Source organism: Massilia oculi (genome assembly GCF_017582745.1).
Classification (GTDB): Bacteria; Pseudomonadota; Gammaproteobacteria; order Burkholderiales; family Burkholderiaceae_D; genus Telluria; species Telluria oculi_A.
In genome coordinates, this window is the sequence record NZ_JAFVIM010000001.1 from 227,503 (window position 1) to 451,688 (window position 224,186).

Annotated in this window: 221 protein-coding genes, 1 pseudogene and 1 riboswitch (2 of these 223 only partly in view); of the genes and pseudogenes, 83 read left to right on the forward strand and 139 right to left on the reverse strand. The window is 65.7% G+C overall.

Annotation, left to right across the window (positions count from 1 at the left end; translation table 11 throughout):
• Window positions 1–1,461, reverse strand: the 5' portion of a protein-coding gene (locus tag J3U95_RS01020; RefSeq protein ID WP_229519568.1) for a PAS domain-containing hybrid sensor histidine kinase/response regulator family protein. 1,044 nt of this gene lie to the left of the window's left edge; only the first 1,461 of its 2,505 coding nucleotides appear in the window; it begins with the start codon at window positions 1,459–1,461; its stop codon lies beyond the left edge, outside the window.
• Between the two features lie 207 nt (window positions 1,462–1,668).
• Between J3U95_RS01020 and J3U95_RS01025 the strand changes: the two genes are divergently transcribed.
• Window positions 1,669–2,559 (forward strand): bile acid:sodium symporter family protein, encoded by an 891-nt coding sequence (locus J3U95_RS01025; protein WP_208276858.1) that lies wholly within the window; start codon window positions 1,669–1,671, stop codon window positions 2,557–2,559.
• 59 nt (window positions 2,560–2,618) lie between these two features.
• On the opposite strand, the gene J3U95_RS01030 is transcribed toward J3U95_RS01025, so the two are convergent.
• On the reverse strand, window positions 2,619–4,193 hold the full coding sequence (locus J3U95_RS01030; RefSeq protein WP_229519569.1) for a methyl-accepting chemotaxis protein: 1,575 nt from the start codon (window positions 4,191–4,193) through the stop codon (window positions 2,619–2,621).
• Here J3U95_RS01030 and J3U95_RS01035 point away from each other — a divergent pair.
• On the forward strand, window positions 4,131–4,496 hold the full coding sequence (locus J3U95_RS01035) for a hypothetical protein (protein ID WP_208277069.1): 366 nt from the start codon (window positions 4,131–4,133) through the stop codon (window positions 4,494–4,496). The two genes, J3U95_RS01030 and J3U95_RS01035, sit on opposite strands and share 63 nt — an antisense overlap.
• A 119-nt stretch (window positions 4,497–4,615) precedes the next feature.
• Here the strand turns inward: J3U95_RS01035 and J3U95_RS01040 are convergent, their stop codons facing one another.
• From J3U95_RS01040 to J3U95_RS01070, 7 genes are all read right to left on the reverse strand, one after another.
• Complete coding sequence (locus tag J3U95_RS01040; protein WP_208276860.1) at window positions 4,616–6,052, reverse strand: hypothetical protein; 1,437 nt, start codon at window positions 6,050–6,052, stop codon at window positions 4,616–4,618.
• Window positions 6,049–6,798, reverse strand: a complete 750-nt coding sequence (locus J3U95_RS01045; protein ID WP_208276861.1) for an ABC transporter ATP-binding protein — start codon at window positions 6,796–6,798, stop codon at window positions 6,049–6,051. Before J3U95_RS01045 ends, J3U95_RS01040 begins: the two co-directional genes overlap by 4 nt.
• Window positions 6,795–7,193 carry a GntR family transcriptional regulator gene (locus J3U95_RS01050; protein WP_208276862.1) on the reverse strand — a complete coding sequence of 133 codons (399 nt, stop codon included), beginning with the start codon at window positions 7,191–7,193 and terminating at the stop codon, window positions 6,795–6,797. Before J3U95_RS01050 ends, J3U95_RS01045 begins: the two co-directional genes overlap by 4 nt.
• 163 nt (window positions 7,194–7,356) lie before the next feature.
• Entirely contained in the window at window positions 7,357–7,941 is a 585-nt protein-coding gene (locus tag J3U95_RS01055; protein ID WP_208276863.1) for a TerD family protein, read from the reverse strand.
• Between the two features lie 11 nt (window positions 7,942–7,952).
• Window positions 7,953–8,648 carry a TIGR00266 family protein gene (locus tag J3U95_RS01060; protein WP_208276864.1) on the reverse strand — a complete coding sequence of 232 codons (696 nt, stop codon included), beginning with the start codon at window positions 8,646–8,648 and terminating at the stop codon, window positions 7,953–7,955.
• A gap of 48 nt (window positions 8,649–8,696) precedes the next feature.
• On the reverse strand, window positions 8,697–9,272 hold the full coding sequence (locus tag J3U95_RS01065; protein WP_208276865.1) for a TerD family protein: 576 nt from the start codon (window positions 9,270–9,272) through the stop codon (window positions 8,697–8,699).
• Between the two features lie 85 nt (window positions 9,273–9,357).
• Entirely contained in the window at window positions 9,358–10,407 is a 1,050-nt protein-coding gene (locus tag J3U95_RS01070) for a DUF475 domain-containing protein (RefSeq protein WP_208276866.1), read from the reverse strand.
• A 118-nt stretch (window positions 10,408–10,525) separates the two neighbouring features.
• On the opposite strand from J3U95_RS01070, the gene nhaR reads away from it, so the two are divergent.
• The 5 genes from nhaR to J3U95_RS01095 all read left to right on the forward strand — a co-directional run bounded on the left by nhaR (window position 10,526) and on the right by J3U95_RS01095 (window position 15,699).
• Complete coding sequence (gene nhaR / locus J3U95_RS01075; RefSeq protein WP_208276867.1) at window positions 10,526–11,434, forward strand: transcriptional activator NhaR; 909 nt, start codon at window positions 10,526–10,528, stop codon at window positions 11,432–11,434.
• A gap of 58 nt (window positions 11,435–11,492) precedes the next feature.
• The gene (locus tag J3U95_RS01080) at window positions 11,493–12,845 is read left to right on the forward strand and encodes a hemolysin family protein (protein WP_208276868.1); all 1,353 of its coding nucleotides are present in this window, start codon (window positions 11,493–11,495) and stop codon (window positions 12,843–12,845) included.
• Window positions 12,846–12,946: 101 nt separating this feature from the next.
• Complete coding sequence (locus tag J3U95_RS01085) at window positions 12,947–13,750, forward strand: alpha/beta fold hydrolase (protein WP_208276869.1); 804 nt, start codon at window positions 12,947–12,949, stop codon at window positions 13,748–13,750.
• Window positions 13,751–13,756: 6 nt separating this feature from the next.
• A complete protein-coding gene (locus tag J3U95_RS01090; RefSeq protein WP_208276870.1) occupies window positions 13,757–15,313 on the forward strand; it encodes a hybrid sensor histidine kinase/response regulator in 1,557 nt (518 codons plus the stop codon).
• 26 nt (window positions 15,314–15,339) lie between these two features.
• Window positions 15,340–15,699: a hypothetical protein gene (locus J3U95_RS01095; RefSeq protein ID WP_208276871.1), complete on the forward strand. Its 360-nt coding sequence runs from the start codon at window positions 15,340–15,342 to the stop codon at window positions 15,697–15,699.
• Between the two features lie 4 nt (window positions 15,700–15,703).
• On the opposite strand, the gene J3U95_RS01100 is transcribed toward J3U95_RS01095, so the two are convergent.
• The 6 genes from J3U95_RS01100 to J3U95_RS01125 are packed head-to-tail and all read right to left on the reverse strand — an operon-like array spanning window position 15,704 to window position 20,832.
• Complete coding sequence (locus J3U95_RS01100; RefSeq protein ID WP_208276872.1) at window positions 15,704–16,780, reverse strand: AI-2E family transporter; 1,077 nt, start codon at window positions 16,778–16,780, stop codon at window positions 15,704–15,706.
• A gap of 29 nt (window positions 16,781–16,809) precedes the next feature.
• Window positions 16,810–17,400 carry an SCO family protein gene (locus tag J3U95_RS01105; RefSeq protein WP_208276873.1) on the reverse strand — a complete coding sequence of 197 codons (591 nt, stop codon included), beginning with the start codon at window positions 17,398–17,400 and terminating at the stop codon, window positions 16,810–16,812.
• A 16-nt stretch (window positions 17,401–17,416) separates the two neighbouring features.
• Window positions 17,417–18,310, reverse strand: coding sequence for a heme o synthase (cyoE, locus tag J3U95_RS01110; protein WP_208276874.1), 894 nt, complete (start codon window positions 18,308–18,310; stop codon window positions 17,417–17,419).
• Window positions 18,311–19,477, reverse strand: a complete 1,167-nt coding sequence (locus tag J3U95_RS01115; protein WP_208276875.1) for a COX15/CtaA family protein — start codon at window positions 19,475–19,477, stop codon at window positions 18,311–18,313.
• A 28-nt stretch (window positions 19,478–19,505) separates the two neighbouring features.
• Window positions 19,506–20,123 carry an SCO family protein gene (locus tag J3U95_RS01120; protein WP_502572559.1) on the reverse strand — a complete coding sequence of 206 codons (618 nt, stop codon included), beginning with the start codon at window positions 20,121–20,123 and terminating at the stop codon, window positions 19,506–19,508.
• Window positions 20,101–20,832, reverse strand: coding sequence for an SURF1 family protein (locus J3U95_RS01125; protein WP_208276877.1), 732 nt, complete (start codon window positions 20,830–20,832; stop codon window positions 20,101–20,103). The genes J3U95_RS01120 and J3U95_RS01125 overlap by 23 nt, the downstream gene beginning before the upstream one ends.
• A gap of 33 nt (window positions 20,833–20,865) precedes the next feature.
• Between J3U95_RS01125 and J3U95_RS01130 the strand changes: the two genes are divergently transcribed.
• Entirely contained in the window at window positions 20,866–21,066 is a 201-nt protein-coding gene (locus tag J3U95_RS01130; RefSeq protein WP_005668124.1) for a twin transmembrane helix small protein, read from the forward strand.
• Window positions 21,067–21,069: 3 nt separating this feature from the next.
• On the opposite strand, the gene J3U95_RS01135 is transcribed toward J3U95_RS01130, so the two are convergent.
• The 6 genes from J3U95_RS01135 to J3U95_RS01160 all read right to left on the reverse strand — a co-directional run bounded on the left by J3U95_RS01135 (window position 21,070) and on the right by J3U95_RS01160 (window position 27,122).
• Entirely contained in the window at window positions 21,070–21,942 is an 873-nt protein-coding gene (locus tag J3U95_RS01135) for a cytochrome c oxidase subunit 3 (RefSeq protein ID WP_208276878.1), read from the reverse strand.
• 34 nt (window positions 21,943–21,976) lie between these two features.
• Window positions 21,977–22,186, reverse strand: a complete 210-nt coding sequence (locus tag J3U95_RS01140) for a DUF2970 domain-containing protein (protein WP_208276879.1) — start codon at window positions 22,184–22,186, stop codon at window positions 21,977–21,979.
• Window positions 22,179–22,754: a cytochrome c oxidase assembly protein gene (locus tag J3U95_RS01145; protein WP_208276880.1), complete on the reverse strand. Its 576-nt coding sequence runs from the start codon at window positions 22,752–22,754 to the stop codon at window positions 22,179–22,181. The genes J3U95_RS01140 and J3U95_RS01145 overlap by 8 nt, the downstream gene beginning before the upstream one ends.
• A 112-nt stretch (window positions 22,755–22,866) precedes the next feature.
• Window positions 22,867–24,474 (reverse strand): cytochrome c oxidase subunit I, encoded by a 1,608-nt coding sequence (gene ctaD / locus J3U95_RS01150; RefSeq protein WP_208276881.1) that lies wholly within the window; start codon window positions 24,472–24,474, stop codon window positions 22,867–22,869.
• Window positions 24,475–24,489: 15 nt separating this feature from the next.
• Window positions 24,490–25,689, reverse strand: a complete 1,200-nt coding sequence (coxB, locus tag J3U95_RS01155; protein ID WP_208276882.1) for a cytochrome c oxidase subunit II — start codon at window positions 25,687–25,689, stop codon at window positions 24,490–24,492.
• Between the two features lie 515 nt (window positions 25,690–26,204).
• Window positions 26,205–27,122 carry a methyltransferase domain-containing protein gene (locus J3U95_RS01160; protein WP_208276883.1) on the reverse strand — a complete coding sequence of 306 codons (918 nt, stop codon included), beginning with the start codon at window positions 27,120–27,122 and terminating at the stop codon, window positions 26,205–26,207.
• A gap of 60 nt (window positions 27,123–27,182) precedes the next feature.
• On the opposite strand from J3U95_RS01160, the gene J3U95_RS01165 reads away from it, so the two are divergent.
• Window positions 27,183–27,896 (forward strand): ComF family protein, encoded by a 714-nt coding sequence (locus J3U95_RS01165; protein WP_208276884.1) that lies wholly within the window; start codon window positions 27,183–27,185, stop codon window positions 27,894–27,896.
• 31 nt (window positions 27,897–27,927) lie between these two features.
• On the forward strand, window positions 27,928–28,398 hold the full coding sequence (gene trmL, locus J3U95_RS01170) for a tRNA (uridine(34)/cytosine(34)/5-carboxymethylaminomethyluridine(34)-2'-O)-methyltransferase TrmL (protein WP_208276885.1): 471 nt from the start codon (window positions 27,928–27,930) through the stop codon (window positions 28,396–28,398).
• 50 nt (window positions 28,399–28,448) lie between these two features.
• On the opposite strand, the gene J3U95_RS01175 is transcribed toward trmL, so the two are convergent.
• The 3 genes from J3U95_RS01175 to J3U95_RS01185 are packed head-to-tail and all read right to left on the reverse strand — an operon-like array spanning window position 28,449 to window position 30,734.
• Complete coding sequence (locus J3U95_RS01175; RefSeq protein ID WP_208276886.1) at window positions 28,449–28,967, reverse strand: GNAT family N-acetyltransferase; 519 nt, start codon at window positions 28,965–28,967, stop codon at window positions 28,449–28,451.
• Window positions 28,968–29,012: 45 nt separating this feature from the next.
• Complete coding sequence (locus tag J3U95_RS01180; RefSeq protein WP_208276887.1) at window positions 29,013–29,510, reverse strand: cupin domain-containing protein; 498 nt, start codon at window positions 29,508–29,510, stop codon at window positions 29,013–29,015.
• Between the two features lie 51 nt (window positions 29,511–29,561).
• Window positions 29,562–30,734, reverse strand: coding sequence for a GDSL-type esterase/lipase family protein (locus J3U95_RS01185; protein WP_208276888.1), 1,173 nt, complete (start codon window positions 30,732–30,734; stop codon window positions 29,562–29,564).
• A gap of 124 nt (window positions 30,735–30,858) precedes the next feature.
• Here J3U95_RS01185 and J3U95_RS01190 point away from each other — a divergent pair, with 124 nt between their 5' ends.
• Complete coding sequence (locus J3U95_RS01190; protein ID WP_229519570.1) at window positions 30,859–32,268, forward strand: FAD-binding oxidoreductase; 1,410 nt, start codon at window positions 30,859–30,861, stop codon at window positions 32,266–32,268.
• A gap of 28 nt (window positions 32,269–32,296) precedes the next feature.
• Window positions 32,297–32,662: a hypothetical protein gene (locus J3U95_RS01195; protein WP_208276889.1), complete on the forward strand. Its 366-nt coding sequence runs from the start codon at window positions 32,297–32,299 to the stop codon at window positions 32,660–32,662.
• Window positions 32,663–32,670: 8 nt separating this feature from the next.
• Here the strand turns inward: J3U95_RS01195 and J3U95_RS01200 are convergent, their stop codons facing one another.
• Window positions 32,671–33,144 (reverse strand): adenylyltransferase/cytidyltransferase family protein, encoded by a 474-nt coding sequence (locus tag J3U95_RS01200; protein WP_208276890.1) that lies wholly within the window; start codon window positions 33,142–33,144, stop codon window positions 32,671–32,673.
• 21 nt (window positions 33,145–33,165) lie between these two features.
• Entirely contained in the window at window positions 33,166–34,350 is a 1,185-nt protein-coding gene (locus J3U95_RS01205) for a PilT/PilU family type 4a pilus ATPase (RefSeq protein WP_208276891.1), read from the reverse strand.
• Between the two features lie 153 nt (window positions 34,351–34,503).
• Here J3U95_RS01205 and J3U95_RS01210 point away from each other — a divergent pair, with 153 nt between their 5' ends.
• Window positions 34,504–35,451, forward strand: a complete 948-nt coding sequence (locus tag J3U95_RS01210) for a hydrogen peroxide-inducible genes activator (protein WP_208276892.1) — start codon at window positions 34,504–34,506, stop codon at window positions 35,449–35,451.
• On the opposite strand, the gene J3U95_RS01215 is transcribed toward J3U95_RS01210, so the two are convergent.
• The 5 genes from J3U95_RS01215 to J3U95_RS01235 form a co-directional block, all read right to left on the reverse strand.
• Window positions 35,429–37,099, reverse strand: coding sequence for a mechanosensitive ion channel family protein (locus J3U95_RS01215; RefSeq protein ID WP_208276893.1), 1,671 nt, complete (start codon window positions 37,097–37,099; stop codon window positions 35,429–35,431). The genes J3U95_RS01210 and J3U95_RS01215 overlap by 23 nt on opposite strands.
• 143 nt (window positions 37,100–37,242) lie before the next feature.
• A complete protein-coding gene (locus J3U95_RS01220; RefSeq protein WP_208276894.1) occupies window positions 37,243–39,288 on the reverse strand; it encodes a prolyl oligopeptidase family serine peptidase in 2,046 nt (681 codons plus the stop codon).
• A 14-nt stretch (window positions 39,289–39,302) separates the two neighbouring features.
• Window positions 39,303–39,911, reverse strand: coding sequence for a TetR/AcrR family transcriptional regulator (locus tag J3U95_RS28245; protein ID WP_208276895.1), 609 nt, complete (start codon window positions 39,909–39,911; stop codon window positions 39,303–39,305).
• A 77-nt stretch (window positions 39,912–39,988) separates the two neighbouring features.
• Window positions 39,989–40,561, reverse strand: a complete 573-nt coding sequence (locus J3U95_RS01230) for a PEP-CTERM sorting domain-containing protein (protein ID WP_208276896.1) — start codon at window positions 40,559–40,561, stop codon at window positions 39,989–39,991.
• A gap of 30 nt (window positions 40,562–40,591) precedes the next feature.
• A complete protein-coding gene (locus tag J3U95_RS01235; protein ID WP_208276897.1) occupies window positions 40,592–42,094 on the reverse strand; it encodes a PhoX family protein in 1,503 nt (500 codons plus the stop codon).
• 305 nt (window positions 42,095–42,399) lie between these two features.
• Here J3U95_RS01235 and ubiA point away from each other — a divergent pair, with 305 nt between their 5' ends.
• Genes ubiA through J3U95_RS01255 form a run of 4 tightly spaced genes read left to right on the forward strand, consistent with a single transcriptional unit; the run spans window position 42,400 to window position 44,287 of the window.
• Window positions 42,400–43,254, forward strand: coding sequence for a 4-hydroxybenzoate octaprenyltransferase (ubiA, locus tag J3U95_RS01240; RefSeq protein WP_208276898.1), 855 nt, complete (start codon window positions 42,400–42,402; stop codon window positions 43,252–43,254).
• Window positions 43,255–43,298: 44 nt separating this feature from the next.
• The gene (locus J3U95_RS01245; RefSeq protein ID WP_005668083.1) at window positions 43,299–43,619 is read left to right on the forward strand and encodes an ElaB/YgaM/YqjD family protein; all 321 of its coding nucleotides are present in this window, start codon (window positions 43,299–43,301) and stop codon (window positions 43,617–43,619) included.
• 1 nt (window position 43,620) lies between these two features.
• Window positions 43,621–44,001 (forward strand): phage holin family protein, encoded by a 381-nt coding sequence (locus J3U95_RS01250; protein WP_208276899.1) that lies wholly within the window; start codon window positions 43,621–43,623, stop codon window positions 43,999–44,001.
• Window positions 43,988–44,287, forward strand: a complete 300-nt coding sequence (locus tag J3U95_RS01255) for a hypothetical protein (protein ID WP_208276900.1) — start codon at window positions 43,988–43,990, stop codon at window positions 44,285–44,287. Before J3U95_RS01250 ends, J3U95_RS01255 begins: the two co-directional genes overlap by 14 nt.
• A 124-nt stretch (window positions 44,288–44,411) precedes the next feature.
• Here the strand turns inward: J3U95_RS01255 and J3U95_RS01260 are convergent, their stop codons facing one another.
• The 3 genes from J3U95_RS01260 to J3U95_RS01270 all read right to left on the reverse strand — a co-directional run bounded on the left by J3U95_RS01260 (window position 44,412) and on the right by J3U95_RS01270 (window position 46,584).
• Entirely contained in the window at window positions 44,412–44,663 is a 252-nt protein-coding gene (locus tag J3U95_RS01260) for a glutaredoxin domain-containing protein (protein ID WP_208276901.1), read from the reverse strand.
• A 395-nt stretch (window positions 44,664–45,058) separates the two neighbouring features.
• A complete protein-coding gene (gene proC / locus J3U95_RS01265) occupies window positions 45,059–45,871 on the reverse strand; it encodes a pyrroline-5-carboxylate reductase (RefSeq protein ID WP_208276902.1) in 813 nt (270 codons plus the stop codon).
• Window positions 45,872–45,882: 11 nt separating this feature from the next.
• Complete coding sequence (locus J3U95_RS01270) at window positions 45,883–46,584, reverse strand: YggS family pyridoxal phosphate-dependent enzyme (RefSeq protein ID WP_208276903.1); 702 nt, start codon at window positions 46,582–46,584, stop codon at window positions 45,883–45,885.
• 74 nt (window positions 46,585–46,658) lie between these two features.
• Between J3U95_RS01270 and J3U95_RS01275 the strand changes: the two genes are divergently transcribed.
• Both J3U95_RS01275 and J3U95_RS01280 read left to right on the forward strand, forming a co-directional pair.
• Window positions 46,659–47,702: a type IV pilus twitching motility protein PilT gene (locus J3U95_RS01275; protein WP_005668052.1), complete on the forward strand. Its 1,044-nt coding sequence runs from the start codon at window positions 46,659–46,661 to the stop codon at window positions 47,700–47,702.
• 9 nt (window positions 47,703–47,711) lie between these two features.
• On the forward strand, window positions 47,712–48,848 hold the full coding sequence (locus tag J3U95_RS01280; RefSeq protein WP_208276904.1) for a PilT/PilU family type 4a pilus ATPase: 1,137 nt from the start codon (window positions 47,712–47,714) through the stop codon (window positions 48,846–48,848).
• A gap of 192 nt (window positions 48,849–49,040) precedes the next feature.
• Here J3U95_RS01280 and J3U95_RS01285 read toward each other — a convergent pair whose 3' ends face one another.
• Together J3U95_RS01285 and J3U95_RS01290 are read right to left on the reverse strand one after the other, a co-directional pair.
• Window positions 49,041–51,218, reverse strand: coding sequence for a TonB-dependent receptor plug domain-containing protein (locus tag J3U95_RS01285; RefSeq protein ID WP_208276905.1), 2,178 nt, complete (start codon window positions 51,216–51,218; stop codon window positions 49,041–49,043).
• 113 nt (window positions 51,219–51,331) lie between these two features.
• Window positions 51,332–53,617, reverse strand: coding sequence for a TonB-dependent receptor domain-containing protein (locus J3U95_RS01290; RefSeq protein ID WP_208276906.1), 2,286 nt, complete (start codon window positions 53,615–53,617; stop codon window positions 51,332–51,334).
• A 188-nt stretch (window positions 53,618–53,805) separates the two neighbouring features.
• Between J3U95_RS01290 and J3U95_RS01295 the strand changes: the two genes are divergently transcribed.
• Window positions 53,806–54,288, forward strand: coding sequence for a glutathione peroxidase (locus J3U95_RS01295; RefSeq protein WP_208276907.1), 483 nt, complete (start codon window positions 53,806–53,808; stop codon window positions 54,286–54,288).
• A 28-nt stretch (window positions 54,289–54,316) separates the two neighbouring features.
• On the opposite strand, the gene J3U95_RS01300 is transcribed toward J3U95_RS01295, so the two are convergent.
• From J3U95_RS01300 to J3U95_RS01315, 4 genes are all read right to left on the reverse strand, one after another.
• Window positions 54,317–55,243: a DUF2145 domain-containing protein gene (locus J3U95_RS01300; RefSeq protein ID WP_208276908.1), complete on the reverse strand. Its 927-nt coding sequence runs from the start codon at window positions 55,241–55,243 to the stop codon at window positions 54,317–54,319.
• Window positions 55,243–55,716 (reverse strand): hypothetical protein, encoded by a 474-nt coding sequence (locus tag J3U95_RS01305; RefSeq protein WP_208276909.1) that lies wholly within the window; start codon window positions 55,714–55,716, stop codon window positions 55,243–55,245. Before J3U95_RS01305 ends, J3U95_RS01300 begins: the two co-directional genes overlap by 1 nt.
• A gap of 104 nt (window positions 55,717–55,820) precedes the next feature.
• Window positions 55,821–56,135, reverse strand: a complete 315-nt coding sequence (locus J3U95_RS01310; RefSeq protein ID WP_109345019.1) for a hypothetical protein — start codon at window positions 56,133–56,135, stop codon at window positions 55,821–55,823.
• A 116-nt stretch (window positions 56,136–56,251) separates the two neighbouring features.
• A complete protein-coding gene (locus J3U95_RS01315) occupies window positions 56,252–57,178 on the reverse strand; it encodes an AraC family transcriptional regulator (protein WP_208276910.1) in 927 nt (308 codons plus the stop codon).
• A 117-nt stretch (window positions 57,179–57,295) separates the two neighbouring features.
• Here J3U95_RS01315 and J3U95_RS01320 point away from each other — a divergent pair, with 117 nt between their 5' ends.
• Window positions 57,296–58,246 carry a quinone oxidoreductase family protein gene (locus J3U95_RS01320; protein ID WP_208276911.1) on the forward strand — a complete coding sequence of 317 codons (951 nt, stop codon included), beginning with the start codon at window positions 57,296–57,298 and terminating at the stop codon, window positions 58,244–58,246.
• Between the two features lie 15 nt (window positions 58,247–58,261).
• Here J3U95_RS01320 and glcF read toward each other — a convergent pair whose 3' ends face one another.
• Genes glcF through J3U95_RS01335 form a run of 3 tightly spaced genes read right to left on the reverse strand, consistent with a single transcriptional unit; the run spans window position 58,262 to window position 62,065 of the window.
• A complete protein-coding gene (gene glcF, locus J3U95_RS01325) occupies window positions 58,262–59,488 on the reverse strand; it encodes a glycolate oxidase subunit GlcF (protein WP_208276912.1) in 1,227 nt (408 codons plus the stop codon).
• Between the two features lie 3 nt (window positions 59,489–59,491).
• Window positions 59,492–60,565, reverse strand: coding sequence for a glycolate oxidase subunit GlcE (glcE, locus tag J3U95_RS01330; RefSeq protein WP_208276913.1), 1,074 nt, complete (start codon window positions 60,563–60,565; stop codon window positions 59,492–59,494).
• Between the two features lie 12 nt (window positions 60,566–60,577).
• Window positions 60,578–62,065, reverse strand: a complete 1,488-nt coding sequence (locus J3U95_RS01335; RefSeq protein ID WP_208276914.1) for an FAD-linked oxidase C-terminal domain-containing protein — start codon at window positions 62,063–62,065, stop codon at window positions 60,578–60,580.
• Between the two features lie 91 nt (window positions 62,066–62,156).
• Between J3U95_RS01335 and J3U95_RS01340 the strand changes: the two genes are divergently transcribed.
• Both J3U95_RS01340 and J3U95_RS01345 read left to right on the forward strand, forming a co-directional pair.
• A complete protein-coding gene (locus tag J3U95_RS01340) occupies window positions 62,157–62,711 on the forward strand; it encodes a cob(I)yrinic acid a,c-diamide adenosyltransferase (RefSeq protein ID WP_005668037.1) in 555 nt (184 codons plus the stop codon).
• Between the two features lie 3 nt (window positions 62,712–62,714).
• Complete coding sequence (locus J3U95_RS01345) at window positions 62,715–63,416, forward strand: 2OG-Fe(II) oxygenase (protein WP_208276915.1); 702 nt, start codon at window positions 62,715–62,717, stop codon at window positions 63,414–63,416.
• Here the strand turns inward: J3U95_RS01345 and J3U95_RS01350 are convergent.
• Window positions 63,361–64,350: a LysR family transcriptional regulator gene (locus tag J3U95_RS01350; RefSeq protein ID WP_208276916.1), complete on the reverse strand. Its 990-nt coding sequence runs from the start codon at window positions 64,348–64,350 to the stop codon at window positions 63,361–63,363. The genes J3U95_RS01345 and J3U95_RS01350 overlap by 56 nt on opposite strands.
• Window positions 64,351–64,444: 94 nt before the next feature.
• On the opposite strand from J3U95_RS01350, the gene J3U95_RS01355 reads away from it, so the two are divergent.
• A complete protein-coding gene (locus J3U95_RS01355) occupies window positions 64,445–65,335 on the forward strand; it encodes a DMT family transporter (RefSeq protein ID WP_208276917.1) in 891 nt (296 codons plus the stop codon).
• A 55-nt stretch (window positions 65,336–65,390) separates the two neighbouring features.
• Here the strand turns inward: J3U95_RS01355 and dxs are convergent, their stop codons facing one another.
• The 3 genes from dxs to J3U95_RS01370 are packed head-to-tail and all read right to left on the reverse strand — an operon-like array spanning window position 65,391 to window position 68,416.
• Window positions 65,391–67,265: a 1-deoxy-D-xylulose-5-phosphate synthase gene (gene dxs / locus J3U95_RS01360; protein ID WP_208276918.1), complete on the reverse strand. Its 1,875-nt coding sequence runs from the start codon at window positions 67,263–67,265 to the stop codon at window positions 65,391–65,393.
• Complete coding sequence (locus J3U95_RS01365) at window positions 67,266–68,165, reverse strand: polyprenyl synthetase family protein (protein ID WP_208276919.1); 900 nt, start codon at window positions 68,163–68,165, stop codon at window positions 67,266–67,268. It lies immediately after the preceding gene.
• Window positions 68,162–68,416, reverse strand: a complete 255-nt coding sequence (locus tag J3U95_RS01370; RefSeq protein ID WP_229519571.1) for an exodeoxyribonuclease VII small subunit — start codon at window positions 68,414–68,416, stop codon at window positions 68,162–68,164. The genes J3U95_RS01365 and J3U95_RS01370 overlap by 4 nt, the downstream gene beginning before the upstream one ends.
• A 357-nt stretch (window positions 68,417–68,773) precedes the next feature.
• Between J3U95_RS01370 and J3U95_RS01375 the strand changes: the two genes are divergently transcribed.
• The 3 genes from J3U95_RS01375 (at window position 68,774) to J3U95_RS01385 (ending at window position 71,749) form a co-directional block, all read left to right on the forward strand.
• Window positions 68,774–69,874, forward strand: a complete 1,101-nt coding sequence (locus tag J3U95_RS01375) for an aromatic ring-hydroxylating oxygenase subunit alpha (RefSeq protein ID WP_005668024.1) — start codon at window positions 68,774–68,776, stop codon at window positions 69,872–69,874.
• A gap of 83 nt (window positions 69,875–69,957) precedes the next feature.
• Window positions 69,958–70,878 (forward strand): DMT family transporter, encoded by a 921-nt coding sequence (locus J3U95_RS28870; protein ID WP_208276921.1) that lies wholly within the window; start codon window positions 69,958–69,960, stop codon window positions 70,876–70,878.
• A 16-nt stretch (window positions 70,879–70,894) separates the two neighbouring features.
• The gene (locus tag J3U95_RS01385; protein WP_208276922.1) at window positions 70,895–71,749 is read left to right on the forward strand and encodes a sulfurtransferase; all 855 of its coding nucleotides are present in this window, start codon (window positions 70,895–70,897) and stop codon (window positions 71,747–71,749) included.
• Window positions 71,750–71,787: 38 nt separating this feature from the next.
• On the opposite strand, the gene J3U95_RS01390 is transcribed toward J3U95_RS01385, so the two are convergent.
• Window positions 71,788–72,522: a ZIP family metal transporter gene (locus J3U95_RS01390; RefSeq protein WP_137175510.1), complete on the reverse strand. Its 735-nt coding sequence runs from the start codon at window positions 72,520–72,522 to the stop codon at window positions 71,788–71,790.
• A gap of 147 nt (window positions 72,523–72,669) precedes the next feature.
• Window positions 72,670–73,554: a dienelactone hydrolase family protein gene (locus J3U95_RS01395; protein ID WP_208276923.1), complete on the reverse strand. Its 885-nt coding sequence runs from the start codon at window positions 73,552–73,554 to the stop codon at window positions 72,670–72,672.
• 154 nt (window positions 73,555–73,708) lie between these two features.
• On the opposite strand from J3U95_RS01395, the gene J3U95_RS01400 reads away from it, so the two are divergent.
• The 5 genes from J3U95_RS01400 to J3U95_RS01420 all read left to right on the forward strand — a co-directional run bounded on the left by J3U95_RS01400 (window position 73,709) and on the right by J3U95_RS01420 (window position 79,632).
• Window positions 73,709–73,996 (forward strand): limonene-1,2-epoxide hydrolase family protein, encoded by a 288-nt coding sequence (locus tag J3U95_RS01400; protein ID WP_208276924.1) that lies wholly within the window; start codon window positions 73,709–73,711, stop codon window positions 73,994–73,996.
• 166 nt (window positions 73,997–74,162) lie between these two features.
• The gene (locus J3U95_RS01405; RefSeq protein WP_208276925.1) at window positions 74,163–76,667 is read left to right on the forward strand and encodes a TonB-dependent receptor; all 2,505 of its coding nucleotides are present in this window, start codon (window positions 74,163–74,165) and stop codon (window positions 76,665–76,667) included.
• Window positions 76,668–76,683: 16 nt separating this feature from the next.
• On the forward strand, window positions 76,684–78,156 hold the full coding sequence (locus tag J3U95_RS01410; protein WP_208276926.1) for a CehA/McbA family metallohydrolase: 1,473 nt from the start codon (window positions 76,684–76,686) through the stop codon (window positions 78,154–78,156).
• A gap of 42 nt (window positions 78,157–78,198) precedes the next feature.
• Window positions 78,199–79,206 carry a serine hydrolase domain-containing protein gene (locus tag J3U95_RS01415; protein ID WP_208276927.1) on the forward strand — a complete coding sequence of 336 codons (1,008 nt, stop codon included), beginning with the start codon at window positions 78,199–78,201 and terminating at the stop codon, window positions 79,204–79,206.
• A 33-nt stretch (window positions 79,207–79,239) separates the two neighbouring features.
• A complete protein-coding gene (locus J3U95_RS01420) occupies window positions 79,240–79,632 on the forward strand; it encodes a VOC family protein (RefSeq protein WP_208276928.1) in 393 nt (130 codons plus the stop codon).
• 42 nt (window positions 79,633–79,674) lie between these two features.
• On the opposite strand, the gene J3U95_RS01425 is transcribed toward J3U95_RS01420, so the two are convergent.
• The 3 genes from J3U95_RS01425 to polA form a co-directional block, all read right to left on the reverse strand.
• Complete coding sequence (locus tag J3U95_RS01425) at window positions 79,675–80,601, reverse strand: ATP-grasp fold amidoligase family protein (protein WP_307728318.1); 927 nt, start codon at window positions 80,599–80,601, stop codon at window positions 79,675–79,677.
• Between the two features lie 95 nt (window positions 80,602–80,696).
• Window positions 80,697–81,497: an 8-oxoguanine DNA glycosylase OGG fold protein gene (locus tag J3U95_RS01430; protein ID WP_208276930.1), complete on the reverse strand. Its 801-nt coding sequence runs from the start codon at window positions 81,495–81,497 to the stop codon at window positions 80,697–80,699.
• Between the two features lie 353 nt (window positions 81,498–81,850).
• Entirely contained in the window at window positions 81,851–84,622 is a 2,772-nt protein-coding gene (polA, locus tag J3U95_RS01435) for a DNA polymerase I (RefSeq protein ID WP_208276931.1), read from the reverse strand.
• Window positions 84,623–84,821: 199 nt separating this feature from the next.
• Here polA and J3U95_RS01440 point away from each other — a divergent pair, with 199 nt between their 5' ends.
• Genes J3U95_RS01440 through J3U95_RS01455 form a run of 4 tightly spaced genes read left to right on the forward strand, consistent with a single transcriptional unit; the run spans window position 84,822 to window position 87,692 of the window.
• Window positions 84,822–85,325: a hypothetical protein gene (locus tag J3U95_RS01440; protein ID WP_208277061.1), complete on the forward strand. Its 504-nt coding sequence runs from the start codon at window positions 84,822–84,824 to the stop codon at window positions 85,323–85,325.
• A gap of 60 nt (window positions 85,326–85,385) precedes the next feature.
• A complete protein-coding gene (locus J3U95_RS01445) occupies window positions 85,386–86,354 on the forward strand; it encodes a homoserine kinase (protein WP_208276932.1) in 969 nt (322 codons plus the stop codon).
• On the forward strand, window positions 86,355–87,137 hold the full coding sequence (locus tag J3U95_RS01450) for a BPSS1780 family membrane protein (protein ID WP_208276933.1): 783 nt from the start codon (window positions 86,355–86,357) through the stop codon (window positions 87,135–87,137).
• Between the two features lie 6 nt (window positions 87,138–87,143).
• Window positions 87,144–87,692 carry a TetR/AcrR family transcriptional regulator gene (locus tag J3U95_RS01455; RefSeq protein ID WP_208276934.1) on the forward strand — a complete coding sequence of 183 codons (549 nt, stop codon included), beginning with the start codon at window positions 87,144–87,146 and terminating at the stop codon, window positions 87,690–87,692.
• Here the strand turns inward: J3U95_RS01455 and J3U95_RS01460 are convergent.
• The 9 genes from J3U95_RS01460 to J3U95_RS01500 form a co-directional block, all read right to left on the reverse strand.
• Window positions 87,673–88,896, reverse strand: coding sequence for an MFS transporter (locus tag J3U95_RS01460; protein WP_208276935.1), 1,224 nt, complete (start codon window positions 88,894–88,896; stop codon window positions 87,673–87,675). The genes J3U95_RS01455 and J3U95_RS01460 overlap by 20 nt on opposite strands.
• Window positions 88,897–89,062: 166 nt before the next feature.
• On the reverse strand, window positions 89,063–91,378 hold the full coding sequence (locus J3U95_RS01465) for a UvrD-helicase domain-containing protein (RefSeq protein ID WP_208276936.1): 2,316 nt from the start codon (window positions 91,376–91,378) through the stop codon (window positions 89,063–89,065).
• 72 nt (window positions 91,379–91,450) lie between these two features.
• Window positions 91,451–91,738, reverse strand: coding sequence for an MSMEG_0570 family nitrogen starvation response protein (locus J3U95_RS01470; RefSeq protein WP_208276937.1), 288 nt, complete (start codon window positions 91,736–91,738; stop codon window positions 91,451–91,453).
• Window positions 91,731–92,720, reverse strand: a complete 990-nt coding sequence (locus J3U95_RS01475) for a sll0787 family AIR synthase-like protein (RefSeq protein ID WP_208276938.1) — start codon at window positions 92,718–92,720, stop codon at window positions 91,731–91,733. Before J3U95_RS01475 ends, J3U95_RS01470 begins: the two co-directional genes overlap by 8 nt.
• Window positions 92,717–93,820 (reverse strand): MSMEG_0568 family radical SAM protein, encoded by a 1,104-nt coding sequence (locus J3U95_RS01480; RefSeq protein WP_208276939.1) that lies wholly within the window; start codon window positions 93,818–93,820, stop codon window positions 92,717–92,719. Before J3U95_RS01480 ends, J3U95_RS01475 begins: the two co-directional genes overlap by 4 nt.
• Window positions 93,817–94,815, reverse strand: coding sequence for a Nit6803 family nitrilase (locus tag J3U95_RS01485; RefSeq protein ID WP_208276940.1), 999 nt, complete (start codon window positions 94,813–94,815; stop codon window positions 93,817–93,819). The genes J3U95_RS01480 and J3U95_RS01485 overlap by 4 nt, the downstream gene beginning before the upstream one ends.
• Window positions 94,816–94,837: 22 nt before the next feature.
• Window positions 94,838–95,320 carry an MSMEG_0572/Sll0783 family nitrogen starvation response protein gene (locus J3U95_RS01490; RefSeq protein WP_005667995.1) on the reverse strand — a complete coding sequence of 161 codons (483 nt, stop codon included), beginning with the start codon at window positions 95,318–95,320 and terminating at the stop codon, window positions 94,838–94,840.
• A 284-nt stretch (window positions 95,321–95,604) separates the two neighbouring features.
• Entirely contained in the window at window positions 95,605–96,885 is a 1,281-nt protein-coding gene (locus J3U95_RS01495; RefSeq protein ID WP_208276941.1) for an MSMEG_0569 family flavin-dependent oxidoreductase, read from the reverse strand.
• Window positions 96,882–97,448 (reverse strand): MSMEG_0567/Sll0786 family nitrogen starvation N-acetyltransferase, encoded by a 567-nt coding sequence (locus tag J3U95_RS01500; protein ID WP_208276942.1) that lies wholly within the window; start codon window positions 97,446–97,448, stop codon window positions 96,882–96,884. Before J3U95_RS01500 ends, J3U95_RS01495 begins: the two co-directional genes overlap by 4 nt.
• Window positions 97,449–97,764: 316 nt before the next feature.
• Between J3U95_RS01500 and J3U95_RS01505 the strand changes: the two genes are divergently transcribed.
• Window positions 97,765–99,177 (forward strand): aminotransferase-like domain-containing protein, encoded by a 1,413-nt coding sequence (locus J3U95_RS01505; RefSeq protein WP_208276943.1) that lies wholly within the window; start codon window positions 97,765–97,767, stop codon window positions 99,175–99,177.
• A gap of 21 nt (window positions 99,178–99,198) precedes the next feature.
• Here the strand turns inward: J3U95_RS01505 and J3U95_RS01510 are convergent, their stop codons facing one another.
• Both J3U95_RS01510 and J3U95_RS01515 read right to left on the reverse strand, forming a co-directional pair.
• On the reverse strand, window positions 99,199–99,630 hold the full coding sequence (locus J3U95_RS01510; protein WP_208276944.1) for a hypothetical protein: 432 nt from the start codon (window positions 99,628–99,630) through the stop codon (window positions 99,199–99,201).
• A 78-nt stretch (window positions 99,631–99,708) separates the two neighbouring features.
• Window positions 99,709–100,110, reverse strand: coding sequence for a GFA family protein (locus tag J3U95_RS01515; RefSeq protein ID WP_208276945.1), 402 nt, complete (start codon window positions 100,108–100,110; stop codon window positions 99,709–99,711).
• Between the two features lie 238 nt (window positions 100,111–100,348).
• Between J3U95_RS01515 and J3U95_RS01520 the strand changes: the two genes are divergently transcribed.
• Window positions 100,349–100,894 (forward strand): SRPBCC family protein, encoded by a 546-nt coding sequence (locus tag J3U95_RS01520; protein ID WP_208276946.1) that lies wholly within the window; start codon window positions 100,349–100,351, stop codon window positions 100,892–100,894.
• Between the two features lie 194 nt (window positions 100,895–101,088).
• Here J3U95_RS01520 and hpaR read toward each other — a convergent pair whose 3' ends face one another.
• Complete coding sequence (gene hpaR / locus J3U95_RS01525; protein ID WP_208276947.1) at window positions 101,089–101,577, reverse strand: homoprotocatechuate degradation operon regulator HpaR; 489 nt, start codon at window positions 101,575–101,577, stop codon at window positions 101,089–101,091.
• Window positions 101,578–101,736: 159 nt separating this feature from the next.
• Here hpaR and J3U95_RS01530 point away from each other — a divergent pair, with 159 nt between their 5' ends.
• The gene (locus J3U95_RS01530; RefSeq protein ID WP_208276948.1) at window positions 101,737–102,678 is read left to right on the forward strand and encodes a bestrophin family protein; all 942 of its coding nucleotides are present in this window, start codon (window positions 101,737–101,739) and stop codon (window positions 102,676–102,678) included.
• 52 nt (window positions 102,679–102,730) lie between these two features.
• Window positions 102,731–104,254, forward strand: a complete 1,524-nt coding sequence (scpC, locus tag J3U95_RS01535) for a succinyl-CoA:acetate CoA-transferase ScpC (protein ID WP_208276949.1) — start codon at window positions 102,731–102,733, stop codon at window positions 104,252–104,254.
• On the opposite strand, the gene J3U95_RS01540 is transcribed toward scpC, so the two are convergent.
• The 4 genes from J3U95_RS01540 to J3U95_RS01555 all read right to left on the reverse strand — a co-directional run bounded on the left by J3U95_RS01540 (window position 104,255) and on the right by J3U95_RS01555 (window position 107,614).
• On the reverse strand, window positions 104,255–104,701 hold the full coding sequence (locus J3U95_RS01540; RefSeq protein ID WP_208276950.1) for a hypothetical protein: 447 nt from the start codon (window positions 104,699–104,701) through the stop codon (window positions 104,255–104,257).
• 39 nt (window positions 104,702–104,740) lie between these two features.
• Window positions 104,741–105,580, reverse strand: coding sequence for a hypothetical protein (locus J3U95_RS01545; RefSeq protein ID WP_208276951.1), 840 nt, complete (start codon window positions 105,578–105,580; stop codon window positions 104,741–104,743).
• A gap of 200 nt (window positions 105,581–105,780) precedes the next feature.
• Entirely contained in the window at window positions 105,781–106,887 is a 1,107-nt protein-coding gene (locus J3U95_RS01550; RefSeq protein ID WP_123070066.1) for an S-(hydroxymethyl)glutathione dehydrogenase/class III alcohol dehydrogenase, read from the reverse strand.
• Between the two features lie 79 nt (window positions 106,888–106,966).
• The gene (locus J3U95_RS01555; RefSeq protein ID WP_208276952.1) at window positions 106,967–107,614 is read right to left on the reverse strand and encodes an ANTAR domain-containing response regulator; all 648 of its coding nucleotides are present in this window, start codon (window positions 107,612–107,614) and stop codon (window positions 106,967–106,969) included.
• 179 nt (window positions 107,615–107,793) lie between these two features.
• Between J3U95_RS01555 and J3U95_RS01560 the strand changes: the two genes are divergently transcribed.
• Complete coding sequence (locus J3U95_RS01560) at window positions 107,794–108,423, forward strand: hypothetical protein (RefSeq protein ID WP_208276953.1); 630 nt, start codon at window positions 107,794–107,796, stop codon at window positions 108,421–108,423.
• Here J3U95_RS01560 and J3U95_RS01565 read toward each other — a convergent pair.
• Window positions 108,386–108,928 (reverse strand): GNAT family N-acetyltransferase, encoded by a 543-nt coding sequence (locus J3U95_RS01565; RefSeq protein ID WP_208276954.1) that lies wholly within the window; start codon window positions 108,926–108,928, stop codon window positions 108,386–108,388. The genes J3U95_RS01560 and J3U95_RS01565 overlap by 38 nt on opposite strands.
• Window positions 108,929–109,044: 116 nt before the next feature.
• Between J3U95_RS01565 and J3U95_RS01570 the strand changes: the two genes are divergently transcribed.
• Together J3U95_RS01570 and J3U95_RS01575 are read left to right on the forward strand one after the other, a co-directional pair.
• A complete protein-coding gene (locus tag J3U95_RS01570) occupies window positions 109,045–109,392 on the forward strand; it encodes a nuclear transport factor 2 family protein (protein ID WP_208276955.1) in 348 nt (115 codons plus the stop codon).
• Window positions 109,393–109,400: 8 nt separating this feature from the next.
• Window positions 109,401–109,850, forward strand: coding sequence for a cupin domain-containing protein (locus J3U95_RS01575; protein ID WP_208276956.1), 450 nt, complete (start codon window positions 109,401–109,403; stop codon window positions 109,848–109,850).
• Here the strand turns inward: J3U95_RS01575 and J3U95_RS01580 are convergent.
• The 7 genes from J3U95_RS01580 to J3U95_RS01610 form a co-directional block, all read right to left on the reverse strand.
• A complete protein-coding gene (locus J3U95_RS01580; protein WP_208276957.1) occupies window positions 109,847–110,560 on the reverse strand; it encodes an ion channel in 714 nt (237 codons plus the stop codon). The two genes, J3U95_RS01575 and J3U95_RS01580, sit on opposite strands and share 4 nt — an antisense overlap.
• A gap of 38 nt (window positions 110,561–110,598) precedes the next feature.
• Window positions 110,599–111,213 (reverse strand): thiamine phosphate synthase, encoded by a 615-nt coding sequence (thiE, locus tag J3U95_RS01585; RefSeq protein WP_208276958.1) that lies wholly within the window; start codon window positions 111,211–111,213, stop codon window positions 110,599–110,601.
• An 11-nt stretch (window positions 111,214–111,224) separates the two neighbouring features.
• Entirely contained in the window at window positions 111,225–111,971 is a 747-nt protein-coding gene (locus tag J3U95_RS01590; protein WP_208276959.1) for a bifunctional hydroxymethylpyrimidine kinase/phosphomethylpyrimidine kinase, read from the reverse strand.
• The gene (locus J3U95_RS01595; protein WP_208276960.1) at window positions 111,968–112,771 is read right to left on the reverse strand and encodes a thiazole synthase; all 804 of its coding nucleotides are present in this window, start codon (window positions 112,769–112,771) and stop codon (window positions 111,968–111,970) included. Before J3U95_RS01595 ends, J3U95_RS01590 begins: the two co-directional genes overlap by 4 nt.
• A 13-nt stretch (window positions 112,772–112,784) precedes the next feature.
• Window positions 112,785–112,988 (reverse strand): sulfur carrier protein ThiS, encoded by a 204-nt coding sequence (gene thiS / locus J3U95_RS01600; RefSeq protein WP_208276961.1) that lies wholly within the window; start codon window positions 112,986–112,988, stop codon window positions 112,785–112,787.
• Window positions 112,989–114,914 (reverse strand): phosphomethylpyrimidine synthase ThiC, encoded by a 1,926-nt coding sequence (gene thiC / locus J3U95_RS01605; RefSeq protein ID WP_229519572.1) that lies wholly within the window; start codon window positions 114,912–114,914, stop codon window positions 112,989–112,991.
• A 72-nt stretch (window positions 114,915–114,986) separates the two neighbouring features.
• Window positions 114,987–115,093: riboswitch (TPP riboswitch) on the reverse strand.
• Window positions 115,094–115,174: 81 nt separating this feature from the next.
• Window positions 115,175–115,468 carry a hypothetical protein gene (locus J3U95_RS01610; protein WP_208276962.1) on the reverse strand — a complete coding sequence of 98 codons (294 nt, stop codon included), beginning with the start codon at window positions 115,466–115,468 and terminating at the stop codon, window positions 115,175–115,177.
• A gap of 587 nt (window positions 115,469–116,055) precedes the next feature.
• Between J3U95_RS01610 and J3U95_RS01615 the strand changes: the two genes are divergently transcribed.
• Window positions 116,056–118,854 (forward strand): valine--tRNA ligase, encoded by a 2,799-nt coding sequence (locus tag J3U95_RS01615; protein WP_208276963.1) that lies wholly within the window; start codon window positions 116,056–116,058, stop codon window positions 118,852–118,854.
• Between the two features lie 46 nt (window positions 118,855–118,900).
• On the opposite strand, the gene J3U95_RS01620 is transcribed toward J3U95_RS01615, so the two are convergent.
• The gene (locus J3U95_RS01620) at window positions 118,901–119,926 is read right to left on the reverse strand and encodes an MBL fold metallo-hydrolase (RefSeq protein WP_208276964.1); all 1,026 of its coding nucleotides are present in this window, start codon (window positions 119,924–119,926) and stop codon (window positions 118,901–118,903) included.
• 129 nt (window positions 119,927–120,055) lie between these two features.
• Here J3U95_RS01620 and J3U95_RS01625 point away from each other — a divergent pair, with 129 nt between their 5' ends.
• The gene (locus tag J3U95_RS01625; protein WP_208276965.1) at window positions 120,056–120,667 is read left to right on the forward strand and encodes a TetR/AcrR family transcriptional regulator; all 612 of its coding nucleotides are present in this window, start codon (window positions 120,056–120,058) and stop codon (window positions 120,665–120,667) included.
• Here the strand turns inward: J3U95_RS01625 and J3U95_RS01630 are convergent.
• Both J3U95_RS01630 and J3U95_RS01635 read right to left on the reverse strand, forming a co-directional pair.
• The gene (locus J3U95_RS01630; RefSeq protein ID WP_208276966.1) at window positions 120,664–121,863 is read right to left on the reverse strand and encodes a sensor histidine kinase; all 1,200 of its coding nucleotides are present in this window, start codon (window positions 121,861–121,863) and stop codon (window positions 120,664–120,666) included. The two genes, J3U95_RS01625 and J3U95_RS01630, sit on opposite strands and share 4 nt — an antisense overlap.
• The gene (locus J3U95_RS01635; protein ID WP_208276967.1) at window positions 121,853–123,181 is read right to left on the reverse strand and encodes a sigma-54-dependent transcriptional regulator; all 1,329 of its coding nucleotides are present in this window, start codon (window positions 123,179–123,181) and stop codon (window positions 121,853–121,855) included. The genes J3U95_RS01630 and J3U95_RS01635 overlap by 11 nt, the downstream gene beginning before the upstream one ends.
• Window positions 123,182–123,362: 181 nt before the next feature.
• Between J3U95_RS01635 and J3U95_RS01640 the strand changes: the two genes are divergently transcribed.
• Genes J3U95_RS01640 through J3U95_RS01650 form a run of 3 tightly spaced genes read left to right on the forward strand, consistent with a single transcriptional unit; the run spans window position 123,363 to window position 127,774 of the window.
• On the forward strand, window positions 123,363–124,646 hold the full coding sequence (locus J3U95_RS01640; protein ID WP_229519573.1) for an efflux RND transporter periplasmic adaptor subunit: 1,284 nt from the start codon (window positions 123,363–123,365) through the stop codon (window positions 124,644–124,646).
• A 27-nt stretch (window positions 124,647–124,673) separates the two neighbouring features.
• A complete protein-coding gene (locus J3U95_RS01645; RefSeq protein ID WP_208276968.1) occupies window positions 124,674–125,354 on the forward strand; it encodes an ABC transporter ATP-binding protein in 681 nt (226 codons plus the stop codon).
• Window positions 125,355–125,365: 11 nt separating this feature from the next.
• Complete coding sequence (locus tag J3U95_RS01650) at window positions 125,366–127,774, forward strand: ABC transporter permease (RefSeq protein ID WP_208276969.1); 2,409 nt, start codon at window positions 125,366–125,368, stop codon at window positions 127,772–127,774.
• Between the two features lies 1 nt (window position 127,775).
• Here the strand turns inward: J3U95_RS01650 and J3U95_RS01655 are convergent, their stop codons facing one another.
• Window positions 127,776–129,257: an alanine/glycine:cation symporter family protein gene (locus J3U95_RS01655; RefSeq protein WP_208276970.1), complete on the reverse strand. Its 1,482-nt coding sequence runs from the start codon at window positions 129,255–129,257 to the stop codon at window positions 127,776–127,778.
• 147 nt (window positions 129,258–129,404) lie between these two features.
• Between J3U95_RS01655 and J3U95_RS01660 the strand changes: the two genes are divergently transcribed.
• The 4 genes from J3U95_RS01660 to J3U95_RS01675 all read left to right on the forward strand — a co-directional run bounded on the left by J3U95_RS01660 (window position 129,405) and on the right by J3U95_RS01675 (window position 131,162).
• Window positions 129,405–129,602, forward strand: coding sequence for a hypothetical protein (locus J3U95_RS01660; RefSeq protein WP_208276971.1), 198 nt, complete (start codon window positions 129,405–129,407; stop codon window positions 129,600–129,602).
• A 104-nt stretch (window positions 129,603–129,706) separates the two neighbouring features.
• Window positions 129,707–130,156, forward strand: coding sequence for a DUF2147 domain-containing protein (locus tag J3U95_RS01665; RefSeq protein WP_208276972.1), 450 nt, complete (start codon window positions 129,707–129,709; stop codon window positions 130,154–130,156).
• Window positions 130,157–130,195: 39 nt separating this feature from the next.
• Window positions 130,196–130,537 carry an SMR family transporter gene (locus J3U95_RS01670; protein ID WP_208276973.1) on the forward strand — a complete coding sequence of 114 codons (342 nt, stop codon included), beginning with the start codon at window positions 130,196–130,198 and terminating at the stop codon, window positions 130,535–130,537.
• A gap of 157 nt (window positions 130,538–130,694) precedes the next feature.
• The gene (locus tag J3U95_RS01675) at window positions 130,695–131,162 is read left to right on the forward strand and encodes a hypothetical protein (protein WP_208276974.1); all 468 of its coding nucleotides are present in this window, start codon (window positions 130,695–130,697) and stop codon (window positions 131,160–131,162) included.
• A 39-nt stretch (window positions 131,163–131,201) separates the two neighbouring features.
• On the opposite strand, the gene J3U95_RS01680 is transcribed toward J3U95_RS01675, so the two are convergent.
• Window positions 131,202–131,642 carry an SDR family oxidoreductase gene (locus J3U95_RS01680; protein ID WP_370662036.1) on the reverse strand — a complete coding sequence of 147 codons (441 nt, stop codon included), beginning with the start codon at window positions 131,640–131,642 and terminating at the stop codon, window positions 131,202–131,204.
• Between J3U95_RS01680 and J3U95_RS28255 the strand changes: the two genes are divergently transcribed.
• Both J3U95_RS28255 and J3U95_RS01690 read left to right on the forward strand, forming a co-directional pair.
• Window positions 131,589–132,023, forward strand: a complete 435-nt coding sequence (locus J3U95_RS28255; protein ID WP_229519594.1) for a helix-turn-helix domain-containing protein — start codon at window positions 131,589–131,591, stop codon at window positions 132,021–132,023. The two genes, J3U95_RS01680 and J3U95_RS28255, sit on opposite strands and share 54 nt — an antisense overlap.
• A gap of 167 nt (window positions 132,024–132,190) precedes the next feature.
• Entirely contained in the window at window positions 132,191–132,589 is a 399-nt protein-coding gene (locus tag J3U95_RS01690) for a hypothetical protein (RefSeq protein WP_208276977.1), read from the forward strand.
• A 27-nt stretch (window positions 132,590–132,616) separates the two neighbouring features.
• Here J3U95_RS01690 and ruvB read toward each other — a convergent pair whose 3' ends face one another.
• The 11 genes from ruvB to tyrS form a co-directional block, all read right to left on the reverse strand.
• The gene (gene ruvB / locus J3U95_RS01695) at window positions 132,617–133,684 is read right to left on the reverse strand and encodes a Holliday junction branch migration DNA helicase RuvB (RefSeq protein ID WP_208276978.1); all 1,068 of its coding nucleotides are present in this window, start codon (window positions 133,682–133,684) and stop codon (window positions 132,617–132,619) included.
• 15 nt (window positions 133,685–133,699) lie between these two features.
• A complete protein-coding gene (ruvA, locus tag J3U95_RS01700; protein WP_005667935.1) occupies window positions 133,700–134,278 on the reverse strand; it encodes a Holliday junction branch migration protein RuvA in 579 nt (192 codons plus the stop codon).
• Window positions 134,279–134,296: 18 nt separating this feature from the next.
• Window positions 134,297–134,836, reverse strand: a complete 540-nt coding sequence (ruvC, locus tag J3U95_RS01705) for a crossover junction endodeoxyribonuclease RuvC (protein ID WP_208276979.1) — start codon at window positions 134,834–134,836, stop codon at window positions 134,297–134,299.
• Between the two features lie 118 nt (window positions 134,837–134,954).
• The gene (gene purH / locus J3U95_RS01710) at window positions 134,955–136,541 is read right to left on the reverse strand and encodes a bifunctional phosphoribosylaminoimidazolecarboxamide formyltransferase/IMP cyclohydrolase (RefSeq protein WP_208276980.1); all 1,587 of its coding nucleotides are present in this window, start codon (window positions 136,539–136,541) and stop codon (window positions 134,955–134,957) included.
• A 95-nt stretch (window positions 136,542–136,636) separates the two neighbouring features.
• Window positions 136,637–136,870 (reverse strand): helix-turn-helix domain-containing protein, encoded by a 234-nt coding sequence (locus J3U95_RS01715; RefSeq protein ID WP_005667930.1) that lies wholly within the window; start codon window positions 136,868–136,870, stop codon window positions 136,637–136,639.
• A 94-nt stretch (window positions 136,871–136,964) separates the two neighbouring features.
• A complete protein-coding gene (gene dusB / locus J3U95_RS01720; RefSeq protein WP_109345071.1) occupies window positions 136,965–137,990 on the reverse strand; it encodes a tRNA dihydrouridine synthase DusB in 1,026 nt (341 codons plus the stop codon).
• Window positions 137,991–138,160: 170 nt separating this feature from the next.
• Window positions 138,161–138,559, reverse strand: a complete 399-nt coding sequence (locus J3U95_RS01725) for a hypothetical protein (RefSeq protein WP_208276981.1) — start codon at window positions 138,557–138,559, stop codon at window positions 138,161–138,163.
• A gap of 98 nt (window positions 138,560–138,657) precedes the next feature.
• Window positions 138,658–139,338, reverse strand: a complete 681-nt coding sequence (locus J3U95_RS01730; RefSeq protein ID WP_208276982.1) for a histidine phosphatase family protein — start codon at window positions 139,336–139,338, stop codon at window positions 138,658–138,660.
• A gap of 49 nt (window positions 139,339–139,387) precedes the next feature.
• Window positions 139,388–140,053, reverse strand: coding sequence for a YbhB/YbcL family Raf kinase inhibitor-like protein (locus tag J3U95_RS01735; protein WP_208276983.1), 666 nt, complete (start codon window positions 140,051–140,053; stop codon window positions 139,388–139,390).
• A gap of 47 nt (window positions 140,054–140,100) precedes the next feature.
• Entirely contained in the window at window positions 140,101–140,559 is a 459-nt protein-coding gene (dtd, locus tag J3U95_RS01740) for a D-aminoacyl-tRNA deacylase (protein WP_208276984.1), read from the reverse strand.
• Entirely contained in the window at window positions 140,556–141,818 is a 1,263-nt protein-coding gene (gene tyrS, locus J3U95_RS01745; RefSeq protein WP_208276985.1) for a tyrosine--tRNA ligase, read from the reverse strand. The genes dtd and tyrS overlap by 4 nt, the downstream gene beginning before the upstream one ends.
• A gap of 147 nt (window positions 141,819–141,965) precedes the next feature.
• On the opposite strand from tyrS, the gene J3U95_RS01750 reads away from it, so the two are divergent.
• Both J3U95_RS01750 and J3U95_RS01755 read left to right on the forward strand, forming a co-directional pair.
• Window positions 141,966–143,330 (forward strand): M23 family metallopeptidase, encoded by a 1,365-nt coding sequence (locus J3U95_RS01750; RefSeq protein ID WP_208276986.1) that lies wholly within the window; start codon window positions 141,966–141,968, stop codon window positions 143,328–143,330.
• Window positions 143,331–143,410: 80 nt separating this feature from the next.
• Window positions 143,411–144,508, forward strand: coding sequence for an anhydro-N-acetylmuramic acid kinase (locus J3U95_RS01755; protein WP_208276987.1), 1,098 nt, complete (start codon window positions 143,411–143,413; stop codon window positions 144,506–144,508).
• 3 nt (window positions 144,509–144,511) lie between these two features.
• Here J3U95_RS01755 and J3U95_RS01760 read toward each other — a convergent pair whose 3' ends face one another.
• From J3U95_RS01760 to rplM, 7 genes are all read right to left on the reverse strand, one after another.
• Window positions 144,512–144,778: a hypothetical protein gene (locus J3U95_RS01760; RefSeq protein ID WP_208276988.1), complete on the reverse strand. Its 267-nt coding sequence runs from the start codon at window positions 144,776–144,778 to the stop codon at window positions 144,512–144,514.
• Window positions 144,779–144,813: 35 nt separating this feature from the next.
• Entirely contained in the window at window positions 144,814–145,041 is a 228-nt protein-coding gene (locus tag J3U95_RS01765; RefSeq protein WP_208276989.1) for a hypothetical protein, read from the reverse strand.
• A gap of 127 nt (window positions 145,042–145,168) precedes the next feature.
• On the reverse strand, window positions 145,169–145,537 hold the full coding sequence (gene erpA / locus J3U95_RS01770; RefSeq protein WP_208276990.1) for an iron-sulfur cluster insertion protein ErpA: 369 nt from the start codon (window positions 145,535–145,537) through the stop codon (window positions 145,169–145,171).
• Between the two features lie 53 nt (window positions 145,538–145,590).
• Entirely contained in the window at window positions 145,591–145,992 is a 402-nt protein-coding gene (locus J3U95_RS01775; RefSeq protein WP_109345081.1) for a bactofilin family protein, read from the reverse strand.
• Window positions 145,993–146,119: 127 nt separating this feature from the next.
• Window positions 146,120–147,157, reverse strand: a complete 1,038-nt coding sequence (argC, locus tag J3U95_RS01780; RefSeq protein WP_208276991.1) for an N-acetyl-gamma-glutamyl-phosphate reductase — start codon at window positions 147,155–147,157, stop codon at window positions 146,120–146,122.
• A 164-nt stretch (window positions 147,158–147,321) separates the two neighbouring features.
• Window positions 147,322–147,714: a 30S ribosomal protein S9 gene (gene rpsI, locus J3U95_RS01785; RefSeq protein ID WP_005667904.1), complete on the reverse strand. Its 393-nt coding sequence runs from the start codon at window positions 147,712–147,714 to the stop codon at window positions 147,322–147,324.
• Between the two features lie 9 nt (window positions 147,715–147,723).
• A complete protein-coding gene (gene rplM, locus J3U95_RS01790; RefSeq protein WP_123069984.1) occupies window positions 147,724–148,152 on the reverse strand; it encodes a 50S ribosomal protein L13 in 429 nt (142 codons plus the stop codon).
• On the opposite strand from rplM, the gene J3U95_RS01795 reads away from it, so the two are divergent.
• From J3U95_RS01795 to J3U95_RS01815, 5 genes are all read left to right on the forward strand, one after another.
• Window positions 148,151–148,324, forward strand: a complete 174-nt coding sequence (locus tag J3U95_RS01795; RefSeq protein ID WP_208276992.1) for a hypothetical protein — start codon at window positions 148,151–148,153, stop codon at window positions 148,322–148,324. The genes rplM and J3U95_RS01795 overlap by 2 nt on opposite strands.
• A gap of 100 nt (window positions 148,325–148,424) precedes the next feature.
• Window positions 148,425–149,879 carry an alpha/beta fold hydrolase gene (locus tag J3U95_RS01800; RefSeq protein WP_208276993.1) on the forward strand — a complete coding sequence of 485 codons (1,455 nt, stop codon included), beginning with the start codon at window positions 148,425–148,427 and terminating at the stop codon, window positions 149,877–149,879.
• A gap of 13 nt (window positions 149,880–149,892) precedes the next feature.
• Entirely contained in the window at window positions 149,893–150,624 is a 732-nt protein-coding gene (locus tag J3U95_RS01805) for an ABC transporter ATP-binding protein (RefSeq protein ID WP_208276994.1), read from the forward strand.
• Window positions 150,621–151,805, forward strand: a complete 1,185-nt coding sequence (locus J3U95_RS01810; protein WP_208276995.1) for an ABC transporter permease — start codon at window positions 150,621–150,623, stop codon at window positions 151,803–151,805. The genes J3U95_RS01805 and J3U95_RS01810 overlap by 4 nt, the downstream gene beginning before the upstream one ends.
• 127 nt (window positions 151,806–151,932) lie before the next feature.
• Window positions 151,933–152,355: an OsmC family protein gene (locus J3U95_RS01815; RefSeq protein WP_208276996.1), complete on the forward strand. Its 423-nt coding sequence runs from the start codon at window positions 151,933–151,935 to the stop codon at window positions 152,353–152,355.
• A gap of 38 nt (window positions 152,356–152,393) precedes the next feature.
• Here the strand turns inward: J3U95_RS01815 and coq7 are convergent, their stop codons facing one another.
• Window positions 152,394–153,038 carry a 2-polyprenyl-3-methyl-6-methoxy-1,4-benzoquinone monooxygenase gene (gene coq7 / locus J3U95_RS01820; RefSeq protein ID WP_208277064.1) on the reverse strand — a complete coding sequence of 215 codons (645 nt, stop codon included), beginning with the start codon at window positions 153,036–153,038 and terminating at the stop codon, window positions 152,394–152,396.
• Window positions 153,039–153,072: 34 nt separating this feature from the next.
• A complete protein-coding gene (locus J3U95_RS01825; protein WP_208276997.1) occupies window positions 153,073–153,549 on the reverse strand; it encodes a hypothetical protein in 477 nt (158 codons plus the stop codon).
• Window positions 153,550–153,783: 234 nt separating this feature from the next.
• On the opposite strand from J3U95_RS01825, the gene J3U95_RS01830 reads away from it, so the two are divergent.
• The 3 genes from J3U95_RS01830 to J3U95_RS01840 are packed head-to-tail and all read left to right on the forward strand — an operon-like array spanning window position 153,784 to window position 158,516.
• On the forward strand, window positions 153,784–154,677 hold the full coding sequence (locus J3U95_RS01830) for an ABC transporter ATP-binding protein (protein WP_123071357.1): 894 nt from the start codon (window positions 153,784–153,786) through the stop codon (window positions 154,675–154,677).
• Window positions 154,678–154,679: 2 nt separating this feature from the next.
• The gene (locus J3U95_RS01835) at window positions 154,680–158,267 is read left to right on the forward strand and encodes an ABC transporter permease/M1 family aminopeptidase (protein WP_208276998.1); all 3,588 of its coding nucleotides are present in this window, start codon (window positions 154,680–154,682) and stop codon (window positions 158,265–158,267) included.
• A gap of 42 nt (window positions 158,268–158,309) precedes the next feature.
• On the forward strand, window positions 158,310–158,516 hold the full coding sequence (locus J3U95_RS01840; protein ID WP_147936576.1) for an addiction module protein: 207 nt from the start codon (window positions 158,310–158,312) through the stop codon (window positions 158,514–158,516).
• Window positions 158,517–158,952: 436 nt separating this feature from the next.
• On the opposite strand, the gene J3U95_RS01845 is transcribed toward J3U95_RS01840, so the two are convergent.
• From J3U95_RS01845 to J3U95_RS01860, 4 genes are all read right to left on the reverse strand, one after another.
• On the reverse strand, window positions 158,953–161,616 hold the full coding sequence (locus tag J3U95_RS01845) for a DNA topoisomerase III (RefSeq protein ID WP_208276999.1): 2,664 nt from the start codon (window positions 161,614–161,616) through the stop codon (window positions 158,953–158,955).
• 277 nt (window positions 161,617–161,893) lie between these two features.
• Window positions 161,894–162,352 (reverse strand): Smg family protein, encoded by a 459-nt coding sequence (locus J3U95_RS01850; protein ID WP_208277000.1) that lies wholly within the window; start codon window positions 162,350–162,352, stop codon window positions 161,894–161,896.
• A 213-nt stretch (window positions 162,353–162,565) separates the two neighbouring features.
• Window positions 162,566–163,699: a DNA-processing protein DprA gene (dprA, locus tag J3U95_RS01855; RefSeq protein ID WP_208277001.1), complete on the reverse strand. Its 1,134-nt coding sequence runs from the start codon at window positions 163,697–163,699 to the stop codon at window positions 162,566–162,568.
• Between the two features lie 8 nt (window positions 163,700–163,707).
• Window positions 163,708–164,829: a LysM peptidoglycan-binding domain-containing protein gene (locus tag J3U95_RS01860; RefSeq protein WP_208277002.1), complete on the reverse strand. Its 1,122-nt coding sequence runs from the start codon at window positions 164,827–164,829 to the stop codon at window positions 163,708–163,710.
• Window positions 164,830–165,136: 307 nt separating this feature from the next.
• Between J3U95_RS01860 and def the strand changes: the two genes are divergently transcribed.
• Both def and fmt read left to right on the forward strand, forming a co-directional pair.
• Window positions 165,137–165,676 carry a peptide deformylase gene (gene def, locus J3U95_RS01865; protein ID WP_208277003.1) on the forward strand — a complete coding sequence of 180 codons (540 nt, stop codon included), beginning with the start codon at window positions 165,137–165,139 and terminating at the stop codon, window positions 165,674–165,676.
• 5 nt (window positions 165,677–165,681) lie between these two features.
• Window positions 165,682–166,629, forward strand: coding sequence for a methionyl-tRNA formyltransferase (gene fmt, locus J3U95_RS01870; protein ID WP_208277004.1), 948 nt, complete (start codon window positions 165,682–165,684; stop codon window positions 166,627–166,629).
• 128 nt (window positions 166,630–166,757) lie between these two features.
• Here fmt and J3U95_RS01875 read toward each other — a convergent pair whose 3' ends face one another.
• Complete coding sequence (locus tag J3U95_RS01875) at window positions 166,758–166,988, reverse strand: BrnA antitoxin family protein (protein ID WP_229415017.1); 231 nt, start codon at window positions 166,986–166,988, stop codon at window positions 166,758–166,760.
• 239 nt (window positions 166,989–167,227) lie between these two features.
• Between J3U95_RS01875 and metH the strand changes: the two genes are divergently transcribed.
• The gene (metH, locus tag J3U95_RS01880; RefSeq protein ID WP_208277005.1) at window positions 167,228–170,995 is read left to right on the forward strand and encodes a methionine synthase; all 3,768 of its coding nucleotides are present in this window, start codon (window positions 167,228–167,230) and stop codon (window positions 170,993–170,995) included.
• A 53-nt stretch (window positions 170,996–171,048) separates the two neighbouring features.
• Here the strand turns inward: metH and J3U95_RS01885 are convergent, their stop codons facing one another.
• The 8 genes from J3U95_RS01885 to rsmB all read right to left on the reverse strand — a co-directional run bounded on the left by J3U95_RS01885 (window position 171,049) and on the right by rsmB (window position 179,477).
• A complete protein-coding gene (locus J3U95_RS01885; RefSeq protein WP_208277006.1) occupies window positions 171,049–172,326 on the reverse strand; it encodes an EAL and HDOD domain-containing protein in 1,278 nt (425 codons plus the stop codon).
• A gap of 125 nt (window positions 172,327–172,451) precedes the next feature.
• Entirely contained in the window at window positions 172,452–173,216 is a 765-nt protein-coding gene (locus J3U95_RS01890) for a class II glutamine amidotransferase (RefSeq protein WP_208277007.1), read from the reverse strand.
• Window positions 173,217–173,323: 107 nt separating this feature from the next.
• On the reverse strand, window positions 173,324–173,581 hold the full coding sequence (locus tag J3U95_RS01895; protein ID WP_005667861.1) for a BTH_I0359 family protein: 258 nt from the start codon (window positions 173,579–173,581) through the stop codon (window positions 173,324–173,326).
• Window positions 173,582–173,698: 117 nt separating this feature from the next.
• Window positions 173,699–174,115, reverse strand: coding sequence for a P-loop NTPase family protein (locus tag J3U95_RS01900; protein ID WP_208277008.1), 417 nt, complete (start codon window positions 174,113–174,115; stop codon window positions 173,699–173,701).
• Window positions 174,112–174,867, reverse strand: coding sequence for a response regulator (locus J3U95_RS01905; RefSeq protein WP_208277009.1), 756 nt, complete (start codon window positions 174,865–174,867; stop codon window positions 174,112–174,114). The genes J3U95_RS01900 and J3U95_RS01905 overlap by 4 nt, the downstream gene beginning before the upstream one ends.
• A 60-nt stretch (window positions 174,868–174,927) precedes the next feature.
• The gene (locus tag J3U95_RS01910) at window positions 174,928–177,237 is read right to left on the reverse strand and encodes a sensor histidine kinase (protein ID WP_208277010.1); all 2,310 of its coding nucleotides are present in this window, start codon (window positions 177,235–177,237) and stop codon (window positions 174,928–174,930) included.
• A complete protein-coding gene (locus J3U95_RS01915; RefSeq protein WP_208277011.1) occupies window positions 177,227–177,802 on the reverse strand; it encodes a DUF4390 domain-containing protein in 576 nt (191 codons plus the stop codon). The genes J3U95_RS01910 and J3U95_RS01915 overlap by 11 nt, the downstream gene beginning before the upstream one ends.
• A gap of 43 nt (window positions 177,803–177,845) precedes the next feature.
• Entirely contained in the window at window positions 177,846–179,477 is a 1,632-nt protein-coding gene (gene rsmB, locus J3U95_RS01920; RefSeq protein ID WP_229519574.1) for a 16S rRNA (cytosine(967)-C(5))-methyltransferase RsmB, read from the reverse strand.
• Between the two features lie 195 nt (window positions 179,478–179,672).
• Here rsmB and argS point away from each other — a divergent pair, with 195 nt between their 5' ends.
• The 7 genes from argS to J3U95_RS01955 all read left to right on the forward strand — a co-directional run bounded on the left by argS (window position 179,673) and on the right by J3U95_RS01955 (window position 186,116).
• Window positions 179,673–181,385, forward strand: coding sequence for an arginine--tRNA ligase (gene argS, locus J3U95_RS01925; protein ID WP_208277012.1), 1,713 nt, complete (start codon window positions 179,673–179,675; stop codon window positions 181,383–181,385).
• A gap of 52 nt (window positions 181,386–181,437) precedes the next feature.
• Window positions 181,438–182,106, forward strand: a complete 669-nt coding sequence (locus J3U95_RS01930) for an SPOR domain-containing protein (RefSeq protein ID WP_208277013.1) — start codon at window positions 181,438–181,440, stop codon at window positions 182,104–182,106.
• Between the two features lie 7 nt (window positions 182,107–182,113).
• Complete coding sequence (locus tag J3U95_RS01935; protein WP_208277014.1) at window positions 182,114–182,896, forward strand: SDR family oxidoreductase; 783 nt, start codon at window positions 182,114–182,116, stop codon at window positions 182,894–182,896.
• The gene (locus J3U95_RS01940) at window positions 182,893–183,657 is read left to right on the forward strand and encodes a biotin--[acetyl-CoA-carboxylase] ligase (RefSeq protein ID WP_208277015.1); all 765 of its coding nucleotides are present in this window, start codon (window positions 182,893–182,895) and stop codon (window positions 183,655–183,657) included. The genes J3U95_RS01935 and J3U95_RS01940 overlap by 4 nt, the downstream gene beginning before the upstream one ends.
• Window positions 183,654–184,394, forward strand: coding sequence for a type III pantothenate kinase (locus J3U95_RS01945; RefSeq protein WP_208277016.1), 741 nt, complete (start codon window positions 183,654–183,656; stop codon window positions 184,392–184,394). Before J3U95_RS01940 ends, J3U95_RS01945 begins: the two co-directional genes overlap by 4 nt.
• Complete coding sequence (locus J3U95_RS01950) at window positions 184,388–185,122, forward strand: SPOR domain-containing protein (RefSeq protein WP_208277017.1); 735 nt, start codon at window positions 184,388–184,390, stop codon at window positions 185,120–185,122. The genes J3U95_RS01945 and J3U95_RS01950 overlap by 7 nt, the downstream gene beginning before the upstream one ends.
• A 214-nt stretch (window positions 185,123–185,336) precedes the next feature.
• Window positions 185,337–186,116, forward strand: a complete 780-nt coding sequence (locus tag J3U95_RS01955; RefSeq protein WP_208277018.1) for a PEP-CTERM sorting domain-containing protein — start codon at window positions 185,337–185,339, stop codon at window positions 186,114–186,116.
• Window positions 186,117–186,202: 86 nt separating this feature from the next.
• On the opposite strand, the gene J3U95_RS01960 is transcribed toward J3U95_RS01955, so the two are convergent.
• The 6 genes from J3U95_RS01960 to J3U95_RS01985 form a co-directional block, all read right to left on the reverse strand.
• Entirely contained in the window at window positions 186,203–187,237 is a 1,035-nt protein-coding gene (locus J3U95_RS01960) for a septal ring lytic transglycosylase RlpA family protein (RefSeq protein WP_208277019.1), read from the reverse strand.
• 20 nt (window positions 187,238–187,257) lie between these two features.
• Window positions 187,258–188,376 carry a rod shape-determining protein RodA gene (rodA, locus tag J3U95_RS01965; RefSeq protein ID WP_208277020.1) on the reverse strand — a complete coding sequence of 373 codons (1,119 nt, stop codon included), beginning with the start codon at window positions 188,374–188,376 and terminating at the stop codon, window positions 187,258–187,260.
• 3 nt (window positions 188,377–188,379) lie between these two features.
• The gene (gene mrdA / locus J3U95_RS01970) at window positions 188,380–190,377 is read right to left on the reverse strand and encodes a penicillin-binding protein 2 (RefSeq protein ID WP_208277021.1); all 1,998 of its coding nucleotides are present in this window, start codon (window positions 190,375–190,377) and stop codon (window positions 188,380–188,382) included.
• 28 nt (window positions 190,378–190,405) lie between these two features.
• A complete protein-coding gene (gene mreD, locus J3U95_RS01975; protein ID WP_208277022.1) occupies window positions 190,406–190,924 on the reverse strand; it encodes a rod shape-determining protein MreD in 519 nt (172 codons plus the stop codon).
• A 6-nt stretch (window positions 190,925–190,930) separates the two neighbouring features.
• A complete protein-coding gene (mreC, locus tag J3U95_RS01980; RefSeq protein WP_208277023.1) occupies window positions 190,931–192,046 on the reverse strand; it encodes a rod shape-determining protein MreC in 1,116 nt (371 codons plus the stop codon).
• 100 nt (window positions 192,047–192,146) lie between these two features.
• Window positions 192,147–193,190, reverse strand: coding sequence for a rod shape-determining protein (locus tag J3U95_RS01985; protein ID WP_005667820.1), 1,044 nt, complete (start codon window positions 193,188–193,190; stop codon window positions 192,147–192,149).
• 314 nt (window positions 193,191–193,504) lie between these two features.
• Here J3U95_RS01985 and gatC point away from each other — a divergent pair, with 314 nt between their 5' ends.
• Genes gatC through gatB form a run of 3 tightly spaced genes read left to right on the forward strand, consistent with a single transcriptional unit; the run spans window position 193,505 to window position 196,812 of the window.
• On the forward strand, window positions 193,505–193,804 hold the full coding sequence (gene gatC, locus J3U95_RS01990; protein ID WP_005667818.1) for an Asp-tRNA(Asn)/Glu-tRNA(Gln) amidotransferase subunit GatC: 300 nt from the start codon (window positions 193,505–193,507) through the stop codon (window positions 193,802–193,804).
• 39 nt (window positions 193,805–193,843) lie between these two features.
• Window positions 193,844–195,319: an Asp-tRNA(Asn)/Glu-tRNA(Gln) amidotransferase subunit GatA gene (gatA, locus tag J3U95_RS01995; RefSeq protein WP_208277024.1), complete on the forward strand. Its 1,476-nt coding sequence runs from the start codon at window positions 193,844–193,846 to the stop codon at window positions 195,317–195,319.
• 32 nt (window positions 195,320–195,351) lie between these two features.
• On the forward strand, window positions 195,352–196,812 hold the full coding sequence (gene gatB / locus J3U95_RS02000; protein ID WP_208277025.1) for an Asp-tRNA(Asn)/Glu-tRNA(Gln) amidotransferase subunit GatB: 1,461 nt from the start codon (window positions 195,352–195,354) through the stop codon (window positions 196,810–196,812).
• A gap of 483 nt (window positions 196,813–197,295) precedes the next feature.
• Here gatB and pyrE read toward each other — a convergent pair whose 3' ends face one another.
• Window positions 197,296–197,958 (reverse strand): orotate phosphoribosyltransferase, encoded by a 663-nt coding sequence (pyrE, locus tag J3U95_RS02005; RefSeq protein WP_005667813.1) that lies wholly within the window; start codon window positions 197,956–197,958, stop codon window positions 197,296–197,298.
• A gap of 196 nt (window positions 197,959–198,154) precedes the next feature.
• Between pyrE and J3U95_RS02010 the strand changes: the two genes are divergently transcribed.
• A complete protein-coding gene (locus J3U95_RS02010) occupies window positions 198,155–198,925 on the forward strand; it encodes an exodeoxyribonuclease III (RefSeq protein WP_208277026.1) in 771 nt (256 codons plus the stop codon).
• Window position 198,926: 1 nt separating this feature from the next.
• Here J3U95_RS02010 and J3U95_RS02015 read toward each other — a convergent pair whose 3' ends face one another.
• From J3U95_RS02015 to gshB, 8 genes are all read right to left on the reverse strand, one after another.
• Window positions 198,927–199,865: a pseudouridine synthase gene (locus J3U95_RS02015; RefSeq protein WP_208277027.1), complete on the reverse strand. Its 939-nt coding sequence runs from the start codon at window positions 199,863–199,865 to the stop codon at window positions 198,927–198,929.
• Between the two features lie 7 nt (window positions 199,866–199,872).
• Window positions 199,873–200,757 carry a M48 family metallopeptidase gene (locus tag J3U95_RS02020; RefSeq protein WP_208277028.1) on the reverse strand — a complete coding sequence of 295 codons (885 nt, stop codon included), beginning with the start codon at window positions 200,755–200,757 and terminating at the stop codon, window positions 199,873–199,875.
• A gap of 138 nt (window positions 200,758–200,895) precedes the next feature.
• Entirely contained in the window at window positions 200,896–201,513 is a 618-nt protein-coding gene (gene metW / locus J3U95_RS02025) for a methionine biosynthesis protein MetW (RefSeq protein WP_208277029.1), read from the reverse strand.
• Complete coding sequence (gene metX / locus J3U95_RS02030) at window positions 201,510–202,646, reverse strand: homoserine O-succinyltransferase MetX (protein WP_208277030.1); 1,137 nt, start codon at window positions 202,644–202,646, stop codon at window positions 201,510–201,512. Before metX ends, metW begins: the two co-directional genes overlap by 4 nt.
• Window positions 202,647–202,719: 73 nt before the next feature.
• Window positions 202,720–204,489 (reverse strand): phosphoenolpyruvate--protein phosphotransferase, encoded by a 1,770-nt coding sequence (ptsP, locus tag J3U95_RS02035; RefSeq protein WP_208277031.1) that lies wholly within the window; start codon window positions 204,487–204,489, stop codon window positions 202,720–202,722.
• Between the two features lie 38 nt (window positions 204,490–204,527).
• Window positions 204,528–204,797 (reverse strand): HPr family phosphocarrier protein, encoded by a 270-nt coding sequence (locus J3U95_RS02040; protein WP_005667800.1) that lies wholly within the window; start codon window positions 204,795–204,797, stop codon window positions 204,528–204,530.
• A 63-nt stretch (window positions 204,798–204,860) separates the two neighbouring features.
• A complete protein-coding gene (locus J3U95_RS02045; RefSeq protein ID WP_005667799.1) occupies window positions 204,861–205,262 on the reverse strand; it encodes a PTS sugar transporter subunit IIA in 402 nt (133 codons plus the stop codon).
• Between the two features lie 4 nt (window positions 205,263–205,266).
• Window positions 205,267–206,211, reverse strand: a complete 945-nt coding sequence (gene gshB / locus J3U95_RS02050; protein WP_208277032.1) for a glutathione synthase — start codon at window positions 206,209–206,211, stop codon at window positions 205,267–205,269.
• Between the two features lie 170 nt (window positions 206,212–206,381).
• Here gshB and J3U95_RS02055 point away from each other — a divergent pair, with 170 nt between their 5' ends.
• The gene (locus J3U95_RS02055) at window positions 206,382–207,095 is read left to right on the forward strand and encodes a class I SAM-dependent methyltransferase (protein ID WP_208277033.1); all 714 of its coding nucleotides are present in this window, start codon (window positions 206,382–206,384) and stop codon (window positions 207,093–207,095) included.
• A 49-nt stretch (window positions 207,096–207,144) separates the two neighbouring features.
• Here J3U95_RS02055 and gshA read toward each other — a convergent pair whose 3' ends face one another.
• From gshA to J3U95_RS02075, 4 genes are all read right to left on the reverse strand, one after another.
• A complete protein-coding gene (gene gshA / locus J3U95_RS02060; RefSeq protein ID WP_208277034.1) occupies window positions 207,145–208,446 on the reverse strand; it encodes a glutamate--cysteine ligase in 1,302 nt (433 codons plus the stop codon).
• 148 nt (window positions 208,447–208,594) lie between these two features.
• On the reverse strand, window positions 208,595–209,995 hold the full coding sequence (amt, locus tag J3U95_RS02065; protein ID WP_229519575.1) for an ammonium transporter: 1,401 nt from the start codon (window positions 209,993–209,995) through the stop codon (window positions 208,595–208,597).
• Between the two features lie 14 nt (window positions 209,996–210,009).
• Window positions 210,010–210,348, reverse strand: a complete 339-nt coding sequence (gene glnK / locus J3U95_RS02070) for a P-II family nitrogen regulator (protein ID WP_109345130.1) — start codon at window positions 210,346–210,348, stop codon at window positions 210,010–210,012.
• Between the two features lie 19 nt (window positions 210,349–210,367).
• On the reverse strand, window positions 210,368–211,102 hold the full coding sequence (locus J3U95_RS02075) for a TorF family putative porin (RefSeq protein ID WP_208277035.1): 735 nt from the start codon (window positions 211,100–211,102) through the stop codon (window positions 210,368–210,370).
• Between the two features lie 253 nt (window positions 211,103–211,355).
• On the opposite strand from J3U95_RS02075, the pseudogene J3U95_RS28260 reads away from it, so the two are divergent.
• The 3 genes and pseudogenes from J3U95_RS28260 to J3U95_RS02090 form a co-directional block, all read left to right on the forward strand.
• Window positions 211,356–211,583, forward strand: a pseudogene (locus J3U95_RS28260) (accessory factor UbiK family protein); the annotation flags it as partial.
• A gap of 209 nt (window positions 211,584–211,792) precedes the next feature.
• Window positions 211,793–214,261 carry an adenosylcobalamin-dependent ribonucleoside-diphosphate reductase gene (locus J3U95_RS02085; RefSeq protein ID WP_208277037.1) on the forward strand — a complete coding sequence of 823 codons (2,469 nt, stop codon included), beginning with the start codon at window positions 211,793–211,795 and terminating at the stop codon, window positions 214,259–214,261.
• Between the two features lie 82 nt (window positions 214,262–214,343).
• Window positions 214,344–214,724: a SirB2 family protein gene (locus tag J3U95_RS02090; protein ID WP_208277038.1), complete on the forward strand. Its 381-nt coding sequence runs from the start codon at window positions 214,344–214,346 to the stop codon at window positions 214,722–214,724.
• A gap of 21 nt (window positions 214,725–214,745) precedes the next feature.
• Here the strand turns inward: J3U95_RS02090 and J3U95_RS02095 are convergent, their stop codons facing one another.
• The 4 genes from J3U95_RS02095 to J3U95_RS02110 all read right to left on the reverse strand — a co-directional run bounded on the left by J3U95_RS02095 (window position 214,746) and on the right by J3U95_RS02110 (window position 220,919).
• Window positions 214,746–215,744: a tetratricopeptide repeat protein gene (locus J3U95_RS02095; RefSeq protein WP_208277039.1), complete on the reverse strand. Its 999-nt coding sequence runs from the start codon at window positions 215,742–215,744 to the stop codon at window positions 214,746–214,748.
• A 166-nt stretch (window positions 215,745–215,910) separates the two neighbouring features.
• Window positions 215,911–216,300, reverse strand: a complete 390-nt coding sequence (locus J3U95_RS02100) for a YfeK family protein (RefSeq protein WP_208277040.1) — start codon at window positions 216,298–216,300, stop codon at window positions 215,911–215,913.
• A 109-nt stretch (window positions 216,301–216,409) separates the two neighbouring features.
• On the reverse strand, window positions 216,410–219,991 hold the full coding sequence (locus J3U95_RS02105; RefSeq protein ID WP_208277041.1) for an ABC transporter permease/M1 family aminopeptidase: 3,582 nt from the start codon (window positions 219,989–219,991) through the stop codon (window positions 216,410–216,412).
• Window positions 219,992–220,001: 10 nt separating this feature from the next.
• Window positions 220,002–220,919 carry an ABC transporter ATP-binding protein gene (locus tag J3U95_RS02110; RefSeq protein ID WP_208277042.1) on the reverse strand — a complete coding sequence of 306 codons (918 nt, stop codon included), beginning with the start codon at window positions 220,917–220,919 and terminating at the stop codon, window positions 220,002–220,004.
• Window positions 220,920–221,157: 238 nt separating this feature from the next.
• Here J3U95_RS02110 and J3U95_RS02115 point away from each other — a divergent pair, with 238 nt between their 5' ends.
• The gene (locus J3U95_RS02115) at window positions 221,158–222,675 is read left to right on the forward strand and encodes a YifB family Mg chelatase-like AAA ATPase (protein WP_208277043.1); all 1,518 of its coding nucleotides are present in this window, start codon (window positions 221,158–221,160) and stop codon (window positions 222,673–222,675) included.
• Between the two features lie 25 nt (window positions 222,676–222,700).
• On the opposite strand, the gene J3U95_RS02120 is transcribed toward J3U95_RS02115, so the two are convergent.
• Window positions 222,701–223,651, reverse strand: a complete 951-nt coding sequence (locus J3U95_RS02120) for a GlxA family transcriptional regulator (protein ID WP_208277044.1) — start codon at window positions 223,649–223,651, stop codon at window positions 222,701–222,703.
• Between the two features lie 119 nt (window positions 223,652–223,770).
• Window positions 223,771–224,186, reverse strand: partial view of a xanthine dehydrogenase family protein molybdopterin-binding subunit gene (locus J3U95_RS02125; protein WP_208277045.1) — the 3' end only. It continues 1,735 nt past the right edge of the window; the window shows 416 of its 2,151 coding nt (coding positions 1,736–2,151); the start codon falls outside the window, past its right edge; it ends in the stop codon at window positions 223,771–223,773.

The window sequence follows — 224,186 nt, forward strand, 5'->3', positions numbered from 1 at the left end:
CAGGTCCAGGCTGCCCGAGATGCCGGCCAGCAGGTTGTTGAAGTCGTGCGCCAGCCCGCCGGTGAGCTGGCCGACCGCCTCCATCTTTTGCGAATGGCGCAGCTGTTCGTGCGCACGCTCCAGCTCGGCCTGGCGTTCGCGCTCGACGCTGATGTCGCGCGCCGCGCAGTACACCTTGCCGTCGTCCGGCACCGCCGCCCACGACAGCCAGCGCCAGCCCCCGCCCCGGTGCCGGTAGCGGTTCTCGAAGCGCAAGGCGGGGGTGCCGTGCTCCAGCGCATTGCGCCAGATGTCCTCGGTGCCGTCGCGGTCGTCCGGATGGATGAAGTCGAGGAAAGGCGTGCCCGCGACCTCTTCCTCGGTCCAGCCCAGCGTGGCCTGCCAGGCCGGGTTCGAGGTCTCCATGAAGCCGTCGGCATTGAGCACGCCCAGGACGTCGGGGCTGAGCTGCCAGGTTCGTCCGCGCGCCCGCGCCTGGGCCACGACCTTTTGCTCCAGCTCCTCGTTCAATGCCCGCAGCTTGAGGATGGCCAGGTCGCGCTCGGCCTCGACCGCGCGCCTGCCCTCGACGTCGATCAGCACGCCGGGGAAGCGCAGCCCGGTGCCATCCGGCGCCAGGTCGACCCGGCCATTGGCCTCGATCCAGTAATAATTGCCGTCGGCGCGCCGCACCCGGTACTGGTGGGCGTAATGGCCGCCGCGCGCGATCACCGAGTTGATGGCCTGGGCCAGGCCGGCCTGGTCGTCCGGGTGCACCGTGGCCACGATCTGGGACAGGGACAGGCCGGTGCGCCCGATGGCGGGGTCGAGGCCGAAGGCGCGCGCGAAGGCTTCGTCGACGGTGAAGCGGTCGGTCGGCAGGTGCCAGAACCAGGTGCCGATGATAGCGCCGGCCTCCAGCGCCAACTGGACCCGCTCGGCATCGACGCGCGACGCCGATTCGTGCTCCCGCAGCACGGCTTCGTCGGCCGCCCGGCGCCGCTGGCTCAGCACCGCCTCGGTGGTTTCGATGCAGGTGCACAGCAGGCCGGGGATGCGGCCGGCGTCGTCGCGCACGGGACCGTAGGAATAGGTGAACCAGGTATGCTCGGCATAGCCCTTGCGCTGCATGACGAGCGCGATGTCGTTCATCTTGTGCGATTCGCCGCCCACCAGGGTGCGCTCGACCAACGGCCCGAGCACGTCCCAGATTTCGTGCCAGACGGCCTGGAACGGCTGCCCCAACGCGGCCGGGTGCTTGTTGCACAGGATCTCGGCGTAGGCGTCGTTGTAGAGCAGGATCTGCTCCGGCCCCCAGACGATAAAGCTCGGAAAGGCCGAGTCCAGCACGATATTGACGCTGGTGCGCAGCGTGGCCGGCCAGGTGGCGATCGGGCCCAGTGGCGAGGCAGTCCAGTCGTGGCCGCGGATTGCCGCCGCCATCGCGGCGCCGGAAGCGGGAAACACTGCTGGACTACCCATGGAATCGATCGTTTGCCTGATGGAGTTCCAGGACGTGGTTGCGCGCATTCATGCAGCATTATTGCATGTTCCTCAATGTCGCCGCGCCGCGATATCGGCGCCGCCGGACGATTTTTTTGCCGCTCACTCGACTACACTGGGAGGACGGCGCGCACGCGCAGTCCGGTGCGCCGACATCCCATAAGAACACCACGAAGGAGACGCGCGATGACCGATTTCATTACTCTACTTCCCACCCTCCTGATCGGGGCGCTGGCCCTGATCATGTTCGGGCTCGGCCTGTCCCTCACCGTCGGCGACTTCCGGCGCCTGCTCGGGCATCCGAAGGCGGTGCTGCTGGCGCTGGCGCTGCAGGCGCTGGCATTGCCGGCGCTGTGCTACGGCCTGGTGGTGGTGCTGGACGTGCCGCCCGTGTTCGCGATCGGCCTGATGCTGCTGGCCGCCTCGCCCGGCGGCGTCTCCGCGAATCTGTTCAGCCACCTGTTCGGCGGCAATGTGGCGATGAATATCTCGCTCACGGCGATCAACACGCTGCTGTCGATCGTGACGCTCCCCCTGATCGCCAACCTCGCCATCGCCAGCTTTTCGCAGAGCGGCCAGGTGGTGCCGATGCAAACCGCCAAGGTGATGGAAGTGATCGGCATCGTGCTGGTGCCGGTGGCGATCGGAATGGCGGTCAAGCGCGTCGCGCCGGGTTTCGCGGCGCGCACCGACAAGCCGATGAAGATTTTCTCGATGGCGGTACTGGCGGCGCTGGCGCTGATCGCCTTCGCCAAGGAATGGGATGCGCTGACCGGCTCGTTCGCCACAATCGGGCTGGCGGTGGTCCTGTTCAACGCGGCCAGCCTGGGCTTGGGTTACTACGTGCCGCGCATCGCCGGCCTCGACAAGCCGAACGCGGTGGCGATCGGCTACGAGATCGGGATCCACAATTCGACGCTGGCGATTTTCGTGGCGGTGTCGGTGCTGGGCGACTTCCAGCTGATGGTGCCGGCGGCGATCTATTCGATCAGCATGTATGTGCTGGCGACGGCGTTCGGGGTGCTGGTGCTGCGGCGCCAGGGCGCTGGCGTGAAGGTGGTGGCGGCGTCGAGCTGAATTCGAACTCGCACCGCCTGCTGTAGAACGTCGTTCCCGCGCGGGAACGACGTGCTGAGTTACGCGGCCAGGGCCATGCGTTCGTGGCCCGCACGCGAGCGCAACTGCGCCTGCGCCTGGTTCGCCACGCCAGCCTGCGCATCGACCTTGAACACGCTCACCATCTGCTGCAACGCATGCGCCTGGTCCTGCAGCGCGCCGGTGGCGGCGGCCGCTTCCTCGACCAGGGCGGCGTTCTGCTGGGTCGCCTGGTCCATATGGCTCACCGCTTCGTTGATCTGCTGGATGCCGGCGGTCTGCTCTTCGCCGGCGGCCAGGATCTCGGCCATGATGTCGCTGACGCGGGTGACGCTGGTGACGATCTCGTCCATGGTGGTGCCGGCGCTGTCGACCAGGGCGGTGCCCGCCTCGACGTTGCTGACCGAGGTATTGATCAGTTCCTTGATTTCCTTGGCCGCCGCCGCCGAGCGCTGCGCCAGGTTGCGCACTTCGCCGGCCACGACCGCGAAACCGCGGCCCTGCTCGCCTGCGCGGGCCGCTTCGACGGCCGCGTTCAGCGCCAGGATATTGGTCTGGAAGGCGATGCCGTCGATGGTCGAGATGATGTCGACGATGCGCTTGGACGAGGCATCGATGGCGCCCATGGTCTGCACCACTTCCGACACCAGCTGGCCGCCGCGCACCGCGACTTCGGACGCCGAGCGCGCCACGTTATTGGCCTGGCGCACGTTGTCGGCATTGTGCTGGACGGTGGTGGTCAATTCCTCGAGCGAGGAAGCGGTTTCTTCCAGGCCGCTGGCCTGCTGCTCGGTCCGCGCCGACAGATTCATATTGCCGGCCGCGATCTCGCTGCTGGCGCTGGCGATCGACATGCTGCTGTCGCGCACGCTGCGCACGGTGGTGGCCAGTTGCTGCTGCATGGTGGCCAGGCCCTTGAGCAGTGCGCCCATTTCGTCGTCACGGTCGACCTCGACGCGGGTGGACAGGTCGCCGTGCGCCATTGCGTCGAAGTGGCCGAGCGCATGGTCGAGCGGACGCATGATGGCGCGCAGCAGCAGCCACGACGACACCGCCGCCAGCAGCACGCCGAGCACCACGCTGGCGCCCGAAACCCACATCAGCATGTCGAACAGGCGGCCGCTCTCGTCGTAACCCTTTTTGGCGGTGCTCAACTGGTAATCGTCCAGCGCGACCGATGCCTTGTCGAAGGTGCCGTACAAGGCCGTCATTTCCTTCATCGACAGCGCCTCGATGCGCTCGACGTTCATCTGTTCGATGGCGGTAGCCAGCGCCAGCATGCCGTCGTTGATGTAGCGGTTGCGTTCGACTTCCAGGGTCCTGGCCAGGTCCGCTTCCTCGGCGTCGCGCGGCAGGGCCAGGTAGCGCTGCCATTCCTTGTTCGAATCGTCGATGAAGCCCTTGGCGCGGCTCAGGGTCTTGCCGACGTCGGCCGCGTCCGGATGGAACACGGCGCGGTCCAGGCCGAAGCGGGCGCGGTTCAGGAAGTTCTTGGAATTATTGATCGCGATGCTGGACGCCAGCTGGTTCGAATACACCTGCTCGAGCGTGCCGTGGTCTTCACGCATGCCGTAGATGCCGAGCAGGCCGACGGCGGTGATGAGGAAGCCGAGCATGGCCATCGTGGCGATGAGCCGGATTCGCAGTGTCAATTTGAAAAGCATGGTTGCCCTGAAGATGAAGGTTTTTTTCGTGAGAACGCACAACAACGAAACCTTATCTCCAGTGCGGCAATTTTTCAGCAAAAACCGAAGTTCGGTATCAGAATTGCAGGATACCGGTTGTTGCGCAGCAACAAAAAGAACGACCGATCTATCCTCTTCGGCAACTCGGTTAATGAACAGATCACATCATGCGGGTTTACTCTCCCCGTCAATCCAGCCTTCCCGCTGGAAAAGCGAATGGAGCCCGGAACATGAAACGGTATGTACGCGCCGTCAGGACGGTGGCCGGCACCGACGAAAATCCGGCAATCGGAAAACCGGCAATACCAGGATCGCCCTCCCAAGTACGAGCAGTCAGGCCGGACGGGGATCCCTCAGTCCAGCCTTCCTGCCGGATAAGCAAACGGCGCGCCCTCCATCAGGCGCAGGCGCCGATACACCAGCAAGCCGGCCACGACGATCGCGGCGATGGTCGCCGATGCCCAGAACGGCAGGCTGAACGACATGAACAGAATGGCTCCCACCAGCGGGCCGATAAGGCTCAGGCCGACCGCGAACAACCAGTAAAAAATGGCGCTCCAGGACGGCGCGCGCGCATGGTCGCGCAATGCCAGTGCAATGGCCGGCAAGGTCATGCAGCACATGCAGGCAGACGCTGCCAGCGCATTGCCACGCGCGCCGGCGACCAGCGCCATCAGGACAGCGGTGGCGCTGACGCAAGCCCAGATCGTCAGGCCCTGGCGTAACAGCCCATGCGCCAGCATGCGGTTGAAGCGCTGCGCTTCGGCGGGCATCGCCGGCGCCAGTCGCAGCAAGGCTTGCTCGCTCCCGCTGCGCGCAACCAGGGCCGGCACCGATCCGGCCTGGAACAGGAATGACAGCAGGATCAGCGCGGTCATGGCGGAGGCGGATGGTGCGAGCACCTCCGTCACGCCGGCAGTCGTTACCGAGCGGCCGAAATAGGTCAGGGTGGCGAACGTCAGTCCCGCAGCCGTCGCGCTCGCCATCGTGGCGGCCACGATATCGGGGCCAAGCGCGCGCATCAGCAGCGCACGCGGTTCACGGCGCGCAAGGTCGCGTCCCAGCGTCAGCCCATGCCACGCGAATCCGGCCAGGCCGCCAAAATGAAAGCCCTTGCTCCCCTTGCCGAGCATGCGCGCACGGTGCGCCAGCATATCCCAATGGCGATCGCCGGCCTGCGGCAGCAGCGCACGTGCGACCAGCACCGCGCATGGAATCATCGCCGCCACCACCACCGCCGTTGCCGCCGGACTCCGCAGGGCATCGAGCAGCCACGGCGGCGCCAGCTTGCCGGCCAGCGACGCGCCCAGCAATGGCAGGACCATGATCCAGCTGCCTTGTACGCAGCCCATGCCGGCCGCCACGCCCAGCGTCATCGCCATGGCCAGCAGCAGCATCAACGCCGGTCCATCCTGCAGCACGAGCAGGCCCGCCGTCAGCACGGCCATTGTGCCGCCCCAGAGCAGCACCGTCAGTTCGAACAGGCGCGCGCGCATGCCGGGCGCCAGTTGCGCGCTGGCCGGCGTGTTCAGGCCGCTCGCACCCGGCACGAAGCACATGGTCCAGGCAAACAGCATGATGATGGCCGGCATGCACAATGCCCAGCCGATGACGCCGGACATGCCGGCGTCGAGCGCGCCCAGGATCATGGCGAGCACCGTCATCGGTCCAATCGACAACAGCAGAATCGTATGGGCGGCGGGATGGGCTTGTGCGATCGCCGCATGCCATAGCAGCGCATACTGGCCAAGACGGCCAGGGTGGACCGGATAGCCGGTACGCGCCATCATCGGGTCACCTCGATGAACAGGTCTTCCAGGCTGCGAGGCGTACGCGCATCGGGCGCCACATGGCTGGCGGCGCCATCGAGCAGGTCGTCCAGGTCGCCTTCGAGCACGATGCGGCCGTCCTTGAGGAAGGCGACGTCCAGCGCCACCCGCTCCAGGTCGGTGAGAATATGGGTCGAGAACACCACCGTGGTGCCGCGCTCGATGACACCATCGATCAGCTCGGTGAGAAAATCGCGCCGGCCCGCTGGGTCCAGCGCCGACACCGGCTCGTCCAGCACCAGCAACTCCGGATCATGTGCCAGTGCGCGGACGATCGACAGGCGCTGCTGCTCGCCGCCCGACAGGCGCCGGATCGGCTTGTTGCGCAGCGCGATATCGATGCCCCAGCGATCCAGCAGGCCTTCCACCTTGGCATCGTTCCAGCGCGGATACAAGGCCTTGAAATAGGCCAGCATCTGCAGCGGTGTCATCCATTCGAACAAGTCGGATTTTTGCGGCACATAGCCTATGCGGGCGCGGGTCGCGTCCGACAGCGCGTCGAGCGGCTCGCCGAACAGCTGGACACTCCCGCCATCGATCTCGCGCAGGCCCAGCAGGCATTCCATCAGGGTCGACTTGCCGGCGCCATTGCGTCCCAGCAGGCCGATCACCTGGCCCTGCCCCACTTCCCAGTCGACGCCATCGAGGACGGGCTTGCTGTCGAAGCGCTTGGCGACGCCGCGCATCAGGATCGGGGATGCTGTCATGCTGATTCCTTCAGGATTTGGGTAAACAGGGTAAGGATGGCGTCGGGATCGAGCTCGAGCTCGCGCGCCTCGCGCGCGGCACGTTCCAGGGTCGGACGCAGCAGCGCCAGGCGCTCGCCGGCGTTGCCGACGCTGCGCGGGCGATCCGCGACCACCATGCCGACACCACGCCGACGCTCGAGCACGCCTTCCAGCTCGAGCAGTCCGTAGGCTTTCGAGACGGTCATCGGATTGACTGCGAGCTGCAGCGCGGTCTCGCGCACCGAGGGCAGCGCATCGCCCGGCGCCAGCTGGCCGCCGGCCGCCATGCGGCGCACCTGGTCGACCAGTTGCCGGTAGATCGGCTCGGTAGAGCCCGGGACGATCGAGAACAGTTGGGGAGCGTGGCTTGTCATCGCGTATTAGTGTATTAGTTGGTTGATACACTAAGCCCGGACGACGGCCATGTCAACCTCGACCGGAATTTCATGCACCGTGGGTGGGTGCCGCCTTCGGCAAAACTGGGACGAAAAAAAACCGGAGCCTCGGCTCCGGTCTTCATTCAATCGACGACGCGGATTACAGATGCACCGTAATCTGCGGCATCAGATCGTCGAAGGTACGGCCATTGCCGTTCTCGCCGATCGCATGCATCTTCCACTCGCCGTTGTGGCGGTACAGCTTGGCCATGATCTGAGCCGAGTGCGAACCCGTCACCGACAGATTGAAGCGCGCCACCTCTTGCTGATTAGCGGCGTTGATCAGGCGGCAATAGGCGTTCTCGACGGTCGAGAAATTCTGGCCGGTGAAGCTGTTCACCGTGAACACCAGCGCCTTGACATTCGCCGGCACCGCGTTCAGGTCGACATTGATCTGCTCGTCGTCACCATCGCCGGCGCCGGTGCGGTTGTCGCCCGAGTGCGAAATGCTGCCGTCGCGGCTCTTGAGCTGGCGGAACCAGACCACGTCCATCGGACGGTTCGATTCGTCGAACATCACCACCGAGGCGTCGAGGTCGACGGCTTCGGACTTGCCGCCGCCGAAGCCGAAGAAGCCTTTCGACTTGATCGCGTCCCAGCCGAGACCCATGGTCACGCGGGACAGGCCGCCACCGGCTTCCTTGTCCAGGGAGATCTTCTGTCCCTTTTGCAGATTGACTGACATATTATTCCTCCTTATTTCGCGGGCGCCTGCATCCAGGCCTTGAATGCGGTGCGGTTGCGCGAACAGACATAGACCTTGCCACGGCCCGAGAAGCGCAGGACCATGCCCTCGCCGCTGGTCTGGCTGTTGATCAGGTTACCCAGGAAGCCGCCGCTGGTGCCGGTCGTGATCGAGATCTCGTAGCGCAGGGTGCTGTCCCAGCACACCACGTGCGAGTTGTCGATGATCGCGTCCTTGCCCGGCTCGACGTCGAGGCTCGACATGGAACCGAAGCCCGACACCACCACCTGGCCCTGGCCGCTCGTCTCGGTGACGAAGAAGCCGCCGCTCTGCGCGAACAGGGCATTGCCCAGGCTTTGCGTGCGCACCCGCAGGTCCACGCCGGACGTGGCCGCAACGAAGGCGCCGTCGCTGATGATGTAGTTGTTCGGACCGACGTCGACGATCTGCATCGCGCCCGGCAGGGTCGGCGACAGCAGGCAGTCGCCCTCGCCGCGGGTCGCTTCGATGTGCTGCTGGAAGAACGACTCGCCGTTGGCGAAGGTGCGCATCAGCGCGCTGCCGAGTCCCCCCTTCATCTTGCCCTTGAGATCGAGGGTCGATTCCATCATCACCATCGCGTCGGATTCGCAATAGATGGTCTCGCCCTGCTTCATCGACACGTGCAGGAAGGGATCGACGTCCCCGGTCACGGTAAATACTGGCATTTGGCTCCCTTTCATGAGGCGGTCGTTATCGACCGCCCCTACATTACCTTAAACGTTCACGCCGTAGTTGCGGGCCAGTGGGCCCAGGCCGCCGTTGAAGCCCTGGCCGATCGCGCGGAACTTCCAGTCGGCGCCGTTGCGGTACACCTCGCCAAAGATCATCGCCGCCTCGGTCGAGCTGTCTTCCGACAGGTCGTAGCGCGCGACTTCCTGGTTGTTGGCGTTGTTGACGCAGCGGATGAAGGCCTTGCCGACCATGCCGAAGTTCTGGCGGCGCGCTTCGGCGTCGTGGATGGTCACGCCCAGCACGACCTTGTCGACGTCGGCTGGCACCTTGGTCAGGTCGATGGTGACGAATTCGTCGTCGCCTTCACCCGCGCCGGTGGTGTTGTCGCCCGAGTGGACGATCGAGCCGTCGGCCGATTTCAGGTTGTTATAGAAGATGAAGTCGCTGTCCGAACGCACCTTGCCGGACGAGTTCAGCAGGAACACGGCGCCGTCGAGGTCGAAGGCTGCGCCGTCGGTGGCGCGAATGTCCCAGCCGAGGCCGACTTTCAGCGAAGTCAGGCCTGGAGCTTCTTTCGACAGGTTGACGTTGCCGCCTTTTTGCAGACTGATTGCCATGATGAGACTCTCCTAGTTAATGAACACCGGGTTGCAAACGCAGCGAGCTGGTGTTCAGCCGCTCGCCGCGGATTCTGTTACTGCCTTACGCGCCGCCCTCCAGCGCCGCGTGCTTTTTCTTGTACTGCAGCGAACTCCACAGCGAAGCCAGGATGAAGGCCACGCCGACGCCGCCGGTGATCAGCTCGGGCACATGCCACTTCATGCTCGCCAGCATGATCACGGCCAGGATGCCGATCGCGTAGTGCGCGCCATGCTCCAGGTAGACGTATTCGTCCAGCGTGCCCTTGCGCACCAGGAACACGGTCATCGAACGCACGAACATCGCGCCGATTGCCAGGCCCAGCATGATGATCACGACGTCGCTGGTGATCGCGAAGGCGCCGATCACGCCGTCGAACGAGAACGAGGCATCCAGCACTTCGAGGTACAGGAAGCCGCCGATACCGCCCTTCTTGACCGCGTCGCCGACGGCGCCGGCTTCGGACTCGCTCTTTTCCAGCATGCTGCTGAGCATGTCGACACCGACATAGACCAGGATGCCCCACATACCTGCGATCAGGACGACCATCTTCTGCGCTTCGTCAACATAGGTCATGCTGCCCAGCAGCGCGGCGATCGCGATCATCACGGCGATCGAGGACACCTTGCCCAGCGCGCCGATCTTGGCTTCGAAGTTGCCCAGCCAGTGGGTTTCCTTCTCGTCGTCCAGCATGAAGTTCAGGAACACCAGCAGCAGGAACATGCCGCCGAAGGCCGCCACTTCGGCGTGGTGATTGGTCAGGTGGGTCGAGAACGCCTTCGGATCCGTCAGCGCCAGGTTCCACACTTCCATGGCGCCCAGGTCCGCGGCCACGGCCACGATCACCAGCGGGAACACCAGGCGCATGCCGAACACGGCGATGATGATGCCGACGCCCAGGAACAGCTTGATCCAGAACTCGTCCCAGCCCTTGAGCACCGAGGCGTTGACCACGGCGTTGTCGAAGGACAGCGAGACTTCCATCACCGCCAGGATGGCGGCCACGCCCAGCGCGGTGAACGCAGCGCTCATGCCGCCATGCTCGAAGCCCCACCACGCGGAGAGCGCGAGGCAGACTGCGGTCACGATGAATGACCAGGTAAAGTATTTCATTGGTTTTTTCCCTCTTGTAAGTTATGCGCCAATGGTATCGGCGAGCTGTATTGTAAAAGCTTGGCTCTTATTGAAAAAGCGAAGATAATCGAAATATTACTTCCGAAAAACAGAAGAAATGAACCACGCGCCACCCAATTTCCGTCACCTTTATTACTTCTGGGTGGTCGCCAAGGAAGGCAGCATCACGCGCGCCGCCGAGCGCCTTGGCCTGGCGATCCAGACTGTCAGCACACAGCTTACCCTGCTTGAACAAGCGTTTGGTAAAGCACTGTTCAACCAGCAAGGACGGCGCCTGAACCTGACCGAGGCCGGCCGCCTGGCGCTGTCCTATGCCGACCAGATCTTCCTGCTGGGAGAGCAGATGCAGGAGGCGCTGGACGCCTCGGACAGCACCCGCATCCGGCTCGCGGTGGGCATCTCGGATTCGCTGCCCAAGTTCACCGCCTACCGCCTGCTCGAGGTGACGACCCAGCTCGCCACGCCGGTGCGCCTGGTCTGCCATGAAGACGAATACGAAGCCCTGCTGGGCGACCTGGCCCTGCACAAGCTGGACGTGGTGCTGACCGACCGCGCGGTGCCGACCGGGACCACGCTGCGCGTGTTCAGCCATCTGCTGTCGGAGAACGAGATGTTCGTGGTCGGCGCCCCGGCCCTGGCCAGGAACTACCGCAAGGATTTCCCGGCCTCGCTGCACGGCGCCCCGATCCTGCTCCCGACCCGCAACAATGCCCTGCGCGGCAAGATCGACGACTGGTTCGAGCGCCACGCGATCCGGCCCGACGTGGTCGGCGAGTTCGAGGACAACGCCCTGCTCAACACCTTCGGCCGGCGCGGGCTCGGCCTGTTCTTCACCCCGGCGGCGCCGGTGGCCGACATCAAGGTCCAGCTCGGGGCCGAGCTGGTGGGCCGGGTGCCGGAGGTGCGCGAGCATTTCTATGCGATCTCGAACGAACGCAAGATCAAGCATCCGGCGGTCGAAGCCATCCTGGCTGCCGTGCACAAGGAATCCCTCAGCGCGGAGTAAAGACGGGCCAGGTTGTACAATGACCCCTTGCTTTGCCTTTTGTTAATACAAAACCGGTATGGAAAACTTTCTATTCGTCGTTCTCGCTTTCTTCCTGGTGGCGCTGAACGGCTTCTTCGTGGCGGCCGAATTCAGTATCGTCACGCTGCGCAAGACCCGCGTGCGCGCGATCGCCAAGACCACCGGCCTGCGCGGACGCATCCTGGCCAAGGTCCACGGCCAGCTCGACGCCTACCTGTCGGCCTGCCAGCTCGGCATCACCCTGGCCTCGCTGGGCCTGGGCTGGGTCGGCGAACCGGCCTTCGCCAGCCTGCTCGAGCCGGTGTTCGCCTTCGTCGGCGTCACCTCCGAGGAACTGATCCACGGCGTGTCCTTCGTCGTCGCCTTCTCGGTGATCTCCTTCCTGCACATCGTGGTCGGCGAGCTGGCGCCCAAGTCGCTGGCGATCCGGCTGCCGGAATCGGTCGCCTTGTGGTGCGCGATGCCGCTGTATGGCTTCTACTGGGCGATGTACCCGGCGATCGCCCTGCTCAATGCCAGCGCCAACGCCGTGCTGCGCATGGCCGGCCTGGCCGGCGCCGGCGGCCACGACACCCATTACTCGCTCGACGAGCTCAAGCTCATCCTGCGCACCAATACCAATACCACCACGCCGGGCGAGCAGATCACCCAGGACGACCGCAACATCCTGGCCCAGTCGCTCGACTTCAGCACGCTGCAGGTGTCCGAGCTGATGCGGCCGATCAACGAGGTCAGCGCCCTGTACGCCAGCCGCTCGCTGGAAGAGAACCTGGAAACGGTGCGCCGCAACCGCTTTTCGCGCTACCCGTATTTCGACGAGGAAGGCGAGGAGGTGCTGGGCATCATCCACCTGAAGGACCTGTATTTCGCGCTGCAGGCGGGCCGCCCGGTCACCGACCTGACGCAGTTCCTGCGCCCGGTCGAGTCGATCTCGGCGCGTACCCCGGCCCAGGACATCTTCCGGCGCTTCCGCGGCGGCGCGCCGCACTTCGCCCTGATCGGCGAGAAGGGCAAGCGCCCGGTCGGCTTCGTCACCCTGGACAATCTGCTGGGGGCGATGGTGGGCGAGATCCGCGACGAGTTCCGGATGAACGAAAACGACTGGCTCAAGCAGACCGACGGCACCTATATCGGCAAGGCCAGCCTGCCGATCTTCTCGCTCGAACGCCTGCTCGGGATCGACATCGACAACGAGCAGATGGGGCTGGAAGACGTGGAATCGGTCGGCGGCCTGCTGATGGAAAAGCTGGGCGACATCCCGAAGCAGGGCCAGCGCATCGAGTTCCCGCAGTTCGACGTTGTGGTGAAAAAGATGAACGGGCCGCGCATCCTGCTGGTCAAAGTCATACCGCAATTGACCCGCGCAAATGAGAACGACGAGCGCGATTGATGTATTTATAGCCTCATTGCATGACCGCTTTTGCTGACTTCGCAGCTGAAAAATGTTATTTTCAGTGCATGGTCTGCCGTATACCGATTAGAAGGCATTAAATGTCCGTCAAGACTCGCAACAACGTCCACGTGACCGGCCAGGGAGCGGCCACGATGGTGTTTGCCCACGGTTTCGGCTGCGACCAGACCATGTGGCGCTTTCTCGCGCCCGTCTACCAGGACCGGTTCCGCGTCATCACCTATGACCTGACGGGCTGCGGTGGCTCCGACCTGGCGGCCTACGACCGCGCCAGATATGCTTCGCTGCACGGCCACGCCGACGACCTGCTCGAGATCGTCGAGGAGTTCGCCATCGGGCCGGTGGTCGTGGTCGGCCACTCGGTCAGCGCCATGATCGGCATGCTGGCCACCATCGCAGCGCCTGGGCGCTTCGCGGCCCAGGCCATGATCGGCCCCTCCCCCTGCTACATCAACGATGGCGACTATGTCGGCGGCTTCAGCCGCGAAGACATCGGCGAGCTGCTCGACACCATGGAAGCGAACTACCTGGGCTGGGCGCAGAGCCTGGCCCCGGCCATCATGGGCGCCCCCAACCGGCCCGACCTGCGCGAGGAACTGACCAACAGCTTCTGCCGCAACGATCCCGAGATCGCGCGCCATTTCGCCTGCGTCACTTTCCTGTCCGACCACCGGGCCGACGTGGCCAGATCGACCGTGCCGGCCCTGGTCCTGCAATGCAGCGACGACCTGATCGCGCCACGCACGGTCGGCGAGTGGCTGCACCGCAACCTGCCCAGCAGCAGCCTGGCCGTGATCGACAACGTCGGCCACTGCCCGCACATGAGCGCGCCGACCGCCAGTACACGCGCGATCGACGTCTTCCTCGCGCAGACGCTGCGCTGAGCGCCAATGAACGCTGCCCTGCCCGCCGTCGATTCCCTTTACGAGCAGGCGGCATGCGGGCTGCTGGCAACCGATGCCGACGGCATCATCGTGCGCGCCAATGCGACCATCCACGCCTGGCTCGGCCTACCGGCCGGCGCACTGGCCGGCAAGACGCGCTACCGCAACCTACTGTCGATGGGCGCCCGGCTCCACCACCACGTCCGCTGTGAGCCGCTGCTGCAGCTGGAGGGCGAGGTCAACGAGGTCCAGGTCGACCTGATCGCCGTCGGCGGCGAACATGTGCCGGTGCTGCTCAACATCGTGCGCCGGCCCGGCGCCGATGGCAGCTACCTCGACCACTGGGCCGTGTTCAGGTCGAGCCGGCGCCATGCCTATGAACACGCGCTGCTCAGCGCGCGCAAGGTGGCCGAGGAAGCGCTCGAGGCGCAGCGCGCGGCCGACCTGCAGCTCGAGGCGCTGAACCTGCAGCTGACGGCAGCCGACCTGCGCAAGGACGAATTCCTGGCCACCCTGTCGCACGAACTGCGCAACCCGCTGGCGCCGATGCGCAGCGCGGTCGACGTCTTCAAGCTCAAGTACGGCGGCAGCGGCGACGAGCGCCTGCTGCAGGCCTTCGACCGCCAGCTGAACCACCTGACGCGGCTGGTGGACGACCTGATGGACGTCTCGCGCATCACCCAGAACCGGATGCGGCTGCGGCGCACGCCGGTCGACCTGGCGCCGCTGGTGCGCAGCGCGGCCCAGGACATGGCGCCGGCCATGGCGGCGGCGCGCCATACCCTGCGCCTGTCCGTGCCGGATGCGCCGCTGGTGGTCGACGGCGACGCCACCCGCCTGGCGCAGGTGGTCATCAACCTGCTGGCCAATGCCGCCAAGTACACGCCGGATGGCGGCCTGATCGACGTCGAACTCGCCTGCGCAGATAGCCACGCCGAACTGCGCGTGCGCGACAACGGCATCGGCATCCCGGCCGATGCGCTGGGCGCGGTGTTCAATATGTTTGCCCAGCTCGAGCCGGGCCTCGACCGCGCCAGGGGCGGACTCGGCATCGGGCTGGCGCTGGCGCGCGGCATCGTCGACCTGCATGGCGGCGAGATCCTGGTCGAAAGCCCCGGCCCCGGCCTGGGGAGCGAATTCACGCTGCGCCTGCCGCTGGTCGCCGGCTGCGCCGCGCAAGAAGAAACGATGGCGCCGGCCACGCTGGTCTCGCCCAAGCGGGTGCTGGTGGTGGACGACAACTTCGATACCGCCGAGACCATGGCGCTGGCGCTGGAACTGTTCGGCTGCGAGACGCGCATGGCGCATACCGCGACGGATGCACTGGAAGTCGCGGCCGAATTCGCGCCCGACGTCGCCCTGCTCGACATCGGGCTGCCCGATTACAACGGCTACGAACTCGCGCGGCGCCTGCGCGCCCTGCCCCGCGGGCTGGACACGACCCTTATCGCCGCCACCGGCTGGGGCCAGGACAAGGACCGCACGCTGGCGCTGGACGCGGGCTTCGATCATCACCTGACCAAGCCGATCGATTTCGAGCAGCTGCGCCTGCTGCTACGATGAGCGCACGTCCACTTCGAACACGCACCATGACCATTCCGTTTTCTTTCCATGCCCGGCTGGCGACAGGCCTGCTGTGCCTGGCCGCGCTGATGCACCTGGGCACCGCCGCCGCCTGCGAACGGCGCTATCCCGAAGCCAACGGCGACGACCGCACCCGCCACGTCGCCCTGTCGGCGCGCTGGCCCGACGCCCAGATCCTGCAGAACCTGCGGCTGCAGCTCGACCGCGCCGAGGTCAGGCAGACCGAGAGCAAGGATGCGCTCAAGACGGAATATGGCTACTTCGGGCGCACGGTGACGATCACGCGCTCGGTGAAGAACGGCGTCGAGGTGCAGTTGCTGGAAAAAGGCAGGGACAAGCTGGTGTGGAAGCTGGGTAGCTGCTGAGCTGCTAGCCCGGCGCGGTCTCGTCGTCATGCTTGACGATGGGATCCTCGGTCCCGGTCCATTCGCTCATCAGCGAATAGCCGACCGCCAGCAGCACCGGCCCGATGAACATGCCGACGAAGCCGAAGGCGATCACGCCGCCCAGCACCCCGAGCAGCGTGAGCAGGAACGGCAAACTGCTGCCGCGGCTGATCAGCATCGGCCGCACGACGTTGTCGACGCCGCTGATCAGGACCGTGCCCCAGATCGCCATGAAGATCGCCCAGCCGGTCTCGCCATGGGCGAACAGCCACACCGTGGCGCCGCCCCACACCAGCGGCGGACCGAGCGGGATCAGGGAGGTCAGGAACACCAGCACCGACAGCAGCGGCACCGCCGGCACGCCGGCAATCGCAAACCCGACCGCCGCCACCAGCGCCTGCGCGAGCGCCGTGCCGAGCAGACCGTACATCACGCCGCGCACGGTCTGGCTGACCGTGTGCTGGATCGATTCGGCGCCCTCGCCCATCACCTTGCGCATCGTTAACGCGATCACGGCCAGCAGCGCATTGCCGTCGCGGTACAGGAAGAAGCTGACGAAGGCCGCCAGGCTCATCTGCACGACGCCGGTGCCGAGCATGATGCCGCCCGCCACCAGCCAGTGACGCGCCGGTTCCAGCATGCGCTGGGCCAGGGACAGCATCTGTTCGCGACTGGCGATCAGCTCGTGCAGGTAGTCGACCAGCGTGGGGCCGATCAGGGGAATGTCGGCCAGCCAGGCAGGCGGCGCCAGCTCGCGGTGCTCGATCAGCTGCCGCACTTCACCGAAGCCGCGCGCCACGTCGTCGGCCAGGTTATAGGCCACCATCGACAGCGGGATGATGAACAGCAGGGTCAGCGTGAGCGTCATCGTCAGCGCCGCGACCGTGCGCTGGCCGCGCAGCTCGCGCAGCAGGCGCAGGTACAGGGGCCAGGTCGAGATGGCGACCGCGGCGGCGAACAGGATGGCCGGCAGGAAGGGACGCAGGACGTAGAGGCAGCCCAGCGTCAGCAGGACGACGATGGCGATGCGGGTGTAATTTCTTCCGGGTCGCGCTTCCATGCCGTCCTGTATGAATGATGTTTACATCATCATAGCAGTTGGCGCAGGTCGTGGGCGATCAGTGCCGGCCCCTGGCCGTGGCGCACGAACAGGCGCAGGTGGCCCTGCTTGTCGAACACGAAGCTGCCGGCCGTGTGGTCCACCGTGTAGCTGCCCGGGTCGGCGCCCGGCACCTTGGCGTAGAACACCTTGAATTCCTTGGCCACCTTGGCCGTCGCGGCGGCGTCGCCATACAGGCCGATGAAGCGCTTGTCGAAGGCCGGCACGTAGTGCGACAGCAGCTCCTGGGTGTCGCGCTCGGGGTCGACGGTGATGAACAGCACCTGCACGTCGTCGCTCGCGGGGCCCAGTTCCTTCATCACGGTGGCCATCTCGGCCATCGTGGTCGGGCAGACGTCGGGGCATTGGGTATATCCGAAGAAGATCACCACCACCTTGCCCTTGAAATCCTCCAGGGTGCGCGGTTTGCCGGTATGGTCGGTGAGCGCGAAACCCTTGGCGTAGTCGACGCCGGTGACGTCGGTGTTGTGGAAGGCCGGTGGCTTGTCGCCCAATTTGTCGCAACCGCTTGCCAGCAGCGCGACGGCCGTGAATCCCAATACGCCCAGGAGTTTCTTCATCTTTTGACCCGCTATGTCAGAACTTGAAGTAATGGTCGACCAGCAATGCCGCGAACAGCAGCGACAGGTAGACGATCGACCAGGTGAAGGTCTTGCGCGCCGCCATATCGCTGTAGTTGCGGTGCACGCGCCACGCGTGGCGCAGGAAGATGGCGTTGAGCGGCACCGCGGCCGCCAGGTAAATCAGGCCGCTCATGCCGACCGCGAACGGCAGCAAGGTGGTCGCGGCCAGGCCGATCGTGTACAGCCACACCTGCAGGCCGGTGAATTTCATGCCATGGGTGATCGGCAGCATCGGCAGGCCCGAACGGGCGTAGTCGTCGCGGCGGTACATGGCCAGCACCCAGAAATGCGGCGGGGTCCACATGAAGATGATCAGGACCAGCAGCCAGGCTTCCATCGGCACCTCATTGGCCACCGCGGCCCAGCCCAGCGCCGGCGGCATCGCCCCCGACAGGCCGCCGATCACGATGTTCTGCGAGGTGTTCGGCTTGAGCAATAAGGTATAGATGAAGGCATAGCCGACGAAGGTGACGAAGGTCAGCCACATGGTCAGCGGATTGACGAAGGCGTACAGGATGTACATGCCCAGGCCGCCCAGCAGGAGCGAAAAGGTGATCGTCTGCGGCTGGCTCAGCTCGCCCGAGGCGGTGGCGCGGCGCGCGGTGCGCGCCATGCGCGCGTCGACCTCGGCCTCGACCAGGCAGTTCACCGCGAAGGCGGCCGCCGCCAGCAGCCAGATGCCGACCGTGCCGGCGACCAGCGTCTGCCAGCCCGGGAAGCCGTCGGTGGCGAGGAACATCCCGATCACGGCGCAGAACACTGCCAGCTGCGTCACGCGCGGCTTGGTCAGGGTCCAGTATTGCGAGAACCGGCTCGGTGGCTTGTGGATGGCGGTCTGGGTCGTCATTTAGGGTGCTTGCTGGCGCGACAAGGCATCGGCGAATTCGGGCGCCGGGGTGGCGCGGGCCGCGTCGAGTTGGAACTTCACCCGGTAGTTTAACATGGTCACCAGAATGACAAGCAGGGCCGCCCCGGCGTTATGCATGACGGCGATCGCCAGCGGGAAGTCGAAATACACGGTGGCGATGCCGGTGAACAGCTGCACGACCATCACCAGCAGCAGGCGGCGCGCGGTCTTGCCGACTTCGGGCAAATGCCAGGCGCGCCAGGCCGCCAGGCCCAGCACCAGCACCACCGCCAGCGCGAACGCCCGGTGCACCCAGTGGATCGCCACCAGGGCCGAGAACGGCAGATAGTGGCCCTCCTTCGTCATGCCGAGCTCGCGCCACAGGTGGAAGCCGTGCTCGAAGTCGAGGTCCGGCACCAGCGCTCCCTGGCACAGCGGGAAGGTGTCGCAAGCCATGGTGGCGTAGTTGGTGCTCACCCACCCGCCGAGCGCGATCTGGGTGACCAGCACCACCGCCGCCAGCAGCGCCAGGCGCCGCAGGCCGCGCAGGCGGCGCACCAGGTTCTCCCCACGTGCCAGCGGCGGCGGTTTCAACAGATAGTCTTCGCGGCAGCCCATCCAGACCAGCATCGCCAGCAGCATCATGCCCAGCAACAGGTGGATGGTGACGATCACCGGCTGCAGCTTGAGCGTGACGGTCCAGGCGCCGAAGGCGCCCTGCACCAGCACCGAGGCCAGCAGCGCCAGCGGCATGCCCGGCTTGAACACCTCGTTATGGGTGCGGCGCCATTGCTTGACCGACGTGAACAGCAGCGCCAGGATCAGCGCGCCGATGCCCATCGCCAGGTAGCGGTGGATCATCTCGATCCAGGCCTTGGCGACGGTCACCGGGCCGGTCGGCATCGCCGCTTCGGCGGCGGCGATATGTTCATGGGCCAGGAAGGGATTGGCTTCGCCGTAGCAGCCCGGCCAGTCCGGGCAGCCGAGGCCCGAGTCGGTCAGGCGGGTGAAGCCGCCGAACACGATCAGGTCGAAGGTCAGGAAAACCATCACCCAGACCAGCTTGCGGTATTTATTGGGGTCGGCCGACATCCAGACGATCGCCAGCGGCAGGCTGGCGACGAGCAGCCCCATCAGGAGCAGGTGAAGCAGTGAAGACAGGTCCATGCGATTCTTTTGACGATGACGGGAAGGCTCAGCCGATGGACGAAGCCTTGAGCAGCTTGACGAGGTCTTTATAGACGCGGCCCGGTTCCGGCTGGTAAGGGAAGCGCATCATGAGGTTGCCGAGCGGGTCGATCAGGTAGATGTGGTCGCCCATCTTCTGGCCGGGCGCGACCGGCAGCCATTGCGCCACCGTTGCGGCGGGCGCGCGCAGCAGCTCCATGCCGTCGTATTCGCGCATCAGGACGGTATCGAGCGGCTCCTTGTCGGTGATCAGCCAGACGCGCTCGATGCGGTCCATGTTCTTGCCCTGCATGGTGCGCCACTGGCGCATTGCGTACAGCTGGCGCTGGCACTCTTCGTCGCAGGCGCCGCCGCCGACGCGCACCATCACCCACTTGCCTTTCAGGTCGTGCAGGGTGCGCGGCTTGCCGTCGAGCGTGGTGGTGGCCATCTCGGGAATCGGCAAGGTACGCGCGTCGAGGATGGTGCCGTAATTGGTGCGGCCATCCGGCTTGACGATATAGAACGTGATGTAGGACACGATGATCGGCAGCGCGCAGATCAGCAGCACGAACAGCAGTTTCATGCGGCCGCGACGGCGCGCGGTTGCAGGGGCTTGGGGGTCAGCGATTTGTTCTTGAGCCACGTCGGAATCCCGTTATCACATAAAAAAGTAGGGCCAGCGCCGCCAGTGCATACCACTGGAAGGCGTAGCCGCGGTGTTTGTCGATGCCCGCATCGGGCGCAGGCCAGTCGCGGGCGAGCGCATCGCGCCGGCCGGCGACCTGGGTCTGCTGCACCAGGAAAGGCTGCATCTTCAGGCCGCTGGCCGCGGCGAGCGCCTCGGGCGTCAGGTTCTGGACCAGGGCGCCGGGCGCCAGCGGCGGCCCCTCGCCCAGCTCCATCACCTTGCCGGCGCCCGCGACGATCCTGCCCTTGAGCAGGAGCGGGCCGGCGGGCGTGGCGAACGCGGGCAGCTTGCCATATTCGGCCCCGGCGGGCCGCGGCAGCCAGCCACGCAGCACCAGCACGTGCGTGTCCGAACCCGCTATTTTAAACGGCATTGCGAGATAGAACCCGGACTGGCTTCCCATCGGCCGATTGGCGAGGAAGACCGGCCAGCCGGCGACGAATTCTCCCTGCAGGCGCACGGTCCGGAATTCGTCATCCGGGCCGATCCTGGTGGAAGGGGTGAGTTCGAGCGGCGGCTCGGCGGCGCGCGCCAGCTGGCGCGCCTGCAGCTCGGTTTTATAGGCGGCCCGGCCCTGTTGCCAGTTGCCGAGCAGGATGCCGATGATGGCCACGACCAGGGCCGCGGCGAAGGCCGCGGGGCGAAAACGGAAGCCGAACCGCATTACAATGAAGCCTCAACCTTTCGCAGGTCCACCATGAAAATCTTCGTCGCCATCGCCTTCGTCCTGATCCTGGCCAGCCTTGGGTCGGCCCTGTTCTTCCTGATGCGCGACAAGGGGCGCAGCAACCGCACCGTCAATGCGCTGGCGCTGCGGGTCGGCCTGTCGATCGTGTTGTTTCTTTGCTTGCTGGCGGCGCACCAGCTGGGGTGGATCGCGCCGACCGGCTTGCGCTGAACCTTACAACCAATAAACGACCACGTACAGCCCCAGCCACACCACGTCGACGAAGTGCCAGTACCAGGCGGCGCCTTCGAAGCCGAAGTGGTTATCCGCCGTAAAGTGCCCTTTCATCACGCGGTACAGGATCACCGCCAGCATGATCGCTCCCATCGTCACGTGGAAGCCGTGGAAGCCGGTCAGCATGAAGAAGGTCGAGCCGTAGATGCCCGAGGTCAGCTTCAGGTTCAGGTCCCGGTAGGCGTGCATGTATTCGTAGACCTGGAAGCCCATGAAGACCGCGCCCAGCAGGATGGTGGCGGCCAGCCAGAACGCGGTCCTGGCGCGATGGCCGGCGCGCAGCGCGTGGTGGGCGATGGTCAGCGTCACGCCCGAGGTCAGCAGCAGCGCGGTATTGATGGTCGGGATCGGGAACGGGCCCATGGTGCGGAAGCCGTCGACGATATTGGCCGGACCGGTATTGCCCCACTGCGCCGAGAAGTCGGGCCACAGGATCTGGTGGTCGAGGTCGGCCAGCCAGGGCATCGAGATCGCGCGCGCATAGAACAGCGCGCCGAAGAAGGCGCCGAAGAACATCACCTCAGAGAAAATAAACCAGCTCATCGACCAGCGGTAGGACAGGTCGATGCGCTTGCCGTACAAGCCCGATTCGGATTCGCGGATCGCGTCGCCGAACCAGAAGTACAGCACCACCAGCATGGCGACGATGCCGGCCAGGCACACGGGCGGCGCCCATGACATGCTGTTGACCCAGCCGGACGCGCCGGCCATCGTCACCAGCATCGAGAGGCCGGCCAGCAGCGGCCAGCGCGATGGGCCGGGGACGTAGTAGTAAGGCGCGGTGCCTGGGGAAGTCACTGGTGACGAACTCATGTTTATCTCCTCTGTGATTCTATTATTGTTGCGTCTATGTGGCCGACACTGCGAACCGCACCGCCAGCATGATCAGCCCGATGAAGATCGCGACGCCGATCAGCCCGGCGATGATCACGTGCACCGGATTCAGGTTGGCGGCATCGCTCTCGTAATCCTTGCGCTTGCGTACGCCGAAGAACGACCAGAACACGGCCTTCATGGTGGCGAGAAAATTCGCCTTGCGCTGGTGTGGCTTATCCATTCTTCGCCGATCCAGGCTGCGCTGCCGCCGCCTTGAACGCGCCGCCGATCTCGAAGAAGGTGTACGACAGCGTGATGTTCTTCACTTCACGCGGCAGCTTGGGATCGATGAAGAACACCACCGGCATCTGGCGCGCCTCGTTCGCTGCAAGCGTCTGCTCCTGGAAGCAGAAGCAGTCCACCTTCATGAAGTGCGGCGTGGCCGATTGCGGCGCATAGCTCGGGATCGCCTGGGCCTTGACCGCCCTGCCCTGGGTGTTGACCACCTCGTACATGACGGTGGCCAGCTCGCCCGGGTGCACGTCGATGCTGCGCGTGGTCGGGCGGAAGCGCCACGGCCCCTGCGAATTGCCGTCGAGCTCGATCGTGATGGTGCGCGATTTGTCGACCTGGGTATTGGTCGGCGCCGCCACGAATTCGCCCTTCTGGGTCAGCACATTAATGCCGAGCACCTCACAGACCTGGCGGTACACCGGTATCAGCGCATAGCCGAAGCCGAACATCCCGATCGCCACCACCACCAGCTTGCCGAGCATGGTGCGATTCAAGCGTAGCAACTTGTTGCTCATGGCCGGCCTCAGCTCAGCAAGGTGAACTTGACGAACACGCTGGCGAAGAAGAACAGCGCCAGGCCGCCCACCCACAGGGCGGTCCGCAGATTGTTCGGTTTACGCGGGCTCATCACTTCACCAGCGGCGGATGTTCGAAGGTGTGGAACGGCGCCGGGCTCGGCACGGTCCACTCCAGCCCTTCCGCACCTTCCCACGGCTTGGCCGGGGCCTTGGCGCCGCCGCGGATGGTCGGCAGCACCACCGCGAACAGGAAGTACACCTGGCTGAAACCGAAGCCGAAGGCGCCGATCGACACGATCATATTGAAGTCGGTGAACTGCACCGCGTAGTCGGCGTAGCGGCGCGGCATGCCGGCCAGTCCCAGGAAGTGCATCGGGAAGAAGGTGATGTTGAAGGTGATGAGCGACAGCCAGAAGTGGATCTTGCCGCGGCCTTCAGGATACATATGGCCGGTCCATTTCGGCGCCCAGTAGTAGAAGCCGGCGAACAGCGCGAACAGCGAGCCGGCCACCAGCACGTAGTGGAAGTGGGCCACCACATAATAGGTGTCGTGCACCTGGATGTCGATCGGGGTCACGGCCAGGATCAGGCCGGTGAAGCCGCCCATCGTGAACACAAAGATGAAGCCGACCGCGAACAGCATCGGGGTCTCGAAGGTCATCGAGCCCTTCCACATGGTGGCGACCCAGTTGAACACCTTCACGCCGGTCGGCACCGAGATCAGCATGGTGGCGTACATGAAGAACAGCTGCGAGGTCACCGGCATGCCGGTGGTGAACATGTGGTGGGCCCAGACCACGAACGACAGGATCGCGATCGAGGCGGTGGCGTACACCATCGAGGCATAGCCGAACAGGGGCTTGCGGGCAAAGGCCGGAATGATCTGCGAGACGATGCCGAAGGCCGGCAGGATCATAATGTAGACCTCGGGGTGGCCGAAGAACCAGAAGATGTGCTGATACATCACCGGGTCGCCGCCGCCGGCGGCGTTGAAGAACGAGGTGCCGAAGTGGCGGTCGGTCAGGGTCATGGTGATGGCCCCGGCGAGCACCGGCATCACGGCGATGAGCAGGTAGGCGGTGATCAGCCAGGTCCAGCAGAACATCGGCATCTTCATCAGCGTCATGCCCGGCGCGCGCATGTTCAGGATGGTGACGATGATGTTAATCGAGCCCATGATCGACGAGGCGCCCATGATGTGCATGGCAAAAATCGCCATGTCCATGCCGATGCCCATCTGGGTCGACAGCGGCGCATACAGGGTCCAGCCGGCGGCGGTGGCGCCGCCTGGCACCAGGAAGGAACCGGCCAGCAGCAGCGCGGCCGGCGGCAGCAGCCAGAACGAGAAGTTGTTCATGCGCGCGAACGCCATGTCCGAGGCCCCCACCTGCAGCGGCAGCATCCAGTTGGCGAAGCCGACGAAGGCCGGCATGATCGCGCCGAACACCATCACCAGGCCGTGCATGGTGGTGAGCTGGTTGAAGAATTCGGGACGCACGAATTGCAGGCCGGGCTGGAACAGCTCGGCGCGGATCATCAGCGCCAGCACGCCGCCCGAGAGCAGCATGACGAACGAGAACCATAAATAGAGCGTTCCGATGTCCTTGTGGTTGGTGGCGAACAGCCAGCGGCGCCAGCCGTGGGGATGGTCGTGGTGTTCGTCGTGGGCGTGGCCGTGTGCGTGATCGTGGCCGTGGTCGATCGTCGTGGTGCTCATGTCGTTACCCCTGCATTATTTGCGTGCGGCCAGGACTTCGGCCGGTTGAACGATATTTTCCGCAGCCTTGTTCGACCAGGTATTGCGGGTATAGGTGATCACGGCGGCGATCTCGGTATCGGACAACTGTTTCCAGGCCGGCATCTCGGTCGGGAACTTGCCGGACTTCTGGCCGTTGAGCAGGATGTCGATCTGGTGCTTCTTGTCGCCCAGCACGTTCGGCGAACCGTCCAGCGCGGCGAAGGCGGCGGGCACGCCCTTGCCGTTGGCCTGGTGGCAGGCCACGCAGTTGGCGGCGTAGACCTGCTCGCCGCGGGTTTTCAGCTCGTCGATGGTCCAGGTCTTGGTCGGATCGTCGGCCAGCGCCGCCATTTCCTTCTTCTTGCCCTCGACCCAGGCGGTGTACTCGGCGTCGGTCACCACCCGCACCACGATCGGCATGAAGGCGTGGTCCTTGCCGCACAGCTCGACGCAGTTGCCGCGGTAGACGCCGGTCTTCTCGGCGCGGAACCAGCCGTCGCGCACGAAACCGGGGATGGCGTCCTGCTTGATCGCGAACGCCGGAATCGTCCAGGCGTGGATCACGTCGTTGGCGGTGAACACCATACGGATTTTCTTGTTCACCGGGACCACCATCTCGTTGTCGACTTCGAGCAGGTAGTTCTCGGTGCGCGCCTCGGTGGGCTTGACGCCCGGTTCGCCGATCTGGGAACGCGGGGTGGCCAGGTTCGACAGGAACGAGATGCCTTCGCCCTCGCCTTTCAGGTAATCGTAGCCCCACTTCCACTGCATGCCGGTGGCCTTGATGGTCAGGTCGGCGTTCGAGGTGTCCTTCAGGGCGACCACGGTCTTGGTCGCGGGCAGCGCCATGCCGATGACGATCAGGAACGGCACCACGGTCCAGGCGATCTCGACGGCGGTGGATTCGTGGAAGGTGGCGGGCTTGTGGCCCAGGGATTTACGGTGCTTGAACACCGAATAGAACATGACGCCGAACACGCCGACAAAGATCACCAGGCAGACGATCATCATCCAGTTGTGCAAGGAATAGATGTCGGCGCCGACGGCGGTGACGGGGGCCTGCATATTGAGCTGGTGCTCGAGAGGCCGGCCCGTGATCGGCTGTTGCTGCTGCGCCAAGGCTGGCGTGGCGCTGGCTGCTGCGAGTACGGCAAGGCCGTAGAGCACGGCCTGAAGTCGCGTTGCATATGTCATGTATGTCCCCAACCACCCTAAAAATAAGAATATTTTTAAACGGGCCCAGCAATTTCGTGAACGAACCGTGCCCGCTCCTACTGATCGCAGAGGGCTTGCCGGGTCGTCCCGCGTAATTGCGCTGCGGAATGGTGGGAAACCATCTCGCCCACCTGGCAATACGTTGCTGCCAGGACCGGGCGACTCTGCGACTGCTGCAATTCTTTTTTCTACTTTTCGTCCGAATCTGCCGCTTTTTTAAGCGATTCTATTGGCCGGACGAAAAAAATAGCAATTGATTATATCTAAAGCACTAATTTTTATTCAAGGAAAATCGGGCTTATTGCCAACTAGGAAAGCACTGACTCATTCTGGCGAGCAGGAATCGGGCGCGAAAAACGTGCCCGGCAAGGCGCAAACCGGAGCGATACCGCGTGGTATCGCGAGGATTTGCAACGCAGCAGGGTGCGTTTTCTCGCGCCCGAGGCCGCCGCCATGAATGAGTCAGTGCTTTCCTGGTCCATGCAAGGCGGATATCAGGGCTTGCGGGGCTGGAAGCGGACGATCGATTCGCCCGAAGCGGTGGTGCGCGGGGCGGGACGGAAAGCGTGGCCATAGATGACTTCGAACGTCAGGCCGAGCTTGCCGTCCGGGCGGCGCTGCGCCTCGAAAGCGTCGAGCACGCGCTGCCAGGCCGCTCGGCCAATCAGGCCGCGGCGGCGCGATTCCAGTGGATTGCCACCCAGCGCCCGCACGTCCGCCAGCAGCGCCTGCGGCGTATCGTAGGTGACGGTGATGCGTTCCATGTCCATCACGGGCGTCGAGAAGCCGGCCGCGACCAGCTGGTCGCCGAAGTCGTGCATGTCGACGAAGGGCAAGGTGTGCGGGTAGGCGTCGAGCGCGGCGAAGGCGGTGCGCACCTCGGTGAAGGTATCGGGGCCGAAGCAGGAAAACATCAGCAGCCCTTCCACCCGCAGCACGCGGCGCCATTCTGCAAACACGCGGTCGGGCAGCGGGTGCCAGTGCAGCGCCAGGTTGGACCACAGCAGGTCGAGCGAGTTCGGTCCGAACGGCAGGTTGCCATAGTCGCCGCACAGCACATCGACGCCGGCCTTGGCCGGCATCAGGCGGGTCAGCAGCTGGTTCAGCGCGCCGCCCTGCGCTACCGGCCCCCTGGCCGCGCGCGCCATGGTCCCTGCCCCGTCGAGACCCAGGATCTGGGCGGCCGGATAGGTTTTCTGCAACAAGGCCAGGTCGGCGCCGGCGCCGCAACCCGCGTCCAGCACCTGCTTCGGAACGAGTTTCACGAGGCTCAGGCGCTCGTGCATCCGTTCGGCGATCTCGCGGCGCAGGAAATCCGATGGCGCGATGCGTTCGGGACGCGCGAACAGCTCGCGCACGCGGGACAGGTCGATCGGGGCGCTCAGCCTGGACGAGGATTGAGGAGAAGCCATGGGATGCAAGTCGAGATGAGATAATGTTGGCAGTTTAACCGGTTGTGGGAAGTCGAGCCGATGCTGGACCTTCGCGCACTGCCCGGCCGCCTGCTGGGTGCCATGCTGCCGTCGGCCTGCGCCTTGTGCGGAGGCTACTCGCGTCACGCCGTGTGCGCGGCTTGCGAGCACGCCTACGTCCTGCCCGTGACGCGCTGCCCGTGCTGCGCCAATCCGGCAGGCAGTGCCGACCTCGGCCGGCATTGCGGCGCCTGCCTGGCGGACCGGCCCGCCTTCGACGCCACCGTGGCCGCCTGCGATTACGCGGCGCCGCTCGACAGCCTGGTGCTGCAGCTCAAATTCGGGGCCCAGCTGGCGCTGGCGCCGTGGATGGCGCGCGTGCTACGGGATGCCGTAACACTTGCTGCGCCAGTGTTGCCCGACGTGCTGTGCCCGGTGCCGCTGGGCCCGGCCCGCCTGGTCGAGCGCGGCTACAACCAGGCGCTCGAGGTGGCGCGGCCGCTGGCCCGTGCATTACGCGTGGCCGTAGCGCCGCGGCTGCTGCAGCGGGTGCGGGAAACACAGGCGCAGTCGAATGCCGCGCCGGGAGAGCGCAAGAAGAATGTGCGCGGGGCGTTCGGAGTGGATGGCGACGTGCGCGGACGCCATGTGGGCGTGGTCGACGACGTCATGTCGAGCGGGCATACGCTCGATGAAGTCGCGACCGTCCTGAAACGGGCCGGCGCCGCGCGCGTCACGAACTTCGTGTTCGCGCGCACGCCGCCGCATGCATGAAATATCACTGAGATCACTGAGGAGAAGTACCTTGTTCCACGTCGTCCTGGTCGAACCAGAAATCCCGCCGAATACCGGCAATGTGATCCGCCTGTGCGCCAACGCCGGCGCCCAGCTGCACCTGATCGAACCGCTCGGTTTTCCGCTGGACGACGCCAAGATGCGCCGCGCCGGGCTGGACTATCACGAGTACGCCAATATGAAGGTGCACAAGGACTGGGATGCCTTCCTGGCAGCGGTCAAGCCCGATCAGTCGCGCATGTTCGCGCTCACCACGCATGGCTCGTCGCCGTTCGCCGAGGCCAGCTTCCGGCCGGGCGACGTGTTTGTGTTCGGACCGGAGTCGCGCGGACTGGCGCCGGCGTTTCGGGAAACCTTCCCGCCGGCCCAGCGCATCCGGCTGCCGATGCGGCCCGATAACCGCAGCCTGAATCTGTCGAACACGGTGGCGATCGTGGTGTACGAGGCCTGGCGTCAGAACGGTTACCAGGGCGGGGCTTAAGACCGGGCCTGGCTTGGTCCTGGATGAGGCCGTCGTCGAACACGGCCGCTCTAGGAACGCTCACGCGCGTAACTATTGACTTCCTTGCCGCTCAACTCAGTTTTCATTTCGTACGTCATTCCCAGGCGTTCGGCAACACGACGCGAAGATTCATTGCCAGCATCGATCAGTGCCCGCACCTTCGGCTCACGCCGAACCTCGAACACATGATGCAGGACCGCCGCCGCCGCTTCGTTCGCAATGCCTTTTCCCCAGAATGTCCGATAGGTGTTCCATCCCATTTCCATCACTGTCGAATCGCAGCGGAAGAACGCTCCCACGCAGCCGACCAACCGACCTGTCTGCCGGTCCTCGATCGACCACCAGCCAGCCCCGTTCAGGAGCCATAATCCGGCATGTGAGTTGAAGATGCGCCAGGCGGTCTGACGGTCTGCCGAGCCCAGATGCGCCGAGCTTTCGGCGTTCGACAAATGGTCTGCGAATGATTCGAAGTCTTCAGCACGATATTCCCGAAGCGTAAGCCGATCAGTGTGCAGGCGAGGCACGGAAATCGTCAGGGCGTGATCCATGAGAAGTGCATCCTTGAATGGTCAAATGGTGTTTAGCGCCCGCTATTACGTCAAGCGTGCGATCAATTCGGAATGCTCGGGCCAATCCTTCTTGAGGAAGCTCGCATCCCCGATCTCGAATTCTTCGAATTCAAAGCCCGGAGCTACTGTGCAACCCACCAGGCTGCAGCCCTGAGAGTCCTCGCATTCCGCGGCGAACCAGCGCCCGGCAGGAACCAGCGCCTGGAAATCCGCGCCTTCGTGCCGCAACGGATGTCCGAGCCTGAGCACGCTGAGTCTTCCTTCCGGCTCCAGCACGTAGATCCGGAGCGGCACACCTTCATAAAAATGCCACATCTCGTCCGACCGAATCCGATGCCAGGTCGACCTTTCTCGTCCGCGAAGAAGGTAATAGATCGCGGTCGAGGCAGAGCGGCTGGCCGAGTCCCCCTCCCTGCTCACGCGGTGGTGACTTCGGTATGTCTCCTTGAAGTGACCTCCTTCCGGATGCGGCATGAGCGACAGCAGAGAGATAAGATTGTCCGAATTGGTTTCAAGTGTCATGGAAGTCTCGCAGGTCAAGGTTTTCTATTCCAGCAAAGGATACTTTCAAATTCAGGCCCCACCTTCGCCAAAAGCGCCGGCACGGAACGCCAGCGCGCAAAAGCGTTCGCCGATCAAGCGGTGCGCCTCTGCCTCGGGATGCAGCTCGTCGGGTAGAGGATAACGCGTATTGTCCTCTGAACCGTAAAGCTCCCTGCCGTCGAGGTAATGGATGTTCGCATCAAGCGGCGCCCGCTGCTGGACGATCTTCTGCAACTGCTCGCGGATCACGCCGAGGGTCAGCTTGCCCTGCCGGCGCTCGGCGTCGTTGCCCATCGCCCGGAACAGCAACGTTCCCTTTTCCAACGCCTTGCCATCGAACATGGTCGGGCCGGGCGTCGTTTCATGGATCGGGCACCAGGTCGGCGAGATCACCAGCAATGGCGTCGTCGGATGCCCTTCCCTGATCGTGTCGAGAAAACCGTGCACGGCCGGCCCGAAGGCGCGCAGCCGCATCGCATCCGTGTTGACGAGGTTGATCCCCAGCTTGAGGCTGATTACGTCGGCCGGCAAGTCGCGGATCGTGCGCGCCGTGAACGGATCCAGCAATGCGCTGCCACCCAAGCCCAGATTGAGCAGGTCGACGCCAGCCAGTTGCGCGGCCACGGCCGGCCAGATGCCGGTCGGGTTGGTCGCGTTCGATCCCTGGCTGATGGAACTGCCATGGTGCAGCCAGCGGCGCTTGCCCGACGCCGCAAGCGGAGCCACCGGCGCATCGGCATCCAGCGCCACCAGCTCGGTCGTCTCGTCATGCGGCAGCCAGATCTCGACGGTCTTGTCGCCCGGCGGCAGGCCGGCAAAGCGCAGCCGCTGCGGTTCGCCCGGCCGCATCGTCGCCGCGCCGGACAGCATGTCGATGTCCATGATCTTGCCGCCCGGCGCGCTGGCCTGCTGCACCAGGTGGCCGTCGACGAGCAGGTCATGGATGCCGTCCGGGCGCGGCGCCATGGCGCCATAGCGGCGCTTGGTCGGCAAGACGACCAGTTCCACGACCGTCGCCGCGGTGCGCAGCGCCAGGCGCACGCCGGAAGGCTGCGCCTCCACCATCGCCAGTTGCGGATCGTGGCACTGGGCGCGCGCCCAGGCCGGCAGGCGGTGCGGCAGCAGGCCTGCTTCCGTGCGCTCGAGTTCGACGGCGCCATGGACCAGGTCCGGCGTGATCGGTGAATGGAAGGACAGCGTCATCGCGGTATTCCTTGGAGGATTTATGCAGCGCTCATTATAAGGACCTCAGCCGTTGACACCGGCGTCGCCGATGCGTAGTTTTCTCATTCTTTGCTCATCCATTGCCTGCCCTGGAGATCGCCGCTTGCCCGGATCGCCGCTGCCCACCCGCCGCCGCATGGCGCTTGCCCTCGCCGCGCTCGGCCTGCCCGCCCTGGCCCGCCAGCCGGTGGTGAACGATGCGACGCAGCTGAACCCGGTGAATGTCGAGCGCATCCTGGTTCCGCGCACGGTGGACGAGATCGTCGCCGCGCTGCGCGCTCACGCCGGCCCGGTCTCGATCGGCGGCGCCCGCTACAGCATGGGCGGCCAGATCGCCGCCGACCGTTCGCTGCACCTCGACATGCGCGGCTTCGACCAGATCATTCGCTTCGTGCCCGCCGAACGCAGCATCACGGTCCAGCCGGGCATCACCTGGCGCCGCATCCAGGCCGTCATCGACCCGCACGACCTGGCGCTGCAGGTGATGCAGTCGTATGCCGATTTCACCGTGGGCGGCTCGCTCGGCGTCAATGCCCACGGCCGCTACGTCGGCCAAGGGCCGCTGGTCTCGAGCGTGGAAGCGATCCGGCTGGTGCTGGCCGATGGCGCGGTCGTCGCCGCCAGCCCCACCCACAACAGCGAACTGTTCTATGGCGCGATCGGCGGCTATGGCGGCATCGGCGTGATCGTGGAAGCGACCTTGCGCCTGGCCGACAACGCTCCGCTCGAGCGGCGCTCGCAGGTCATGTCGCTGTCGAGCTACCGCCGCTTCTTCGAAGCGCGCATCGGCGCCGACCCGGACGCGGTGATGCACAACGCGACCTTGTATCCCGACGACTACACGCTGGTGCGCGCGGTGACCTTCTCGCGCACCCGCCGCGCGGTGACGCTGCCCAACCGCCTCACCGCCACGGGCGGCGACTACCGCATCGAACGCCGGCTGCAGGAGGTAATCTCGGCTTCGCATTGGGGCAAGGAGCTGCGCCGGCGCATCCTCGAGCCGCTCCTCTATTCGACGGATGCGGTCGAGTGGCGCAACCACCAGGCCGGCCTCGACATCCATTCGCTCGCGCCGCTGGCCGGCGCCGGGACGGCGTATGCGCTGCAAGAGTATTTCGTGCCGGTCGCGGCCATGGAGCGCTTCTCTGGGCGGCTGCGCGCCATCCTGCGCCAGCATCATGTGAACGTCATCAACGTCTCGATCCGTCATGCGCGCAAGGACCCGGGCACCCTGCTGGCATGGGCCCGCACCGACGTGTTCGCCTTCGTGCTGTACTACCGCCAGCACACCGCGCCGCGCGACCGGGACGCGGTGCGCGCCTGGACCCGCGCGCTGGTCGATGCCGCTACGGCCCTGGGTGGTTCCTACTACCTGCCCTACCAGATCCACGCGACCGCGGCGCAATTCCACGCCGCTTACCCGGAGGCCGAACGCTTCTTCGCGCTCAAGCGCAGGGTCGACCCGGCATACAGGTTCCGCAACAAGCTGTGGGACGCGTACCATACGGGTTGATCCAACCCATGAATCGAAAGCCAACACCATGCTGATACGTGTCTTCACGACCGATGACCAATCCGAACCCACCCTGGCCATGGAAACGCAGGTCGACGCCGCCGCGCTGATGGCGATGGCGCAACCGCGCGCAGCCGAGGCGCGCGAACGTGGCGCCGAATGGACCGCGGGCGCCATCCCCTTCTTCGTCCAGGAACTCGTCGATGCGCTGCAAGCGGGAAAACCCGGCCAGGAAATCGAGATGCAGGCGACGAATGCCGCGATGGCCGCATGGCTCTACGACTCGGTCCACGACGGCGTGAGCGCGGAAGTCTTCGCAGGTTGCGACCTGGTGTTTACGCAGTCGGCGGGCGGCGTGGTGCAATACGACCGCACACCCGCCACGGCAGGCTGAAGAATCAGTCAGCCGCGGATCCGCGCCACCAGCTTGGTGGTCGAGCGGTCATGCTCGAAGTCGATCGCCACCGCCCGGCCGCCATAGGCCAGCACGGCCTTGCCTTCGGGGATCTGGTCCATCACGTAGTCACCGCCCTTGGCGTAGATGTCGGGGCGTCCCTCCTGCACCACCTCCAGCGCCGTGTCCTCGTCGAACTCGACCACCAGGCTCACCGATTCCAGCGCCGCCAGCACCGCCATGCGGTCGGCCAGGGTGTTGTGCGGGCGGTCGTCGCCTTTGCCCAGGCGCTTGACCGAGGCATCGGTGTTCGCCGCCACCACCAGCGAACCTCCCAGTTCGCGCGCCTGCGCCAGATAGGTCACGTGGCCGCGGTGCAGGATGTCGAACACGCCGTTGGTCAGTACGACCGGTTTCGGCAATGCGGCGATACGCGCAGCCAGGTCGGCGCGCGTGCAGAGTTTGTTTTCGAATGAAGGCATAAGTAAAAATAAAAGCGAATGTCAGTGTTTCGGCGACTCATCACCGGGTTCTTCCTCGATCGCCATCGACAGCTCGGCCGGCCGCGCGGCAGCGGCGCCCGGCTCGCGCCGCTCGCCCGACAGCTTGATCTGCAGGCGCAGGCCGTTGGCCGAGTCGGCATTGCGGATCGCCTCGTCGTAGCTTATCAAGCCCTTGTTGTACAGCTCGAACAAGGCCTGGTCGAAGGTGCACATGCCCAGTTCGCGCGACTTGTGCATGATCTCCTTGATGTTCTGGAAGTTCCCCTTGAGGATCATCTCGCCGATGGTCGGCGTGTTGAGCAGGATCTCGATGGCCGCCTTGCGTCCTTTTCCATCCTCGGTGCGCACCAGGCGCTGCGAGACGATGGCGCGCAGGTTCGACGACAAATCCATCAACAGCTGATTGCGCCGTTCTTCCGGGAAGAAGTTGATGATCCGGTCCATCGTCTGGTTGGCGTTATTGGCGTGCAGCGTGCCCAGGCACAGGTGGCCGGTCTCGGCGAAGGCGATCGCATGTTCCATCGTCTCGGTGTCGCGGATCTCGCCGATCAGGATCACGTCCGGCGCCTGGCGCAGCGTGTTCTTCAGTGCGTGATGCCACGACAGCGTGTCGACGCCCACTTCGCGGTGCGTCACCAGGCAGTTCTTGTTCTTGTGGACGTACTCGACCGGGTCTTCCACCGTGATGATGTGGCCGGCCGAGTTGCTGTTGCGGTAGTCGATCATCGCCGCCAGCGTGGTCGACTTGCCGGAACCCGTGCCGCCCACGACCAGCACCAGGCCGCGCTTGGTCATCACCACGTCCTTGAGCACCTCGGGCAAGTCGAGCTTTTCGAAGTTGGGGATCTCGGAAGCGATCGTACGCACCACCATGCCCACGCTCTGCTGCTGCACATAGACGTTGACGCGGAAGCGGCAGACGCCCGGCAGCGAGATCGCGAAATTGCACTCCATTTCGGCCTCGAACTCGGCGCGCTGGCGCTCGTTCATGATCGACAGCGCCAGTGCGCGCGTGACTTCGCCCGTCAGGCGCTGCTGGCTGAGCGCCTTCATCGCCCCCTGGTGTTTAATGCTTGGAGGAAAGTCAGCCGAGATGAAGAGGTCGGAGCCGCCCTGGTGGTGCATCACCGTCAGGAGCTTGTGGATATAGGCCTGGGCTTCCGCCGGGCCGAACGTGGAAGACATGCGGGCCTTTCAAAAATTGCAGCTACCTAACCTGCCGGGCAATTATATCGACTATGATTCTCGTTAAACTATTATTTCATGGCTAAAACGGGTCTGCCGCCCCGGTCCGCCGCCCCGGCGCCGGCCACAGTGCGCTACCCGAAACATATAAACATGACACTGACCGAGCTGAAATACATTGTCGCCGTTGCGCGCGCCAAACACTTCGGCCATGCCGCCGAAGCCTGTTTCGTGGCCCAGCCCACCCTGTCCGTCGCCATCAAGAAGCTCGAAGACGAGCTGGGCGTGACCCTGTTCGAGCGTGGCGGCTCCGAAGTCTCCGTGACGCCGCTGGGCGCCCAGATCGTGGCCCAGGCCGAGCGGGTGCTGGAACAGACCGCCGCCATCAAGGAACTCGCCAAGCAGAACAAGGATCCGCTGGCCGGCCCGCTGCGCCTGGGCGTGATCTATACCATCGGACCCTACCTGCTGCCGCCGCTGGTGAAGAACCTGATCGACACCGTGCCGCAGATGCCGCTGGTGCTGCAGGAGAACTACACCCATAAACTGCTGGAGCTGCTGCGCCAGGGCGAGCTGGACGCCGCCATCATGGCGCTGCCGCTGCCCGACCACGGCATGTCGGTGCAGCCGCTGTACGACGAACCCTTCATCGTGGCCATGCCGAAGAGCCATCCGTGGGCGGGCCGCAAGGAAATCTCCGCCGAAGACCTCAAAAGCGAAACCATGCTGCTGCTGGGCGCCGGCCACTGCTTCCGCGACCAGGTGCTCGAAGTGTGCCCGGAAATGGCGCGCTTCTCGGCGCCGGTGGCCGGCAACGGCATGCAGCGCACCTTCGAAGGCTCGTCGCTCGAGACGATCCGCCACATGGTCGCCAGCGGCATCGGCCTGACCGTGCTGCCGCGCGCCTCGGTGGCCGACCTGCACGATCCGAACGGCTTGCTGACCTATGTTCCCTTCCTGCCACCGGCGCCGTCGCGCCGCGTGGTGATCGCCTGGCGCAAGAGCTTCACCCGCCGCGCCGCGATCGATGCCGTCGTGCGCGCGGTGGGCGAATGCCACCTGCCAGGCGTGGAAATGGTCACGCTCGAGGCGGCGGCATAGCCTTATCCAGCGTCACCAGGCCTGCATCCTCTCCTCCCTCGCCAGGACCGCCCGGCTGTTCCCGGGCGCCGGTCTGCTCGCGCGAAAACACGATCTTCTGGGTCGGGAAGGCGAAGGGGATGCCGGCCGCTTCCAGCCGCTCGTGGATCTTCAGCAGCAGCGTCTCGCGGATGATGACCTGGGTGTCGAACTCGCTCACGTTGATGTACGACCAGACATCGATGTTGAAGGCCCGATCATTGATGCTGCCCAGCCGCGCGCGATGGCCCTCGGCCATGTTCTTCTCTTCCGTCAGCACCTGCTGGACAATGGTGATCGCCTCCTTCAGCTTGGCCGACGGGGTGCCGAGCGGCACCGCGATGGTCGGGTTGAACAGGAAGCGGTCGCGCGCCGCGAAGTTCTCGATCTGGCGCGCCGACAGGTCGCCGTTGGGGATCGTGACGACGGTGCGCTCGCCGGTGCGGATGCGGGTCGAGCGGATGCCCACGTCTTCCACGGTGCCGACCACGTCGCCCACCTTGACGAAGTCGCCCACCTGCAGCGGCTTGTCGGCGATCACGGTGACGCTGCCGACCAGGTTCTCCACCGTCTTCTGGGCGCCCAGCGCCAGCGCGATACCGCCGATACCCAGCGCCGCGATACCGGTCGTGACGTCGATGCCGAAGGTGCCGAGGATGGCGACGCCCGAGAACGCCAGCAGCAGGATCTTGGCGGCGCGGCGCGCCAAGGTGATGACGGCCACCACCTGGCGCCGCTGGCTGCGCTGCATGCGCGCGGTGGCCAGCTCGGCGACCGCGTCGATGAGCCGCAGGCCGAACCACACCAGGGCGATGACCGAGACGATGCCGGTATAGCGCAGCAAGGTCGTGCGTGCGACGATCGACACCGGCAGCCGTTCGGCCCAGCTGTAGAACAGGCCGACCGCGATCAGCAGGCTGGCCGGCGGAAGCGCCGCTTCCATGAAGCGCACCAGGCCGTTGGCGCCGGCGTCGGGCACCAGCTTGCGCATGGCGGCGACGATCAGGGCCGCCACCGTCCACAGGCCGCCGAAGATCAGGACGCCGAGCCCGATCAGCATCGCCCAGTCCTTCAGAGGCGCGCCGGCGACGACAAATTCGTTCTTGTCCGGCTCCTGCGCCACCGGTTCCTGGCGCGCCGCCTGCGCGACCTGGTCGATCGTCTCGCGCGACACGCGCCAGACCTGGTGGTCGCCGTCCTGGCCACGAGTCAGCAGGATCGGCACCTTCTTGTCCTGGATGGTCAGGACGCCGACGTTTTCCTGCTCAGCCGGCAGCTCGTCGTCGATCTTGCCGATGGCATCGTTCGACAACGCGACGAACGGCGACAGCGAACCGCCGTTGTCCAGCAGAGAATGGAAATTACGCGCCTGGGTGATGGCGTTGGTGCGCTGGCGGTTGCTCCCCGCCGGCATGTCGAGGTACTGGGCGGCGCGATCGTAATCGGGCTCGGCCAGGGCGGAAATCAGGCCCGACACCATCGAGCGCGGCGTCTCGCGCTTGAGCGGATCGGGAATGACTTCCTCGGCGGGCGCCGCTTCCTCCGCCTGGCCGGCGGCGAAGGCGGCCGGTGACAGGGGCGCCGCCAGGGCGATCAGGAGCAGCAGTAAGAAACGGAAATGAAGACGCATAAGCAAGTCGACTCCTTTGACTGGGCATCTGGCCGATGCGGTACAAAATGTATATGCAGAAAATGCAAACGGACACTGATGTCCGCCAGCAAAGTCTAGCATCCGGCCCGGCCCGCCCCCACACTATTGCCGGGCTTCTACGCTCATTTCACATGCAATCCCGTCCAATGCGCGGCGAACGCCCATTTGTCGGCCATCTCGGCGATGGCCTTGGCGGTCGGCTTGCCGGCGCCATGACCGGCCTGGGTCTCGATGCGCAGCAGGTGCGGACGCAACCCGGCATCGATGTGCTGGAGCGCCGCGACGTACTTGAAGCTGTGCGCCGGGACGACCCGGTCGTCGGTATCCGCCGTCGTCGCCAGGATGGCCGGATAGCGTTTGCCGGCGGCCACGTTGTGGTAGGGCGAATAGGCCAGCAGGTGGCGGAACTGCGCTTCGTTGGCGGGATCACCGAACTCGCCCATCCACAGGCGCCCGCCCGTGAAGCGGTCGAAGCGCAGCATGTCCATCACGCCGACGCCGGGCAAGGCGGCCGCGAACAGCTCTGGTCTCTGGTTGACGACCGCGCCCACCAGCAGGCCGCCGCCGGATTCGCCATGCACGGCCAGACCGGCCGGCGTCACGATGCGCTGCGTGTGCAGGTAGTCGGCGGCGGCCAGAAGATCGTCGTAGCTGGTCTGCTTTCGGTCGAGACGCGCCGCCTCGTGCCAGGCCTTGCCGTATTCTCCGCCGCCGCGGATATTGGCGATCGCCACGATGCCTCCCTGCTCGATCCAGGCCAGCAGGCTTGGCTCGTAGTACGAGATCATGCTGATGCCGAAGGCGCCGTAACCGTGCAGCAGGGTCGGCGCCGGCCCGGTGACGTCACTGCGCCGGATGAGGAACATCGGCACCCGGGCGCCGTCGCGCGCCGCATAGAAGCGCTGCTCGACCACGATGTTGTCCAGGTCGGCGTCGACCGTCGGCGCCGCCCACGCGCTGGCCGTGTTCGCGGCCACGTCATAGCGGTAGATCGTCGTCGGCGCATTAAAACTGGTGAACACGAAGAAGGCTTCGTTGTCATCGGGATGGCCCTGGAAGCCGCCCGCGCTGCCGATGCCGGGCAGCGGCACGACGCCATCCGGCCGGCCCTCGAGCGTGAAACGCCGCAACTGGGTTTTCACGTCGACCAGGTACGTCCCGATCAGCCGGCCGCCGACCAGGCGCGCGTCGCCCAGCACGGCGCTGTCCTCGGCGATCAGGTCTTGCGGCGCGGCGCCGGGGTCGGCCAGGTCGAGGGTCGCGATCCGGCGCCGTTCGGCGCGCTCGCTCGTCAGCAGGTACAAGGTGCTGCCGGCGTCGCCCACCGGCGACCATTCGGCGTCGAAGCCTTTGACCACGGTGCGCGGCTGCCAGCGTTCGTCGTGCAAATCGATGACGACCAGGTTATTGGTCTGGGTGCCGGGCGTGGACGTGATCAGCGCGTAGCGGCCGCTGTCGGTTACCTCGACGAAGTGCAGCAGCTCGGGCCGCTCGGGTGTCGCATACAGCAGCCGGTCGCTCGACTGCGGCGTGCCCAGCGCATGGAAATAGACCGCGTGGTTGGCCAGGGCGGCGTCGCCCACCGTCGATTCGGGATAGCGCGTGTAGAAAAAGCCGGCGCCATCATGTGCCCAGGCGATGGTCGTGAAGCGGGCCCAGGCCAGGGCATCGTCGAGGATTCTTCCGGTGGCGACCTCGATCACCTTGATGGTGCGCCAGTCGGCGCCGTCTTCCTGCACGGCGTAAGCGAGCAGCGCGCCGTCTCTCGATGGCGCCCATTCGGCCAGCGCTCCCGTGCCGTGTTCGGACCAGGTATTGGGGTCGATCAGCACGCGGTCCGGGCCGTCGACGCTGTCGCGCACCAGCAGGGTCGCCTGGTTCTCGAGGCCGGGATTGCGGGTGTAGAAATAATGCCCGCCCCGCTCGCGCGGGATCGTGAATTTCTCGTGATTCTGCAGCGCCTCGAGCCGCGCGCGAAAAATCGCGCGGCCCGGCAGCTCGGCCAGGCAGGCATTCGTCACGGCGTTCTGCGCCGCGATCCAGGCCGCGACCTCGCCGTCGCTGCGCGCATCGCCTTCCAGCCAGCGGTAAGGATCGTCGATCCGCTGTCCGTGCAGGATGTCGACGGCGTCGGCGCGGCGGGTGGCGGGATAGGCGGTTGGGTGCATGGCGGATCTCCTTGTCAGGCAAGGACGGGATCGCAGATCGGCAGGGTGCTGGCCACGCGGATGGCGTGCGCCAGGCGGTCGATCACGTCCTGGTTGGTGAAGGTTTGCCGGTGCTTCACGGCGGCGATGCTGATGGTTTCGTCGACCACGCGGATGGCGGCCATGACGGTCGCGGCGCACAGCCGCACCTCGAGGTCCCTGGGTGAACGCTCCAGGCGGTCGGCGACGATTGCGGCCAATGCGTCTTCGGCGCGCTGGGTCGCCATCAGCCAGGAAGCGCGCAAGTCCGGCTCGTCCGGCAGCATGGCCAGCAGGCGCACGGCCAGCACGTCGTCGGCCAGGTCGGCGGGGGCGCGCTCACGCCCCAGGCAGGCCTGCAGCCAGGATTCGATCGAGGCATTGCGCGGCCACTCGCGCAGCATGGCGATGAAGCGCAGCGAGGTCGCATCGAACAGCGGCTCGACGCAGCTTTCCTTGTTGCGGAAGTAGCGCCAGACCGTGCGCTTCGACAGGCCGGCCGCGGCGGCGATGTCGTCGCCGCTGGTGGCGGCCACGCCGCGTTCCACGAACAGCCTTGCCGCGTGGCGCGATACCGCCAGCTTCGCTTCGTCCTGCACTCCCATGATGCTCCATGCCTGTCACTTAGTGACGTTTACTATGTCACCAAGTGACAGGCATGTCAAACGCCTAGCCTGATAGCTCAATCGCGTTTGCGGCGGCGCGCCAGCAGCAGGCCCGCCATCAGTGGCAGCATCATGGCCACGGTCGATGGTTCCGGCACCTGCGCCACGATCGAGAAGGTATCGCCCGCCGACAGGCCGGTGGTGTCGAGCAGCCAGTCGCTGCGGTCATCGAGCATGGTCGGATTGCCGAACAGGGTGTCGGCCGTCTCGCCATTGGCGAACTTGATGACGGCGTTATTGCCCGAGTAGCTGGCTGCGGCGCCGGAGAACGAGGAGACGCTGCCCGCCGCTGCGTAGCCGATCCCCTGCAGGCCGAAATTAAACTGGTGCATCGACAGGCCGACCAGGTTGCGGATGATGGCGTTGAAGCTGAGCGGGCTGGCCAGGTCGGCTTCTTCCAGCACGAAGTTCAGCTTGGTGGTGCTGAAGTCGACCAGGTCGAGGTCGAAGGACACGACGCCGGCTTCGCTGTAATCGGTCACGATATTGGCGCCGCTGCTGCTCGTCAGGACGACGGCGCTGGCGGAGTGCGAAAAGGTCAGCGCGCTCAGGGCGACGGCGGTGGCGGCGACGAGTTTGTTCATGTTCATGTTCGGGTTCCTTGTGATTGAAGGTGACGTTTACAGCGGGCCCTTGGCCCACGGGCCCGAGATCGCGAAGGTCACGCCCGGGGTCTGGATGTTCACGAACAGGTAGCGGCCGGTCGGGTCGAAGCAGGCGCCGGCGAATTCGTTGCCGCGCTGATCTCCGGCGAGCGAAGGCAGCTTGCCGGCGCCCTGCAGCTGGGCGGCCGTCAGGTTGATATTGTTCTTGGCGAAGATGTAGGCGTCGCCGGCGCCGGTCAGGCCCATCAGGCGCTGGCCGTAGCCGAAGTGGTCGGTGATGGCGCTCGACGCGTCTTCGCAGATCAGGATCGCGTTGCGCGGGCTGACCGTCAGGTTGTCGCCCATATTGCCCACCAGCTGGCTCGGGCTCGAGTAGATGCATTTCAGGGTCTGGCGCGCCAGGTCGAGTTCCCAGATCGCGCCGCGGTTGACGTGGCCGCCCGAGGTGTCCATCACGTACATCTTGCCCTGGGCATACCAGATGCCTTCGCCGCGATTCATTCGCAGCGCGCCCTTGGTCCAGCCCTGCACGAAGGGACCGGCGGCGCTGTTGATCGTCTCGCCGTTGAGACCGACGCCGTTGCCGCGGTTGGCGTCCGGATTGGCGATCGGCACCCACTCCAGCTCATAGGTATCGTCGACCGAGGCCACCGCCAGATTGACGTTGTTGCGACCCTTGACCTTGGCCATCTCGAGCACGCCGCCCATGGCCAGCGAACCGGGCGCGCCGGTCTTGACGTCGGGGATGTAGCGGTAGAAGCCCGACTTGCCCGAGGAATCCTCGGTCAGGTAGACGTTGGAATTGGTCGGATCGACGGCGGCGGCTTCGTGCGCGAAGCGGCCCATATTGACGATCGGCTGACCGCTGACCTGCTGCGGATCGGCCGTCACCTCGAACACGTAGCCGTGCTTCTTGCCGCCGGCGCTGATCGTGTCCGAACCGATCTCTTCGCAGGTCAGCCAGGTGCCCCAGGGGGTGATGCCGCCGGCGCAGTTCTGCTGGGTGCCGCCCAGGCTCGGGGTCATGCTGACCCAGTCGCCGTCGCGGAACACCAGGTTGGTCGTGCCGCCGCAGGAACGGTTGCTCGAGCTGCCGCTCACATTGCCGGTGTCATACAGGCCATAGGCATTGATGAAATTGACAGCGGCACTGCCACTGATTTCATGATTGCGCACCAACACCTGTTCCGTGTTGCGGCCGACCTTGCGCGTGACGATCACGCCCATGCCGTCGTGGCCGCCCGGGCAGGGACGGCCGTCGCTCATGGTGTCGCCGCGCCAGCCATAGCTCTTGTAGCTGAAACCCGGCGGCAATTGCAGCAGCGGCAGTCCGGTACTCAGGTCGTTGACCGGGGCGATCGGGCCGTAGGGGCTGTCGACCAGGGCGGTCGCGCCATTGGCCGCCAGCGCTTCGCGGGCGTGCAGCGCGGCGAAGGCGCCGACGAAAGGCAGCGCGGATGCGCCGGCCATGCCCTTGAGCAGGTTGCGCCGCGAAGGCGACATATCGTGTTCGTTCATCGAGATGCTCCAAAGAATAGGAATCGAGCCAGTGGTCCGGCGTCTGGTGTCGTTGGCGGCGCCCGTGCATCAGGCCCGTCCTGTCCCTACCACCCCCGGTAGGACCGATGCATTAAAACAAACAAAAATGTCAAATTCATGACGACAAAAAGACAACAATCATGCATTCGCCACGCGCTAAATACATGCCGTTGTCATGCATGGGGGATGGCGCCCGTATGGACGGGCCGGATTGGGCGCGCATGGATAAACCGGCTAGAATCGCTGTCTTCTGCTCAACAGTTCCTGACAAGACAAGATGCACCATGAACAAGCTGGCGCTCTACTTCCGCCTGGTGCGGGCCGACAAGCCGATCGGCATCCTCCTGTTGCTGTGGCCTACCCTGTGGGCACTGTGGATGGCGTCCGGCGGCGTGCCGGACCTGCAGGTGCTGGCGATCTTCGTCATCGGCACGGCGCTGATGCGCTCCGCCGGCTGCGCCATCAACGACTACGCCGACCGCGACTTCGACCGCCACGTCAAGCGCACCGTCGACCGTCCGCTCACCAGCGGCAAGATCAGCGGCAAGGAAGCGGTGATGGTGGCGGCGGTGCTGGCCATCGTGTCCTTCCTCCTGATCCTGCCGCTCAACGCGCTGACCAAGCAGCTGTCGGTGGTGGCGGTGATCGTGGCCGGCACCTATCCCTATTTCAAGCGCTTCTTCGCGATTCCCCAGGCCTATCTCGGCATCGCCTTCGGCTTCGGCATCCCGATGGCCTTCGCCGCCGTGCAGGACCAGGTGCCGGCCGTGGCCTGGTGGCTGCTGGTGGCCAATGTGTTCTGGGCCGTGGCCTACGACACCGCCTACGCCATGGTCGACCGCGATGACGACCTCAAGCTCGGCATGCGCACCTCGGCCATCACTTTCGGGCGCTTCGACGTGGCCGCGATCATGCTGTGCTACGGTGCCTCGCTGGCGATCCTGCTGCTGTGCGGCTGGTCGCTGGGCCTGCGCTGGTGGTTCGTGGGCGGGGTGGCGGTGGCGGGCTGCATCGCGCTCTACCACTACACCCTGATCCGCGATCGCGACCGCATGAAGTGCTTCAAAGCCTTCCGCCACAACAACTGGCTGGGGGCCGCACTGTTCATTGGTGTCGCGCTCGACTATGCATTAGGTTAATATTGTCCAAAAGGCATTCACCCACCACACACAAGAGGCCCACGATGATCGAAAAAATCCCTACCCAGACCGGCACCCGCGACCAACTGGTCAGCGACCTGAAGACCGTGATCCACGACGCCGAATCCTGGCTGCGCAACGGCGGCCAGCTGACCGGCGAAGAGCTGAAGGCCGCCAAGGTCAAGTTCGAGCAGACCCTGGCCTCCGCCAAGACCAGCCTGATCCACGCTGAAGAGACCGTGGTCGAGCGCACCAAGGTCGCCGCCAAGGCCACCGACGAATACGTCAAGGACAATCCATGGAAGTCAGTCGGCCTGGGCGCCGCCGTCGGCGTCGTGATCGGCATGCTGATCGCGCGTAAATAAAATGACGATCTCCGCGACCGTCGGAAGGATAGGATCCAACCTGCTCGCCATGGTGCGGACCAGGCTGGAACTGGCAGCGATCGAGCTGCAGGAAGAGACGCACCGGCTGATCGGCTATCTGGCCTGGGGCGTCGCGGCCGCCTTTTTCGCGGTGGTCGCGGTGTTGCTGGCGATCCTGTTCGTGCTGGTCCTGTTCTGGGACACCCATCGCCTGCTGGCGATCGGCGGCATGACGGGGCTGTTCGCGTTGCTCGGCCTGCTGGCGTACTTCAAGGTGCGCGGCGACCTGGCAACCCGTCCGCCGCTGATGGCCGCCACGCTGGCCGAACTGCGCAAGGATGCGCAAGCCGTCAAAGGAGAGCCGATCCATGAGCAGCAATGAGACCCTGGCGGCGCGCCGCCGCCTGCTGGCCGCCCAGTGCGCCGAACAGCGCGCGATGATGGCGCATGACGTGGCGCTGCTGCGTCATCCAGCCGAAATGGGCGGCGCCCCCGCCTTCGTGGCCCAGCACAAGACCTCTCTGCTGGCCGCCGCCGGCCTGGGACTGGGCTTCCTGGTCACCAAGCCGAAGTGGGTAGTCGGCGCAGTGACCGGCGCCCTGTCCGCCTACAAGCTGGCGCAGAAAGTGTTGCCGGTGCTGGGCTGGAAAAAGTTCGAGATCCACTGATCCGGGTGCGCGTGAACGCACCAAACGGGCCGCTGTCCAACCAGACGAGCGACCACGGTTGGAGGCGATATGCGCACACGAATCCTGCGGACATTCAGGCGCTATTCGACCAGGCGGTTGGCCTTCACTTGTCGCTTAAAAAAGCGACAAGTTCGTCATGCCCGCCAATACGCTGCCCATTAATGTAGGTCTGCGGCGTAGTCTGGACTCCCTCGTCCCGCATGAACGTATCGACTTCACTTCGAGTAGTCAACTGATGATCCTCGACTTGGTAACCCGCCTGTTTCAATAGTTCGAGTGATTTGACTCCAAATGGACAAGTATGTTCTGGGGTGACCATCCGGTGCAGTAATGCCTGCTTCGATTCCTTTGACATATTCACCTTTCTTTCTTGAGTAGCCAAGCTGCTTGTGGCAATGCTATGCGCCGTTACATTGGGGTGTCGAGATTAGACGGGTGGCATGGGCAGCGCGGTGCGTCAACGCACGCACACCCATAAGTCATGTGGTTAGCCTGGTGAACGCTCTTGGCGCTTCTAGAGGGTCAGCATGCTCGCGCCCAATGGGACGCTCGACTTCGCCTGAGGACGCAATGAAGTCGCTTGCGGATGCTGGCCATTGACTCAAGATCGGTTCCCGCGCTTGGTGACAGTCCGCAAATCTTTCGCTCGGTGACCTGATATGCTCAGCTGAACGGCCGGGTTTGGCCGGTTGCGGACATACCCCATGCTCAGTCCGAGCGTGATATGCCGAACGGTTTTGTCAGGCGCACTTAGTTGCTGCCCAATTCCTCACCCAGCTCGCGTCCACGCGCCGCAGCCGCCTTCATCGCCGCGATAATAGCCTCCTTGACCCCGGCCGCTTCCATGCTGGTAATCGCCGCATGCGTAGTCCCACCCTTCGAGGTCACGCGCTGACGCAGCACCTCGACCGGTTCGTCCGACTGCGCCGCCAGCTGCGCCGCGCCAGTGAAGGTAGCCAGCGCCAGCTCCCTGCCCTGCTCCGCGTTCAAGCCCATTTGCAATGCCGCCTCCTGCATCGCTTCCAGGAAGAAGAACACATAGGCCGGACCGCTGCCCGACACCGCCGTCACCGGATCGATCTGCGCCTCGTCATCCAGCCACACGGTCTTGCCGACCGCACGCATCACGGTGTCGGCCTGCACGCGCTGGGCCTCGCTCACGCCCGGCTGTGCCACAAGGCCGGTCACGCCCATGCCGATCAGCGCCGGCGTGTTCGGCATCGTGCGCACGATGGCGTCGTAGCCGCCGAGCCAGCGCGACAGGTCGCTGCTGCGGATGCCGGCGGCGATCGACAGCACCAGCTGGCGGTTCAACAGCGGCGCCAACTCGGCCGCGACTTCGCGCATCTGCTGCGGCTTGATCGCCAGCACCACGACTTCGCTCTCCTTGACCTGCTCGTCGATCGCCGTCGCGGTGCGCACACCGTACTGTTGCGACAGGCGCTCCAGCGCTTCCGGATTACGGTCGACGACGTGGATGTTCGCGCCCGAACCCGCCTGCCTGACGATGCCCGAAATGAGCGCTGCGGCCATATTGCCGCCACCGATGAACGTGATCTTCATGTGTTTTCCTGTTAGTCGTAATTGCGTGCGCCAAAGATGGCGCTGCCGATGCGCACGATGGTCGCGCCTTCCGCGATCGCCGCCGCCATGTCGCCCGACATGCCCATCGACAGCGTATCGAGCGCAATGCCGTCGGCGCGCAGCGCGTCGTGCAGCATGCGCAGGCGGGCAAAGGCGGCGCGCTGCTGCTCGGGTTCGGTCGCGCGTTCGGGAATGGCCATCAGGCCGCGCAGGCGCAGGTTCGGCAGCTGCGCCACGGCGCGCGCCAGTTCGGGCAACTCGGCCTCGGTCGCGCCGCTCTTGCTGGCCTCGCCGCTGATGTTCACCTGCAGGCAGATATTCAACGGGCCGAGTTCGGGCGGGCGCTGCTCGGACAGGCGCTGGGCGATCTTGAGGCGCTCGACCGTGTGCACCCAGTGGAAGCTGGCCGCGATCGGGCGTGTCTTGTTGCTCTGGATGGGGCCGATGAAATGCCATTCGACCGGCGCATCGGGTTGCGCCTGCGCGACGTTCGCGATCTTGTCGAGCGCTTCTTGCAGATAATTTTCACCGAATGCACGTTGTCCGGACGCCATCGCATCCAGCACCGCTTGCGCAGGAAACGTCTTGGAAACAGCGAGCAATTGCACCTCGTCGCGGGCGCGTCCGGCGGCCTGGACAGCCTCCCCGATTGTCGCTTCGACAGCTTGCAAGTTGGCGGCGATTGTGGACATAATGATTTTCTATAGGAAATATTTTTCGAGCCGCGACGATGACAAAGGCGCACCTCGAGCCACAGGGATTATAAATGGACATTTCGGAATTACTCGCCTTCTCGGTCAAGAACAAGGCTTCGGACTTGCACCTGTCGGCCGGCCTGCCGCCGATGATCCGCGTGCATGGCGACGTGCGCCGCATTAACCTGCCGCCGCTCGAGCACAAGGACGTGCACGGCATGATCTATGACATCATGAACGACGGCCAGCGCAAGCAGTACGAAGAAGTGCTCGAGTGCGACTTCTCGTTCGCGATCCCCGGCCTCGCGCGCTTCCGCGTCAACGCCTTCAACCAGGAACGCGGCGCGTCGGCCGTGCTGCGCACGATTCCGTCCAAGATCCTGACCCTCGAAGAGCTGAACGCGCCGAAGATCTTTGCCGACCTGGCGATGAAGCCGCGCGGCCTGGTGCTGGTGACCGGCCCGACCGGCTCTGGTAAATCGACCACGCTGGCGGCGATGGTGAATCACCTGAACGAGAATGAGTACGGCCACATCCTCACCATCGAAGACCCGATCGAATTCGTGCACGAGTCCAAGAAGTGCCTGATCAACCAGCGCGAAGTCGGTCCGCACACGCTGTCGTTCAACAACGCGCTGCGCTCGGCGCTGCGCGAAGACCCGGACGCGATCCTGGTCGGCGAACTGCGCGACCTGGAAACCATCCGCCTGGCGCTGTCGGCGGCCGAGACCGGCCACCTGGTGTTCGGCACCCTGCATACCTCGTCGGCCGCCAAGACCATCGACCGTATCGTCGACGTGTTCCCGGCCGAAGAGAAGGAGATGGTGCGCGCGATGCTGTCCGAATCGCTGCAGGCCGTGATCTCGCAGACCCTGCTCAAGACCAAGGACGGCTCGGGCCGCGTGGCGGCGCACGAGATCATGATCGGCACCCCGGCGATCCGCAACCTGATCCGCGAGGCCAAGATCGCCCAGATGTACTCGGCCATCCAGACCGGCAGCAATGCCGGCATGCAGACGCTCGACCAGAACCTGACGGAGCTGGTGCGCCGCAACGTGATCTCGACCGGCGCTGCGCGCGCTGCGGCCAAGATCCCGGAAAACTTCCTCGGCTAAGGACGCATCATGGAACGCGACCAGGCATCCAAGTTCATGTTCGACCTGCTGCGCCTGATGGTCAGCAAGGGCGGTTCGGACCTGTTCATCACGGCGGGCTTCCCGCCGGCGATCAAGATCGACGGCGGCATGACGCCGGTGTCGAGCCAGGCGCTCACCGCCGGCCACACGGCCGACCTGGCGCGCGCGATCATGAACGACAAGCAGGCGGCCGGCTTCGAGCTCACGCGCGAATCGAACTTCGCGATCACGCCGGGCGACCTGGGACGCTTCCGCGTCTCGGCCTTCATGCAGATGGGTTGCGTCGGCATGGTGCTGCGCGTGATCACCACCGCGATCCCGAAGTTCGAAGACCTCGAGCTGCCCGACACGCTCAAGGACGTCGTGATGACCAAGCGCGGCCTGGTGATCATGGTGGGCGCCACGGGCTCGGGCAAATCGACGACCTTGGCGGCGATGGTCGGCTACCGCAACGAGAACAGCTACGGCCACATCATCACGGTCGAGGATCCGGTGGAATTCGTCCACCCGCACCGCAACTGCGTGATCACGCAGCGCGAAGTGGGCGTGGACACCGACAGCTTCGAGGCGGCGCTGAAGAATTCGCTGCGCCAGGCGCCGGACGTGATCCAGATCGGAGAGATCCGCGACCGCGAGACGATGGAACACGCGATCGCCTTCGCCGAAACCGGCCACCTGTGCCTGGCCACCCTGCACGCCAACAGCGCCAACCAGGCGCTCGACCGCATCATCAACTTCTTCCCCGAAGAGCGCAGGCAGCAACTGCTGATGGATTTGTCGCTGAACCTGAAGGGACTGATTTCGCAGCGCCTGATTCCGAAGAAGGAAGCCAAGGGGCGCGTGGTGGCGATCGAGATCCTGCTGAACTCCCCCTTGATCTCGGACCTGATCTTCAAGGGCGAGGTGCACGAGATCAAGGAGATCATGAAGAAGTCTCGCGAGCTGGGGATGCAGACTTTCGATCAGGCGCTGTTCGACCTGTATGAGGCGGACAAGATCACGTATGAGGATGCGCTGCGCAATGCGGACTCCGTCAACGATCTGCGGCTGAACATCAAGCTCAATAGCAAGCACGCGAAGAATCGGGATTTTTCGAGTGGGACCGAGAAGCTGGGGTTGATCTGACGGTCGGCATACCACGATCGCCCCTTCTACCATCATCACACGCACGTCATTCCCGCGCAGGCGGGAACCCCAGTGTGCATGCGTCGCCATCGATATTGCTCTAGCGGCTGCGCTGAAGGCTTAGGTTCCCGCCTTCGCGGGAACGACGTGTTCAGGCCAACGATGGAATAGCGCAGCAGGCACTCAGACAATTCAGAACCGCGACTCCAGCGTCACCCTCGCCATCGTCTGCCCCTCACTGAAACTGGTCCTGCGCAGCGTCCCGAATTCGTCGGTATAGCGCGAATCCGACACCCCATCCTGGCGCAGCAGGTTCGACGCCGCCAGCCGCAGCTGGTACTTCGGATTGAACTTCCACAGCGCATACACATCCAGATCGCGCCGCACGCTCTGGTAGCGCGACTGCTCCACATTGACCCGCACCGGGCCGCCGTCCTTGAATGCGAAGCTGGCGCCGGTACTCAGTTTGCCGTCGGGGGTCTTGTAGTCGATGCCGAGCGTCGCCGACAGCGGCACCTGCTGGTCCAGGCGGTTGTCCGGCCCCGGCACCGCGTCCACCTCGGACCAGTTGCGCGACACGCTCGCGCGCAGGTCGATCTCGGGCACGTCGGCCAGCACCGCCGACAGCGGGAACTTCGCTTCGAGCTCCAGGCTGCGCGTGAGCGCGTCGCCGTCGTTGACCGGAGTCTGGATCCAGCGGCCGTCTTCCAGGATCAGGCCCTGGCGGGTGTAATCCTCGATGCGGCGCACCGATACGCTGGCGCTCAGCAGCGCCTTCTCGGCCCACCAGTGCTCGTAGGCGGCGTCGATGCCGGTCGCCAGTTCCGGCTGCAGGTCCGGATTGCCGCGGAAGTCGGGATCGGTCTGGCTGTTGTTGGGCGTCGTGAAGCGGCGCGGGATCAGGTTGCTCGCGGATGGCGCCTTGAAGGTGCGGGTCAGCGCCAGGCGCACCTGGTCGCGGCTGTCCGGGATCTTGTACAGGGTCTGGGCCAGCGGCGAGAACACGCTGGCGCGGTTGGTGCTGGTCTCGAAGGTATTGCCCTCGCTGGTCGTCTCCAGTCCTTCCCAGCGCAGGCCGGCATACATCGACCACTGCTTGCTCACGTTCCACTCGTCCTGGATGTACAGCGCCAGGCGCTTGATGGTGGCGTCGTAATTTTCGTTCGTTACCTGCTCGCGCTCGAACAGCGGGAATACCTCGTTCTCGTCGCGCGCGTCCTCGCGCCGCGTATAGCCTGCATCCCAGCCCATCGCCAGCGCATGGTCCTTCTTCCACGGCGTCGTGTACTTGCCGACCAGGGTCAGGCCGCGTTCATCGGTCGCGCTCAAGACGGTCGAATCGCGCGCCAGCTCGTCCAGCCGGTAATCGAACTCGCGCCAGTCGCCGCGATTGCGCGTGCCGTTCACGCCCAGCTTGAGGTCGAGTTTCGCGCCCTCTTCCAGGTTGTGCACCCAGTTCACATCGGAACGAAGCATGACGAAACTGCCGCCGCTATTCATGTCGCGCACGTCGTACAGGGGCGGCGCGCCAAGCTCGGTCGTGGTCACGGCGTCGCCGTGATAATCGTTACGATTATAGGAAGCCATCGTCTGCCAGCTGACCGTGTCGCCGTTCTCGAGCGTCCAGTTCAGGCGTGGCGTGAGATTGAAGCCCTGCGGGCTGCCGCTGTCGTTCTGCTCGGTGCGGCGCAGCTGCGTCAGGCGGCCGTCCGGATCGATCTGGGTTTCCTCATAAGGCTGCGGGCGGTCGAAGTTGTAGCGCCAGACGCTGGCGCCGAGCGAGTACGACAGCCCGTCGAGACGGTCCGACATGTTCAGGCTCGCGCTCGGGTTGCTGGCGTCCTCGCTCTTGCCGTAGCCAACCCGCAGTTCGCGCTGCGCCTTTCGCACCACGCGCTTGAGCACGATATTGATGGTGCCGGCGATCGACTGGGTCGAGAACTCGGCGCTGGCCGCGCGCAGGATCTCGATCCGCTCGATGACGTCGGGCGACAGCTGGTCGATGTCGAAGCCGGCAGGCGCCCGCTCGCCATTGATCAAAATCTGCGTGTAGCCGCTGCCCAGGCCGCGCATGCGGATCTCGCCCGCGCCACGGCCGCCGCCACCGCCGACGGTGATGCCGGGCAGGCGCTTGAAGACGTCGAGCACCGAGGTGTCGCCATAGCGCTTGATCTCTTCGGTCGAGACCACGATGCGGCTGGCGGTATCGTCGCGCCGCGGGTCGTAGCTGTTGGCATCGGCCTTGACCTCGACCTTCTGCATGGTGTCGGGGCTGACCGGCGGCGGGTCGGATGGCGGGCTGACCTGAGCGGCGGCGGGCAGTGCGAACAGTGACGAAAGGGTCAGCGCGATGAGCGTTGGTCTGAGCATCGGAGCGGGGACGAAGTGGACAAAGGTCCCCGTATTCTGTCACACCTCGCCGCCTTCAAACCGCCTTGCCGGAATTATTCATCCGGCATACCGCCAGTATTGACGGGCTGTCTTTACCGTGGCCCCATGCCGCCGCCCGGCGGACCGAAGCCCGGCCCGCCGGGTCCACGCGGGCCACGCCCGCCGCCGAAGGTGCCGAAGCGGTACGACAGGCCGACGTAGACCAGGCGCCCGTCCTGGCGACGGATGCTGTATTCGCGCAGGCGGTCGGTCTCGGTGATCGACTCCGACTTCTGCGAATCGAACAGGTCGTTGACGTTGACGACCAGGCTCAGGGCCTGGCTCAGGTTGTGCCGGTAATTCAGGTCCGCGGTGCGGGTCGGCTGGCGGTAGCCCTCGCCGAACAGCGTCTTGCCCTGGGCATTGAGCACCAGCTGCAGGCTGTTGGCCGGGTTGAACTGGTAGTTGAAGCGCGCGCGGCCGGCGATCGAGGTCGCGCTGCGCTTGTCGTCGTCCACGTTGCCGAGCACCGACTGCTCCGAATAGCCGATATTGCCGCTGGCATTGATCGTCAGCTTGGGCGTGGCGCGGCCGCTGAAGGTGAATTCCAGGCCGCCCGAGCGGCTGGTGCCCGCGTTCTCGCGCGTGGTCAGCAGCACGGTGTCCGAGATGAAGTAGCGGCGCTCCGAGATCAGATCGGTGTCGCGGCGCGCGTACAGGCGCACATTGGTCTCGACGTTGCCAAGCTTGGTCTCGACGCCCAGTTCGAGCGAGTCGGACTCGGTCGGCATCAGGTCGGGATTGCCCGACGAGACGTTCGTTTCGTCGCGGTAGATCACGAAGGGATTCAGGTCCGAGGCGCCGGGACGGCGGATGCGGTGCGCATAACTCAGGCGCAGCGCCGTGCGATCGGACAGGTCGTAGGTGAGGAAGGCGCTGGGGATCGCTTCCAGGTAGTGGTTGCCGGCCTGGATCCCGGTCGTGACCTGGTCCATGTCGAGATCGGTGTATTCGGTGCGCAGGCCGCCCAGCACGCCCCACTTCTCGCCCAGGCGCATCTGGTAGGTGCCGTACAGCGCCAGCGTGGTGTCGACCAGCTCGAAGCGGTTGGTGCGCGATGCGTTGACGCTTTCGAACAGCGTGCCCGGATCGATGTTGAGGAAGCGGGTGTCGATCACGCTGCTGTTGCGCGCCACCTTGTAGCCCAGCTTCAGCACGCCCGCCTCGCCCGGACGTTCGTAGTCGCCGGTGAAGTCGATGATGCGGGTCTCGTTCAGGTTGTCCTGGCGGGTCAGCGGATCGGACGAATTGATCGGCCGCACCGTGTAGTCGCTGACGAAGCGGGTGTCGCCCTCGCCACGCGTGCCGGACAGGCGCAGGTCGGTCTTGAAGATCTCGCCCGGCAGCGTCCCCTTGTGGTCGAGGCTCACGCTCAGGTTGGCGCTGCGGTTGCTGGAGTCGCGCACCGTCGAGCGCAGGTAGTCGCTCTCGACCGCCCCGGATGCATCGGTGCCGCGATAGCGCTCGGACGAGAGGCCATCCTGGTTGTTGGCGTTGAAGCCGGCCTTGAGCGACACCACGTCCTTCTCGCCCAGGTTGTAGCTGAGCGAGCCGTTGAAGCCGGCCGATTCGGTATCGTTCTCGCTGTAGGAGGTCTGCGCGCTGCTGGCCACGGCGCCGGTGGCCGGGTCGATGCGGTCGCGCGTCGTCTCGCCGGTCGAGCCGCGGCTGTCGCGGCGGCCGAACAGCGCGCCCTGCACGCTCAGGCGTCCGCCCGTGTAGCTGCCGAAGGTGGAGGCATTGAAGCGGCCCTCGGCGCCGGCATTGGCATTGACCACGCCGAAGCTGCCCGGCGTGCGTTCGCGCCGCATCACCAGATTGATGATCGGCCCGCCGCCGCCTTCGTTGCCGAACTGCGCGCCGGGATTGTTGATCACTTCCACCGACTCGAGGTCGGCGGCCGGCAGCGCGCCCAGCGCGGCGGCGCGGTTCTCGCCCTGCATCATGGCGGACGGCTTGCCGTCGATGAGGATCTGCACATTGCTGCGTCCGCGCAGGGTCACGTTGCCGTCCGGGTCCACCGCAACCGACGGCACCTTGTTCAGGGTGTCGGCGATGGTGTCGTTGCTCGCGGCCGGATCGCTCTTGACGTCATAGGCCTGGCGGTCGATGCGGTTCGACGAGCGCACCGCGCTGACCGAGACCGTCGACTGCACCGGGACCTCGGCCTGCACCGGGGGCGCTTCCGGCGCCGGGGTTGCCGGCGCCGTGGCGACCGGCGTGGCAGGTGCGGGGGCTGCGGGCGGCTGCTGGACGCTGGCGCGGGCGCTGACAGGAGCGAGCAGCGTGCCGGCCACGATCGGCGCGAGCAGCAAGACAGAAGAGTGGTGACGTGGCATGACAACCTGGGATGCTGGACAATTGGACGAGCGTAATTGTCGCACGCGATTTGACCAAGAATCGTTAAGAAATGCTAAGACGCAATAAAAGTCATCGCCGTGATTCGTGCAGTCAGGCTGCATCAAGACGCCGTGCACGTCGCGCCGCCTTCGCGTAAACTTGGCGATTCAACCACAAGGAGAATTCCATGACCGCCTACGATTTCAACGCCACCGCCCTCGACGGCCAGCCGGTCGACCTGGCACGCTATCGCGGCAAGGCGCTCCTGATCGTCAATACGGCCAGCGCCTGCGGCTTCACCCCGCAATACCAGGGCCTGGAAGAACTGCAGCGCCGCTATGCTGACCAGGGCCTGGTGGTGCTCGGCTTCCCGTGCAATCAGTTCGGCCACCAGGAGCCGGGCAGCGAGGCCGAGATCGGCGCCTTCTGCGAAAGGAACTACGGCGTCACCTTCCCGATGTTCTCCAAGATCGACGTCAACGGCGACGACGCCCACCCGCTGTTCCGTTTCTTGAAAGGCGAGGCGCCGGGCGTGCTGGGCACCGAGGCGATCAAGTGGAACTTCACCAAGTTCCTGGTCAACAAGGACGGCGCGGTGGTCAAGCGCTATGCGCCGGCCACCAAGCTGGAAGAACTGACGGGCGATATCGAGAAGCTGCTGGCGGCCTGACGCCGCCGAAGGCCAAGTCGCAAAACGCTCAGTTGGCGAGGACGGTCACTTCGTCGTCCGGCCCCGGCTCGCACGCCGCGCCGAGCGGCTCCCAGCCGCGCCGCACGACGATGCGGCCCTCGTCGTGGCAGATCTCCACGCGCTGCGTCTGCGGCGCGCGCTGGCGCACGAAGGCTTCGATCGAGGCCGGCACGCTCACCTGCAGCGCGAGTGCGTGCAGATCGTCCACCGGATGGTCGTTGACGTGCACCAGCGGCACGAACTGTCCGGCGAACATCAGCAAGTGTCCCGGCACCTTGACCGGCCCGGCGACATAGCCCTGCGCGCGCAGCCAATCCTGCGCCTGCTCGCGCGCTTGCCCTCCCTGCCCTGCGCCGTGTCCCGATATTCCGCCCCAGGCGCCCGCCAGCAGTTCGGCCACCCACTGGTTGCAGTTCTGGTAATCGGTGCCGAAGGCATAGGCGTTGGCGCTGTATTTCCCCGCCAGCAGCGCCAGCGCCAGCCCCTTGTCGCGCGCGGCGCCTTCGAGCCGGGCGCCGTCGTCGTCCGGCAGAAACAGCAGCGACACGTGGCCGCTGGACGGCGCGTCGGCCCCGAGCGCGAAGCCCGAGATACCCTGGTCGAACAGGTGCGGACGCGCATCGTCGCAGGCGTAGTAGAGCTGGCGCACGGCCCAGGCGCCATCCGTCTCGTCGCGCAGGGCGACGCCGGCATGGGAATACAGCAGGCCGAAGCGGCTCAGGTCCGTGCCGGCGCGGGAGATCAGGGCGACCTTGCCGCCCGAGCGTTCGAGTTCCTGGCGGACCACGCCGGCAAAGCGCAGCACGCGGTCCTGTTCGAGCGCGGTGATGTCGTTCTCGCGCTCGCAGAAGGTCGGCAGGCCGGCCCAGGCCGCGCCGCTCGAGGTGGCGCAGAGGCCGAGCGCCAACGCGGCGATCGTCCTGCGCAGCCGCATCAGATGACGACTTTGCGCGACGCCAGGTCGCGCTGCCAGTCGTCCTGCAGCGCCAGGAAGAATGGACGCTGGGTGTCGGCGTGGGCGAATTCGTAGCCGTAGACGCGCTCGTTCACGCGCACCACGTCGCCCGCATTGACCTGGCGCTGGGCCATGGCGCGGTTGGGCACGTCGAGGAAGAAGGTGCGGGCCTGGCCGGCTTCGGCGCGCAGGGTCAGGCGGGTAGTGTCGGGCTTGTTCGGGGCCTGCGCGATATCGATCACGCGGTAATCGCCCGCCGCCACCTTGTTGTCGCCGCTCGAGCTGTTGCTGGAATCGCTGATCGAATCCGAAATGCTGGCCGACGATGCCGAGCCGGCGCTGGAGGCCGAGGAGGCGAAGCTTTCGGCCTGGGCTGGAAGGGCGCAGGCGGCGGCGAACGCGGCCAAATAGAGGGAACGATGCAGCGAACGGGAGAGAGTTGGCAAGGTCATAACAGGCTTTCGTTGTCGAGCAAAACGCTCACATGGTACAAGCCCTTGCACGTGAACACCATAGTGCCGTCGTAACCGCTTGTGACAAGCGCACGGATTCGTCGTCAGCGCGTCTGTATGCGCGCCACACCGTGGATCGTGCAGCCACGGCTGACGTTGTCGAGGAAGCGGATGGCCTCGGTCATCGACACGCCCGGCGGCAGCAGGCCGCCCAGCGCGGCGTTCTCGTTCAACTGGTCGAGGCCGTAGGCGATGGCGCGCGACACGTCGCGCGCCATGCGGCCGTCACTGTTGTACAGCGCGTCGTAGACGCCGGCGGCTTCCCAGACCGGCACCAGGCCGGGGCTGCTGCTGTCTTCGAAGACCACGGCGGCCGGGCCGCCCTCGTCGTCGCGCACGAGTTGGAAGGTGAAGCTCAATGTCGTTCCTGTTGGGTGTGCTGGTTGATGGATACGTTGATGCGCGGATTCGGCGCGATCCTATCACGTGCGGTGGACCTGCGCTGACGCTGCCGTGCCCGGCCCCGGACCAGGCTTCACGCTGCCGGCGCCCGGCCCATGGCGCGCGCGTAACGTCCGGGTGAACTTCCCATCACACGCTTGAAAGCGGCATTGAAGGCGTGCTCGGATTCATAGCCGAGCGACTGCCCGATCCGCGCCAGCGACTCGCGCCCCTCGACCAGCCGCTCTCCCGCCAGCATCATCCTCCAGCGGGTAAGGTAAGCGATCGGCGTCTCGCCCGCGCGCTCGCGAAAATGCTGGGCGAACGTCGAGCGCGACATGCCGGCGCATGCCGCCAGTTCCTGCACCGTCCATGGGCGGCCCGGATCGGCGTGGATTGCGCCCAGCGCCGCGCTCACGCGCGGATCGGCCAGCGCGGTGAACCAGCCGGCCGACTTGCCCGGCGAAGTCTCGAGGTACAGGCGCAGCGCCTGCACCAGCATCATGTGCGCAAGCTGCTGCGCCACCAGCGCTGCCCCGGGGCGACACTCGCGCAGCTCTTCCATCATCAGCGTGATCGACGCGCGCAGCCGGGCGCGATCGCCCGACGTTTCGACATGCATCAGCGGCGGCAAGGTGCGCAGCAACACCTCGGCATGGCGACCGTTCACTTCGAAACGGCTGCCGACCAGGAACACGTCGCCGCCGCCATTGTAGGTCACGACCCTGCCCCCGCCATTCGGATCGAGCACGTCCCCGGCCCGCCGCGGCGCGACGTCCGGCGCGCTGCCGATCGTTGCGACGCGTCCGCTGGGCAGGACGAAACAATCGCCGGCCTGGAGCCGCACCGGCTGCTCGACGCCCTCGACCGACAGCCAGCAATGCCCACTCACGACGGCATAGCATTTGATGCGGCCGGCCAGGTCGTCGAGCAGCAGCGCCCACTCTCCGCCGGCGTCGAAGCCGGCCGTGATATAGCTGCGGGGCTTGAGCAGGGACAGGACTTCCGACAGAGGATCCATCACGAATACGGACGATTGCGTAAAAAATAGCGATTTTCAAGTATAGATCGTTCAAATTTCACTGTCTACAATCCGCCTTATCGCTGGCGCAAGCCGGCATTCTTTTTGGAGAAAGACATGATGAAAGCCGCCGTCGTCAACGCCTTTGGCGCCACCCCAATCTACCAGGACTTTCCGGAACCCCAGGCCGCCCCGGGCGAACGGGTCATCGCGGTGCGCGCCGCGCCCCTCAGCCCGATCGTCCGGGCGCTGGCCGCCGGCCGGCACTACACCAGCGGCGCCAGCGCGGGATTCGCGCCAGGCATCGACGGCGTCGGCGTCGACGAAGCCGGCCGCCGCATCTATTTCCTGTTCCCGAAGGCGCCCTTCGGCTCGATGGCGCAGCGTTCGCTGGTCGCCGACGACATGGTGACGCCGGTGCCGGACACCCTCACGGACGAATATGCCGCTGCGATCGCCACCGCCGGCCTCGCATCCTGGAACGCGCTATCGCGCCGCGCCAGGCTGGACGGTAGTGAAGTGGTGATGGTGCTCGGCGCCACCGGTGCGGCCGGCGCCATGGCGCTGCAGGTGGCGCGCCACTTCGGCGCCGGCAGGGTCATCGCTGCCGGCCGCAATGCAGCCAAGCTCGCGCGCCTGGATGCGGACGAGACCATCGTGCTGGACGACGGCGCCGACGCGGCGCTGCGCGCGCGCTTCGAGGCCGGTGTCGACGTGGTGCTCGACTTCGTGTGGGGCGAACCGGCGGCGCGGGTCCTGGCAGCGGCCGCCGCCGGTCCGGTGATGCGCGGCGGCGCGCCGCGCCTGCGCTACGTCCAGCTCGGGAATATCGCAGGCGAGTCGATCGCCCTGCGCGCCGACCTGCTGCGCAGTACCGGCCTGGAACTGCTCGGCTGCGGCATCGGCAGCATCGCCGTCAAGGAGATGGTGGCAGCCGCGGGCGAATTGCTCGCTGCCGCGACGACGACGCGCTTCGACGTGCCGTTTGCCAGCATGCCGCTGCATGCAATCGCCGACGCCTGGAACGGCGACGGCGACGTGCGCACCATCCTGACGCCGCAGGGCTGAACTCGCCCGCTGGCCTCAGGTAAGGGCCCGCTCCAGCAGCTCGATCCAGTGCGTGACCGGCTTGTCCGTCCCCGACTGCAGGTGAGTCAGGCAACCGATATTGGCCGACACGATCTCCTGCGCGCCGGTCGCATCCAGGCTGGCCAGCTTGCGGTCGCGAAGCTGGTGTGCGATCTCGGGCTGCAGCACCGAATAGGCGCCGGCCGAGCCGCAGCACAGGTGGTTGTCGGCGCACAGCACCACGTCCACGCCGGCCGCGTGCAGCACGCTTTCGACCTTGCCGCGGATTTGCTGGCCATGCTGCAAGGTGCACGGCGGGTGATAGGCGACGCGCGGCGCATCTCTCCCCTGCGCCCGCATCCTGATCTGCTCCTCGAACTGCGGCAGGGTCTCGGACAGGTCGCGCGTGATCTCGCTGATGCGGCGGGCCTTGTCGGCGTAATCCGGATCGTGCGCCAGCAGGTGGCCGTATTCCTTGACCGTCACGCCGCAGCCGGAGGCGGTCATCACGATCGCCTCGACCTGGCCCTGCTCCACGTAGGGCCACCAGGCGTCGACGTTGCGGCGCATGTCGTCCAGGCCGCCGTCCTGGTCGTTCATGTGGTAGCGCAGCGCGCCGCAGCAGCCGGCCTTCGGCGCCACGATCAACTGCACGCCGAGAGAATCGAGCACGCGCGCCGTGGCGGCATTGATGTTCGGCGCCATCGCCGGCTGCACGCAGCCATCCAGCAGCAGCATCTTGCGCGCATGAATCCGGGTCGGCCAGCGGCCGGCGGCGCGCGCCGGCTGCAGCTTGTCCTGCAGCCCGGCAGGCAACAGCGGCCGCAGCGCCTGCCCCGCCCTGAAAGCCGGCTTGAACACGCTGGCGCGCGGCAGGCATTCCTTGAGCGTGGTGCGCTTGATTCGCTCATTGAATGGACGCGGCACGCGCTCGTCGACCAGCTTGCGGCCGATGTCGACCAGGCGCCCATACTTGACGCCGGACGGACAGGTGGTCTCGCAGTTGCGGCAGGTGAGGCAGCGGTCCAGGTGCAGCTGGGTCTTGCGGGTCGGCTGCGCGCCCTCGAGCACCTGCTTGATCAGGTAGATGCGGCCGCGCGGGCCATCGAGTTCGTCGCCCAGCAGTTGATAGGTCGGACAGGTGGCGGTGCAGAAGCCGCAGTGCACGCAGGCGCGCAGGATGGCTTCGGCTTCCGCGCCTTCGCGCGTGCCCTTGATGAAATCGGCAAGTAGGGTTTGCATGGATCAGGCGCTTTCGGGAACCAGTCGGCCCGGGTTGAAGATGTGGGCGGGATCGAAGGCATCCTTCATGCGCGCATGGATGCGCGCCAGCGCCGGCGCCAGCGGCTGGAACACGCCGCTGCCCTTGTCGCCGCCACGGAACAGGGTCGCATGGCCGCCGCAGGCTTGCACCGTGCGCCGGATCGCCTGGGCCGTGGTGGCATCGCCGTCGGCGCGCAGCCAGCGCTGGGCGCCGCCCCATTCGATCAGCTGGTCGCCGCCGAGCACGAGCGCGCCGGTGGTCGACGGCACCGACAGCCTCCAAAGGGGTTCGCCCCCTGAGAAGAAGGCATGCCGCTGTTCGCGTACGTCGGCCCAGAACGCAGTCGCATCCGGATGCGGCACCGCTTCGCCGCCCAGCAGCCGCATCGCGGCGTCGACCGCCGCCTCGGCGCCGGACAGGCGCAATGCCAACTGGCCGCCGCACCAGGCGCTGCCCGACAGCGGCAAAGGCTGGCCGCCCCATTCGTTCAGGCGCCGGATGGCGTCGATCTCGCTCATCTCGAAGCGCAGCGTGGCTTCGGCGAAGGGCCGCGGCAACACCTTCAAGGACACTTCCAGCAGCAGGCCGAGCGTGCCCATCGAACCGGCCAGCATGCGCGAGACGTCGTAGCCGGCCACGTTCTTCATCACCTTGCCGCCGAACGCCAGCACGTCGCCCTTCCCGTCCAGCAGCCTGGCGCCGAGCACGAAGTCGCGCGTGGCGCCGCTGCTGGCGCGCCGTGGACCGCACAGGCCCGCCGCGACGGTGCCGCCCACGGTGGCGGTGGCGCCGAAATGCGGCGGCTCGAAGGCCAGCATCTGATTGTGCCGGGCGAGCAGCGCCTCGATCTCGGCCAGCGACGTGCCGCAGCGCGCCGTGATCACGAGCTCGGTCGGCTCGTAGTCGACGATGCCGGCGTAGCCGCGGGTGTCGAGGATGGCGCCGCGCGGAGCGCCGCCATACCAGTCCTTGCTGCCGCCGCCGCGGATGCACAGCGGTTCATGCTCGCGCGCCGCGGCCCGCACCCGCTCCTGGAATTGTTCGATCGTTCCCATATCGGCTCTCGTTCAAAAACGCGGCAGGTCCGGGAACGGAACCTCGCCGTGGTGCACGTGCAGCTTGCCGAATTCGGCGCAGCGGTGCGGGGTCGGGATCGCCTTGTCCGGATTGAGCAGCGCGACCGGGTCGAAGGCATGCTTGACCGCGAAGAAGGCGTCGAGCTCCTTGCGGCCGAACTGCACGCACATCGAGTCGATCTTTTCCTTGCCCACGCCGTGCTCGCCGGTGATGGTGCCGCCCACTTCGACGCACAGCGCCAGGATCGCGGCCCCGAAGGCTTCGGCGCGCTCGAATTCGCCGGGCGCGCTGGCGTCGAACAGGATCAGCGGATGCATATTGCCGTCGCCGGCGTGGAACACGTTCGAGCAACGCAGGCCGTAGGTATGCTCCATTTCGGCGATGCCGGCCAGCACCCGCGCCAGCTGCTTGCGCGGGATGGTGCCGTCCATGCAGTAATAGTCGGGCGAGATGCGGCCCGCCGCCGGAAAGGCGTTCTTGCGGCCGGACCAGAAACGCACCCGCTCCGCCTCGCTCTGCGACACGGCAATGGCGGTCGCGCCGGCGCGCTCGAGCACCGCGCTCATGCGCGCGATTTCCTCGGCCACTTCGAGCGCCGTGCCGTCGGCCTCGCACAGCAGGATGGCGGCGGCGTCGAGGTCGTAGCCGGCCCGCACGAAGGGCTCGACCATGCGCACCGAGGTGCGGTCCATCATCTCGAGGCCGGCCGGGATGATGCCGGCCGCGATCACGTCGGCCACCGCATTGCCGGCCGTGACCACGTCCGGGAACGAGGCCATGATCACCTGGGCCAGCGCCGGCTTGGGCACCAGCTTCACCGTCACCTCGGTGACGATACCCAGCATGCCCTCGGAACCGATGAACACGGCCAGCAGGTCGAGCCCCGGCGCGTCGAGCGCCGCGCCGCCAAGTTCGACGACGTCGCCCTCGATGGTGGCCACCCGCACCCGCAGCACATTGTGCACGGTCAGGCCGTATTTGAGGCAGTGCACGCCGCCCGCGTTCTCGGCCACGTTGCCGCCGATGGTGCAGGCGATCTGCGACGAAGGATCGGGGGCGTAGTACAGGCCGAATGGCGCGGCCGCTTCGGAGATCGCCAGGTTGCGCACGCCCGGTTGCACGACGGCCGTGCGCGCCAGCGGATCGACGCGCTTGATCTGGCTCATGCGCGCAGTGGACAGCACGACGCCATCGTGGATCGGCAGCGCGCCGCCCGACAGGCCGGTGCCGGCACCGCGCGGCACCACCGGCACTTGTAACTCACGGCAGACGTCGAGGATGGCCAGCACCTGCGCTTCGTCGGTCGGCAGGGTTACGACCAGCGGCAGCTGGCGGTAGGCGGCCAGGCCATCGCATTCGTAGGGCCGGGTGTCTTCGGGGTCGGACAGGACGCAGGACGCCGGCAGGCGCGCGCGCAGGGCCGCCGCCACCTGAGCGCGCCGCGCCGCCGGGTCGGGATGGAGAGCATGATCGGGCATGCTTCGATTGTAAGCAGAAGCAAGCACATTCGCCACGTTTTGTCGTATGCTCATCCCATCGTTTTTTCTCACCAACGCATAAGGCAACATCATGGGCAACCGCCTCTCGAAAATCGCGACCCGCACCGGCGACGACGGCAGCACCGGCCTGGGCGACGGCAGCCGCACCGGCAAGGACAGCGCGCGCATCCACGCGCTGGGCGAAGTCGACGAACTCAACTCCTTCGTCGGCCTGCTGCTGTGCGAAGACATGCCGGCCGCATTGCGCGAAGAGCTGGTCTCGATCCAGCACGACCTGTTCGATCTGGGTGGCGAGCTGTGCATCCCCGGCTACCAGATGATCAAGGAAGAGCACGTGGCGCGCCTGGACGGCCTGCTCGAAAAATACAACGCCGACCTGCCGGTCCTGAAGGAATTCATCCTGCCGGCCGGCTCGCGCGCGGCCTCCACCGCCCACGTCTGCCGCACCGTGTGCCGGCGCGCCGAGCGCGCCATCGTGGCCCTGTCGAAGGCCGAGCAGATCCACGCCCACCCGCGCCAGTACGTCAACCGCCTGTCCGACCTGATGTTCGTGCTGGCGCGCGTGCTGAACCGCCATGCCGGCGGCAGCGACGTGCTGTGGCAGCACGAGCGCAAGCGGGGCTGATCCATGGACGACTTCATCGGCGTGTATGACGACGCGCTCAGCGCGCAGCAATGCGACGCGCTGCTGGCGCGCTTCGAGGCCAGCGACAAGGTCGTGCGCGGACGCACCGGCAACGGCGTCGACGTCGACAAGAAGGACAGCTACGACATCACCATCAACCTGCACCGCGAATGGGACGACGTCACCCAGCTGCTGCTCGAGACGATGTCGCGCCACCTGGTGCAGTACGTCGACCGCTACCGCATGCTGCTGATGGGATCCCTGTCGCCGACGCTGGAGCATCCGCAGACCGGCGCGCCGACGGTGCTATCGATGGACAACTTCGAGGAGGTGGGCCGTCCGTATATCGAAGACCTGGTGCGCGTGCTGTACCGGCCCGGCACCATCAACCTGCAGAAGTACCGGCAGGCCAGCGGCGGCTACCACCACTGGCATTCCGAGATCTATCCGCAGAACGCCAGCTGCGATTCGCTGCACCGGGTGCTGCTATGGATGTTCTATCTCAACGACGTGGAAGACGGCGGCGAGACCGAGTTCCTGTACCAGGGCCGCAAGATCGCGCCAAAAAAAGGGCGGCTGGTGATCGCGCCGGCCGGCTTCACCCATACCCACCGCGGCAATGTGGCCAGGAGCGGCGACAAATACATCGCTACTTCCTGGATCCTGTACCAGCGCGCCGAGGCGCTGTTCGGCCAGCCGGGCTAGCGAGAAAATCGTCCCAGGCCGGCTGCTCACCCCACTGTTCGAGCAGGTAGTCGATGAATACCCTCACCTTCTGCGGCAGGAAGCGGTTTTCGCGATAGACCGCCAGCACCTGGCTGCCGAACATGCCCACCGGCCGCGCCGCCGGCAACACATGCAACGCGCGGCCGGCGCGGATGTCCTCGCCCACGACGAAGGTCGGCAGCAGGGCGATGCCGGCGCCGCCCAGCATCGCTTCGCGCAGCGCCTGGCTGCTGTTGATCGTCAACGCGCTGGCGGGCTTGAGCGTGACCGGCGCGCCATCCACGTCGAATTCCCAGACCGCGCCTGGCCCCGCTTCGCCGAAGGTCAGGCAGCGCGCCGCCGCCAAGCCGGCGACATCTAGCGGCATGCCGCAGCGCCGTACGTAGTCGGGCGAGGCCGCCAGCACGTAGCGCAGCGGCGCTACCGGGCGCGCGACGACGCTCATCAGGTCGATCTTCGGCGACAGGCGCAGCGCGACGTCGATCCCCTCTTCCACCAGGTCGACGTGGCGGTCAAGCAGGTTCAGGACCACGCGCACCTCGGGGTAGCGCGCCATGAAGCCGGGCAGCAGCGCGGCCAGTTGCGCGTTCCCGAACGCCATCGAGGTCGACACACGCAGCGTGCCGACCGGCCCGGACCGCTGCCCGGCCGCTGCGGCCTCGATGGCCCGGCCCTCGTCGATCATGCGCACGGCGTGCTGATAGATGTCGCGTCCCGCCTCGCTCAGGCCGATGCGGCGCGTCGAGCGGTTCAGCAGCTTGAGCTGCAGCGCCTTTTCGAGCCGCGCCACCGCCTTGCTGACGCTGGCCTTGGTCGTGCCCATGCGGCGCGCCGCCTCTGAAAAACTGCCCGCCTCGACTACCTGGACAAACGGCCACACATCCGAAAAATCGCGTGGCGCCAGCTCGCTCATGGTATCCCCGTTGGAAACAATGTGTTATCACTCGAACGTATTGTATCCATAAATACATGGTCGTAATCTGGTCTCCCGACAACCGGAGACGATCATGACGGCATTCAGCATTCCAAAAACAGTTCTCGCAGCGCCCTCGTCCACCCTGCCCTTCCTGTTCATCCTGATGTGGAGCTCGGGCTATGTGGTCGGCAAGCTCGCCCTGCCTTACGCGGGACCGTTCACCCTGCTGTTCCTGCGTTTCGCGGTGGCGGCGCTGGTGCTGCTGGCGATCGCGCTCGTCACCCGGGCGCCGTGGCCGACCGGCTGGAAGCCGGCGGCGCACCTGGTGGCGGTCGGCCTGCTGGTGCAGGCGCTGCAGTTCTCCAGCCTGTACACCGGCCTGAAGCTGGGCGTGAGCGCGGGCGTGTCGGCCCTGATCGTCGGCACCATGCCGCTGTTCACCACCCTCGGGGCCAGCGTCTTCCTGCATGAACGCGTCAGCGGCCGGCAGTGGCTCGGACTGGCGGCGGGCCTGGGCGGCGTGGCGCTGGTGGTGGCCGACCGGATCGGCGGCGCCAGCATCGCTGGCCTGGGTGCGGTGAGCCTGGCGCTGGCGGGCATCACCTTTGCCACCCTGTACCAGAAAAAGTATTGCGCGGATGCCGATCTGCGCAGCGGCGGTTTCATCCAGTTGGCGGTCGCCAGCATCGTCGCGCTGCCGCTGGCCCTGGTGGTGGAAGGGTTCGAGGTGAGCTGGACGCCGGCGCTGGTACTGGCATCCGGCTGGCTGTCGATCGTCAATTCGATCGGCGCCGTCAGCCTGTTGTTCCTCATGATGCGCAAGGGCGAGGCCAGCAAGGTCGCCAGCCTGTTCTATCTGATTCCCGGCACGACGGCCTTGATGGGATTCGCCGTGCTTGGGGAAACGCTCGGCGGGATGACGTTGGCAGGTTTCGCCGTCACGGCCGGCGCGGTCCACCTCTGCACGCGCAAGCCCGACTGACACGCAAAAAAAAACCGCTTTCATGAGAAAGCGGTTTTCTGTTCGAGACGCGGTCTCAGCCGTTGTTCACCACCAGCCGCGGCTCGCCCTGCGCCACCAGGCGCGCGCGGATCGACGCCGCGATGCCCTTGGCATCCAGGCCCACCGACGCCAGCAGCGCTTGCGGATCGCCCTGGTCGATGAAGTTGTCGGGCAGGCCCAGGTTCAGCACCGGCTTGGCGATGCCGGCAGCCGCCAGCGCTTCCATCACGGCGGCGCCGGCGCCGCCCATGATGCAGCCCTCTTCCACCGTCACCAGGAAATCGTGCTCCTGCGCCAGGCGCTTGACCAGTTCGACGTCGAGCGGCTTCACGAAGCGCATGTTCGCCACGGTCGCATCGAGTTCTTCGCCCGCTTTCAGGCTTGGCGCCACCATCGAGCCGAAGGCCAGGATCGCTACGTCCTTGCCGGTGCGGCGCACTTCACCCTTGCCGATCTCGATCGAGCTCAAGGCCTCGACGATCGGCGCGCCGACGCCGGCGCCGCGCGGATAGCGCACCGCGGCCGGGCCAGGGTAATGATAAGCGGTGGTCAGCATCTGGCGGCACTCGTTCTCGTCCGAGGCGGCCATCACGACCATGTTCGGGATGCAGCGCAGGTAGGCCAGGTCGTAATTGCCGGCGTGGGTCGCGCCGTCGGCGCCGACCAGGCCCGCGCGGTCGAGCGCGAAGGTCACGTCCAGGTTCTGCAAAGCCACGTCGTGGATCAGCTGGTCGTAGGCACGCTGCAGGAAAGTCGAATAGATCGCCACGACAGGCTTCACGCCTTCGGTGGCCATGCCGGCCGCGAAGGTCACCGAGTGCTGCTCGGCGATGCCGACGTCGAAGTAGCGCTGCGGGTACTCCTGGTGGAAGCGCACCATGCCCGAGCCTTCGCGCATCGCGGGCGTGATGCCGACCAGCTTCTTGTCCGCGGCCGCCATGTCGCACAGCCAGTTGCCGAATACCTCGGTATAGGTGATCTTGCCCGGCGCGGTGGACGGCTTGATGCCTTCGAGGTGGTTGAACTTGCCGGTGCCGTGGTACAGGATCGGCTCGGCCTCCGCCAGCTTGTAGCCCTGGCCCTTCTTGGTCACCACGTGCAGGAATTGCGGGCCCTTGAGCTTCTTGATGTTTTCCAGCGTCGGAATCAAGGAATCGAGGTCGTGGCCGTCGATCGGACCGATGTAATTGAAGCCGAATTCCTCGAACATCGTGGCCGGGACCACCATGCCCTTGGCATGCTCTTCCAGCTTGCGCGCCAGATCGAGCACCGGCGCCGGCAGCACGCTCTTGCCGACGTTCTTGGCGGCGGCGTAGAACTGGCCCGACAGCAGGCGCGCCAGGTAGCGGTTCAGCGCGCCGACCGGCGGCGAGATCGACATGTCGTTGTCGTTCAGGATGACCAGCAGGTTGACGTCTTCTTCCACACCCGCGTTGTTGAGCGCCTCGAAGGCCATGCCGGCGGTCATGGAGCCGTCGCCGATGACGGCGATCGCGTGACGGTCCTCGCCCTTGATCTTGGCCGCGGTGGCCATGCCCAGCGCCGCCGAGATCGAGGTCGACGAGTGGGCGGTGCCGAAGGTGTCGTACTCGCTCTCGTCGCGCTTGGGGAAGCCCGACAGGCCGTTCAGCTGGCGCAAGGTGGGCATGCGGCCGCGGCGGCCGGTGAGGATCTTGTGCGAATAGGTCTGGTGGCCGACGTCCCACACGATGCGGTCGCGCGGCGTGTCGTACACGTAGTGCAGCGCGATCGTCAGCTCCACCGTGCCCAGGTTGGACGACAGGTGGCCGCCGGTTTTCGACACCGACTCGAGCAGGAACTGGCGCAGCTCGTGCGCCAGCGGGGTGAGCTGGGTGCGCGGCAGCTTGCGCAGGTCGGATGGGTCGTTGATTTTTTCTAGCAGGTTCATTTAGGCCTTCCGCTGCACGATCAGGTCTGCCAGTTCGCGCAGACGCTGTGCTTTGTCTCCAAATGGCGCCAGCGCTTCGTGCGCGTCACGCCGCAGTTGCTCGGCCAGCGCGCGCGATGGCTCCAGGCCGAGGATCGACACATAGGTCGGTTTGTTGTCCGCCGCGTCCTTGCCGGCGGTCTTGCCCAGCGTGGCCGAATCGGCGGTGGCGTCGAGCACGTCGTCGACCACCTGGAACGCCAGTCCCACCGCGGCGGAATAGGCATCCAGCGCTTCGAGTTCGCGCGGCTCCAGGTCGCGGCCGGCGAGCGCGCCGAGCAGCACCGACACGCGCAGCATGGCGCCGGTCTTCAACTGGTGCATGCGCTCGAGCTGTTCGCGGGTGAGCGACAGGCCGACGCTATCGAGGTCGATCGCCTGGCCGCCGCACATGCCGTTCGAGCCGGCCGCCTGCGCCAGCAGGCGCACCATCGTCAGCTGGCGCGCCGGCGGCACCGCCGCGACATCGAGGCCGGCCACCACCTCGAAGGCTTGCGCCTGCAGGGTGTCGCCGACCAGCAGCGCGGTCGCTTCGTCATAGGCCACGTGCACCGTCGGCTTGCCGCGGCGCAGGGCGTCGTCGTCCATGCACGGCATGTCGTCGTGCACCAGCGAATACACGTGGATCATCTCGACCGCGCTCGCGACCCGGGCTACTGCCTGCGGGTCGGCGTCGAACAGCGCGCCGGCGGCATACGCCAGCAGCGGGCGCACGCGCTTGCCGCCGCCGAGCGTGGTGTAGCGCATCGCCTCGTGCAGCTTGTGCGGCACGCGGTCGCTCGGGGGCAGGAAGGCGTCGAGCGCCTCTTCCACCGTTGCCTGGACGTCGCGGGTCCAGGCGCTGAAATCCTGAACCGTCATTGCGTTGCCTCGTCGTCGCTGAATGGCTTGAGCATGTCGCCTTCGAGCACCTTGACCTGGGACTCGACTTTTTCGAGCTGGGCCGCGCAGTACTTGACCAGTTCGGAGCCGCGCGCGTAGGCCGCCACCGAGGCTTCCAGCGGCAAGGCGCCGGATTCCATCTGTGTCACGAGCTGGGCCAGTTCGGCCATCGCCTGCTCGAAGGATTGCGGAGGCGCCGCGACTGCTGCCGGCGCGCTATCCGCTGTCATATTCTTTGCCATAAGTCGCTATCGTGAAGGCGCCGAGTTGTGCGCCGTGGGTCAGTCCAATCGCGTATTTTAGATCAATCCCACCCCACGGGGGGCGCACATTGCAGCATTCACAACTAGCAAGTGCGTCAACAATTCGGCCGACGCCCCTACTCTGCCCTTCTTTCCGACATGAAAACCATGCCTCATCGGCAACACATCAAGCGCCGCGCACCACAAACTCGCGCCGGCCCAAGACGGTAGAGCCTGTTACGCAGTATAATCTCCGGTTCTGTCCGAAATACCGTATTCCTCTACTTAAATACTGGTCTTTGGATTCTTTCTCTTCTTTGGAAGCTTACTTAAAGGGGGGTTGGGATGTCCGATCTGGCTACCCACGCCAAGCTGGCGCGCTCGAACGCACAGCTTCCGGTAAATGTTTATTTTGACGACGCGCTCCTCAAGCGCGAGATGCAGCAACTGTTCCACAATGGCCCGCGCTACATCGGCCATGAATTGATGGTGCCGGAAACCGGGGACTTCGCGACGCTCGCCTCCGAACACGAAGGCCGCATGCTGGTGCGTAACGCCGGCGGCATCGAAGTGCTGTCCAACGTCTGCCGCCACCGCCAGGCGCTGATGTTCAATGGCCGCGGCAATGCGAAGAACATCGTGTGCCCGCTGCACCGCTGGACCTATGACCTGAAGGGCGAATTGATTGGCGCACCGCATTTCGCGGACACGCCGTGCCTGAACCTGTCGAAAACCCCGCTGCAGAACTGGAACGGCCTGCTGTTCGAACAGAACGGCTACAACGTGATGGAAAAGCTCGGCAAGCTGTCGGTGACGAAGGATCTCGATTTCTCGGGCTATATGTTCGACCACGTCGAGATCCACGAGTGCGACTACAACTGGAAGACCTTCATCGAGGTCTACCTGGAAGATTACCACGTCGAACCGTTCCACCCGGGCCTGGGCAACTTCGTCTCGTGCGACGACCTGAAATGGGAATTCGGCAGCGACTACAGCGTGCAGACCGTGGGCGTGAACCGCGCGCTGCAGAAGGCCGGCTCGCCGGCCTATAAACGCTGGCAGGAGCAGGTCCTGAAGTTCAACAACGGCCAGCCGCCGAAGTACGGCGCGATCTGGCTGACGCTGTACCCGAACATCATGGTCGAGTGGTACCCGAACGTGCTGGTGGTGTCGACCCTGTGGCCGGACGGCCCGCAGAAGACCCGCAACGTGGTCGAGTTCTACTACCCCGAAGAGATCGTGCTGTTCGAGCGCGAATTCGTCGAGGCCGAGCGCGCCGCCTACATGGAGACGGCGGTCGAGGACGACGAGATCGGCCTGCGCATGGACGCCGGCCGCAAGATCCTGCTGGCGCGCGGCGTCAACGAGGTCGGTCCCTACCAGTCGCCGATGGAAGACGGCATGCAGCACTTCCATGAGTGGTATCGCAGCAGGATCGCCTTGTAACCCCTGAGTCGTAAAACCGGCGCCGCACCCGGCGCCACGGACCGCGCGGCGCCCATGCCGCACGGTCTTTCACTGGAAATCCGATGGCTTCCCTCTGGATGTTGTACGCCAGCTTCGCGTTCGCCGCCATGGGCGCGGGCGTGAAGCTGGCTTCCGAGTTCTATTCCACCTCCGAACTCCTGATGTACCGGGGCCTGATCGGCACCCTCATCCTGCTGCTCATGGTGCGCCACCAGGGCGGCACCTTCAAGACCCCCTTCGGCAAGGCCCACCTGTGGCGCAGCCTGGTCGGCGTGACCTCGCTGTGGCTGTGGTTCTTCGCGATCGGCCGCCTGCCGCTGGCCACCGCGATGACGCTCAACTACATGGCCCCGATCTGGATCGCGGCCGGGATGTTCGCCATGGGCTGGTGGACCAGGACCAAGCATGCCGAATGGCCGCTGGTGGTGGCGATCGCCTCCAGCTTCTTCGGCGTGACCATGGTGCTGCAGCCGGCGGTCGAGAGCAACCAGTGGCTGGGCGGCCTGGCCGGCGTGTGCTCGTCGATGATCTCGGCCATGGCCTATATGCAGGTGCGCAAGCTCGGCCAGCTGGGCGAGCCCGAGTACCGCGTGGTGTTCTACTTCTCGCTGACCACGACCCTGGTCGGCCTGGCCGCCACCTTGGCCGGCGACGGCCCGCGGGGCGCGCTATTCCATGCGCACACGATGTACGGCGCCCTCCTGCTGCTGGGGATTGGCGGCGCCGCCCTGATCGCCCAGATGTGCATGACCCGCGCCTACCGCGTGGGCAAGGTGCTGGTGGTGGCCAACCTGCAGTACACCGGCATCGTGTTCTCCACCCTATGGGGCCTGATCCTGTGGGGCGACGCCTTCGACTGGCATGTATGGCTGGGCATTGGCGTGATCCTGCTCTCGGGACTGGCCGCGACGTTCTACAATACCCGCAAGACGGCGCGCGGCGCCGTCGTCAAGGACCAGGACCCCGTGGTCAGCGAATCGTAGAAGGAGACTTAACGCCATGTTCAAGACCCTGATTTCGGCCAGCCAGCTGGCCGCCCATATCGACGACCCGAAGTGGGTCGTGGTGGACTGCCGCTACGACCTGGTGAACCTCGCCGCCGGGCGCGAAGGCTATGCCGCCGGCCACCTGCCGAACGCGGTGTTCGCCGACATCGAGACCGTGCTGTCGGGCGCCAAGCGCGGGCCTGATGGCGTGTTCCTCGGCCGCCATCCGCTGCCCGAGAAGGAAGCGCTGGCGCAAGCCCTGCGCGAGTTCGGCATCGGCGACGACACGCAAGTGGTCGCCTACGACGCCCACGGCGGCATGTTCGCGGCGCGCCTGTGGTGGCTGCTGCGCTGGCTGGGCCACGAAGCGGTCGCGGTGCTCGATGGCGGCATGGCGGCCTGGCAGGCGCTGGGCCAGCCCTTGTCGACCGAGAAGCCCAACAAACCGGGCGGCAGCCTGACCGTGCGCGCGCCTTTCGTGCCCACGGTGACGGTGCGCGAGGTGATGGTCAACCTGGAAAGCGGCCAGCGCATCGTGATCGACGCCCGCGCGGCCGACCGCTTCCGCGGCGAGAACGAAACCATCGACCCGGTGGGCGGCCACATCCCGGGCGCCAAGAACCGCTTCTTCAAGGACAACCTGCAGGCCGACGGCCGCTTCAAGGATGCTGACCAGCTGCGCGCGGAGTTCGGCGCCCTGGTCGACGATCCGGAGCGCGCCATCATGCAGTGCGGTTCGGGCGTGACCGCGTGTCACAACCTGCTGGCGCTGGAAGTGGCCGGCATGCCGGGGGCAAGCCTGTATCCGGGCTCGTGGAGCGAGTGGGTCGGCGATCCGGCGCGGCCGGTCGCGAAAGGCGCGGATTGAAGAACAAGGGCTTCGTCACGAAGCCCTTTTCTTTTGGGTCAGAACGCGTGCAGCGCCACCACGATCGCCACGCCCAGGCCGATCAGGAACACCTGCGGCACCGTCTCCTTGAGCGTCGCCCGGCGCTGCATCTGCGGCATCAGGTCGCTCACCGCGATATAGATGAAGCCCGACGAGGCGAACACCAGCACGTAGGGAATCAGGCCGCTGGCCTGGTCCAGCGTGAAGTAGCCCAGCAGGCCGCCCGCCACCGCCAGCAGGCTGCACAGCAGGTTGAACACATAGGCGCGCAGGCGCGAGAAGCCGGCGTTGAGCAGGACGATGAAGTCGCCGATCTCTTGCGGGATCTCGTGGGCGACGATGGCCAGCGCGGTCACGATGCCCACTTCCGGGTCGGCCAGAAAGGCCGCCGCGATCAGGATGCCGTCGGTGAAGTTGTGCATGCCGTCGCCGAGCAGGATCATCCAGCCCGACTTGCCGGCCTCGCGCGCGTCATGACCGTGGGCGTGGTGGTGGCCGTCGCCCTCGTGGTGGTGCGAATGGCGCAGCAGCGCCACCTTTTCCAGCAAGAAGAAGGCCAGCAGGCCCGCCAGCAGGGTGGCGAACAGGCTCTTGATGTCGGCGCCCGATTCGAAGGCTTCCGGCAGCGCGTGCAGCAGCGACGTCGCCAGCATGATGCCGACCGACAGGCTGACCATCTTTTCGACCACTTTCGACAACAGGGCGAACGAGAAAAGTGCAGCCCCGGAAATGCTGACGACGCCGGCGATCACGGTCGCCAGCAGGATGGAACTCAGGGTCGGGTCGAAAAGCGGGTCGATTTGAAAGCCTCTTGTTCTGTTCTTGCGACGATCCGCAAACCGGACATTGTACCGCTCCCGGCCCGCGGTCGTCCAAGAGCCCGTCTAAAGAGACAGGCGTCAGGCCACGCCGTGCTTGCGGAACCAGGCCAGCGCGCGGTTCCAGCCATCCTTGGCATCAAGCTCGTTGTAGTTCGGGCGGTAGTCGGCGTGGAAGGCGTGGTCGGCATCCGGATACACATGAATCGTCGAACGGCTGTTGCCCTTGTCGAGGGCGGCCTGCATGCGCTTGACCGTGTCCAGCGGGATGCCGTTGTCCTTGCCGCCATACAGGCCCAGCACCGGCACCTTGAGGTTCTGGGCGACGTCGATCGGGTGCTTCGGCGTGTTCGGGGTCGCCTCGCCTACCAGGCGGCCATACCAGGCCACGCCGGCCTTGACGTCCAGGTTGTGCGCCGCGTACAGCCAGGTGATGCGTCCGCCCCAGCAAAAACCGGTGATCCCCAGCTTGGTGGTGTCGCCGCCGCGCTGCTTGGCCCAGGCCACCACGGTGTCGAGATCGGACATGACTTGCGCGTCCGGGGTCCTGGACACGATGTTCTTGATCAGTTCTGCGGTATTCGGGGCCTTGGTCGCATCGCCCTGGCGCACGAACAGGTCGGGCGCGATCGCCATATAGCCCTGCTTGGCGAAGCGGCGCGCCACGTCCTTGATGTGTTCATGCACACCGAAGATCTCGGACACCACCAGGATCACCGGGACGTTGGTCTTGCCGCGCGGCTGGGCGCGGTAGACGGGCACGTCCTGGCCCTCGATCACGAGGATGCTGTCGGCCGCGTCGAGGCCTTCGGCATCGGTCTGGATCTGGGTTTGCGCGACCACCGGCAGCGCGGCCGCGGCGAAACCGGTGCCGACCGCCGCCTTCAAGAAGTCGCGCCGCTTCACGCCATCGTCGTAGGCGCTGGCGCCCAGCAGGCTGTGGGCATCGTTGACGAGATCTTTCATGGACATCCCCTTTCTGGTCAGAGTTGGACAGGCTTGCCAGTCTAGCATCGCCCGCGCCGACTGCACGCTCCGCACGGATGAGCGGCAAGCCATGAGCTTGCCAAGGGTCTCCACACATCTATTTTCCATCGATGCTTGAAAATGATTAAAGCGATTGCCGGCTAATCAACAGGGCGAGGTCGCGAAGTTCCACCGCGACTTCGGCATCGGCACCGACTGCCTGCTCGACTGGAAAGTGACCCATATCGCGGCGGCCGGCAACGTCGTGCTCAACGAGCGGATCGACGTCTTCCGTCACAAGGACGGCGGCGTCATCACGCTGCCGGTGATGGGCAAGGTCACGGTCGAAAACGGCGAAATCACCGTCTGGCGCGACTACTTCGACCTGGCCGACTTTGAGCGTCAACTAACCGCGCTGCGCACGCCCGACGACAGCGCCTGAACCGGGTTGCCTTCTCATGCAGCCATTGCCTTGGGCTATGGCTGCTGCATATTTTGTGTGTCTTTTGTCATTCTGATTTAACACTTGCTCGCTATCGTTTTCCGACCGCCACTCAGCCATCGCCGCGGGTGTCCCGCACGGTCTCCAGAAAAGGAAAACGCCAGCAATGAAGTCGACAGTCATCCACCAAGCAGTACGCTCCGCTTTCCGTGGCGGCAGCGCCCTCGTGATCGGTCTCGTGACGCTGCCCTTGCACGCCCAGGACGCGCCCGCGCCCGCCACGTCCGCCGACCCGGCGGCGACCGACGTGGTCGTGGTCACCGGCACCGCGTCGAAGCAATCGAAGATCAAGGCCAGCTACTCGATCACCACCATCGACGAAGACACCCTGCGCATGCAGGCCCCGACCTCGGTCACCGAGGCGGTGAAATCGGTGCCCGGTTTCTGGGTCGAGGCCTCGGGCGGCGAAGCCTCGGGCAATATTCGGGCGCGCGGCATCCCGGTCGACGGCTTCGGTTCGGTGACCCTGCTCGAAGACGGCATCCCGGTCCAGCACGACCCGTCGCTCGGCTACCTGAACGCCGACCAGGCCTTCCGCCTGGACGAAACGGTCGACCGCATCGAGGTCGTGCGCGGCGGCCCCTCGTCGGTGTTCTACACCAATGCCCCGGCCGGCGCGATCAACTTCCTGTCGCGCGAAATCGGCGACACGCCGGGCGGCTCGATCAAGTTCACGGGCAGTAACAAGGGCCAGCGCCGCGCCGACTTCTGGTACGGCACGCCACTCGGCGATGGCTGGGGCGTCGGCATCGGCGGCTTCTACCGCGTCGACGACGGCATCCGCGATCCCGGCTACCGCGCCAACGACGGCGGCCAAGTGCGCCTGAAACTGGTCAAGGAGATCGACCGCGGCCGCATGAGCTTCGACGTCAAGCACCTGGACGACAAGGTGGCGCTGTTCCTGGCGATCCCGATGCGTACCGGCGAAGACGGCAAGATCCGCGCGGTGCCCGGCTTCGACGGCAACTACGGCACCGTGGCCGGCCCCGACACCCGCCACATCCGCATGCGGATGGGTGACGGCGGCGTCTACGATTTTGACAATACCGAAGGCACCCACGTGCGCCGCGACCAGCTGAGCTTCAAGCTCGAGAAGGAACTGGGCAAGGACTGGCGCATCGACCAGTCGCTGCGCTATTCGGACACCCATACCCAGCGCAACGGCGTGTTCGCCAACCAGCTCCAGAGCATCGACGCCTTCCTCAAGAATTCCCAGGGCTTGCTGGCCCAGGTGCCGGGCGCGACCAGGCTCTCGCTGCAGTACGCAAACCTGCCCGGTGGAGCCTACCCTGGCGCCGGCGCGGTCGACAACGGCCTGATGATCGTCGGCGGCCTGCGCGGCATCACCATGCCGCTTGAAGAAATCATCAACGACACCCGCCTGTCGCGCCGTTTCAATATCGGCAGCCAGACCCACGACGTCGCCGTCGGCTACTACTTCGCCCGTTTCGACCAGGGCTTCGACCGCTATTCGTCGACGGTGCTGCTGGGCGCCCGGCACCAGGCGCCGCTGCTCGACCTGGTCGCGAACGACGCCGCCGGCAACCGCCTCGGCACCCTGACCGACCGCGGTATCTACAACCACGGCTACGAGTGGGAAAACGCGGAAGGCCGCTCGACCACCCACGCGCTGTACCTGGCCGACGAGTGGCAAGTCAACAGCCAGTTGCGCGTCGACGCCGGCCTGCGCTGGGAACGGGTGCAGACCGAAGGCTGGGTCGAGCGTCCGACCACGGTGAACGAGGGCACCTTCGCCACCTCGAGGATCCGCACCGGCAGCGGGGTGTTCGACACCTACGACCACCACTTCGACAAGACCGGCTGGACCATCGGCGCCAATTACCAGCTGGACCGCAACGCCGGCCTGTTCGGGCGCTGGACCAGCGCCTTCCGCCTGCCCAACCTGAGCTCCTACATCACCAGCCCGACCGCGAAGCCGATCATCCAGACCATGGACCTGGCCGAAGTCGGCTACAAGTTCCGCAGCCCGCTGATCGACCTGTATCCGACGCTGTTCTATTCGAAGTACGACAACGTCAGCTATACCAACTACGTGTTCTCGCTCGATAACGCGAGCGCCGCGCCGCAGACCGGTTATGCCGCCACCCGCACCTACGGGCTGGAACTGGAAGGCATGCTGCGTCCGACCGACTGGGCCGACCTGGGCTTCAATGTCACGCTGCAGAATCCCGAGTACGACAACCTGCGCTATACCGACCAGGTGAACGGCCAGCCGGTGCCGCGCGACTTCAGCGGCAACCGCCTGGTGCGCGTGCCGAAGACGAGTTTCCGCCTGGTGCCGGGCCTGAACCTGCTGGGCGACGACCTGCGCCTGCAACTGACCTGGGAATACCAGGGCGACCGCTTCGTCGATTCGGCCAACTCGGTGCGCCTGCCGTCCTACCGCGTGCTGAACTTCTCGGCGCGCTATCGTTTATCAAACAGGATGACAGGCTTCGTCTACGTCGACAACATCAACAATTCGCAAGGCCTCACCGAGGGCAATCCGCGCGCGGGCGAACTGCAGAATGCCGACGCCGGCGCCAATACCTTCCTCGCGCGCCCGATCCTGGGCCGCGCGATCAGGGCGGCGCTCAAGATCGACTTCTGATCGGAAGGGAAACACCATGCGCCTGCTGTTTCTCTTGCTGCTGATTGCCGGCTTCGACGCCCGCGCTGATACACCAGACCTGGTCTTGCGCGGCGTGCTCACCGGCGCCGACCACCAGACCTACCGCAGCGTGCCCTTCGATGTGCCGGCCGGCGTCGAGCGCATCACGGTCGCATTCGACTACGACGGCAAGGAACAGCGCTCCGTGATCGACCTCGGCCTGCTTGGCCCGGACGGAACACTGCGCGGCTGGAGCGGCGGCAACAAGCGCGTCTTCACGGTCAGCGGCGTGGACGCCACGCCGTCCTACCAGCCGACGCCGACCACGCCGGGCACCTGGGCCCTGCTGCTCGGCATCCCTAACATGCGCCAGCACGCGCAGGCCGGGTACACGGCGCAAGTCTATTTTTCACGCTCGCTGGACGTGGCCGACGAACCCGCCCTGCTGCGGCCTGTGCTGGACACGCGGGCCGGCTGGTACCGCGGCGACCTGCACACCCACACCGGCCACAGCGACGGCAGCTGCCCGACGACGAGCGGCGCTCCGCCGGTTCCCTGCCCGCTCTACATGACGGCCGTGACGGCGCGGAAGAGAAAACTCGACTTCGTCGCCATCACCGAACATAACCATGTCGGCCACGCCAACGCGATGCGCGAGATGCAGCCGCGCTTCGACCGCCTGCTCCTGATGCCGGCGCGCGAGATCACCACTTTTTACGGCCATGCCAACCTGTTCGGCACCCTGGCCCCGCTCGACTTTCGCATCGCGCCCGGCGCGCATGCCGACGCCAACAGCCTGCTGGCCGCTGCCGCGAACCTGAACGGCCTGCTGTCGATCAATCACCCGGTGCGGCCTTCGGGCGAGGAGTGCATGGGCTGCGGCTGGAAACAGGCGACCGATATGCGCCGGGTGCAGGCGATCGAGGTGGTCAATGGGCCGGACGCGGACAGCGAATGGTCGGGCATCCCGTTCTGGCATGCGCAACTGCAGCGCGGCCTGCGCATCACCGCCATCGGCGGCAGCGACAACCACCGTCCGCACGAGGCGCGCGGCATGCCGGGCGCCCTGGGCGAACCGACCACGGTCGTCCATGCGCGCGCGCTGTCGCAGCTCGCGCTGCTGGAAGGGATCCGCGCCGGCCGCGTGTTCATCGACCTGCAAAACGTGCCGGGCCGCTTGCTGGAATTGACGGCGCAGGCGTCCGGCAGGCACGCGATGATGGGCGATGCGCTGGCCGTGAAAAAAGGCGACAGCGCCCGCTTCAGCGTGCGCGTGGCGCAGGCGAAAGGAGCGCGGATCGAGGTGCTGTTCGATGGCGAACGCTCGGCCCTGCTGGCGCAGCGCGACGTCGATGGCGACGACGTGGTGCGTGAATTCACCTGGCGCAGCGACGGCAAGCGCCACTGGGTGCGGGTCGACGTGCGCGATGGCGCGGGCAAGCTCATTTTGCTCGGCAATCCGATCTACCTGAATCCGGAAGCCGGCTGAGCTTATACTTGTCGGCTCATAGCGGACAAGACAGGGATTTTCGTGCACCGGCTGGAAGACTATTTCACGCAACTGCAATCGACCTTGCCACCGGACGGCCCTGGCTTCAGCGCCGCCATCCTGTGCGACGGCAAGCTCGTATTCGAGCTTCACCACGGCATGGCGTCGCTCGAACTGAAGGTGCCCTTGGCCTCCGATTCGGCCTATTACCTCGCCTCCGAATCCAAGCAGTTCACCGCCGCCTGCGTGCTGTCGCTGGTGCGCGAGGGCGCCATCGCGCTCGATGACGACGTCTGCATCCACCTGCCCGAACTGGCCAGGTTCGAACAACCCTTCCCGCTTCGCAGCCTGCTCAATCACAGCAGCGGTATTCCCGATTATTTCCAGTTCATCGAATGCCAGTTGTCGCGCCACGAGGCCGACTACTTCGACAACCGGATGATCCTGGACCTGATCAAGCGTCTCGACACCGTCGTCTTCCCCACCTCGACCGGGTACCGCTACAGCAACAGCAACTACATCCTGCTCGCCGCCCTGGTGGAGCGCCTGAGCGGCATGTCGCTGGCCCGCTATGCCAGAGCCAGGCTGTTCGATCCGCTACGCATGCGGCGCATCGCGTTCGACGAGGACCGCTTCAGCATCATCGAACACCGGGTCTTCAGCTACGAGGCCGATGCTGCGCGTCCCTTCGGCTACAAGCAGCACCTGGGCAATGCCAACACGGTCGGCGATGGTGGCGTGTATGCCAGCATCAACGAGCTGCTGCGCTGGGAAAAAGAGTGGCACCGCCAGTGGGCCGATCCATCGAGCCTGCTGCACGCGATGTTGCAGCCATCGCCCTTGCTGGACGGTTCAGTGCCGGCTTACCGCTTCGGGCTGGAAGTGATCCAGCGCACAGGCCATGACGTCGTGTTCCACAGCGGCGGGCTGTGGGGATTCAATACGCTCATCGTGCGGATTCCGGCGCTGCGGATGTCGGTGATCCACCTGGCCAACTGCGAGACGGCGCAGCCGGACCTGCAGCAGATCCTGGGCGCCGCCCTCGACTGAGCGCAACGACAGCACCGACCACAGGAGATCACGATGTTCTCGCACGTATTCATCGGCACCAACGATTTCGAGCGCACCTTCCGGCTGTATGCGGCGCTGATGGAAACGCTCGGCAATCCGCTGCGCTTCTGCGACCGGGAACGGCCGTGGGCAGGCTGGCAATCGCATCCCGGCCCGCGTCCCTTGCTGCTGGTCGGGGCGCCGTACGACGGCAATCCTCACGCGGCGGGCAACGGCCAGATGGTGGCGCTGACGGCTGCGGATCGCGCCACTGTGGACCTGGCCTACCAGACTGCACTCGATCACGGCGCGATGCCGGAAGGCGCGCCGGGGCTACGTCCCGAGTACCACGCGCATTATTACGCAGCCTATTTCAGGGACACCGAGGGCAACAAGGTCTGCGTCGTCTGCCACGATCCGGTATAGGGTTTTTCATGCCAGGCCGCATCTCCGCTGAACGCGGCGCCCTCAGATCCGGGCCAGTTTCCACTTCTCGCCCAGCTTGCGGTCCCAGGCCGCGGGCTTGAACACGAAGCGGCCGGCGACCGGCGTGAAGGTCATCTCGCCGAAGTAGATCTTGCCCTTCAGGTTGTACAGGTCGACGCGCACGAAGTCGAACTCCTTCGACAGGACACGCGCGAGCTCCATCATCTTGTCGAAATTCTCCGGCTTCGGGATGTCGCGCTCCTTGAACTTGTCGCGATAGGTCACGTCCAGTTTGTTCCACTCGGTATCGTAGAACGGATTGATGTCATGGCGGCCGTTGTCGACCTGGATGACTTCCGGCTCGCCGTTGAAGCAGAAGAAACGGTAGTCCAGCGGGCCGTCCTCGAAGCCGTCGTCGAGGAATTCCTCGACCAGCACGCGGCGCGGGATATGATAGTAGTGATACTCGCGCGCGCCCCAGTAGTAGTTTTCGCCCAGCCACTTGCGCACCTTGGCGATGATGGCCGAACGGTCGGCGCCCGCCTTGTAGACGATATTGCCGCCCGAGCCATGATTGGTCTTGATCATGCACTTTTCGGGCAGCGTATCGCAGGGGATGGCGGCCGGATCCGTGCCGCTCCAGATCAGCTTGACCAGGTATTCCTCGCCGATCTTCTCACGGATGAATTCGCGCACCTGGTATTTATCGGCCAGCTTGGTAAATAGTGGATTCTGCTCGCGGTTCAGGTCGAGCATGCGGCAAAAGATTTTCTCGGACCATGTCTGCGGCGTCTCGGTATTCAGCCGTTTCCCATACAATCTGGTGTATTCCTGATGCAAAAACGCGTCTCCGCTGCTCTTGCGAAACAGACGCCATTTCAGCACACGTAACTTGTATGGAATTTGCACAGCGTTCCCCATCCCTGGTGATAAAAGTGGCAACGATCTTATCAGTTTTCCAGAAAGCATGACGTTCTCTTGATGCAAGAATATCAATAGAGAGACGACCGCTGCCGGGCGCTCCGCTCTCGCATATCGCTGAGCCCCGGCGCAGACTGCCCCTTTCAGTAAATGGCCGCACGAACGGTGCTCGCCTTCCAGTCCAGTGTCTTAAGCAAACGACGCCATTCCGACCGCGGCTCGGAAAACAGCCACCGTTCGGTATCGGCCGCATCGAGACAGCCAAGCGGGCGGGCGAGCGATTCAAGCGCGAGACAGTACCGCTCGTAATCATGCCCGGACATGCGTTCGTGAATGCCGGTTCCCCCAGGACTTAACCGGATGAAATGGTCGCGTGACCGCATGAATGCCGGCGCTCCTCCTGCCTTCGCATGCCAGTTTTCCTCGCTCAGCGCAAGAACGCTCTTGCCCAGCCATTGATCCAGAATGAGAGCCCCTGGACACCGCATAAAGAACATCAACTTGGTGAAGAACGAAGCGCGCATGCCCTGCAGGATGCGACTGGAAGCGAGATGCTGGAAATCGTCGAATGCCTGGGCTCGGGTCATTCCGGGAAGTCGCTCGATCAGTGCGGCGATTCTGGGGATGGAAGCCCAGAGCAGCTTGTTGTTCCGCGTGCTGCGATAATTCGCGCGCCCCCACGCCATGACAGCCGCGACCCGGAGCGCGATGGGAACGTCGTCACGCGCGCAAAATGCGGCGAGTTGCTGGCGAGTCAAACGCGCATGGAGTTCGGCATATCCCGCGGCGGCAAGGACATTTGCCAGGCCAGCATCGAAGGTGCGCGCCCAGTCGATTGCCGACAATCCTTCCCATGGCGCTGGCTCGGCGGTCGAACGCAGCAGCGCGATAAACTCGGGGCGGAAAGCGGGCTGGAAGGGATAGGTGAGAGAGCGGGCTGCCATCGGATTCTCCTGAAAAGTATGCGATGACTTTGCGGCGGCCCCCATGGCCTTCGGTTAAGACATCGACGAGGGTTATTGACAGTGCCTGTACACAAGCACTGTCAATAACCTTCGTCGAAGCTATCGATCGAAGACCTGAAACTCTAGGTGGCCTTTGCTGGCCTGCCACGCTAGCACGTGGATATCGATCCAAATTATCCGCGCCCTTTTTTTACGCGGAGTCGTTGCATGCTTCAACGACGAAGGACTTCAGTGTAGACTAATTTACAACACAAATCAATCGCGCTGCCGTTTATCCTAACGGCAGGAACCCGGGTCTCGTCGCCCGGACGCCTGCATCGCATCGGCGCGACTTAGTGGGCTTCTTCCCAGTTCTTGCCCACGCCGGTCTCGGCCAACAGCGGCACGTCCAGCTTGGCCACGCCCGCCATCAGCTCCGGCAGCTTGACCCGCACCAGTTCCAGCTCGCCTTCCGGCACTTCGAGCACCAGTTCGTCGTGCACCTGCATGATCATGCGGGTGCCCAGCTTTTCGCCTTCGATCCAGCCCTGCACCGCGATCATCGCCAGCTTGATCAGGTCGGCCGCTGTGCCCTGCATCGGCGCATTGATCGCCGCGCGTTCGGCGCCGGCGCGGCGCGGGCCGTTCGGCGAATTGATCTCGGGCAGCCACAGGCGGCGGCCGAACACGGTCTCGACGTAGCCGCGTGCCTTCGCTTCCAGGCGCGTGTTGTCCATATACTGCTTCACGCCCGAGAAGCGCGCGAAATAACGCTCGATATAGTTGGCGGCCGCGGCGCGTTCGATGCCCAGGTTGCCGGCCAGGCCGAAGGCGCTCATGCCGTAGATCAGGCCGAAGTTGATCACCTTGGCGTAGCGGCGCTGCTCGCTCTGCACGTCGGCGGGCGGGATGCCGAAGATCTCGGCGGCGGTGGCGCGGTGGATGTCCTCGCCGTCGGCGAAAGCCTTGAGCATCGCGGCGTCGCCCGAGATGTGCGCCATGATGCGCAGCTCGATCTGCGAATAGTCGGCCGAGACGATCACGTGGCCGGGGGCGGCGATGAAGGCCTCGCGGATGCGGCGGCCTTCGGCGTTACGCACCGGGATGTTCTGCAGGTTCGGCTCGTTCGACGACAGGCGGCCTGTGATCGCCACCGCCTGGGCGTAATTCGTGTGCACGCGGCCGGTGTTCGGGTTGACCATCTTCGGCAGCTTGTCGGTATAGGTCGACTTCAGCTTCGACATGCCGCGGTGCTCGAGCAGGATCTTCGGCAGCGGGTAATCCTCGGCCAGCTTTTGCAGCACTTCTTCGTCGGTCGACGGCGCGCCGGTGGCGGTCTTCTTGATCACCGGCAGGCCGAGCTTGCCGAAGAAGATCTCGCCGATCTGTTTCGGCGAACCCAGGTTGAACGGGCCGCCGGCCGCTTCATAGGCCTGCTGTTCCAGCTCCATCATGCGCTTGCCCAGTTCGCCCGATTGCACGTCGAGCAGCGCGCTGTCGATCAGCACGCCGTTGCGCTCGATCTTGTGCAGCACTTCCATGGTCGGCATCTCGATCTCGCGGTAGATGCGGGTGAGCCCCGCGTCTTTCTCGACTTCCGGCAGCATGCTCTGGTGCAGGCGCAGGGTGATGTCCGAATCCTCGCCGGCGTACTCGGTGGCGCGCGCCAGCTCGACCTGGTCGAAGCAGATCTGCTTGGCGCCCTTGCCGCACACGTCCACGTAGGGAATCGTGGTGTAGCCGAGGTGGCGCATCGCCATCGTGTCCATATCGTGCGGCTTGTGCGACTCGAACACATACGATTGCAGCAGCGTGTCGTGCACGATGCCTTTCAGGGTCACGCCATGGTTGGCGAAGATGTGCATATCGTACTTGAGGTTCTGGCCCACCTTCGGCTTGGCCGGGTTTTCCAGCCAGCCGCGCATCTTTTCCAGCACGTGCTCGCGCGACAGCTGGTCCGGCGCGCCGGCGTAGCGGTGGGCCACCGGGATGTAGGCGCCCTTGCCCACCTCTACCGACAGCGAGATGCCGACCATTTCGGCCATCATCGGGTCGAGCGAGGTGGTTTCGGTGTCCACCGAGGTCAGCTCGGCCGCGTCGACCAGCGCCAGCCATTTGTCGAGCTGCTCGTCGGTGAGGACGGTCTCGTATTCGCCCTTGATGACCGGCATGCCGGCCAGGGTCGCCGCGCCTTCCGGCGAGTTCAGCGGCGCGCCGCCCGGCGCGCTGCCGGCGGCCGGACGCACGCTGCCGTCGCTTGGCTTGGCGCCGCCCAGGTCGCGCAGCATCGTCTTGAAACCATAGCGCTGGAAAAAGTCGCGCAGCGCCTCGGCGTCTTCCGGACGGCCGACCAGCGATTCCTCGAACGAGATCACGTGCTTGACCAGGTCGCAGTCGGTCTTGACGGTGATCAGCTCGCGGCCTTTCGGCAGCCATTCCAGGGCGGCCTGCAGGTTGGCGCCGACGGCGCCGCCGATGCTGGCCGCGTTCTGGATCACGCCGTCCAGCGAGCCGTGCAGGGTCAGCCATTTGACGGCCGTCTTGGGGCCGCACTTGGCCACGCCCGGCACGTTGTCGACGGTGTCGCCGATCAGGGTCAGGTAGTCGATGATGCGGTTCGGCGGCACGCCGAACTTGGCCAGCACGCCGGCCTCGTCCATGCGCTCGTTGGTCATGGTATTGATCAGCATGACCTTGTCGTTGACCAGCTGGGCCAGGTCCTTGTCGCCGGTCGAGACCACGGTCTTCATGCCGCGCGCCGTCGCCTGCACCGCCAGGGTGCCGATCACGTCGTCCGCTTCGACGCCATCCACCATCAGGATCGGCCAGCCCATGTAGCGCACCACTTCGTGGATCGGTTCGATCTGCTTGCCCAGGTCTTCCGGCATCGAGGCGCGCGTGGCCTTGTATTCTGGATACAAGTCGTCGCGGAAGGTCTTGCCCTTGGCATCGAAGACGCAGGCGATGTAGGCGGCCGGGAAGTCGGCGCGCAGGCGGCGCAGCATATTGACCATGCCGTGCATGGCGCCGGTCGGGAAACCGTCCGGGCTGCGCAGGTCGGGCAGCGCGTGGTAGGCGCGATAAAGATAACTGGAACCGTCAACGAGCAGCAGGGTATTGTCCATAAGGGGGCGACATTCAGGATTTCGGCAGGCGGCGCCATCCGTGGCGCCAGAGTAATCGCCATTATCGCAGAATCCGCATCAGCAGCCGCGCCTGAGCTTCAAGGCTCTTTCCCCTCTGAAAACATAAGGTTTTGGCACACTTTTCACTGGGCAGGGACGCTGTTTGCTACAATGGACTAAACGACATTAGGTGACCATCATGCTGCGCTCGACATCCCGCTCCGCCCTCCTGACGCTTTGCCTGCTCGCCGGCTCGGCCGCGGCCCAGCAGTCGGCGTTGCCTCCGACGCAATCGACGCCGACTCCGCCGCAGAACCAGCAGCGTCCCAGCGATGCGCCGCCAGAACTCGAACGCATCGAGCCGGGCAGCGACACGCCGGCCACCACGATTCCGCCGCGCCAGCGCACCAAGATCACCGAACGCCGCAGCAACGACGGCACGGTCACCCAGGTCGACGTAGAAAGCGGCCCGAGCCGCTACACCATGAAGCCCAACGTTGCACCAGGTAACGCCCAACCCGGCGATGCCACCAGCAACAACATCCGTGCCCCACAATGGACGGTGATGGAATTCGACTTTGGCAATCCCAAGAAGCAGGACACAGCCGATCAGCCGGTCGCGCCGGCCCCCGCGCGTCCGGGCGTGCCCGCCCGCGCCGACGTGCCGCCGCCGCCCGCGCTGGAGCCGACCACCAAACAATGATCCCGATTGCCGCGGCGCAAGGCCGCGGCGGCGGGCTCTCACCTACTCTTTTGTTAGCACATGGCAGTATTTACCGCGGTCTCGCTGGATGACCTTCACCAGTGGATCAAGCAGTACCCGCTCGGCCAGGCCGTCGGGCTCGAAGGCATTTCCTCCGGCATCGATAACAGCAATTTTTTCTTGAGTACCGCGCATGGTCCACGGTCTGGCGAGTATGTGCTCACGATCTTCGAAAACCTGCGCTTCGACCAGCTCCCCTTCTACGTCAAGCTGATGGCCCACCTGGCCGAACGCGGCATTCCGGTGCCGGCGCCGGTGCCGAACACGGTCGGCGAACTGGTGGTCGCGCTGCACGGCAAGCCGGCGATCATCGTCAGCCGCCTGCAAGGCAGCTCCCAGCTCGACCCGCAGCCGGTGCACTGCGCCGAAGTGGGCCGCATGCTGGCGCGCATGCACCTGGCGGCCCAGGATTTCGCCCTGCATCAGCCCAATCTGCGCGGCCTGGACTGGTGGGTGGAGACCGCGCCGGCCGTCCTGCCCTACTTGAGTGAAGCCGAAGCTGCGCTGCTGCGCAGCGAAGTGGCGTACCAGAGCGAATTCGCCGCCGGCCCCACCTATGCGCAGCTGGCGCGCGGGCCGGTGCATGCCGACCTGTTCCGCAACAACGTGATGTTCGAGGGCGAGCGCCTGAGCGGCTGCTTCGACTTTTATTTTGCCGGCGTCGACACCTGGCTGTACGACGTCGCCGTGACCGTCAACGACTGGTGCGTCGACTTGGCCACCGGCGTTCTTGACGCAGCCCGGGTGCGTGCGCTGCTGGACGCCTACCATGAGGTGCGGCCATTCACCGACGACGAACGCGCCGCCTGGCAGCCGATGCTGCGCGCCGGCGCGCTTCGCTTCTGGCTGTCGCGCCTGTATGATCTGCATCTTCCCCGCGCGGCCGAGCTGTTGACGCCGCACGATCCGACCCATTTCGAACGCATCCTGCGCGAGCGCATCGCTTGCCCGGCGCCGAATTTGCCCTAAATGAACAATTTGCCTGCTATCACCGGCTGGATCTGGCTCAAACGCGGCGCCAGCCTGTTCCGTCAACAACCCGCGGCTCTCACCACGCTGCTGTTCGCCAACATCCTCATCAGCATCCTGATCAGCGCCGTGCCGCTGCTGGGACCGATGGTGGCGGTGGTGCTGATTCCCTCGTTCTCGATGGCCTTCATGATGGCTTGCTCGATGATCGAAAGTGGACAGCGCGTCTCGCCCGCGGTGCTGCTGACGGGATTCCGCAAGCCGGTGTTCCGCGAATTGTGCAAGGTCGGCGTGGTCTACCTGGGCGTGTCGCTGGTGCTGGCGCTGATTACGCGTTTCACCGTCGATGCGACGTTCTGGGAGCAGGTCCGGGCCCAGGGCACGACCGGCACCCCGGCCGTGCTGGCGGGATCGGACGTGATGGCGATGTTCCTGATCTTTGCAGTCGATGTGGCGGCGCTGATCTCGCTGTGCTTCGCCGCCCCGCTCACCTACTGGCAAAAGATGCCGCCGTTCAAGGCCGTGTTCTACAGCTTCTTTGCGGTGAAGCGCAGCGCCGGCGTGTTCCTGGTGCTGCTGCTGGCCTGGTTCGCGATCTTCTTCGCGGTGTGCATGGTGATCGCCATGCTGCTGGGTGGGAACAATCTGGCGCGGGTGGTGATCATGTGGGTGATCTTCCTGTTCATCCTGCTGCTGCAGTGCGCGATGTATGCGGGGTATCGGGAGATTTTCGGCAAGCCGGAGGGCCCGGACGCGGCCGCCAAGGTCAGCCTCGAGAAATAAGCCGGCATGGCCAGAGACCGACACCTGGCCCAGGCGGCCGACACCAGGCAGCTGATCATCGATGCGGCGCTGGACATCATCGTCAGCGCCGGCGCCGCCCAGGCCACCGCGCGCCGCATCGCCGAAGCAGCCGGTGTGTCGCCCGGCACCATCACCTACCACTTCGCCAGCATCAACGACATCCTGGCCCAGGCCTTCGCGAAGATGAGCGCCGATATCGCGGCCGCGTTCACCGCGCGCCTGAAAGCGGCGCCCGACCCGGACGCGGCCCGCGAGACCGTGGTCGACCTGATCTACGGCGCCGTTTCCCCGCTGTCGAAGCAGATGATGTTCAGCTTCGAACTGTATACCTTCGTGTCGCGCAATCCCGAGTATCGCTCCCTGGCCGAGGAGTGGATGGAACGCAGCCGCACTGCCCTGCAACTGCATTTCGACCTCCCGACGGCCAAGGCGGTCGACGCCTTGCTCGAAGGCTTCACGATCCATAACTTCCTGAACCGCGAGCACGTCTCGCGCGAAGACGTCGCGCGGGCGCTCAGTGCACTGACGCGCTGAGCAGGTCGGTGGCGGTCGAAGAATGCACGGCGCGCACCCGGTAGCGGCTAAACAGCACCGTCGCGACTAACGCCAGCGCTACCGCCAGCATGACGGGAACCATCGCCAGCCGCAGCCCGTAATGCTCTCCCAAGAAGCCGAGCATGGGCGGTCCGACCAGGAAGCCGAGGTAACCGCCCGTGGCCGCGATGCTCACGCGCTGGGCCGGATTGCCGCCGGTGTCCGCGGCGGCCGAGATCGCCAGCGGAAAACCCAGCGACGCGCCGACGCCCCAGGCCAGCACCGCCACCACCGCCAGCCATGGCCAGGGCGACACGACGATCAATGCCAATCCCAGCGTGGCCAGGATGGCGCTCGCGTACAGCGCATTCACCTTGCCGACACGTTCCACGAAGGCGCCGCCAGCAAAGCGGGTAATCGTCATGGCGAGCGTAAAGCCAACGTAGATCTGCGTGCCCAGCGTGGCGTCGAAGCCGTAGCCGTCGATCATCAGGAGCGGCAGCCAGTCCGTGGCGGTGCCTTCGGCCAGCGCCATGGCCAGGACGATGTAGCAGATCACGAGCAGGCTCGGGTCGCGCAACTGTCGCCATACGCTGGCCCCAGCTCCGACCGGGTCCGCGGCATCGCCCTCGCTTGCGCGGCTCAGTTGCGGCATGCGGCGAATGGCGAGGATGATGACCACGACGCTCGCGCTGACGGCAATGCCAAGGTGAGCCTGGATCGGCATCTGCAGCGCCGTCATCGCCATGCCGAGCGAGGCGCCGACCAGGGTACCCAGGCTGAAGAAGCCATGCAGCGTCGTCATGATCTGGCGCTTGCCGGCCCGCTCCACGGCGGCCGCTTCGATATTGACCGCGATCTCGGCCCAACCGATGCCGACGCCGAAGGCGAACAAGCCGCAGAATGCCAGCACCGCACTGCCGGCAAGTGGACTCAGGGCCAGAAGGACCAGGCCTGACTGCAAGGCCAGGAGGCCGGCGCAGGCCATGCGCTTCGCGCCAAAGCGCTGCACCAGCCAGCCCGCGCTGAGCACACCGCACATGGCGCCACACGAAAAGCCGAACAGGATCATGCCCATTTGCTGGGTGGAGGCGCCCAGGCCATCGCGCAGCGCCGGCGTGCGCGTTGCCCAGCTGGCCAGGCCGAATCCGGGAATGAGGAACAGGAAAAACAGCGCGTAACGCGCTGCACGGGAAACAACCATATCGAGCCTTCCGCTGTATCGAGTGAGTGTCGTACAAGTGTACGACACTCATCGTACGTGCGTACGATAGAGAGGTCAAGTGAAATAGCGAGACGGAAATGACAAGGGCCGGTCGACGATGAACGTCAACCGGCCCCCTGAAAGACCTGCCTGAAGGCTTCCCGGCTCAGCGGCCAATCTTTTCCAGCTTGGCGATCGACAGGTCCAGCACTTTCATGCCTGCCGAACCGAAATTGATCTGGGCCCGCGCCGCACCGGCGCCGCCTTCGATATTGACGATCACGCCTTCGCCGAACTTGGCGTGCGACACCGATTCGCCCACGCGCCAGCCGGTGCCATTGCCCGACTTCTGCGTGATCTGCTGCGCGATCTTGTTGTCGCTGCCGCCGTCGCGGAACTTGGCGTCGTCCCAGGCCGTCGTCTGCTTGCGGCCCGCGAACCACGCGGTCTGCACGCGCGGCGACAGCCACTTGAGCGCTTCCTCGGGCAATTCATCGAAGAAGCGCGACTTCATGTTGAAGCGCGTCTGGCCGTGCAGCATGCGCTGCTGGGTAAAGCTCATGTACAGGCGCCGGCGGGCGCGCGTGATCGCCACGTACATCAGGCGCCGTTCTTCGTCCACGCCCTCGGCTTCGCGCGCGCTGCTCTCGTGCGGGAACAGGCCTTCTTCGAGGCCGGTGATGAATACCGCGTCAAATTCCAGGCCCTTGGCCGAGTGCACCGTCATCAGCTGCAATGCTTCTTGCCCGGCCTGGGCCTGGGCGTCGCCCGCCTCGAGCGAGGCATGCGACAGGAAGGCGGACAAGGGCGACATCACGGTCGGCAGCGGCGCGCCGCCGTCGATGACCTCGATGCCGTCCTGGTACACCACCGCCTCGCCGGCCTGGGCCTGGGATGGCGGGCCGAGGTGAGCGGGCGCGCCGATGCCGAAGCCTTCTTCTTGCACGAACTGGGTGGCCGCGTTGACCATCTGCTCCAGGTTCTCGATGCGGTCGGCGCCTTCCTTCTCGTTGGCGTAATGCGTGAGCAAGGTGCTGCGCTCGAGCACCACGCGCACCAGTTCGGGCAGCGGCAGTTGCTGGGTTTCGAAGCGCGCACCTTCGATCAGTTTGACGAAGGCGCCCAGTGACGTCCCCGCCTTGCCGGTCATGTAGGGCACGGCTGCGTACAGCGAAATGCCGTAGCTGTCGGCCGCCATTTGCAGCTGCTCGATCGAGCGCGCGCCGATGCCGCGGGTGGGGAAGTTCACCACGCGCAGGAAAGCCGAATCGTTGTGCGGATTGTCCATCAGCTGCAGGTAGGCGATGGCGTGCTTGACCTCGGCGCGCTGGAAGTAGCGCAGGCCGCCATACACGGTGTACGGCAGGCCGGCCGCGAACAGCGCGTGCTCGATCACGCGGCTTTGCGCATTGCTGCGGTACAGGATCGCGATCTCGTTGCGCGGCATGCCCTCGTTCATGAGGCTTTTCGCCTCTTCGATGATCCACTGGGCTTCTTCGAGGTCGGACGAGGCCTCGTACACGCGCACCGGCTCGCCCTGGCCCGCATCCGTGCGCAGGTTCTTGCCCAGGCGCTTGGTGTTGTTGGCGATCAGGTAGTTGGCGCTGTCCAGGATATGACCGTGCGAGCGGTAGTTCTGCTCCAGCTTGATCAGGTTCTTGACCTGGTAGTCGCGCTCGAAGGCCGACATATTGCCGACGTTGGCGCCGCGGAAGGCATAGATGCTCTGGTCGTCGTCGCCCACGGCGAAGATGGCGCCGCCGCCGGTTTCTCCCTGCCCCGCCAGCAATTTCAGCAGGTTGTATTGCAGATCATTGGTATCCTGGAACTCGTCGACCAGGATGTGGCGGAAGCGCATCTGGTAGTGATGGCGCAGCGGACCATTACGCGCCAGCAGTTCATACGAACGCAGCAGCAGCTCGGCGAAATCGACCACGCCTTCGCGCTGGCACTGTTGATCGTACAACTCGTACAACTCGACCATGCGGCGCTCGATCGGATCGTAGGCCTCGACTTGCGACGCGCGCAGGCCCTGGTCCTTGGCGTTGTTGATGAAGTACATCAGGTTCTTGGCCGGGTACTTCTCGTCGTCGACGTTGTGCGCCTTGAGCATGCGCTTGATCAGCGACAGCTGGTCTTGCGAGTCGAGGATCTGGAAGGTCTGCGGCAGCGCGGCGTCGCGGTAGTGCGTGCGCAGCAGGCGATTGCACAGGCCGTGGAAGGTGCCGATCCACATGCCGCGTGTATTGATTGGCAACATCGCCGACAGACGGGTCAGCATCTCCTTCGCCGCCTTGTTCGTGAACGTCACCGCCATGATGCCGGCGGGCGACACCTGGTTGGTCTGGATCAGCCAGGCGATGCGCGTGGTCAGCACGCGCGTCTTGCCGGAGCCGGCGCCAGCAAGGATCAGCGCGCTCTGCGATGGCAGAGTGACGGCGGCCAATTGTTCGGGATTAAGGTTGTGAAGAAGGGTCTGCATCCGGCCATTATACCGCCGCGTTTTACTGTATGCCCATCCAGTTCGCGCCGCCGCAACGTTTGCCGGCCGAGGTCAGGGTGAAAACCGCTCGACCCGCACGACCGCCTCGTCATCGCCCTCGAAGGCCGCTGCCTTTCTTTCGATGCGCGCCAGCTGGTCCATGGCGGACGAGCAGGCAAAACCGTATTTGGCGCGCACCCGCTCGCTGGCGGCGGTCAGCCCGCTGCGGCTGCGCGCCAGGAAGTCGGCGAGCGCGTACGGCGTGCCGGCGTCCAGGTGTTCCTTGATGGCCGTCGATGGCGAATAGCAGTCGTCGGAACTGGCATCCGGCCAGCGGACCAGAAAACGTACTTCAGGCATGAAGTCCTCCCTTCTTGCTTCCCTCGTGGCAGCCGATGAAGGCTTCCTGTTCAAAATCCCACAGCGCGACCCGTTCGGCGCCGCGCCGCAGGGCGACGGCGCTGCCCGCTTCCGTGCGGCCGAAGGCGGCGCAGGCAATGCCGCGCGCCGTGAAGCGCGCCAGCACGGCGTCCAGGTGCTCGTCGGCGACGCTGAGCAGGAAGCCGTAGCTGGGAAAGACGCCCAGCCAGCGTTCCAGGTCGACGCCGTCCGGGCGCGGCACCAGGTCGACGTCGATGACGGCGCCGATGCCGGAGCATTCGAGCAGCATCAGCGCCGTCCCGACCACGCCCGCCATGCTGATGTCCTTGGCGGCCGCCGCCAGGCCGTCCTCGGCCAGCGCCGGCAGGATCTCGAGGTCGGCGCGCAGGCGCTCCGGCGGCGCGCCGACGCTCGCGTTCCAGTAGGCATACGGCTCCTGGAAGCGTCCGCGCAGGTCGATCGCGGCGACCAGGTGCTGGCCCGGACGCGCGTCAAAACTGGTCAGCAGGCGCCGTGCGCGGCCGACGATGGCGACCGACAGCTGTTCGCGGTCGGTGCGCCGGTTGCTGTGACCGCCGACGATGGGCACGCCATATGCGAGGGAGGCCGCCGCCATTCCCTCCAGCACCGGCGTCGCGGCCTCGCCGCCGCGGCTCCACAGCGCATCCACGACCGCGGTGGGCCGCCCCCCCATGGCATAGATGTCGCTCACGTTGACCATCACGCCGCAATAGCCGGCGAACCAGGGTTCGCGCTCGACGAACGCGTTCAGGAAGCCTTCGATCGCGAACAGCAGGTAGCCGTCGCCGTCGGGGATCGCCGCGCAATCGTCGCCGATGGCGACGCGGGTGGGTGCGGCCCCGCGCAGGGCCGGCAGCACGCCCTCGATGTCGCGCTTGTGCGCGAAACCGGGGCTGGCGCGCAGGGCGGCGGCCAACGCTTCCAGCGTCGTGTCACTCATGCCGCCGGCCGCTTTTCGTAGGTGGACAGGGTCGAGCAGGCGCCGCAGCGTCCGCAACCCGCCTTGATGTCGGCCCCGCGCAGATTGCCGCGCGCGAGGATTTCCGCCAGCGGCGCCAGGATGGCGCGCATGAAGGCGGCGTCGGGCGCCGGATGGTCTTCGAGCGGGGTGCCGGTGACGGGCACGAACGGCACCACGAAGGGATACACGCCCATGCCCACCAGGCGCTCGCTCATGGCCAGGATGGCGTCCGGCGTGTCGCCCAGGCCGGCCAGGATGTAGGTGCTCACCTGCCCCGGGCCGAACACCGCGACCGCCGCCTCGAAGGCGCTGAAGTAGCGCTCCAGGGGCACACTCGCCTTGCCCGGCATGATGCGCGCGCGCACCGCCGGCGTCACGGCTTCCAGGTGCATGCCCAATGCATCGACGCCGGCATCGCGCATGCGCCGGAACCACGCGTCGTCGTCTGGCGGTTCGCACTGGCCCTGGATCGGCAGGTCGACCGCCGACTTGACGGCGAACGCGCTCTCGCACAGGATCTGCGCGCCGCGATCTAGGGCGTTCGGGGTGCCGGTGGTCATCACCATGTGCTTCACGCCGTCGAGCAGCACCGCGGCGCGCGCCACCTCGGCCAGCTGCTCCGGCGTCTTGCGCAGGATGGTGCGGCCGGCCGCCAGCGACTGGCCGATCGCGCAGAACTGGCAAGCCTTGCGCCGGCTTTCATAGCGGATGCAGCTTTGCAGGACCGTGGTCGCCAGCACGTCGGCGCCGTGCAGCGTGGCGATCTTGGAGTACGGCACGCCGTCGTAGGTCTGCAGCTTGTAGAAGCGCGGCTGGCGCGGGAAGGACACGACGGCCAGCTCGATCCCGTCGCGCACGATGCGGGTCGAGCCGTCGGCGCGCGGCGCGGCGACGTAGGGCGAGCTCCAGGCGCCGGCCGTGTGCACCGGGACCATCACCGTGTGGCCATCGATCGTGACCGCCTTGTGGTCGGTCGGGCCGGCGCCGCCGCGCCGGCTCGGCGCGCCGACGCTGGTGTCGCCCAGCCGCAGTCCGACCGACTGCAATTCCGCAATCAACTGCTGGTTCATGAGGTTCATGGCTGCTCCAGTGCTTGGGTTGAGTTGTGCGTGCCGCCCGGCTCGGCCGCCTGCATGGGCTGCATGGCTTGCATCGGCGCCGTCTGGCGCGGATCGATCATGAGGCTCAGGAGTTCGGGCCGCGCATAGTGGCCGACCGAATCCATCATGCGCTTGCGTTTCGTGATCAGGGCCAGGTCCAGGTCGGCCACGACCATGCCTTCGCCGCTGCGCAGCGGCTCGGCCAGCAGCTTGCCTTCGGGCGAGACGATGGCGGTGCAGCAGCCGCCGCGCAGCGCCTTGCGGCGCTCGGGATCCGGCGTGATCGCCTCGACCTGGGCGTCGGTGAGCCAGCCGGTGGCGTTCACGACGAAGCAGCCCGACTCCAGCGCATGGTGGCGGATGGTCACCTCCATCTGGTCGGCGAAGATTTGTCCGACCATCGAGCCGGGGAACTGGGCGGCATGGATTTCCTCGTGCTGCGCCATCAGCGCGTAGCGCGCCAGCGGGTTGTAGTGCTCCCAGCAGGCCAGCGCGCCAAGGCGGCCGACCGCGCTGTCGACCACCTTCAGGCCGCTGGCGTCGCCCTGGCCCCAGACCATGCGCTCGTGGTAGGTCGGCGTGATCTTGCGCCGCTTGAGGATCAACTCGCCGTCGGCATCGAACACCAGCTGGGTGTTGTACAGCGAGCCGTGGTCACGCTCGTTCACGCCGAGCACCACCACGACGCCGTGGCGGCGCGCCGCCGCGCCGACGGCGTGGGTCACCGGCCCCGGCACCGTCACCGCGCGTTCATACAGCAGCAGGTGCTCGGGACCTTGCTCGAAGGGCGGCCGGATGAAGGAGAAATAGGGATAGTAGGGAACAAAGGTCTCCGGGAACACCGCCAGTTGCGCGCCCCGCGCCGCCGCCTCGGCGATGGCGTCGCAGACCTTGGCGACGGTGCCGTCGGCGCTGTCCAGGCTTGGTGCGATCTGCACCGCCGCCGCCCTGACCACCCTGTTCGCTTGGTTCATGGTGCCGCCCTCCTTCCGCTGCCTACAGGGTCCAGGTATCGATGACGACCGCGTTGTCGCGCAGGTGCAGCAGCTTCAGGTCGAGCACGTCGAGCGGGCTGATGGGGCGGATGCCTTCGATCAGCGCCGGTTCGCCATGGCCGTACAGCGCCTGCAGCGCGAAGCGGCAGGCGTAGACTTTGCCGCCCTCTTCCATGAATTTGGTGAGCTGCTTGCTGTAGTTCTGGTGGCCGGGGAAGGCCTCGTCGCCGATGGTCGGGAAGCCGCGCTGGATGCCCAGGGTGACGCCCGGCCCGTACATCAGGATCGAGGTTTCGTAACCCTTGCGCTGCAGGCGGGTGGCCTGCAGCATGTTGACGAAACCGATCGAGCCTTCATAGGCCACCGTGTGGAAGGTCACCAGCGCTTTCTCGCCCGGCTTCGCCTTGACGTCCTCGAATACCTTTTCCTCGTAGTCCACGAAGAAGTCGCCTTTCTGGTGCTTGGCTTGGGTAACTGCTGGCATGGTAGTGCTCCTGTCTAGTGGTTGAATTGATGCGGGAACCGAGGTCCGCACAGGGGATTGATTGCATGCTCCGTGCCAGTCAATGCCGCAACCGGCAGGCATTGAATGGAGCGTTTTCCATTCAAGCCGCGGTCCCGAGAGGCATGCCGGCCCGGTGCGCGACAGCGATCCGGTCAAACCGTCCAGTCAATGGCGGCGGCAGGATCGAAGCGAAGCGTGCCGGGGCTGCGTCGCTGCGGTGCGGCAGATGCCACATCACGGCGCGCGCTGTGCACCGCGGCATGTCAGGCATACCGCAGCGCCGGTGCGCCCGCCAGGTCCGTGATGTGCTCCGCGAGGTATTCGGCATCGCGCGCCACGCCCGAGAAGCGCCCGGAGCCCCAGGTGTGCAGCCAGGGCAGGCCCAGGAAATACAGGCCCGGCTGGCCGCTGACGCCGCGCGTGTGGACCGGATGGCCGCGCCCATTGAAGACCGGCGCATTGACCCATTTGAAATCCGGCGCGAAGCCGATGCACCAGATCACGGCCACGATGCCGTCGGCACGCAGGTCGAGCGTGTCGGGCAGCGCGCCGTCCGGCTCCCATGGCGCCACATAGGCTGCGCCGGGCGGGGCGGCGATGCCCTGGGCCGCGATCCAGCTGTCGATCGAGGCGTTGATGCGGTTATAGACCCCGTCGGCCTGGTCCAGGTTGGCCTTCAGGTTGGGCGCGAAGCCGAGCCGCGTCCCTTCCAGGCCGGTCAGGGTGCCGTGCAGACGCATGCCCTGCAGGGCGAAGGCGCGCAGGTCGATGTCGCGGCCGCCGTCGCGACCCGTGACGTAGTGATTGGTGTTGTCGCGCACGCCTTCGCGCAAGGGATGCTCGCTCACCGACTTGTCGTAGTAGCCCATGTCGGCCAGCCAGTCGACCACGTCGCGGCCGCGATAGAAGCGCGCGCAGCGCGGCGCGTCGCCGGTGGCCAGGTGGACGCGGCGGCCGGCCAGGTGCAGGTCTTCCGCGATCTGCGCGCCGGACTGGCCGGAGCCGACCACCAGCACCGCGCCTTCGGGCAGGCTGTGCGGATTGCGGTAGTCGGCCGAGTGCAGCTGGACGACGTCGGCCGGCAGGCGCTCGGCCAGGCGCGGCACGATCGGTTCCTGGTAGCAGCCGGAAGCCACCACGACCTGGCCGGCGGTGGTGTCGCCGATGCTGGTGCGCAGCGCGAAGCCGCCGCTCGCCAAAGGCGCCACCTCGCGCACCTCGACGCCTTCGCGCACCGGTGCATTCACCTTGGCGATGAAGCCGTCCAGGTAGTCGACGATCTGCTCGCGCCGCATGAAGCCGTGCGGATCGTCGCCGGCATACGGGTGGCCGGGCAGCTGGCATTGCCAGTTCGGGGTCACCAGCGAGAATGCGTCCCAGCGCTGGGTGCGCCAGGCATGTGTCTGCACGTATTTCTCGAACACGATGTGACCGATGCCGGCCTGCTGCAGGTAGTAGCTCATGGACAGGCCGGCCTGGCCACCGCCGACGATGGCGACGTCGTAGTGCGCATCGAGCGCAGGCAGGATGGTGGGGATGGTCATGCTGGTTCTCCGGTGGGAAGGTTGGTCGACGATGCCCGCAGGCCGGCGTAGCCGGCTTGCGGGGTGTGGCAGGGCGGATAGCTGGCCAGGTCGGCCTGCATCAGGTGATGCGGCCGTCCCAGCAGGGTTTCCTCGTGCAGCACATGCCAGTCGAGGCGCTGGAACAGGGGCACGTTCTGGCTTTGCACGTGGGCGCGAAAGACGCGGCAGCCCAGCGCGCCGGCGCTGCAGACCGCCAGGCGGATGAGGGTGATGCCGAGCCGGGCGTGCTTGCGCCAGGCCGGATCGACGGCCAGCCGCGAACCGAACCACAGGCCGCCGCCTTCGTCGTGGATGCGCACGGTGCCGATCACCTGGTCGGGCAGGCCGGCCAGGCACGACAGCGCGACCAGCAACTGCGCGCGTTCGTCGACCGCGTCGCGGTCGTCGTGCGCGAAGATGCCCTGCTCTTCGCAGAACACGGCGCGGCGCAGGCGGTAGGCCTGGTCCGCCTCCCATGGCAGGGTGACCCATTTCACGCGAAACTCGCTGGGCAGATAGGCGAGAGGCAGCTCGTTCATCATGATCGTTCTCCTGGCGGGCGATGCCTGGATTGAATGCATGGGGCGTGCCAATCAATCGCGTTGGAGGCCCGATTTGACTGCAGGCGTTTGCGGTCATTTGCGGCGACGGCGCGCTTGCTGCTTCTGGCACGCGCCTTGCATCGGGCCAGGCGAGGGAGGCGGTTTTTTGCGTCATCCGCGGGCTCCATACATTCGCTGCATACAATCTGCGCCGGGGGCCGCCACACGATGTCGCGGATACCGCATCATGCGGGTGCGCGTTGTGCCTTTTCGGTGCCTGCGCGCGCCCGCAACAACGTCATGGAGGTTGGCGGCAATGAGCAAGAAATTCGATGGCTGGATGCCCAGGCTGAAGAAGGCGAACACGCCCGGCGCCCTGCCCTTCTACCAGCAGATCGCCAATGCGATCGCCGACGACATCACGACCGGCCGCCTGATGCCGGAACAGCGGCTGCCGGCGCAGCGCCGGCTGGCCGCCGGCCTCGGGATCGACTTCACCACGGTGGCGCGCGCCTATGTCGAGGCGCAGCGGCGCGGGCTGGTCGACTCGACGGTGGGACGCGGCACCTTCGTGTGCGGCAGGCGGCGTCCCGCCATCCCGCGCGCGGTCGAAGGCCGGCCGAACATCGACCTGTCGATGAATATGCCGCCCGAGCCGGCGTCGCCCGAGCTGGCGCAGCTGATGCAGGCCGGCTATGCGGAAGTCGGCGCCCGGCTGCGCGACCTGCTGCGCTACCAGGACTTCTGCGGCTCACGCGACGATCGCGAGGCCGGCGCGCTGTGGCTGCGCCGGCGCGGCCTGGTGGTCCCGCAGGAACGGATGCTGGTCACGCCGGGCGCCCAGTGCGCGCTGCTGGCGGTGCTCGCCGCGATCGCGCCCGCGGGCTCGGTCGTCTGCTGCGAAGAACTGACCTATCCGGGATTACGGGCGCTGGCCGGCCAGCTGGGCCTGAAACTGGTGGGGCTGCCGATGGATGGCGAAGGCATCGATGCGGTCGCCTTCGCCGCCGCCTGCGCCCAGTACGCGCCGAAGGCGCTGTACTGCAATCCGACCCTGCTCAATCCGACCACGGCGGTGATGTCGGCGCAGCGGCGCCAGGCGTTGGTCGAGGTGGCGCGCTTTCACGGCGTGGCGATCATCGAGGACGACGCCTACGGCTTCCTGCCGCGTTCCGGGCCGCCGCCGCTGGCCAGCATGGGGCCGGACATCACCTTCTATATCGCCGGCCTCGCCAAATGCGTCGGCGCGGGCCTGCGAGTCGGCTTCCTGGTGGCCCCGGACGCCCATTACACGGCGCGCCTGACGGCCGCCATCCGCGCCACCACGACCATGGTCTCGCCCATCACGGCCGCGCTGGCGACGCGCTGGATCCGCGACGGCACGGCCGACCTGATGCTGGCCGCCATCCGCAAGGAATGCGCGGTGCGCCACAAGATCGCGCTGCGCGCCCTGCCCGGCGCGAGCGTCGACGCGACACCCGACAGTTTTCATTTATGGCTGCGGCTGCCCGCGCCGTGGGGACGCCGGCAATTCTCCGAGACGATGGCCGCGGCCGGGGTGGCGGTGGTCGCCAGCGATGCGTTCGCAGTCGGGGCGCAGGGGATGGCGCCGGAAGCGGTGCGGGTGTGCGTGGGCGGCATGGCCGACCGTTACCAGATCCAGCATGCACTGGAACTCATGGGGCAGGCGCTGCGCCATCCGCCCCCGTGTGTGGCGCATGGCGTGTGAACGCCGGTGCGCTTGTCGCCGTTACACGCGCCTGACGAGCATCGCGACGTCGATCTGGTCGTCGGCGCGCACGACGACCCGCTGGCCGATCACGGCGGTCCGGACCGGCGCAGCCAGGACTTCGCCGTTGCTGGTCAGCCTGGCCTGCACACGCAGGTTGCCCTGGTAGTCCATGCGGGCGATCGTGAATTGCAAGTCCCACGGCGTATCGCCATGCACGCCACGCAAGGTGATGCGCTCGGCATTCTGCGCGACCACGACCGGCTTGCTGACTTCTCCGAACATGTCCAGCTTCAGCGCCACCTCGAATCCCGTATGGTGGTTGGTGTGACCGATCCCGGCCGGAAACAAGGTACGGGCTTGCGCGGCGGAGCCGACCATTCCTGCCAGTGCGGCAACAGGCAGGGCGAGGCAAAGTTGGCGGCGCTTGCGATTGGACGATGGGACGCTCATGGCGGGTGCTTTCCGGGAAGTCACGATGATTCCATGCTCGCATCTTCTCGCACGGATGACAATGCGGGCCGCATGAAATCACCCTTCCGACCGCGTCTTCTGGTACTGCGGCAAGCCGTCCTGCAATTTCATCCAGCCCAGCCGGCTGCGCACGAAGGTATGGTCCCCCGGCGGCACCAGTTCCGGATCGTCCAGGCTGGCGGTGGCGAGGTCGATCTCGTCGGGCCAGCGCTCGTCGTGCCAGGTGAGCGTGGTGCCGCAGGACGGGCAAAAGCTGCGCACGGCATGTTCGCTGGAGCGGAAACGCTGCGGTGCGCTGGCGGTCCAGTGCAGGCTGGTCGTCTTCACGCTGAACCAGGCAATGGCCGGGGCGCCCGAGGCCTTGCGGCAATCGGTGCAATGGCATAGCGTGCTGTTGAAAGGTTCGCCGCGCGCCTCGTAGCGCACCGCCCCGCAGAAGCATCCACCTTGCAAGCTCATCCGATTCTCCCCTCGACACATCGTCGGCGATTTCAGCCAGGAAACGACATTAACATCGCGCAACTTCTCCGAAACGACATCCCAGCCGCGCGCCCCTTCCTTGTCTTTTCGCTTATTTTAATGACAGATTCGCGACAAGGTCGCGAACCCCGTTCGCATGTGCATTCATTCTTGTCGGGGCGCATGATCCGGGCTTTAGGGCCGTTCTGCGCCAGGGCAAACACTCAAGGAGAACACTATGTTGGGTCGTGTAGTTACCGTGGCCGCACTGGCCGTCGGCGGCGCAATGCTGTCGAAGAAATTCAAGCAAAACCGTGGCTTTGGCGCCAGCTCGTCGATCGTCGAAACGATCGAAGTCAACGTGCCTGTGCGCACCGCCTACAACCAGTTCACCCAGTTCGAAGACTTCCCGCAATTCATGAAGAGCGTGAAAGAGATTCGCCAGCTGGACGACAAGCACCTGCACTGGAAGGCCAATGTGGCCGGCGAAGACAAGGAGTGGGATGCCGAGATCACCGAGCAGATCCCGGACAACCGCATCGCCTGGCGCAGCGTCACCGGCGTCAAGAACGGCGGCGTGGTCACCTTCCACAAGATCTCGGACACCGTCACCCGCATTGCGCTGCAAATGGACTACGAGCCGGAAGGCCCGCTGGAGACCCTGGGCGACGCGCTGGGCGCCGTGCGCATGGAAGCGCGCTCGAACCTGGCCAACTTCAAGGAGCTGCTGGAAAAACGCGGCAGCGAGACCGGGGGCTGGCGCGGGAAGATCGATCAGCATTGATCAGAGTTTGAACGATGGACGTGCTGACACTATCCGCCAGCATCAGCACGTCGCCCCCGCGAAGGCGGGGGCCCAAGTCCTTCGCTCTACCAATTCTGTATGCGCCACCTCAACGCAAACCGACTTGGATTCCCGCCTGCGCGGGAATGACGTTTACAAGCTAACGAATGACGTTTATACGCTAACGTGACGATTCACGGCCGACGGCTATTCACCGCCTTCGTCGTCGCCGGCAATTCCACCCTCTCCACCGGCGTCGCCTGTGCCGCAATGAATCCCTCCAGCGCCCGCGACAGGTCGTCGACCACCCCGCTGCCATACGCTGCCTCGATCAATGTGTACTGCTGCTCGATCAGCGGCGCGATTTCGTCGATCAGCTTGTCCCCCTTCGGCGCCAGCCGCACCCAGATGCGGCGCTGGTCGGCCGCCACGCGCTGGCGCTCGACCAGGCCCAGCTCTTCCATGCGCGACAGCACGCCGGTCATGCTCGGGCTCAGGATCTGGCACAGGTCGCACATCTCGCGCGGCTCCAGCTGTCCGTGCTCGTCCAGCACACGCAGGATCCGCCATTGCTGTTCGGTCACGCCGAAGTGGTTGAGGATGGGACGAAAATGCGACATCAACGATTCGCGCGCTTTCAGGAAAAGCTGGGGCAGGTTGCGGTGAGTGATACGGCGGGCCAATGCGTGCTCCGAGTTATTAAATGGTCTACATCAAAATGATCGCGTGAGTACAAGCGCAAGCGCAATCGCTTGACTGACTAAGATATTAGTGATTTACTGCGAATATATTAGTGAGTTTTCCTTGACTCCGTCTATTTTTTTGCGAATGCGGTCGGTACCGTGATTATCCGAGAGCGCCCTTCCGGGCTCAAGCTGTTCCTCCTGTTGCGCGGCTCGGTCCTGCCCCGCATCCTGCCTACCCTGCTGGTCAATATTGCGGTGGCCACCCTGGTCACCTGGTCGCACGGCGACCTGTGGGACCTCAAGATCACCCTCACCACGATCCCGTTCACGCTGATCGGATTGCCGATCGCGATCTTCCTTGGCTTTCGCAACAACTCCGCCTACGACCGCTTCTGGGAAGGCCGCAAGCTGTGGGGCGAACTGGTGCTGCGCTGCCGTAACCTGGCGCGCCAGACGACCAGCCTGATCGACGATCCACGGCCTGCACTTGCAAGTAATGGCTTGCAGGATACACGGGTTCGGCTCATCTACCGCGCGATTGCCTTTGTCCACGCGCTGCGCGACCACCTGCGCGACCAGCCCGGCTCGCCCTACCTCGCCACCTTCCTGCTGCCGGACGAATACGAAGACATGGCGCGCGCCCACAACAAGCCGGACAGCCTGATGCGCCACATGGGCGCCGACCTGCAGCGCTGCATCAAGGATGGGCGCATCGAAGGCTGCCTGGCGGCCAATATCGACAACACCCTCTCAAGCCTGACCGCGGCGGCCGCGTCGTGCGAGCGCATCAAGAACACGCCCATCCCCTATTCGTACACGCTGCTGCTGCACCGCACCGCCTACATCTACTGCTTCCTGCTGCCCTTTGGCCTGGTCGACTCGATCGGCTTCATGACGCCGTTCGTGGTCGCCATCGTGGCCTACACCTTCTTCGGCCTGGACGCGCTGGGCGACGAGCTGGAAGAGCCATTCGGCATCGAACCCAACGACCTGCCGCTGGACGCCATCTGCCGCGCCATCGAGATCGACCTGCGCAATGCGCTGCGCGACGAACACGTGCCGCCGCCGCTGCAGCCGGTCGACTACTGCCTCACCTGATACCGCATAGAGAAAAGCAAAGCCACACCAAGTCCGAACCTGAGGAGAAGTCATGCATCACGATCACCACCTTGCCCACGACCGCGTCCGCCTGCCGCAGCTGCGCGAGCGCATCACCAGCGCCGAACGCGCCGCCGAATGGATCCAGGACGGCATGACCGTCGGCACCAGCGGCTTCACCCGCGCCGGCGACGCCAAGGCGGTGCCGCTGGCGCTGGCCGAACGCGCGCGCAGCGCGCCGCTGGCGATCACCCTGATCACCGGCGCCTCGCTCGGCGGCGAGACCGACGCGGCGCTGACTCAGGCCGGCGCGCTGGCACGCCGCATGCCGTTCCAGACCGATCCCACCTTGCGCGCCGCGATCAACCGCGGCGAGGTCATGTTCACCGACCAGCACCTGTCCGAGACCGTCGAGCTGTTGCGCACGCGGCAGCTCGCGCCGGTGGACGTCGCCATCATCGAGGCCATCGCGATCACCGAGACGGGCGCCATCATCCCGACCACCTCGGTCGGCAACAGCGCCAGCTTCGCGATCCTGGCCGACAAGGTGATCGTCGAGATCAACCTCTCCCAGTCGCCGGCGCTCGAAGGCCTGCACGACATCTTCATCCCGAAACACCGCCCGCAGCGCGAGCCGATGCCGCTCATGAACGTCAGCGACCGCATCGGCGCCACGGCGATCGCCATCCCGCCCGAGAAGATCGTGGCCATCGTCATGACCGAGAAGCACGACAGCGCTTCCACCATCCAGCCGCCGGACGACGACACCGCCGCCATCGCCGGCCACCTGACCGATTTCTTCAACGCCGAAATCGCCGCCGGCCGCCTGACCGAGCGGCTGATGCCGATCCAGGCCGGCATCGGCACCATCGCCAACGCCGTGCTGGCCGGCCTGATCGACGGTCCGTTCAAGGGCCTCACCATGTACTCCGAGGTGCTGCAGGATTCGACCTTCGACCTGTTCGACGCCGGCAAGCTCGATTTCGCCTCGGGTTCGTCGATCACCCTGTCGGAACAAAAAGGGCGGCAGGTGTTCGCCGAGCTGGAAAAGTACAGGGACCGCCTGGTCCTGCGCCCGCAGGAAGTGAGCAACCATCCCGAAGTCATCCGCCGCCTGGGGCTGATCGCCATTAACACGGCGCTCGAGTTCGACATCTACGGCAACATCAACTCGACCCACGTGGGCGGCACCCATATGATGAACGGCATCGGCGGCTCGGGCGACTTCGCCCGCAACGCCTATCTATCGGTGTTCGCGACCAAGTCGGTGGCCAAGGGCGGCAAGATCTCGAGCATCGTACCGATGGTCTCGCACGTCGACCACACCGAGCATGACGTCGACATCGTGGTGACCGAGGTCGGCCTGGCCGACCTGCGCGGCCTGGCCCCGCGCGAACGCGCCCAGCGCATCATCGATCACTGCGTGGCCGAGCCGTACAGGCAGATGCTGCGCGACTACGTCGAGGAAGCGAACGCGCGCGGCGGCCACACGCCGCACGTGCTGGAAAAGGCGTATTCGTGGCACGTGCGCTATCGCGAGACGGGATCGATGCTGCCGGCGCCGGACGCGGCCTGATCAGGGCAGCGGCGCCGCCTGTGCCAACCCCTTGGCGCGCGCCTCGACGATCAGGGCGCGGACGGCCTGGTCGGCCGCGCGCCGCTCGCGTCCGACCTCGTCGCGCGGCGCATCCATGCGCTTGTTGACCTGGTCATGGCGCGCCCAGGCGTGACGGACCTGGTCCACCAGGGCGGCGTCGCGGATGACGTAGCTGCGCCCGTCCTCGCGTAGCCAGATGAATTCGCCCTCGACGCCGCGCCGGACGGCGCGCACGTCTTCCCAGTCCTTGCGCCCGCTGCCCGCGTAGAAGCGCGTGGACTCGCCGCTCACCAATGCGTACTGCATACCCGTCTCGTCCTGTGGGGCGGCATGGAGCGGCGCACTCCAGGCAAACAGGGACGCGGCGGCGGCCAGACCGAAGGCGGCGACCGTCGATTTCACATCGAACGTTGCGATAAGGCTCATTTGCTGCTCCTTTGAGGGCGGGTTCGCGGTGCAGTCGGTTCAGCTTTGTCCGGACAAGGGCCGGGCCAGGCCCTTCGCGCGCGCATCCTTGATCAGGGCGCGCACCGTCTTGTCGGCGGCCTTGCTCTCGCGCTCCATTTCCTTGCCCAGCTCGCCCATGCGCTTGCCCAGCTTTTCCATCGGCTGGTTGGCGATTTCCATCTGACGGCCGATGTCTTCCATCGAGGCGCGCTGCTGGCGCGCCTGCGGGCCGTTGTAGGCGTCGCTGATGCGCACGCCCGCGTCGGACATGCGCTTGCCGGTCTCGGCCATCTTCTGCTGGATGATGCGGCGCTCGGCGTCATCCTCGGCCGCGGCCATCTGCCGGCTCAGCAGGTCCATATGCTTGCTCAGCGCCTGCATGCCGTCGTCGACTTCACGCATGTCGCGCTCGCTCGGCAGGTTGGCCGGCTTGGCGGCGGCGCGCTCCATGTCGCGGCCAAGCGCTTCGATCTTCTTGCCGTGCTTTTCCATTTCCTTGCCATGGACGTTCATCATCTCGCCCAGCCGGTCGAGCGGCGCCCAGGCGGCGCGCGCCCGCTTGACCGTATCCGGATCCTGGATCACGTAGCCGCGCCCGTCCGCGCGAAACCAGATGAATTCGCCCTTGATGGCACGCTGGGCGGCCCGCACCTCGTCCCAGTCGTCGCTGCTGCCGCTGATGTCGAAGCTGCCGCCGGTGTCGCGCACCAGGGCATAGGGCTCGTCCGCCGCCGCCACGCGCACCACGCGCGGCTTGCCGTCGGCCGCCGCCTGGGTCGGCACGGCGAAGGCGGCCATGACGGCCAGGCCAAGAAGCGGAAGCGCCAGTTTCCAGTGGGACGAAGCGGTGCGTGACATGGGTCGGTCTCCAGTGATGGGCCGGACGCAGCCGGCGATGGGAACACTGTAGACAATCCGGCATGCGCTGCCCAGCGCGCTGCGACAGACGGTCGAAATCGCGGAACAGGCGGCCAAAACGCCGCCGAAAAGACAACGCGGCCCGAAGGCCGCGCTGGAAGCATGCATATGTGGCGGACCTGACGGTCCGCCGGAATGACTTAGTACACCACGACCGAGCGGATCGACTCGCCCGACTTCATCAAATCGAAACCTTCGTTGATGCGGTCGAGTGGCAAGTGATGGGTGATCAGGTCGTCGATATTGATCTTGTTTTCCATATACCAGTCGACGATCTTCGGCACGTCGGTACGGCCACGTGCGCCGCCGAAGGCCGAACCCTTCCATTCGCGACCGGTCACCAGCTGGAACGGACGGGTGGAAATCTCCTGGCCGGCCGCCGCCACGCCGATGATGATCGACTGGCCCCAACCCTTGTGGCAGCACTCCAGCGCCTGGCGCATGGTGTTGACGTTGCCCACGCACTCGAAGCTGTAGTCGGCGCCGCCGTCGGTCAGTTGGATGATGCTGTCGACCACGTTCTCAACCTTGGTCGGGTTGATGAAATGGGTCATGCCGAACTTGCGCGCCATGGCTTCGCGTTCCGGGTTCAGGTCGACGCCGATGATCTTGTCGGCGCCCACCATCCTGGCCGCCTGGATCACGTTCAGGCCGATGCCGCCCAGGCCGAACACGACCACGTTGGCGCCCGCTTCGACCTTGGCGGTGAAGATCACGGCGCCGATGCCGGTGGTGACGCCGCAACCGATGTAGCAGATCTTGTCGAACGGCGCGTCATTGCGCACCTTGGCCAGGGCGATCTCGGGAACCACGATGTAGTTCGAGAACGTCGAAGTGCCCATGTAGTGGTAGATCGGCTGGCCGTCCAGCGAAAAACGGGACGTCGCATCGGGCATCAGGCCGCGGCCCTGGGTCGAGCGGATCGCCTGGCACAGGTTGGTCTTCTGCGACAGGCAGAATTTGCACTGGCGGCACTCCGGCGTGTACAGCGGAATCACGTGATCGTCCTTGCGCAGGCTGGTCACGCCGGGACCGACGTCGACCACCACGCCGGCGCCTTCATGGCCCAGGATGGCCGGGAAGATGCCTTCGGGATCGGCGCCCGACAGCGTGTAGTAGTCGGTGTGGCAGATGCCGGTGGCCTTGACCTCGACCAGCACCTCGCCGGCCTTCGGACCTTCGAGTTCGACCTCTTCGATCGTGAGCGGATGGCCCGCCTTCCATGCGATTGCTGCCTTAGTTTTCATGTCGTATTCCCGTTGCTTGAAGAAAAACCGCGCGTCCATGAGCGCGCCGCAAAGGTGACATGATAACAAGCTTGTGCAATCACGTCCGCCCGCGGCCCCGCAATCGTTCGCCGATCGCCCCATGCAGGCTGCCCAGCGTTTCCTCGGCGGCGAGGACCTGCTCGGCCACCTCGCCCATCTTGCGCCGCTGCGAACGCGCCTCGTCGCGCAGCACGTCGAAAGCGAGGTGGCGGTCGATATGGAAGCGCGCCATCAGCACGCCGACCGCGATGCTGGTCTCGCGTCCCGCCGCCAGCGCCGAGGCCAGGCTTTCCTCGCTGCGGCGCAGGCGCCGGATGTCGTCGCCGCGCGCCAGCGCCGCTTCGAAGGCCGGCAGCAGTTGCGCGCCGTCGACCGGCTTGACCAGGTAACCCACCGCGCCGGCATCGGCGGCGGCGCGCGCAGTCTCCGCATCGTCGCTGGCCGACAGGAACATGAAGGGGATGGTCGTTTCTTCGCGCAGCAGGCGCGCCAGCGCCAGGCCGGACATGCCGGGCATCTCGATGTCGAGCAGGACCAGGGCGATCCCGTCCCCCCGCTCCTCGATCGTGCGCAGGGCCTCGGCCGCGGTGCCGGCGCCGAGGGTGTCGTGGCCGGCGTGCTGCAGCACCTCGGCCAGGTATTCGCGCAGCAGCGCATCGTCGTCGACGATCAGTACCAGGCGGCGCGCTGGTGGTTGTGGGTTCATGCTTCCTCCTGTCTATACATGGGACGTCAGCGCCGCTGACGTGCTGGAGCATGAAAAAAATATAGCACGCAAGATTGTGAACGCGCCAGTTGGGAACGACACACTGTCAGATTCATGGAATGGCTGGCGCCGATGAATTTCTTGGGATACCATCGTTCCCTGCACCTTTGCAGGGCCAAATGGAGAACACCATGCCCGATTCCGCGAAGGTGCGCGCCGCGCATCTCGACGCCACGCCAGCGATCCCGCGACCGGCACTTCTTGCGCTCGACCTGTCGCTCGCCTTCCCCCCAGCCTTGCGGCCGGCGGTCGCTGCGCTCACCGACAGCGCGGGCTGGCGCCCCGAAATACGCCACTATACCTATCAGGTCATGCTCGGCGGCGACACACTGACGATTCCTTCGCGACTCTACGTCGACCGCGGCCTGCTGTGGGACGATGCCGGCCGCGACGCCACAGGACGCGGCATGGCATGGTGCCTCGGCACTCGCCACCACGATGGCCATGTGCGCGAAGCATGCCTGGCGCGGCTGCTGGCCGCGCCGCAAGGCTGGATGGCGCCCTTCATCGTGCATCTCGTCGGCGAATACGTGATCGAGATCGTGGAGCGCATCGAGGCGGCGCTGCCAGCGTTCGACCCGGACATGCGGGCAGCCCTTGCCGGCTTCGTGCGCGAGAACCCGGCTTACCTGGGCACCATCGAACGCCGGACCGTCAGCTACCGGTTCCGGGGCGGCCCTCCGCCGCTGCTCGACTATCCGGGCAAGCGTGTCATTGCCTGCCTGCGTGCGCTCGGTCGGGAAGCGTGAGCCGCATGCGCTGCTCCATCAGGTCCGAGCCCGGCCGCAAGGGTTCGCGCACGCCGGCCTCGACGAAACCGGCGCGCTCATAGAGGCGCAAGGCATCGGCATTCGTGCAGGTGACGCCCAATTGCATCGCCTGCGCGCCGCGCGCCGTGGCCCAGCGCACCGCCTCGTCCAGCAAGGCGCCGGCCACGCCCTGCCCGCGTGCCTCGGGCGCCACCCACATCTGGAACAGGTTGACGATGGTTGCGTCGTCGCTGTCCTCCTTGGCCCAAGCCAGGCCGACCAGCGCGCCGTTCATCTCGGCGGCCAGCGCGCGGTCGATGCCTGAAGTGGTCGAGCGCGCCAGGCGCTCGGCCCAGGTCTCGGGCGCCAGCGCTTCCTCGGCGGCCAAGGTACTGCCGAATGCATAAGGCGCATCGGCCAGCGCGCGCAGGCGGATCGCGCGGTAGGCTGGCCATTCCTCGGCCCGGAAAGGTCTGATCGAGAATGCAGCAGTTGCATGCGTCATGGAAGACTCTCGGTTACTGTGGGAAAACAATTCTAGCAGGGAGGAATCGGCCCACTGCCGAGCGCCGCGTGTTGCCGACAATCGGTACATTTTTATCTTTAACCACGGAGACGACCATGTCCGCATCGAACAAGGATGTTTTGCTGAAGGCGAATGCCGCGGTGACCCGCGGCGACAACGAAGGATTCCTGGAGTGCTGCACCGACGACGTCGTCTGGTCGACGGTTGGCGGCGAGACGGTGCGCGGCAAGGAGGCGGTGCGGGCCTGGATGGTGGACGGCTATGCCGAGCCGCCCAGGTTCACCGTGCGCGAGCTGGTCGCGGAAGGCGATCTCGTGGTCGCCCTGGGCGATATCGAGTCGAAGGACGAGCAAGGCAAGCCGGTGCAGAACGCCTACAGCGACGTCTGGCGCTTCCGCGACGGCAAGATGGCCGAGTTGCGGGCCTTCGTCGTGCCTGTTTAGGAGTCGCCATGCCTGCGCTGACTCCCGAGAAATTCATCGAAGAATCGAATGAGGACGTGACAACGTCGTGGATCTCCGAGGCCGGCCATCTAAGCCAGTTCGGCGCCTTTGTCGAGATCCTCCAGCCCGGTGCGCAGTCCTCGATCAAGCATTGGCACAGCGCGGAAGACGAGATGGTGTACGTGCTCGACGGGGAAGTGACGCTGATCGAAGGGGATACCGAGACAGTGCTGCGACCTGGCGATGCCGCAACCTTTCGCAGTGGCGTCGCTGTCGGGCACACCTTGAAAAACCGTAGCGCGCGGCCGACCAGATGCCTCGTCGTGGGCACGCGCGCACCGCTGGATCGCATCACTTATCCGGATCACGACCGCGTATGCATTCGCGATCGGTCGCTCCCGGATGACGTGTGGACCACCATCGGCGGCGCGCCGGCGACACCCCCCTATTCGGCCTAATCTTTCTCCCAGTCTTCCATGCGGCGCTTGCGCGCCCGCCCGACCGCGATCCGGTTACGCGTGGTGAACGCAATCAACCGCGCCACCACCACCGCCAGGTACATCAGCCCGATCAGCATCTCGACGCTGGCCAGCGCCCGCGCATGCACGGTGAGCGGAATCACGTCGCCGATGCCGGTGCTCGACAGCAGCGCGAAGCTCAGGTAGTTCAACTCGGTCCAGGTGCGCGGCGCGGCAGGATTGATGGCGGCGGCAAAGGTGCCGGGGTGAACTTCCTGCAGAAGCACATACAGGTGAGTAAAGCCCCATGCAATCAGGGTAAACGTGGCGCCGGCCGCGAACAACTCGTCGGTGGTGGCCAGCTCGTCGTCCATCATGTAGGCGATCAAGCTGCCCGCCGCATAGAAATAGAACAGCGCCTCGAGCCCCGAAGACCAGGCCAGCAGTTCGCGCAGCCCGAACAGGATCTGCGCCAGCAGCAGCGCGATGATCGGCACCGCCAGCGTCCAGCTGACCCGCACTTCGCCCGGCGTGCGCCGCACCATGCGGATGGTGAAGGCCAGCACCACGATGCCGAAGACATTGAATCCCACCTGGCCGGCCGGCGTGCCCTCGATGAAGGGATAGGCCAGCATGCCGATCAGCTGGACCAGCAGCAGGATGGCGGACGGGTGGCGGCGGGTGTGGGCGAACAGCAGCAATGGGCGCATGGATGGACGACGGTGATCGCGATGCGCCCATTGTAGGTTCAGGCGGGCGGGAACAGCGCGCCGAACGCGCGCGCCGCCTCGGCGGGGTCGCGCGATCCATAGACGCTCGTGATCGCGGCCACCAGGTCGATCCCGCGCGCCACCAGCGACGCCGCATTGCTCGGCGTCATGCCGCCGATGACAACGATCGGCAGGCTGAATTCGGCGCGCGCCTGGTCCAGCATCTCCGGCGGCGTGACGAAGGTGTATTTCTTGACCGGCGACGGATAAAAGCCACCAAAGGCGACGTAGCTGGCGCCGGCCTCGACCGCCGTGCGAGCGAGGGATAGCTCGCCGTAGCACGAGGCGCCGACGATCTTTTCCGATCCCAGCAGCGCGCGCGCCTCGCGGATGCCGGCGTCGGTATGGCCCAGGTGCACGCCGTCGGCGTCGATCGCCTGGCACAGGTCGACGTGGTCGTTGATGACGAGCGGCCGGCCGTGGCGGCGGCACAGCGCCAGCAGCGCCGTCGCCTGCTCCCGGCGCAATTCGGGACCGGCTTCCTTGTGGCGGTACTGGACCAGCGCAGCGCCGGCGCCAAGGGCGGCGTCGGTCGCTGCGATCAGTTTTTCCGTATCGTCCCAATTCGGGGTAACGAGATATAAGCCGCGCATGTCGACTCCTTTCAACTTGTCAGTTGCAACAGGCGGCGCGGGATGCGCTGCCCTGGCGCCAGCGCATACGACTGCGCCAGCGTGTGATGGGTGTAGGCCTGGGCCGCGTCGAGCGCCGCCTCCATGCGCTCGCCCAGCGCCAGCCGCGCCGCCAGCGCCGCCGCCAGCGTGCAGCCGCTGCCGTGGTAGCCATGCGGCAGGCGCGGCCAATGCCAGGCGCGTCGTTCGTCGCCATCGGCCAGCCAGCGGTTGACGACCGTGTCGCCCGCCGCATGGCCGCCGGTCACCAGCAGCTGCGCGCCGTGAATCTCGCCCAGCGCCTCGTGTTCGGGCAGGTTGGGCAACACGATCGTCGCCAGCGCCAGCAGCTCGCGCAGCGCTTTGATAGCGTCGCCCTGCCCCAGCGCATCGCCATGGCCGCTGGCCAGCACCGGATCGAGCACCACCGGCAAGGTGGGCCGGCGCGCACGCAGGGTGCGGATGACGTCCGCGATCGCCGCCGCGTTGGCGGCGTTGCCGGGGATGCCGAGCTTGACCGCCCCGATCTCGAAGGCGGCCAGCAGCGGCGCCGCCTGGCGCGCGACCCATTCGGCATCCACCGGGCTCGCCGCATGGACCCGGTTATTGTCCTGCGCCGTCAGGGCGGTGGCCACCGGCAGCGGATGCGCACCCTGCGCCGCGATCGCCAGGATGTCGGCGGCCAGGCCGGCGCCACCGCCGGGATCGAGCCCGGCGAACACCAGCACGCAGGCCGTCATCCCGTGATCTTTCCCTCGACGGGCGACGAGGGAGAAGCCGCGAAGCGCTTCGGCATGCGGCCCGCAAGATAGGCGTCGCGCCCCGCCAGCACCGCATGCTTCATGGCGCGCGCCATGCGCACCGGATCGCCCGCGGCGGCGATCGCGGTGTTCATCAACACGCCGTCGCAACCCAGCTCCATCGCGATCGCGGCGTCCGACGCCGTGCCGACGCCGGCGTCGACCAGCACCGGCACCGTGGCCTGCTCGATGATCAGGGACAGGTTCCACGGATTGAGGATGCCCATGCCCGAGCCGATCAGGGAGGCCAGCGGCATCACCGCCACGCAGCCGATCTCCTGCAGGATGCGGGCCTGGATCGGGTCGTCGCTGCAGTAGACCATGACGTCGAAGCCGTCCTTCACCAGGGCCTCGGCCGCGACCAGGGTCTCGGGCATGTGCGGGAACAGCGTCTTCTGGTCGCCCAGCACCTCGAGCTTGACCAGCTTGTGCCCGCCCAGCAGCTCGCGCGCCATCTGCAAGGTGTAGATCGCGTCCTTGGCCGTGTAGCAGCCGGCCGTATTCGGCAGGATGGTGAACTCGTTCGGCGGCAGCACGTCCAGCAGGCTCGGCGCGTTCGGGTCCTGGCCGATGTTCACGCGGCGGATCGCCACCGTGATGATCTCGGCGCCGGCCGCCAGCGTGGCTTCGCGGGTCTGCGCCAGGTCGCGGTACTTGCCGCTGCCGACCAGCAGGCGCGATTGGTAGGTGCGACCGGCGATGGTCAGCACGTCCTGTTTGATGTCGTTCAATGCATTCATGTCTCGTCTCCTGTCAGCCGCCACCGATGGCGCGCACGATATCGACCCGGTCCTGCTCCTGCAGGCGCCGGTGCAGCCATTGCTGGCGCGGCACCACCTCGCGGTTGACCGCCAGCGCCATCCCCTGCCCGCTCAGGCCCAGCTGTTCCAGCAGGCCGTACAGGGTTTGGCCCTGCGGCACCGTGCACGGCGCCCCGTTTACTTCGATCGGCGTCATTCACACCTCCCGGTACAGCTGGGCGCCGTTCCTGACGAACTCGATCGCCTTTTCCTGCATGCCGTGGGCCAGCGCGGTCTCTCCCTGCACGCCCTTGGCGGCGGCATATTCGCGCACCTCCTGGGTGATCTTCATCGAGCAGAAATGCGGGCCGCACATCGAGCAGAAGTGGGCGACCTTGGCCGAATCCTTCGGCAGGGTCTCGTCGTGGAATTCGCGCGCCTTGTCGGGGTCGAGTCCCAGGTTGAACTGGTCTTCCCAGCGGAACTCGAAGCGCGCCTTCGACAGGGCGTTGTCGCGCAGCTGGGCGCCGGGATGGCCCTTGGCCAGGTCGGCCGCGTGCGCGGCGATCTTGTACGTGATGATGCCGTCCTTGACGTCGTTCTTGTCGGGCAGGCCCAGGTGCTCCTTGGGCGTCACGTAGCACAGCATGGCGGTGCCGTACCAGCCGATATTGGCGGCGCCGATGCCCGAGGTGATATGGTCGTAGCCCGGCGCGATGTCGGTGGTGAGCGGTCCCAGCGTGTAGAACGGCGCCTCGTGGCACTGCTCCAGTTGCAGGTCCATGTTTTCCTTGATCAGGTGCAGCGGCACGTGGCCGGGGCCCTCGATGATGGTCTGCACGTCGTGCTTCCAGGCGATCTGGGTCAGCTCGCCCAGGGTCTTCAGTTCGGCCAGCTGGGCTTCGTCGTTGGCGTCGTAGATCGAGCCGGGACGCAGGCCGTCGCCCAGGCTGAACGAGACGTCATAGGCCTTCATGATGTCGCAGATGTCCTCGAAATGCGTGTACAGGAAGGATTCGCGGTGGTGGGCCAGGCACCACTTGGCCATGATCGAGCCGCCGCGCGAGACGATGCCCGTCAGGCGGTTCGCCGTCAGCGGCACGTAACGTAAAAGTACGCCGGCGTGGATGGTGAAGTAGTCGACGCCCTGCTCGGCCTGTTCGATCAGGGTGTCGCGGAAGATCTCCCAGCTCAGCTCCTCGGCCTTGCCATTGACCTTTTCCAGCGCCTGGTAGATCGGCACCGTGCCGATCGGCACCGGGCTGTTACGGAGGATCCATTCGCGCGTCTCATGGATGTGCTTGCCGGTCGACAGGTCCATCACCGTGTCCGCGCCCCAGCGGATGGCCCAGGTCATCTTTTCCACTTCCTCGCCGATCGACGAGGTGACGGCCGAGTTGCCGATATTGGCGTTGACCTTCACCAGGAAGTTGCGGCCGATGATCATCGGCTCCAGTTCCGGGTGGTTGATGTTGGCGGGGATGACGGCGCGGCCGCGCGCCACTTCCGAGCGCACGAATTCGGGGGTGATTTCAAGCGGGATGCTGGCGCCGAAGGACTGCCCCGGATGCTGGCGACCGAGCAGCGCCGCCACCCGCTGGCCCATCGGGCCGGACGACTCCAGCGAGGCGATGTATTCCTTGCGTTGCATGTTTTCACGCAGGGCGATGAATTCCATCTCGGGCGTAATGATCCCGGCGCGCGCGTAGTGCATCTGGGTGACGTTGCGCCCGCCATGGGCGCGGCGCGGCGCGCGCTGCAGGTTGAAGCGCAGCGCGGCCAGCTGCGGATCGTTCAGCCGCGCCTGGCCATAGCGCGAGGTCGGGCCGTCCAGCTGCTCGGTGTCTCCGCGCCCGGCGATCCATGCCTGGCGCATCGGCGCCAGGCCGCTGCGGATGTCGATTGCCGCGCCCGGCTCGGTGTACGGGCCGGAGGTGTCGTAGACGAACAGCGGCGGATTCGGCTCGCCGCCGAAGCTGTCCGGAGTGGGCGACTGGTTGATTTCGCGCATCGGCACGCGGATGTCGGGCCGGCTGCCTTCGATATAGACCTTGCGCGAATTGGGTAATGGATTGATGGCCGCGTGGTCCACCGTGGCGGTGGCGGCATCGAATACCCGGGATGATTTCAGAGGTGCGTTCATGTGGCTCCCTTGCTTGCGGAGCCAGCAAAGGAGGTGCCGGGGTGCAAGGCGGACGCGGATGTGCGCACGCTTGCATCGATTCGGCTGCTTCCCTTCGCTGGCATTATCCAGATCAGGTTCGGAGGGTATTTCTCACCCACGCTCCACTGATATGGCGCGCAGGACCCCTAGCGTTTGCCGTCACGGAGCCTGGGCTCCATGACAACGGGCCGATTATAGCCCAATCGTTTTTCGATGGGCAGAAAATGCATGTGGTTTTATCACAGCATCGGCGGCTCCTGTTCCAGCGCGTGCAGCTGCAGCTCGCCGTTCACGGAACGCACCTCGACGAACGGCGTGCGCGCCGGCTCGATGGCGCGCACGGCGGGCGGCCCGCCGTCGACCGACACCTCGAGTTGCACGCTGTCGGCCGCGGTCTGGACGTCGACCGCGTCCGCGCGCGAAATCGTCCAGTCGGTGCTGACGCCGGACCGCTGGTACACCTGCTTGCCGTCGACCCGCACGCTCACGGTATTGTTCTGGAAGCCTTCACCCAGCCTCACGCGTAATGTCATGACCTTCTTCTGCTATCAAAGATGTGAACAAATGTGCCCAACGTCCTCTTCCTGCCCCGAGTCGTCTTGCTAACCGTTCTCGTATCTGACAGGCGTTACTTTCTCGCCTCCCGCCGATGATTATCGGCGGCAGTGTCTGACGTCACCGCCAGACTCGCCACGGGTAGCGCCGTTTTCGCTGCAAGAGCGAGGGTGGCGGGCCATGTTTCATACTCCAATCTTCGCTGGCTGCATGCCACTTACATAGGAAGTCTTCCATTTCGCTCGCTTGGTTTTCGCGGTGAAAATGAATCATGCGATGGCGCGCTTTGTAGCCAACATACACAGCATCAGACACCCTCGATGGAGGTATAGTTCCGCTTTCTTAGCGCCAGTTCTCCTATGGAAATACCGCATGCGATTCGCCCGGGTCGCCAGCATTGGGGTACGATCGGACATCCATTCATACAAAATCAGACGGTCTTTACAAAAAGGCAGCAGGGCGGCGGCAGAGCGCGCCGATATCGAGCGATGCCGCCGCGATAGGCTGGCGATGTAAGGTGACCTATAATGGTTCTTTCGCCAAAAATTTCACCTACCAGCACATCATGGAATTAGCCAAGTCTTTCGAGCCAGCCGATATTGAACAGTTCTGGCGCGCCGAGTGGGAAAAACGCGGTTACTTCACCGCCACCATGGACGAGGGCAAGCCGTCCTTCAGCATCCAGCTGCCGCCGCCGAACGTGACCGGCACGCTGCACATGGGCCACGCGTTCAACCAGACCGTCATGGACGGCCTGACCCGCTACTACCGCATGCGCGGCTACAACACCGCCTGGGTGCCCGGCACCGACCACGCCGGCATCGCGACCCAGATCGTGGTCGAGCGCCAGCTCGACGCCCAGAAGATCTCGCGCCACGACCTCGGCCGCGACGCGTTCCTGGAAAAAGTCTGGGAGTGGAAGGAAAAGTCGGGCAACACCATCACCGGCCAGATGCGCCGCCTGGGCGCCTCGGCCGACTGGCAGCGCGAATACTTCACGATGGACGACGTGCGCTCGAAATCGGTGGTCGAAGTCTTCGTGCGCCTGTACGAGCAAGGCCTGATCTACCGCGGCAAGCGCCTGGTCAACTGGGATCCGGTGCTGGGCACGGCGGTCTCCGACCTCGAAGTCGATTCGCAGGAAGAAGACGGCTCGATGTGGTACATCCAGTACCCGCTGGCTGACGGCAGCGGCCACCTGACGGTCGCCACCACCCGTCCCGAAACCATGCTGGGCGACGTCGCCGTCGCGGTCGATCCAACCGACGAGCGTTACACCCACCTGCACGGAAAACTGATCAAGCTGCCGCTCACCGGCCGCGAGATCCCGATCATCGCCGACAGCTACGTCGACAAGGAATTCGGCACCGGCTGCGTCAAGATCACCCCGGCCCACGACTTCAACGACTACGCCGTCGGCCAGCGCGCCGGCCTGGAGCCGATCAACATCTTCACGCTCGACGCGAAGATCAACGAGAATGCGCCCGCCCAGTACCAGGGCCTCGACCGCTTCGCCGCGCGCAAGCAGATCGTCGCCGACCTGGAAGCGCTCGGCCTGATGGAACAGATCAAGCCGCACAAGCTGATGGTCCCGCGCGGCGACCGCACCAATGTCGTGATCGAGCCGATGCTGACCGACCAGTGGTTCGTCGCCATGACCAAGCCGGCGCCGGAAGGCACTTTCAATCCGGGCAAGTCGATCACCGAAGTGGCGCTGGAAAAAGTCGCCAGCGGCGAGATCAAGTTCGTGCCCGAGAACTGGAGCACCACCTACAACCAGTGGCTGGGCAATATCCAGGACTGGTGCATCTCGCGCCAGCTGTGGTGGGGCCACCGCATCCCGGCCTGGTTCGCCGAGGACGGTTCCATCATCGTCGCGCGCAATGAAGAAGAAGCCCAGGCCAAGGCCGCCGCGCAAGGCATCACGGGCCTGCTCCGCCGTGACGACGACGTGCTAGACACCTGGTTCTCGTCGGCGCTGGTGCCCTTCTCGACCATGGGCTGGCCGGAAGAAACGCCGGACATGAAGATGTTCCTGCCGTCGTCGGTGCTGGTCACCGGCTTCGACATCATCTTCTTCTGGGTGGCGCGCATGGTCATGATGACCGCCCACTTCACCGGCAAGGTGCCGTTCGAGACCGTCTACGTGCACGGCCTGGTGCGCGACTCGCAGGGCCAGAAGATGTCGAAGTCGAAGGGCAATACGCTCGACCCGATCGACCTGATCGACGGCATCGACGTCGAGACCCTGGTCGGCAAGCGCACCACTGGTTTGATGGACCCGCGCGCGACCGAGAAGATCGCCAAGGCGACGCGCAAGGAATTCCCCGAAGGAATCCCGGCCTTCGGCACCGACGCCGTGCGCTTCACCATGGCGAGCTACGCTTCGCTGGGCCGCAACATCAACTTCGACCTGGGCCGCGCCGAGGGTTATCGCAACTTCTGCAACAAGCTGTGGAACGCGACCCGCTTCGTGATGATGAATACCGAGGGCAAGGACTGCGGCGCCCCGGCTGCCGAGGATCTGTCCCCGGCCGACCGCTGGATCATCTCGCTGATGAACCGCGTCGAGCTCGACGTCGCGAAAGGCTTCGCCGACTACCGCTTCGACAATATCGCCAGCAGCATCTATAAATTCGTGTGGGACGAGTACTGCGACTGGTACCTGGAAGTCGCCAAGGTGCGCGTCCAGCAGGGCACCGAAGCGCAGCAACGCGCCACCCGCCACACCCTGCTGCGCGTGCTGGAAGTGATCCTGCGCCTGGCGCATCCGATCATCCCGTTCGTGACCGAAGCGCTGTGGCAGAGCATCGCGCCGCTGGCCGGCAAGACCGGCGAGACCATCATGCTTCAGCCGTATCCGCTGGCCGACACCTCCCTGATCGACGAGGACGCGGAAGCGTGGATGGAGCAGTTCAAGGCGCTGACCGACGCCACCCGCAACCTGCGCGGCGAGATGTCGCTGTCGCCGTCGGTGCGCGTGCCGCTGATCGTCGAGCCGGGCAACGAGGAAGACCGCGCGAAGATGGCGGTGTTCGCACCGTACATCCAGCTGCTGGGCAAGCTCGCCGAAGTGCAGATCGTCGACGCGCTGCCGGAATCGCCGGCCGCGGTGTCGATCGTCGGCACCACCAAGCTGATGCTGAAGGTCGAGATCGACGTCGCCGCCGAACGCGAGCGCCTGTCGAAGGAGATCGCACGCGTGAGCGGCGAGATCGCCAAGGCCGAAGGAAAGCTGTCGAACGAGAGTTTCGTCGCCCGCGCGCCGGCTGCCGTGGTGGCGCAGGAGAAGGAACGGGTGGCGAACTTCTCGGCCACCTTGGCCAAGATGCAGGAACAGCTGGCGAAGCTGCCGGCCGCCTGATCCGGCGCACGCCCCAAACAAGAAACGCGGCCTCGGCCGCGTTTTTTTATTTCAGGTTCTGCCACCAGCGCCCGCCCGCATGCGGCTGCTTCAAGTCCAGCGCCTCGCCCATCTCGGGCGTGGTCAGCTTGACGCCCTTGTCGTCGGCCAGCTGCGCGATGCGGTCGAACGGATCCTGCCAGCGATGCATCCCCAGGTCGAAGGTGCCGTTATGCACTGGGAACAGCCAGCCCGCGTTCAGGTCGAGGAATGCCTGCATGGTTTCCTCGGGCTGCATGTGGACGTCGGGCCAGCGCTTGTCGTAGGCGCCGGTTTCCAGCAGCGCCACGTCGAACGGGCCGAACCTGGCGCCGATCTCCTTGAAGCCCTTGAAGTAACCGGTGTCGCCGCTGAAGAACAGGCGCAGCTCGTCGTGCTGGATCACCCACGAGGCCCACAGGGTCGTATTCGCATCCGCCAGGGTACGGCCCGAGAAATGCTGGGCCGGCGTCGCGGTGAAGCGCACGCCGCCCACCTCCATGCCCTGCCACCAGTCGAACTGGCGCACCTTGGCCTGGTCCACACCCCAGCCGACCAAGCGGTCGCCCACGCCCAGCGGCGTCAGGAACAGCGTCGTTTTGGCGGCCAGCGCCTTGATGGCGGCGTAGTCGAGGTGGTCGTAGTGGTCGTGCGACAGGATCACGGCCTTGATCGGAGGCAGTTCGTCGATCGAGATCGGCGGCGCATGGAAGCGCGCCGGGCCGGCCCACTGCACGGGCGAGGCGCGTTCGGAGAACACCGGATCGGTCAGATAGAACTCGCCGCCGAGCTTGATCAGCATGGTCGAGTGACCGAGGCGGTACAGCGTATGGTCGGGCGCCGCCAGCAGCGCGGCCTGGCTCAGGGTGCGGACCGGCACCGCCTGCTCGGGAATCGTGCCCTTCGGCTTGTCGAACATGAAAATCCACCACAGCTTGGCCATTTCGCCAAAGCTCATCTTGTGCATCTCGACCGGGTTGCGGTATTTCCCATCGTGAAATTGCGGCGAAGCGGGTGCGGTAGTGGTGTTGGCGAAGGAGGTGCAGGCAGCCATGATAGCGATTGCTCCAAGTAGGATAGTGCCGAACAGTAGGCGCATGGTATGAATGATTAGTCGTAAAGTACACTACACAGTGTAGTATCGAAATTTGAGAAAGTAAACTACTGAGTGTAAAATTCGTGTATGCACACGCCGACCCGCCTGACCGACCGAAAACGCAGCGCCATCCTGGCTGCCGCTGCCGAGCAGTTTCGCGTCCATGGTTATGAAACCGCCAGCATGGACGCCATCGCGGCGCTTGCGGAAGTGTCCAAGCGCACCGTCTACAACCACTTCGCCAGCAAGGAAGAGCTGTTCGCCGAGACCGTGATGCAGATGTTCGAAAGCAGCGCCGGCCAGCTCGAACTGGGCTACCAGAGCGAACGCAGCCTGCGCGAGCAACTGGTCGAATTGATGACGCTGAAGATGCGCACCCTGGCCGATCCGGAGTTCATCGCCCTGGCGCGGGTGGCGATCGGCGAAGCGATTCATGCGCCGGAGCGTACCTTGCCGGTGATTGCCCGCCTGGGCGAGCGCGAGGAAGGCGTCACGGCCTGGATCCGTGCGGCGCAGGCCGACGGCAAACTCAAGGCGGGCGATCCTTCGTTCGCGGCGACCCTGCTGCAGGGCCAGATCAAGACCTTCGCCTTCTGGCCGCAGATTGCGATGGGCGCCGCGCCGCTGGCGCCGGCGGAACAGGAGCGGGTCATCGACGCCGCGGTGTCGATGTTCCTGTCGTATTTCGCGGCAACCTAGAAACTGATCACGAAGCGGGCGCCCTTGCCCACCGACCTGGCGTAGCGCACCGTGCCGCCGTTTTCGTGCACCAGGTGGCGCACCATGGCCAGCCCGATGCCCCCGCCCTGCTTCTTGGTCGTGTAGAACGGCGTGAAGATGTGCGGCACCGAGGCCTCGGGAATGCCCGCGCCGTCGTCGACGACCTCGATGCGCAGGCGGCTGCCGCGCACCAGCCGCGCATCGACCCGGGCGCGGCCGCCGGGCTGCGTGGCCTCGAAGGCGTTCTTGAGCAGGTTGATCAGCGCCTGCTCGAGCTGGCCGGGATCGGCCATCAATTCCAGCGAGGCCGGTTCGACCGTGAAGGTGACGTCCCCGCCGCGCGCGCGCCAGCCCGGTCCCACCAGCGCATTCACCCGCCCGAACAAGTCGGCCAACTCCACGCGCTCGGGCCGCGCGGGCGGCACGTTCGACAGGCTACGGTAGCTGCCGACGAAATCGACCAGGCTGTCGGCGCGGCGGTTGATCGCCTCCAGCGCCGTCCTGAGGTCGGCGCCGACGTCGGGCGGCAGGCTCTCCTCGAACTCGCTCAAAAGATCGCGGGCGGTACGTGAAAGCGATGCGACCGGCGTCAGCGAATTCATGATCTCGTGGGTCAGCACGTGCACCAGCTGGCGCCAGGATTTCAGGGCCTCGGCTTCCAGCTCGCTCTCGACCGGCATCAGCGCGACGAGGCGCTGCGGCGCGCCGTGCAGGGTCAGCATCGACACCGCGACCAGCGCACGTTCGACGCCGCGCTCGGTATCGAACTCGATCAAGCGCCGCCTGGCGTCCAGCGCCGCCAGCTGGCGGTACAGCGCGCCGGCGTCGAGCGCCCGCCCCGGCGCGACCAGCTTGCGCGCGCTGGCGTTGAGCGGCGCCGCGCTGTCGGCGGCGTCGATGGAGAACAAGGCGATCGGCGCGTGTTCGAGCCGCGCCTCGAAGGCCAGCGCGTTGTCGAGCAGCGCGCGCTGCTCGATGCCGGCTTCCGGCACGACGGGCGGCGCCTGGCGCGCCCGGGCAAGCCGCTCCACGCACCACCACAGCAGCGCCAGCATCGGCAATGCCGCCAGCGCGCACGTCACCTGCAGGCGCGGCGACTCGCCCAGCCCGCCCGCGCCGAAGGCCAGCGCCAGCATGCCGGCCAATGCCAGCCAGATGCCGGCCCTAGATCCCATGCTTGCCCAGCTTGCGGTACAGCGCCGCGCGGCTCAGGCCCAGCAGGCGCGCGGCCAGGCTGATGTTTCCCCTGGCTTGCTCCATGGCGGCCGCGATGGTGTCGCGTTCGAGCGCGCCGAGCTTGAACGATTCTTCCACTGGCGCCGCCGGCGGCGATGGCGGCGCCACCAGGCCGAAGTCGTCGACGTGGTAGTCGGATTGAAGCCCGAGGATGACGGCGCGTTCGCAGGCGTGGCGCAGCGCGCGCACATTGCCCGGCCAGTCCCAGGCGCACAGGCGCTCGAGCACACCCGGCGCCAGCTCGCGCACCGGCCGCTGGTACTCGCCCTCGTACAGCGACAGGTAGTGATGCAGCAGGGCCGGGATATCGCCCCGCCGTTCGCGCAGCGGCGGCACGCGGATCACGATCGTGTTCAGGCGGAACAGCAGGTCGGTGCGAAACACCGAGGCATCGAACAGCCTTGTTTCATCCAGGTTGGTGGCGCTGACGACGCGCACGTCGACCGGCTCGGCGCGGTCGGCGCCGACCGGCGTCACCTGGCGCCGCTCCAGCGCCGTCAGCAGCTTGGCCTGGGCGCCCAGCGGCATATTGCCGACCTCGTCGAGGAACAGCGTGCCGCCCTGCGCGGCCTGGAAGCGGCCCGCGCGGTCGGCCCTGGCGTCGGTGAAGGCGCCGCGCCGGTGGCCGAACATCTCGCTCTCGAAGGTCGTCTCCGGCAGGGCGCCCATGTCGACCGCCAGGAAGGTGCCGTGCGCGCGGCTGGACGCCGCGTGGATGGCGCGCGCCACCAGTTCCTTGCCGACGCCGTTCTCGCCCAGCACCATGACGTTGGCCATGGTCGGCGCCACGCTGGCGATCATCGCCTTGACGCCCTGCATGGCCGGCGAGTCTCCCATCAGGCTCGCGTCGACGGCAACGGTCCTGGCGCCGCGCCGCGCCAGCGCGGCATCGACCGCCGCCAGCAGGCGTGCATTGTCCCAGGGCTTGGTGATGAAGTCGCCGGCGCCGCGCTTGAGCGCCTCCACCGCCAGCGGCACGTCGGCATAGGCGGTCAGGACGATCACGGCCGGCGCGGCGGCCATGGCGCGCAGGCGGTCGAGCACCGCGAGGCCCTCGGCGCCGTCGATGCGGCCCGGCGTGAAATTCAGGTCGAGCAGGACCACGTCGGGCACGCCGGCCGCCAGCAAGGCGTCCAGCCGCGCGGGATCGTCCAGCGTGGCCACCGCGCCGTGGCGCCGCCGCAGCAGCATCTGCGCGGCGCAGGCGACGTCGGGGTCGTCGTCGAGGATCAGGATGCGCGCGGAGGATGGGGACATGGAGGTCGGGATGGTCAGGCCAGCAGGCATTCTAGCAGCGCAAAACGGCGTCGTGCGGCCTCCCCCGGACACATGACCGACTCCGCACACCCGACCTGTCCGGAATCGGACAGGTGAAGGCCGAAAAGCCGTCCACACGCCCCAAAAACGGCCTGGCACGCCGCTTGCAAAGAGTTCCGGCATGGACCAGATACCCCCACCCGCCGTCACCGGCGCCGCCATGGACGTGACGCTGCCGCCACGGCGCGGCCGCCGCGCCGCCCGACTTGCGCTGGCCTTTGCCGCCGTCGCCGCCGGCGGCGCGCTGCTGTGGCAGATGCTGCCGCGCGGCCTCGAGGTCGAGCTGCGCGACGTGCGCATCGCCAGCGTCAAAGCCGGCGTGTTCCGCGACGAGATCGTGGTGCGCGCGCTGGCCGAGCCGCTCAATTCGATCATGCTCGATGCGGTCGAATCCGGCCGCGTCGAGGAAGTCTTCGCCCGCGACGGCCAGGCGGTCAGGAAAGGCGACCTGCTGTTTCGCCTGTCGAACCCGCAGCGCAACCTGGAGCTGCTGGCGCGCCAGGCCGAACATGCGCAGCAGATCTCGAACCTGGCCAACCTGCAGGTGGCGCAAGAGGCGGTGCGCACCGACCACCAGCGCCGCCTGAACGATCTCGAATTCGCATTCGGGCAAGTCGAGAAGCAGCACGCCCGCAATGCCCGGCTGGCGCGGGATGGCTTCATCTCCGCCGCGGCGCTCGAAGAATCGGGCGACAAGCTGGCGCAGGCGCGGCGCGCGCTTAACGAGGAAAGCCGCGGCATGCGCCTCGAACAGGGCGTGCGCGAGCGCGCCCTGAAGCAGATGGACCAGGCCATCCGCGGCCTGGCCACGGGCCTGGAACTGGTGGCCGCGACGGTCGACGCGCTGGCGGTGCGCGCGCCGAGCGACGGCGTGCTGACCGACTTTCGCCTGCTGGTCGGCCAGGCGGTGCGCCAGGACCAGGCCATCGGCCGCATCGACGATCCGAACCGTTTCAAGCTCAGCGCCCAGGTCGACGAGTTCTACCTGAGCCGCGTCACGCCCGGCCGCGAAGGCCGCATCACCCAGGACGGCAAGACTTACGCGCTGCGGGTCAGCACCGTCTACCCGCAGATCAAGGAAGGCCGCTTCAACGCCGAACTGGTATTCACGGATGCCCGGCCGGCGGTGATCAGTCCCGGCCAGGGGATGGACGTGCAACTCACCCTCGGCCAGAGCGCGCGCGCCTTGCTGCTGCCAAACGGCGCTTTCGCCAACGACGGCGGCGGCGCCTGGGCCTTCGTCGTGACGGAAGACGGCAGCCATGCCGAAAAGCGCGACATCGCACTAGGCCGTCGCAGCACGACACAAGTCGAAGTGCTGTCCGGCCTGGCTCCCGGCGACCAGGTCGTCGTGTCCGGCTATGCCGGCTTCGGAAAGGCCGAACGGCTGCGCCTGACCGAGTAACATTCACACATCACACAGGAATCCACCATGCTCAAGCTGTCAAACGTCAGCAAGATCCACACGGCGGGCGAAGTCCAGACCCGCGCCCTCGACCGCATCGACCTCGAGATCGGCGCCGGCGAATACGTCGCCATCACCGGGCCTTCCGGCTGCGGCAAGTCGACCCTGCTGGGGGTTCTTGGCCTGCTCGACGTGCCCAGTTCCGGCAGCTTCCTGTTCGACGGCCACGACGTCAGCGGCTGGAGCGAGGCGCGCCTGAACGGCCTGCGGCGCGGCATGGTCGGCTTCATCTTCCAGAGCTTCAACCTGATCGAGGAACTGAGCGTGTTCGAGAACGTCGAACTGGCGCTCGAGTACACCGGCGTGTCGGGCAGCGAACGGCGCCGCCGCGTGCAGGCCATGCTCGAACGCCTGGGCGTTGCGCATCGCAGCAAGCACCGGCCGTCGCAGCTGTCGGGCGGCCAGCAGCAGCGGGTGGCGATCGCGCGCGCCCTGGTGGCCGGGCCGGCCGTCCTGCTGGCCGACGAGCCGACCGGCAATCTCGATACCGCCCACGGCGACGAGGTGATGCGCCTGCTGCGCACCATCAATGCCGAAGGCACGACCGTGGTGATGGTCACCCACTCGCCGGCGCACGCGGCCCAGGCCTCGCGCACCGTGCGCCTGCTGGACGGGCGCATCGTGGTCGACGCGCTGCAGGCCGCGTGAGGAGAGCGAACATGCTATTGCGCGACTTTCGTATCGGCTGGCGTTTGCTGGCCAAGGACCGCTCGTATTCCGCGGTCGTGATCCTGGGGCTGGCGGTCGGCATCGCCGCCTGCTTCCTGCTGCTCGGCCTGGTGCGCCATTCCTTCTCCTACGACCGCCACGTGCCGGAGCACGAGCGCATCTACCAGCTGCAGGAGAGCTGGAACCTGGCGCTGCTCGGCAACGGCTGGACCCACGTGGCCAGCATGCCGGCGCGCGATGCGCTGCTTTCCAGTGGCCAGCCGCTGCTGGCCACGGCGTTCCTGGAGCGCGGCCTGGACGCGCGGGTGGGCGACCAAGTACGCTCCTTCGGCCTGACCCTGGTCGATCCCGCCTTCCAGCAGATCTTTTCGCCCACGGTGCTGGCCGGCGACCTGCAGGCCGCGCTCACCCGTCCCGGCGCGCTGGCGCTCACCCGATCGACCGCGATCAAGCTGTTCGGCCGCGCCGACGTGGTCGGCGCCACGCTGCAAGGCGACCGGCAGACGTATAGCGTGGCCGCGGTGCTGGCCGACCAGCCGGCGGCCACCACCACGCGATACGAGGCGCTGGCCGGCATCCGGGCGCCGTTCATCCGGGAGGAATCGCTGCGCAATATGCAGCGCTCATGGGGCTTCACCGGCGGCAGCGTGTACGTGAAACTGCTGCCCGGCGCCGATCCACGGGCGGCGCTCGCCAATGTGGAGCGCGGCCTGCGCCAGTCGCGGCTGGTGCTGCGCGACTATGCCGAGCAGGTGGCCGGGCTGGGCGGACGCGACCTGATCGAATACCGGCTGCGCGCGCTCGCCGACGTCTACCTGGCGCCCGATGTCGATGCCGCCGGTTCGGTGCACGGCAACCGCCAGGGCATGCTCGGCCTGGCCGGGGTGGCGGCGCTGATCCTGCTGCTGGCTGCAACCAATTACGTGAACCTGGCCACCGTACGCACCCTGGCGCGCCAGCGCGAGATCGCGATGCGCAAGGTGCTGGGAGCCTCGGCGCCGGCGGTGGCTCGCCAGTTCCTGGCCGAATCGGTGCTGGTGTGCCTGGTGGCGACCCTGCTCGGACTGCTGCTGGCCTGGCTGCTGATGCCGGTGTTTTCCGACCTGGTGCAGCGCGAGTTCGACGCCATGTTCGACAGCGCCGCCGTGGGCGCCACGCTGGGGCTCGGGCTGCTGCTCGGCCTGGCCGCCGGCGCCTGGCCGGCCTGGTCGGCGCTGCGGGTGCGCCCCGGCGCCGCGCTGGCCGGCCGCAACGGCAGCGAAAGCGCCGGCGGCCTGTGGCTGCGGCGCGCGCTGACCGTGTTGCAGCTGGCCACCGCCATGGGCCTCACCGCGACCACGCTGGCGGTGGCCTGGCAGACGCGCCACGCCAGCACCATCGATCCCGGCTTCGATATGGCGCCGCTGTTGATGTTCCCGGCCGCGAACGATATGCGCGATGCGCGCACCCGCGCGCTGCGCGACGAGATCGCGCGCCTGCCCGACGTGGCGGGAGTGGCGGTGTCCCACATGCCGTTCAATGTCGGCCAGAACATCACCACGCTGCGGCGCGAGGGCGGCCAGGCGACCGACCTGGCGATCTATGTCATGACCCCGGAATTCTTCGATGTGCTGGGCGTGAAGCCGGTGGCCGGACGCCTGTATGACCCGGCGCTGGACGGCGCCAGGGAACCCGGTCGCGTGGTGATCAATGCCTCTGCCGCGCGCCGGCTCGGCTTCGCTACTGCCCAGGATGCGGTCGGCAAGAGCCTGATCAATCCGGACGGGGATTCAGGGCCGAAGCAGATCGTCGGCATCGCTCCCGACATTCGCCACCGCTCGGCGCGCGACGAACAGCAACCCACCGCCTATCTGCTGCACGACCAGGTCGGCATGTTCATCGTGCGCACCCGCGCCAACCCCGAGGCGACCGCGCACGCCATCGAAACGCTGTGGCCGCGCCACTTCCCGAACGAGACGCTCGGCGTGGTGCGCATGCAAAAGATGGCGACCGACCTGTTCTATGCCGACGACCGGCGCCTGGCCCAGTTGCTGGGCGCCTCGAGCCTGATCGCCAGCGCCATCGCCGCCTTCGGCATCTATGTGCTGGCGGCGTACAGCGTGCAGAAGCGGGAAAGGGAGATCGTGCTGCGCAAACTGTATGGCGCCAGCAGCGGCGCGATCGGCCGCCTGGTGGCGCGCGAGACCGGTCGCCTGGTCGGCGCCGGCGCCCTGCTTGGCCTGCCGCTGGCCTGGCTGGCGATCCAGCAGTACCTGGGCGGCTTCGCCACCCGGGCCTCGGTGGGCGGCTGGCCGCTGGCGCTGGCACTGCTGCTGGCCTGCGTGGTGGCGCTGGGCGCCACCACGCGCCACGCGCTGGCGGCGATGCGCATGCGCCCTGTGCTGGCGCTGCGCGAGTAATTTACTTGACCGGCGCGTCGTCGCGCGCAGGCGCTTGCGGCGCGCGCGAGGCCGCGGCGCGCTGCTCCCAGTAATGCGCGTTCTCGATGCCGAGCGCCTTCGGGTCGAACTCCGGATCCTTGCCGGCCTTCTTCTGCGCCTCGTAGTCGCGCAGGCACTTGAACGCCACCTTGTGCAGCAACACGATGGCGACGACGTTCAGCCACGCCATCAGGCCGACGCCGATGTCGCCCAGGCCCCAGGCCACGTCGGCGGTCTTGACCGCGCCATAAATGGTGGCCGACACGATGCACAGCTTGAGCACGAAGCCGAGCCATGGATGGCGGCCGTGGCGGTCCATATAGGCGATATTGGTCTCGGCGATGTAGTAGTAGGCGACGATGGTAGTGAAGGCGAAGAACAGCAGCGCGATCGCCACGAACAGCGCGCCGAAGCCCGGCATCACGTTCTCGAGCGCGGTCTGGACGTAGCCCGGCCCCGAGGCCACGCCCTGGATGCCGACGAACACCGGCGCGCCTTCCGGCGTTTCGACGTTGTACTGGCCGGTGATCAGGAGCATGAAGGCGGTCGCCGAGCACACGAACAGGGTGTCGATGTAGACCGAGAAGCCCTGCACCAGGCCCTGCTTGGCCGGATGGCTCACTTCGGCCGCCGAGGAAGCGTGCGGGCCGGTGCCCTGGCCGGCCTCGTTCGAATAGATGCCGCGCTTGACGCCCCACTGGATCGCCAGGCCGAGCATGGCGCCGAAGCCGGCGTCCAGGCCGAAGGCCGAGCTGAAGATCAGCTGCAGCACGCCCGGCAGCTCACCGATGTTCATGGCCACGATCACCACCGCCACCAGGATGTAGGCGGCGGCCATGAACGGCACCACGATTTCGGCGAAGTGGGCGATGCGGCGCACGCCGCCGAAGATGATGATGGCCAGCAGCACGGCCAGGCCGATGCCGGTGAACAGCGGATCGATGCCGGCGGCGGTCTTGAGGCCCTCGGCGATCGAGTTGGCCTGTACGCCCGGCAGCAGCAGGCCGGTCGCGAGCAGGGTGGCGATGGCGAAGGTCCAGGCGTAGCGTTTCATGCCCAGGCCCTTCTCGATGTAGAAGGCGGGGCCGCCGCGGTACTGGTTGCCCACCGGCTCCTTGTAGACCTGGCCCAGGGTCGATTCGACGAAGGCCGAGCTGGCGCCGAGGAAGGCCATCATCCACATCCAGAACACCGCGCCCGGGCCGCCGAAGGTGATCGCGGTGGCGACGCCGGCGATATTGCCGGTGCCGACCCGGCCGGCCAGCGTCATGGCCAGCGCCTGGAACGAGGACACGCCCTGCTCCGAGCTCTTCCCTTCTCGCATCAGGCGCACCATCTCGCGCACGTGGCGCAGCTGCAGGAAGCGCGAACGTACGGAGAAATACAGCCCGGCCCCGAGGCACAGGGCGATCATGATGGGGCTCCAGATGATGCCGTTGACGGCGTTGACCAGGTCGAGCATGCAATGTCCTTGTGGCGTGAAAAAAAAGATGCCACAAGATACAACAATTCGTGAAAAACTTGCATCGAAAAAAAATAGAATGGCTGCAACGTGCGCCACAGGCGTAGCAGGAAATGGCAATGCGTCAAGACATGGTAGGATCGGACCATGGACCGACGAAGCGACTACAAGACCTCCCTGCGCATCGACGCCGTGATTCACGAAGCGTCTGCCGAGAACCGTTCCAGCGCCGCACGCCAGCTCGCCGAGCTAGGGGTGCCGCTGGACGTGACCATGCGCGTGCTGACCCGCCCGGCCGAGCGGCGCCACCAGGTCACGCCGGAAGACGTGCGCAACGCGCCCTGAACGTCAACGCCGGTTTTGGAGGGAATCCTCTGATTCCGGGCCATCCCGCCATCGGGTGGCTTTGCTACACTCTGCCATACCAACAACAACACTGGAGACACCCCATGCGACACCTGATGCGCGCCGGCCTGATCGCCGCCATGTTCGCCCTGCCCGCCGCCGCGTTCGCGCAAGGCGCTTCGCCGGTCGGCACCTGGAAAACCATCGATGACGAGACCGGCAAGCCGAAGGCGCTGGTGCGCATCACCGAGGAAGGCGGCGTCCTGACCGGCAAGATCGAGAAACTGTTCCGTCCCGCTGACCAGGACCAGAATCCCAAGTGCGTGAAGTGCAGCGATGCGCGCAAGGATCAGCCGATCATCGGCATGACGATCCTCTCGGGCCTCAAGAAGGAAGGCAACGAATACACCGGCGGCCAGATCCTCGATCCGTCCAACGGCAAGACCTACAAGAGCAAGGCCAGCCTGGCCGACAACGGCAGCAAGCTCGAAGTGCGCGGCTATATCGGCGCCCCGATGTTCGGCCGCACCCAGACCTGGCAGCGCGAACAATAAACCTCAACGCGGCCCGGCGACGGGCCGTTTTTCTTCCTGATGACCCTCAATCAAGCCTATATCTTCCTTGGCTTTGCCATCGTCGCCGAAGTGATCGGCACCACCGCCCTCAAGGCTTCCGACAGTTTTACCCGCCCGCTGCCGAGCCTGGTCACGGTCGGTTGCTACGCCCTGTCGTTCTACCTGCTCACCTTCAGCCTGCGCGTGCTACCCACCGGCATCGCCTATGCGATCTGGTCCGGTGTCGGCATCGTGCTCATCTCCCTGGTCAGCTGGTTGTATTTCAAGCAAAGCCTGGACCTGGCGGCCATCGCCGGCCTGGCGCTGATCATCGCCGGGGTGCTGGTCATCAACCTGTTTTCGAAGAGCGTCGGGCACTAGTTCACGCGCCGCGCAATGTCGGCTATGCTAACGCGAATATCACGTCAACCGCGACGTGTTGCCGGACGTTACTTCCAGCCCACCTTGGAACCTGATTGGCGCAATGAAACCGACTTCCGTAGCGCGTGCCGCACGCCCCGTCTTCCGTGGACGGGCCATGCGGGTGATTCGCCTGCTCAGCCTGGCTGGCGGCGTGTTCGGCATCCTGTTGCCGGCCGCCCTGCTGGCCTCGACCGCGCACGGCATTCCGGACTGGATGGAGCCGTACATCGTGCTGGTCGGCGTGGCGCTCGGCTCGGGCGGCTTCTTCCTGGTCGCGATGGCCGGCCACCGCATGAACCGCGACGCCATGCTGCGCTCGTTCGCCGCCCTGCTCCTGATGATGCCCTTCGGCGCCAGCGGCATCGTGATCTGGCATGCCAGCAATATGCTGATGGTCTGGCTGTGCACCTTCCTGTTGATGCTGACGATCCTGCTGTACCTCAGCTTCATCTATCCGCTGACCCATGTGCCGCAGCAGCCGATCGTGCCGAGGACGGCTTCCCGGCGAGTGCCGAAACCGATCCAGTGGATTCCGCTGCGCCGTAATGCGCAGCGGGAACGCCGCTTCACTCAACCATCATAACCGGAAGAAAGACGTGGTCGGGCATGGTGCCTCACCCGGTCAGATCTGGTAGCCGCCGCCGACCTCGATCGACTGGCCATTGACCCAGGCCAGTTCCGGACCCAGCAGGATGGCGATCACGCGCCCCACTTCATCCGCCTCGCCCACCCGGCCGAGCGCGGTCTGCGATGCCAGCAAGGCCTCGAATTCATCGTTCAATCCGCCGCCCAGCTGGGTGCGGATCGCGCCCGGCGACACCGCGTTGGCGCGGATACGGCGCGGCCCGAATTCCTTGGCCATGTAGCGGGTCAGTACCTCGAGGCCGCCCTTGAAGGCGGCGTGCGGCGCGACGCCGTTCGTGGCCACGCGCGTGGTGGCGCTGGTGAGGTTCACGATCGCGGCGCCGTCCGCCAGCAGCGGCAGCGCCAGCCGCAGGACATCGCGGCGCTGGCGCCAGCGTATGAACGCGAGATCCTGTACCGGGTGCTGCAGGGACCGCACGGCGCCAAGCTGCGCGCGATTGCCATGCCGGACAGCGCCCTGGCGCGGGTGCAGCGCGCGATCGCGTGGATCCGGCGCGAATTCGCCAGTTCCCTGCGGGTCGAGACGCTGGCCGAGAAGGCGGTGATGGGTCCATCGTCCTTCCACCGCCACTTCAAGGCTGCCACCTCACTGAGTCCTCTCCAGTACCAGAAGCGCGTGCGCCTGATGCAGGCGCGCATGCTGATGGTGGCGCAGGGCGCCAGCGTGACGGGCGCCGCCTTCGAAGTCGGTTATGAAAGCGCGACCCAGTTCAGCCGCGAGTACGCGCGCCTGTTCGGACTGCCGCCCGCGCGCGCTGCGGCGCGGATCGCGGCGCATGCGCGCGGAATTGACATGTGAGTGGCGCCCGGCAGATGTGACGAAACCGTCTTGCACGAAGAAACATTTACGACAAGTTTCTTTTCCTGTGTGCTATCTTGGTTTCACTGCCGGACTGGCAGGACATTTTTCGTATGGCTATCCATGAATCCGGCCTTTGCCGTCTCTTCGCACCACAAGGATGTGCCATGATCTTTCTTCGACTCGCCAGCCTCGTGGCCGGCGTGCTGGTGCTGATCGCACCGGCGATCTTGATCCGCGCCGGCGGCATGCCCCCGGATGCGAGCCGGGCCGGGGCGACGCTGGCCTGCGTGGTGCTGGCGGCAAGCGGCTTTTTCCTGGTCGGGATGGCCGGCCAACGCCTGCGCCGCTCGATGCTGCTCCGCGCGCTGGCGGCGGTGCTGCTGGGCGTGCCGGCGCTGGCCAGCGCCGCCCTGCTGTGGCGCGGCGGTTCGGCGGATGTGCTGTGGCTGGCCGGCGCCGTCATCGCTTTGAGCGTGCTGCTGTGCCTGACGGTCGTGTATCGCAGCGCGCCCGCCATGGCGCTGTTCGCACCGCGGCGCCGCCCTTCCGCGCCCGGTTCCTGAATCCCGGTTCCTGCCCCCGCTTGCCGTTCAAGCCGGCGGCAGGCTATCCCACAAATCGCCCGTCGGGCTGATGCGCGGCGCAGTGACGCCGAAGTGCTGGTAGGCCAGCGGCGTGGCGATGCGTCCGCGCGGGGTGCGCTGCAGATAGCCCTGCTGGATCAGATACGGTTCGAGCACGTCCTCGATGGTGTCGGCGGCCTCGCCGATCGCCGCCGCCAGGTTGCCGATGCCGACCGGGCCGCCGGCGAACTTGAACAGCACCGCCTCGAGCAGCTTGCGGTCCATGACGTCGAAGCCGACGGTGTCGACGTCGAGCATCTTGAGCGCGCGGTCGGCCATCTCGCGCGTGATCTCGCCATTGCCCTTCACTTCGGCGTAGTCGCGCACGCGGCGCAGCAGGCGGTTGGCGATACGCGGCGTGCCGCGCGCGCGCTTGGCCACTTCGCGCGCGCCGTCTTCGTCGATCGGCGCTTCCAGCAATGCGGCGCTGCGCGCCACGATCTTGGTCAATTCCTCGACGTTGTAGAACTCCAGGCGCGCCACGATGCCGAAACGGTCGCGCAGCGGATTGGTCAGCATGCCGGCGCGGGTGGTGGCGCCGACCAGGGTGAACGGCTGCAGGTCGAGCTTGACCGAGCGCGCGGCCGGACCCTCGCCGATCATGATGTCGATCTGGTAGTCCTCGAGCGCCGGATACAGGATCTCCTCGACCACCGGCGACAGGCGGTGGATCTCGTCGATGAACAGCACGTCGTTCGGCTCGAGGTTGGTGAGCAGCGCCGCCAGGTCGCCGGGACGCTCGAGCACCGGGCCCGAGGTCTGGCGCAGATTCACACCCATCTCGCGCGCGATGATGTGGGCCAGCGTGGTTTTACCCAGGCCCGGCGGGCCGAACAGCAGGGTGTGATCGAGCGCCTCGCGCCGCTTGCGCGCCGCGTGGATGAAGATCTCGAGCTGGTCGCGGATCTTTTCCTGGCCGACGTATTCGTCGAGCTGCTTTGGACGCAAGGCGCGTTCGATCGCCTCTTCGTTGGGCGAGGCCGGCGCGGCGTCGATCACGCGGTGCTCGGTGAAACTGTCGGTCTGGATGCTCATGACTGGATATCCCGCTTAGCCTTTAGACAGCGCCTTCAGCGCGAACTTGATGCCGTCCGAGACGCTCGAGCCGGCCGGCATGTTCTTGATCGCGAGGAGCGCTTCCTTGTCAGAATACCCCAGTGCGGCCAGCGCGTTGAGCACGTCCACCTGCGCGTCGTCACGGGCCGCGCCGGCGACCATGCCGATGTCGGCGCCAAGCTTGCCTTTCAGTTCCAGCAGCAGGCGTTCGGCCGTCTTCTTGCCGATGCCCGGTACCTTCACCAGGCGGCCGGTTTCCTGCAGGGTGACGGCCTGCGACAGCTCGGCCACCGACATGCCGGACAAGATCGCCAGCGCCATGCGCGCGCCGATGCCGGTGATCTTGATCAGCTGGCGAAACAGCGCGCGTTCGGACGCCGAGCCGAAGCCGAACAGCAGGTGCGCATCCTCGCGCACCACCAGGTGGGTGAACAGCACGACTTTTTCGCCGGTATGCGGCAAGTTATAAAAGGTGCTCATCGGCACGTCGACTTCATAGCCGACGCCATTGCAATCGACCAGCACGTGCGGCGGCGCTTTTTCGAGCAGGATTCCAGAGAGGCGACCGATCATCGGTTTTCCTTAACTATTTTATGAGACGAGACGGCTGTTCTTCATGCGCAGCGCCTGCCCGGCGGGAGACAAGCCATTCAGCAGCGACAAGGTGTCGATGCTGTGGGCGTGGCAGATGGCGACGCCCAGGGCGTCGGCGGCATCGGTGCCCGGCAGGCCCGGCAGCTTGAGCAGGCGCGCGACCATGTCCTGCACCTGCGGCTTGGCCGCCTTGCCGGTGCCGACCACGGCCTGCTTGACTTGCACTGCCGTGTATTCGGCCACGTCGAGATCGGCGCTGACCAGGGCCGTGATCGCCGCGCCGCGGGCCTGGCCCAGGAGCAGGGTCGATTGCGGATTGACGTTGACGAAGACTTTTTCGATGGCCGAACAGGCTGGGCGGTAGGTGGCGATGATTTCGCTGACGCCGTGCAGGATGACCTTCAGGCGCGGCGGCAAGGCGCCTTCCAGCCCGGTCTTGATGGTGCCCGAGGCGATGTAGCGCAGCCTGGCGCCGTGTTTTTCAATGACGCCGAACCCCGTCGTGCGCAGGCCCGGGTCGATGCCGAGAATAATCATGGTGGAATGTTACCCCGGCTGGGGGTGTTCGTGGGAAAAATACTGTGCAAAAACACAGTTCACCACGATTAGATCGCATCGGACCGGCAAATTCCACCGGCCCGATGGTGTCACCGGATCAGTGACGGAAGTGACGGGTGCCCGTGTACAGCATCACCACGCCGCGCTCGTCGGCGGCATCGATCACTTCCTGGTCGCGCATCGAGCCGCCCGGGTGGATGACGCAGGTCGCGCCCGCATCGACCACCACGTCCAGGCCGTCACGGAACGGGAAGAAGGCATCCGACGCCACGGCCGAACCGGTGAGCGACAGACCGGCATTCTGCGCCTTGATCGAGGCGATGCGGGCCGAGTCGATGCGGCTCATCTGGCCGGCGCCGACGCCCAGGGTCATGCCGTTCGCGCAGAACACGATCGCGTTCGATTTCACGAACTTGGCCACGCGCCAGGCGAACATCATGTCTTGCAGCTGCTGCTGGGTCGGTTGCTTCTTGGTGACCACGCGCAGGTCGCCCAGGCCAACGTTCTTCGCATCCGGCGACTGCACCAGCAGGCCGCCGCCGACGCGCTTGACGTCATAGGCGTTCTGGCCGTTGCCCAGCGCGATTTCCAGCAGGCGCACGTTCTGCTTGGCAGCCATGATCTGGCGCGCTTCCGCGGTGAACGATGGCGCGATCAGCACTTCGACGAACAGTTTCGACAGCGCTTCGGCCGCCTTGCCGTCGACTTCGACGTTGAAGGCGATGATGCCGCCGAAGGCCGAGGTCGGGTCGGTCTGCAGCGCACGCGAATAGGCGTCCAGGGCGTCAAAGCCGATCGCCACGCCGCACGGGTTGGCGTGCTTGACGATCACGCAGCCGGCCGGCTGTTGCATGCCGCCCAGCGACTTGACGCATTCCCAGGCCGCATCGGCATCGGCGATATTGTTGTACGACAGTTCCTTGCCTTGCAACTGGGTGTAGTTGGCCAGCGCGCCGTCGACGGTAATCAGGTCACGGTAGAAGGCGGCGCCCTGGTGCGGGTTCTCGCCGTAGCGCATGTCCTGGACTTTTTCGAAGCCCATGTTCAGGGTCTGCGGGAAGCTCGAGCGGGTCGCGTGCGCGCGGTCTTCGCCCAGGCTGGTCAGGTAGTTGGTGATCGCGCCATCGTATTGCGCGGTGTGCGCGAACACTTTCTTGGCCAGGCGGAACTTGGTTTCATAGCTGACCGGACCAGTGGCTTCGCCCTGGCCTTTCATCTCGGCCAGCACCACGCCGTAATCAAGCGGGTCGACGATCACGACCACGTCGCGGTGGTTCTTGGCCGCCGAACGCAGCATGGTCGGGCCGCCGATGTCGATGTTCTCGATCGCGTCTTCCAGCGAGCACTCTTCTTTCGCGACGGTCTGCTGGAACGGATACAGGTTAACCACGACCATGTCGATCTGCGGAATGCCGTGCTCTTCCAGCTTGGCGACGTGCTCGGGGAAATCGCGGCGCGCCAGGATGCCGCCGTGCACTTTCGGGTGCAGGGTCTTGACGCGGCCATCCAGCATTTCCGGGAAACCGGTGTAGTCGGCGACTTCGGTCACCGGCACGCCGTTATCCTGCAGCAGCTTGGCGGTGCCGCCGGTGGACAGGATATTGACGCCGAGCGAAGAAAGAGCGCGCGCGAAATCGAGCACGCCGGTCTTGTCGGATACGGAAATGAGAGCTTGTTTGATCATGGTGTGGCCTATGGTTGAGAATTCCTGGCGGCGGGCAGGCGGATCGGGGATCCGGTCATGGCCGCGCGCCTGGAGCGCGGCCACGTGGGTCACGCTTAGAGCAGCCCGTGCTCCTGCAGTTTCTTGCGCAAAGTGTTCCGGTTAATGCCCAGCATCTGCGCGGCGTGCGACTGGTTGCCGTCGGCGCGCGACATGACGACTTCGAGGACGGGCTTTTCGACGGTCAACACCATCATGTCGTAGATGTTGGTCGGCTTTTGTTCGCCCAGATCGTTGAAATAGTCTTCGAGACTCTTCTGGACGACTTCCTGGATACTTTCTTTGCTCATGTCTTCTGCTGCTTCATCCTGGTTTAATGATTGCTGCGCTCACGCACAGCGCGTCCCCGTGTTCTTCTTGTGGTGTGGTGCTTATTTCTGGTGCTTATGCCGCGATCGCATCGACATCCGGATGCGAGGGGCGGTATTGTAACCGCTCGCCATGCCTGTGCTGCGATTTGAAAAAGTCATCGACCGCCGCCAGTTGCTCGGCCGTCGATTCCAGCAAGTTCATGCGCTGCCGGAATTCCTCGCCGCCCGGCAGGTCTTGCACATACCAGCCGATGTGCTTGCGCGCGGTACGCACGCCGACGTATTCGCCGTAGAAGGCGTAATGGGCCGGCAGGTGCTCGTTCATCAGCTCGCGCACCTCGTCCACCAGCGGCGCCGGCAGGTGTTCGCCGGTGCGCAGGTAGTGATCGATCTCGCGGCAGATCCAGGGACGGCCCTGGGCCGCGCGGCCGATCATCACCGCATCGGCGCCGGTATGGTCGAGCACGAACTTCGCCTTCTCGGGCGTCGTGATGTCGCCGTTGGCCACCAGCGGAATGCTCACCGCCTGCTTCACGGCGCGGATGGTGTCGTACTCGGCCTCGCCCTTGTAACCGTCGGCGCGGGTGCGGCCATGCAGGGTCAGCATCTGGATGCCAGCCTGCTCGGCCAGGCGCGCGATGCGCAGCGCGTTCTTGTTTTGGCGATCCCAGCCGGTGCGGAACTTCAGGGTGACCGGCACGTCGACCGCCTCGACCACGGCGTGCAGGATGCGCTCGACCAGGTCTTCGTGCTGCAACAGGGCCGAACCGCACCAGCTATTGCACACTTTCTTGACCGGGCATCCCATATTGATGTCGATGATCTGGGCGCCGCGCTCGACGTTGAACTTCGCGCAATCGGCGAGGTCTTTAGGATCGGCGCCGGCGATCTGCACCGCCTTCGGCTCCATCTCGCCCGCGTGGTCGATGCGGCGCGAGGTCTTTTCGCTGGCCCACAGGCGCGGGTTCGACGCCGCCATCTCGGACACCGCATAGCCCGCGCCGAGCTGCTTGCACAGCTGCCGGAACGGACGGTCCGTCACTCCTGCCATGGGGGCGACAAAGACGTTATTACGCAGGTGATATGGACCGATTTGCACAGCAGAAAAACTCAGAAGTTTCTTGGGAACCTGCTATTTTACCCCAAGCGCTGCTCAAATTATCAGCAAATTTGCATTGCTTGTTGCGTGTGCGTTATTGGCGAAGAGCCGAAAAGCAGTTGCCCAGCTGTTTGGGAAGGTCCGGAATTTCCGCGGACCTGCCGAAAAGCCTACCTATCGGTGGTCGTGATCACCGCAATCACGAAGCCCGCATTGTCTCCAAGGCCCATCCCGTAAAGGCTGTCCAGATCGTCATTGATACACAACGACAATACACCCGTTTGTCCTTCAGGCACCACAGCAGAGTTACCGACCACGAAGGGCGCATTGGTATCCACTCGACCGATCAGGGCGCCCTCGGCTGCATGAGGCAGCGTATATCCGGGCGGCGCGGTGTATGCAGCGCTTCCCTCCGGTCCAAACCACCCCTTCGCGGGATTGGTGGTCCATCGACCCGAGCACGTGATCGAGGTGGCCTGCGTCCCGGTAATGCTGACACCCGTTATCTGCCAACGCTGGGTACTTTGAATCGTGACCGTCGTGGAAAAGTCTCCAGAACTGACTGGCATTGCATGCTCCATATGAAAAAACGGGTCGGTTGGACAGGCCCCTGATCGGGCCGAAGGTGCCAACGTACAGGAAAGCCGCCTCAGGTGTAAATCGCTATTTACGGCAGGTCGTCCAGCGCCACCTGGCGCAAATGGTCGACCTCGCCCCAACTGACGAGCTTCAGCTTGCCCTGCTCGACCACGAAACGGTTGATGCTGGCATTGTGCACCTTGAAGTCGCGCGGCGTTTCCAGCGGCAGGCCGAGGGCGGCCCGGTAGGCGCACTCGAGCACGCCGCCGTGCGCCACCAGCGCCAGGGTCTGCCCGGGATGGCGCGCCGCATGTCCCAGGATCGCCTTCGTGGCCCGGTCGAAGAAACCGCGGAAGGTCTCGCCCTGGTTCGTGCCTGGAGGCAGGACCGCATCGACATTGCGCGCCTGCCAGGCGGCGAATTCGAGCGGAAAGCGGGCTGCGATTTCGCTGTAGAGCAAGCCTTCGAAGCCACCGTAGCAGCGTTCGCGCAACTGGGGATCGAGTTGGACACGGCCGGCATCGGATGCGCCGCGGGCGCGCTGGACCGCCTCGGCCGTCTGCCGGGCGCGCGCCAGGTCGCTGGAAATGACCAGGTCTATCTGCTCGCCGGCCAGCGCCGCGCCGAGCGCCGCGGCCTGGCGCTCGCCTTCGGCATTGAGCGCGATATCGAGATGGCCCTGCAGCCGGCGCTCGGCATTCCACGCGGTTTCGCCGTGGCGGATCAGGAGGATCGTGGTCGTGCCCGCAGGCGCGTCGTTCAATGTCATGAGGTCCTTGCCCCCAAACCTCGGGGCAGTGAAAAAATCAGATGATTTATTATTTTGAGAGGTCGGCTGCGACCTTGGGATTGAGCGAGTAGGTGCCGAAGATGCGCGCCTCGTCGAGGATATGCCCCTGGATCGCCATGCGCGCCTCGGAGCCCGTGAAGCGCCCCTCCAGCGGCAGGCGCGGGATGTCGAGCGCATACAGCGTAAACACATAATGGTGCACGCGCTCGTCGTTCCACGGCGGGCACGGGCCGTCATAGCCATAGAACTCGCCCGCCATATCGGGGTCGCCCGCGAACCAGCCGGTATAGTCGTTGACGCCGTGGCGCAGCTCGTGTTCGGTGCCGTTCTTGATGGTGAAGGCGACTTCGGGACCGGGCTTGCCATGCGGCGTGACCATGTCGGAAAACATGCCTTCGGCCAACGACTTGAGGCAGACCGGGATGTCGGCCAGCGTCCAGTGGAAGAAATCGACGCGCGGCAAGGCCGCAGGCACGGTACGGCCTTCCTTGTTGACGTCGCCGCCTTCGGACGGCACGTCGGGGTCGTGGCAGATCAGCACCAGCGACTGCGTGCCGGCCGGCACGTCGTCCCAGGCGATATGGGGATTGCGGTTGCTCGACAGCTTGACGTGGGTGGCAGGATCGCTGACCGCGAACGCGCAGGCGGCGGGGATGTCGGCCCCGTCGATGAATGAGTCGCTCCAGATTCGCATGTGACCTCCCTGGCTACTAAATTGGACCTTGGCGCCAGGCGCGGGTTTCAGCGCGCCGCCCCGACGGGATCAATACGCAGCCAGAATGTGACCGGGCCATCGTTGATGAGCGACACTTTCATGTCGGCACCAAATACGCCGGTCTCGACAATGCCATGCCGTTCCCGCGCCTGGCGCACGACATGCTCGAACAGGCGCCTCCCGTCTTCCGGCGCGGCGGCCGGCGAGAACGAGGGACGCGTGCCCGATTTCGTGTCGGCCGCCAGGGTGAACTGCGGCACCAGCAGCAAGCCGCCACTCGTGTCCGTCACGCTGCGGTTCATCTTGCCGGCCTCGTCGGAAAACACGCGGTAGCCCAGCAGCTTGGTCAGCAGCAGCTCGGCCTCGCGTTCGGTATCGCCTTTTTCGGCGCATACCAGCACCATCAGGCCGGGGCCGATGGCGCCGACGGTCTGGCCGTCGACGCGCACCGCCGCCTCGCTCACGCGTTGCAGCAGGCCAATCATGCCGCCAGGGTCACACGGGCGAACTTGCGCTTGCCAACCTGCACCACGACGGTGCCGGCGGCCACTTGCAGGCCCTTGTCGCTGACCACGGCGCCGTCGATGCGCACGCCGCCCTGATCGACCATGCGCATGGCTTCCGAGGTCGAGGCGCACAGGCCGGCGGCCTTCAGCAGTTGCGGCAGGCCCAGCGGCGCGCCGGACAGCGACACCTCGGGCACGTCGTCCGGGATGCCGCCCTTGGAGCGGTTGACGAAGTCGGCCAGCGCGTCGTCGGCCGCAGCGGCCGAGTGGAAGCGCGTGACGATCTCTTTACCCAACGCCACTTTCGCATCGCGCGGATTGGCGCCGCCGTCGATCGTCGCCTTCAATTGCGCGATGTCGTCGAGCGAGCGGAAGGACAGCAAGTTGAAATACTTCCACATCATCTCGTCCGAGATGCTCATCAGCTTGCCGAACATGCTGTTCGGGGCTTCGGTGATGCCGATATAGTTGTTCTTGGACTTGGACATCTTTTCGACGCCGTCCAGGCCTTCCAGCAGCGGCATGGTCAGGATGCACTGCGGTTCCTGGCCGTAGTCCTTCTGCAGCTCGCGGCCAACCAGCAAGTTGAATTTCTGGTCCGTTCCACCCAGCTCAAGGTCTGACTGCAAAGCGACCGAATCGTAGCCCTGCATGAGCGGATACAGGAACTCATGCACGGCGATCGGAGTCCCACTCTTGTAGCGCTTGGTAAAGTCGTCGCGCTCCATCATGCGGGCCACGGTGTAGCGCGAGGCGAGCTGGATCATGCCGCGCGCCCCCAATGGGTCGCACCATTCGGAGTTGTAGCGGATTTCCGTGCGGCTGGCGTCCAGCACCAGCGACGCCTGGCGGAAATACGTCATCGCGTTTTCCTCGACCTGCTCGCGGGTCAGCGGCGGACGGGTGGCGTTGCGGCCCGACGGGTCGCCAATCATGGAAGTGAAGTCGCCGATCAAAAAGATCACCTGGTGACCCAGGTCTTGCAATTGACGCAATTTGTTCAGTACGACAGTGTGGCCAAGGTGCAAGTCTGGCGCCGTCGGATCCAGGCCCAGCTTGATGCGCAGCGGCTTGCCGGTTTGTTCCGATCGCGCCAGTTTTTGAGCAAAATCGCTCTCGATCAGCAGTTCGTCGACGCCGCGCTTGGCGATCGCGAGCGATTCAAGCACCTGGTCGGTCAGTGGCAAAGATTTATTAGAAGTTGCCGCAGTGCCATTATCGGCTGCGTTAGAGGTCATAAATTCGTGTAGGAAATTGGCTAAAACGGTTGTAGGACCACATCTTTTGGTATAATTCACGATCCTGTTTTCGTTTCCTAGAGAAAACTTTTTCGGAAACGGCAGACATGGCCCTTGAAAGTTCAGCCGCAAATTTTAACTGATTGCATGAACCCTATACAGAAAATCACTGGTAAAAGCCTGCTAGCGCTAGTGCCGAAGACCCGCAAAGCCCGCGTCCTGAGCGCCGGCGCCGTCTTCCTCAGCGTGTGCGCCTTCGGCGCCGTGGGTGTAGCCCCGATCGCTCCCGATCCTTCCGACCTGCCCGTCACCTCCGTTGCGCAAGACCTGGAACTGCCGAACCTGGCCGACCAGATCGCCGCCCTCCAGCAAGACGAGCAGCAATTCATCCACGAAGAACGCATCCGCCGCGGCGATTCGCTCGGCTCGCTCTTCACCCGCCTCGGCATCGAAGACGCGCAAGCGCAAAAATTCGTTCGCTCGGACAAACTTGCCAAGCGCCTGCTGTCGCTCCAGACCGGCAAGCGCATCCAGGCCGAGACCGACGAGAACGGCCTGCTGCTGTCGATGCGCGCCACCGTCACCGACGGCAAGAGCGGCGAAGCACGTACGATCAGCGTCGAGCGCAAGGGCGAGCAATTCGTCGCCCTCGAAACGCCGGCCAAGCTCGAGCGCCGCGTCGAAATGCGTTCGCGCGAGATCACCAGCTCGCTGTATGCGGCTACCGACGCCAATGTTGACGGCGGCAGCATCCCGGATTCGGTCGTTGGCCAGATCATCGAGATGTTCTCGACCAATATCGACTTCCGCAGCGACGTCAAGCGCGGCGACCGTTTCAATGTCGTGTACGAAACCTTCTGGCTCGACGGCGAACTGATCAAAACCGGTCGCATCCTGGCTGGCGAATTCGTCAACCGCGGCACCAGCTACCAGTCGGTCTGGTACGAAGATCCAGTCTCCAAGCAGGGTGGTTACTACTCGCTGGACGGCAAGTCGCTCAAGAAAGCCTTCCTCAAGTCGCCACTGCAATACTCGCGCGTCTCGTCGGGCTTCTCGATGCGCGTGCACCCGATCTCGGGCAAGTTCAAGGCGCATAAGGGCGTCGACTTCGCCGCCGCGACCGGCACCCCGATCCGCGCCGTGGCCGATGCCACCGTCGACTTCGCGGGCAACGGCAATGGCTACGGCAATATGGTCGTCCTGAAGCACTGGTCGAACTACAGCACCGCCTACGCTCACATGAGCCGTATCGCGCCAGGCATGCGCAAGGGCACCAAGATCAGCCAGGGCCAGGTGATCGGCTACGTCGGCTCGACCGGCTGGTCGACCGGCCCGCACCTGCACTATGAATTCCGCGTCGCAGGCGTGGCCAAGGACCCGAACAAGTTCAAGTCGCTGGCCCAGCAACCGCTGAACCAGGCCGAACTGGCTCGCTTCCGCATGGCGGCCGCCGAGATGAACCACCGCTTCTCGCTGATGGCGCCAAGCGGCTCGTCGATGGCAGCACGCTAAACCGCACCGTCCTGATATAAAACGCCCTCCTCGCATTTCGATGCCGGAGGGCGTTTTCTTTTATATGCGTTGAGAACACCATGACCGAAACTCACTCTCTCTACATCGGCCTGATGTCCGGCACCAGCCTCGACGGCGTCGACGGCGTGCTGGCCGATTTCTCGAACGGCGCCATCCAGACCCTGTCGGCCGCCTTCACCCCCTTCCCTGCCGAACTGCGCAGCGAACTGATGGCGCTGCAAGCCGCCAGCCACAACGAACTCGAACGCGAAGCGCTGGCCGCCAACGGCCTGGCCCTGGCCTATGCCGATTGCGTGCGCTCACTGCTGCCATCCTGCCCGGCGCCGGTGACGGCGGTCGCCGTCCACGGCCAGACCATCCGCCACCGCCCCGAGTTGGGTTTTACGCGCCAGACCAATAACCCGGCCCTGCTGGCCGAGCTGATCGGCATCGACGTGATCGCCGACTTCCGCAGCCGCGACATCGCTGCCGGCGGTCAGGGCGCGCCGCTGGTGCCGGCCTTCCACGAGGCCGCCTTCGGCAAGCCGGGCACGGCGCGCGTGGTGGTGAACATCGGCGGCATCGGCAATATCAGCGTGCTGCACGGCGACGGCCGCGTGACCGGTTTCGATACCGGCCCAGGCAATGTCTTGCTCGACCTGTGGGTCGCGCGCCACCAGGGCCGCGCCTATGACGAAGATGGGGCATGGGGCGCGACCGGCACCGTCCAACAACCGCTGCTGGACGCCCTGCTCGACGAACCGTATTTCTGCCAGCCGGCGCCCAAGAGCACCGGACGCGACCTGTTCCACGCGCCATGGCTCGACGCCAGGCTCTCGTCCTTCGGCAAGCTCGCGCCGGCCGACGTGCAGGCGACCCTGGTGCAATTGACGGCGGTGACGATCGCGCGCGCGATCCGCGACGAAGGCGTGATGCCGGACGCGGTCTACGTCTGCGGCGGCGGCGCCTACAACGGCGCCCTGCTGCGCGCCATCGGCGCTGAACTGGATGGTGCGAAAGTGGCGTCGACGGAGGAGCTGGGCGTGGCGCCGAACCGGGTCGAGGCGCTGGCCTTCGCCTGGCTGGGCTGGCGTTTTGCGAACCGCGAAGCGGGCAACCTGCCGGCGGTCACGGGCGCGCGCGGTGCGCGCATCCTGGGGGCGCTATACCCGGCCTGATGTTCAGGCAGCCAGGCCTTTTTGCAGCAACTGCGCCACCAGCTCGTTGAGGTCGACGCCCCGCTCCTTGCTCTGCGTCTGCAATTGCTTTACCAGCTCGCCATTGAGCTTGACCGCGAACGGCACCAGGCCCAGCGCGCGGTCGCGCTCGCGTTGTTCGCGGCGGTCCGCTGCCGGAGCATCCCCGGGCTTGCCGATGGTGGCGCCCTTGGGGCCCATCTTGTTCATCAGCTTCTTCGCATCGAATTTCGCGAGTTCATTCTTGTTCATTGCTTACCTTGATGTTGAATTGATATCTTGCGGCGTCAGTCGAAGCGCTTGAGCCGCTGACCGAGGATGCCCCACTGGCACGGCACGCCATCGACCGTGCCGCACAGCGCCCAGCCGGTGCCGATTTTTTCCACCGTGACGGTCGTCTCGATTTCCCGGGCCAGCTTCTCGGCCCAGCCTTTGGCGGCTCCCTGCCCCTTGAACAATTCCTTGCCCTCATAGATGACGGTGGCGTCGAATACGGGCATGGCGAATACGGTCATGGCTACCTCTGTCTCAAAAAGGCGTCATGCTACCACCGCGGGCCGGCTGCGAATGTGATAAATGCAAACGGCCCGCACGAGCGGGCCGTCGATGATCCAGACCGTGGCCTGGATGGGCAGGCAACGATTACGCCGAGAACGACGAACCGCAGCCGCAGGTCGAGGTGGCGTTCGGGTTCTTGATCACGAACTGGGCGCCTTCGAGGTCATCCTTGTAGTCGATCTCGGCGCCGACCAGGTACTGGTAGCTCATCGAGTCGATCAGCAGCTGGACGCCGTTCTTTTCCATCGTCGTGTCGTCGTCATTGACGATCTCGTCGAAGGTGAAACCATATTGGAAGCCCGAGCAGCCACCGCCCTGCACGAAGACGCGCAGCTTGAGGTCGGGGTTGCCTTCTTCTTCGATCAGCTGAGCAACTTTCTGAGCGGCGCTGTCGGTGAAGTTGATTGGTACGGGAATCGTGTCGAAATCTTGCACTTCGGCGACTGCGGTCATGGGAAAGCTCCTGAATAAATCAAACACCGTCCATTATAGACGGTTGGCGGAAGTCATGCTGCCGACCCTTCCATGGCGTCGGCTAGATGAAACACCGGCTCGCTGGCGGGTTGGTGCGTTAATTTACCTGTTACCAACGCCCCGCCGTGCATTTCGAGCAAACGGTAGTGTACATCCCCATTGATGCGGCCTTTCGGCTGTAATTCAAGGAGTTCCGACGAATAAACCGCGCCGGCGATATAACCATTGACCACCAGGCTGGCGCAGCGCACCTCGCCTTCGATGCGCGCGTGCTCCGACACGATCAGCATGCTGTCGGCGCCGTCCACAGCCACCACATTGCCATGGACTTCCCCGTCGATGCGCAGCCCGCCGGTGAAACACAGGTCACCCTCGATGCGGGCCGAGATCCCGACCAGGCTGTCTATCTCGCTTTTTACTTGTCGACCGAACATGACGCACCTCTGAGGATAGTGACCGTTGGATTGAACGTGTCCAACAGCCAATTTACCCGGCTCAAAGGTGGTCGCTTTGATCTGCGTCGGGTCGAGCAACGAGCGTCGTCGCCGCAACCACTTTGTATTATGGCAACAGCGCGATCTGCTGCAGGCCCTTCGACTCTTCCAGGCCAAACATCAGGTTCATGCACTGCACGGCCTGGCCGGAGGCGCCCTTGACCAGGTTGTCCTGCACCACCAGGATCACGACGGTGTCCGTGCCTTCCGGACGGTGCAGCGCCAGGCGCAGCATGTTCGAGCCGCGGGTCGAGCGCGTCTCTGGATGCGAGCCGAACGGCATGACGTCGACGAATTCGCTGTCCTTGTATTGTTCTTCGAACAGCGCCTGCAGGGCGGCGTTGTCGATCTCTTGCGTCAGGCGCGCGTACAGGGTCGCGTGCATGCCGCGGATCATCGGCACCAGGTGCGGGGTGAAGATCAGGCCGACCTTCTGGTCGGTATAGCGGGCCAGCTGGGCCGAGGTTTCCGGGGTATGACGATGGCCGTGGACACCGTAAGCCTTGAAGTTGTCGCTCGACTCCGAGAACAACGTGCCGATCTCGGCCTTGCGGCCGGCGCCGGAGACGCCCGACTTGCAGTCGGCGATCAGGCTACCGGCATCGATCAGGCCGGCCCTCAAGAGCGGATAGAAGCCCAGCTGCATCGTGGTCGGGTAGCAGCCCGGGTTGGCGATCAGGCGCGCACCCTTGATGTCGTCGCGGTTTAGTTCCGGCAGGCCATAGACGGCTTCATCCAGCAGCTCGGGTGCGGTGTGCTCGATCTTGTACCATTTTTCGAAGACGGCGCGGTCCTTGATGCGGAAGTCCGCCGCCAGGTCGATCACCTTGACCCCGGCCGCCAGCAGCTCGGGCGCCTGGGCCATCGCCACGCCGTGCGGGGTGGCGAAGAAGACCACGTCGCACTGCTTCAGGTCGGCCTTGTCCGGGCTCGAGAAGGCGATGTCGACGCGACCGCGCAGCGAAGGGAACATATCGGCCACCGGCAGGCCGTCTTCCTTGCGCGAGGTAATCGCGGTCAGTTGCACATCCGGATGAACGGCCAACAGCCGCAGCAATTCCACGCCCGTGTATCCGGTTCCGCCGACGATGCCAACTTTAATCATGTCTGTTCCTTCAATAATGGTAAAAAGGCCCCTTTCCAGGACGAGGCTGCATTTTAACAGCCTGTGTATGCAGGCGTTGTACCTATCTCCAAAGCAAAAAAGCCGCCCAACCTTGCGGCGGACGGCTTTTCTGAACCAGTGCCCGAAGGCACTGAGGAAGACGATTAACGCTTCGAGAATTGCTTTGCGCGGCGTGCTTTGCGCAGACCAACTTTCTTACGCTCGACTTCACGGGCGTCACGGGTGACGAAACCGGCACGTGCCAGGTCGCCCTTGAGGCCTGCGTCGTAGTCGATCAGTGCGCGGGTGATGCCGTGACGGACGGCGCCAGCCTGGCCCGATTCGCCACCGCCGTGCACGTTGACCTTGATGTCGAAACGTTCGACGTTGCCGGTCAGTTCCAGCGGCTGACGGATCACCATCAGGCCGGTTTCACGCGAGAAGTATTCCGATGCCGGTTTACCGTTCACGATGATCTGGCCGGTGCCAGCTTTGATGAACACGCGAGCGACTGCACTCTTGCGACGGCCGGTGCCGTAGTTGTAGTTACCGATCATGTCAGTTCCTTAGAGGGTCAGTGCTTGTGGTTGCTGAGCAGCGTGCGGGTGCGAACCTTCCGCGTACACTTTCAGCTTCTTGATCATGGCGTAGCCGAGTGGGCCCTTAGGCAGCATGCCCTTGACAGCCTTCTCGAGTGCGCGACCTGGGAAACGCTGTTGCATTTTCAGGAAGTTGGTTTCGTAGATACCGCCCGGGTAGCCCGAGTGACGGTAGTACGTTTTTGCGGTGGCCTTGGTACCGGTCACGCGCAGTTTGCCGGCGTTGATCACGACGATGAAGTCGCCGGTGTCGACGTGCGGGGTGAACTCTGGCTTGTGCTTGCCGCGCAGTCGGAGTGCCACTTCGCTGGCAACACGTCCGAGGACCAGGTCCGTCGCGTCGATGACAAACCAGTCGCGCTGGACTTCGTGGCCCTTAGCGGAAAAAGTTTTCATGTTTAATCCAAAAGAAAAAATTGCTCAAATGGTGGTTCCGCACAAAACCTTCAGCGGACTCGTCCTTATTGTCTTTCCTGAGCAAACGGAAAGCCGGCAATCATACCCCTATTACCTCCTTGCCGTCAATCCCCATCCACGTCGGGCGAGCGCATCCCGCGCGCTTGCGTAAGGACCACTACCCGAAATGCATGCCTTGATGCATCGTTGAAACAATCGGTTGACCGGGGAAACAGCGCGAACTTATCATCGTTGCAACCTGAGGAGATGCTGTGAAGCGATTCAAGATTCTGCCCGCCCTATTATTCCTGCCACTCCTGGCGGCGACCAGCCTTGCCGGCGCCCAGCCCGCCGCCAGCATGCCGGCGCCATCAATGAGCGAACGCAGCTGCCACCTGCCCGGCGTGGTCGAAGCGCTGCGCTGCGTCAGCGTCGATGTCCCGCTCGATTACGCCAAGCCCCAAGGCGCGCCACTGAAACTGCACGTGACGGTCGCCCCGGCCTATCGCCAGGGCACGCGCAGCGACCCGCTGTTCGTGCTGGCCGGCGGCCCCGGCCAGGCCGGCAGCGACGTGCTGCCCTTGCTCAAGCTGGCCTTCGACCGAGTGCGCGCCACCCGCGACATCGTCTTCATCGACCAGCGCGGCACCGGCCGCTCCGGCAAGCTCGATTGCGAAAGCAGGCCGGAACACGAGCGCATGACGGACGACGAGCTGATGGCCGAACTGCGCACCTGCATCGCCAACAACAAGCAGCCGCTGGCCGCCTACACCACGGCGGCGGCGGCGCGCGACCTGGAGCAAGTGCGGCGCGCGCTGGGCTACCGCCAGGTGAACCTGTGGGGCGGTTCCTACGGCACCCGCCTGGGCCAGGCCTATGCGCGCGCCTATCCGGACAGCGTGCGCAGCCTGGTGCTGGACGGCGTGGCCGCGCCCGACCAGGTGATCCCCGCCGGCGGCCGTGACGGCCAGGCCGCGCTCGACAGCCTGTTCGCCGCCTGCGCCAAAGACGCTGCCTGCAACAAGGCCTACCCGAACTTGCGCGCCGAATTCGATGCGCTGGTCGCGAAGGTCGAGGCGGGCGACGTTCACCTGTCGCTGCCCAATCCGCGCACCGCCGAGCCGACCGAGTTCACCATGAGTTCGCAGCGCTTCCTCGGCACCGTGCACAACATCCTGTATGCGCCGGCCGATGCGCGCCGCCTCCCCTTCCTGATCCACAGCGCCAGCCGCGGGCGCTGGGAGCCTTTCGTCGCGCGCCAGAACCTGGCCGGCGACTTCGGCAACGACGCCAGCATGTCGATGCTGCTGCACTTCGCCGTGGTGTGCGCCGAAGACGTGCCGCGCTTCACGCCCGAGCTGATGAAATCCGACGCCGCCGTGCTGGCGCGCCCGCTGGCCGAGATGATCCCGAAACTGTGCCAGGATATCAAGGTGCCCGCGGTGCCGTATGTGCTGCCATCGCGCATCGAGGCGCCGGTCCTGCTGCTGTCGGGCGCCCTCGATCCGGTCACGCCGCCGCACCGCGCCGCGACGGCCGCGAAGTCGATGGCGCGCGCCCAGCACGTGGTGGTCGCCAATGCCGGCCACGGCGTGTCGCAGCTAGGCTGCGCGCCGCGCTTGCTGCGCGCCTTCCTCGACCGGCCGCAGGACAAGCTCGACGCCGCCTGCATGGCCGAGGTGCCGGCCCCCACCTTCCAGCTCGGCAGCGCCGGGCCGCAACCCTGAATCCGGGAACCCCATGATCGAAGTCCACGATGTACGCAAGCAGTTCGGCGCCGTCCAGGCGCTGGGCGGCGTTTCCTTTACCGCGCGCGACGGCCAGATCACCGCGCTGCTGGGGCCCAACGGCGCCGGCAAGACCACCCTGCTGCGCACCCTGGTTGGCCTGCTCAGGCGCGACCACGGCACCATCTCGATCGGCGGCATCGATCCCGAGAAGGACCCGATGGCGGTGCGCCGCAATATCGGCTTCCTGACCGACCAGTTCGGGCTGTACGAGCGCCTCACCACGCGCGAATACCTGAACTACTTCGGCGAATTGAACGGCATGGACGGCGCCGCGCTGCGCACCCGCGTCGCCGAGGTGTCGGACCTGCTCGGGATGGACGACATCCTCGAGCGCCAGACCAAGGGCTTCTCGCAGGGCCAGCGCATCAAGGTGGCGCTGGCGCGCACCCTGCTGCACCGCCCGCGCCACCTGCTGCTCGATGAACCGAGCCGCGGCCTGGACGTGATGAGCACGCGCGCGCTGCACACGGCGCTCAATGCCCTGCGCGAGGATGGCTGCTGCGTGATCATGGCCACCCACGTGATGCAGGAAGTGATCCACCTGTGCGAGGACGTGATCGTCATCGCCAAGGGCCATACCGTGGCCCAGGGCTCGCCACAAGAACTGTGCCGGCGCACCGGCATCGCCGACCTGGAAGACGCGTTCGTCAGCCTGGTGGGCACCGAGGAAGGTATCGCATGAAGTCCAAACTCAAGGTCGTATTCCTCAAAGAGCTGCGCGAGACGCTGCGCGACCGGCGCACCTTCGGCTTCCTGCTGCTGGCGGTGCTGTTCTATCCGGCGATCCTCGGCGTCACGCTGCACCAATTGATCGACAAGAGCACCCGCACCGAACGCGAAGGTATCCACCTGACCGTGATCGGCGGCGCCAAGGCTCCGACCCTGATCGCCCAGCTGCGCGAACGCAGCGTGACGATCAACGAATCCGGGCCCATGACCGAGGAAGCGATCGGCGAGCTTTTACATGGCAAGAAGATCGCGGCGGTGCTGCGCCTGTCGGACGACTTCGTCGACAACTACCAGGCGATGCGCCCGGCACGCATCGAGCTGTGGTTCGACTCGTCGGCCGAAAGCGGCCCGCAGCGGCGCGAGCTCGAAGAAATCCTGCAGGCCTACGGCAGCAATATCGCCAGCGCGCGCCTGCTGGCGCACGGCGTGTCGCCAGCCACGCTGGCGCCGATCCAGCTGCAACGCTACGACACCGGCACCAATGCCTCGCGCTCGGCCATGGTCATCGGCGGCTTGATCGGCTTCCTGTTCTTCCCGGCCTTCCTCCTGAACATGTCGTCGGCAGTCGACAGCACCGCCGGCGAACGCGAACGGCGCTCGCTGGAAGTGCTCATGGCGCAGCCGGCGCATAGCTGGGAGCTGGTGGGCGGCAAGTGGCTCGCATCCAGCGTGCTGGCCCTGCTGGGCGTCACCGTGGTGCTGATGCTGGGCCACGCGATCCTGCGCTGGCTGCCGCTGGAAGAAATCGGCATGTCGTGGAACCTCGGCTGGGGCGAGCTGCTGCTGGTCTGCCTGGCGACGATGCCGCTGGCGCTGCTGTCTTCCGCCCTGTACGTCGCCATGGCGATGAACGCCAAGACGTTCAAGGAAGCCCAGACCACGGTCAGCCTGGTGATGATCCTGCCGCTGCTGCCCGGCTTCGTGGTCTCGTTCATGGAACTCAAGACGGCGCAGTGGATGTACCTGATGCCGATGCTGTCGAACCAGACCCTGATCAAGGAATTGGCCAAGAGCGGCGACATCGGCTTCGCGCCGTTCGCGCTGACCTTCCTCTGTTCGCTGGTCCCGGCGCTGTTGATCGTCGCCTTCGCCAGCTGGCGCATGAAGAGCGAGAAGTACGTATTGGGTGTGTGATGCGGTGTGTGTGATGCGGGGTGTGTGATGCGGGGCGTATGAGAAACGGCGGCCGCCTTGCACGCAAGGGCGGCGGCTGCCGTACAATCGACTCCCTTATCGACGCATCAGCAACACGGAGAATCGCATGGAAGTGAAAGTCAGCTGGAACGGCCCGTCGGGCATGAGTTTCCGGGCCGAGACCGGCAGCGGCCACATGGTGACCATGGACGGCGCGCCGGACGGCGGCGGCCATAACCTGGCGCCGCGCCCGATGGAGATGGTCCTGGTGGGCACCGGCGGCTGCACCGCCTACGACGTGGTCCTGATCCTCAAGCGCAGCCGCGAGGACGTGCGCGGCTGCGACGTGACGCTGCAGGCCGAACGCGCCGACACCGACCCCAAGGTGTTCACCAAGATCAACTTCCACTTCACGGTCACCGGCCACGCGCTGAAGCCGACGGCGGTGGAACGCGCGGTCAAGCTGTCGCATGAGAAGTACTGCTCGGCGTCGATCATGCTGGCCAAGACGGCCGAGATCACGCACTCGTTCGAGATCGTCGAAGTATAAGCACGACGTTGGCGGCGCCCGCCGCCAACGCCGTCACGTCAAATTCGGTAAGCGGTGGTGGTCATCACCTTCGCCATCGCCCGCATCGCCACCTTGACCGGCAAGGGCAGCGAGGCCGCGCCGGCAGCCTGCGCCGCGTCGGCGTGCGCGATCTCGTCGATGCGCATCTGGTCGACGATGGCGCGCGACTTGGCGTCCTGCGCCGGCAGCAGTTCCAGATGGCTGTTCAGGTGCGCCTCGACCTGACGCTCGGTCTCGACCACGAAGCCCAGGCTGACCGGGTCGCCGATCCGGGCCGCCACGCTGCCCATCACGTAGGCGCCCGCATACCACAGGGGATTCAAGACGCTCGGCTGCGATCCGAGCTCGGTCAGGCGCTGTGCGCACCAGGCCAGGTGGTCTTCTTCCTCGCGCGCGGCGTGCTCGAACTGCGTCCGCACCTCTTGCGTATGAGCGAAGTTGGCCTGCGAATCGTAGAGCGCCTGAGCGCAGACCTCGCCCACGTGGTTCACCCGCATCAGGCCCGCGCTGTGGCGGCGCTCGGCGTCGCTCAATTCGCCGTCGATGGCGTGCGCGCCCGGGTTCGGGCGCGACATCGCCGCCACGCCGCCGACGACGCGCAAGGCCTTGTCGACGCCGACGATCAGTTGGTCCAGGGGGCTGATGAAACGGTTCGCAATCATGGTGTGCTCGATGTTCTGGTCGCTGAAGCGTCCATTATATGCCTTCGGCATGCGGCCCAGAGCCCGCCTCTGCCTTCGGCGCCGCTTGTTCTTCACCCTGTTCATGTTTCTTGCGCGCGATCCAGGCCGCCAGCGGACCTTCCGGCTCCAGCCCCGAAATGTTCTTGGCCACGCCCAGGTTCAGCTCCAGCAGGAACGGCACCGACACCAGCGGCACGCCCGGGCAATGGCGCTTGAAGGCGTCCAGGAAGCGCGCCGACTCCACCGTCGGCATCACCTTCGCGCCGCTCATGAACTGCAGCACGCTGGTGATGGTGTGGCCCTTGCCCAGCGTGTGGTAGATGAAGCGGTTGAACTCGCGGTCGACCGCCTTGAAGTCGATCTCCTCCTTGGTCATCAGGCCGGCCAGGTAGACCAGGCCCAGCGCGACGCGGAACCAGTCGGTGGATTCGGCCCGGCTGCGCCCTTCGCGCATCAGGATCAAGAGCTTTTCTTGGGTGATGGAGTCCATGCTTCCATTATCCATGCTTTGCCCCAGCTTGCGCCGCACGCCCGCCCTCTATTGCAAGAAATTTATCAAAAGAAAACCATCGTGCGTCCTGTCACCGGATAATGCGGTCTGGGTCCCTGTTTGGACCGTGTGTCGCACCGAGCCCGCCGCGGCCGTGCCGATTGAATACAATGCCAGTGTGAAAAAGTGTTTGACCTTGCGTAAAGACGCGCAGGGCTGCAGCCAGGAGTCGTCATGCAACTGAAAATCCGCAATTTGTCCAAGACCTACGCCAATGGCGTGGTCGCGCTGGACCGTGTCACGCTCAACATCCCGGCCGGGATGTTCGGGCTGCTCGGCCCCAACGGCGCGGGCAAATCGACCCTGATGCGGATCCTGGCGACCTTGCAGGAATGCGATTCCGGTTCGGTATTCCTGGACGATATTGACGTGCTCGACGAAAAGGACGCGGTGCGCCGCATGCTGGGCTACCTGCCGCAGGATTTCGGCGTCTATCCGAAAGTGACCGCTCACGAACTGCTGGACCATTTCGCCCAGCTCAAAGGCCTGTCGCACAAGGCGCGCCGGCGCGAGGTGGTCGACGGCCTGTTGCAGCAGACGAATCTGTGGGAAGTGCGTGACCAGCGCCTGGGCACCTTCTCGGGCGGCATGCGCCAGCGCTTCGGCATCGCCCAGGCCCTGCTGGGCGACCCGCGCCTGATCATCGTCGACGAACCCACCGCCGGCCTCGATCCGCAGGAACGGGTGCGCTTCCACAACCTGCTGTCGGACATCGGCGAAGAACGCACCGTGCTGCTGTCGACCCACATCGTGTCCGACGTGGCCGACCTGTGCGCCAATATGGCGATCATCAACAAGGGCCAGGTGCTGCTGTGCGGCGAGCCGCAAGAGCTGATCTACGGGATCGAAGACTTCATCTGGGCCCGTTTCGTCACCAAGGCCGAGCTGCCGGCCTTCCAGTCGCGCTACAGCGTGATTTCGACCCGCCTGCTCAGCGGCCGCACCCTGATCCATGTGTACTCCGAGGACGATCCGGGCGACGGCTTCGAGCCGGCGCGCGCCAGCCTGGAAGACGTGTATTTCGCCACCATCGCCGGCCGCCACAACCCGGCCGCCGGGAACTGCTGACCGTGCGCGCCCTGTTCGTCATCGCCCGCTTCGAAGCGGGCCAGCGCCTGCGGCGGGTCTCGACCTGGGTCTATTTTGCCGTCTTCGTGGCGCTCTCCATGACCTGGATGGCCGCCTCGGGCGGCGCCTTCCGCGACCTGATCGTCGCCTTCGGCAACCGGATCCTGATCGACGCGCCGCGCCAGATCGCGATCGCGACGGCGCTGCTGGGCAGCCTGGGCACGGTGGTCACGGCGGGGATGATGGGCCGCGCGGTGCAGCAGGACTTCGAGCACGAAATGCACCACTTCTTCTTCAGCGCGCCGTTAAGCAAGGCCGACTACGTGTTCGGCCGCTTCCTCGGCGCGTTCGCGACCCTGGCGGTGATCTTTTCCGGCATCCTGGTCGGGCTGTGGCTCGGCACCTTCATTCCCGGCATCGCGCCCGACCGCCTGGGCGGATCGACGCCTTCGGCCTGGATCAAGCCCTACCTGTTCACGCTGCTGCCCAACCTGTTCATCTTCGGCGCGATCTTCTTCGTGCTCGCCGCGCTGACCCGGCGCATGCTGCCGGTCTACGTGGCCGCCGTGGTCATGACCATCGGCTATACCGTCGCGCCGTCGCTGGCGCGCGACCTCGACTTCAAGACCCTGGCCGCCCTGATCGACCCGTTCGGCACCACCGCCCTGTTCCTGCTGACCGAGTACTGGCCACTCGCCCAGCGCAACCTCGATCCGATCGACCTGCAGGACGTCTACCTGGTCAACCGCCTGCTGTGGTGCGGCTTGGCGCTGCTGGCGCTGCTGCTCGGCTACTGGCGCTTCCACTTCATCGGCGAGGCCGACGCGCAGGCGCGCGCGCGCGGCCGCGGCCATGCCCAGCCCGACCTGCCGATCGACTTGTCGCAAGCCGCGCGCGACACCACCGCGCCACCCGATTTCGCGGCGCGCAGCCTGGCGCTGCTGCTGCTCAAGTCGGCGCGGGGCGAGCTGCGCGAGATGACCCGCAACGTCTACTTCGCGGCGCTGGCCACCGCCGGCGTGCTGGCCCTGGTCGCCGGCGGGATCGACCTCGACGCCATCTACGGCACCGCCACCTATCCGGTGACCTATATGGTGCTGGAGCTGATCCGCGCGGTGTTCGGCCTGTTCGTGCTGGCCACCACGATCTTCTACGCCGGTGAACTGGTCTGGCGCGAACGCGAGGCGCGCGTGGCCCAGATGTTCGACGCGCTGCCGGTGCCGAGCTGGCTGCCGCTGGCCGGCAAGACCCTGGCCCTGGTCGGCCTGCAGGCGCTGCTGCTGCTGCTGGCCATGGTCACCGGCATGCTGATCCAGCTGTTCAAGGGCTACTTCCAGCTCGAGCCGGGACTCTACCTGCACGCGCTGTTCACCATCCTGCTGCCCAACTACGCGCTGGTCGCGGTGCTGGCGATCGCGGCGCAGGTCGTCGTCAACCACAAATACGTGGCCAACTTCCTGATGATCGCCTGGGTCGTGGCCGCGATCCTGCTGAGCGGCGCCGGCCAGAACCATCCGCTGCTGCTGTACGGGGTCTCGCCCGACATGACGTATTCGCCGATGAGCGGCTTCGGCCACCACCTGCTGCGCGACCGCCTGTATCTGCTGTACTGGAGCGGCGCGGCGCTGATGCTGCTGGCGCTGGCGCGCGCGCTGTGGCCGCGCGGCGTCGACGACGCCTGGCGCGAGCGCCTGCGCCTGGCGCGCCGCAACCTGACACCAAAGGTGTTGACCTGCTTCGGCGTCGGGCTGGCCGTGTTCGCGGGCGCCGGCGGCTTCCTCGCCTGGGAACTGTCGAGCGGCGGCTACCTGACGCCATGGCGCGGCGAGCTGCTGCGCGCCGAATACGAGAAGCGCTACCACGGCTTCGCCCGGCTGCCGCAGCCGCGCATCGTCGACGTCAGGCTCGATGCCGCCATCCATCCAGAGCAACGCGCCCTGCACGTCAAGGGCAGCTACCGGCTCGAGAACCGCAGCGGCGCGCCGATCCGCGACCTGGTGCTGTACCAGCAGCGCGGCGCGCGCTTGACGCCGAGCTTCGGCCAGCCGGCGACAACGGTCGCGCTCGACCCGGACCGCGGCTTCTACCACTATCGCCTGGCCACCCCGCTGGCGCCGGGCGCGCGCCTGGACTTCGATTTCGAACTCGATTACGCGCCGCGCGGCCCGCTGGGCCTGGGCAGCGACACGCCGGTGGCTGCCAACGGCACCTTCTTCACCAACGAGGTCATGCCGCGCATCGGCTATCAACCCTCGGTCGAACTGAGCGACCCGCGCGACCGGCGTCGCCACGGCCTGGCCGCGCGCGCGCCCATGCCGGCGCGCGACGACCCGGCCGGCCGGTCCAGGCACCGCATCGGCGTGGACGCTGACTGGATCGGCTTCGACGCCACCGTCAGCACGAGCGCGGACCAGGTCGCGATCGCGCCCGGCACACTGGTGCGCGAATGGAACGAAGGCGGACGGCGCCACTTCCGCTACAAGATGGACCGCCCGATGCTGAACGCCTATGCCTTCCAGTCGGCGCGCTACGAGGTGCGCCACGATCGCTGGCAGGACGTGACGATCGACGTCTATTACCAGCCGGGGCACGACGTCAACGTCGAGCGCCTGATCCGCGGCGCCCAGGCCGGCCTGGACTACGGCGCGCGCCATCTCGGCCGCTATCCGCTGCGCGAGCTGCGCATCGCCGAATTCCCGCGCACCGTCCGCGTCACGCAAGCTTTCCCGGGCCTGATCCCGTTGTCGGAAAGCGCCGCCTTCATCGCGCGCGTCGACCCCGGCTCGCCCAAGGACCTCGACTACCCGTTCTACGTCAGCGCCCGCGAGACCGCGCGCCAGTGGTGGGGCCAGCAACTGGTCGGCGCCGATACGCGTGGCGCGACCGTGCTGACCGAGAGCCTGGCCGAATACACGGCGCTGATGGTCATGAAGCGCACCTACGGCGCGGACAAGATGCGGCGCTTCCTGCGTTATGAGCAGGAGGCCTACCTGGTGGGCCGCGCCCAGGAACAGGAAAAGGAACTGCCGCTGGCGCACAACGAGAACCAGCGCTACATCCACCAGCGCAAGGGTGGCCTGGCGCTGTACCTGTTGCAGGACATGCTGGGCGAGGACGTGGTCGACGGCGTGCTGCGCGGCCTGCTGCAGCAATACGCCTATCGCAGCGCCCCCTATCCGACCGCTTCCAGCCTGGTCGGGGCCTTGCGCGCGGTGACGCCGAAGGACAAGGCCTACCTGATAGACGACCTGTTCGAATCGATCGTGTTCTACGAGAACCGCGCCGCCGGCGCCGTCGCACGCCGCCGCCCGGACGGCAAGGTCGAGGTCACGATCGATGCCCACGCCGGCAAGCTGAGGATGACGGACGGGGGCGAGGAACGGCCGATGCCGCTGAACGACTACATCGAGTTCGGCGTGGATGATCGCATTGGCAACCCCTTGGTACGCGAACGGCGGCTGGTGACCCAGGCCGCGCAGCAACTGACCCTGGTGGTCGATGGCGTGCCGGGCCGCGCCGGCATCGATCCTGACAACAAATTGATCGATCGCAAACCGAATGACAATATGCTGCCAGTCGACAATCAATAGTTCTCGCGCTATGATCGAAGCAAAATTATAGGAGAGAGCATCATGTCCAACGCCGTCGCGGAAATCGCCGAACGACTCAAGCTGTTGAGCCCGGCCGAGAAACAGGAAGTCATGCAGCTGCTGCTACAGGATATCGACGGCCCCGACCAGGACGCCGATGAAGCGTGGCGCAACGAAGTGGTGCGGCGCGTGAAAGCGATCCGCAATGGCGAGGCGGCAATCCTCGCGCTGAAGGAATGGCAAGAATAAGCATCGCGCATAGCTGATGCTGGAATGAAAAAACCGCGGCAAGCCGCGGTTTTTTTACGTCCGGACGGGCGGGCCCACCACCGATCCGCTTACTTTTTCGCGGCGGCCGCGGTCGCCTTCTTGGCTGGCGCCTTTTTGGCCACGTTAAATCGGGGTCAGGTCTGACATTTAAATCGGGGTCAGGTCTGACATTTGGACACGACCTGAACTGTGTTAAGGAAGATCATTGCAGAGGCCGTGTCCGAATGTCAGACCTGACCCCGCTTGTGACCAAGTGGTGCGGCGCGTGAAAGCGATCCGCAATGGCGAGGCGGCAATCCTCGCGCTGAAGGAATGGCAAGAATAAGCATCGCGCATAGCTGATGCTGGAATGAAAAAACCGCGGCAAGCCGCGGTTTTTTTACGTCCGGACGGGGCGGGCCCGCCACCGATCCGCTTACTTTTTCGCGGCGGCCGCGGTCGCCTTCTTGGCTGGCGCCTTTTTGGCCACGGCCTTCTTCGCCGCTGGTTTGGCGGCCGGCTTTGCAGCCGCCTTGCGCGCCGCCTTCACCGGCGCTGCCGCGCCATCGGCGCCATCGGCGCCCGTCGCGGCATCGGCATCGGCAGCCTTGCCCTTGGCGGCGGCGCCCGGCTTGGCCTTGCGCTCCTCGAACTCGAAGCTGATCTTGTTGTCCTTGCCGCGCACCAGGAAGGCCTTGAATGCACGACGGGTACGCTGGGACACGAAGCCCGGCAGCAGGTCGGTCTTGCCGTCGTTGAGCAGCTTGGCCATCTGTTCCGGCACGATTTCCTGCTGCAGGATGATGCGTCCGCTGCGGAAGTCGCAAGTCTTCGGCTTGGCCACGCTGTGCTCGCAAACATAGGCGAGCGGCATTTCATACACGCCGCCGTTACACTTCGGGCAAGGGCCGACCGGGGTCTGGCCGCTGAAGTCGACGCCTTCGCCCTCTTCGCCTTCCTCGTCCTGTCCAAAGTCGAACTCGAGCTTGAAGTTCTTGATCTCTTCATCGCGCACGATGCGCAGGATGGCGGCAAACGGGCGCCCCATCTTCGAGCGGAAGCCCTGCAGCGGACCGATGGTGCGGTTCTTCAGCAGTTCTTCGACTTCCTCGATCTCGAACTGGCGGCTGCCCGGCGTCTTGCTCATCGAGAAGTCGCACTTGGTGCAGGCGAAACGGCGGTAGTTTTCCTTGACCACGCCGCCGCAGTTCGGGCACGGGTTGACCAGGGTCGCGTACTCGCCGGGAATCGTGTCGTTGTCGTATTCCTTGGCGCGCTTGACGATGATCTGGGTCATCTGCTGGATTTCACGCATGAATTCTTCGCGCGAGATCTTGCCCTTCTCCATTTGCGACAGCTTGAATTCCCATTCGCCGGTCAGCTCCGGCGCCGTGAGTTCATTCACGCCCAGGCCGCGCAGCAGGGTCATCAGCTGAAACGCTTTCGCGGTCGGCATCAGTTCGCGCCCCTCGCGCAGCAGGTATTTCTCGGTCAGCAAGCCCTCGATGATGGCCGCGCGCGTGGCCGGCGTGCCCAGGCCCTTGCCGGCCATCGCATCGCGCAGTTCGTCGGAGTCGACCAGCTTGCCCGCGCCTTCCATTGCCGACAGCAAGGTCGCTTCGTTGTAGCGCGCCGGCGGCTTGGTGACCAGGCCGTTGGCCGTGACCTTGTCGGTCAGTACCTTCTCGCCCTTGGCCACCGGCACCAGGTTGGCGCCGTCCTTGTCGTCGCCAGTGTCCTTACCGTACACGGCCATCCAGCCGGGGTTGGTCATGACCTTGCCCTCGGTCTTGAACTGGTGGCCCGAGACTTCGGTATAGCGGGTCGTGACCAGGAACTCGGCGGCCGGGAAGAACACGGCCAGGAAGCGGCGCGTGACCAGGTCGTACAACTTTTGTTCAGGCTCGGAGAGGTTCTTGGGCACCACGCCGGTCGGGATGATGGCGAAGTGGTCCGAGATCTTGGCGTTGTCGAAGATGCGCTTGTTCGGCTTGACCCAGCCGTTCTTGGTGATCTGCTTGGCGAACTGGTTGTAGTTATTGGTTTCGGCCAGCGCTTCCAGGGTCGACTTCACGGTGCCGATATAGTCCTCAGGCAGGTGGCGCGAATCGGTACGCGGGTAGGTCAGCACCTTGTGCTTTTCGTACAGCGCCTGGGCCAGGCCCAGCGTGTTCTTGGCCGAGAAGCCGAAGCGGCCGTTGGCCTCGCGCTGCAGCGACGTCAGGTCGAACAGGCCCGGCGCCATCGAGGTGGTCGGCTTGCTTTCCTCGGTGACATTGCCCTGCTTGCAGCGGCAGGCGGCCGCGATCGAATCGGCGGCGGCCTTGCTCCACAGGCGCTCGGCGCGCTTCTCGGGATCGTTCTCGTCCTTCTTGAATTTCTGGTCGAGCCAGCGCCCTTCGTAGACGCCGGCGGCGCATACGAACTCGGCGCGCACTTCCCAGTAGTCGCGCGGCACGAACTTTTTAATTTTTTCTTCGCGCTCGACCACGATCGACAGGGTCGGGGTCTGCACGCGGCCCACCGTCGTCAGGTAGAAGCCGCCCTCTTTCGAGTTGAAGGCGGTCATGGCGCGGGTGCCGTTGATGCCGATCAACCAGTCGGCTTCGGAGCGGCAGCGCGCGGCGTCGGCCAGCGGCAGCATTTCTTCGTCGCTGCGCAGGTTGTTGAAACCTTCGCGGATCGCGTTGGCCGTCATCGACTGCAGCCACAGGCGCTTGACCGGCTGCTTGGCTTTCGCGTTCTGGGCGATCAGGCGGAAGATGAGTTCTCCTTCGCGGCCCGCGTCACATGCGTTGATCAGGGTGGTGACGTCCTTGCGCTTGATCAGCTTATTGAGCACCTTGAGACGCGATTCGGTCTTGGCGATCGGGTTCAGCGCGAAGTAAGGCGGGATCATCGGCAGGTGGGTGAAGCTCCACTTGCCGCGCTTGACGTCGTGTTCTTCGGGCACCGCGATCTCGAGCAGGTGGCCGACGGCGGACGAGAGGACGTAGTCGTCGGACTCGAAGTACTCATCGTGCTTGGTGAAGCCGCCCAGCGTCTTCGCGATATCGTTCGCGACTGACGGTTTCTCGGCGATGATGAGGGATTTGGTCATAGTGATTCTCGTCGTGCTATCTATATAGTGTGGGCTTGCGCATCATACATGCTCACAGCCAGACCGTGAAATTCCGGCCATAGTGTCTGATTGGTAACTGTCAAGATGAAGCGGCCAATGATAAGCGCGTTATCGCGCTCCCTGCAAGTACACCTTGCGCTACAGGACGGTGCGATGCGCACCGCATGCCGCCTCTTCGCTGCCCAGAAATGGGGCACAAGAAAAGCAAAACGGGGCGTCAGCCCCGTTCGATGGATGTTGCGGTGTGGTACGTAATTCAGTGCAGCAGACGCGGTTCCTGCTCGTCGTCGTCGCTGAACAAGTCGTCGAACATCAGCGCGTCCGGCTCCTTGCCCTGGCTCCAGAGCACCATCAGCACGATGATCTTGAGCTTGCTCAAGGCAATGGGAGACTCGTCGCAGGCCAGCGCGCGCTCGATGACGATCTCGCGCTGGATGGGGCCGAGCACCTTGGCGCTTTCGAGGAAGGCGATGAAGCCGATCGCGGCGCTGCCCAGCTCGATGTATTCCTCGTCCACGTAGTAACGCGTGCCGGTGGAGGCATCGATCGTGTCGGGCAGGGGCGCATCGGTCAGCCCGGTCAGCCAGTCCAGCGCTTCCGAGATTTCGATGTCGTCGAAGCCGACGGCGGACAGTTTACGAGCCAGGGCTGCCGGCTCGGGGCAGGCGTCGGGACGGTAATACGTCTCGTAGAGATAGACCAGGATGTCGAACATAGTGACGCTACTGTAGCAGCTAAACTTCGTGCGGCACAAGTAGAGCGCGCCTGACGAGCTGCCTCGCGGAAAAAACGTTGTATCGAAGCCTTGTTCGATCAGCCAGCTTACTAAAAACCATTAAAAACAAGAACATACAATTCGCAAACTGCGTTAACAGAAGCACAGCCAATCCATCAAATGTGCATCCGAATGGCCTGATTTGACGTAGCCCTAAGGCCAGATGCGCTGCACCCTTCCACCCGGCAATTGCGCCACCAAACCGGCCAGTTCCAGACCCAGCAGGCGTCCGCCGAGCTCGCCCGCATCGGCCCCGAGACGCGCCAGCAAATCGTCGAGCGCCACCGGTTCGTGGCCCAGCGCGGCCAACAGTTCGGCGTCTTCTTCCGCCGTCTCGCCGGGCCCGGCATTCCTCTCTTGTGCGATGGCCGCCAGCGGCGACACGCGCATCGCCAGCAACACCTCGTCCACCGTCTCGACCAGCTGCGCGCCATCGCGGATCAGGCGATGACACCCCTTGGCCAGCGCGGAGTGAATGGAGCCGGGCAAGGCGAACACTTCCCTGCCCTGCTCCGCCGCCATCTGGGCCGTGATCAGCGAGCCGGACTGGGCGGCGGCCTCGATCACCAGCACGCCGGCGGCCAGGCCGCTGATCACGCGGTTACGGCGCGGGAAATTGGCGGCCAGCGGCGGCGTGCCCAGCGCGTATTCGCTGAGCAGGCAACCGTGTTCGGCGATGCGATGGGCCAGAGCGCGGTTGCGCGCCGGATAGACGCGGTCGAGGCCGGTGCCGACCACGGCGATGGTGGCGCCCGGCCCGCGCAGCGCGCCTTCGTGGGCGGCGGTGTCGATGCCCAGCGCCAGCCCCGAGACCACGCACAGGCCGGCACCGGACAGGGCCGCGGCAAAGGATTCGGCGTCGAGCTTGCCCTGCACGCTGGCGTTGCGGCTGCCGACCACGGCGACCAGGGGCCGCGCCAGCATCTCGATGTTGCCGGCGGCGTACAGCAGCAGCGGCGGATCGGGGATCTCGGACAATGACGCCGGATACCGGGGATCGTCGAAGGTGAGGAGGTGATGGCCGGGTTGCTTCAGCCAGGCCAGGGTGGCCTCGACCAGGGCCGTCAAGGCGGGCGTGACCGGCGCGCACAGGGCGCGCGCCTGGCTGGCCGACACGTGGGCCGCCAGCGCGGCCGGCCCCGCCCTGAAGATGGCGCCGGGCGAGCCGAAGGCCGACAACAGCGCATGCGCGCTGCGGCAACCCACCCCGTCCGCCTGCTCCAGGCGCAGCCAGTCGGCGATCGGGGTGGCGCGCTCGGCAATGGGATGGGTTTCCGTGGCTTGCACGGTATTGGTTACTCGGGTGATTTGGCGACGTCGCCCACCTGCACCGGCGCCGTCACCTGCATGACCAAGCCGTACGAGACGTTCTTGAACACGCGGAAGATGAACAGGTTGCCGTATTGCTCGTCGGGCAGCTTCAACTGCTGCCGGCCCAGGCCCAGGAAACCCCGACTCGCTGGATCGGCCACAGTCTTCCCCAGATGATAGAGCTGCAGCACGGCGCCGACATCGAGTCCGTCAACCGCGCCCCGATTGACAGTGACGACCTGGCTCTGTCCGGCGTAGGTCACGCCCGAGTAGATCGACATGATGCGGCCGTCGAGGGGTTGCAGCGGCGCATGCGGCACGTAGTTGCGCACCGGCGTCGGCGGCGCCGGCACCAGCAGGTCGCCCACGCCCATCTCTTGCAGGGTATTGGTCACCTGGAAGGTGTGCACGTCGACGCCGGGCGCGGCCGGCTTGAGCAGCTTGACGGTGCCCAGGAAGGCGGCTTCGTGCGCCAGCACCTGGCCGGTCTGCGGGTCGCGCAGCGCGGTGCCCGGACGGAACACCTGGAACACGCTCTCGCCCCCGATGTCGCCGTGCACGTAGACACGGTCGCCCTCTCCCAGGTAGACACGGCCTTCCTGCGAGGCGGCGATGCGCGGCGCGCCCGCCAACTCGTCGGCCTCGACCACCAGCGGCTGGGTCAGATAGGGTTCGATGGCGCCGGCGGGAATTGCCGGCACGGCGTCGCGCGCCAGGCCTTCGCTGCGCACCTGTGGCGACAGGCGGGTCAGCGGCGGCGCATCGCGGCCGTCGCCGGCGTCCAGGCCGCTGCCGGGCTGCTGCAGGCTGAGGCGGCCGCGCGCGCGGTCGAACCAGATGGTCTGGCCCGGATAGATCCAGTGCGGGTTGCGGATTTCGTCACGGTTCATGCCCCAGACCTGGGGCCAGCACCATGGGTTGCGCAAGAAGGCGCCAGAAATATCCCATAAGGTATCGCCCTTGACCACGACGTGCTTGTCCGGTGCGTCCGGGCGGAAACTGCAGGCAGCAGTAGTGGGCGTTGCAGTCTGGGCCGAGGCAGCAGCTGCGCATGCGAGCAACGCCGCCGCAGCAGCATGGGCCACGACTGTGCTAAAATTTTTCATTGAAGACGTCCGTTTAATGCGGCGTAAGATTAAATGATGCCGCCAGATTGCAGCTGCATCCAATGCAGGTCATGATGCTGAACAGGCCGCGCCGTCATCCGGCCCGGCCGCAGCCAGAGATAGCACGACGTACCGCTCCCCGCTCACGGAAGGGTTGCTGTATAGAATCAAATTCTGCACACAAATCCCTGAACTAGCAAGCAAACCGAGGTCTGCGCGCCAGGGCGTGTGGCGGGTTTGCGTCCTGTCTTATCTGCCAGCCAAGTACCCGTTCAACCTAGACAACTCCACCGACATCCGATCCGATATGGCACTTCTCGACATCCTCCGCTACCCCGACCCGCGCCTGCACAAGGTCGCCAAGCCGGTCACCGAATTCGGTACCGAGCGCCTGCGCAAGCTGGTGGCCGACATGGCGGAAACCATGTACGACGCGCCCGGCGTCGGCCTGGCCGCCACCCAGGTGGACGTGCACGAACGCGTGGTCACCATCGACGTGACCGAAGCGCAAGAAAAGCTGATGGTCTTCATCAACCCCGAAATCACCTGGGCCAGCGAAGAAAAGCAGGTCTACGACGAAGGCTGCCTGTCGGTGCCCGGCATCTACGACGGCGTCGAGCGCCCGGCCCGGGTCAAGGTGAGCGCATTCGACGTCGACGGCAAGCCGTTCGAGGTCGAGGCCGACGGCCTGCTGGCCGTGTGCATCCAGCACGAGATGGACCACCTGATGGGCAAGGTCTTCGTCGAATACCTGTCGCCGCTCAAGCGCAACCGCATCAAGGCCAAGCTGCAGAAGGAAGAGCGCGGCATGCAGCGCGACGCCGCCCAGCGCGCCGGCCGCCGTTGATCGCGATGAAGGTCGTCTTCGCCGGTACTCCCGAGTTCGCCGCCGTCGCCCTGCGTGCCCTGCACGAGGCCGGCTTCGAGATCCCGCTGGTCCTGACCCAGCCCGACCGCCCCGCCGGCCGCGGCATGCAGCTGCAAGCCTCCGCGGTCAAGCAGTACGCGCTGGCGCACGGCATGCCGGTGGCGCAGCCGCTGTCGCTGCGCATGGATGCCAAGGACCCGGAGCGCGCCGCCCAGGCAGTCGCCGCGCACGAACGATTGCAGTCGATCGACTACGACGTGATGGTGGTCGCGGCCTATGGCCTGATCCTGCCGCGCAGCACGCTCGACATCCGCCCCTGCATCAATATCCACGGTTCGCTGCTGCCGCGCTGGCGCGGCGCCGCGCCGATCCATCGCGCGATCGAATCGGGCGACCTGGAAACCGGCGTGACCATCATGGAGATGGAAGAAGGTCTCGATACCGGGCCGATGCTGACCATGGAGCGCTTGCCGATCGAGGCCTCCGACACAACCGGCAGCCTGCACGACAAGCTGGCCGCGCTGGGCGGACGCATGATCGTCGACGCGCTGCGCAAGATGCAGGCCGGCGAGTTGAGCGCCGTGCCGCAGCCGGACGAAGGCGTGACCTACGCGGCCAAGATCGGCAAGGAAGAAGCGAAGCTCGATTTCAGCCTGCCGGCCGAAGTATTGGCGCGCAAGGTGCGGGCCTTCAATCCCTTCCCCGGCGCGAATGGCGTGGTCGATGGCGTGGCGGTGAAGTTCTGGTCTGCCGAAGCGGTTGACGGTAGCGGCGCGCCGGGCGCGGTCTTGCAGGCCGACGCCGGCGGCATCGTGGTCGCCTGCGGCAAAGGCGCGCTGCGCCTGAACGAATTGCAGAAGCCTGGCGGCAAGCGCCTGAAGGCGGCGGAATTCCTGAAAGGGTTTTCGCTGGCGGGGTTGACGTTCAACTGAAGCGCCCGCAGCGCTCCTGAAGTCGATTTCATAAAGCGTCGTCCCTTGCCAAGGCGCCCGGCGAGGGCGGGGACGACTTCGATACTCTGACGAAAAAATGGCGTCACGAGGACGCCATTCCATCAAACTTACTCGGCCTGCGACGTACGCTGGGCGTCCATGTGCTCACGCAGCACCTGGTTGATGCGGGTCTGGTAGCCGGGACCTGCGCCCTTGAACCATTCAAGCATATCCACATCCAGGCGGATCGTGACGATCTGTTTCACACCGTTGCTGGCGACTTGTGGCTTCGACGACATTGCTGGCTCCGGGTTGCGGTCCATAGCTTGATCCCAATCCGGTTGGTATTCTTTGTTCATGCGGTTATCCCATCTATACGTGCGCCACTCGTGGAGGCGGACCTTGATTGTCGTCTCGCCATGTATCGTAAAGATTGCAGCCACCCCAACAAATGTAACGCCATGTAACGCATGACGGTTTGAATACATAACGATACATACACGCCCCTGCCGCCGGGCCAAACAGGCCGCATGACGTATAATCGTTGACCGCCCAATGTCAATCGGCCTGTCAAGCCGCATCCTGGAAAACCACCATCATGAACGCCGTTACGCCCGCCATCTCCCCGATCGAAACCCAGCTGCGCGAGATCCTCGCGCGCCGCATCATGATCCTGGATGGCGCGATGGGCACCATCATCCAGCAGTACAAGCTCGATGAAGCGGCCTATCGCGGCGAGCGTTTCGCGACCTTCGCGGCGCCCGAGGGCAGCGGCCAGCGCGAGCTGTTCGTGAAAGGGAATAACGAGCTGCTCACGCTCACCCAGCCGCAGGTGATCCAGGAGATCCACGAACGCTATCTCGCCGCCGGCGCCGACCTGCTCGAGACCAATACCTTCGGCGCCACCGGCGTGGCGCAGGAGGATTACCACATGGCGCACCTGGCCTACGAGATGAACGTCGAAGCGGCGAAGCTCGCGCGCGCCGCCTGCGACAAATACTCCACGCCGGACAAGCCGCGCTTCGTCGCCGGCGCCCTGGGACCGACCCCGAAGACCGCCTCGATCTCGCCCGACGTCAACGACCCGGCGGCGCGCAACATCACCTTCGACCAGCTGGTCGCGTCCTACCACGAGCAGGTGCGCGGCCTGGTCGACGGCGGCGCCGATTTGCTGCTGGTCGAGACCATCTTCGACACCCTGAACTGCAAGGCGGCGCTGTTCGCGATCGACCAGTATTTCGACGAGCACCCCGAAACGCCGCGCCTGCCCCTGATGATCTCGGGCACCGTCACCGACGCCTCGGGCCGCATCCTGTCGGGCCAGACCGTGCCCGCCTTCTGGAATTCGGTGCGGCATGCCAAGCCGCTGACGATCGGCCTCAATTGCGCGCTCGGCGCGGCGCTGATGCGCCCCTATGCGCAAGAACTGTCGCAGATCGCCGATACCTTCGTCTGCATCTATCCGAACGCCGGCCTGCCCAACCCGATGAGCGATACCGGCTTCGACGAGCTGCCGGCCGATACGTCGGCCCTGCTGCGCGAATTCGCCGACGCCGGCTTCATCAACGTCGCCGGCGGCTGCTGCGGCACCACGCCCGAGCACATCGCGGCGATCGCGAAGATCCTGGAAACCCAGGCTCCGCGCCAGGTGCCCGACGTGCCGGTCGCGATGCGCCTGTCGGGCCTCGAGCCCTTTACCATCGACGAATCGTCGCTGTTCGTGAACGTCGGAGAGCGCACCAATGTCACCGGGTCGAAGGCGTTTGCACGCATGATCCTGAACGAGCAGTTCGACGAGGCGCTGTCGGTGGCGCGCCAGCAGGTCGAGAACGGCGCCCAGGTCATCGACATCAATATGGACGAGGCGATGCTCGATTCGCAGGCGGCCATGACGCGCTTCCTGAACCTGATCGCGTCGGAACCCGACATCTCGCGCGTGCCGGTGATGATCGACTCTTCCAAGTGGTCGGTGATCGAGGCGGGCCTGAAATGCGTTCAGGGCAAGGCCATCGTCAACTCGATCTCGATGAAGGAAGGCCTGGAGGAATTCATCCGCCAGGCGCGCCTGTGCCGCCGCTATGGCGCCGCCGTGATCGTGATGGCCTTCGACGAGCAGGGCCAGGCCGACACCTTCGCGCGCAAGATCGAGATCTGCGAGCGCGCCTACAAGGTGCTGACCGAACAGGTGGGATTCCCGCCCGAAGACATCATCTTCGACCCGAACATCTTCGCCATCGCCACCGGCATCGAAGAGCACGACAACTACGCCAACGACTTCATCGAAGCCTGCGCCTGGATCCGCGACAACCTGCCGCACGCGAAGATCTCGGGCGGCGTGTCGAACGTCTCGTTCAGCTTCCGCGGCAACGACCCGGCGCGCGAAGCGATCCACACCGTGTTCCTGTACCACGCGATCAAGGCCGGCCTGACCATGGGCATCGTCAACGCCGGCATGGTCGGCGTCTACGACGACCTCGATCCCGAGCTGCGCGAGCGGGTCGAAGACGTGGTGCTCAACCGCCGCAAGGACGCGACCGAACGCATGATCGAATTCGCCGGCACGCTGAAGGCCGGCGGCGCCAAACAGGAACAGAACCTCGAATGGCGTAACGCGCCGGTCGAGAAGCGCCTGGCGCACGCGCTGGTGCACGGCATCACGCAGTGGATCGTCGAGGACACCGAAGAGATGCGCCAGCAGGTGGCGGCGGCCAACGGCCGCCCGATCCACGTGATCGAAGGTCCGCTGATGGACGGCATGAACATCGTCGGCGACCTGTTCGGCCAGGGCAAGATGTTCCTGCCGCAGGTGGTCAAGTCGGCGCGCGTGATGAAGCAGGCCGTCGCGCACCTGGTGCCGTTCATCGAAGAAGAAAAAGCGGCGGAAGAAGCGCGTACCGGCATCGTCGCCAAGCCGAAGGGCAAGATGGTGATCGCCACCGTCAAGGGCGACGTCCACGACATCGGCAAGAATATCGTCTCGGTGGTCCTGCAGTGCAATAACTTCGAGATCGTGAACATGGGCGTGATGGTTCCCTGCGCCGACATCCTGGCGAAGGCCAAGGAAGAAAACGCCGACATGGTCGGCCTGTCGGGCCTGATCACGCCGTCGCTCGAAGAGATGGCCCACGTCGCGCGCGAGATGCAGCGCGACCCGTGGTTCCGCGAGCGCCAGGTGCCGCTGCTGATCGGCGGCGCCACCACCAGCCGCGCCCACACCGCGGTCAAGATCGCGCCGCACTACGACGGTCCGGTGGTCTACGTACCGGACGCGTCGCGCTCGGTCTCGGTCGGCCAGGCGCTCGTCACCGACGACACCCGCGACGCCTACATCATCGAACTGGCCCAGGACTACGAACGCATCCGCATCCAGCACGCCGGCAAGAAGGCGCTGCCGATGGTGACGCTCGAGCAGGCGCGCGCCAACAAGGCGCAGCTGGCATTCGACCCGGTCAAGCCGAAGTTCATCGGGCGCCGCGTCTTCAAGAATGTCGACCTGGGCCTGATCGCGCGCTACATCGACTGGGGCCCGTTCTTCCAGACCTGGGACCTGGCCGGCCCCTTCCCCGCCATCCTCGACGACGAAGTGGTGGGCGAGGCCGCCACCAAGGTGTACGCCGAAGGCCAGGCCATGCTCAAGAAGATCATCGAAGGCCGCTGGCTCACCGCCAACGGCGCGATCGCCCTGCTGCCGGCCAACACGGTCAACGACGACGATATCGAGGTGTACACCGACGAATCGCGCGAGCAGGTGGCCTTCACTTATTATGGCCTGCGCCAGCAGGGCGTCCGGCCGGTCGTCGACGGCGTGCAGCGCCCCAACCAGTGCCTGGCCGACTTCATCGCGCCGAAGGACAGCGGCATCCCGGACTATATCGGCATGTTCGCCGTGACCGCGGGCCTCGGCATCGAGAAGCACGAGCAGCGCTTCGAGGCGGCGCATGACGACTACTCGTCGATCATGCTCAAGTCGCTGGCCGACCGCCTGGCCGAAGCCTTCGCCGAGTACATGCACGAGCGCGTGCGCACCGACCTGTGGGGCTACGTGGCGAACGAAGACCTGTCGAACGAGGCGCTGATCGCCGAGGAGTACCAGGGCATCCGCCCGGCGCCGGGCTATCCGGCCTGTCCCGAGCACACGGTCAAGGCCGATATGTTCCGCACGCTGCAGGCCGAGGAGATCGGCATGGAGCTGACCGAATCGTTCGCGATGTATCCGGGCGCGGCGGTGTCGGGCTTCTACTTCGCGCACCCGGCATCGAAGTATTTCGTGGTCGGGAAGATCGGCAACGACCAGGTCGAGGACATGGCGCAGCGGCGCGGGATGGACAAGGCCGAGGTGGAGCGTCACCTGGCGCCGAACCTGTAAAACAAAACGCCGCGAGATTCGCGGCGTTTTTTATATTCGCTGCAACGCGGCGTTCAGATCGCGTAACGCACCACCTTGTCGCTCCACTCGAACGCCGACACCTCGAGCTCCGCCAGGTCGTCGCCATCCATCGACAGGCTCTTGAGCCCTGCCAGCATATCGTCACCCTCGTCGTCCATGCGCTCGATCGATTCGGCCAGTTTCAGCAGCTCGCCGAAGAAGCCGCTGCGCTGCAACAGCGCGGCGCGCACTTCGTCGATCACGGGGATCTGCTCCACGATGTCCATCATCGGGATGCAGAACAGCGTGTCCATCAGCGACATCATGCCGACCGTGAAGGCGACGTCGGCGACGTTCTTCTGGCCGGGACGCAGGCGCTGGGCCAGCAGCTCCATCAGGCGCGCGCGCGTGGTGGCCAGTTGCAGGAGCGGGCTCTGGCTGTGGCCGCGCACGTCCGGCTCGGCGTACAGCAGGATCTGCAGCCAGCGCTGCAGCTGGCGCCGGCCCAGCAGGGTCAGGGCCTGGCTGATCGATTCGATGCGCCGGCCCGCCCCCACCGCCGGCGTGTTCACCAGGCGCAGCAGGTTCAGGCCGATCGTCACCTCGCGCTTGACCACGCCTTCGATCTCGGCATTGTCGGCATCGGACGCCACCAGGTTCACCAGGTCGAGCACCGTCGTCTGCGACGGCGACAGCTTGCGGCTGGAAAGCACCGACGGCTTGGCGAAATAATATCCCTGGAAGTAATCGAAGCCGATGTCCAGGCAGGTGCGGTATTCGCCGTGGTTCTCGACTTTTTCGGCCACCAGGCGCTTGCCCGTGGTGCGCAGGCGCGGCGCCAGCGACAGCAGGGTCACGGCCGGCAGCGCGCGCAAGTCCATCTTGACGAAGTCGATCACCGGCAGCAGGCGCGACAGCGCCGGGCCGTGGGCCGCCGCCTCGGCCGCGAAGCGGAAGCCATGCTTGCCCAGAACCCGCATGCGCTCGATGACGGCGTCGTCCGGCTCGACCGAAGCGACGATCTCGAGCACCGTGCGCTCGCGCGGCAGGAGGGCGAACATATCGCTCATCAGGACGTCCTTGTCGACGTTGATGAAGGCGTTGGCGTCGCCGATCGCGCGCGGCAGGCCGAGCTGGGATGCATGGTGGATGACGCTGGCGCTGGCCGACAGGCCCGAATCGAAATGGGCAGGGCCCTGGGCGCTGCCGCGGAACAGCAGTTCATAGCCGAACAGCGCCTGGTTGCGGTCCAGCACCGGCTGGCGCGCGAGGTAGAAATGGCGCATGCGTAGCGGCTGGGAGGCCTCGTCGAGGCTGGCGGTATCGGTCATCTCGTTCTCGTTCTCGCGTCAATCGGACTACTTTACCGCATCCATCCCGGCGTGTGTCTTCTTGGCACTAATTTATTAAGAGAACGTTAATCGAGAACATTGGAGTTGTCACCACATAAATGCATTTACTGCGGCAGTCCGTCCACGAACACTTTCAGCTCACCCGGCGCGAAATGGGTCCATTCCTCGTTCGTGGTCAGCGGTTCGGTGACGATGATCGCGACCCGGTCGTCGGGCGTGGTCACCTGCGAAAAATCGACCGACAGGTCTTCGTCGGACAGGCAGGCCGTCACGAACGGATACTTGCGCACCACGTAGCACAGCTTGGTCGAGCAATGGGTGAACAGCGCGGTGCCGTCGGACAGCATCATATTGAAAGTGCCGTGCGCGGCGATGCCGGGAATGATGCGTTCGAGCAGGCCGCGCAAGGCCTCACGGCTCGGCGCGGTGTCGCCGAATTCGCGGCGCATGCTTTGCAGCAGATAGCAGAAGGCCAGCTCGCTGTCGGTGGTGCCGACCGGGCGATAGGGCCCGTCGAGCGCGGGCGCGAAATCCTTGAGGTCGCCGTTATGGGCGAACACCCAGTAGCGGCCCCACAGCTCGCGCACGAAGGGATGGCAGTTTTCCAGCGCCACGTGGCCGACGGTGGCCTTGCGGATGTGGGCGATGACGTTGGTCGACTTGATCGGATAACGCTTGATCAGTTCGGCGATCGGCGAGGCGATGGCGGCCTGGTGATCGACGAAATGGCGTACGCCGCTGCCTTCGAAGAAGGCGATTCCCCAGCCGTCATGGTGGGTGTCGGTGCGGCCGCCGCGGTGGGCGAAGCCGGTAAAAGAGAAGACAATGTCGGTAGGGACATTGCAGTTCATTCCGAGAAGCTGGCACATGGGCGCAGCTTACCATGCCGGATAAAAGAAGCGCCATCGCCCGCTGGTGGCAATGGCGCTCGGGGACTTCAGCGCAGCAGACCGGAACGACGGTTCAATACAGGCGCTCAATGAAGAACGACTGGCTGGCTCATCAGGGTGTCATACGAGCCCAGGAAGTCGTCGATTTCTTCCATGGTGGGTTCGCTGGCAATCAGGTTGTTGACGTCGCGCCGGAACGATTGCGCGAGGCGGCCGCCGATGAAGGCCTCGCGACGGCCGGCCTTGTCGACGATCTCGAAGCCGCCAAATCGCAGCGCTTCGAGTTCACGGTCGACGCCGAACTCGACGACGCTGTACTGTTCGCTGTTATAGATCATGTTCATGATGACTCCTTCGATCAGAAATTAGTGCAACCCTGCCGCATGGCGGCGTACGGCAGGCTGTTCACTTCGCTTCAGAGGTGGGGCTGTCTGAACCGATTTCAAGACCGTCAAGTGCCTTCAGGCGTGGACGGTGGGGTTCAGTGCCAACAGCTGATCGTATGGCGGCGCTGCAAGCCACGATCGCAACTGATCAAGGTGTTCGCTGCTCGCCAGGCCGAGGAACAGGCGTCCCGGGCGTTGGCGCAGCAGTCGATTCAATGTTACACGCAAAACGAGATTGCCGTCGCAGCACAAGCAACCAGGGGCGATGCGCACCACCTGCAGGCCGGGCCCTGTTTCCAGCGGCGTGGCGGCCACGCCCAGGCCTTCGAGGATGACGGCGCTGAACTCTGGAGACGTGGCTGCGCCGGCGCCGGGAGCGACAGCGGGAGCGGAAACGACAGCGGAAGGATTAGCCAGCAGCGCCGCGATCGCCTGTTCGCGTGCGGCGGCGCTGGCCCCAACGACGAGGAAGGTGGCCGCGAGGGCCATCATCCCCCTTTCTTGGCGAGCTTGCCCGGTTCGACGCCCAGCTGCTTGAGCTTGCGGTACAGGTGGGTGCGCTCGAGGCCGGTCTTCTCGGCCACGCGCGTCATGCTGCCGCCTTCGCGGCCCAGGTGGTGCTCGAAGTACATGCGCTCGAAGGCGTCGCGCGCCTCGCGCAGCGGCAGGTCGAACGACAGCGTATAGCCGGTGCCCTCGCCCTGCGACACCGCATGCACCATGCGTGAGCCGTTGCTCATGCCGACGCCCGGGCCGGGCTGCACGCCCGGCGGCGCGAACATCGGCGCGCTGGGGGCGGCGATGGCGGCGTCGCTCGCCACCGGCGGCGCGCTCGGCGCGATCGGACGCGGTGGCGCCATCGGTGCGCGCGCCACCTCTTGCGCGCGCGTCAGGCCTTGCTGGACCGCCTTGAGCAGCTTTTGCAGGGCAATCGGCTTTTCGAGGAAATTCAGTGCGCCGATGCGGGTCGCCTCGACCGCCGTGTCGATGGTCGCATGGCCCGACATCATGATGACCGGCATCGTGAGCAGGCCATCGCGCTGCCATTCCTTGAGCAGGGTCACGCCGTCGGTATCCGGCATCCAGATGTCGAGCAACACCAGGTCTGGCGTCGCGGCCGCACGCGCCTCGCGCGCCTGCTGCGCGTTCTCGGCCAGGGTGATGGCATGGCCTTCGTCACCGAGAATCTCCGACAGGAGTTCCCGTATGCCCATTTCATCGTCAACTACGAGTATGTTCGCCATCGTTTCTACCTTCCTGATCTTCTACCCGTCACGTGTGCAATTTTATAAGTTTTTTTGCACTTAAGCCAAGTTTGCTGATGGGGCCGAGTCTTGGGATAACTTTAACAGCAAAATCGAGACCGCTGCGCCAGCTCCATCTGTACGGTTACCGACATCGATCCGGCCTCCGTGCTCGTCCACGATTTTCTTGACCATGGGCAGGCCGAGGCCGGTGCCGCGGGCCTTGGTGGTGACATACGGTTCGAAGGCGCGCGCCAGGATGCGCGGCGCGAAACCGGGGCCGTTGTCGACGATCGCCAGGCGCACCGCGGTGCCCGCGAGTCCGTCGGCGCCGGTGTAGTGAATCGCCTCGGTGCTCACGTCCACGCGCGGCGGCGGCGCGTCAGGGCCGCGGTCGACCAGCGCATCCTGGGCGTTCTGCACCAGGTTGTGGATCACCTGGCGCAGCTGGGTGGCGTCGCCCATCACGCGCGGCAGGTTCGGCGCCAGGCTGGCGTGGATGACGTCGTGGCCGTCCTCGGCCAGGTAGAGGTTCAGGATTTCCTCGATCAGGCCATTCAGGTCGAGCGGCTCGAGCATCGCCGGCGGCGTGCGCGCGTAGTCGCGGAAGTCGTCGACCATGCGCTTCATGGCGTCGACCTGGTTGACGATGGTGGTGGTGCCGCGCTTGAGCAGCTCGGCCTCTTTCGGCGGCAGGCTGTCCTCGAGCTTCATCTGCATGCGCTCGGCCGCCAGCTGGATCGGCGTGAGCGGGTTCTTGATCTCGTGCGCCAGGCGCCGCGCTACCTCGCCCCAGGCCACCGAGCGCTGGGCCGTGATCACGTCCGAGATATCGTCGAACACGACGATGAAACCGCTGTCGGCGCCGACCGGCAGGCGCGAGCCGCGCGCCAGCAGCACCAGGTCGTGGTCGTGTTCGTCGCCGCTGCCGCGGCGCGGGATCTCGATCTGCTGCTGCCAGTGGGCGCGCTTGCGCCGCTCGGCCGCCGAGTGCGCGCTCTGGGCCGAGAAGGCGCGCGTGATGCAGTTCGAGAAGTGTTCCAGGCCGGGGATCCGGGCCAGCGGCCCGGCCATCGCGCCGGGTTCCACCTGCAGGATGCGGTAGGCGGCGTCGTTCGAGTTCACCACCAGTCCCTCGGCGTCGAGCACGATCACGCCGGCCGACATATTCGCCAGCACCGACTCGAGGTGGGCCTTGGCGCTTTGCAGCGCGGCGCGGTTGCGTTCGACCGCGCTCCTGGCCTCGAACAGCTGGCCGGTCATGGCATTGAACGATTGCGTCAGCGTGCCCAGTTCGTCCTTCGTCTGGACGATCGGCCTGGGCGACAGGTCGCCCTCGGCCACCGCCTGCGTGCCCTCGGCCAGCACCAGGAGCGGCTGCGCCAGGTTGCCGGCGATGAGGAAGGCGCTGCCGACGGCGCCGAAGATCGCCAGCAGCAGGGTCAGGGACAGCATCCCGATATACATCTTGCGCAGGCCGGTGCGCGCCTCCAGGCGCAGGCGGTATTCGCTGTAGGCCGAACGCAGCACCTCGGCGTTCGAGGCCAGGTTGACCGGCACCGATTGCAGCAGCTGCAGGTAGCGCTGCGGCGCGCCGGGCGGCTCGGGCACGGCCAGCACCACGCGCAGGCGCAGGCCCGTGACGGCATCGAGCGCGCTCGAGACGCCGTCGAGTCCTTCTTCGCTCAGGTCGCGGTCGACGCCGCCTTCGGCCAGCGCATACCCACCCGGCATGGCGGCGCTCTTGAGCATGCGTTCATTCGGCACGTCGGCCGCGAGGTTGGCGCCGCGGTCCTCCAGCGCCGCGGCCAGCACCGCGCCCTTCTCGTCGACCAGCATCGCGCTTTGCAGGCCGCTGGTGTCGGCCAGCAGGCGCGCCAGCACCGGCTGCGCGCTCATGTCCCCCTGGCCCGCCAGGGTCGCGGCGGCGGTCTGCGCGGTCGCGCCCAGTTCGGCCAGCGATTCGTCGAGCGCGGCGCGGCCCAGGTTCAGGCCCGACTCGATCGCGGACTCGATCTTGACGTCGAACCAGGAATCGATCGAATGGGAGACAAAGTTCACCGACACCATGAAGATGACGACGCCGGGCAGGATGCCGATGCCGGCGAACAGCAGCACCAGTCTCGCCATCAGGCGCGAGCCGAACTTGCCGGCCTTGTAGCGCGAATACAGGCGGCCGAGGGCGACCGCGACGAAGATCAGCAGCAGGAAGGCCACCGTGCCGTTCAGGCCGATCAGCCAGGCGTAGTAGCGGCCGAGGAATTCGGAATTGGCCGAGGCCGAGGCGAGCAGGAACAGCAGGATGGACACCACGGCTGCGCCGACGACGAGGGCGTAGCGCAAGACCTGGTTGACCGGTCTACTCTGCACGATAGATGAAGGTCTTCCGGCTGGACGTCAGGCGCCAGTCGGAATCGTTGAAGGCATTGACCTGCAGGGGCTTCTGCAGGTATTCGCGGTCCATGTACATGCGCAGCGAGACTTCATACTCCTCGCCCGGCTTGAGCTTGCCCTTGGGCGCGATCAGCCAGCGGGTCGGCCGGCGCACCATGAACATCGCATCCTCGAAGGTCTGGAAGCGTTCCTGGAAGGAGCCGACCACCGTCACGTAATACTGGCGCGTCAGCACGTCATAGGAAATGCGGATGGTGCGCTTGGCGGACACCGCCCGCTCGTCGCGCCACCACCAGCGCGGCCGCACCAGCTCGATCTCGGTGGTGAAATGCAGCTGCACGCCGTGCTGGAGCGCATCCCGCAGGCCGCTATTGAGCTCGAAATCGTAGACCGTGTTGAGCCGGTAGCCGTCGTCGCTCGCTTCGATCGCGGCGCGGCTGATCTCGATCCCGTCGGCCGCCTGCGCCGGTACCCACGCACCAACGCACGCAAGCGCCAGCAGCAGCTGGCAGGCGAGGAGGCGTAAAAGTCGTAACGTCACGGGTGAGCCGGGGCCTTAAAAAATGCGCGTAGTGTAAAAGAACTTACGCCGCTTTCTTCTGGAACAGGGCGTAGAACAAACCGTCATGATCCTGTCCGGCGCCGCCGAGCGGCAGGAGTTGGCCCGGCGCATCGAGGCGGACTGCGTCGTGGCGAGCCGCGAAAGCGGCTGCCTGCGCCTCCGATTCCTGGGGCCAGAGCGAACATGTCACGAACAGCAATTTACCATCGGGCAGCAACATCTGCCAAAGATTGTCGAGTATTTTGGAAGAAAGTGTTGCAAGTTGGGATGTATCCGACTTGCGGCGCAGCCAGCGGATATCCGGGTGGCGGCGCACGATGCCCGAGGCGGTGCACGGCACGTCGGCCAGGATACGATCGTATTGACGGCCATCCCACCAATCGCGGCTGCCGGCGTCGGCCGCCAGCAGGGTCGCGTCCAGGCCCAGGCGGCCCAGGTTGTCGCCCACGCGCGCCAGGCGCGCCGGGTCGGTATCGACCGAGGTCAGCTGCACGGCGGCCGTCTCGAGGATGTGGCCGCTCTTGCCGCCGGGGGCGGCGCAGGCGTCCAGCACGCGCATGCCGTCCTTCAGGTCGAGCAGCGGCGCGGCCAACTGGGCGCCGGCGTCCTGCACCGACACCACGCCATCGGCGAAGCCCGGGATCTGGGCCACGTTGATGGCCTGGGCCAGGCGCACCGCGCTTGGTCCCACCTGCTCGGCCTGCAGGCCGGCGTCGTTCAGGGTGTCCAGATAGGCGGCGACATCTAGCTTGCGGCGATTAACGCGCAAGGTCAGCGGCGGATGGACATTGCCGGCCTCGAGCACGGCTTCCCAGTCGCGCGGATAGGCCGCGCGCATGGTGTCGATCCACCACTGCGGATAATTGAAGCGCGCCAGCGGCTCGCGCAGGGCCTCTCGGACCAGCGCTTCGCGCTCGCGCAGGAAGCGCCGCAGCACGGCATTGACCATGGCCTTGGCATGGGCGAAATCGGGATGGGCGGCGGCCGCGCTGACGGCCTGATCGACCACGGTGAAGGCTTCATAGGGGGCGGCCTGGCCCTCGGGCGGATCGAGCAGGGAGAGCGCCGCGCACAGCAGGCCGCCCAGCATCGGCGGCTCTGGCGCCTTGCTCGTCATCAGGCCCAGCAGGGTCTCGCTGCGCCCCAGCTGGCGCATGGTGCGGTAGGCGATGTCCTGGATCGCGCCGCGCGCCTGCGGCGTGGCGTCGTAGGCGGCGAAGACGGCGGCCAGGGCCTGCGGCAGCGCACTGCCGCCGCGCACGCGCGCCACGGCGCTGGCGGCGCCCAGCAGCGCCAGGGCCAGCGAGTCGGACTTGAGGTCGGGACGGTAGTCGCGCTGCGGCGCGACTTTCACTTCGTGGCTCTGGCGCAGGCGCGGGACCGCATCGTCACGCCCCGCACGCTGCGCACGCGGCTGCTGGCCGGGCAAGTCGCCGCCCTGGACCCGCGGCGGCTTGCCGACCGGGCGGCGGTCGGGATCGGCCGGCCGGGGCTGGCCGGATGCGCTCGGCCCGGGCTTGCCATGACCGCCCTGCCCCCGTGCCGGGCCAGCGCCGGCTTGGCCCGGATTGCGGCCAACCGCAGCAGTGCCGCGCCGGTCGGCGGCGGGCCTGGCCTTGGGTTTCAGGGTGAGCGTTGGACGCTTGTCAGTCATGGCGAATAAAATGTTGCGAAAATGGGCTCCCATTGTAACGGTTATGCCTTTGGCGACGCTTAATATGGTTGTTGAACCGCCAATCGCGAACGCCGTGGCCAGCCAAAGCGTGGCATCAAACTAGTATAATGTTCACTGTTTGCCTGCTTTTCAGGCGCCGTCCCTATTAGTAGCACCTTATTTTCGACCATTCCCATGCTCGCCCAACAAAAACAACAAATCGTTGCCCTGTTCCAGGCAGCCCTCGCCCCGATCGTCGCCGGCACCGACCTGGCCCCCAATGTGGTGCTGGAGCGTCCGCGCGATCCCTCGCACGGCGACATCGCCTGCAATATCGCCATGCAGCTGGCCAAACAGCTCAAGACCAATCCGCGCGAACTGGCCACCCGCCTGGTCGCCGCGCTGCAGGCCGAGCCGGGCGCGCAGGGCCTGATCGAATCGCTCGATATCGCCGGCCCCGGCTTCATCAACCTGCGCGTGGCCGCCGCCGCCAAGCAGGCGGTGGTGCGCAATGTGCTCGAGCAGGGTGAAGCCTTCGGCCGCGCCAGCGAAGCCAGCGGCCACCATGCGATCATCGAATTCGTCTCGGCCAACCCGACCGGTCCGCTGCACGTCGGCCACGGCCGCCAGGCCGCGCTGGGCGATGCGCTGTCGTCGCTGTTCGAATCGCAGGGTATCGAAGTGACCCGCGAGTTCTACTACAACGACGCCGGCGTCCAGATCGCCACCCTGGCCACCTCGGTGCAGGCGCGCGCACGCGGCTTCAAGCCGGGCGACGCCGAATGGCCGGAATCGGCCTATAACGGCGATTACATCGCCGACATCGCGGCCGACTTCCTGGCGCAAAAGACCGTGTCGGCCAGCGACGGCGCACCGGCCACCGCCAGCGGCGACGTGAACGACATCGAATCGATCCGCCGCTTCGCGGTCACCTACCTGCGCAACGAGCAGGATCAGGATCTTCAAGCGTTTGGCGTCAAGTTCGACAATTATTATCTCGAATCGTCGCTGTACGCCGACGGCAAGGTCGAGACGGCGGTGCAGGCCCTGGTCGATGCCGGCAAGACCTATGAAGACGGCGGCGCCCTGTGGCTCAAGACCACCGACTACGGCGACGACAAGGACCGCGTGATGCGCAAGTCCGACGGCACCTATACCTATTTCGTGCCCGATGTCGCCTATCACATCCAGAAATTCCGCCGCGGCTTCGACCAGGCGATCAATATCCAGGGCAGCGACCACCACGGCACCATCGCGCGCGTGCGCGCCGGCCTGCAGGCGGTGAACATCGGCATCCCGCAGGGCTATCCCGACTATGTGCTGCACAAGATGGTCACCGTGATGAAGAACGGCGAAGAGGTCAAGATCTCCAAGCGCGCCGGCTCCTACGTCACCGTGCGCGACCTGATCGAATGGTCGGGCAATGGCGACGTCACGCGCGGCCGCGACGCGGTGCGTTTCTTCCTGATTTCGCGCAAGGCCGACACCGAGTTCGTGTTCGACGTTGACGTCGCCCTCGCGACCAACGACGAGAATCCGGTCTACTACGTGCAGTACGCCCACGCGCGCATCTGCTCGGCGCTGGCCAACTGGGGCGGCGACGTCGCCAGCCTGGCCAAGGCCGACCTGTCGCCGCTGACCGAATCGCACGAGTCGCAGCTGCTGGCCAAGCTGGCGGCCTACCCCGAGATGCTGCAGCGCGCCCAGGCAGAACTCGGCCCGCACCAGGTCGCGTTCTACCTGCGCGAACTGGCCGGCGAGCTGCACAGCTACTACTTCGCGCACAAGTGGCTGCTCGACGACGACGAGTCGCTCAAGCTGGCCCGCCTGGCGCTGGCCGCCGCCACCCGCCAGGTGCTGCGCAACGGCCTGGCCCTGATCGGCGTCTCGGCGCCGGACAAGATGTAAGGCGAAGGCAGTACAGGAACCGTAGCCCAACGTATCGTCACCAGAAAGCGTCATGACCGTCATCCGTACCGTATCGAAGCTTAGCCAACGCTACCAACGCGGCAGCACCCTGACCGGCATCATCATCGGCCTGATCATCGGGCTCGGTATCGCGGTGGCGGTCGCGCTCGTGATCACCAAGGGCGCCTCGCCGTTCACCGACCGCTCCAACAAGATGGGCCGCCCGGCCGACCTCGAGCCGAGCCAGGCGTCCGACCCCAACAAGCCGATGTACGGCAACCGGGCGCCGGTGCCGGTGCCGCAGGCGCCAAGCCAGCCGAGCGCGCCGGCGACCGTGCCGAAGGCGCCGCAGCAGCAGCCCGATTCCGACCCGCTGGGCGCCGCCATAGCCGGCATGCAGGAGCCGCGTCCAAGCGCGCCGCCACCGCCGCCGGGTCCGGTCAACACCGCCGCTCCCACGTCCGGCGCCGCGGCCGTGACCGACGGTTATATCTATTACCTGCAGGCCGGCGCCTTCCGCGAGATGTCGGATGCCGAGAACACCCGCGCCAAGCTGGCCCTGCTCGGCTTCGAGGCCGCGATCAGCGACCGCAGCACCGACAGCGGCGTGCTGCACCGGGTGCGCGTGGGCCCTTACACGCAAGTCGAAGCCGTCAACAAGGCGCGCGCCAAGCTGCTCGACAGCGGCATCGACGTTGCCATCGTGCGCAACCAGCGCTGATCCCACGATGACGCGGACGGAGCGCGTCTTCATCACCGGCGCCTCGAGCGGCATCGGCGCCGCCCTGGCGCGCGAATACGCCGCGCGCGGCGCCACGCTCGGCCTGCTGGCGCGGCGGCGCGACCACCTGGTCGCGCTGGCCGCCTCGCTGCCCTACCCCGAACGGCATCACATCTATGCGGTCGACGTGCTCGACCGCGACGCCTTGTCCGCCGCCGCGCACGACTTCATCGCCGTCAACGGCGGCGCCGACGTCGTCGTCGCCAGCGCCGGCATCTCGCACGGCACGCTCACCGACCGCCCGGCCGACCTGGCCGTGTTCGACGCGGTGTTCGCCACCAACGTGAACGCGACGGTCGCCACCTTCGCCCCCTTCATTCCCGCCATGCGGCAGCAGGCGACGCCCTGCCGCCTGGTGGGCATCGGCAGCGTGGCGGGCATTCGCGGCATGCGCGGCGCCGGCGCCTACTGCGCCAGCAAGGCCGCGGTGCACAGCTACTGCGAAGCGCTGCGGCTCGAGCTGCGCGCGACCAACATCCGGGTGGTGACGATCGCCCCCGGTTATATCGACACCCCCATGACCAGCAAGAACCGTTTTCCCATGCCCTTCCTGATGCCCGCCGACCGCTTCGCGGCGCAAGCCGCCAGCGTAATCGCGCGCGGCGACAGCTACCGCGTATTGCCCTGGCAGATGGGCTTCGTGGCCAAGCTGCTGCGCCTGCTGCCCGACTTCGTGTTCGACCGCCTGTTCGCGCGCGCGCCGACCAAACAGCGCCAGGGGGAAGCATGAACGCCGACGGCATCCGCGCGCTGTCGAAGGCCGGCGTGGCGGTCGAAGTCGTGGCGCAGACCGGCTCCACCAATGCCGACCTGCTGGCGCGCGCCGCGCAACTGCCCGCACCGTTGCTGCTGGTCGCCGAACACCAGACCGCCGGCCGTGGCCGCGCCGGCCGCAGCTGGCTGTCTTCGCCCGAAGGTTCGCTGACCTTTTCGCTGGCGTGGAAATTCGATGGCGGTCCGCAGCTTCTTACCGGCCTGCCGCTGGCCATCGGCGTGGCGCTGGCCGAGACCCTCGGCGCGCTGGGCCAGCAAGTCCAGCTGAAATGGCCGAACGACCTGCTCAAGGATGGCGACAAGCTGGCCGGCATCCTGGTCGAAACCCAGTCCGCGCCGGGCGGCGGCACCTGGACCGTGATCGGCATCGGCCTCAACCTCCTGATGCCGGACGAGATGGAAGCGCAGCTGGGCCGCAGCGCCGCCGGCGTGCCCTGGCTGGCGCGCATGGAGCGTGACGTCCTGATGGCGGCCCTGCTCGACGGCCTGGCCGCGGCGCTGACGGAATTCTCCACGCGCGGCTTCGCGGCCTTCGCCGCGCGCTGGAACCTGCGCCACGCCTGGCAAGGTGAGACCGTGGTCTTGCTCGACCAGGGTACGGTGCAGCACGAGGGCCGCGCGGCCGGTGTCGACGACAGCGGCCGCCTGCTGCTCGACACGGCGGAGGGCCGGATCACCGTGATGGCCGGCGACGTGTCGCTGCGGGTGAAGACATGATGTTGCTGGTGGACGCGGGCAATACCCGCGTCAAGTGGGCGCTCACCGACGCCGGCTGCGCGCCCGGTGAGTGGCGCTCCCACGGCGCCGTCCTGCATGCGCAGCTCGACGAGGCGGCGGCCGAATGGGCGGCCAGCGGCGCCACCCGTGCGCTGGTGTCGAACGTGGCCGGTCCGCAACTGGCCGCGCGCATCGCGGGCCTGCTGCCGGCGGGGATCGAGGTCGAATGGTTTGCCTCCACTTGTGAGCGCGCCGGCCTGCGCAACGGCTACCGCGAGCCGGGCCGGCTGGGCTGCGACCGCTTCGCCGCCGCCATCGGCGCTCTTGCGCTGGCGCCCGGCCAGGACCTGATCGTCGCCACCTGCGGCACCGCGACCACGGTCGACGCGGTCACGGCGGATGGCTTGTTCGTAGGCGGCATGATCCTGCCCGGCCTGGCCCTGATGGCGTCCAGCCTGGCCACGAATACGGCGCAACTGCCGCAGGTGGCCCCTGGCGCCCTGCCTGCGCTGTTCGGCGACAACACGAACGACGCGATTCTCTCCGGCGTGCTGTCGGCCCAGGCCGGCGCGATCGAACGCGCCGTGGCCGGCCACCGCGCGTCGGCCTGCATCGTCTCGGGCGGCGCCGCGCCATATATCGCGCCAGCGCTCAAGGTCGCGCACCAGGTGGTCGATAATATCGTGCTGGTCGGCCTGCAGGCGGCCGCTTCGACGAAAGGGGGAACGCCTTGCTGAAATTCGTATTCTGGGCGCTGCTGGCCGCGAACGCGGCGCTGCTGGCCTATGGCCAGGGCGTCCTCGGCCAGCCGGGGGCCGGCGAACGCGAGCCGGCGCGGCTGAAGAACCAGCTGGCGCCCGAACGCATCACGCAGCTGACGGCGGTCGAGGCCAAGCGCGCATTGGACGAGGCCGAGCAGGAAGAAGCCGAACAGCCCGCGCCGCCGGAGGCCGCCCCGCCTGCGCCCCCGCCCACGGCGCCGGTGGCCGTCGCGGCCAACCTGGTCGCCTGCGTCCAGGCCGGACCTTTCAGCGCCGCGGACGCACGCCGTTTCGAAGCGCGGGTGGCAAGCCTGGACCTCGCCGCGCGCCAGTCGCGGGTCGAGGTCCCCTTCCAGGAAGTGACCAGCCGCCTGGTCTACCTGCCGCCGAACGGGGGCCGCGAAGGCGCCCAGCGCCGCTCGGCCGAGCTCAAGGAGCGCGGTGTCGAGAATTTTTACATCATGCAGGGCGACTCGCCGCTGCGCTGGGCGATTTCGCTGGGTGTGTTCAAGACCGACAGCGCGGCCCAGAAGCTGGTGACGCAGTTGCAGCGCCAAGGCGTGCGCGGCGTGCAGGTGCTGCCGCGCGGGCCGCAGGTGATGCGCGCCGCCTATCGGTATCGGGCGATCGAACCTGCCATGCGCACAAGGCTGGCGGGGATTGCCGGCAACTATCCCGGAGGTGATTTGCGGGACTGTAACTGAACGCAATCCAGCGACTGTCCGACAAAGCGCACCATTCGGTGCGCTTTTTCTTTTGCGCAATATATCTCCGCAGCGGGTGTCGAAATTCCTTACACTAATATTGACACGAGAAAATTAAAGTTAATCAAAACAAAGACTTATATTTCTGGCACGCAAATTGCTATATGTCAAAGTAAGTTGTTTTAATTGAATTCTAATTTCCTAGGGGATAACCATGAAACAGACCATCATCGCCGCACTGCTCGCCGTCGCCTGCGCATTGTCGACCTCGGCCTCTGCCGAAACCATCAACCTGGACGGCTCGTTCGGCACCAGCCTGTCGAGCAAGACCTACGATACCGTCTTCAAATCGAACCTGGAAGGCAAGTATGAATTGAACAGCCTGACGTTCTCGTTTGCCTTCCTCGACAACGGCGGCACCTTCAAGACGAGCGACCCGAAGCAGACCAGCTACAACGCCGGTAACTACAAATGGTCGAACTCGCTCGGCGCCTATCTGCGCACGGTCGATGTCGGCCAGACGATCACCAAGACCAGCAAACAGGAAACCGCGCAACTGTCATTCGGCGACCTGGTACTCGGCAGCGGCGCGACCGAATACAACGAGAAGAGCGAGAACGGTGGCACGAAAACCGTGCGCGTCGTCGACGGCAAGGACTGCTTCCTGTTCTGGTGCGATTATTACAAGTCGGACGTAAAGACCAAAACCACCATCGTGACCCAGGATTACACGGGCGGCTTCTCGATCACCGGCACCATCAATGACCGCGACCTGATCAACCAGCTGTTCAACAACGGCGATCTGAGCCTGAGCCTGAAAGTCGTCGGCGACCTGCTGCTGACCGGCAGCAACCTCGTGCTGGACTACACCAAAGTGGAAGATCCGGTCGAAGAGCCAGGCGAAGTGCCTGAGCCGTCGAGCGTCCTGCTGGCAGGCGCCGGCCTGGCAGCCATCGGCTTCCTGCGCCGTCGTCGCAGCGCGGCACAGGCATAAGCGGTTCTCCCCGCTCAAGAAAAATGGCCGGTTCTCCGGCCATTTTTCATGGCGCTTCAGCGCCCCGCATTCGACACGTGGACCAATCAGCGCTGGACCACGATCGGCTTGAAGCCGAGGCGGGCCGGCAGCGCGCGCATCGCTTCCAGCGCTTCGGCGCGGCTGGCGTAAGGGCCGCCGTACAGGCGGTTCAGGGAACCCACCTTCACCACCTCCAGCTTGCCCAGCTCGACGCCGGCATTGGTGATCTTTTCGCCCATCGCCTCGGCGGTGCCGGCCCGGCCATAGGCGCCGAACTGGATGAAATAGCGACCGGCGCTTGCGGGAGCCGAAGCGGGAGCGGCCTCGGCAGCAGCCGGCTCCGCCTGGCTCACCAGCGCCGCGCTGTCGGAGTGGATCCGGTCTTCCAGCATCAGCGCCTCGATCTCGGGCGGGGCCGACTGCGCGATCGACGCGACCTCGCGGCGCGCGGCCGCGATCCGCGCCGGCGGTACAATGGGATCGCCCGGGAACAGGCGCTCGATCTCGACTTCGTGGCTGCCCTTGCCCAGCAGCCCGAGCTTGAGCGCCGCCGTGTACGAGACGTCGATGATGCGGCTGGAATGGAAGGGACCGCGGTCATTGATGCGCACCACCACCGAATTGCCGGTATCGAGGCTGGTCACGCGCACATAGGACGGAATCGGCAGGGTCGGATGCGCGGCCGTCATCTTGTACATATCGTACAGTTCGCCGGACGCCGTGCGCTGGCCATGGAACTTGACGCCATACCAGGTGCTGACGCCGCGCGCGGTGTACGGCGCGTCGTTCTCCAGCGGCGTATAGGTCTTGCCCAGCACCGTGTAGGGACGGCTGGTCCACTTGTTGAAGGGCTCGGCCTTGACCACGGCGTCCGGCACCTCGAGCAGGCCATCGGGGATGTTGTCGCCCGGGCCGTCGTCCTTGTAGTAGCCGCCGCGGCCCGACTTGGCGGGCGGCAGCTGGGGCGCCTTGCCGTGCTTGGCGCTTGGTTTATGTGGCCAGGGGAAAGGATTGAGCCGCTTGTGTTCCCCAGTACTGCTGCAGGCCGATACTAAAATGGCAACCGGTATGACCGCCAGGAAGCTTGTACGAACGCCCATTGGCTGTCCTTTATGAGGGTTTAGGTCTGTACCAGTTTACGATGTCTTTGAATACTCATCAATATGCCGGCGCCAAGGCCGAGCGTGATAAAGGCCGTGCCGCCATAACTCATGAAGGGCAGCGGCACCCCCACGACAGGCAATATCCCTGAGACCATGCCCATATTGACGAAGGCATAAGTAAAGAAAATCATCGCGATCGAACCGGCCAGCAAGCGCCCGAAGGTGTTCGGTGCATTGGCCGCGATCATCAGGCCGCGTCCGATCAGGAGCAGGTAGACGAACAGCAGGAACAGGTTGCCGATCAGGCCGAATTCCTCGGAATACACCGAGAACACGAAGTCGGTGGTGCGTTCCGGCACGAATTCCAGGTAGCCCTGGGTGCCCTGCATATAGCCCTTGCCGGACACGCCTCCCGAGCCGATCGCGATGATCGACTGGATGATGTGGAAGCCCTTGCCCAGCGGGTCGGAGGTCGGATCGATCAGGGTCATCACCCGCTGGCGCTGGTAGTCGTGCATCATCGACCAGCCGATCGGCAGGAAGGCCAGGACGCTCACCGCCACCGCCGCGATCGCCTTCCACGACAGGCCGGCCAGGAAGATCACGTACAGGCCCGACGACGCGACCAGCAGCGAGGTGCCGAGGTCGGGCTGCTCCATGATGAGGGCGACCGGGATCATCAGGATCACGGCGGCCACGATGTAATGCTTCCAGCCGGCGACCTGGGCCCGGGTCTGGAAGTACCAGGCCAGCATCAGCGGCAGGCCGATCTTCATGATCTCGGACGGCTGGATGTCGATGACGCCGATGTGCAGCCAGCGCTGCGCGCCCTTCTTGATCAGGCCGAACATCGCGACCGCGACCAGCAAGGCCACGCCGATCGCGTAGACCGGCACCGCCAGCCGCATCAGGGTTTGCGGCGCGATGTTCGCGGCCACCCACATCACCGCGAACGACAGCAGGAAGTTGCGGATCTGGTGCTCGACGCGGTCCGGGAAATCGGCGCCGGCCGACATCATGGTGATCATGCTGATCGTCACCAGCATGGCCAGGATCAGGGTCAGCGGCAGGTCGAACACCGTGAAGTAGGGGCGCAGGCGGCGGCGCAGCGAGCGCCGTTCTGGGATATGGGCCATGGCTTATTCGGTTCTGGTTGCGGTGGCGGCGTTCGCGGCGGAAGACGCGGCAACGGCGACCGGGGCCGGCGCGGAAGCCGGCGCAGGAGCGGGCGCGGCCTTCCTGACGGTGACGGGACGGGCGCCTTCCTTCGGTTCCGGCGGCGGCGCCGGACGCTTGCCGAGGATCGCGTAGTCGAGCACCTTGCGCGCGATCGGCGCCGCCACGACGCCGCCGAAGCCGGCATTCTCGACGATCATCGCCAGCGCGATGCGCGGCTGCTCGACCGGCGCGAAGGCGGTGAACAGCGCATTGTCGCGATGGCGTTCGTCGATCGCGTTGGCATCGTACTTCTTGCCGCGCAGGCCGATCACCTGCGCGGTGCCGGTCTTGCCGGCCGAGGTATACGTGGCGGTGGAGAAGGCGCGTTGCCCGGTGCCTTCGCGCATCACGCCGGCCATCGCATCCTTGATGAAATCGAGGTGCTCCTGCTTCATCGACAGGCGCCGGGTTTCCTTGGGCACGGTCAGGGTGCGCTCGCGGGTCACGCCATCCTCGACCATCTTGACCAGGTGCGGTTTCATCACCACGCCGTCATTGGCCAGGATCGCGGTCGCATGCGCCAGCTGCAGCATGGTGTAGTTGTTGAAGCCCTGGCCGATCGAGATCGAGATGGTGTCGCCGCCCACCCACTTCTGGGCCGCGCGGTTGCGCTTGAAGCGCTCGGCCTTCCATTCCTTCGACGGCAGCACGCCGGTCTTTTCGTGATCGAGGTCGATCCCGGTCGGCTGGCCGAAGCCGAACTCGCGCATGAATTTCGAGATGTTGTCGATTCCCATCTCGTTGCCGAGCTGGTAGTAATAGGTGTCGCAGGAGTGGGCGATCGAGTGGTACATATTGACGATGCCGTGGCCGCCCGGCTTGTCGTCGTTGAAGCGGTGCCCGCCCAGCATGAAGAAGCCGGGGTCGCGGATCGCGTCGTGCGGACGGCGATAGCCCAGCTCGAGCGCCGCCAGCGACATGAAGGGCTTGAAGGTCGAACCGGGCGGATAGGTGCCCGACAGCGGACGGTTCATCAGCGGCCGGTCGAGCGAGGTGTTCAACTCGTTCCAGCTCTGGTAGTCGATGCCGTCGACGAACAGGTTCGGGTCGAAGCCGGGCCGCGAAACGTAGGCCAGCACGTCGCCGGTCGACGGTTCGATCGCCACCAGCGCGCCGCGCTGGTCGCCGAAGGCTTCCTCGGCGATCTTCTGCAGCTCGATGTCGATCGACAGGATCAGGTTGCTGCCCGGGACCGGCGGCGTGCGCTTGAGCGTGCGGATCGCGCGGCCGCCGGCCGAGCGCTCGACCTGCTCGTAACCCGTGACGCCGTGCAGCTGGCGCTCGTAGCGCTTCTCGACGCCTTCCTTGCCGATGTGGTCGGTGCCGTTGTAGTTGGCGGCGTCGTCGCCCTCCTCGATCGCGGCGGCTTCCTTGGCGTTGATGCGGCCGATGTAGCCGATCACGTGCGACGCCACCTCGCCCATCGGATACTGGCGGAACAGGCGCGCCTGCACCTCGACGCCGGGAAAGCGGAAGCGCTGGGCGGTGAAGCGCGCCACCTCGTCGTCGGTCAGGCGGGTGCGCAGCGGCACGCTGGCGAAGCTGCGCGACTCTTCGCGCAGGCGCTTGAAGCGGCGGCGGTCGCGCGCATCGATCGCGACCAGCTTGGCCAGCTCGTCGATCACCGATTCCAGGTCGGCCTGCAGCTTCGACGGCGTGATCTCGAGTGTGTAGGCGGAATAGTTGCGCGCCAGGACCACGCCGTTGCGGTCCACGATCAGGCCCCGGTTGGGCACGATCGGCACCAGCGCGATGCGGTTGTCCTCGGCCTGCGCCGCGTACTGGTCGTGGTGCAGCACCTGCAGCCAGACCACGCGCGCGACCAGCAGGCCGAAGCAGATGAAGACGAGCGCCACCAGCGCCGTGAGGCGCATCCGGAACTGGTGGATCTCGCGGTCGCTGTCCTTGAACTCGGTCATTCTGGATAAACCTGGTGGAAACGCCCGGTCAGATCGGGCGGGTATGGTCGCGGTCGACGGCGCGCCGCTGGGGCGCCAGCAGCAGCCAGGTGATCACCGGCCACAGGGCCACCGCCACCACGCTCTCGACGAACTGCAGCAGGCCGGGGAAGCGGCCGGAGACCACCATGTGCACGACCAGCTGGATGGCCTGGGCCAGCAGCAGCAGCGGGAACACGTGCATGGCCTGGGTCAGCAGCGGGAACCACAGCACGCGGCGGTGGATCATGATGGCCAGGTAGGACAGCACGGTGTAGGCGAGCGCGTTCTCGCCCAGCAGGCTGGCGTCGTGCACGTCCATCAACAGGCCCATGCAGAAGGCGACGCCGATGCCGACCTTGCGCGGCTGGTGGATGCCCCAGAACACCAGCACCAGCGCGACGAAGTCGGGCGCCCCGACCCAGCGCCCCCAGGGCATCAGGTTGAGCATGAAAGCGCACACCAGGCTGAAGGCGATGAACAGCGGGCTGACGGGCAGCAGGATGTAATGCGGACGGCGACCGGGCATGGCGGCTTACTCCGTTCGGGCGGCCGGCGCGGGCGCGGTCGCGGTCGTTGCAGATGGCGTGGCGGCCGGCGCCGCCGGACGTGGCGTAGGCTGGGCCGCGGGAGGCGTGGCTGGCGGCGTCGCCGCAGGCTGGTTGGCTGGCGCCGGCGCTGGCGCGCCGTTGGTGGTGGCGGGCGCGCCGGCCGCCGGCAGCGGCGCGGCAGGCAGCGGCGGCGTCGGCACCGCCGGCATCTTCGGCATATTGCGCCGGCTGCCGCTGTACGGCGCCTCGGGCGCCGGGCGCGGCGGCAAGGGGTTGTGCGACATGATCACCAGCACCTGGCGATTGCGGTCGATGCCGGCCAGCGGCTGGCCGACCACGCGGCCGAACGAGCCGGCCGCCTTCTCGACCTGGGTCACGCGCGCCACCGCCAGGCCGGCCGGGTACATTCCGTCCAGGCCCGAGGTCACCAGCACGTCGCCGACCTGGATGTCGGCATCCTGGGCCACGAAGCGCAGGTCGAGCAGGCCGGAATTGCCGCGGCCATAGACGATGCTGCGCAAGCCGCTGCGCAGCACCTGCACCGGAATGGCCTGGTCCTTGTCGGTCAGCAGCGTGACTTCGGAGGTGAACGGGAACACGCGGGTGACCTGGCCGACCACGCCGGCGTGGTCGATCACCGGCAGGCCGAGCGACACGTCGTCGCGCGAACCGCGGTTGATCACGATGCGGCGGGTGGACGGGTCACGCGCGTCGTACAGGATCTCGGCCATCTGCGACTGCACCGGCAACTGCTGCTTGCCTTCCATCAGGCGTCGCAGGTGCGCGTTCTCGGCCATCTGGAACTGGGCCTGCTGCAGCAACTGGGCGCGCGCCAGCTCCTGGTGCTTGAGCGCCTGCACTTCCTTCTGCAAGGTCGACAGCGACGAGAAATAGTCGCCCATATTGGCCAGCGCCTCGCGCGGCATCAGGGCCGCCATCTGCATCGGATAGAGCACGGTGGCGGCCACCTGGCGCACGCCGGACAGCAATCCCATGCGGGCGTCGACGAACAGCAATACGATGGCGATCAGTGCGCAGACCGTCGCCTTGACTCGTGCTGGGGCGCCTTGTTTGAACAGCGGCGGAGGACTGTATTCCATGACGTCCGTTGGTGGTAACGCGGGCGGTCAATGCCAAGACGGGCAGATGCGCGCAGCTTGTGACCGCGCGCCCTGCCCGCCCCGGTTGATCACGTGCGTCTTATTCGTACGAGAAGATCGAACCAAGCTTGTCCATGCGCTCGAGGGCCATGCCCGAGCCGCGCACCACGCAGGTCAGCGGATCTTCGGCGGCCAGCACCGGCAGGCCGGTTTCTTCCATCAGGAGGCGGTCGAGGTCGCGCAGCAGCGCGCCGCCGCCGGTCAGCATCATGCCTTTTTCGGCGATGTCGGCGCCCAGTTCCGGCGGCGCCTGTTCCAGCGCGTTCTTCACGGCCGACACGATCTGGTTCAGCGGATCGGTGAGGGCTTCCAGGATCTCGTTGCTCGAGATGGTGAACGAGCGCGGGATGCCTTCCGACAGGTTGCGGCCCTTGACTTCCATTTCCTTGACTTCGGAACCCGGGAACGCCGAGCCGATCGCCTTCTTGATCGCTTCGGCGGTCTGCTCGCCGATCAGCATGCCGTAGTTGCGGCGGATGTAGTTGACGATGGCTTCGTCGAACTTGTCGCCGCCCACGCGCACCGAGCCCTTGTAGACCATGCCGCCCAGCGAGATGATGCCCACTTCGGTGGTGCCGCCGCCGATGTCGACCACCATCGAGCCGGTCGCTTCCGAGACCGGCAGGCCGGCGCCGATCGCGGCCGCCATCGGCTCTTCGATCAGGTAGACCTGCGAGGCGCCGGCGCCCAGCGCCGATTCGCGGATCGCGCGGCGCTCGACCTGGGTCGAGCCGCACGGCACGCAGATGATGATGCGCGGCGACGGACGGAAGAATTTCGAGTCGTGCACCATGCGGATGAACTGCTTGAGCATCTGCTCGGTGACGGTGAAATCGGCGATCACGCCATCCTTCATCGGGCGGATCGCTTCGATATTGCCGGGAACCTTGCCGAGCATCTGCTTGGCTTCCTTGCCGACTGCCTGGATGGTCTTCTTGCCGTTCGGGCCACCTTCCTGGCGGATCGCGACCACCGACGGCTCGTCCAGGACGATGCCCAGGCCGCGGACGTAGATCAGCGTGTTGGCGGTGCCGAGGTCGATCGCCAGGTCATTCGAGAAGTAGCTGCGTAAAAAACCAAACATGGGTGTCCTGATGCGCATCAATGTGCGCCTAAACATTGATCGGGGATTCTGTGCCGCACCTGCCAAGCTTGGGCACCGCGGACTTCGCATGCGCGGGTGCCGGGCTTTCGGCACGACAACGCATTAGCCCGCCATTCTACCTTATAATTTGTCGTTTACATGCTGAATACGGGTGGTTTTCCCCACCGAATTGCAAGCGATTTGGACGGTGTTTGCAGGGTTTTATCGCCTTTAAGAAGCCGTTCGCTGACAACTTGCTAACATTCATTATTCGCCGAATCACTTTTTGCGCGCTGATGGCGTGCCATATAGCCATGTCCCTGACCCTTTCCGACGTAAAACGCATCGCCAATCTGGCCCAGCTCGACATGGACGACGCCCATGCCGAGACCGCGCTGGCCGAGCTGAACGGCATCTTCGCGCTGGCCGAGCAGATGCAGGCGGTCGATACCACCGGCGTGGCGCCGCTGGCCCAGCCGCTGTCGGCCATCCTGGCCCTGCCGCTGCGCCTGCGCGACGATGCGGTGACCGAAGAGAACCGCCGCGAGGACTACCAGGCGCCGGCGCCGAAGGCGCAAGATGGCCTGTACCTGGTGCCGAAGGTCATCGAGTAAACCGCCGCTTTCACGAATCGCTTAGAGATCGAACCGCACATGCATAACAAGACCATCAAGGAGCTGTCCACGCTCCTGCACTCGAAACAGGTGTCCGCGACCGAGCTGGCGCGCCACTACCTCGGCCGCATCGACGCGAGCGGGCACAACGCCTTCCTGCACGTGGACCACGAACTGACGCTGGCCCAGGCCGCGGCCGCCGACGAACGCCTGGCGCAAGGCACGGCCGGCCCGCTGACCGGCGTGCCGATCGCGCACAAGGACATCTTCGTCACCCGCGGCTGGCGCACCACCGCCGGCTCGAAGATGCTGGACGGTTACGTCAGCCCCTTCGACGCGACCGTCGTCGACCGCTTCAAGGCGGCCGGCATGGTCACCCTGGGCAAGGTCAACCTGGACGAATTCGCGATGGGTTCGGCCAACGAGAACTCGGCCTATGGCGCGGTGAAGAACCCGTGGGACGCAGCCGCCGTGCCGGGCGGTTCGTCGGGCGGCTCGGCCGCGGCGATCGCCGCGCGCCTGGCGCCGGCAGCCACCGCGACCGACACCGGCGGCTCGATCCGCCAGCCGGCCGCCTTCTGCGGCGTCACCGGCATCAAGCCGACCTATGGCCGCGTGTCGCGCTTCGGCATGATCGCCTTCGCCTCGTCGCTGGACCAGGGCGGCCCGATCGCCCAGACCGCCGAGGATTGCGCGCTGCTGCTCAACGAAATGATCGGCTTCGACGAGCGCGATTCGACCAGCCTCACGGTCGAACAAGGCAATGTGCGCGAAGACTATACGCGCGACCTGGACAAGCCTTTGAACGGCCTGCGCATCGGCGTGCCGTCGGAATACTTCGGCGAAGGCCTGGCCAGCGACGTCGAAAGCGCGGTGCGCGCGGCGCTCGATCAATTCGTGGCGCTGGGCGCTGTATTGGTCGATGTTTCGCTGCCGAAGACGGCGCTGTCGATCCCGACCTACTACATCATCGCGCCGGCGGAAGCCTCGTCGAACCTGTCGCGCTTCGACGGCGTGCGCTACGGCCACCGCGCTGCGGAGTACAAGGATTTGCAGGACATGTACCGCAAAACCCGCGCCGAAGGCTTCGGCAGCGAGGTGAAGCGCCGCATCATGGTCGGCACCTATGTGCTGTGCCACGGCTACTACGACGCTTATTACGTGCAGGCGCAAAAGATCCGGCGCCTGATCGCCGACGACTTCCAGGCCGCCTTCGCGGATAAATGCGACGTGATCATGGGACCGGTGGCGCCGACGGTGGCGTGGGACCTGGGCTCCAAGACCAATGACCCGGTGGCGAACTACCTGGCCGACATCTTCACGCTGTCGACCAGCCTGGCCGGCCTGCCCGGCATGTCGATCCCCTGCGGCTTCGGCACAGGCGACAAGAACGGCAAGCGCCCGGTGGGCCTGCAAATCATCGGCAACTACTTCGCCGAGGCGAAGCTGCTGAACATCGCGCACCAGTACCAGCAGGCGACCGACTGGCACAAGCGTACGCCCGAAGGCGTGTGATCCGCGACGCTACTGAACAAAGAGAGAACACTATGCAATGGGAAGTCGTCATCGGTCTTGAGAACCACGTCCAGCTCACGACCCAATCGAAAATCTTCAGCGGCAGCTCGATCCGCTTCGGCGCCGAGCCGAACACGCAGGCCAGCCCGGTCGACCTGGCGCTGCCGGGCGTGCTGCCGGTGCTGAACCGCGGCGCGGTCGAGCGCGCGATCCGTTTCGGCCTGGCGGTCGGCGCAAAAATCGCGCCGCAGTCGGTTTTCGCGCGCAAGAACTACTTTTATCCCGACCTGCCGAAGGGTTACCAGATCAGCCAGTTCGAGGATCCGGTGGTCCAGGGCGGCACCATCAGCTTCGCCTATGAAAAAGACGGCAAGCTGGAAACGAAGACCGTCAACCTGACCCGCGCCCACCTCGAGGAAGACGCGGGCAAATCGCTGCACGAAGACTACGCCGGCATGAGCGGCATCGACCTGAATCGCGCCGGCACGCCGCTGCTGGAGATCGTGTCCGAGCCCGAGATGCGCAGCGCCGCCGAGGCGGTGGCATATGCCAAGGCCCTGCACTCGCTGGTGATGTGGCTGGGCGTCTGCGACGGCAATATGCAGGAAGGCTCGTTCCGCTGCGACGTCAACGTCTCGGTGCGTCCGGTCGGCCAGAAGGAATTCGGCACCCGCTGCGAGATCAAGAACCTGAACTCGTTCCGCTTCATGGAAGAAGCGATCCACTACGAAGTGCGGCGCCAGATCGAGCTGATCGAGGATGGCGGCAAGGTGATCCAGGCGACGCGCCTGTGGGATCCGGACCGCAAGGAAACGCGCTCGATGCGCACCAAGGAAGACGCGCAGGATTACCGCTACTTCCCGGACCCCGACCTGCCTCCCTTGGTGATCGGCCAGGACTGGATCGACCGCGTGAAGGCCGAGATGCCCGAACTGCCGGGCGCCCTGCGCGCACGCTTCACGGGAGAATATGGCCTGCCGGAGTACGACGCCCTGGTGCTGACCTCGTCGAAGGCGATGGCGACCTACTATGAAGCCGTGGTGGCCAAGGCCGGCAAGGAAAACGCCAAGGCCGCCGCCAACTGGATGATGGGCGACGTCTCGTCGACCCTGAACCGCGAAGGCGTGGACATCGGCGACGCGCCGGTAAGCGCGGCGCAACTGGCGCTGCTGCTCAAGCGCATCGCCGACGGCACGATCTCGAACAAGGCCGGCAAGGAAGTCTTCGCCGCGATGTGGGAAGCCAAATCGGACGACGAGAACCTGGCCGACACCGTGATCGACCAGAAAGGCCTGAAGCAGATCTCGGACACGGGCGCCCTCGAAGCGATCGTCGACGAAGTCCTGGCCGCCAACGCCAAGTCGGTCGAACAATACCGCGCCGGCAAGGAAGCCGCCATCAACGCCCTGATCGGCCAGACGATGAAAGCCTCGAAAGGCAAGGCCAATCCAGCCCAGGTCACCGAACTGCTGAAACAAAAACTCGCCGGCTAATCTCCTAGCCCATCGACAATGAGGGTCAGAGTAGAATTGTTGAGCAATTTCTCAGAATTGCCAGTAATTCTACTCTGACCCTCATTGTATTCAAGCGCAAGAAATTGCCCAAGTCTCGCACTCTGTCCCCACTTATTGAGCTCATACGAGAAATTGCTCAACAATTCTACTCTGACCCTAATTATTCAGACGGTCCAAATTCCTCTGGATTCAACGCTTCTTAGGCGTAGTCCTCAAGCGCTCAGACGACGCTCGTCTTTTGTATAAACAGGAAATTAAACCGAATCCGTAGAGCAACTAAATAATTAGGGTCAGAGTCGAATTGTTTGGCAACTTTAGAAAATTGCTCAATAAATCGACTCTGACCCTAATTAATTTGCAAGGCTTTCCGCAAATCTAAATTAGGGTCAGAGTCGAATTGTTTGACAACTTTGGAGAATTGCCCAATAAATCTACTCTGACCCTAATTGTTGGGTAATTGCTTTAGATGCCGTAGCGGGTGCGGTAGGCGGCGACGGCGTCCTTGTGCTGGGACAGGCGCGCGTCCTGGGTGTGGGTGTCGAGGTAGGTGAACAGGTCTTCGAGGTTGGCGATCGAGATCACGGGGATGTTGAATTCGCGTGCGACTTCCTGCACCGCGGACAGTTCGGACAGGGCGTCGTCTTTCCCCGAACGCTCCATGCGGTCCAGGGCGATCAGGACGGCGGCCGGTTCGGCGCCGGCGGCGCGGATCATCGTCACCGATTCGCGCACCGAGGTGCCGGCCGAGATCACGTCGTCGATGATCACCACTTTACCCTGCAGCTTCGCGCCGACGATCGTGCCGCCCTCGCCGTGGTCCTTCGCTTCCTTGCGGTTGTAGGCGAACGAGGTGTCGCGGCCCTTCGCGGCCAGGGCCACGGCCGTGGCGCTGGCCAGGGTGATGCCCTTGTAGGCCGGGCCGAACAGCATGTCGAATTCGACGCCCGAATCGAGCAGGGTCTGGGCGTAGAACTGGGCCAGCTTGCCCAGCGTGGCGCCGTCGTGGAACAGGCCGGCGTTGAAGAAGTACGGCGACAGGCGGCCGGCCTTGGTCGTGAATTGGCCGAACTTCAATACCTCGGCCTCGACCGAAAACCCGATGAATTGCTGGCGCAGATCGCTCATGTACTCTCTCCCTGAATGTCGAAAGCGGCTATTTTAATCCCTTGGCGGCGTGCAGGCGACTACCGGTCATCGGCCGCCCGGCCGTCGCCCCCCGCGCTGGCCAGCCTCACGAACGGGTCAAAAACACGCTACACTGTGCCGATTGTTGCCGGGTGTCTATTGAACCCAGCCCGTCCATGACCAGTTTCACATCACCATGCCAAGAATTATCTCCGCGAACCTGAACGGCATCCGTTCCGCCCACAAGAAGGGCTTCTTCGAGTGGCTCGCCACGCAAGATGCCGACTATATCTGCGTCCAGGAGCTCAAGGCCCAGGAAGCCGACATGACCGAGGATTTCCTGCGCCCGCACGGCTACCACGGCCACTTCCACTACGCCGAGAAAAAGGGCTATTCGGGCACCGGCATCTACAGCCGCACCGCCCCGGACAAGCACCGCATCGGCTTCGGCTGCGTCGAATTCGATGCCGAAGGCCGCTACACCCGCTGCGACTTCGGCGACCTGACCGTGATCTCGCTGTATGCGCCGTCGGGCTCCTCGTCGCCCGAGCGCCAGCTGGCCAAGTTCCGCTTCATGGAAGTGTTCCTGCCGCACCTGCAGGAACTGCAGGCCGAGGGCCGCGAAATCGTGATCTGCGGCGACTGGAACATCGCCCACAAGGAGATCGACCTCAAGAACTGGAAGGGCAACCTCAAGAATTCGGGCTTCCTGCCCGAGGAGCGCGCCTGGATGACGCGCATCTTCGACGAACTGGGCCTGGTCGACGTGCACCGCGGCCTGGACCCGCGTCCCGAGCAGTACACCTGGTGGAGCAACCGCGGCCAGGCCTATGCCAAGAACGTGGGCTGGCGCATCGACTACCACGTCGCCACCCCGGGCATCGCCAAATGCGCCAGGACCGTCTCGGTCTACAAGGACGTCAAGTTCTCCGACCACGCTCCCTTGATCATCGACTACGAGCGCTGATTCAAGGCCAATCCAGGCTGAATTCGCTGCTGAAGCTGCGCCGCTGGCCGGTGAGCGGATCGTCGAAGGCGATCGAGCGCGCCAGCAGCTGCAGCGGCGATCGAAAATCGTCGCCCTTGCACGGCAGCGCCACCGGATAAAAAGTGTCGTTCACGATCGGCGCGCCGAGCCGCGACAGGTGCAGCCGCAGCTGGTGCTTGCGGCCCGTGTGCGGATGCAGGCGATAACGCGCGAGAATGCCGCGCTGCTCGATCACCTCGATCAGCGTCTCCGAATTCGGCTCGCCCTCCACTTCTTCGCTGACGAAGAACTGCTCCGCATCCTGCATGCGGCTGCGGTAGATAAAGGGAAATTCTCGTCCCGGCATCGCCGGCGCCAGCGCCTCGTAGGTCTTGCTCACCACCCGCTTCTGGAACATCGATTGATACGCCCCGCGCGATTCGGGATTGTGCGAGAAGATCACCACGCCCGCCGTCTCGCGGTCGAGCCGGTGGATCGGCACCAGGTGCGGCAGATCGTGGGCGCGCTTCAGGCGCACCAGCAGCGTCTCTTTTAGAAAGCGCCCGGTGGGGATGGTCGGCAGGAAGTGCGGCTTGTCGGCCACCAGGATGTGCGCGTCCTGGAACAGCACTTTTTCGTGGAACGGGATCGGCTTCTCGGCCTGCTCCAGCTCGCGGTAATACCAGATGCGCATGCCCTGGCGCACATGGCTGTCGGCTGACAGCGGCTCGCCTTTCGCATCGACGATCTCGCCGCGGGCCAGGCGCGCGGCCCACGCCTCGCGGCTCACGTCCGGGAAGCGCTCACAGAGAAAACGCAGCATGCCACCGGCGCGGGTCTCGGTCAGCCACAGGTAGCTGGGCGAGACGCCGTCGCGGACCGGCAGCGGCACGTAAGCGTTGGCTTCGGCCTGCCGGCCCTTGACGACTACACGGCCCATCGAACGATCATTTCAGCGCGGTGCTCTGGTAGGCCGGCAGCCTGGCGACGCTGGTATTTTTCGCGCGCGCATACAGCGGCAGCAGCACGTTCATGTGCGCTTCCATGTCCTTGATGCGGGTCTCGCCGCCCGGGTGGGTCGAGAAGATCTCCAGTGGCGCGCTCTGGTTCAGCGCCGCCATCTTGCGCCACAGCGCGATGCCGGCGCGCGGGTCGTAGCCGGCGCGCGACGAGATGTCCAGGCCCACCAGGTCGGCCTCGCGCTCTTCGTCGCGCGAGAATTTCAGCACCAGGAACTGGCCGGCATAGTTGGCGGCGGTGCCCGTCAGGTTGGGGTCGACGCCGAAGATTCCCGACAGCAGCGCGCCGCCGACGCGGGCGCCGAGCGCGGTGACATTGGTCTTGGCCAGGCGCTCGCGCCCGTGTTCGCGCAGCGCGTGCGCGATCTCGTGGCCCATCACGGCCGCCACTTCGTCGTCGGTCAGGTTCAGCTGATCGATGATGCCGGTATAGAAGCCGATGCGACCGCCCGGCATGCAGAAGGCGTTCACCTGGTCGGACTTGAACAGGTTGACCTGCCATTCCCACTTGCTCGCGGCCGGATTCCAGCGCGTGGTTTGCGGGATGATGCGCTGGGCGATCACGCGCAGACGCTTGAGCTGCGGGTCGCCTTCCGGCGCCAGCACGCCCTTCTGCTTGGCCTCGCCCACCATTTCGGTGTACTGCTGGCGCGCGGCCTCGTTGACCTGTTCTTCCGGCGCCAGCACGCGCATGCGCGACAGCGGCTTGACCGCGATGCCGTCCTGGACCACCTGGCTATTGTCCTGGGCAAGACCCAGGCTGGTGGCGCTCATCAGGGTGAGGCAAAGGGCAAGGCGTTTCAGTTTTATCATCTCGTCACCGACAGGCTGTTGTTAGCAGCACTATCCTCTCAGAAATTATTCAAAACGGGCAACACGCCCGCGCAGGATTGCCGTGGATCATGGAGCATTTGTCGCGCCCGCTCAAGCCGCGAACGCACATAAGGCGCATTACACTGCCGGCGATACTTTCTTGCGCAAGCGGAACACCGCCAGGCTGCCGCGCAGGTTCGGCAAGAATTTAATGACCTCGCCATCGGCCAGCGCCACGCACTCCAGCACTTCGAGGCCGCACGACACCGCCAGTTCCTGGAAATCGTAGATCGTGGCATACCGCACATTGGGCGTGTCGTACCATTTATAGGGCAGCGAACGCGACATCGGCATGCGGCCCTTGAGCAGCGCCAGGCGGTGCGGCCAGTGGGCGAAATTGGGGAACGAGACGATCGCCTCGCTGCCCACCCGCACGATGTCGCGCAGCAGCGCCTCGACGTGCTGCATCATCTGCAGCGAATTCAGGCACAGCACGGTGTCGAAGGTATTGTCGCCGAAGAGCCCGAGACCCTTCTCCATGTCGTGCTGGATCACGTTGATGCCGCGCGCGGTGCTTTCCAACACCTTGTCGTCGGCGATCTCGATGCCGTAGCCGCTGCAGCGCTTGCTAGACCCCAGGTAGCGCAGCATGGCGCCATCGCCGCAGCCGACGTCCAGCACGTGGGCGCCCTCGCCCACCCAGTGCGCGATGAAGGCCAGGTCGGGCCGCAAGGTATTCAGGTCGTCGAAGTTCATGCGACCTCCAGCGCAATGCGGTTGTAGTAGGCGCGCACGACGTTCATATAGCGCGCGTCTTCGAGCAGGAAGGCGTCGTGGCCGTGCGGCGCGTCGATCTCGGCATAGCTCACGCGGCGCCGGTTCGAAATCAGCGCTTCGACGATCTCGCGGCTGCGCTCGGGCGAGAAGCGCCAGTCGGTGGTGAACGAGGCGACCAGGAACTGGGCACGGGTTCCGGCCAGCGCCTTCGTCAGGTCGCCACCATGCTCTCGCGCCGGGTCGAAGTAGTCGAGCGCCTTGGTAATCAAGAGATAGGTGTTGGCGTCGAAGTATTCCGAAAACTTGTCGCCCTGGTAGCGCAGATAGGATTCGATCTCGAAGTCGATGCCGAAGTCGAAGTTGTAGTCGTTGGTCTCGGCCGCGTTGCGCAGCTTGCGCCCGAATTTTTCCGCCATGTCGTCGTTCGACAGATAGGTGATGTGGCCGATCATGCGCGCCACCTTGAGGCCGTTCTTCGGCACCACGCCATGTTCGTAGAAGTCGCCGCCGCGGTAGTCCGGGTCGGTCAGGATCGCCTGGCGCGCGACATCGTTGAAGGCGATGTTCTGGGCCGACAGCTTGGGCGTCGAGGCGATCACGATGCAGTGGCGCAGGCGCTCGGGGAACATGATGCTCCACGACAGGGCCTGCATGCCGCCCAGCGAACCGCCCATCACGGCCGCGAACTGTTCGATGCCGAGGCGGTCGGCCAGGCGCGCCTGGGCCGCCACCCAGTCTTCCACCGTCACCAGGGGGAAGGCGGCGCCATACGGCTTGCCGGTGGCGGGATTGACGTGCATCGGGCCGGTCGAGCCGAAGCAGGAGCCGAGGTTGTTGATGCCGATGACGAAGAAGCGGTCGGTGTCGACCGGCTTGCCCGGTCCCACCATATTGTCCCACCAGCCGGCGCTCTTCGGCGTGGCGTAGTGGCCGGCCACGTGGTGCGAGGCGTTCAGCGCGTGGCAGATCAGCACCGCGTTCGACTTGTCGGCGTTGAGCGTGCCGTAGGTTTCATACATCAGCGTGTAGTCGCCGAGCTGGGCGCCGCTTTGCAACAGCAAGGGCTCGGCGAAATGCATCGCCTGTGGTGTGACTATTCCAAGAGATCCCATGGAGGTATTCAAAAGTGTTGGGTGGTGCGCTGGTGGTGCTTGCGACGGCCGGGGCCAGGCCGTCGCCAGAACGTCAGAGGGCTTGCAGCTGCTCGACCGCGCTGGCGATCTCGCCCGGCTCCATCGCGCGCAGGATGCGCCGGGTACGGGTGGTGACCGCGCCCAGGTCGGTGCTCAATATTTCTTGTTTCACCGCCAGCAGCTGCGCCGGATGCATCGAGAATTCGCGCAGGCCCATGCCCAGCAACAGGCGGGTGAGCTTGACGTCGCCCGCCATCTCGCCGCACACCGCCACGTCCAGGCCGGCCTTGTGGCCGGTGGCGATGGTCGAGGCGATCAGCTGCAATACGGCCGGGTGCAGCGGATTATACAGGTGCGCCACCTCGTAATCGACCCGGTCGATCGCCAGCAGATACTGGATGAGGTCATTGGTGCCGATCGACAGGAAATCCATGCGCCGCACGAACAGCGGCAGCGCCAGCGCGGCGGCCGGGATCTCGATCATCGCGCCGACCTCGATGCCCTCGTCGAACTTGATGTTCTCGGCGCGCAGCTGGGCCTTGGCCTGTTCGATCATGTTCAGGGTCTGGTCGATCTCGAAGGCATGCGCCAGCATCGGGATCAGGATCCTCACCTTGCCGAAGGCGGATGCGCGCAGGATGGCCCGCAACTGGGTCAGGAACATCTGCGGCTCGGCCAGGCAGTAGCGGATCGCGCGCAGGCCCAGCGCCGGATTGAGCGCGGTCTGGTCGGTCTGGTCGAGCGGCTTGTCGGCGCCGACGTCGAGCGTGCGGATCGTCACCGGGCGGCCCTTCATCGCCAGCACCGCCTTGCGGTACTGCTCGAACTGCTCGTCTTCGCCGGGAATCCTGAGGGCCTGGGCGCCGCGGCCCATGAACAGGAATTCGGAGCGGAACAGGCCGACGCCGTTGGCGCCCGCCTCGAGCGCGGCCGGGCAATCGTCGGGCAGCTCGATATTGGCCAAGAGCGTGATGGCGGTGCCGTCCTGGGTGACGGCCGGAGTCTTCTTGAGCTTGAGCAGGCGTTTTCTCGCCTTGGCCAGCGCCGCCTGGCGCTCGCGGTACTGCTCCAGCACCAGCTGGCTCGGATTGCAGATCACCACGCCGGCGTCGCCGTCGACGATCACCCAATCGTCCTGCTCGACCAGGCGCGAGGCCTGGTCCATGCCCACCACGGCCGGGATGTCGAGGCTGCGCGCGACGATCGCGGTATGCGAGTTCTGGCCGCCGACGTCGGTGACGAAGCCGATGAAGGTGCGCGGCCCGCCATCGCGGTCGCGGAAGGCCAGCATGTCGGCCGGCGAGATGTCGTGGGCCACCACGATCATCTGCGGCGGCGGCTGGTCTTCGTCGATCACGATCGGCGGCACGTTCAACGCGGTGCCGGTCAGGACTTTCAATACCCGCTCGGCCACCTGCTGGATGTCATGCTTGCGCTCGCGCAGGTATTCGTCCTCGATCTCGTCGAACTGGGCCGACAGGTCGTCGATCTGGGTCACCAGCGCCCATTCGGCGTTGTAGTGGCGCGCACGAATGATGTCGAGCGGCGCTTCCGACACCATCGGATCGGACAGGATCAGGGCGTGGACGTCAATGAAGGCGCCCAGCTCGGTGGGGGCGTCCTTGGGCAGGTCGGTCCACAGTTCCTGCAGGTTGCGGTGCACGGCGGCGATCGCGTCCTGCAGGCGGCGCACTTCGTTTTCTACCTGGTCGTCGGCGACCAGGTAGTGCTTGACGTCGAGCGCGGCCGGGGTAAGCAGATGGGCGCGGCCGATCGCGATCCCGCGCGAGACCGGTATGCCATGGAGAAGGAAGGAGGCCATGCTGACGTCTCCTGGACGAGATGCCGCTTCACGCGGCATTACTCGCCTTCGCCGAACTTGTCGTTGACCAGGGCGGACAGGGCCGCGACCGCGGCTTCCTCGTCCTTGCCGTCGGCTTCCAGGGTCACCTTGGCGCCCTTGCCGGCGGCCAGCATCATGACGCCCATGATCGACTTGGCGTTGATGCGGCGCCCGTTGCGGGTGAGCCAGACGTCGCTCTGGTACTTGGCGGCCAGCTGCGTGAATTTGGCGGATGCGCGGGCATGCAGGCCCAGCTTGTTGATGATCTCGAGTTCTTGTTGAATCATATTCGCTTTATCGTTGTACTTGTCGAATCGCGCCCCTCGGCGCGCGCACCGCTATGGCTATTCCTACCCCACCCGAATCCGGTTATCCACCCGCACCGCGCCGTTCTGGGCGCCCGCCAGCGCCATCTCGACCACGACGTCGAGCGTGTCGCGCCGATACGTGATCGCCCGCAGCAGCATCGGCAGGCTGATGCCGGCGATGACTTCCACATGGCCGGCATCGGCCAGCGAGTTGCAGCAGTTGGACGGCGTGCCGCCCTTGACGTCGGTGATCACCAGCACACCGTCGCCTTCGTCGAGGCGCGCGATCGCCTCCCGCGCGAGGCCGTTGACCTCGCCGATATCCTGGTCGGCGGCCACGTCGATCGCCTCGAAGCGCTCGGTCGGGCCGCGGAACACATGCGCCACTGCCGCGATGAATGCCTGGCCCAGCGGCGCGTGGGTCAGGAGCAGGATGCCTACCATGATGTTATTTGCTTACCTTTTGTTCGACCGCGTCGATGAACATCGCGGCCACGTCGAAGCCGGTCTGGTCCTGGATTTCCTGGAAACAGGTCGGGCTGGTCACATTGACTTCGGTGAGGAAGTCGCCGATCACATCTAATCCTACCAGCAACAGGCCGCGCTCGGCCAGCACCGGGCCCAGGGCCTCGGCGATCTCGCGCTCGCGCGGGCTGATCGGCTGGGCAACGCCCAGGCCGCCGGCGGCCAGGTTGCCGCGCACTTCGCCGCCTTGCGGTATGCGCGCCAGCACGAAGGGCACCGGCTTGCCGCCGATGACCAGCACGCGCTTGTCGCCCTTCTCGATGGCCGGAATGAACTTCTGGGCCATGATGGTATTGCGGCCATTGTCGGTGAGGGTCTCGATGATCGCCCCCAGGTTCAGGCCATCGCTTTTCACGCGGAAGATGCCGGCGCCGCCCATGCCGTCCAGCGGCTTGAAGATGACGTCGGTGTGCTTCGCGTGGAAGGCGCGCAGGCGCGCCGCGTCGGACGTGACCAGGGTCGGCGAAGTGTGCTCGCTGAACTGGCCGATGGCCATCTTCTCGTTGTGGTCGCGGATCGCGCGCGGGCTGTTGATCACGCACGCGCCCTGGCGCTCGGCCAGTTCCAGCAGATAGGTGCCGTACACATATTCCATGTCGAACGGCGGATCCTTGCGCTCGAGGATGGCGTCGAATTCGCCAAGGTTCACGTCGACGGCCGGGTCGAGGCGGTACCACGCGTCGGCATCGCCGGTGAGGTGGATCTGCGCCACGCGCGCGCTGACGACGCCTTCTTCGAGCACCATGTCGCTCTGCTCGAAGTGGTAGATGGCATGGCCGCGCCGCGCCGCCTCGCGCATCATGGCGAAGGTCGAATCCTTGTAGATCTTGAATCCGGACAGAGGGTCGGCGAGAAAGGCGATTTTCATGGGGCGTCCATTCGAAGTAATGCCTGATTTTAGCCCGAATCGTGGAAACTCGCGGACCGGGCCCTCATCCACTCACACCCGAAAATACACTGCGGCAATTTGTCAGGTATCACGCAACGCGACTGAGACAGCTCAATCGTGTCAATACGACCGCGCGAGAACATGAGGGCATGGATACCCAACCAAGCCAACAGGCCGAACAGGAGCGCATCGAAGACGTCTACCGCAACTGGCATGGCGGCGCGGCGCTGGCGCGCTATGCCTGGCACCGGCCCGAGATCCTGCAGCAGGTGGCGGCGCGCGCGCGCGGCTTTGCCGACCTGCTGTCCTGCACGGTCGGCCCGGATCTGTCGCGCGTGCAAGTGCTGGACGTCGGCTGCGGCACCGGCGGCTTCCTGCGCCAGCTGATCGACTGGGGCGCCTCCCCGGCCAATCTCACCGGCACCGAATTGCAAAAAGACCGGCTCGACCATGCGCGCCGATGTACGGCGCACGGCGTGCGCTGGCACCTGGGCACGCTCGATGCGGTGCCGCCGGCGAGCTACGACCTGGTCACGGCGCTGACGGTATTTTCCTCGGTGCTCGATCCGGCGCTGCGGCGCGAGCTGGCCGCCCAGATGTGGCGCGCGCTGCGCCCGGGAGGCTGGTGCCTGGTGTTCGATTTTCGCTATGACAACCCGCGCAACCGCAACGTGCGCAAGGTCACCCGGGCCGAGCTGCAAGGATGGTGGCCGGGTGGCGGGCAGCGCTACCGCAGCCTGGTGCTGGCGCCGCCGATCCACCGCCTGCTGGCCGTGGCGCCGTATATGGTGTCCGAATTGCTGACGGCGCTGGCGCCGGTGCTGCGCTCTCACTTCATGTACGTGGTGCGCAAGGAAGACTAAGAGTTGGCGCGCAAGGACGGCCGGCAGTCCGCCGCCCTCCCCGCCACGATCAATAGACTTCCGGATTCGGATCCGTACGTTCCATTTCCAGCGACGCCGCCAGCATGCCCAGCCGCGCCACCACGCCATACACATAGAAGCGGTTCGGCGCTGCCGTGCCCGGCTTGGCCTTCAGGTCCGGCACCGCATGCTGCTGGGCGAAGGCCAGCGGCACGTATTGCGAGCCCGGCGAGTTCAGGTTCTGGTCGATGCCGCGCTCGGCGTGCACACGGTAGAAGCCGCCCACCACGTAGCGGTCGATCATGTACACCACCGGTTCGGCCACGGCGTCGTCGATCGATTCGAAGGTCGGCACGCCTTCCTGGATGATCAGGTCGGTCACCGCCACGCCATCCTTGATCACCGACATGCGCGCACGCTGGGCCGGGGTCAGGTCGCGCACTTCGCTCGCATCCTTGATCGTCATCACGCCCATGCCGTAGGTGCCGGCGTCGGGTTTCAGGATCACGAAGGGCTTGCGCTCCTTCATGCCGTATTCCTTGTATTTCTTCTTGATCTTCGAGAACAGCGCCGAGACGTTGTCGGCCAGCTCTTCGGTGCCGACGTTCTCGCGCAGGTCGACTTCGCCGCACTTGCTGTGCAGCGGATTGACCAGCCACGGATCGATGTCGATCAGCTTGCCGAACTTCTTGGCCACCTCGTCGAACGCCTTCAGGTGGTTGCTCTTGCGGCGCAACGCCCAGCCGGCGTGCAGCGGCGGCAACAGCGACTGCTCGTGCACGTTCTCGAGGATGGCCGGGATCCCGGCCGACAGGTCGTTGTTGAGCAGGATGGTGCAGGGATCGAAATCGGCCAGGCCGACGCGGCGCCCGTTGGGCGAGCGCACCAGTGGCTCGACCACCAGCATATTGCCGTCAGGCAGGGCCAACGGCGTCGGTTCGGTAACGTCCGGCGAGAACGAACCCAGGCGCACGTGCAGGCCGGTCTGGCGGAAGATCTGCATCAGGCGCGCCACGTTCTGCAGGTACATCGGGTTGCGCGTATGCGTCTCGGGCACCAGGATCAGGTTGCGCGCGTCCGGGCAATACTTGTCGATCGCGGCCATGGCGGCTTGCACCGTCAGCGGCAGCATTTCGGTCGGCAGGTTGTTGAAGCCGCCCGGGAACAGGTTGGTGTCGACCGGCGCCAGCTTGTAACCGGCATTGCGCAGGTCGACCGAGCAATAAAACGGCGGCGTATGCTCCTGCCACTCGAGCCGGAACCAGCGCTCGATGGCGGGGGTGGCTTCGAGGATTTTCTTTTCCAGGTCCAGCAGAGGACCGGTCTGGGCTGTGGCGAGGTGCGGAACCATGTAGGGGACGTCCTTGTTATGCGCTTCTTGTTGTTTACTTAATCGGGTATCTCATATGGGGTGCACCTGTCCTTTTTAAAGAGGTGTTGCCAATAACGCAAGAAAGGCGCCCGCAGGCGCCTTTCTTGACCGAACTCCTTGCGGAGTATCAGTAACGGTACGCCGATTCGCCGTGGCTGGTGATGTCCAGGCCTTCGCGCTCTTCGTCTTCAGGCACGCGCAGGCCGATCACGATGTCGACCAGCTTGAAGGCGATGAAGGCGACGATGCCCGACCAGACGATGGTCACGACCACGCCGTGCGCCTGCACCAGCACCTGGCTGCCGATCGAGTAGCCGGTGGCCATGGCATTGGTGGTGTAGTCCCACACGCCCTGGCCGCCCAGCGACGGCGCCGCGAACACGCCGGTCAGCAGCGCACCCAGGATGCCGCCCACGCCGTGCACGCCGAACACGTCGAGCGAATCGTCGGCGCGCAGCATGCGCTTCAGGCCGGTCACGCCCCACAGGCAGATGATACCAGCCAGCAGGCCCATGACCAAGGCGCCCATCGGACCGACGAAACCGGCGCCCGGGGTGATCGCCACCAGGCCCGAGATGGCGCCCGAGGCGGCGCCCAGCATCGATGGCTTGCGCTTGAAGATCCATTCGCCGGCCGCCCACGCCACGGTGGCGGCGGCGGTTGCCAGCAGGGTGTTGATGAAGGCCAGCGCCGCGATGTCGCCCGCTTCGAGCGCCGAACCGGCGTTGAAGCCGAACCAGCCGACCCACAACAGCGAGGCGCCGACCATGGTCATCGGCAGCGAGTGCGGGGCCATCGATTCCTTGCCGTAGCCGACACGCTTGCCGATCACGTAGGCGCCGACCAGGCCGGCAACCGCGGAATTGATGTGCACCACGGTGCCGCCCGCGAAGTCGAGCGCGCCCTGCTGCCACAGGTAGCCGGCGCCGGCGCTGACGGTGGCCAACGAGGCGGCATCGGTGATCGCGTCAGGACCGGCCCAGAACCAGACCATGTGCGCCATCGGCAGGTAGGCGAAGGTGAACCAGATCACCACGAAGGCCAGCACCGCCGCGAAGCGCGCGCGCTCGGCGAACGAGCCGACGATCAGCGCGCAGGTGATGGCGGCGAAGGTGCCCTGGAAGGCGACGAAGATGAACTCGGGGATCATCACCTCCTTGGTGAAGGTGGCGCCCATCGCGAAGGTGCCGGCGACCGGGTCCCAGATGCCTTGCAGGAAGGCGCGGTCGAAGCCGCCGATGAAGGCGTTATTGCCGGTGAAGGCCAGCGAGTAGCCGTACAGGCACCACAGCACGATGATCAGCGAAAACACCATCATGACCTGCATCAGGACCGACAGCATGTTCTTGGCGCGCACCATGCCGCCGTAGAACAGCGCCAGGCCCGGGATCACCATCATGATGACCAGCAGGGTGGCAACGAACATCCAGGCGGTATCCCCTTTGTTGATGGACGGCGCCGCCATGGCCGGGAGGGCCAGGCCCAGGCCCAGCATGGCGGTCAGGATTTTTGTCGTTATATGCTTCATGAACACTTTCCTTCTTACAGTGCGTCGTTGCCGGTCTCGCCGGTACGGATACGGATGACCTGGGTCAGGTCGGCCACGAAGATCTTGCCGTCACCGATCTTGCCGGTGCGGGCGGCGCCCTGGATCGCATCGATCACCTGGTCGACGATGGCATCGTCGACGGCAGCTTCGATCTTGATCTTGGGCAGGAAATCGACAACGTACTCGGCGCCACGGTACAGCTCGGTGTGACCCTTCTGGCGACCAAAACCCTTCACTTCGGTCACCGTCATGCCTTGCACGTTGATTTCCGACAGCGCTTCACGCACTTCGTCGAGCTTGAAGGGCTTGATGATGGCGGTAATCATTTTCATGGTATTGCCTCTTTTGCTATCAAAAAGTTTTTGACACGGACAGCACGGCGGCTGACTTGCCCAGGTTCTTGCCTTCCGGACTCAGGTAGGCGTCGGTATTCGCCTTGTGCCAGGCCAGGGCCACGGTAGCGACCCCAAAGTCCTTCGTCACGCCGATCTTGTAGTGCGTGTAGGACGCCGGGCTGTTGTTCTTCACGCGCTGGCGACCGATCTGCAGGTTCAGCAGGAAACCGTTGCTGACGTCGATGTCGGCGCCCAGGTCCAGGTAGCCGCTGCGCTTGCTGTCGGCGGTGCCGAACAGATTGGTCGTCGAGTGCGAATACTTGATATACGCAGGGCCGAAGCCGAGCTTGCCGTAAATTTCAAAAGTATTTGCGTTCGGATCCAGGCTGTTATCCGGATACCAGTAATACAGGCCGCCGACGTCGTAGCTGACCTCGTCGGTCAACTGGCCACGCTTGCCGGCATACACATCCCATTCAAGATTGCCGTCGCCACCCAGATCCTTCGTCCACTTGATAGTGGAGAGCCAGGTGCCTACGTAAAAGCCTGTTGGGCCATGTACGTAGTCGACGCCGCCGGACAGGGCGGGGTCGGAATCGGTTTGCGACAGGCCGCGGTAACGGTAGTCGCTGGTGAGGGCCACGTTGTAGCTCACCTGATGTTCAGCGGGTTGTTCCTGTGCCATGGCCGGGACGCTGGTGAAAGCCAGAATCGCCAGACTGATTGCGTTGATTTTTGCATTGCACTTCATGACAAACCCCCTTGGACAGTTACTGCGTTTGGAATCCTTTATTCGTGCGTTATCTCCCCCTTCATTTAGCAGGATGTGTGCCAGCTCATAAAAGCGGTGAAATTAGCCTTGTTTTTTTGGTAAACACGCCCCACTTACGATTTGCTTCAATACAATCGAGCGCGAACGGCGTCCGCCGTGTTGCGTGACGCACCAAATCAGGCTCGTTTGCACCGCCGTGGTGCATACAACCTCGGCAGAAAGGGATAGGGACATGAACAACAGCAACTTCTTCAGCGATTTGCAGGGCAAGATCAACCAGGCACTGGAAAGCGGCCCGGCCAAGGACATCGAGCGCAACGTCAAGGCGGCGATGACCTCGGGCTTCGCCAAGCTCGACCTCGTCACGCGCGAGGAATTCGACATCCAGGCCCAGGTGCTGGCCAAGACCCGCGCCAAGCTGGAAGCGCTCGAGCTGCGCGTGATCGAACTCGAAGCCCGCCTGGCGTCCGGCGCCACCGCCTCGTCGGCATCGACCGCATCGACCGCATCGACCACCCCGCCACCGGGCGCGGCGCCGTCGGCCACCGCGCCGTTCCCGGCCCAGCCCGAAGATCCGACCATCGTGCTGCCGCCGAGTCTCGACAAATCGGGCGATACGCCGATCAACAAACCCTGATGGCGGGTGCATTCATGGATAGGGCAACCGGCATGAATGCACCAGAATCACCGACCGGCACCCTGCCCGCGCAGGAAGTGTCGCTGGATGTGCTGCGCGAAAAATACGCGCGCGGCGACGAGCGCACGATCGGGGACGTGCAGCGGCGCATCGCACGCGCCCTGGCCGCCCTCGAACCGCAGCGCGCCGAATGGGAGCGCCGTTTCCTGGAGGCCCAGCAACAGGGCTTCGTCCCCGCCGGCCGGATCGCGTCCGCCGCCGGCCTTGGCCTCTCGGCCACCCTCATCAACTGTTTCGTCCAGCCGGTGGGCGACTCCATCTCCGGCACCAGCGACGGCCTGCCCGGCATCTATACCGCGCTCAGCGAAGCCGCCGAGACCATGCGCCGCGGCGGCGGGGTCGGCTACGACTTTTCCGCGATCCGCCCGCTGGGCAGCAAGGTCGCCGGCACCGCCTCGCGCGCTTCCGGCCCGGTGTCGTACATGGAAGTGTTCGATGCCTCCTGCCGCACGGTGGAGTCGGCCGGCGCGCGGCGCGGCGCCCAGATGGGCGTGCTGCGCATCGACCATCCCGACATCGAACGCTTCATCGCGGCCAAGGACACGGGCCGTCTCACCAATTTCAATATCTCGGTCGGCGTGACCGATGCCTTCATGCGCGCCGTCGAGGCGGATGAAACATTCGCGCTGGTGCACCCGGCCGAGCCGGGCGACGAGGACATGGCCGCCGGCGGCCACCGCAGGGACGACGGCCTGTGGGTCTACCGCAGCCTGCGCGCGCGCGACCTGTGGGAACGCATCATGGTCTCGACCTACGATCATGCCGAGCCGGGCGTGCTGTTCATCGACCGCATGAATGCCGAGAACAACCTCTGGTATGCCGAACAGCTGCGCGCCACCAATCCCTGCGGCGAGCAGCCGCTGCCGCCATATGGCTGCTGCGATCTCGGCTCGCTCAACCTCACCGCCTTCGTCGATGCGCCGTTCACACCGGAGGCGCGGCTGGACCTCGAGCGCATGCGAGAGGTAGCCGCCACCGCGGTGCGCATGCTCGACCTGGTGCTGGATGCCAACCGATGGCCGCTGCCGCAGCAGGCCGAAGAGGCGCGCGCCAAGCGCCGCATCGGGCTGGGCTTCCTGGGCCTGGGCAGCGCGCTGGCGATGCTGGGCCTGCGCTACGACGCCGACGAGGGCCGGGCCATGGCGGCGCGCATCGCGGCCGAACTGCGCGACGCGGCCTACGCGGCCTCGATCGAACTGGCGCGCGAAAAAGGCGCTTTTCCGCTGTTCGACGCCGACAAATACCTGCGCGGGCAGTTCGTCGGACGCCTGCCGCAAGCGCTCCTCGACGGCATCCGCGCTTACGGCATCCGCAACTCGCACCTGCTGTCGATCGCGCCGACCGGCACCATCTCGCTGGCCTTCGCCGACAATGCCTCGAACGGCATCGAACCGCCCTATTCCTGGACCTACCAGCGCAGGAAGCGCACGGCCGACGGCGGCACGCGCAGCTACGAGGTGTGCGACCACGCCTGGCGCCTGTACCGCCAGCTGCATGGCGACGCCCCCTTGCCGCCAGCCTTCGTCACCGCGCTCGAGATGCGCGCGCTGGACCACCTGCGCATGGTGGAGGCGGTCCAGCCCTTCATCGACACCGCGATCTCGAAGACCGTCAACGTGCCCGAGGATTATCCCTACGAGGATTTCCGCGACCTGTACCTGGAAGCCTGGCGCGCGGGGCTGAAGGGGCTGGCGACCTATCGGCCGAACGCGGTGCTGGGGAGTGTTTTATCAGTCGCGCCAGCTGCGGACGTCGCATCCACCGCGCCTCTGGTGGCGGACGACGACCCGCTGCGCAAGCGCTTCGAGCATCGCCCGCTGGGCGAGCTGGAGTCGGTGACGTCGAAGATCGAGTACTCGACCCAGGAAGGCCGCAAGACCGCCTACCTGACGGTGAGCTTCCTGCGCGCCGAAGGAGCATGGGAAGGCCGCCGGGTGACGGTCGAGCGTCCCTTCGAATTCTTCATGCCGGCCAACCAGCGCACCGGCGGCCACCAGTGGATCACGGCCTCGATGCGGCTGCTGTCGATGGTGGCGCGCGCCGGCGGCCCGATCGCGCGGGCGCTGGCCGACATGCGCGAGGTGGTGTGGGAAAAAGGCCCGGTGCGCTGCGGCCACATCGTGCGCGACGATGGCGTGCAGGTGCCGGTGTACCACGACTCCGAAGTCGCGGCGATCGCCTTCATGCTGCAGCGGATGCTGATCCGGCGCGGCTTCCTCGACGAGCAGGGCAACCAGGTGCCGGTGGACGCGCTCGCGCGCAGCTTCGAGCGGCGCATGCACGACGCCGCGCCAGGCCCGCGCTTGCAGGCCGAGACGCCGGCAGAACCCCTGCCCGTCCTGAACGGCGCCAAATGCCCGGAATGCGGCGCGCTGGCGCTGCGCAAGGTCGATGGCTGCTCGCGCTGCGAGTCGTGCCACTACGTCGGCGAGTGCGGCTGACCGGGCCTTAAAAAGGAGGCGTTCGCGGGGCCGGCTCAGGCATACTGCCGGGGTCGCAACCAACCGCCTGCACGCCTGAACGATGAGTTACTACGCCCTCAAGCACATCCACATGACCTTCGCCGTCTTGAGCGGCGCCCTGTTCCTCGTCCGCGGCCTGTGGATGCTGGCCGAATCGAAGCGCCTGCAGCAGCGCTGGGTGAAGATCGCGCCGCACGTGATCGACACGCTGCTGCTGGGCAGCGCCATCGGCCTGGCGGTGTGGAGCAGCCAGTACCCGGGCCAGGCGCCGTGGCTGACCGCCAAGCTGGTGGCCCTGATCGCCTACATCGGCCTGGGCACGGTGGCGCTCAAGCGCGGCCGCACGCGCCAGGTGCGCGCCCTGGCCTTCGTCGGCGCGCTGGCCTGCTTCGCCTATATCCTGGCGGTGGCGGTCACAAAGAACCCGCTGATCGCCGCCTGAACGTCATCCAGCGGGCGGGCATCAGCGCCGCTTCAGCTGCTCCAGGTGCGCCGTGACCTGCCTCTTCTCGCTCCGGGCGAGCGGCGGAACCCCCGCCAGCGCCGCCTGGTAGGCCGCGATCGCGCGCGGCCGGTCGTGGCGCGCTTCGTATACTTCGCCCAGCGTCTTGTAGACATAGGGCCTGGGGGCGATCGCCGCCGCCCTCTCCAGCTGCAGCGCGGCTTCGGCCAGCCGTCCCTGGGCGCGCGCCACCTGCGCCAGTCCGTAGGGCCCATGCTCGCTGGACGGCAGGCGGCGGCTCAGTTCCTGGAACAGCCGGCTGCTCTGCGCATAGCGGCCGGCGTCGAGGTGGGCGCTGGCCAGGGTCAGCAGCAGCTCGCGCTGGCTGCCTTGCACCAGTTCATACCGCGTCAGGTCAGCCGCCAGGATGTTCTGCTCGGCCTCGTCCAGTTTTCCCTCGTCGAAAGCACAGATGGCGCGCATCAGGCGGGTCAGGTCGGGGTCGAGGCGCCGCGCTTCGGCGGCCAGTTCGCGCGCGCGCACCTCGCTGCCCCCAAGGAAGAATGGCGCCTCAAGATAAAAGCCCATCAGCGTCACGCGGGCGCGGTAATTCATCGGATCGAAGCGGATCGCGCGCTCCAGGGTGTCGCGCGTGGCATACGCATTGCGCACGAACGCGAACAGGCCGCCGGCGCGCGACTGCGCCAGCATGACATTTCCCAGCGCTTCGGCGCAGACACTGCTGTCCGGATTGGCCTGGACGCAGCGTTCGGCCGCGGCGCGCGCCTGCGGCAAGTCGTCCGGCTCGTCCCGGACGATGCGCACGTCGACCGACGCGGCCAGTGCCGCCGGATCGGTGGCATTGCGCGCCAGCCTGGCCTCGATCGCACTGCTCGCCTCTGCATAGCGCGCCTGGTGCACCAGCCGTGCGATCGGGTCGGCCTGGGCAGCATGCACGGCGCCATTCCATACGCCCAATAGCAACACCGGCACCCACCATGCCAAGCTCTTAGCCAGCATTGCATTCCCTCTCGTCGGGACCCGGCCTTTTCCGTGGCGGCCAGTCCCGCCTCCGCGGTCAGATATTGTTGTTATTTAATATAGAGCAAATCCTCACATGGAAGCCATGCACGAGTCAATGCAGAGGGAATACCTACGACGGCAATGCGCTATCGGATGCGCAAACTCAGCGGGATGGACGCGCACCGCGATACTTCGCCAGCTCGGCCTTGAGCCAGGCGGCGCTGGCGACCGGCGCATCGCCGCCGCAGCGCACCTGGTAGGGCTTGCCGCTGAGACTGCTTTCGCTGGCGGCGCGCGAGATGAAATCCTCACTTGAAGCGACCAGGTCGCGCTTGAGCAGGTAGTCGTACTTGCGCTGGAGGTGTTTTGCCGCTTGCGCGGCGTCGTGCCAGCTGCCGTTGCGCTGGAAGCTGCAGCCGGATGCGGTCAGGTAGCCGATGAGGTGAGCGATTTCCTGGCGCGCGGCGGGGGCCGGCGCGGCTTGCGACGGCGCGGCCAGGGACAACGGCGGCAGGATGGCGAGCAGGAAGGCAGCGACGGCAAGTTTCATCATGAGCGGCGAAAGACAGGGAAGCTCCAGTATGCCGCGTTTGCCGTCCACGTGTCGCCTCCCGCCATGGCCTGGCCGAACGGCCGGACCATGGCGCCTTGCCCGCCGCGGATCACTCGATAGCGACCTCCTTGCGGTTATCGCGCGACACGCGGTCGATCATCTTGTTGTAGGGATCGACGCCCACCTCGAACGGCTGCTCCTTCACCGTGACCGTCACCACCGGATGGTCGCCGGACAGCACCCGCTTTTCCAGGAGAAGCACTTTTTCATCGGCTTCCCTGGCTCCCTTGGCGCGGGCGAACACGCCGATCTCCACCGGCTCGTCGTAGGCGCGTGCGGTTTCCTTGCCTTTGCCGTCGGCTTCCATCTTGGCCAGGTGCAGCTTCATCGTCACGTCCCACTGGCCGTCCGGACGCTTCTTCGCTGACGCTTCCATCATGCGGTTATCGTAGAACACGATTTTCTCGAACATATCCGAGATCAGGGCGTGCTTGTCGGCCGGCGCCTCCGCGCGGATATAGTCGAGCAGCTCCTTCGAGGTGGTGAACGGCGACTCTTGATAACCCTTGTCTTCGAGGAAGCGCTTGAGCGCGCGATTCAGCGCCTGTTCGCCGATCTCGTCGCGCAGGCGGTAGAAGATCAGGCTGCCCTTGCGGTAATGGATGTAATCCTGGTTTTCCACGCGATTCAAAGGCAGCTCTTCGATCACCTCGCCGCCGCGCGAACGCAGGTAGCGATCCAGTTCATAGCGCAGGAAGCGGCGCATCTGGTGAGGTCCGTATTCCTTCTCCATCACCATCAGCGCCGAGTACTGCGACAGCGATTCGATCAGCATGCTCGCGCCCTGCACATTGGCGGCGGTGACCTGGTGGCCCCACCACTGGTGCGCCATCTCGTGGGCCGTCACGTAGAACACATAGTCGATGTCTTCCTTGTCGCGCAGGTCGGCGATGAAGCCGATCGATTCCGAGAACGGGATCGTATTGGCGAACGACTGGGCGAAGGTCTGGTAGTTGGGGAACTCCAGGATGCGCACCTGCTTGTGCTGGTAAGGCGTGAACTCGGTGGTGAAGTAGTCCAGCGACTTGCGGGTGGCCTCGATCATCCGGTCCACGTTATAGCCATGCTTGGCGTCGTGGTAGATCTCGATCGGGATGCCGTTCCACTCGCCCTTCTTCACCTGCCAGCGCGCCGACAGGTAGGCGAAGAACGGCATCATCTTCTGGTCCATCTTGTAGTGGTAGTAGTTGCGGCCGTTCTCCGTCCACGACCTTTGCAGGTAGCCCGGCGCCAGCGCGATCTGGTCGCCGCTGGTCGACACCGTGGTTTCAAAAGCGATCCAGTCCGCGCCGCCCCCGAACATCGAATTGGCGCGCGCCGCCTCGTCCTCGAGCTTGGGCATGCGTTCCGGCTCGCCCAGCCCGCGTTTGCGGCGCTCGTTGCGGTCGGTCAGCTCGTAGTCGGACTGGTAGCCGAGCATCGGGAAGAACTCGTGGTTGTTGAAGAAGGTGCCGTTCAGGTTGAAGGTGTCGGCCTTGCCCGAATTCGAGAAGCCCTGGCGGTGCGCATCGACCGTGAAGTCGAGCGGCAGGCGCGCGCCCGGCGCCAGGGGTTCGGCCAGTTTCAGGATCCGGAAGCCCGACTCCGCATCGTCCAGCACCACCTGGTGCGCCGGCAGCTTGCCCAGGGTGGTGACGACGTCGGGATTGAACTGCAGGCGCAGAGTGTCGAGCGGCTGGTCGGTCTTGTTCTCCAGGACGTAGCTGCCCTTGACCGTCACGCGGCGCTGTTCCGGATAGATGTCGACCGCGGCGCGCACGTCGATGACCTTCGGATGCGGCAGGTCCTTGTACTGGCGGTAGTTCTTTTCGTAGCGGGCCTGCTTGTCCATGCCCACGTTCTTGGCTTCGTAGCGGCCCAGGGTCACGGTGTTATGGAAGATCCAGCCGCCGACGAGGGCGAAGGCGATCGTGCACAGCGCCAGCGCCATGCCCGCGCCGCCTTTCAGGCGGCGGCCCGCCTGGCGCACCCGCGCACGCCACTCGACCGACAGGCCGCGCACCCAGAAGGCCTGGGCCACAATCAGCGCCGCCAGGCAGAACAGGGTCCAGTACAGCGCGAACCAGGCCCAGCCCGTGACGAAGTGGCCGAAGCCGTTCATGTCCGAACACGGCGTCTCGGGCAGCAGCGCGACGTTGTACAGGTTGTGATCGAAGTGCATCACGGACAGGACGATCTGCGCGATCAGGAGGACGATCACCAGCAGGTAGCCGATGAACTTGTTGTTGGTGACGACCTGCAGCACGATGGCGATCAGCGCCATCAGGACAAACGGCAGGCCGGCCATGAACACGCCCTTGACGTAGACCCCGAATTCCACCGGCGCCCCGCCCCGGAACAGCTGGATGGCGATCGCGGTCAGGATCCCGGCGAACAGGAAGACCAGCACCACGCCCATCAGCGCCAGGCTCTTGGCGACCAGCGGCGCCCAGTTCGGCATCGGCATGGCATCGCTGACGTCGGCGATCCTGGCCTGGCGTTCCTTGAAGATCAACTCGCCCGCATAGAAGGTCAGGATGATAATCAGGAGGAAGTTGAACGACCCGTTCAGCAGCTCGATCATCAGGTGCGTGCGCGGGTAGACGTCGGTGCCGAACAGCGCGTCGAGCTGGCTCGAGCTGCCTACCATGTTCAGCACGCCGAACAGCAGCAGGACGAGGAAGGGCACGCTCTTGAACACCGCGACGGCATCGAAGGCGAAGATGTGCCAGCACTGGGCCCAGCGCGTGGCGCTCGTAAACTGCGGCGCCACGCGCGGCAGGGCCACCGCTACCGGCACGTAGGCCGGCGTGGCCTGCGCCCTGGCCTTGCCGAACAGGCGCTTGCCGGTCCCGGCGCGCTGCGGCTTGAACAGGGCCAGGGTCAGGCCGACCAGCACCAGGGCGACGGCGCTCCACAGCAGGCGGTTGGCCAGCATGTAGCCGCCAATATCAGGCAGGCCGGCATTCGATTCGGCGGTCGAGAAGTAACGCGTGGCGCGGGCGAGCGCGCGCATGCCGAAGGGATCGGCCAGCACGGCGATCCACTCGTTGTCGATGTCCGAGGTGAAGCTGCCGGCGACGATCCAGAGCACGAAGAAAGCCATCACGCCGACGTACACCATCATGATCGAGCGGGTGGTGGCGGCCAGCAGCATCAGCAGGGCGCCGATGAAGAACAGGTTGGGCACGACCAGCACGCCCAGCGCCCACAGGTAGGCCGCGCCGGGGAAGGGACCGACGCGCTGGGCGTCGATCCAGGGCATCAGGGGACCGAGCATCGTGCCGAGCACGATCATGGCGAAGATGAGCAGGCAGGCCACCAGGCCGGCGGCAAAGCGGCCGACCAGGTAGTCGTGCTTTTTCATCGGCGTGGCGAACAGCATGTCGGAAATGCCGATCTCGCCGTCGCGCAGCACCCCGCCGGCGATGAAGATGGTGACGACGAACATCGACATCAGGCTGAAGAAGCCGAGCAGTTGTGCGACTACGACCGGCGCATTGCGGTTGACGTTGCCGATGCTGCCGCCGACCTGGATCGCGTCGCTGGTGGTGGCGCCGAAGGCCAGCGCGCCGAAGATCAGCGCGCACACCCACAGCAGGGGCTGGCGCAGCTGGAAGTCCAGCTCGAACTTGAAGAATTCTCTCAGCATGCCGCCCTCCTCACGCCGTCACCGGCGCAGCCTGGGCAGGCGCCGCCTGGCCGGCCGCGCGGCCGGCATTGCGGATCTGCAGAAAGTAGACGTCTTCCAGGTCCGGCTCGACGCTGACGAAACCATCGTCCGGCTGCGACTCGGCATAGACGTTGATCTGCGGCCGCCCCGCCACCAGGCGGGTGGACAGCACGTTGAAGCGCTCCTGGTATTCGGGCAGGGCTTCCTGGCTGACGGTGCGGCGCCACACGCGGCTTTTCAGGGTGTCGATCGCGGCCTGCGGCTCGCCCTGCAGCAGCACCGTGCCCCTGGCGATCATGGCCATGCGCGGACACAGGTCGGTCACGTCCTCGACGATGTGGGTCGACAGGATCACCACAACCTGCTCGCCGATCTTGGCCAGCAGGTTCAGGAAGCGGTTGCGCTCGTCGGGATCGAGGCCGGCGGTCGGCTCGTCGACGATCACCAGGCGCGGCGCGCCGAGCAGCGCCTGGGCGATGCCGAAGCGCTGGCGCATGCCGCCCGAATAGGTGCCCAGGCCGCGCTTTCTCGCTTCCCACAGATTGGTCTGATGCAGCAGGGCTTCGACGATCTCCTTGCGCTCGCCCTTCGCGATCAAGCCTTTGAGGACGGCGAAGTGGTTCAGCAGCTTTTCGGCGCTCACCTTCGGATAGACGCCGAAATCCTGCGGCAGGTAGCCGAGCTGGCGGCGCAGGCCTTCTTTATCGGCCAGGACGTCGAGGCCGTGGAAGTGGATGCTGCCGCTGTCGGGATCCTGCAGGGTGGCGATGGTGCGCATCAAGGAAGACTTGCCGGCGCCGTTCGGCCCGAGCAGGCCGAACATGCCGTTCGGGATCTCGAGGCTGACATCGTTGATGGCTTTGACGCCGTTGGCATACGTCTTGTTGAGCTGCTTGATCGATAGCATCGGCTGTAACTCCTGGTCTGTTAATGGTGGCAGATATTTCCTTGCAGATAATGTAGCGTTAGTGGAATGCGATGTCAGGTCTTTGTGACAGGCGGTAGAAAAGCTGGAATGGACGACAAATTCGGGGGCATGTGCGTACGCCATGCAGCTTGAATACGCATGCCTGTCCGCACGCAACAGATGCCGCCGCGCGCGCCGTACGATAGGGCCTTCCCAGCGTTCATGCGGAAGGAACACTATGAGTCTGGCCGTCCTCAGAAGCCGCGCCCTCGCCGGCATGGAAGCGCCTGCAGTCAATGTCGAGGTCCACCTCGCCAATGGGTTGCCAGGCATCGCCATCGTCGGCCTTCCCGATACCGAAGTGCGCGAAGCGAAAGACCGCGTGCGCGCGGCGCTGCAGAATTCCGGTTTCGACCTCCCGGCGCGCCGCATCACGATCAACCTGGCGCCGGCCGACCTGCCGAAAGAGTCCGGCCGCTTCGACCTGCCCATCGCGCTGGGCATCCTGGCCGCCTCGCGCCAGATCCGCGACGATGCGCTGCACCGCTACGAATTCGCGGGCGAGCTGTCGCTGTCGGGTGAATTACGCCCGGTGCGCGGCGCGCTGGCGATGGCGTTCGCGATGGCACGCGACGATGACGACGAAATGCGCGCCTTCATCCTGCCACTGGCCAACGCCGACGAAGCGGCGCTGGTCGAGGCGGCCGCCATCTACCCGGCGCGCACCTTGCTCGAGGTCTGCGCCCACTTCGCCAACGTGCCCGACGCGCCGAAGCTGGCGCGCCACCGTGGCCCCGGCACGTCGCGGCTGCCTTCCTATCCCGACTTCGCCGAGGTCAAGGGCCAGCAGCACGCCAAGCGCGCGCTCGAGGTGGCCGCCGCCGGCGCCCATTCCGTCCTGCTGGTCGGCCCGCCAGGCGCGGGCAAGAGCATGCTGGCGGCGCGCCTGCCCGGCCTGCTGCCGCCGATGAGCGAGGCCGAGGCGCTCGAATCGGCCGCCGTGCAGTCGCTGGCCGGCGGCTTCGCGCCCGAACGCTGGCGCCAGCGGCCGTTTCGCAGTCCGCATCACACGACGTCGGGCGTGGCCCTGGTCGGCGGCGGCAACCTGCCGCGGCCGGGCGAGGTGTCGCTGGCCCACCACGGAGTGCTGTTCCTCGACGAGCTGCCCGAATTCGAGCGCCGTGTGCTGGAGGTTTTACGTGAGCCGCTGGAGTCGGGATCGATCACGATCTCGCGCGCGGCCCACCAGGCCGACTTTCCAGCGCGCTTCCAGCTGATCGCGGCGATGAATCCCTGTCCCTGCGGCTGGCTGGGCCACGCCAGCGGCAAGTGCCGCTGCACGCCGGACGCCGTGCTGCGCTATCAGGGACGCATTTCGGGCCCCCTGCTCGACCGCATCGACATCCAGCTGCCGGTGGCGGCCATGGCGCCAGACGGCATGGGCGCGCACGCCGATGGCGAACCGAGTGCAAGCATCGCGCAGCGGGTGGCGCTGGCCCATGCGCGCCAGCTTGCGCGCCAGGGACGGCCCAACAGCGGGCTGGGGCCGGGCGAGATCGACCGCCATTGCGCGCCCGACGAGGCCGGGCGCCGGCTGCTGCATGACGCGGCCCGCCACCTGCACTGGTCGGCGCGGGCCTACCACCGCGTGCTCAAGGTGGCGCGCACGATCGCCGACCTGGCGGACGTGGACGAGGTGAGGTCGAAGCATGTGGCCGAGGCGATCGGGTATCGGCGCGCGCTGCGCGACGATTGAATCGTCCCCTATCCGCCCATCGGTTTTATATCGCCTGCTCGCGCGCCGCGCGCTTGATCGCCTGCGGCGGCTGGCCGAAGGCGCGCAGGAAGGCGCGCCGCATGCGCTCGGGGTCGGCGAAGCCGGTCTCGCGCGCGACCATGTCGATCGAGTGGTTGCTGGTCTCGATCATGGCGCGCGCCGCCTCGACCCGCAGCACCTCGATCGCGCGCGCCGGCGATTGCCCGGTCTCGAGGCGGAAGGTGCGGCTGAACTGGCGCGTGCTGAGGTTGGCCGCCTCGGCCAGCTCGTCGACCGACAGCGGCCGCCGCAGGTGGCTCTTGGCATAGGTGAGCGCCTGCTGGATGCGGTCCGATTTCGGCTCCAGCTCGAGCAGGGCCGAGAACTGCGACTGGCCGCCGCTGCGGCGGTGGTAGACCACCATCTGGCGCGCGATGTGCTTCGACGCGTCCTTGCCCAGGTCGGCCTCCACCATCGCCAGGCACAGGTCGATGCAGGCGGTCATGCCGGCCGAGGTCCACACGCGGCCGTCGTTGATGTAGATGCGGTCTTCCTCGATGCGCGACTTCGGATAGGCGCGCTGCAGGTCACGCGCCAGCGCCCAGTGGGTGGTCGCGCGGCGGCCGTCGATCAGGCCGGCCTCGGCCAGGATGAAGGCGCCGGTGCAGATGCTAGCGGTGCGGCGCGAGGCCTCGCTGGCTTCGCGCAGAAACGCCAGGAAGGGCGGGCTCGATTTCGCGCTCAGCGGGGTCATGATGCCGGCCACGATCAGGGTGTCGTAGTCGCGCCGGTCGAAGGCTTCGGTGAACACGCCGACGCCGGACGAGCTGGCGAGAACGCCGCCGTGCTCCGACAGCATGGTCATGTCATAGAACGGCCCGCCGTCGAGACCGTTAGCGATCTCGAATACGGTGGTGGCCATCAGGTCGAGCGCCTGGAAGCCAGGCGGGAGCAGGAATCCGATTCTGCGTTTCATGATGATCCTAGAATGCGCGACAGAGAAAATAATACGCCAAGACGCGCCGGGCGGGCCGAAGTCCTCCATCTTTCGATGGAGACCGGCCCGCCCGGCGCGTCGTTTTCTTGCTGCGAAAATCAGGCGCTGCGGAGCTGTTCGGGCTCGATCGGCAGCGTGCGCACGCGCTTGCCGGTGGCCGCGAACACGGCATTGGCGAGCGACGGGAACAGCGCGGCGGTGCCCGGCTCGCCGATGCCGCCCGGCGCTTCGCGGCTGGCCACGATATGGGTCTCGATCGCGGGCGCCTCGTTGATGCGCATGACCCGCACGTCGTGGAAGTTCGACTGCTGGATGCGGCCTCCCGCCACCGTCGCCTTGCCCCACAAAGCGGCCGAGATGCCGAAGTTGATGCCGCTCTCGAGCTGGGCGCGGATGGTGTCGGGATTGATCGCGACGCCGGTATCGACCGCCGCGACCACGCGCTTGACCGCCACCTCGCCTTCCTTGCTCACCGCGACGTCGGTCACCAGCGCCAGATAGGTGCCGAACACGT

Coding starts and splice junctions, on each gene's coding strand:
- J3U95_RS01025 (WP_208276858.1), top strand. CDS start 1,669: ATGACCGATTTCATTACTCTACTTCCCACCCTCCTGATCGGGGCGCTG.
- J3U95_RS01030 (WP_229519569.1), bottom strand. CDS start 4,193: ATGCTCGGCTTCCTCATCACCGCCGTCGGCCTGCTCGGCATCTACGGC.
- J3U95_RS01040 (WP_208276860.1), bottom strand. CDS start 6,052: ATGATGGCGCGTACCGGCTATCCGGTCCACCCTGGCCGTCTTGGCCAG.
- J3U95_RS01045 (WP_208276861.1), bottom strand. CDS start 6,798: ATGACAGCATCCCCGATCCTGATGCGCGGCGTCGCCAAGCGCTTCGAC.
- J3U95_RS01050 (WP_208276862.1), bottom strand. CDS start 7,193: ATGACAAGCCACGCTCCCCAACTGTTCTCGATCGTCCCGGGCTCTACC.
- J3U95_RS01055 (WP_208276863.1), bottom strand. CDS start 7,941: ATGTCAGTCAATCTGCAAAAGGGACAGAAGATCTCCCTGGACAAGGAA.
- J3U95_RS01060 (WP_208276864.1), bottom strand. CDS start 8,648: ATGCCAGTATTTACCGTGACCGGGGACGTCGATCCCTTCCTGCACGTG.
- J3U95_RS01065 (WP_208276865.1), bottom strand. CDS start 9,272: ATGGCAATCAGTCTGCAAAAAGGCGGCAACGTCAACCTGTCGAAAGAA.
- J3U95_RS01070 (WP_208276866.1), bottom strand. CDS start 10,407: ATGAAATACTTTACCTGGTCATTCATCGTGACCGCAGTCTGCCTCGCG.
- nhaR (WP_208276867.1), top strand. CDS start 10,526: ATGAACCACGCGCCACCCAATTTCCGTCACCTTTATTACTTCTGGGTG.
- J3U95_RS01080 (WP_208276868.1), top strand. CDS start 11,493: ATGGAAAACTTTCTATTCGTCGTTCTCGCTTTCTTCCTGGTGGCGCTG.
- J3U95_RS01085 (WP_208276869.1), top strand. CDS start 12,947: ATGTCCGTCAAGACTCGCAACAACGTCCACGTGACCGGCCAGGGAGCG.
- J3U95_RS01090 (WP_208276870.1), top strand. CDS start 13,757: ATGAACGCTGCCCTGCCCGCCGTCGATTCCCTTTACGAGCAGGCGGCA.
- J3U95_RS01095 (WP_208276871.1), top strand. CDS start 15,340: ATGACCATTCCGTTTTCTTTCCATGCCCGGCTGGCGACAGGCCTGCTG.
- J3U95_RS01100 (WP_208276872.1), bottom strand. CDS start 16,780: ATGGAAGCGCGACCCGGAAGAAATTACACCCGCATCGCCATCGTCGTC.
- J3U95_RS01105 (WP_208276873.1), bottom strand. CDS start 17,400: ATGAAGAAACTCCTGGGCGTATTGGGATTCACGGCCGTCGCGCTGCTG.
- cyoE (WP_208276874.1), bottom strand. CDS start 18,310: ATGACGACCCAGACCGCCATCCACAAGCCACCGAGCCGGTTCTCGCAA.
- J3U95_RS01115 (WP_208276875.1), bottom strand. CDS start 19,477: ATGGACCTGTCTTCACTGCTTCACCTGCTCCTGATGGGGCTGCTCGTC.
- J3U95_RS01125 (WP_208276877.1), bottom strand. CDS start 20,832: ATGCGGTTCGGCTTCCGTTTTCGCCCCGCGGCCTTCGCCGCGGCCCTG.
- J3U95_RS01130 (WP_005668124.1), top strand. CDS start 20,866: ATGAAAATCTTCGTCGCCATCGCCTTCGTCCTGATCCTGGCCAGCCTT.
- J3U95_RS01135 (WP_208276878.1), bottom strand. CDS start 21,942: ATGAGTTCGTCACCAGTGACTTCCCCAGGCACCGCGCCTTACTACTAC.
- J3U95_RS01140 (WP_208276879.1), bottom strand. CDS start 22,186: ATGGATAAGCCACACCAGCGCAAGGCGAATTTTCTCGCCACCATGAAG.
- J3U95_RS01145 (WP_208276880.1), bottom strand. CDS start 22,754: ATGAGCAACAAGTTGCTACGCTTGAATCGCACCATGCTCGGCAAGCTG.
- ctaD (WP_208276881.1), bottom strand. CDS start 24,474: ATGAGCACCACGACGATCGACCACGGCCACGATCACGCACACGGCCAC.
- coxB (WP_208276882.1), bottom strand. CDS start 25,689: ATGACATATGCAACGCGACTTCAGGCCGTGCTCTACGGCCTTGCCGTA.
- J3U95_RS01160 (WP_208276883.1), bottom strand. CDS start 27,122: ATGGCTTCTCCTCAATCCTCGTCCAGGCTGAGCGCCCCGATCGACCTG.
- J3U95_RS01165 (WP_208276884.1), top strand. CDS start 27,183: ATGCTGGACCTTCGCGCACTGCCCGGCCGCCTGCTGGGTGCCATGCTG.
- J3U95_RS01175 (WP_208276886.1), bottom strand. CDS start 28,967: ATGGATCACGCCCTGACGATTTCCGTGCCTCGCCTGCACACTGATCGG.
- J3U95_RS01180 (WP_208276887.1), bottom strand. CDS start 29,510: ATGACACTTGAAACCAATTCGGACAATCTTATCTCTCTGCTGTCGCTC.
- J3U95_RS01185 (WP_208276888.1), bottom strand. CDS start 30,734: ATGACGCTGTCCTTCCATTCACCGATCACGCCGGACCTGGTCCATGGC.
- J3U95_RS01195 (WP_208276889.1), top strand. CDS start 32,297: ATGCTGATACGTGTCTTCACGACCGATGACCAATCCGAACCCACCCTG.
- J3U95_RS01200 (WP_208276890.1), bottom strand. CDS start 33,144: ATGCCTTCATTCGAAAACAAACTCTGCACGCGCGCCGACCTGGCTGCG.
- J3U95_RS01205 (WP_208276891.1), bottom strand. CDS start 34,350: ATGTCTTCCACGTTCGGCCCGGCGGAAGCCCAGGCCTATATCCACAAG.
- J3U95_RS01210 (WP_208276892.1), top strand. CDS start 34,504: ATGACACTGACCGAGCTGAAATACATTGTCGCCGTTGCGCGCGCCAAA.
- J3U95_RS01215 (WP_208276893.1), bottom strand. CDS start 37,099: ATGCGTCTTCATTTCCGTTTCTTACTGCTGCTCCTGATCGCCCTGGCG.
- J3U95_RS01220 (WP_208276894.1), bottom strand. CDS start 39,288: ATGCACCCAACCGCCTATCCCGCCACCCGCCGCGCCGACGCCGTCGAC.
- J3U95_RS28245 (WP_208276895.1), bottom strand. CDS start 39,911: ATGGGAGTGCAGGACGAAGCGAAGCTGGCGGTATCGCGCCACGCGGCA.
- J3U95_RS01230 (WP_208276896.1), bottom strand. CDS start 40,561: ATGAACATGAACAAACTCGTCGCCGCCACCGCCGTCGCCCTGAGCGCG.
- J3U95_RS01235 (WP_208276897.1), bottom strand. CDS start 42,094: ATGAACGAACACGATATGTCGCCTTCGCGGCGCAACCTGCTCAAGGGC.
- ubiA (WP_208276898.1), top strand. CDS start 42,400: ATGAACAAGCTGGCGCTCTACTTCCGCCTGGTGCGGGCCGACAAGCCG.
- J3U95_RS01245 (WP_005668083.1), top strand. CDS start 43,299: ATGATCGAAAAAATCCCTACCCAGACCGGCACCCGCGACCAACTGGTC.
- J3U95_RS01250 (WP_208276899.1), top strand. CDS start 43,621: ATGACGATCTCCGCGACCGTCGGAAGGATAGGATCCAACCTGCTCGCC.
- J3U95_RS01255 (WP_208276900.1), top strand. CDS start 43,988: ATGAGCAGCAATGAGACCCTGGCGGCGCGCCGCCGCCTGCTGGCCGCC.
- J3U95_RS01260 (WP_208276901.1), bottom strand. CDS start 44,663: ATGTCAAAGGAATCGAAGCAGGCATTACTGCACCGGATGGTCACCCCA.
- proC (WP_208276902.1), bottom strand. CDS start 45,871: ATGAAGATCACGTTCATCGGTGGCGGCAATATGGCCGCAGCGCTCATT.
- J3U95_RS01270 (WP_208276903.1), bottom strand. CDS start 46,584: ATGTCCACAATCGCCGCCAACTTGCAAGCTGTCGAAGCGACAATCGGG.
- J3U95_RS01275 (WP_005668052.1), top strand. CDS start 46,659: ATGGACATTTCGGAATTACTCGCCTTCTCGGTCAAGAACAAGGCTTCG.
- J3U95_RS01280 (WP_208276904.1), top strand. CDS start 47,712: ATGGAACGCGACCAGGCATCCAAGTTCATGTTCGACCTGCTGCGCCTG.
- J3U95_RS01285 (WP_208276905.1), bottom strand. CDS start 51,218: ATGCTCAGACCAACGCTCATCGCGCTGACCCTTTCGTCACTGTTCGCA.
- J3U95_RS01290 (WP_208276906.1), bottom strand. CDS start 53,617: ATGCCACGTCACCACTCTTCTGTCTTGCTGCTCGCGCCGATCGTGGCC.
- J3U95_RS01295 (WP_208276907.1), top strand. CDS start 53,806: ATGACCGCCTACGATTTCAACGCCACCGCCCTCGACGGCCAGCCGGTC.
- J3U95_RS01300 (WP_208276908.1), bottom strand. CDS start 55,243: ATGCGGCTGCGCAGGACGATCGCCGCGTTGGCGCTCGGCCTCTGCGCC.
- J3U95_RS01305 (WP_208276909.1), bottom strand. CDS start 55,716: ATGACCTTGCCAACTCTCTCCCGTTCGCTGCATCGTTCCCTCTATTTG.
- J3U95_RS01315 (WP_208276910.1), bottom strand. CDS start 57,178: ATGGATCCTCTGTCGGAAGTCCTGTCCCTGCTCAAGCCCCGCAGCTAT.
- J3U95_RS01320 (WP_208276911.1), top strand. CDS start 57,296: ATGATGAAAGCCGCCGTCGTCAACGCCTTTGGCGCCACCCCAATCTAC.
- glcF (WP_208276912.1), bottom strand. CDS start 59,488: ATGCAAACCCTACTTGCCGATTTCATCAAGGGCACGCGCGAAGGCGCG.
- glcE (WP_208276913.1), bottom strand. CDS start 60,565: ATGGGAACGATCGAACAATTCCAGGAGCGGGTGCGGGCCGCGGCGCGC.
- J3U95_RS01335 (WP_208276914.1), bottom strand. CDS start 62,065: ATGCCCGATCATGCTCTCCATCCCGACCCGGCGGCGCGGCGCGCTCAG.
- J3U95_RS01340 (WP_005668037.1), top strand. CDS start 62,157: ATGGGCAACCGCCTCTCGAAAATCGCGACCCGCACCGGCGACGACGGC.
- J3U95_RS01345 (WP_208276915.1), top strand. CDS start 62,715: ATGGACGACTTCATCGGCGTGTATGACGACGCGCTCAGCGCGCAGCAA.
- J3U95_RS01350 (WP_208276916.1), bottom strand. CDS start 64,350: ATGAGCGAGCTGGCGCCACGCGATTTTTCGGATGTGTGGCCGTTTGTC.
- J3U95_RS01355 (WP_208276917.1), top strand. CDS start 64,445: ATGACGGCATTCAGCATTCCAAAAACAGTTCTCGCAGCGCCCTCGTCC.
- dxs (WP_208276918.1), bottom strand. CDS start 67,265: ATGAACCTGCTAGAAAAAATCAACGACCCATCCGACCTGCGCAAGCTG.
- J3U95_RS01365 (WP_208276919.1), bottom strand. CDS start 68,165: ATGACGGTTCAGGATTTCAGCGCCTGGACCCGCGACGTCCAGGCAACG.
- J3U95_RS01370 (WP_229519571.1), bottom strand. CDS start 68,416: ATGACAGCGGATAGCGCGCCGGCAGCAGTCGCGGCGCCTCCGCAATCC.
- J3U95_RS01375 (WP_005668024.1), top strand. CDS start 68,774: ATGTCCGATCTGGCTACCCACGCCAAGCTGGCGCGCTCGAACGCACAG.
- J3U95_RS28870 (WP_208276921.1), top strand. CDS start 69,958: ATGGCTTCCCTCTGGATGTTGTACGCCAGCTTCGCGTTCGCCGCCATG.
- J3U95_RS01385 (WP_208276922.1), top strand. CDS start 70,895: ATGTTCAAGACCCTGATTTCGGCCAGCCAGCTGGCCGCCCATATCGAC.
- J3U95_RS01395 (WP_208276923.1), bottom strand. CDS start 73,554: ATGAAAGATCTCGTCAACGATGCCCACAGCCTGCTGGGCGCCAGCGCC.
- J3U95_RS01405 (WP_208276925.1), top strand. CDS start 74,163: ATGAAGTCGACAGTCATCCACCAAGCAGTACGCTCCGCTTTCCGTGGC.
- J3U95_RS01410 (WP_208276926.1), top strand. CDS start 76,684: ATGCGCCTGCTGTTTCTCTTGCTGCTGATTGCCGGCTTCGACGCCCGC.
- J3U95_RS01420 (WP_208276928.1), top strand. CDS start 79,240: ATGTTCTCGCACGTATTCATCGGCACCAACGATTTCGAGCGCACCTTC.
- J3U95_RS01425 (WP_307728318.1), bottom strand. CDS start 80,601: ATGCTTTCTGGAAAACTGATAAGATCGTTGCCACTTTTATCACCAGGG.
- J3U95_RS01430 (WP_208276930.1), bottom strand. CDS start 81,497: ATGGCAGCCCGCTCTCTCACCTATCCCTTCCAGCCCGCTTTCCGCCCC.
- polA (WP_208276931.1), bottom strand. CDS start 84,622: ATGGACAATACCCTGCTGCTCGTTGACGGTTCCAGTTATCTTTATCGC.
- J3U95_RS01440 (WP_208277061.1), top strand. CDS start 84,822: ATGCTGCGCTCGACATCCCGCTCCGCCCTCCTGACGCTTTGCCTGCTC.
- J3U95_RS01445 (WP_208276932.1), top strand. CDS start 85,386: ATGGCAGTATTTACCGCGGTCTCGCTGGATGACCTTCACCAGTGGATC.
- J3U95_RS01450 (WP_208276933.1), top strand. CDS start 86,355: ATGAACAATTTGCCTGCTATCACCGGCTGGATCTGGCTCAAACGCGGC.
- J3U95_RS01455 (WP_208276934.1), top strand. CDS start 87,144: ATGGCCAGAGACCGACACCTGGCCCAGGCGGCCGACACCAGGCAGCTG.
- J3U95_RS01460 (WP_208276935.1), bottom strand. CDS start 88,896: ATGGTTGTTTCCCGTGCAGCGCGTTACGCGCTGTTTTTCCTGTTCCTC.
- J3U95_RS01465 (WP_208276936.1), bottom strand. CDS start 91,378: ATGCAGACCCTTCTTCACAACCTTAATCCCGAACAATTGGCCGCCGTC.
- J3U95_RS01470 (WP_208276937.1), bottom strand. CDS start 91,738: ATGCCTGAAGTACGTTTTCTGGTCCGCTGGCCGGATGCCAGTTCCGAC.
- J3U95_RS01475 (WP_208276938.1), bottom strand. CDS start 92,720: ATGAGTGACACGACGCTGGAAGCGTTGGCCGCCGCCCTGCGCGCCAGC.
- J3U95_RS01480 (WP_208276939.1), bottom strand. CDS start 93,820: ATGAACCTCATGAACCAGCAGTTGATTGCGGAATTGCAGTCGGTCGGA.
- J3U95_RS01485 (WP_208276940.1), bottom strand. CDS start 94,815: ATGAACCAAGCGAACAGGGTGGTCAGGGCGGCGGCGGTGCAGATCGCA.
- J3U95_RS01490 (WP_005667995.1), bottom strand. CDS start 95,320: ATGCCAGCAGTTACCCAAGCCAAGCACCAGAAAGGCGACTTCTTCGTG.
- J3U95_RS01495 (WP_208276941.1), bottom strand. CDS start 96,885: ATGACCATCCCCACCATCCTGCCTGCGCTCGATGCGCACTACGACGTC.
- J3U95_RS01500 (WP_208276942.1), bottom strand. CDS start 97,448: ATGATGAACGAGCTGCCTCTCGCCTATCTGCCCAGCGAGTTTCGCGTG.
- J3U95_RS01505 (WP_208276943.1), top strand. CDS start 97,765: ATGAGCAAGAAATTCGATGGCTGGATGCCCAGGCTGAAGAAGGCGAAC.
- J3U95_RS01510 (WP_208276944.1), bottom strand. CDS start 99,630: ATGAGCGTCCCATCGTCCAATCGCAAGCGCCGCCAACTTTGCCTCGCC.
- J3U95_RS01515 (WP_208276945.1), bottom strand. CDS start 100,110: ATGAGCTTGCAAGGTGGATGCTTCTGCGGGGCGGTGCGCTACGAGGCG.
- J3U95_RS01520 (WP_208276946.1), top strand. CDS start 100,349: ATGTTGGGTCGTGTAGTTACCGTGGCCGCACTGGCCGTCGGCGGCGCA.
- scpC (WP_208276949.1), top strand. CDS start 102,731: ATGCATCACGATCACCACCTTGCCCACGACCGCGTCCGCCTGCCGCAG.
- J3U95_RS01540 (WP_208276950.1), bottom strand. CDS start 104,701: ATGAGCCTTATCGCAACGTTCGATGTGAAATCGACGGTCGCCGCCTTC.
- J3U95_RS01545 (WP_208276951.1), bottom strand. CDS start 105,580: ATGTCACGCACCGCTTCGTCCCACTGGAAACTGGCGCTTCCGCTTCTT.
- J3U95_RS01550 (WP_123070066.1), bottom strand. CDS start 106,887: ATGAAAACTAAGGCAGCAATCGCATGGAAGGCGGGCCATCCGCTCACG.
- J3U95_RS01555 (WP_208276952.1), bottom strand. CDS start 107,614: ATGAACCCACAACCACCAGCGCGCCGCCTGGTACTGATCGTCGACGAC.
- J3U95_RS01560 (WP_208276953.1), top strand. CDS start 107,794: ATGGAGAACACCATGCCCGATTCCGCGAAGGTGCGCGCCGCGCATCTC.
- J3U95_RS01565 (WP_208276954.1), bottom strand. CDS start 108,928: ATGACGCATGCAACTGCTGCATTCTCGATCAGACCTTTCCGGGCCGAG.
- J3U95_RS01570 (WP_208276955.1), top strand. CDS start 109,045: ATGTCCGCATCGAACAAGGATGTTTTGCTGAAGGCGAATGCCGCGGTG.
- J3U95_RS01575 (WP_208276956.1), top strand. CDS start 109,401: ATGCCTGCGCTGACTCCCGAGAAATTCATCGAAGAATCGAATGAGGAC.
- J3U95_RS01580 (WP_208276957.1), bottom strand. CDS start 110,560: ATGCGCCCATTGCTGCTGTTCGCCCACACCCGCCGCCACCCGTCCGCC.
- thiE (WP_208276958.1), bottom strand. CDS start 111,213: ATGCGCGGCTTATATCTCGTTACCCCGAATTGGGACGATACGGAAAAA.
- J3U95_RS01590 (WP_208276959.1), bottom strand. CDS start 111,971: ATGACGGCCTGCGTGCTGGTGTTCGCCGGGCTCGATCCCGGCGGTGGC.
- J3U95_RS01595 (WP_208276960.1), bottom strand. CDS start 112,771: ATGAATGCATTGAACGACATCAAACAGGACGTGCTGACCATCGCCGGT.
- thiS (WP_208276961.1), bottom strand. CDS start 112,988: ATGACGCCGATCGAAGTAAACGGGGCGCCGTGCACGGTGCCGCAGGGC.
- thiC (WP_229519572.1), bottom strand. CDS start 114,914: ATGAACGCACCTCTGAAATCATCCCGGGTATTCGATGCCGCCACCGCC.
- J3U95_RS01610 (WP_208276962.1), bottom strand. CDS start 115,468: ATGACATTACGCGTGAGGCTGGGTGAAGGCTTCCAGAACAATACCGTG.
- J3U95_RS01615 (WP_208276963.1), top strand. CDS start 116,056: ATGGAATTAGCCAAGTCTTTCGAGCCAGCCGATATTGAACAGTTCTGG.
- J3U95_RS01620 (WP_208276964.1), bottom strand. CDS start 119,926: ATGGCTGCCTGCACCTCCTTCGCCAACACCACTACCGCACCCGCTTCG.
- J3U95_RS01625 (WP_208276965.1), top strand. CDS start 120,056: ATGCACACGCCGACCCGCCTGACCGACCGAAAACGCAGCGCCATCCTG.
- J3U95_RS01630 (WP_208276966.1), bottom strand. CDS start 121,863: ATGGGATCTAGGGCCGGCATCTGGCTGGCATTGGCCGGCATGCTGGCG.
- J3U95_RS01635 (WP_208276967.1), bottom strand. CDS start 123,181: ATGTCCCCATCCTCCGCGCGCATCCTGATCCTCGACGACGACCCCGAC.
- J3U95_RS01640 (WP_229519573.1), top strand. CDS start 123,363: ATGGACCAGATACCCCCACCCGCCGTCACCGGCGCCGCCATGGACGTG.
- J3U95_RS01645 (WP_208276968.1), top strand. CDS start 124,674: ATGCTCAAGCTGTCAAACGTCAGCAAGATCCACACGGCGGGCGAAGTC.
- J3U95_RS01650 (WP_208276969.1), top strand. CDS start 125,366: ATGCTATTGCGCGACTTTCGTATCGGCTGGCGTTTGCTGGCCAAGGAC.
- J3U95_RS01655 (WP_208276970.1), bottom strand. CDS start 129,257: ATGCTCGACCTGGTCAACGCCGTCAACGGCATCATCTGGAGCCCCATC.
- J3U95_RS01660 (WP_208276971.1), top strand. CDS start 129,405: ATGGACCGACGAAGCGACTACAAGACCTCCCTGCGCATCGACGCCGTG.
- J3U95_RS01665 (WP_208276972.1), top strand. CDS start 129,707: ATGCGACACCTGATGCGCGCCGGCCTGATCGCCGCCATGTTCGCCCTG.
- J3U95_RS01670 (WP_208276973.1), top strand. CDS start 130,196: ATGACCCTCAATCAAGCCTATATCTTCCTTGGCTTTGCCATCGTCGCC.
- J3U95_RS01675 (WP_208276974.1), top strand. CDS start 130,695: ATGCGGGTGATTCGCCTGCTCAGCCTGGCTGGCGGCGTGTTCGGCATC.
- J3U95_RS01690 (WP_208276977.1), top strand. CDS start 132,191: ATGATCTTTCTTCGACTCGCCAGCCTCGTGGCCGGCGTGCTGGTGCTG.
- ruvB (WP_208276978.1), bottom strand. CDS start 133,684: ATGAGCATCCAGACCGACAGTTTCACCGAGCACCGCGTGATCGACGCC.
- ruvA (WP_005667935.1), bottom strand. CDS start 134,278: ATGATCGGTCGCCTCTCTGGAATCCTGCTCGAAAAAGCGCCGCCGCAC.
- ruvC (WP_208276979.1), bottom strand. CDS start 134,836: ATGATTATTCTCGGCATCGACCCGGGCCTGCGCACGACGGGGTTCGGC.
- purH (WP_208276980.1), bottom strand. CDS start 136,541: ATGATCAAACAAGCTCTCATTTCCGTATCCGACAAGACCGGCGTGCTC.
- J3U95_RS01715 (WP_005667930.1), bottom strand. CDS start 136,870: ATGAGCAAAGAAAGTATCCAGGAAGTCGTCCAGAAGAGTCTCGAAGAC.
- J3U95_RS01725 (WP_208276981.1), bottom strand. CDS start 138,559: ATGCCAGTCAGTTCTGGAGACTTTTCCACGACGGTCACGATTCAAAGT.
- J3U95_RS01730 (WP_208276982.1), bottom strand. CDS start 139,338: ATGACATTGAACGACGCGCCTGCGGGCACGACCACGATCCTCCTGATC.
- J3U95_RS01735 (WP_208276983.1), bottom strand. CDS start 140,053: ATGCGAATCTGGAGCGACTCATTCATCGACGGGGCCGACATCCCCGCC.
- dtd (WP_208276984.1), bottom strand. CDS start 140,559: ATGATTGGCCTGCTGCAACGCGTGAGCGAGGCGGCGGTGCGCGTCGAC.
- tyrS (WP_208276985.1), bottom strand. CDS start 141,818: ATGACCTCTAACGCAGCCGATAATGGCACTGCGGCAACTTCTAATAAA.
- J3U95_RS01750 (WP_208276986.1), top strand. CDS start 141,966: ATGAACCCTATACAGAAAATCACTGGTAAAAGCCTGCTAGCGCTAGTG.
- J3U95_RS01755 (WP_208276987.1), top strand. CDS start 143,411: ATGACCGAAACTCACTCTCTCTACATCGGCCTGATGTCCGGCACCAGC.
- J3U95_RS01760 (WP_208276988.1), bottom strand. CDS start 144,778: ATGAACAAGAATGAACTCGCGAAATTCGATGCGAAGAAGCTGATGAAC.
- J3U95_RS01765 (WP_208276989.1), bottom strand. CDS start 145,041: ATGACCGTATTCGCCATGCCCGTATTCGACGCCACCGTCATCTATGAG.
- erpA (WP_208276990.1), bottom strand. CDS start 145,537: ATGACCGCAGTCGCCGAAGTGCAAGATTTCGACACGATTCCCGTACCA.
- J3U95_RS01775 (WP_109345081.1), bottom strand. CDS start 145,992: ATGTTCGGTCGACAAGTAAAAAGCGAGATAGACAGCCTGGTCGGGATC.
- argC (WP_208276991.1), bottom strand. CDS start 147,157: ATGATTAAAGTTGGCATCGTCGGCGGAACCGGATACACGGGCGTGGAA.
- rpsI (WP_005667904.1), bottom strand. CDS start 147,714: ATGATCGGTAACTACAACTACGGCACCGGCCGTCGCAAGAGTGCAGTC.
- J3U95_RS01795 (WP_208276992.1), top strand. CDS start 148,151: ATGTTTAATCCAAAAGAAAAAATTGCTCAAATGGTGGTTCCGCACAAA.
- rplM (WP_123069984.1), bottom strand. CDS start 148,152: ATGAAAACTTTTTCCGCTAAGGGCCACGAAGTCCAGCGCGACTGGTTT.
- J3U95_RS01805 (WP_208276994.1), top strand. CDS start 149,893: ATGATCGAAGTCCACGATGTACGCAAGCAGTTCGGCGCCGTCCAGGCG.
- J3U95_RS01810 (WP_208276995.1), top strand. CDS start 150,621: ATGAAGTCCAAACTCAAGGTCGTATTCCTCAAAGAGCTGCGCGAGACG.
- J3U95_RS01815 (WP_208276996.1), top strand. CDS start 151,933: ATGGAAGTGAAAGTCAGCTGGAACGGCCCGTCGGGCATGAGTTTCCGG.
- coq7 (WP_208277064.1), bottom strand. CDS start 153,038: ATGATTGCGAACCGTTTCATCAGCCCCCTGGACCAACTGATCGTCGGC.
- J3U95_RS01825 (WP_208276997.1), bottom strand. CDS start 153,549: ATGGACTCCATCACCCAAGAAAAGCTCTTGATCCTGATGCGCGAAGGG.
- J3U95_RS01830 (WP_123071357.1), top strand. CDS start 153,784: ATGCAACTGAAAATCCGCAATTTGTCCAAGACCTACGCCAATGGCGTG.
- J3U95_RS01840 (WP_147936576.1), top strand. CDS start 158,310: ATGTCCAACGCCGTCGCGGAAATCGCCGAACGACTCAAGCTGTTGAGC.
- J3U95_RS01845 (WP_208276999.1), bottom strand. CDS start 161,616: ATGACCAAATCCCTCATCATCGCCGAGAAACCGTCAGTCGCGAACGAT.
- J3U95_RS01850 (WP_208277000.1), bottom strand. CDS start 162,352: ATGTTCGACATCCTGGTCTATCTCTACGAGACGTATTACCGTCCCGAC.
- J3U95_RS01860 (WP_208277002.1), bottom strand. CDS start 164,829: ATGAAAAATTTTAGCACAGTCGTGGCCCATGCTGCTGCGGCGGCGTTG.
- def (WP_208277003.1), top strand. CDS start 165,137: ATGGCACTTCTCGACATCCTCCGCTACCCCGACCCGCGCCTGCACAAG.
- fmt (WP_208277004.1), top strand. CDS start 165,682: ATGAAGGTCGTCTTCGCCGGTACTCCCGAGTTCGCCGCCGTCGCCCTG.
- J3U95_RS01875 (WP_229415017.1), bottom strand. CDS start 166,988: ATGAACAAAGAATACCAACCGGATTGGGATCAAGCTATGGACCGCAAC.
- metH (WP_208277005.1), top strand. CDS start 167,228: ATGAACGCCGTTACGCCCGCCATCTCCCCGATCGAAACCCAGCTGCGC.
- J3U95_RS01885 (WP_208277006.1), bottom strand. CDS start 172,326: ATGACCGATACCGCCAGCCTCGACGAGGCCTCCCAGCCGCTACGCATG.
- J3U95_RS01890 (WP_208277007.1), bottom strand. CDS start 173,216: ATGTGCCAGCTTCTCGGAATGAACTGCAATGTCCCTACCGACATTGTC.
- J3U95_RS01895 (WP_005667861.1), bottom strand. CDS start 173,581: ATGAACATGATCTATAACAGCGAACAGTACAGCGTCGTCGAGTTCGGC.
- J3U95_RS01900 (WP_208277008.1), bottom strand. CDS start 174,115: ATGATGGCCCTCGCGGCCACCTTCCTCGTCGTTGGGGCCAGCGCCGCC.
- J3U95_RS01905 (WP_208277009.1), bottom strand. CDS start 174,867: ATGGCGAACATACTCGTAGTTGACGATGAAATGGGCATACGGGAACTC.
- rsmB (WP_229519574.1), bottom strand. CDS start 179,477: ATGACTGACAAGCGTCCAACGCTCACCCTGAAACCCAAGGCCAGGCCC.
- argS (WP_208277012.1), top strand. CDS start 179,673: ATGCTCGCCCAACAAAAACAACAAATCGTTGCCCTGTTCCAGGCAGCC.
- J3U95_RS01930 (WP_208277013.1), top strand. CDS start 181,438: ATGACCGTCATCCGTACCGTATCGAAGCTTAGCCAACGCTACCAACGC.
- J3U95_RS01935 (WP_208277014.1), top strand. CDS start 182,114: ATGACGCGGACGGAGCGCGTCTTCATCACCGGCGCCTCGAGCGGCATC.
- J3U95_RS01940 (WP_208277015.1), top strand. CDS start 182,893: ATGAACGCCGACGGCATCCGCGCGCTGTCGAAGGCCGGCGTGGCGGTC.
- J3U95_RS01945 (WP_208277016.1), top strand. CDS start 183,654: ATGATGTTGCTGGTGGACGCGGGCAATACCCGCGTCAAGTGGGCGCTC.
- J3U95_RS01955 (WP_208277018.1), top strand. CDS start 185,337: ATGAAACAGACCATCATCGCCGCACTGCTCGCCGTCGCCTGCGCATTG.
- J3U95_RS01960 (WP_208277019.1), bottom strand. CDS start 187,237: ATGGGCGTTCGTACAAGCTTCCTGGCGGTCATACCGGTTGCCATTTTA.
- rodA (WP_208277020.1), bottom strand. CDS start 188,376: ATGGCCCATATCCCAGAACGGCGCTCGCTGCGCCGCCGCCTGCGCCCC.
- mrdA (WP_208277021.1), bottom strand. CDS start 190,377: ATGACCGAGTTCAAGGACAGCGACCGCGAGATCCACCAGTTCCGGATG.
- mreD (WP_208277022.1), bottom strand. CDS start 190,924: ATGCCCGGTCGCCGTCCGCATTACATCCTGCTGCCCGTCAGCCCGCTG.
- mreC (WP_208277023.1), bottom strand. CDS start 192,046: ATGGAATACAGTCCTCCGCCGCTGTTCAAACAAGGCGCCCCAGCACGA.
- J3U95_RS01985 (WP_005667820.1), bottom strand. CDS start 193,190: ATGTTTGGTTTTTTACGCAGCTACTTCTCGAATGACCTGGCGATCGAC.
- gatC (WP_005667818.1), top strand. CDS start 193,505: ATGTCCCTGACCCTTTCCGACGTAAAACGCATCGCCAATCTGGCCCAG.
- gatA (WP_208277024.1), top strand. CDS start 193,844: ATGCATAACAAGACCATCAAGGAGCTGTCCACGCTCCTGCACTCGAAA.
- gatB (WP_208277025.1), top strand. CDS start 195,352: ATGCAATGGGAAGTCGTCATCGGTCTTGAGAACCACGTCCAGCTCACG.
- pyrE (WP_005667813.1), bottom strand. CDS start 197,958: ATGAGCGATCTGCGCCAGCAATTCATCGGGTTTTCGGTCGAGGCCGAG.
- J3U95_RS02010 (WP_208277026.1), top strand. CDS start 198,155: ATGCCAAGAATTATCTCCGCGAACCTGAACGGCATCCGTTCCGCCCAC.
- J3U95_RS02015 (WP_208277027.1), bottom strand. CDS start 199,865: ATGGGCCGTGTAGTCGTCAAGGGCCGGCAGGCCGAAGCCAACGCTTAC.
- J3U95_RS02020 (WP_208277028.1), bottom strand. CDS start 200,757: ATGATAAAACTGAAACGCCTTGCCCTTTGCCTCACCCTGATGAGCGCC.
- metW (WP_208277029.1), bottom strand. CDS start 201,513: ATGAACTTCGACGACCTGAATACCTTGCGGCCCGACCTGGCCTTCATC.
- metX (WP_208277030.1), bottom strand. CDS start 202,646: ATGGGATCTCTTGGAATAGTCACACCACAGGCGATGCATTTCGCCGAG.
- ptsP (WP_208277031.1), bottom strand. CDS start 204,489: ATGGCCTCCTTCCTTCTCCATGGCATACCGGTCTCGCGCGGGATCGCG.
- J3U95_RS02040 (WP_005667800.1), bottom strand. CDS start 204,797: ATGATTCAACAAGAACTCGAGATCATCAACAAGCTGGGCCTGCATGCC.
- J3U95_RS02045 (WP_005667799.1), bottom strand. CDS start 205,262: ATGGTAGGCATCCTGCTCCTGACCCACGCGCCGCTGGGCCAGGCATTC.
- gshB (WP_208277032.1), bottom strand. CDS start 206,211: ATGAAAATCGCCTTTCTCGCCGACCCTCTGTCCGGATTCAAGATCTAC.
- J3U95_RS02055 (WP_208277033.1), top strand. CDS start 206,382: ATGGATACCCAACCAAGCCAACAGGCCGAACAGGAGCGCATCGAAGAC.
- gshA (WP_208277034.1), bottom strand. CDS start 208,446: ATGGTTCCGCACCTCGCCACAGCCCAGACCGGTCCTCTGCTGGACCTG.
- amt (WP_229519575.1), bottom strand. CDS start 209,995: ATGAAGCATATAACGACAAAAATCCTGACCGCCATGCTGGGCCTGGGC.
- glnK (WP_109345130.1), bottom strand. CDS start 210,348: ATGAAAATGATTACCGCCATCATCAAGCCCTTCAAGCTCGACGAAGTG.
- J3U95_RS02075 (WP_208277035.1), bottom strand. CDS start 211,102: ATGAAGTGCAATGCAAAAATCAACGCAATCAGTCTGGCGATTCTGGCT.
- J3U95_RS02085 (WP_208277037.1), top strand. CDS start 211,793: ATGAATGCACCAGAATCACCGACCGGCACCCTGCCCGCGCAGGAAGTG.
- J3U95_RS02090 (WP_208277038.1), top strand. CDS start 214,344: ATGAGTTACTACGCCCTCAAGCACATCCACATGACCTTCGCCGTCTTG.
- J3U95_RS02095 (WP_208277039.1), bottom strand. CDS start 215,744: ATGCTGGCTAAGAGCTTGGCATGGTGGGTGCCGGTGTTGCTATTGGGC.
- J3U95_RS02100 (WP_208277040.1), bottom strand. CDS start 216,300: ATGATGAAACTTGCCGTCGCTGCCTTCCTGCTCGCCATCCTGCCGCCG.
- J3U95_RS02105 (WP_208277041.1), bottom strand. CDS start 219,991: ATGCTGAGAGAATTCTTCAAGTTCGAGCTGGACTTCCAGCTGCGCCAG.
- J3U95_RS02110 (WP_208277042.1), bottom strand. CDS start 220,919: ATGCTATCGATCAAGCAGCTCAACAAGACGTATGCCAACGGCGTCAAA.
- J3U95_RS02115 (WP_208277043.1), top strand. CDS start 221,158: ATGAGTCTGGCCGTCCTCAGAAGCCGCGCCCTCGCCGGCATGGAAGCG.
- J3U95_RS02120 (WP_208277044.1), bottom strand. CDS start 223,651: ATGAAACGCAGAATCGGATTCCTGCTCCCGCCTGGCTTCCAGGCGCTC.